Origin of the sequence: Citrobacter sp. Cf118 (assembly GCF_030334095.1) — a bacterium.
Classification (GTDB): Bacteria; Pseudomonadota; Gammaproteobacteria; order Enterobacterales; family Enterobacteriaceae; genus Citrobacter; species Citrobacter freundii.
Window position 1 is genome coordinate 301,754 of the sequence record NZ_JAOWES010000089.1, and the last position, 225,727, is coordinate 527,480.

At 51.2% G+C, this 225,727-nt stretch carries 244 protein-coding genes, 5 tRNA genes, 4 pseudogenes, 1 riboswitch and 1 other annotated feature (2 of these 255 cut by a window edge); of the genes and pseudogenes, 164 read left to right on the forward strand and 89 right to left on the reverse strand.

Translation table 11 applies throughout. The features are described 5' to 3' along the window. Positions 1-1,344 carry the 5' portion of a molecular chaperone gene (gene yegD / locus OGX67_RS25055; RefSeq protein WP_071697517.1) on the reverse strand. 9 nt of this gene lie to the left of the window's left edge, so 1,344 of the gene's 1,353 nt are visible here — the first part of the coding sequence; the start codon lies at positions 1,342-1,344; its stop codon lies off the left edge, out of view. 136 nt (positions 1,345-1,480) lie between these two features. Between yegD and alkA the strand changes: the two genes are divergently transcribed. Continuing rightward, entirely contained in the window at positions 1,481-2,350 is an 870-nt protein-coding gene (gene alkA / locus OGX67_RS25060; RefSeq protein ID WP_257651057.1) for a DNA-3-methyladenine glycosylase 2, read from the forward strand. Here the strand turns inward: alkA and OGX67_RS25065 are convergent. Further along, the gene (locus OGX67_RS25065) at positions 2,318-5,647 is read right to left on the reverse strand and encodes a diguanylate cyclase (RefSeq protein WP_257651058.1); all 3,330 of its coding nucleotides are present in this window, start codon (positions 5,645-5,647) and stop codon (positions 2,318-2,320) included. The two genes, alkA and OGX67_RS25065, sit on opposite strands and share 33 nt — an antisense overlap. Positions 5,648-5,962: 315 nt before the next feature. Between OGX67_RS25065 and udk the strand changes: the two genes are divergently transcribed. The 3 genes from udk to asmA all read left to right on the forward strand — a co-directional run bounded on the left by udk (position 5,963) and on the right by asmA (position 9,157). Next, complete coding sequence (gene udk / locus OGX67_RS25070; protein ID WP_003036776.1) at positions 5,963-6,604, forward strand: uridine kinase; 642 nt, start codon at positions 5,963-5,965, stop codon at positions 6,602-6,604. Between the two features lie 91 nt (positions 6,605-6,695). Next, a complete protein-coding gene (dcd, locus tag OGX67_RS25075; protein ID WP_003036774.1) occupies positions 6,696-7,277 on the forward strand; it encodes a dCTP deaminase in 582 nt (193 codons plus the stop codon). Between the two features lie 26 nt (positions 7,278-7,303). Beyond that, entirely contained in the window at positions 7,304-9,157 is a 1,854-nt protein-coding gene (asmA, locus tag OGX67_RS25080) for an outer membrane assembly protein AsmA (protein WP_257651059.1), read from the forward strand. 44 nt (positions 9,158-9,201) lie between these two features. Here asmA and OGX67_RS25085 read toward each other — a convergent pair whose 3' ends face one another. Beyond that, positions 9,202-10,785, reverse strand: coding sequence for a TerC family protein (locus OGX67_RS25085; RefSeq protein ID WP_257651060.1), 1,584 nt, complete (start codon positions 10,783-10,785; stop codon positions 9,202-9,204). Positions 10,786-11,441: 656 nt separating this feature from the next. Between OGX67_RS25085 and OGX67_RS25090 the strand changes: the two genes are divergently transcribed. From OGX67_RS25090 to ugd, 36 genes are all read left to right on the forward strand, one after another. After that, positions 11,442-12,581, forward strand: coding sequence for a polysaccharide export protein (locus OGX67_RS25090; protein WP_071697522.1), 1,140 nt, complete (start codon positions 11,442-11,444; stop codon positions 12,579-12,581). Between the two features lie 5 nt (positions 12,582-12,586). Then, positions 12,587-13,036, forward strand: a complete 450-nt coding sequence (gene wzb / locus OGX67_RS25095) for a low molecular weight protein-tyrosine-phosphatase Wzb (RefSeq protein WP_257651061.1) — start codon at positions 12,587-12,589, stop codon at positions 13,034-13,036. Beyond that, on the forward strand, positions 13,033-15,195 hold the full coding sequence (gene wzc, locus OGX67_RS25100; protein WP_286527778.1) for a tyrosine-protein kinase Wzc: 2,163 nt from the start codon (positions 13,033-13,035) through the stop codon (positions 15,193-15,195). Before wzb ends, wzc begins: the two co-directional genes overlap by 4 nt. A gap of 72 nt (positions 15,196-15,267) precedes the next feature. Further along, positions 15,268-16,110: a colanic acid biosynthesis glycosyltransferase WcaA gene (wcaA, locus tag OGX67_RS25105; RefSeq protein WP_003036760.1), complete on the forward strand. Its 843-nt coding sequence runs from the start codon at positions 15,268-15,270 to the stop codon at positions 16,108-16,110. 2 nt (positions 16,111-16,112) lie between these two features. Beyond that, positions 16,113-16,601: a colanic acid biosynthesis acetyltransferase WcaB gene (wcaB, locus tag OGX67_RS25110; RefSeq protein WP_257651063.1), complete on the forward strand. Its 489-nt coding sequence runs from the start codon at positions 16,113-16,115 to the stop codon at positions 16,599-16,601. Beyond that, entirely contained in the window at positions 16,598-17,815 is a 1,218-nt protein-coding gene (gene wcaC / locus OGX67_RS25115) for a colanic acid biosynthesis glycosyltransferase WcaC (protein WP_003844325.1), read from the forward strand. Before wcaB ends, wcaC begins: the two co-directional genes overlap by 4 nt. Beyond that, the gene (wcaD, locus tag OGX67_RS25120; RefSeq protein ID WP_057063463.1) at positions 17,790-19,007 is read left to right on the forward strand and encodes a colanic acid polymerase WcaD; all 1,218 of its coding nucleotides are present in this window, start codon (positions 17,790-17,792) and stop codon (positions 19,005-19,007) included. Before wcaC ends, wcaD begins: the two co-directional genes overlap by 26 nt. A gap of 5 nt (positions 19,008-19,012) precedes the next feature. Then, on the forward strand, positions 19,013-19,759 hold the full coding sequence (gene wcaE, locus OGX67_RS25125; RefSeq protein WP_257651064.1) for a colanic acid biosynthesis glycosyltransferase WcaE: 747 nt from the start codon (positions 19,013-19,015) through the stop codon (positions 19,757-19,759). Between the two features lie 9 nt (positions 19,760-19,768). Further along, positions 19,769-20,323, forward strand: a complete 555-nt coding sequence (wcaF, locus tag OGX67_RS25130) for a colanic acid biosynthesis acetyltransferase WcaF (RefSeq protein ID WP_003036750.1) — start codon at positions 19,769-19,771, stop codon at positions 20,321-20,323. Between the two features lie 24 nt (positions 20,324-20,347). Further along, on the forward strand, positions 20,348-21,469 hold the full coding sequence (gene gmd / locus OGX67_RS25135; RefSeq protein ID WP_003036748.1) for a GDP-mannose 4,6-dehydratase: 1,122 nt from the start codon (positions 20,348-20,350) through the stop codon (positions 21,467-21,469). Between the two features lie 2 nt (positions 21,470-21,471). Beyond that, positions 21,472-22,437, forward strand: a complete 966-nt coding sequence (gene fcl, locus OGX67_RS25140; RefSeq protein WP_257651065.1) for a GDP-L-fucose synthase — start codon at positions 21,472-21,474, stop codon at positions 22,435-22,437. A 2-nt stretch (positions 22,438-22,439) separates the two neighbouring features. Next, positions 22,440-22,919 carry a GDP-mannose mannosyl hydrolase gene (locus OGX67_RS25145; RefSeq protein WP_016150604.1) on the forward strand — a complete coding sequence of 160 codons (480 nt, stop codon included), beginning with the start codon at positions 22,440-22,442 and terminating at the stop codon, positions 22,917-22,919. Beyond that, positions 22,916-24,139, forward strand: a complete 1,224-nt coding sequence (gene wcaI / locus OGX67_RS25150) for a colanic acid biosynthesis fucosyltransferase WcaI (protein WP_257651066.1) — start codon at positions 22,916-22,918, stop codon at positions 24,137-24,139. Before OGX67_RS25145 ends, wcaI begins: the two co-directional genes overlap by 4 nt. Before the next feature lie 2 nt (positions 24,140-24,141). Continuing rightward, positions 24,142-25,578: a mannose-1-phosphate guanyltransferase gene (gene cpsB / locus OGX67_RS25155; RefSeq protein WP_177711725.1), complete on the forward strand. Its 1,437-nt coding sequence runs from the start codon at positions 24,142-24,144 to the stop codon at positions 25,576-25,578. A gap of 136 nt (positions 25,579-25,714) precedes the next feature. Next, positions 25,715-27,085 (forward strand): colanic acid biosynthesis phosphomannomutase CpsG, encoded by a 1,371-nt coding sequence (cpsG, locus tag OGX67_RS25160; RefSeq protein ID WP_171859264.1) that lies wholly within the window; start codon positions 25,715-25,717, stop codon positions 27,083-27,085. Positions 27,086-27,139: 54 nt separating this feature from the next. Next, complete coding sequence (gene wcaJ / locus OGX67_RS25165) at positions 27,140-28,534, forward strand: undecaprenyl-phosphate glucose phosphotransferase (RefSeq protein WP_257651067.1); 1,395 nt, start codon at positions 27,140-27,142, stop codon at positions 28,532-28,534. A 1-nt stretch (position 28,535) separates the two neighbouring features. Beyond that, positions 28,536-30,014 carry a colanic acid undecaprenyl disphosphate flippase WzxC gene (wzxC, locus tag OGX67_RS25170; RefSeq protein ID WP_071697535.1) on the forward strand — a complete coding sequence of 493 codons (1,479 nt, stop codon included), beginning with the start codon at positions 28,536-28,538 and terminating at the stop codon, positions 30,012-30,014. Positions 30,015-30,037: 23 nt separating this feature from the next. Continuing rightward, positions 30,038-31,318 (forward strand): colanic acid biosynthesis pyruvyl transferase WcaK, encoded by a 1,281-nt coding sequence (gene wcaK / locus OGX67_RS25175; RefSeq protein ID WP_086504313.1) that lies wholly within the window; start codon positions 30,038-30,040, stop codon positions 31,316-31,318. After that, entirely contained in the window at positions 31,315-32,535 is a 1,221-nt protein-coding gene (gene wcaL, locus OGX67_RS25180; RefSeq protein ID WP_086504312.1) for a colanic acid biosynthesis glycosyltransferase WcaL, read from the forward strand. The genes wcaK and wcaL overlap by 4 nt, the downstream gene beginning before the upstream one ends. Positions 32,536-32,546: 11 nt before the next feature. Then, a complete protein-coding gene (gene wcaM, locus OGX67_RS25185) occupies positions 32,547-33,941 on the forward strand; it encodes a colanic acid biosynthesis protein WcaM (protein WP_268044649.1) in 1,395 nt (464 codons plus the stop codon). Positions 33,942-34,106: 165 nt separating this feature from the next. Beyond that, a complete protein-coding gene (gene galF / locus OGX67_RS25190) occupies positions 34,107-35,000 on the forward strand; it encodes a GalU regulator GalF (RefSeq protein WP_086504310.1) in 894 nt (297 codons plus the stop codon). Between the two features lie 373 nt (positions 35,001-35,373). Further along, positions 35,374-36,459, forward strand: a complete 1,086-nt coding sequence (gene rfbB, locus OGX67_RS25195) for a dTDP-glucose 4,6-dehydratase (RefSeq protein ID WP_257651069.1) — start codon at positions 35,374-35,376, stop codon at positions 36,457-36,459. Beyond that, positions 36,459-37,358, forward strand: coding sequence for a dTDP-4-dehydrorhamnose reductase (gene rfbD / locus OGX67_RS25200; protein WP_220393173.1), 900 nt, complete (start codon positions 36,459-36,461; stop codon positions 37,356-37,358). The genes rfbB and rfbD overlap by 1 nt, the downstream gene beginning before the upstream one ends. 52 nt (positions 37,359-37,410) lie before the next feature. Continuing rightward, positions 37,411-38,292, forward strand: a complete 882-nt coding sequence (gene rfbA, locus OGX67_RS25205) for a glucose-1-phosphate thymidylyltransferase RfbA (RefSeq protein ID WP_268044646.1) — start codon at positions 37,411-37,413, stop codon at positions 38,290-38,292. A gap of 13 nt (positions 38,293-38,305) precedes the next feature. Next, positions 38,306-38,716, forward strand: a complete 411-nt coding sequence (locus OGX67_RS25210) for a sugar 3,4-ketoisomerase (protein WP_194857594.1) — start codon at positions 38,306-38,308, stop codon at positions 38,714-38,716. Then, a complete protein-coding gene (locus tag OGX67_RS25215; RefSeq protein ID WP_257651204.1) occupies positions 38,703-39,176 on the forward strand; it encodes an acyltransferase in 474 nt (157 codons plus the stop codon). Before OGX67_RS25210 ends, OGX67_RS25215 begins: the two co-directional genes overlap by 14 nt. After that, positions 39,163-40,269, forward strand: a complete 1,107-nt coding sequence (locus OGX67_RS25220; RefSeq protein ID WP_257651205.1) for a DegT/DnrJ/EryC1/StrS family aminotransferase — start codon at positions 39,163-39,165, stop codon at positions 40,267-40,269. Before OGX67_RS25215 ends, OGX67_RS25220 begins: the two co-directional genes overlap by 14 nt. Then, positions 40,269-41,546: an O-antigen translocase gene (locus OGX67_RS25225; protein ID WP_257651071.1), complete on the forward strand. Its 1,278-nt coding sequence runs from the start codon at positions 40,269-40,271 to the stop codon at positions 41,544-41,546. Before OGX67_RS25220 ends, OGX67_RS25225 begins: the two co-directional genes overlap by 1 nt. After that, a complete protein-coding gene (locus OGX67_RS25230; protein WP_257651072.1) occupies positions 41,543-42,580 on the forward strand; it encodes a glycosyltransferase family 4 protein in 1,038 nt (345 codons plus the stop codon). The genes OGX67_RS25225 and OGX67_RS25230 overlap by 4 nt, the downstream gene beginning before the upstream one ends. Positions 42,581-42,614: 34 nt before the next feature. After that, entirely contained in the window at positions 42,615-43,172 is a 558-nt protein-coding gene (rfbC, locus tag OGX67_RS25235) for a dTDP-4-dehydrorhamnose 3,5-epimerase (RefSeq protein WP_194857598.1), read from the forward strand. A gap of 129 nt (positions 43,173-43,301) precedes the next feature. Further along, positions 43,302-44,204, forward strand: coding sequence for an EpsG family protein (locus OGX67_RS25240; RefSeq protein ID WP_241745221.1), 903 nt, complete (start codon positions 43,302-43,304; stop codon positions 44,202-44,204). Beyond that, positions 44,197-45,096: a glycosyltransferase family 2 protein gene (locus tag OGX67_RS25245; protein ID WP_194857600.1), complete on the forward strand. Its 900-nt coding sequence runs from the start codon at positions 44,197-44,199 to the stop codon at positions 45,094-45,096. Before OGX67_RS25240 ends, OGX67_RS25245 begins: the two co-directional genes overlap by 8 nt. Before the next feature lie 14 nt (positions 45,097-45,110). Beyond that, on the forward strand, positions 45,111-46,190 hold the full coding sequence (locus OGX67_RS25250) for a DUF1972 domain-containing protein (RefSeq protein WP_194857601.1): 1,080 nt from the start codon (positions 45,111-45,113) through the stop codon (positions 46,188-46,190). Between the two features lie 47 nt (positions 46,191-46,237). Then, positions 46,238-47,860, forward strand: coding sequence for an LTA synthase family protein (locus OGX67_RS25255; RefSeq protein WP_257651073.1), 1,623 nt, complete (start codon positions 46,238-46,240; stop codon positions 47,858-47,860). 149 nt (positions 47,861-48,009) lie between these two features. Further along, positions 48,010-49,416: an NADP-dependent phosphogluconate dehydrogenase gene (gene gnd / locus OGX67_RS25260; protein ID WP_257651074.1), complete on the forward strand. Its 1,407-nt coding sequence runs from the start codon at positions 48,010-48,012 to the stop codon at positions 49,414-49,416. A 198-nt stretch (positions 49,417-49,614) separates the two neighbouring features. Continuing rightward, on the forward strand, positions 49,615-50,781 hold the full coding sequence (gene ugd / locus OGX67_RS25265) for a UDP-glucose 6-dehydrogenase (protein ID WP_257651075.1): 1,167 nt from the start codon (positions 49,615-49,617) through the stop codon (positions 50,779-50,781). A 58-nt stretch (positions 50,782-50,839) separates the two neighbouring features. Here the strand turns inward: ugd and OGX67_RS25270 are convergent, their stop codons facing one another. Continuing rightward, positions 50,840-51,844: an NAD-dependent epimerase gene (locus tag OGX67_RS25270; RefSeq protein WP_257651076.1), complete on the reverse strand. Its 1,005-nt coding sequence runs from the start codon at positions 51,842-51,844 to the stop codon at positions 50,840-50,842. 399 nt (positions 51,845-52,243) lie between these two features. Between OGX67_RS25270 and wzzB the strand changes: the two genes are divergently transcribed. Continuing rightward, positions 52,244-53,227, forward strand: coding sequence for an LPS O-antigen chain length determinant protein WzzB (gene wzzB / locus OGX67_RS25275; protein ID WP_257651077.1), 984 nt, complete (start codon positions 52,244-52,246; stop codon positions 53,225-53,227). Positions 53,228-53,287: 60 nt separating this feature from the next. Here wzzB and hisIE read toward each other — a convergent pair whose 3' ends face one another. The 9 genes from hisIE to hisL form a co-directional block, all read right to left on the reverse strand. Next, on the reverse strand, positions 53,288-53,899 hold the full coding sequence (gene hisIE, locus OGX67_RS25280) for a bifunctional phosphoribosyl-AMP cyclohydrolase/phosphoribosyl-ATP diphosphatase HisIE (RefSeq protein WP_257651078.1): 612 nt from the start codon (positions 53,897-53,899) through the stop codon (positions 53,288-53,290). Then, a complete protein-coding gene (gene hisF / locus OGX67_RS25285) occupies positions 53,893-54,669 on the reverse strand; it encodes an imidazole glycerol phosphate synthase subunit HisF (protein ID WP_049002716.1) in 777 nt (258 codons plus the stop codon). Before hisF ends, hisIE begins: the two co-directional genes overlap by 7 nt. Next, the gene (gene hisA / locus OGX67_RS25290) at positions 54,651-55,388 is read right to left on the reverse strand and encodes a 1-(5-phosphoribosyl)-5-[(5-phosphoribosylamino)methylideneamino]imidazole-4-carboxamide isomerase (RefSeq protein WP_049002717.1); all 738 of its coding nucleotides are present in this window, start codon (positions 55,386-55,388) and stop codon (positions 54,651-54,653) included. Before hisA ends, hisF begins: the two co-directional genes overlap by 19 nt. After that, entirely contained in the window at positions 55,388-55,978 is a 591-nt protein-coding gene (gene hisH / locus OGX67_RS25295; RefSeq protein WP_048218057.1) for an imidazole glycerol phosphate synthase subunit HisH, read from the reverse strand. The genes hisA and hisH overlap by 1 nt, the downstream gene beginning before the upstream one ends. Then, on the reverse strand, positions 55,978-57,045 hold the full coding sequence (hisB, locus tag OGX67_RS25300) for a bifunctional histidinol-phosphatase/imidazoleglycerol-phosphate dehydratase HisB (RefSeq protein WP_257651079.1): 1,068 nt from the start codon (positions 57,043-57,045) through the stop codon (positions 55,978-55,980). The genes hisH and hisB overlap by 1 nt, the downstream gene beginning before the upstream one ends. Continuing rightward, a complete protein-coding gene (gene hisC / locus OGX67_RS25305) occupies positions 57,042-58,121 on the reverse strand; it encodes a histidinol-phosphate transaminase (protein ID WP_044701948.1) in 1,080 nt (359 codons plus the stop codon). The genes hisB and hisC overlap by 4 nt, the downstream gene beginning before the upstream one ends. Then, a complete protein-coding gene (gene hisD, locus OGX67_RS25310; RefSeq protein WP_257651080.1) occupies positions 58,118-59,422 on the reverse strand; it encodes a histidinol dehydrogenase in 1,305 nt (434 codons plus the stop codon). The genes hisC and hisD overlap by 4 nt, the downstream gene beginning before the upstream one ends. A gap of 5 nt (positions 59,423-59,427) precedes the next feature. Continuing rightward, positions 59,428-60,327: an ATP phosphoribosyltransferase gene (hisG, locus tag OGX67_RS25315; RefSeq protein WP_003030161.1), complete on the reverse strand. Its 900-nt coding sequence runs from the start codon at positions 60,325-60,327 to the stop codon at positions 59,428-59,430. Positions 60,328-60,373: 46 nt separating this feature from the next. Continuing rightward, positions 60,374-60,496: a sequence feature (His leader region), on the reverse strand. Beyond that, the gene (gene hisL / locus OGX67_RS25320) at positions 60,472-60,519 is read right to left on the reverse strand and encodes a his operon leader peptide (RefSeq protein ID WP_100250077.1); all 48 of its coding nucleotides are present in this window, start codon (positions 60,517-60,519) and stop codon (positions 60,472-60,474) included. (Overlaps the previous feature by 25 nt.) Positions 60,520-60,693: 174 nt before the next feature. On the opposite strand from hisL, the gene OGX67_RS25325 reads away from it, so the two are divergent. The 4 genes and pseudogenes from OGX67_RS25325 to plaP all read left to right on the forward strand — a co-directional run bounded on the left by OGX67_RS25325 (position 60,694) and on the right by plaP (position 64,120). Further along, entirely contained in the window at positions 60,694-61,518 is an 825-nt protein-coding gene (locus tag OGX67_RS25325) for an SDR family oxidoreductase (protein WP_003030163.1), read from the forward strand. Between the two features lie 41 nt (positions 61,519-61,559). After that, positions 61,560-62,544 (forward strand): annotated as a pseudogene (locus OGX67_RS25330) (LysR family transcriptional regulator). Positions 62,545-62,706: 162 nt separating this feature from the next. Then, positions 62,707-62,769 carry a membrane protein YoeI gene (gene yoeI, locus OGX67_RS26895; RefSeq protein ID WP_099045591.1) on the forward strand — a complete coding sequence of 21 codons (63 nt, stop codon included), beginning with the start codon at positions 62,707-62,709 and terminating at the stop codon, positions 62,767-62,769. After that, positions 62,759-64,120 carry a putrescine/proton symporter PlaP gene (gene plaP, locus OGX67_RS25335; RefSeq protein ID WP_003030167.1) on the forward strand — a complete coding sequence of 454 codons (1,362 nt, stop codon included), beginning with the start codon at positions 62,759-62,761 and terminating at the stop codon, positions 64,118-64,120. Before yoeI ends, plaP begins: the two co-directional genes overlap by 11 nt. A 59-nt stretch (positions 64,121-64,179) precedes the next feature. On the opposite strand, the gene sbcB is transcribed toward plaP, so the two are convergent. After that, positions 64,180-65,604: an exodeoxyribonuclease I gene (gene sbcB, locus OGX67_RS25340; RefSeq protein WP_003838973.1), complete on the reverse strand. Its 1,425-nt coding sequence runs from the start codon at positions 65,602-65,604 to the stop codon at positions 64,180-64,182. Between the two features lie 400 nt (positions 65,605-66,004). Between sbcB and phsA the strand changes: the two genes are divergently transcribed. The 7 genes from phsA to OGX67_RS25375 all read left to right on the forward strand — a co-directional run bounded on the left by phsA (position 66,005) and on the right by OGX67_RS25375 (position 73,277). Then, complete coding sequence (gene phsA, locus OGX67_RS25345; protein WP_003838975.1) at positions 66,005-68,278, forward strand: thiosulfate reductase PhsA; 2,274 nt, start codon at positions 66,005-66,007, stop codon at positions 68,276-68,278. Between the two features lie 14 nt (positions 68,279-68,292). Continuing rightward, positions 68,293-68,871: a thiosulfate reductase electron transport protein PhsB gene (gene phsB / locus OGX67_RS25350; RefSeq protein ID WP_257651081.1), complete on the forward strand. Its 579-nt coding sequence runs from the start codon at positions 68,293-68,295 to the stop codon at positions 68,869-68,871. Next, positions 68,868-69,635 (forward strand): thiosulfate reductase cytochrome B subunit, encoded by a 768-nt coding sequence (gene phsC, locus OGX67_RS25355; RefSeq protein WP_003838979.1) that lies wholly within the window; start codon positions 68,868-68,870, stop codon positions 69,633-69,635. Before phsB ends, phsC begins: the two co-directional genes overlap by 4 nt. Positions 69,636-69,774: 139 nt before the next feature. Beyond that, positions 69,775-70,947 (forward strand): serine-type D-Ala-D-Ala carboxypeptidase DacD, encoded by a 1,173-nt coding sequence (gene dacD, locus OGX67_RS25360; protein WP_032935099.1) that lies wholly within the window; start codon positions 69,775-69,777, stop codon positions 70,945-70,947. Between the two features lie 122 nt (positions 70,948-71,069). Beyond that, a complete protein-coding gene (gene sbmC, locus OGX67_RS25365; RefSeq protein ID WP_003030184.1) occupies positions 71,070-71,537 on the forward strand; it encodes a DNA gyrase inhibitor SbmC in 468 nt (155 codons plus the stop codon). Between the two features lie 107 nt (positions 71,538-71,644). Next, positions 71,645-72,703 carry an FUSC family protein gene (locus OGX67_RS25370; RefSeq protein WP_003030186.1) on the forward strand — a complete coding sequence of 353 codons (1,059 nt, stop codon included), beginning with the start codon at positions 71,645-71,647 and terminating at the stop codon, positions 72,701-72,703. 238 nt (positions 72,704-72,941) lie between these two features. Further along, positions 72,942-73,277, forward strand: coding sequence for a DUF496 family protein (locus tag OGX67_RS25375; RefSeq protein ID WP_003030187.1), 336 nt, complete (start codon positions 72,942-72,944; stop codon positions 73,275-73,277). Between the two features lie 40 nt (positions 73,278-73,317). On the opposite strand, the gene OGX67_RS25380 is transcribed toward OGX67_RS25375, so the two are convergent. The 21 genes from OGX67_RS25380 to pduA form a co-directional block, all read right to left on the reverse strand. Next, a complete protein-coding gene (locus OGX67_RS25380; RefSeq protein WP_057063971.1) occupies positions 73,318-74,184 on the reverse strand; it encodes a GHMP family kinase ATP-binding protein in 867 nt (288 codons plus the stop codon). 92 nt (positions 74,185-74,276) lie between these two features. Continuing rightward, on the reverse strand, positions 74,277-75,491 hold the full coding sequence (locus OGX67_RS25385) for an acetate/propionate family kinase (protein WP_257651082.1): 1,215 nt from the start codon (positions 75,489-75,491) through the stop codon (positions 74,277-74,279). Further along, on the reverse strand, positions 75,476-75,928 hold the full coding sequence (gene pduV / locus OGX67_RS25390) for a propanediol utilization protein PduV (RefSeq protein ID WP_003030195.1): 453 nt from the start codon (positions 75,926-75,928) through the stop codon (positions 75,476-75,478). The genes OGX67_RS25385 and pduV overlap by 16 nt, the downstream gene beginning before the upstream one ends. 4 nt (positions 75,929-75,932) lie before the next feature. Further along, positions 75,933-76,283 carry a propanediol utilization microcompartment protein PduU gene (gene pduU, locus OGX67_RS25395; RefSeq protein ID WP_003030198.1) on the reverse strand — a complete coding sequence of 117 codons (351 nt, stop codon included), beginning with the start codon at positions 76,281-76,283 and terminating at the stop codon, positions 75,933-75,935. Beyond that, positions 76,283-76,837: a propanediol utilization microcompartment protein PduT gene (gene pduT / locus OGX67_RS25400; protein ID WP_016150580.1), complete on the reverse strand. Its 555-nt coding sequence runs from the start codon at positions 76,835-76,837 to the stop codon at positions 76,283-76,285. Before pduT ends, pduU begins: the two co-directional genes overlap by 1 nt. A 2-nt stretch (positions 76,838-76,839) precedes the next feature. Further along, positions 76,840-78,195, reverse strand: coding sequence for a cobalamin reductase PduS (gene pduS, locus OGX67_RS25405; RefSeq protein WP_257651083.1), 1,356 nt, complete (start codon positions 78,193-78,195; stop codon positions 76,840-76,842). Continuing rightward, complete coding sequence (locus tag OGX67_RS25410; protein ID WP_003838997.1) at positions 78,192-79,304, reverse strand: 1-propanol dehydrogenase PduQ; 1,113 nt, start codon at positions 79,302-79,304, stop codon at positions 78,192-78,194. The genes pduS and OGX67_RS25410 overlap by 4 nt, the downstream gene beginning before the upstream one ends. 10 nt (positions 79,305-79,314) lie before the next feature. Next, positions 79,315-80,700, reverse strand: a complete 1,386-nt coding sequence (gene pduP, locus OGX67_RS25415) for a CoA-acylating propionaldehyde dehydrogenase PduP (protein ID WP_257651084.1) — start codon at positions 80,698-80,700, stop codon at positions 79,315-79,317. Further along, positions 80,697-81,704, reverse strand: a complete 1,008-nt coding sequence (gene pduO, locus OGX67_RS25420; protein ID WP_003030208.1) for a two-domain cob(I)yrinic acid a,c-diamide adenosyltransferase PduO — start codon at positions 81,702-81,704, stop codon at positions 80,697-80,699. The genes pduP and pduO overlap by 4 nt, the downstream gene beginning before the upstream one ends. A gap of 8 nt (positions 81,705-81,712) precedes the next feature. Further along, positions 81,713-81,988 carry a EutN/CcmL family microcompartment protein gene (locus tag OGX67_RS25425; RefSeq protein WP_003030211.1) on the reverse strand — a complete coding sequence of 92 codons (276 nt, stop codon included), beginning with the start codon at positions 81,986-81,988 and terminating at the stop codon, positions 81,713-81,715. Positions 81,989-81,991: 3 nt separating this feature from the next. Continuing rightward, on the reverse strand, positions 81,992-82,483 hold the full coding sequence (gene pduM / locus OGX67_RS25430; RefSeq protein ID WP_086504291.1) for a microcompartment protein PduM: 492 nt from the start codon (positions 82,481-82,483) through the stop codon (positions 81,992-81,994). Continuing rightward, positions 82,480-83,112: a phosphate propanoyltransferase gene (locus OGX67_RS25435; RefSeq protein ID WP_003030214.1), complete on the reverse strand. Its 633-nt coding sequence runs from the start codon at positions 83,110-83,112 to the stop codon at positions 82,480-82,482. Before OGX67_RS25435 ends, pduM begins: the two co-directional genes overlap by 4 nt. Further along, entirely contained in the window at positions 83,112-83,576 is a 465-nt protein-coding gene (locus OGX67_RS25440; RefSeq protein WP_003030215.1) for a BMC domain-containing protein, read from the reverse strand. Before OGX67_RS25440 ends, OGX67_RS25435 begins: the two co-directional genes overlap by 1 nt. A 24-nt stretch (positions 83,577-83,600) precedes the next feature. Continuing rightward, on the reverse strand, positions 83,601-83,876 hold the full coding sequence (gene pduJ / locus OGX67_RS25445) for a propanediol utilization microcompartment protein PduJ (protein WP_001057752.1): 276 nt from the start codon (positions 83,874-83,876) through the stop codon (positions 83,601-83,603). A gap of 19 nt (positions 83,877-83,895) precedes the next feature. Beyond that, positions 83,896-84,246 carry a glycerol dehydratase reactivase beta/small subunit family protein gene (locus tag OGX67_RS25450; RefSeq protein ID WP_003844243.1) on the reverse strand — a complete coding sequence of 117 codons (351 nt, stop codon included), beginning with the start codon at positions 84,244-84,246 and terminating at the stop codon, positions 83,896-83,898. Beyond that, the gene (locus tag OGX67_RS25455) at positions 84,236-86,068 is read right to left on the reverse strand and encodes a diol dehydratase reactivase subunit alpha (RefSeq protein WP_257651085.1); all 1,833 of its coding nucleotides are present in this window, start codon (positions 86,066-86,068) and stop codon (positions 84,236-84,238) included. The genes OGX67_RS25450 and OGX67_RS25455 overlap by 11 nt, the downstream gene beginning before the upstream one ends. A 15-nt stretch (positions 86,069-86,083) precedes the next feature. Further along, positions 86,084-86,602, reverse strand: coding sequence for a propanediol dehydratase small subunit PduE (gene pduE, locus OGX67_RS25460; RefSeq protein WP_003030243.1), 519 nt, complete (start codon positions 86,600-86,602; stop codon positions 86,084-86,086). A gap of 14 nt (positions 86,603-86,616) precedes the next feature. Then, positions 86,617-87,291, reverse strand: coding sequence for a propanediol dehydratase medium subunit PduD (pduD, locus tag OGX67_RS25465; RefSeq protein WP_003844241.1), 675 nt, complete (start codon positions 87,289-87,291; stop codon positions 86,617-86,619). A gap of 10 nt (positions 87,292-87,301) precedes the next feature. Then, positions 87,302-88,966 carry a propanediol dehydratase large subunit PduC gene (gene pduC / locus OGX67_RS25470; RefSeq protein WP_003030249.1) on the reverse strand — a complete coding sequence of 555 codons (1,665 nt, stop codon included), beginning with the start codon at positions 88,964-88,966 and terminating at the stop codon, positions 87,302-87,304. A gap of 18 nt (positions 88,967-88,984) precedes the next feature. Next, the gene (gene pduB / locus OGX67_RS25475; RefSeq protein WP_286527815.1) at positions 88,985-89,797 is read right to left on the reverse strand and encodes a propanediol utilization microcompartment protein PduB; all 813 of its coding nucleotides are present in this window, start codon (positions 89,795-89,797) and stop codon (positions 88,985-88,987) included. Beyond that, positions 89,797-90,078, reverse strand: a complete 282-nt coding sequence (gene pduA, locus OGX67_RS25480; protein WP_003030255.1) for a propanediol utilization microcompartment protein PduA — start codon at positions 90,076-90,078, stop codon at positions 89,797-89,799. The genes pduB and pduA overlap by 1 nt, the downstream gene beginning before the upstream one ends. A gap of 525 nt (positions 90,079-90,603) precedes the next feature. On the opposite strand from pduA, the gene pduF reads away from it, so the two are divergent. From pduF to ldtA, 23 genes are all read left to right on the forward strand, one after another. Beyond that, the gene (pduF, locus tag OGX67_RS25485; protein ID WP_003030258.1) at positions 90,604-91,413 is read left to right on the forward strand and encodes a propanediol diffusion facilitator PduF; all 810 of its coding nucleotides are present in this window, start codon (positions 90,604-90,606) and stop codon (positions 91,411-91,413) included. 203 nt (positions 91,414-91,616) lie between these two features. Further along, positions 91,617-92,528: a transcriptional regulator PocR gene (gene pocR, locus OGX67_RS25490; RefSeq protein WP_003030260.1), complete on the forward strand. Its 912-nt coding sequence runs from the start codon at positions 91,617-91,619 to the stop codon at positions 92,526-92,528. A gap of 332 nt (positions 92,529-92,860) precedes the next feature. Then, positions 92,861-93,035, forward strand: a riboswitch (cobalamin riboswitch). Positions 93,036-93,123: 88 nt separating this feature from the next. Next, positions 93,124-94,503 (forward strand): cobyrinic acid a,c-diamide synthase CobB, encoded by a 1,380-nt coding sequence (locus OGX67_RS25495; RefSeq protein ID WP_257651086.1) that lies wholly within the window; start codon positions 93,124-93,126, stop codon positions 94,501-94,503. After that, on the forward strand, positions 94,500-95,459 hold the full coding sequence (cbiB, locus tag OGX67_RS25500; protein ID WP_003839024.1) for an adenosylcobinamide-phosphate synthase CbiB: 960 nt from the start codon (positions 94,500-94,502) through the stop codon (positions 95,457-95,459). Before OGX67_RS25495 ends, cbiB begins: the two co-directional genes overlap by 4 nt. A 10-nt stretch (positions 95,460-95,469) precedes the next feature. Beyond that, complete coding sequence (locus OGX67_RS25505) at positions 95,470-96,102, forward strand: cobalt-precorrin-8 methylmutase (RefSeq protein WP_103014232.1); 633 nt, start codon at positions 95,470-95,472, stop codon at positions 96,100-96,102. Beyond that, positions 96,099-97,235, forward strand: a complete 1,137-nt coding sequence (cbiD, locus tag OGX67_RS25510; RefSeq protein ID WP_003030269.1) for a cobalt-precorrin-5B (C(1))-methyltransferase CbiD — start codon at positions 96,099-96,101, stop codon at positions 97,233-97,235. The genes OGX67_RS25505 and cbiD overlap by 4 nt, the downstream gene beginning before the upstream one ends. Beyond that, positions 97,229-97,834: a cobalt-precorrin-7 (C(5))-methyltransferase gene (locus tag OGX67_RS25515; protein ID WP_003030270.1), complete on the forward strand. Its 606-nt coding sequence runs from the start codon at positions 97,229-97,231 to the stop codon at positions 97,832-97,834. The genes cbiD and OGX67_RS25515 overlap by 7 nt, the downstream gene beginning before the upstream one ends. Then, positions 97,824-98,393 (forward strand): decarboxylating cobalt-precorrin-6B (C(15))-methyltransferase, encoded by a 570-nt coding sequence (locus OGX67_RS25520; protein ID WP_003030273.1) that lies wholly within the window; start codon positions 97,824-97,826, stop codon positions 98,391-98,393. Before OGX67_RS25515 ends, OGX67_RS25520 begins: the two co-directional genes overlap by 11 nt. Next, positions 98,386-99,159, forward strand: a complete 774-nt coding sequence (locus OGX67_RS25525) for a cobalt-precorrin-4 methyltransferase (RefSeq protein WP_003030275.1) — start codon at positions 98,386-98,388, stop codon at positions 99,157-99,159. The genes OGX67_RS25520 and OGX67_RS25525 overlap by 8 nt, the downstream gene beginning before the upstream one ends. After that, positions 99,140-100,195, forward strand: coding sequence for a cobalt-precorrin 5A hydrolase (gene cbiG, locus OGX67_RS25530; RefSeq protein WP_003030276.1), 1,056 nt, complete (start codon positions 99,140-99,142; stop codon positions 100,193-100,195). Before OGX67_RS25525 ends, cbiG begins: the two co-directional genes overlap by 20 nt. Next, complete coding sequence (locus OGX67_RS25535) at positions 100,195-100,920, forward strand: precorrin-3B C(17)-methyltransferase (RefSeq protein WP_003030278.1); 726 nt, start codon at positions 100,195-100,197, stop codon at positions 100,918-100,920. The genes cbiG and OGX67_RS25535 overlap by 1 nt, the downstream gene beginning before the upstream one ends. Continuing rightward, positions 100,917-101,702, forward strand: a complete 786-nt coding sequence (locus OGX67_RS25540; RefSeq protein WP_048217360.1) for a cobalt-precorrin-6A reductase — start codon at positions 100,917-100,919, stop codon at positions 101,700-101,702. Before OGX67_RS25535 ends, OGX67_RS25540 begins: the two co-directional genes overlap by 4 nt. Positions 101,703-101,712: 10 nt before the next feature. Beyond that, on the forward strand, positions 101,713-102,507 hold the full coding sequence (gene cbiK, locus OGX67_RS25545) for a sirohydrochlorin cobaltochelatase (RefSeq protein WP_220393199.1): 795 nt from the start codon (positions 101,713-101,715) through the stop codon (positions 102,505-102,507). Continuing rightward, positions 102,504-103,217 (forward strand): cobalt-factor II C(20)-methyltransferase, encoded by a 714-nt coding sequence (locus OGX67_RS25550; protein WP_003030285.1) that lies wholly within the window; start codon positions 102,504-102,506, stop codon positions 103,215-103,217. The genes cbiK and OGX67_RS25550 overlap by 4 nt, the downstream gene beginning before the upstream one ends. Then, positions 103,214-103,951: a cobalt ECF transporter S component CbiM gene (gene cbiM, locus OGX67_RS25555; protein WP_003834098.1), complete on the forward strand. Its 738-nt coding sequence runs from the start codon at positions 103,214-103,216 to the stop codon at positions 103,949-103,951. Before OGX67_RS25550 ends, cbiM begins: the two co-directional genes overlap by 4 nt. Before the next feature lie 2 nt (positions 103,952-103,953). After that, positions 103,954-104,235 (forward strand): energy-coupling factor ABC transporter substrate-binding protein, encoded by a 282-nt coding sequence (locus tag OGX67_RS25560; protein WP_003030289.1) that lies wholly within the window; start codon positions 103,954-103,956, stop codon positions 104,233-104,235. Further along, positions 104,222-104,899, forward strand: coding sequence for an energy-coupling factor ABC transporter transmembrane protein (locus tag OGX67_RS25565; RefSeq protein WP_257651206.1), 678 nt, complete (start codon positions 104,222-104,224; stop codon positions 104,897-104,899). The genes OGX67_RS25560 and OGX67_RS25565 overlap by 14 nt, the downstream gene beginning before the upstream one ends. A gap of 8 nt (positions 104,900-104,907) precedes the next feature. Continuing rightward, positions 104,908-105,723 (forward strand): energy-coupling factor ABC transporter ATP-binding protein, encoded by an 816-nt coding sequence (locus tag OGX67_RS25570; RefSeq protein ID WP_003839037.1) that lies wholly within the window; start codon positions 104,908-104,910, stop codon positions 105,721-105,723. Next, entirely contained in the window at positions 105,720-107,240 is a 1,521-nt protein-coding gene (locus OGX67_RS25575) for a cobyric acid synthase (RefSeq protein WP_003844229.1), read from the forward strand. Before OGX67_RS25570 ends, OGX67_RS25575 begins: the two co-directional genes overlap by 4 nt. Next, the gene (gene cobU, locus OGX67_RS25580; RefSeq protein WP_003030294.1) at positions 107,237-107,782 is read left to right on the forward strand and encodes a bifunctional adenosylcobinamide kinase/adenosylcobinamide-phosphate guanylyltransferase; all 546 of its coding nucleotides are present in this window, start codon (positions 107,237-107,239) and stop codon (positions 107,780-107,782) included. Before OGX67_RS25575 ends, cobU begins: the two co-directional genes overlap by 4 nt. After that, a complete protein-coding gene (gene cobS, locus OGX67_RS25585) occupies positions 107,779-108,522 on the forward strand; it encodes an adenosylcobinamide-GDP ribazoletransferase (RefSeq protein ID WP_003844226.1) in 744 nt (247 codons plus the stop codon). Before cobU ends, cobS begins: the two co-directional genes overlap by 4 nt. A gap of 24 nt (positions 108,523-108,546) precedes the next feature. Continuing rightward, positions 108,547-109,611, forward strand: a complete 1,065-nt coding sequence (gene cobT, locus OGX67_RS25590; protein ID WP_257651087.1) for a nicotinate-nucleotide--dimethylbenzimidazole phosphoribosyltransferase — start codon at positions 108,547-108,549, stop codon at positions 109,609-109,611. Between the two features lie 127 nt (positions 109,612-109,738). After that, the gene (gene ldtA / locus OGX67_RS25595) at positions 109,739-110,668 is read left to right on the forward strand and encodes a L,D-transpeptidase (protein WP_061548894.1); all 930 of its coding nucleotides are present in this window, start codon (positions 109,739-109,741) and stop codon (positions 110,666-110,668) included. A 24-nt stretch (positions 110,669-110,692) separates the two neighbouring features. Here ldtA and OGX67_RS25600 read toward each other — a convergent pair whose 3' ends face one another. The 5 genes from OGX67_RS25600 to mtfA all read right to left on the reverse strand — a co-directional run bounded on the left by OGX67_RS25600 (position 110,693) and on the right by mtfA (position 115,328). Beyond that, complete coding sequence (locus OGX67_RS25600; RefSeq protein WP_003030299.1) at positions 110,693-111,376, reverse strand: ABC transporter ATP-binding protein; 684 nt, start codon at positions 111,374-111,376, stop codon at positions 110,693-110,695. A 10-nt stretch (positions 111,377-111,386) separates the two neighbouring features. Then, positions 111,387-113,075 carry an ABC transporter permease gene (locus OGX67_RS25605; RefSeq protein WP_003844223.1) on the reverse strand — a complete coding sequence of 563 codons (1,689 nt, stop codon included), beginning with the start codon at positions 113,073-113,075 and terminating at the stop codon, positions 111,387-111,389. Then, positions 113,059-114,096, reverse strand: coding sequence for an extracellular solute-binding protein (locus OGX67_RS25610; RefSeq protein ID WP_003030303.1), 1,038 nt, complete (start codon positions 114,094-114,096; stop codon positions 113,059-113,061). Before OGX67_RS25610 ends, OGX67_RS25605 begins: the two co-directional genes overlap by 17 nt. Positions 114,097-114,355: 259 nt before the next feature. Next, positions 114,356-114,431, reverse strand: a tRNA-Asn gene (locus tag OGX67_RS25615). A 132-nt stretch (positions 114,432-114,563) separates the two neighbouring features. Continuing rightward, a complete protein-coding gene (gene mtfA, locus OGX67_RS25620; RefSeq protein WP_003030306.1) occupies positions 114,564-115,328 on the reverse strand; it encodes a DgsA anti-repressor MtfA in 765 nt (254 codons plus the stop codon). Positions 115,329-115,421: 93 nt separating this feature from the next. On the opposite strand from mtfA, the gene OGX67_RS25625 reads away from it, so the two are divergent. Then, a tRNA-Ser gene (locus tag OGX67_RS25625) sits at positions 115,422-115,511 on the forward strand. Positions 115,512-115,538: 27 nt separating this feature from the next. Here the strand turns inward: OGX67_RS25625 and OGX67_RS25630 are convergent. Next, positions 115,539-115,718 (reverse strand): annotated as a pseudogene (locus tag OGX67_RS25630) (hypothetical protein); the annotation flags it as partial. Positions 115,719-116,014: 296 nt separating this feature from the next. On the opposite strand from OGX67_RS25630, the gene OGX67_RS25635 reads away from it, so the two are divergent. Next, positions 116,015-116,347, forward strand: coding sequence for an EmrE family multidrug efflux SMR transporter (locus OGX67_RS25635; protein ID WP_003839058.1), 333 nt, complete (start codon positions 116,015-116,017; stop codon positions 116,345-116,347). A gap of 102 nt (positions 116,348-116,449) precedes the next feature. On the opposite strand, the gene ompC is transcribed toward OGX67_RS25635, so the two are convergent. Further along, positions 116,450-117,631, reverse strand: coding sequence for a porin OmpC (ompC, locus tag OGX67_RS25640; protein WP_057101325.1), 1,182 nt, complete (start codon positions 117,629-117,631; stop codon positions 116,450-116,452). Between the two features lie 438 nt (positions 117,632-118,069). Here ompC and OGX67_RS25645 point away from each other — a divergent pair, with 438 nt between their 5' ends. The 3 genes from OGX67_RS25645 to OGX67_RS25655 all read left to right on the forward strand — a co-directional run bounded on the left by OGX67_RS25645 (position 118,070) and on the right by OGX67_RS25655 (position 120,717). Beyond that, entirely contained in the window at positions 118,070-118,762 is a 693-nt protein-coding gene (locus OGX67_RS25645; protein ID WP_086550119.1) for a phosphohydrolase, read from the forward strand. 76 nt (positions 118,763-118,838) lie between these two features. Further along, positions 118,839-120,269: a DNA cytosine methyltransferase gene (locus OGX67_RS25650; protein WP_054528525.1), complete on the forward strand. Its 1,431-nt coding sequence runs from the start codon at positions 118,839-118,841 to the stop codon at positions 120,267-120,269. Beyond that, complete coding sequence (locus tag OGX67_RS25655; RefSeq protein WP_003030411.1) at positions 120,250-120,717, forward strand: very short patch repair endonuclease; 468 nt, start codon at positions 120,250-120,252, stop codon at positions 120,715-120,717. The genes OGX67_RS25650 and OGX67_RS25655 overlap by 20 nt, the downstream gene beginning before the upstream one ends. Here OGX67_RS25655 and yedA read toward each other — a convergent pair. Then, entirely contained in the window at positions 120,709-121,629 is a 921-nt protein-coding gene (yedA, locus tag OGX67_RS25660; RefSeq protein WP_257651088.1) for a drug/metabolite exporter YedA, read from the reverse strand. The genes OGX67_RS25655 and yedA overlap by 9 nt on opposite strands. A 175-nt stretch (positions 121,630-121,804) precedes the next feature. Here yedA and OGX67_RS25665 point away from each other — a divergent pair, with 175 nt between their 5' ends. Both OGX67_RS25665 and OGX67_RS25670 read left to right on the forward strand, forming a co-directional pair. Beyond that, complete coding sequence (locus OGX67_RS25665) at positions 121,805-122,719, forward strand: DUF808 domain-containing protein (protein ID WP_169316136.1); 915 nt, start codon at positions 121,805-121,807, stop codon at positions 122,717-122,719. A 77-nt stretch (positions 122,720-122,796) separates the two neighbouring features. Further along, on the forward strand, positions 122,797-122,982 hold the full coding sequence (locus OGX67_RS25670; protein WP_003030415.1) for a YodC family protein: 186 nt from the start codon (positions 122,797-122,799) through the stop codon (positions 122,980-122,982). A gap of 206 nt (positions 122,983-123,188) precedes the next feature. Here OGX67_RS25670 and yodD read toward each other — a convergent pair whose 3' ends face one another. Next, positions 123,189-123,416: a YodD family peroxide/acid resistance protein gene (gene yodD, locus OGX67_RS25675; protein ID WP_003030417.1), complete on the reverse strand. Its 228-nt coding sequence runs from the start codon at positions 123,414-123,416 to the stop codon at positions 123,189-123,191. 163 nt (positions 123,417-123,579) lie between these two features. Here yodD and dsrB point away from each other — a divergent pair, with 163 nt between their 5' ends. Then, positions 123,580-123,768 (forward strand): protein DsrB, encoded by a 189-nt coding sequence (gene dsrB, locus OGX67_RS25680; RefSeq protein WP_003030419.1) that lies wholly within the window; start codon positions 123,580-123,582, stop codon positions 123,766-123,768. Positions 123,769-123,822: 54 nt separating this feature from the next. On the opposite strand, the gene rcsA is transcribed toward dsrB, so the two are convergent. The 14 genes and pseudogenes from rcsA to fliF all read right to left on the reverse strand — a co-directional run bounded on the left by rcsA (position 123,823) and on the right by fliF (position 135,323). Then, positions 123,823-124,446 (reverse strand): transcriptional regulator RcsA, encoded by a 624-nt coding sequence (gene rcsA / locus OGX67_RS25685; protein ID WP_032949553.1) that lies wholly within the window; start codon positions 124,444-124,446, stop codon positions 123,823-123,825. A gap of 278 nt (positions 124,447-124,724) precedes the next feature. Beyond that, positions 124,725-125,520, reverse strand: a pseudogene (gene fliR / locus OGX67_RS25690) (flagellar biosynthetic protein FliR). An 8-nt stretch (positions 125,521-125,528) separates the two neighbouring features. Further along, a complete protein-coding gene (fliQ, locus tag OGX67_RS25695; protein WP_003030425.1) occupies positions 125,529-125,798 on the reverse strand; it encodes a flagellar biosynthesis protein FliQ in 270 nt (89 codons plus the stop codon). A gap of 9 nt (positions 125,799-125,807) precedes the next feature. Continuing rightward, the gene (gene fliP, locus OGX67_RS25700; protein ID WP_003030427.1) at positions 125,808-126,545 is read right to left on the reverse strand and encodes a flagellar type III secretion system pore protein FliP; all 738 of its coding nucleotides are present in this window, start codon (positions 126,543-126,545) and stop codon (positions 125,808-125,810) included. Then, positions 126,545-126,922: a flagellar biosynthetic protein FliO gene (gene fliO / locus OGX67_RS25705; RefSeq protein WP_194858138.1), complete on the reverse strand. Its 378-nt coding sequence runs from the start codon at positions 126,920-126,922 to the stop codon at positions 126,545-126,547. Before fliO ends, fliP begins: the two co-directional genes overlap by 1 nt. After that, entirely contained in the window at positions 126,922-127,335 is a 414-nt protein-coding gene (gene fliN, locus OGX67_RS25710) for a flagellar motor switch protein FliN (protein WP_003030433.1), read from the reverse strand. Before fliN ends, fliO begins: the two co-directional genes overlap by 1 nt. Then, complete coding sequence (fliM, locus tag OGX67_RS25715; protein WP_086503966.1) at positions 127,332-128,336, reverse strand: flagellar motor switch protein FliM; 1,005 nt, start codon at positions 128,334-128,336, stop codon at positions 127,332-127,334. The genes fliN and fliM overlap by 4 nt, the downstream gene beginning before the upstream one ends. Positions 128,337-128,340: 4 nt before the next feature. Beyond that, positions 128,341-128,808 (reverse strand): flagellar basal body-associated protein FliL, encoded by a 468-nt coding sequence (gene fliL, locus OGX67_RS25720; RefSeq protein ID WP_003030435.1) that lies wholly within the window; start codon positions 128,806-128,808, stop codon positions 128,341-128,343. Positions 128,809-128,912: 104 nt separating this feature from the next. Beyond that, entirely contained in the window at positions 128,913-130,127 is a 1,215-nt protein-coding gene (fliK, locus tag OGX67_RS25725) for a flagellar hook length control protein FliK (RefSeq protein WP_257651089.1), read from the reverse strand. Then, positions 130,124-130,567 carry a flagellar export protein FliJ gene (gene fliJ / locus OGX67_RS25730; protein WP_003030438.1) on the reverse strand — a complete coding sequence of 148 codons (444 nt, stop codon included), beginning with the start codon at positions 130,565-130,567 and terminating at the stop codon, positions 130,124-130,126. The genes fliK and fliJ overlap by 4 nt, the downstream gene beginning before the upstream one ends. A 21-nt stretch (positions 130,568-130,588) precedes the next feature. Continuing rightward, entirely contained in the window at positions 130,589-131,959 is a 1,371-nt protein-coding gene (gene fliI, locus OGX67_RS25735; protein ID WP_003030440.1) for a flagellar protein export ATPase FliI, read from the reverse strand. Next, the gene (gene fliH / locus OGX67_RS25740; protein ID WP_003030441.1) at positions 131,959-132,666 is read right to left on the reverse strand and encodes a flagellar assembly protein FliH; all 708 of its coding nucleotides are present in this window, start codon (positions 132,664-132,666) and stop codon (positions 131,959-131,961) included. Before fliH ends, fliI begins: the two co-directional genes overlap by 1 nt. After that, positions 132,659-133,657: a flagellar motor switch protein FliG gene (gene fliG / locus OGX67_RS25745; RefSeq protein WP_003030443.1), complete on the reverse strand. Its 999-nt coding sequence runs from the start codon at positions 133,655-133,657 to the stop codon at positions 132,659-132,661. The genes fliH and fliG overlap by 8 nt, the downstream gene beginning before the upstream one ends. Beyond that, a complete protein-coding gene (fliF, locus tag OGX67_RS25750) occupies positions 133,650-135,323 on the reverse strand; it encodes a flagellar basal-body MS-ring/collar protein FliF (protein ID WP_003839087.1) in 1,674 nt (557 codons plus the stop codon). Before fliF ends, fliG begins: the two co-directional genes overlap by 8 nt. Before the next feature lie 216 nt (positions 135,324-135,539). On the opposite strand from fliF, the gene fliE reads away from it, so the two are divergent. Next, the gene (gene fliE, locus OGX67_RS25755) at positions 135,540-135,854 is read left to right on the forward strand and encodes a flagellar hook-basal body complex protein FliE (protein ID WP_003030448.1); all 315 of its coding nucleotides are present in this window, start codon (positions 135,540-135,542) and stop codon (positions 135,852-135,854) included. Positions 135,855-135,909: 55 nt separating this feature from the next. Here fliE and yedF read toward each other — a convergent pair whose 3' ends face one another. After that, entirely contained in the window at positions 135,910-136,143 is a 234-nt protein-coding gene (gene yedF / locus OGX67_RS25760) for a sulfurtransferase-like selenium metabolism protein YedF (protein WP_000790504.1), read from the reverse strand. Beyond that, complete coding sequence (gene yedE, locus OGX67_RS25765; protein ID WP_003839093.1) at positions 136,140-137,345, reverse strand: selenium metabolism membrane protein YedE/FdhT; 1,206 nt, start codon at positions 137,343-137,345, stop codon at positions 136,140-136,142. Before yedE ends, yedF begins: the two co-directional genes overlap by 4 nt. Before the next feature lie 185 nt (positions 137,346-137,530). Between yedE and yedD the strand changes: the two genes are divergently transcribed. Continuing rightward, positions 137,531-137,944 carry a lipoprotein YedD gene (gene yedD, locus OGX67_RS25770; RefSeq protein WP_003030454.1) on the forward strand — a complete coding sequence of 138 codons (414 nt, stop codon included), beginning with the start codon at positions 137,531-137,533 and terminating at the stop codon, positions 137,942-137,944. A 40-nt stretch (positions 137,945-137,984) separates the two neighbouring features. Here yedD and amyA read toward each other — a convergent pair whose 3' ends face one another. The 4 genes from amyA to fliD form a co-directional block, all read right to left on the reverse strand. After that, positions 137,985-139,472, reverse strand: coding sequence for an alpha-amylase (gene amyA, locus OGX67_RS25775; protein WP_071696983.1), 1,488 nt, complete (start codon positions 139,470-139,472; stop codon positions 137,985-137,987). 68 nt (positions 139,473-139,540) lie between these two features. Then, on the reverse strand, positions 139,541-139,912 hold the full coding sequence (gene fliT, locus OGX67_RS25780) for a flagella biosynthesis regulatory protein FliT (protein WP_016150551.1): 372 nt from the start codon (positions 139,910-139,912) through the stop codon (positions 139,541-139,543). Further along, on the reverse strand, positions 139,912-140,319 hold the full coding sequence (gene fliS / locus OGX67_RS25785; RefSeq protein ID WP_071696984.1) for a flagellar export chaperone FliS: 408 nt from the start codon (positions 140,317-140,319) through the stop codon (positions 139,912-139,914). Before fliS ends, fliT begins: the two co-directional genes overlap by 1 nt. Before the next feature lie 15 nt (positions 140,320-140,334). After that, positions 140,335-141,735: a flagellar filament capping protein FliD gene (gene fliD, locus OGX67_RS25790; RefSeq protein ID WP_071696985.1), complete on the reverse strand. Its 1,401-nt coding sequence runs from the start codon at positions 141,733-141,735 to the stop codon at positions 140,335-140,337. Between the two features lie 255 nt (positions 141,736-141,990). On the opposite strand from fliD, the gene OGX67_RS25795 reads away from it, so the two are divergent. The 9 genes from OGX67_RS25795 to sdiA all read left to right on the forward strand — a co-directional run bounded on the left by OGX67_RS25795 (position 141,991) and on the right by sdiA (position 150,373). Then, positions 141,991-143,184 (forward strand): flagellin FliC, encoded by a 1,194-nt coding sequence (locus OGX67_RS25795; RefSeq protein WP_071696986.1) that lies wholly within the window; start codon positions 141,991-141,993, stop codon positions 143,182-143,184. Positions 143,185-143,264: 80 nt separating this feature from the next. Next, a complete protein-coding gene (fliB, locus tag OGX67_RS25800) occupies positions 143,265-144,461 on the forward strand; it encodes a flagellin lysine-N-methylase (RefSeq protein WP_071696987.1) in 1,197 nt (398 codons plus the stop codon). 195 nt (positions 144,462-144,656) lie between these two features. Beyond that, complete coding sequence (locus OGX67_RS25805; RefSeq protein ID WP_003030465.1) at positions 144,657-145,376, forward strand: RNA polymerase sigma factor FliA; 720 nt, start codon at positions 144,657-144,659, stop codon at positions 145,374-145,376. Positions 145,377-145,433: 57 nt separating this feature from the next. Next, positions 145,434-145,985 carry a flagella biosynthesis regulatory protein FliZ gene (gene fliZ, locus OGX67_RS25810; protein ID WP_003844196.1) on the forward strand — a complete coding sequence of 184 codons (552 nt, stop codon included), beginning with the start codon at positions 145,434-145,436 and terminating at the stop codon, positions 145,983-145,985. A 100-nt stretch (positions 145,986-146,085) separates the two neighbouring features. Further along, positions 146,086-146,886, forward strand: a complete 801-nt coding sequence (tcyJ, locus tag OGX67_RS25815; protein WP_003030469.1) for a cystine ABC transporter substrate-binding protein — start codon at positions 146,086-146,088, stop codon at positions 146,884-146,886. 108 nt (positions 146,887-146,994) lie between these two features. After that, entirely contained in the window at positions 146,995-147,981 is a 987-nt protein-coding gene (dcyD, locus tag OGX67_RS25820; protein ID WP_003030471.1) for a D-cysteine desulfhydrase, read from the forward strand. A 21-nt stretch (positions 147,982-148,002) separates the two neighbouring features. After that, positions 148,003-148,671, forward strand: coding sequence for a cystine ABC transporter permease (tcyL, locus tag OGX67_RS25825; protein ID WP_003030474.1), 669 nt, complete (start codon positions 148,003-148,005; stop codon positions 148,669-148,671). Next, complete coding sequence (gene tcyN, locus OGX67_RS25830) at positions 148,668-149,420, forward strand: L-cystine ABC transporter ATP-binding protein TcyN (protein WP_003030477.1); 753 nt, start codon at positions 148,668-148,670, stop codon at positions 149,418-149,420. Before tcyL ends, tcyN begins: the two co-directional genes overlap by 4 nt. A gap of 230 nt (positions 149,421-149,650) precedes the next feature. Next, positions 149,651-150,373 carry a quorum-sensing transcriptional regulator SdiA gene (sdiA, locus tag OGX67_RS25835; RefSeq protein ID WP_003030480.1) on the forward strand — a complete coding sequence of 241 codons (723 nt, stop codon included), beginning with the start codon at positions 149,651-149,653 and terminating at the stop codon, positions 150,371-150,373. A 66-nt stretch (positions 150,374-150,439) separates the two neighbouring features. Here sdiA and OGX67_RS25840 read toward each other — a convergent pair whose 3' ends face one another. Together OGX67_RS25840 and OGX67_RS27025 are read right to left on the reverse strand one after the other, a co-directional pair. Beyond that, on the reverse strand, positions 150,440-150,664 hold the full coding sequence (locus OGX67_RS25840) for a DUF2594 family protein (protein ID WP_003030482.1): 225 nt from the start codon (positions 150,662-150,664) through the stop codon (positions 150,440-150,442). A 19-nt stretch (positions 150,665-150,683) separates the two neighbouring features. Next, positions 150,684-150,827 carry a hypothetical protein gene (locus OGX67_RS27025; protein WP_418219448.1) on the reverse strand — a complete coding sequence of 48 codons (144 nt, stop codon included), beginning with the start codon at positions 150,825-150,827 and terminating at the stop codon, positions 150,684-150,686. Positions 150,828-151,123: 296 nt separating this feature from the next. On the opposite strand from OGX67_RS27025, the gene uvrY reads away from it, so the two are divergent. From uvrY to OGX67_RS25870, 6 genes are all read left to right on the forward strand, one after another. Beyond that, positions 151,124-151,780 carry a UvrY/SirA/GacA family response regulator transcription factor gene (uvrY, locus tag OGX67_RS25845; protein ID WP_003030486.1) on the forward strand — a complete coding sequence of 219 codons (657 nt, stop codon included), beginning with the start codon at positions 151,124-151,126 and terminating at the stop codon, positions 151,778-151,780. Then, positions 151,777-153,609 (forward strand): excinuclease ABC subunit UvrC, encoded by a 1,833-nt coding sequence (gene uvrC, locus OGX67_RS25850; RefSeq protein ID WP_086503976.1) that lies wholly within the window; start codon positions 151,777-151,779, stop codon positions 153,607-153,609. Before uvrY ends, uvrC begins: the two co-directional genes overlap by 4 nt. A 55-nt stretch (positions 153,610-153,664) precedes the next feature. Next, the gene (pgsA, locus tag OGX67_RS25855) at positions 153,665-154,213 is read left to right on the forward strand and encodes a CDP-diacylglycerol--glycerol-3-phosphate 3-phosphatidyltransferase (protein ID WP_003030490.1); all 549 of its coding nucleotides are present in this window, start codon (positions 153,665-153,667) and stop codon (positions 154,211-154,213) included. Positions 154,214-154,364: 151 nt separating this feature from the next. Further along, positions 154,365-154,440 (forward strand) — tRNA-Gly (locus tag OGX67_RS25860). A 51-nt stretch (positions 154,441-154,491) separates the two neighbouring features. Next, a tRNA-Cys gene (locus tag OGX67_RS25865) sits at positions 154,492-154,565 on the forward strand. A gap of 12 nt (positions 154,566-154,577) precedes the next feature. After that, a tRNA-Leu gene (locus OGX67_RS25870) sits at positions 154,578-154,664 on the forward strand. A gap of 129 nt (positions 154,665-154,793) precedes the next feature. Here the strand turns inward: OGX67_RS25870 and OGX67_RS25875 are convergent. The 4 genes from OGX67_RS25875 to OGX67_RS25890 are packed head-to-tail and all read right to left on the reverse strand — an operon-like array spanning position 154,794 to position 157,703. Beyond that, entirely contained in the window at positions 154,794-155,801 is a 1,008-nt protein-coding gene (locus OGX67_RS25875) for a phage integrase (RefSeq protein ID WP_286527846.1), read from the reverse strand. Beyond that, complete coding sequence (locus OGX67_RS25880; protein WP_286527849.1) at positions 155,798-156,664, reverse strand: BRCT domain-containing protein; 867 nt, start codon at positions 156,662-156,664, stop codon at positions 155,798-155,800. Before OGX67_RS25880 ends, OGX67_RS25875 begins: the two co-directional genes overlap by 4 nt. A gap of 16 nt (positions 156,665-156,680) precedes the next feature. Then, positions 156,681-157,310, reverse strand: a complete 630-nt coding sequence (locus tag OGX67_RS25885) for a hypothetical protein (protein WP_286527852.1) — start codon at positions 157,308-157,310, stop codon at positions 156,681-156,683. 9 nt (positions 157,311-157,319) lie between these two features. Beyond that, on the reverse strand, positions 157,320-157,703 hold the full coding sequence (locus OGX67_RS25890) for a helix-turn-helix domain-containing protein (RefSeq protein ID WP_286527854.1): 384 nt from the start codon (positions 157,701-157,703) through the stop codon (positions 157,320-157,322). Positions 157,704-157,780: 77 nt separating this feature from the next. Between OGX67_RS25890 and OGX67_RS25895 the strand changes: the two genes are divergently transcribed. From OGX67_RS25895 to OGX67_RS25965, 15 genes are all read left to right on the forward strand, one after another. After that, a complete protein-coding gene (locus tag OGX67_RS25895; RefSeq protein WP_286527860.1) occupies positions 157,781-157,993 on the forward strand; it encodes a hypothetical protein in 213 nt (70 codons plus the stop codon). Positions 157,994-158,013: 20 nt separating this feature from the next. Next, positions 158,014-158,217: a hypothetical protein gene (locus OGX67_RS25900; protein WP_024142410.1), complete on the forward strand. Its 204-nt coding sequence runs from the start codon at positions 158,014-158,016 to the stop codon at positions 158,215-158,217. 70 nt (positions 158,218-158,287) lie between these two features. Then, positions 158,288-158,428, forward strand: a complete 141-nt coding sequence (locus OGX67_RS25905; RefSeq protein ID WP_233594576.1) for a DUF4761 family protein — start codon at positions 158,288-158,290, stop codon at positions 158,426-158,428. Continuing rightward, positions 158,418-158,591: a hypothetical protein gene (locus OGX67_RS25910; protein ID WP_286527864.1), complete on the forward strand. Its 174-nt coding sequence runs from the start codon at positions 158,418-158,420 to the stop codon at positions 158,589-158,591. The genes OGX67_RS25905 and OGX67_RS25910 overlap by 11 nt, the downstream gene beginning before the upstream one ends. 12 nt (positions 158,592-158,603) lie before the next feature. Then, complete coding sequence (locus OGX67_RS25915; protein ID WP_267453754.1) at positions 158,604-158,837, forward strand: phage filamentation protein Fil family protein; 234 nt, start codon at positions 158,604-158,606, stop codon at positions 158,835-158,837. Positions 158,838-159,050: 213 nt separating this feature from the next. After that, complete coding sequence (locus OGX67_RS25920) at positions 159,051-159,323, forward strand: hypothetical protein (RefSeq protein WP_101743133.1); 273 nt, start codon at positions 159,051-159,053, stop codon at positions 159,321-159,323. A gap of 67 nt (positions 159,324-159,390) precedes the next feature. Beyond that, complete coding sequence (locus OGX67_RS25925) at positions 159,391-159,615, forward strand: hypothetical protein (RefSeq protein ID WP_286527874.1); 225 nt, start codon at positions 159,391-159,393, stop codon at positions 159,613-159,615. Then, positions 159,612-160,160: a 3'-5' exonuclease gene (locus tag OGX67_RS25930; RefSeq protein WP_286527877.1), complete on the forward strand. Its 549-nt coding sequence runs from the start codon at positions 159,612-159,614 to the stop codon at positions 160,158-160,160. The genes OGX67_RS25925 and OGX67_RS25930 overlap by 4 nt, the downstream gene beginning before the upstream one ends. 10 nt (positions 160,161-160,170) lie before the next feature. Continuing rightward, positions 160,171-161,124 (forward strand): DNA adenine methylase, encoded by a 954-nt coding sequence (locus OGX67_RS25935; protein ID WP_286527880.1) that lies wholly within the window; start codon positions 160,171-160,173, stop codon positions 161,122-161,124. After that, positions 161,124-161,393, forward strand: coding sequence for a hypothetical protein (locus OGX67_RS25940; protein ID WP_286527882.1), 270 nt, complete (start codon positions 161,124-161,126; stop codon positions 161,391-161,393). The genes OGX67_RS25935 and OGX67_RS25940 overlap by 1 nt, the downstream gene beginning before the upstream one ends. Next, the gene (locus OGX67_RS25945; protein WP_016155221.1) at positions 161,393-161,566 is read left to right on the forward strand and encodes a hypothetical protein; all 174 of its coding nucleotides are present in this window, start codon (positions 161,393-161,395) and stop codon (positions 161,564-161,566) included. Before OGX67_RS25940 ends, OGX67_RS25945 begins: the two co-directional genes overlap by 1 nt. Positions 161,567-161,576: 10 nt before the next feature. Next, positions 161,577-162,491 (forward strand): DNA cytosine methyltransferase, encoded by a 915-nt coding sequence (locus tag OGX67_RS25950; RefSeq protein ID WP_286527885.1) that lies wholly within the window; start codon positions 161,577-161,579, stop codon positions 162,489-162,491. Next, a complete protein-coding gene (locus OGX67_RS25955; RefSeq protein ID WP_286527888.1) occupies positions 162,484-165,123 on the forward strand; it encodes a replication endonuclease in 2,640 nt (879 codons plus the stop codon). Before OGX67_RS25950 ends, OGX67_RS25955 begins: the two co-directional genes overlap by 8 nt. A gap of 2 nt (positions 165,124-165,125) precedes the next feature. After that, entirely contained in the window at positions 165,126-165,545 is a 420-nt protein-coding gene (locus OGX67_RS25960) for a DUF7415 domain-containing protein (protein ID WP_286527892.1), read from the forward strand. A 77-nt stretch (positions 165,546-165,622) separates the two neighbouring features. Further along, complete coding sequence (locus OGX67_RS25965; RefSeq protein ID WP_171845579.1) at positions 165,623-166,318, forward strand: DNA adenine methylase; 696 nt, start codon at positions 165,623-165,625, stop codon at positions 166,316-166,318. Positions 166,319-166,709: 391 nt separating this feature from the next. Here the strand turns inward: OGX67_RS25965 and OGX67_RS25970 are convergent, their stop codons facing one another. Both OGX67_RS25970 and OGX67_RS25975 read right to left on the reverse strand, forming a co-directional pair. Continuing rightward, positions 166,710-167,762 carry a phage portal protein gene (locus OGX67_RS25970; RefSeq protein ID WP_286527895.1) on the reverse strand — a complete coding sequence of 351 codons (1,053 nt, stop codon included), beginning with the start codon at positions 167,760-167,762 and terminating at the stop codon, positions 166,710-166,712. 2 nt (positions 167,763-167,764) lie between these two features. Then, the gene (locus tag OGX67_RS25975; RefSeq protein WP_008500365.1) at positions 167,765-169,486 is read right to left on the reverse strand and encodes a terminase large subunit domain-containing protein; all 1,722 of its coding nucleotides are present in this window, start codon (positions 169,484-169,486) and stop codon (positions 167,765-167,767) included. 160 nt (positions 169,487-169,646) lie between these two features. On the opposite strand from OGX67_RS25975, the gene OGX67_RS25980 reads away from it, so the two are divergent. The 17 genes from OGX67_RS25980 (at position 169,647) to OGX67_RS26055 (ending at position 180,103) form a co-directional block, all read left to right on the forward strand. Then, the gene (locus tag OGX67_RS25980; protein WP_010835070.1) at positions 169,647-170,480 is read left to right on the forward strand and encodes a GPO family capsid scaffolding protein; all 834 of its coding nucleotides are present in this window, start codon (positions 169,647-169,649) and stop codon (positions 170,478-170,480) included. 23 nt (positions 170,481-170,503) lie between these two features. Next, on the forward strand, positions 170,504-171,553 hold the full coding sequence (locus tag OGX67_RS25985; RefSeq protein WP_023305076.1) for a phage major capsid protein, P2 family: 1,050 nt from the start codon (positions 170,504-170,506) through the stop codon (positions 171,551-171,553). A 46-nt stretch (positions 171,554-171,599) separates the two neighbouring features. After that, on the forward strand, positions 171,600-172,463 hold the full coding sequence (gene gpM, locus OGX67_RS25990; RefSeq protein ID WP_286527900.1) for a phage terminase small subunit: 864 nt from the start codon (positions 171,600-171,602) through the stop codon (positions 172,461-172,463). A 103-nt stretch (positions 172,464-172,566) separates the two neighbouring features. After that, complete coding sequence (locus OGX67_RS25995) at positions 172,567-173,064, forward strand: head completion/stabilization protein (RefSeq protein WP_148731450.1); 498 nt, start codon at positions 172,567-172,569, stop codon at positions 173,062-173,064. Next, positions 173,064-173,264, forward strand: a complete 201-nt coding sequence (locus tag OGX67_RS26000; protein ID WP_000864915.1) for a tail protein X — start codon at positions 173,064-173,066, stop codon at positions 173,262-173,264. The genes OGX67_RS25995 and OGX67_RS26000 overlap by 1 nt, the downstream gene beginning before the upstream one ends. Beyond that, on the forward strand, positions 173,255-173,536 hold the full coding sequence (locus tag OGX67_RS26005) for a hypothetical protein (RefSeq protein ID WP_000420349.1): 282 nt from the start codon (positions 173,255-173,257) through the stop codon (positions 173,534-173,536). The genes OGX67_RS26000 and OGX67_RS26005 overlap by 10 nt, the downstream gene beginning before the upstream one ends. Next, entirely contained in the window at positions 173,533-174,084 is a 552-nt protein-coding gene (locus OGX67_RS26010; protein ID WP_136397744.1) for a lysozyme, read from the forward strand. The genes OGX67_RS26005 and OGX67_RS26010 overlap by 4 nt, the downstream gene beginning before the upstream one ends. Further along, positions 174,081-174,476 (forward strand): DUF2570 domain-containing protein, encoded by a 396-nt coding sequence (locus tag OGX67_RS26015; RefSeq protein WP_136397745.1) that lies wholly within the window; start codon positions 174,081-174,083, stop codon positions 174,474-174,476. Before OGX67_RS26010 ends, OGX67_RS26015 begins: the two co-directional genes overlap by 4 nt. Beyond that, positions 174,430-174,621, forward strand: coding sequence for an Rz1-like lysis system protein LysC (lysC, locus tag OGX67_RS27030; RefSeq protein WP_000586620.1), 192 nt, complete (start codon positions 174,430-174,432; stop codon positions 174,619-174,621). Before OGX67_RS26015 ends, lysC begins: the two co-directional genes overlap by 47 nt. Then, entirely contained in the window at positions 174,618-175,067 is a 450-nt protein-coding gene (locus OGX67_RS26020) for a phage tail protein (RefSeq protein WP_148731453.1), read from the forward strand. Before lysC ends, OGX67_RS26020 begins: the two co-directional genes overlap by 4 nt. Next, positions 175,064-175,705 carry a phage virion morphogenesis protein gene (locus tag OGX67_RS26025; RefSeq protein WP_010835078.1) on the forward strand — a complete coding sequence of 214 codons (642 nt, stop codon included), beginning with the start codon at positions 175,064-175,066 and terminating at the stop codon, positions 175,703-175,705. The genes OGX67_RS26020 and OGX67_RS26025 overlap by 4 nt, the downstream gene beginning before the upstream one ends. Continuing rightward, on the forward strand, positions 175,705-176,289 hold the full coding sequence (locus OGX67_RS26030; RefSeq protein WP_286527905.1) for a phage baseplate assembly protein V: 585 nt from the start codon (positions 175,705-175,707) through the stop codon (positions 176,287-176,289). The genes OGX67_RS26025 and OGX67_RS26030 overlap by 1 nt, the downstream gene beginning before the upstream one ends. Continuing rightward, the gene (locus OGX67_RS26035) at positions 176,286-176,654 is read left to right on the forward strand and encodes a GPW/gp25 family protein (protein ID WP_010835080.1); all 369 of its coding nucleotides are present in this window, start codon (positions 176,286-176,288) and stop codon (positions 176,652-176,654) included. Before OGX67_RS26030 ends, OGX67_RS26035 begins: the two co-directional genes overlap by 4 nt. Next, positions 176,641-177,537 (forward strand): baseplate assembly protein, encoded by an 897-nt coding sequence (locus OGX67_RS26040; RefSeq protein WP_286527907.1) that lies wholly within the window; start codon positions 176,641-176,643, stop codon positions 177,535-177,537. The genes OGX67_RS26035 and OGX67_RS26040 overlap by 14 nt, the downstream gene beginning before the upstream one ends. After that, positions 177,530-178,144 carry a phage tail protein I gene (locus OGX67_RS26045; RefSeq protein WP_136397751.1) on the forward strand — a complete coding sequence of 205 codons (615 nt, stop codon included), beginning with the start codon at positions 177,530-177,532 and terminating at the stop codon, positions 178,142-178,144. The genes OGX67_RS26040 and OGX67_RS26045 overlap by 8 nt, the downstream gene beginning before the upstream one ends. Next, entirely contained in the window at positions 178,134-179,705 is a 1,572-nt protein-coding gene (locus OGX67_RS26050) for a phage tail protein (protein ID WP_286527909.1), read from the forward strand. Before OGX67_RS26045 ends, OGX67_RS26050 begins: the two co-directional genes overlap by 11 nt. Next, positions 179,705-180,103, forward strand: coding sequence for a tail fiber assembly protein (locus tag OGX67_RS26055; protein WP_286527912.1), 399 nt, complete (start codon positions 179,705-179,707; stop codon positions 180,101-180,103). Before OGX67_RS26050 ends, OGX67_RS26055 begins: the two co-directional genes overlap by 1 nt. Here the strand turns inward: OGX67_RS26055 and OGX67_RS26060 are convergent. Next, positions 180,075-180,491: a tail fiber assembly protein gene (locus tag OGX67_RS26060; RefSeq protein WP_286527914.1), complete on the reverse strand. Its 417-nt coding sequence runs from the start codon at positions 180,489-180,491 to the stop codon at positions 180,075-180,077. The two genes, OGX67_RS26055 and OGX67_RS26060, sit on opposite strands and share 29 nt — an antisense overlap. A 7-nt stretch (positions 180,492-180,498) precedes the next feature. Then, on the reverse strand, positions 180,499-180,786 hold the full coding sequence (locus OGX67_RS27035; protein WP_502873751.1) for a gp53-like domain-containing protein: 288 nt from the start codon (positions 180,784-180,786) through the stop codon (positions 180,499-180,501). Positions 180,787-180,963: 177 nt separating this feature from the next. Between OGX67_RS27035 and OGX67_RS26065 the strand changes: the two are divergent. Further along, positions 180,964-181,532 (forward strand): annotated as a pseudogene (locus tag OGX67_RS26065) (recombinase family protein). 7 nt (positions 181,533-181,539) lie between these two features. On the opposite strand, the gene OGX67_RS26070 reads toward OGX67_RS26065, so the two are convergent. Genes OGX67_RS26070 through OGX67_RS26095 form a run of 6 tightly spaced genes read right to left on the reverse strand, consistent with a single transcriptional unit; the run spans position 181,540 to position 186,975 of the window. Continuing rightward, positions 181,540-182,028, reverse strand: coding sequence for a phage tail protein (locus OGX67_RS26070; protein ID WP_275211556.1), 489 nt, complete (start codon positions 182,026-182,028; stop codon positions 181,540-181,542). Between the two features lie 9 nt (positions 182,029-182,037). After that, the gene (locus OGX67_RS26075) at positions 182,038-184,761 is read right to left on the reverse strand and encodes a phage tail tape measure protein (protein ID WP_275211555.1); all 2,724 of its coding nucleotides are present in this window, start codon (positions 184,759-184,761) and stop codon (positions 182,038-182,040) included. Next, positions 184,751-184,927, reverse strand: coding sequence for a GpE family phage tail protein (locus OGX67_RS26080; protein ID WP_071886877.1), 177 nt, complete (start codon positions 184,925-184,927; stop codon positions 184,751-184,753). The genes OGX67_RS26075 and OGX67_RS26080 overlap by 11 nt, the downstream gene beginning before the upstream one ends. After that, a complete protein-coding gene (locus OGX67_RS26085; protein ID WP_057063483.1) occupies positions 184,924-185,223 on the reverse strand; it encodes a hypothetical protein in 300 nt (99 codons plus the stop codon). The genes OGX67_RS26080 and OGX67_RS26085 overlap by 4 nt, the downstream gene beginning before the upstream one ends. 54 nt (positions 185,224-185,277) lie before the next feature. Then, entirely contained in the window at positions 185,278-185,793 is a 516-nt protein-coding gene (locus OGX67_RS26090) for a phage major tail tube protein (protein WP_151225628.1), read from the reverse strand. After that, a complete protein-coding gene (locus OGX67_RS26095; RefSeq protein ID WP_057063481.1) occupies positions 185,794-186,975 on the reverse strand; it encodes a phage tail sheath subtilisin-like domain-containing protein in 1,182 nt (393 codons plus the stop codon). Between the two features lie 151 nt (positions 186,976-187,126). On the opposite strand from OGX67_RS26095, the gene OGX67_RS26100 reads away from it, so the two are divergent. Then, positions 187,127-188,281 carry a contractile injection system protein, VgrG/Pvc8 family gene (locus OGX67_RS26100; protein ID WP_286527928.1) on the forward strand — a complete coding sequence of 385 codons (1,155 nt, stop codon included), beginning with the start codon at positions 187,127-187,129 and terminating at the stop codon, positions 188,279-188,281. A 45-nt stretch (positions 188,282-188,326) separates the two neighbouring features. Next, positions 188,327-188,575, forward strand: coding sequence for an Ogr/Delta-like zinc finger protein (locus OGX67_RS26105; protein ID WP_039268386.1), 249 nt, complete (start codon positions 188,327-188,329; stop codon positions 188,573-188,575). 269 nt (positions 188,576-188,844) lie between these two features. On the opposite strand, the gene OGX67_RS26110 is transcribed toward OGX67_RS26105, so the two are convergent. Further along, complete coding sequence (locus OGX67_RS26110) at positions 188,845-189,189, reverse strand: hypothetical protein (RefSeq protein ID WP_016150545.1); 345 nt, start codon at positions 189,187-189,189, stop codon at positions 188,845-188,847. Between the two features lie 203 nt (positions 189,190-189,392). On the opposite strand from OGX67_RS26110, the gene OGX67_RS26115 reads away from it, so the two are divergent. Further along, positions 189,393-190,082: a LolA family protein gene (locus OGX67_RS26115; protein ID WP_257651090.1), complete on the forward strand. Its 690-nt coding sequence runs from the start codon at positions 189,393-189,395 to the stop codon at positions 190,080-190,082. Between the two features lie 13 nt (positions 190,083-190,095). Beyond that, positions 190,096-190,566 (forward strand): SRPBCC family protein, encoded by a 471-nt coding sequence (locus tag OGX67_RS26120; protein ID WP_257651091.1) that lies wholly within the window; start codon positions 190,096-190,098, stop codon positions 190,564-190,566. A 19-nt stretch (positions 190,567-190,585) separates the two neighbouring features. On the opposite strand, the gene OGX67_RS26125 is transcribed toward OGX67_RS26120, so the two are convergent. Continuing rightward, positions 190,586-191,611: a patatin-like phospholipase family protein gene (locus OGX67_RS26125; protein WP_003839115.1), complete on the reverse strand. Its 1,026-nt coding sequence runs from the start codon at positions 191,609-191,611 to the stop codon at positions 190,586-190,588. A gap of 331 nt (positions 191,612-191,942) precedes the next feature. Here OGX67_RS26125 and OGX67_RS26130 point away from each other — a divergent pair, with 331 nt between their 5' ends. The 4 genes from OGX67_RS26130 (at position 191,943) to OGX67_RS26145 (ending at position 194,572) form a co-directional block, all read left to right on the forward strand. After that, the gene (locus tag OGX67_RS26130) at positions 191,943-193,085 is read left to right on the forward strand and encodes a transglutaminase-like domain-containing protein (protein ID WP_257651092.1); all 1,143 of its coding nucleotides are present in this window, start codon (positions 191,943-191,945) and stop codon (positions 193,083-193,085) included. After that, positions 193,063-193,419 carry a mercuric transporter MerT family protein gene (locus tag OGX67_RS26135; RefSeq protein ID WP_257651093.1) on the forward strand — a complete coding sequence of 119 codons (357 nt, stop codon included), beginning with the start codon at positions 193,063-193,065 and terminating at the stop codon, positions 193,417-193,419. The genes OGX67_RS26130 and OGX67_RS26135 overlap by 23 nt, the downstream gene beginning before the upstream one ends. After that, positions 193,416-193,697, forward strand: coding sequence for a heavy-metal-associated domain-containing protein (locus tag OGX67_RS26140; protein WP_257651094.1), 282 nt, complete (start codon positions 193,416-193,418; stop codon positions 193,695-193,697). Before OGX67_RS26135 ends, OGX67_RS26140 begins: the two co-directional genes overlap by 4 nt. 209 nt (positions 193,698-193,906) lie before the next feature. Beyond that, on the forward strand, positions 193,907-194,572 hold the full coding sequence (locus tag OGX67_RS26145; protein WP_257651095.1) for a YecA/YgfB family protein: 666 nt from the start codon (positions 193,907-193,909) through the stop codon (positions 194,570-194,572). Positions 194,573-194,598: 26 nt separating this feature from the next. Here the strand turns inward: OGX67_RS26145 and tyrP are convergent, their stop codons facing one another. Beyond that, positions 194,599-195,810 carry a tyrosine transporter TyrP gene (tyrP, locus tag OGX67_RS26150; protein WP_032949537.1) on the reverse strand — a complete coding sequence of 404 codons (1,212 nt, stop codon included), beginning with the start codon at positions 195,808-195,810 and terminating at the stop codon, positions 194,599-194,601. Between the two features lie 226 nt (positions 195,811-196,036). On the opposite strand from tyrP, the gene OGX67_RS26155 reads away from it, so the two are divergent. After that, positions 196,037-196,276 carry a YecH family metal-binding protein gene (locus OGX67_RS26155; protein WP_003034586.1) on the forward strand — a complete coding sequence of 80 codons (240 nt, stop codon included), beginning with the start codon at positions 196,037-196,039 and terminating at the stop codon, positions 196,274-196,276. Between the two features lie 45 nt (positions 196,277-196,321). Here the strand turns inward: OGX67_RS26155 and ftnA are convergent, their stop codons facing one another. Together ftnA and yecR are read right to left on the reverse strand one after the other, a co-directional pair. After that, positions 196,322-196,819: a non-heme ferritin gene (ftnA, locus tag OGX67_RS26160; protein WP_003034588.1), complete on the reverse strand. Its 498-nt coding sequence runs from the start codon at positions 196,817-196,819 to the stop codon at positions 196,322-196,324. A 194-nt stretch (positions 196,820-197,013) separates the two neighbouring features. Then, positions 197,014-197,349: a YecR family lipoprotein gene (gene yecR, locus OGX67_RS26165; RefSeq protein ID WP_003034590.1), complete on the reverse strand. Its 336-nt coding sequence runs from the start codon at positions 197,347-197,349 to the stop codon at positions 197,014-197,016. Between the two features lie 267 nt (positions 197,350-197,616). Between yecR and OGX67_RS26170 the strand changes: the two genes are divergently transcribed. Beyond that, a complete protein-coding gene (locus tag OGX67_RS26170; RefSeq protein ID WP_003034591.1) occupies positions 197,617-198,255 on the forward strand; it encodes an RpiB/LacA/LacB family sugar-phosphate isomerase in 639 nt (212 codons plus the stop codon). A 33-nt stretch (positions 198,256-198,288) separates the two neighbouring features. Here OGX67_RS26170 and OGX67_RS26175 read toward each other — a convergent pair whose 3' ends face one another. After that, entirely contained in the window at positions 198,289-199,710 is a 1,422-nt protein-coding gene (locus tag OGX67_RS26175) for an MFS transporter (protein WP_071696434.1), read from the reverse strand. A 130-nt stretch (positions 199,711-199,840) separates the two neighbouring features. Here OGX67_RS26175 and OGX67_RS26180 point away from each other — a divergent pair, with 130 nt between their 5' ends. Next, a complete protein-coding gene (locus OGX67_RS26180) occupies positions 199,841-200,092 on the forward strand; it encodes a DUF2766 family protein (RefSeq protein ID WP_003034595.1) in 252 nt (83 codons plus the stop codon). A 139-nt stretch (positions 200,093-200,231) separates the two neighbouring features. On the opposite strand, the gene OGX67_RS26185 is transcribed toward OGX67_RS26180, so the two are convergent. Further along, entirely contained in the window at positions 200,232-200,735 is a 504-nt protein-coding gene (locus OGX67_RS26185; RefSeq protein ID WP_003034597.1) for a non-heme ferritin-like protein, read from the reverse strand. A gap of 553 nt (positions 200,736-201,288) precedes the next feature. Here OGX67_RS26185 and OGX67_RS26190 point away from each other — a divergent pair. The 6 genes from OGX67_RS26190 (at position 201,289) to otsA (ending at position 208,157) form a co-directional block, all read left to right on the forward strand. After that, positions 201,289-201,846: a DJ-1/PfpI family protein gene (locus tag OGX67_RS26190; protein WP_003034599.1), complete on the forward strand. Its 558-nt coding sequence runs from the start codon at positions 201,289-201,291 to the stop codon at positions 201,844-201,846. Positions 201,847-202,161: 315 nt separating this feature from the next. Beyond that, on the forward strand, positions 202,162-203,151 hold the full coding sequence (locus OGX67_RS26195) for an arabinose ABC transporter substrate-binding protein (protein ID WP_003833897.1): 990 nt from the start codon (positions 202,162-202,164) through the stop codon (positions 203,149-203,151). 115 nt (positions 203,152-203,266) lie between these two features. Next, entirely contained in the window at positions 203,267-204,781 is a 1,515-nt protein-coding gene (araG, locus tag OGX67_RS26200; protein WP_257651096.1) for an arabinose ABC transporter ATP-binding protein AraG, read from the forward strand. Positions 204,782-204,795: 14 nt separating this feature from the next. Next, positions 204,796-205,782 (forward strand): L-arabinose ABC transporter permease AraH, encoded by a 987-nt coding sequence (gene araH / locus OGX67_RS26205; protein WP_003034609.1) that lies wholly within the window; start codon positions 204,796-204,798, stop codon positions 205,780-205,782. A 175-nt stretch (positions 205,783-205,957) separates the two neighbouring features. Further along, positions 205,958-206,761, forward strand: a complete 804-nt coding sequence (gene otsB / locus OGX67_RS26210) for a trehalose-phosphatase (RefSeq protein WP_257651097.1) — start codon at positions 205,958-205,960, stop codon at positions 206,759-206,761. Next, entirely contained in the window at positions 206,736-208,157 is a 1,422-nt protein-coding gene (gene otsA, locus OGX67_RS26215) for an alpha,alpha-trehalose-phosphate synthase (protein WP_171858510.1), read from the forward strand. Before otsB ends, otsA begins: the two co-directional genes overlap by 26 nt. 17 nt (positions 208,158-208,174) lie before the next feature. Here the strand turns inward: otsA and uspC are convergent, their stop codons facing one another. Next, positions 208,175-208,603 (reverse strand): universal stress protein UspC, encoded by a 429-nt coding sequence (gene uspC, locus OGX67_RS26220; protein ID WP_003034619.1) that lies wholly within the window; start codon positions 208,601-208,603, stop codon positions 208,175-208,177. 793 nt (positions 208,604-209,396) lie between these two features. Here uspC and flhD point away from each other — a divergent pair. From flhD to cheW, 6 genes are all read left to right on the forward strand, one after another. Continuing rightward, positions 209,397-209,738, forward strand: coding sequence for a flagellar transcriptional regulator FlhD (flhD, locus tag OGX67_RS26225; protein WP_003034622.1), 342 nt, complete (start codon positions 209,397-209,399; stop codon positions 209,736-209,738). Next, complete coding sequence (gene flhC / locus OGX67_RS26230) at positions 209,735-210,319, forward strand: flagellar transcriptional regulator FlhC (RefSeq protein WP_286527944.1); 585 nt, start codon at positions 209,735-209,737, stop codon at positions 210,317-210,319. The genes flhD and flhC overlap by 4 nt, the downstream gene beginning before the upstream one ends. A 124-nt stretch (positions 210,320-210,443) precedes the next feature. Beyond that, positions 210,444-211,331 (forward strand): flagellar motor stator protein MotA, encoded by an 888-nt coding sequence (gene motA / locus OGX67_RS26235; RefSeq protein WP_003034628.1) that lies wholly within the window; start codon positions 210,444-210,446, stop codon positions 211,329-211,331. Beyond that, on the forward strand, positions 211,328-212,257 hold the full coding sequence (gene motB / locus OGX67_RS26240; protein ID WP_003034631.1) for a flagellar motor protein MotB: 930 nt from the start codon (positions 211,328-211,330) through the stop codon (positions 212,255-212,257). The genes motA and motB overlap by 4 nt, the downstream gene beginning before the upstream one ends. 4 nt (positions 212,258-212,261) lie before the next feature. Next, complete coding sequence (cheA, locus tag OGX67_RS26245) at positions 212,262-214,298, forward strand: chemotaxis protein CheA (RefSeq protein ID WP_257651098.1); 2,037 nt, start codon at positions 212,262-212,264, stop codon at positions 214,296-214,298. A 20-nt stretch (positions 214,299-214,318) separates the two neighbouring features. Then, positions 214,319-214,822, forward strand: a complete 504-nt coding sequence (cheW, locus tag OGX67_RS26250; RefSeq protein ID WP_286527948.1) for a chemotaxis protein CheW — start codon at positions 214,319-214,321, stop codon at positions 214,820-214,822. Positions 214,823-214,903: 81 nt separating this feature from the next. Here the strand turns inward: cheW and OGX67_RS26255 are convergent, their stop codons facing one another. Beyond that, positions 214,904-216,163 (reverse strand): dicarboxylate/amino acid:cation symporter, encoded by a 1,260-nt coding sequence (locus tag OGX67_RS26255; protein ID WP_003034641.1) that lies wholly within the window; start codon positions 216,161-216,163, stop codon positions 214,904-214,906. Between the two features lie 406 nt (positions 216,164-216,569). Here OGX67_RS26255 and tar point away from each other — a divergent pair, with 406 nt between their 5' ends. The 8 genes from tar to flhA form a co-directional block, all read left to right on the forward strand. Further along, entirely contained in the window at positions 216,570-218,225 is a 1,656-nt protein-coding gene (gene tar, locus OGX67_RS26260) for a methyl-accepting chemotaxis protein II (RefSeq protein ID WP_086504025.1), read from the forward strand. Between the two features lie 43 nt (positions 218,226-218,268). Next, on the forward strand, positions 218,269-219,870 hold the full coding sequence (gene tap / locus OGX67_RS26265) for a methyl-accepting chemotaxis protein IV (protein WP_171859363.1): 1,602 nt from the start codon (positions 218,269-218,271) through the stop codon (positions 219,868-219,870). A 19-nt stretch (positions 219,871-219,889) separates the two neighbouring features. After that, a complete protein-coding gene (gene cheR / locus OGX67_RS26270; RefSeq protein WP_003034649.1) occupies positions 219,890-220,762 on the forward strand; it encodes a protein-glutamate O-methyltransferase CheR in 873 nt (290 codons plus the stop codon). Further along, positions 220,759-221,808, forward strand: coding sequence for a protein-glutamate methylesterase/protein-glutamine glutaminase (locus tag OGX67_RS26275; RefSeq protein WP_003034651.1), 1,050 nt, complete (start codon positions 220,759-220,761; stop codon positions 221,806-221,808). The genes cheR and OGX67_RS26275 overlap by 4 nt, the downstream gene beginning before the upstream one ends. Before the next feature lie 17 nt (positions 221,809-221,825). After that, on the forward strand, positions 221,826-222,215 hold the full coding sequence (cheY, locus tag OGX67_RS26280; protein ID WP_003034656.1) for a chemotaxis response regulator CheY: 390 nt from the start codon (positions 221,826-221,828) through the stop codon (positions 222,213-222,215). A gap of 10 nt (positions 222,216-222,225) precedes the next feature. Then, entirely contained in the window at positions 222,226-222,870 is a 645-nt protein-coding gene (gene cheZ / locus OGX67_RS26285) for a protein phosphatase CheZ (protein WP_003034659.1), read from the forward strand. A gap of 158 nt (positions 222,871-223,028) precedes the next feature. Next, on the forward strand, positions 223,029-224,180 hold the full coding sequence (gene flhB, locus OGX67_RS26290; protein ID WP_257651100.1) for a flagellar biosynthesis protein FlhB: 1,152 nt from the start codon (positions 223,029-223,031) through the stop codon (positions 224,178-224,180). Beyond that, positions 224,173-225,727 carry the 5' portion of a flagellar biosynthesis protein FlhA gene (gene flhA / locus OGX67_RS26295; protein WP_003034666.1) on the forward strand. The gene runs 524 nt beyond the window's last position, so only the first 1,555 of its 2,079 coding nucleotides appear in the window; the start codon lies at positions 224,173-224,175; the stop codon falls past the right edge of the window. Before flhB ends, flhA begins: the two co-directional genes overlap by 8 nt.

A 225,727-nucleotide genomic window follows, 5' to 3' on the forward strand; every position in this document is an offset into this window, starting at 1 on the left:
AACAACGTCAGCCCAGCGGGCCAGACCGGCGGTGACAGAACCGAAATCATCGCCACCCGCGATAGGGATCCCTGGAAGCTGCTGGGCGAGGGCTTTTTTAATCAGCGGTGAACGCGCGCTGCCGCCGGTCAGATAAATCACGTCCGGTTTTTCCTGCGCGTTGTCCAGCGCCAGTTTGACCTGCTCCAGAATGCGCGCCAGGGGCTGATTGAGCGCGGCCTCCAATCCATGTTGACTAATATCGGTTGCCAGCGTGTCGCTGATAAACGGTATCGCCGCCGTTACAATGGTCTGGTCGGAAAGCGCGATCTTGCTCTCTTCTGCGCTGCGCACCAGGCGATAGCTCAGACGCTCGCGCCAGACTTTAAGCAGCAAGGCTACTTTATCGGCTTCTTTCGCGTCGCGGACAAGATCGTTCAGTAAACGACCGTTGGCGCTGCTGTAGAAATCACTTTGCGCGGGAACATCGTTGATCGCAACCGCGTTCCACCAGGGGAGAATCGGTAAGGCGATCCCTTTTTCAGTCTCACCGCCCATACCTAGCAGCGGCATCAGGTGTTTAAACGCCAGCGCGATATCCAGATCGTTCCCGCCTACACGGCAGCCACTGTGTCCCAGCAGGCTGTTTTCGCGATCGGCGCGCTGATGCCATTGCGGCCCCATCAGCAGTAGTGAACAGTCGGTCGTACCCCCGCCAATATCTACCACCAGAACGCGTTTCTCATCCTGCAGTGTGGCTTCGTAATCCAGCCCCGCTGCTACCGGCTCGTACTGGAAGACGACATCCTGAAAACCGGCACGTTTGGCCGCACGTTCAAGAATCCCCTGCGCCTGGATGTTGGCGTCATCGCCGCCTAATCCCTGGAAGTTGATGGGGCGACCAATTACGGCCTGAGTGATAGCTTCCGGCAATTGGCTTTGCGCCTGGTTGCGAATGTGCAGCATCATTGCACAGACCAGATCTTCAAAAAGCGCAACTTGCTGCGGCTTCAGACCGCTGGCACCCAAAAATGATTTTGGCGATTTAACGAAGTACACCTCTTCCGGGTCTTCAATATACTGACCCAGCGATGTCAGACCGAACTGCACGCTGTTGGCGTTAACGTCGATGTCCTCATCGCGATTGTAGCGCATCGCACGGCGAAGCAGCGCCTGTGTTTCATCGTCCGTGGTTGGAACGTCGTGATGGCGATACAACCACTCGCTAACCGCTTCGCGCGTTGGTGCGCACAGCATTGAGGGTAGCAGCGTGCTGTTATTTTCCATTTTGAGCAGGTGGGGCTGCCCATTACGCATAACGGCCACTGAACAGTTTGCCGTACCGTAGTCAAAACCAATAAACACCGTAAAAATCCCCATGCCAGTGAAGAAGGGGCGTGACTTTAACGAATAGTTGACGCCCCGACAACTGGAATATGAAAGCAAGGCGTACTGATTGAATACCGTTTATGCTGTAAGTTTGCTTTAAAAGGAAAACCGAATGTTCACGCTGAGCTGGCAACCGCCTTATGACTGGCCCTGGATGCTGGGATTTCTTGCCGCCCGTGCGGTTGAAGGTGTCGAAACCGTAGAAGAACTGAGTTATGTCCGAAGTCTGTCCGTAGGGGAGCATCGTGGTCTGGTTAGCGTTGTCCCGGATCTGCACGCCAACGTGCTACACGTGACGTTGAGCTCAGGGTTACAGCCTGTAGCCTCCGAGTGCCTGGCAAAAATAACGCGCTTGTTCGATCTTTCCTGTTGCCCGCAGCAAATTGTCGGCGCGCTGGGTAACCTCGGCGCGGCGCGTCCGGGATTGCGCCTGCCGGGATGTGTCGATACTTTTGAGCAAGGGGTACGGGCGATTTTAGGGCAGTTAGTCAGCGTGGCGATGGCCGCGAAACTGACAGCGAAAGTAGCGCACGCTTATGGCAATACGCTGGAGGATGCGCCCGAGTATGTGTGTTTTCCCTCTCCAGAAGAGCTTGCCAACGCCGATCCGCTGCACCTGAAAACGTTAGGAATGCCGCTCAAACGCGCTGAAGCGTTGATTCACCTTGCTCATGCAACCCTTGAAGGAACGCTCGCGACAACAGCCCCTGCCGATATCGAACAAGGCGTTAAGCAGCTACAAACATTTCCCGGGATAGGGCGCTGGACCGCCAACTACTTTGCGTTGCGCGGCTGGCAGGCGAAGGACGTTTTTCTGCCGGATGATTATCTGATTAAGCAGCGTTTTCCCGGCATGACACCAGCCCAGATCCGGCGGTATGCAGAGCGCTGGAAACCCTGGCGCTCCTATGCGCTGTTGCATATCTGGTATACGGATGGTTGGCAACCGTCAGTTGATGGCGAAATTGCTGGTATTCAGTAGCAGATCCAGCGGTTGGGCGTCGGCAATAATATCGCCATAAATCATATCAATACCGATGCCAGAAAGCGTATCCATGATGAGTGGCAGTTGCACCGGACCGGCGATGGTTTTTATGTCCAGGCGCTGAGCATGACCCTGGATAATGGACACCCACATTTCGTCGATCAGGTTGCCGGGAGCGCTGGCACTTAGCTCGCTGTCGAGCAACAGGTAATCGACAATGTGATATTTCAGGTTGTCAAAAAGCTCTAAGTCGCGACCAACCTGACTTAACACAATTCGACAACCGTACTGCCGCAGTCGATGCAGGGCGGATAGCGCCTGCGTTGGGCTTGTTTTGATGACGCTGGATGGAACGGTCAGATGCAGCAATCGTGGTGGTAGCGGGCTGCGTTGCAAGTGCTCTAGCAGCTCATCTACCAGTTCTGTGTTGAGCAGGCCGGCGGCGGAAAGGGGCAGGGCAATACTGAGGCCCTTGTTGGCGACAGCCGGGGCAGCACTCTGGAAGAACTCGCCGAATACCCGACGATCGAGCGCCTGACTCAACGTGGGATCGACCAACCCGGCATGGAAGGCTTGATCTTCAATGACTTCACCCTCAACGGTGCCTAAGCGAAGCGAGATAATCCAGAAGCTAAAAGTCTCCGGTATACGCGGAGAAGCAACACCTCTGGCGATCATCAGCATAGGGTTATGTGTAATAGTGTGTCTTTGTTCATCCAATGACAGTTGGCTACGCGCGGCATGGGCCTGGCTTTGCTGAGGTTCATAGACACAGACTCGCCCACGGCCGCTGTTTTTCGCCGCGTAGCAGGCGATATCGGCCTGAGACATAACGTCAGTCGCGACATGGTTTTTCTCATCAATCAGCGTAATTCCCGCACTGGCACCAATACGGTGCAAACGGCCTTCCCACATAAATTGGTAATTGTTAATAGCACTGATGATGCGTCCTGAGATAAAGCGGGCGCTTTCGATATTACAATCCGGCAGCAACAGACCAAACTCGTCGCCGCCAAGGCGCGCCAGCATATCGCTGGATCGCAACATGCTGAGCATAAGCGCAGAGAGTTCACGCAGCAGGGCATCGCCGGCGGCATGGCCCGCGCTGTCGTTCACCGCTTTAAAACGATCCAAATCGATAAAAACCAGTACATGGCACTGGCGCGTGTCGTGTACTGAATGCAGCAATTGTTTTAGATGGTTTTCGAAGCTGACCCGGTTTGCCAACTGTGTCAGGTCATCATGTGAGGCACTGTAGCTAAGCTGGCGGAGCATCTTCCGTGACTCTGTGACGTCCTGAATGACTAACACCGAACCAATGCTGCCGCCGTCAAGGGTGCTGAGGGGCGTGATGCTGTACTGAATGTCATAACTGTTGCCGTTACGACAATGCAGGACCACTTCCTGCTCGATTGCCGTACGCGACATGTCAGCACTGTAGATATTTTCCATCAGCGGACCGTTCTCGCCAAAAGTAATATGTAGTACCGTCAATAGCGGAATGCCGATGGCACTGTCCTGTTGCCAGCCGCTCATTTTCTCAGCGACCGGATTCATAAAGGTCACGTTCATATCGACATCAATACAAATTACCGCTTCGCCTATTGAGTCCAGCGTAATGTGCAGGCGCTCTTTTTCCTGATACAGCGCTTCGTTAAGCTGCTTCACTTCGGTCATATCCATATTGATACCAAGTAAGCGTTCAACTTCACCGTCTTTATTCAGCACCCGGTTGGCCAACGAGCGGATATGGCGTATGCCATCTTTTACTGCGATACGAAACTCAAGCTTAAACGGAGCCCGTGCGGCCAGCGAATCACGAATCACATTTTCGGCGTACTCGCGATCTTCAGGTACGAGGCATTGATACCAGACTTGCCAACTGGGTTTGATATGTGCGGGAACTTCATACAGATCGAACATCCGTTTATCCCAACTGATCACGTCAGGCTGCAGTTCCCATTCCCAAATCCCAATCCCCCCGGCTTCATTGGCGAGAGTAATGCGCTCCATCAGCCGTTTATTAATCCACTCGGTATGCTTCAGGTCGTTAATGTCTTCAACCTGCGCGATAAAGTAGAGTGGAGTGTTGTCGCTATGGCGCACCAGCGAAACGGCCAGCAACGCCCAGACGACGTCGCCCGCGCGGGTGTAATAGCGTTTTTCCATGGAATAGCTATTAATCTCTCCGCGTGCCAGCATATTGAGTTGTTCAAGGTCGTTGTTCAGATCTTCCGGCCAGGTTAATTGCTGGAAGGTCAGCGAACGTAGCTCCTCCTGGCTATAGCCCAGAAACTGGCACAAGGCTTTATTGGCCTGTAGCCATTGCCCCTCGGTGCCAACCAGTGCCATGCCAATCGCGGAATATTCCATGGCGTTGCGAAAGCGCGATTCGCTTTCTGAAATGTGCTTGCGTTCGGCTCGAAACGCGTACATCACCATGGTCATCATGTTGGCTGGCAACAGGATCATCAAAAACGGCAACCAGGGGATGTCCGTCATCATGTTCTGTTTCGGGGTGTAAAGCAGTGAAGGGTCGGCGGCCAGCATCAGCGAAACCATCATCACGGTGCTGAGGAATATTAAAAACGCCTCCATACGCGGCAGGCGGACAGCGCTCCACATCAGCAGGACAATAACGCAGGTAAATGGCCACGGAATGTACATCATGGATAGCCAACTGAACGTTAAGGTCACCAGAAGCGTAATCAGGGTCTCAAGCAATAATCGCGGGTCGCGATGACGCAGCAGGTAATGTGGTTTAAACAGCAAACCTAACGGCACCAACGCCAGTGCGCCAATGGATTCTGACAGTACCCAAATGAGAAAGGTATTTAACGTAGTTTCCTTCGGCAGCAACATCCACATCAATACGCCGCCCAGCAGTGGCGGAACAACCGCGCTGCCAAATGCCAGGCGCGCCCAGTCGTTAAGATTTTGTAAAGGATTGTACCAGGGCAGCAGTTTACGCAATAACATTGCGCCAACAACAGCCTCAATAATGTTAATGACCGTATAGGAGAAATTAAGCGACTGTACGGGGAAGAAGAGTAAAGAGGCGCCGATGCTACCGAATGAGCAAGCCAGCGCGATCCCAGGCCACATCTTTCCAGCGTGACGGTAAAAAGCCACCATCATGATAGAGGTTGGAAACCACAGCGGTGCAAGCTGTGCGCCGTAACGTGACAGTTCCAGCGAAAACAACGTAAAGATGAAAGCCACCAGACCTAAACTGGCCAGGCGCAGTAGAGGATGGGGTAAGGTAACTAAAACATGTTGGGATTGTTTACTCATTACCACTCTACCCAAATAGCCGTTGTCGCCCAGCAGAGATGCCGGACGCATCACATTTAATCTGGGATTATGCTAGTACAAACAATTTACAATTTATACGCCAGCTGCTCATAAATTAACACTCCCAAGCTATTAATTCCTAAGGCAGGTGAATAAATATAGCGGCTGTTCTAAATCTGACCATTTTAATTTGCGACAGGGACAGCATTGGTGCAGCCTGGGGTGGCATCGCGCCGCTGAAATCCCTATAATTGCCGCGTTTGGCGTTTCGGCGCCGCCCTTCCTTACATCCAGGTTAATCAGGTCGCTAAATTTATGACTGATCAGTCCCATCAGTGCGTCATTATCGGCATTGCCGGCGCATCGGCTTCCGGCAAGAGCCTTATTGCCAGTACTCTTTATCGCGAATTGCGTGAACAAGTCGGTGACGAACATATTGGCGTTATTCCCGAAGACAGCTATTACAAAGATCAAAGCCATCTGTCGATGGAAGAACGTGTAAAAACCAACTACGACCATCCGAACGCGATGGACCATAGCCTGCTGTTTCAACATCTGCAAACGCTGAAACGCGGCTCTGCCATTGAGCTGCCGGTATATAGCTATGTTGAGCACACGCGTACGCAAGACACTATTCATATCGAACCCAAGAAAGTCATCATCCTGGAAGGCATTTTGCTGCTGACGGATGCGCGTTTGCGTGACGAGATGAACTTCTCTATTTTTGTTGATACGCCGTTAGATATTTGCCTGATGCGCCGTATCAAGCGGGATGTGAACGAACGTGGTCGTTCAATGGATTCGGTGATGGCGCAATACCAGAAAACCGTCCGCCCAATGTTCCTGCAATTTATTGAGCCTTCAAAACAATACGCCGACATCATTGTGCCGCGCGGGGGTAAAAACCGCATCGCTATCGATATTCTGAAGGCTAAAATCAGTCAGTTCTTTGAATAAGTTCAGCGAATTGTGTACCGTTCAGTGATAACCTGGTTCACCCTTAACGCACCTGGCATTAAGGGTTTGAAGCACGAAAGGAGAAAGTGCCATGCGTTTATGTGACCGAGATATTGAAGCCTGGTTGGATGAAGGTCGCCTGTCGATCAATCCACGCCCTCCTGTCGAGCGAATCAATGGCGCCACGGTAGATGTGCGCCTTGGCAATAAATTCCGTACGTTCCGCGGTCATACGGCGGCGTATATCGATTTAAGCGGACCGAAAGATGAAGTCAGCGCCGCGCTGGATCGCGTGATGAGTGATGAAATCGTCCTTAAGGACGGCGAAGCATTTTTCCTGCATCCGGGGGAACTTGCACTGGCGGTAACATTCGAATCCGTGACGCTGCCTTCCGATCTCGTCGGTTGGTTAGATGGTCGTTCTTCGCTGGCTCGTCTGGGACTGATGGTACACGTCACCGCACACCGTATCGATCCGGGCTGGTCTGGCTGTATCGTACTGGAGTTTTACAACTCCGGAAAATTACCGCTGGCTCTGCGTCCGGGGATGCCGATTGGCGCGTTAAGTTTCGAACCGCTTTCCGGTCCGGCAGCGCGACCCTACAACCGTCGTCAGGATGCGAAGTATCGCGACCAGCAGGGCGCCGTTGCCAGCCGGATCGATAAAGACTGAGTGTTTATCAGTCCATTGGGGATAGCATGAGACGATTTCTGACGACGCTGATGATTCTTCTGGTCGTGCTGGTGACCGGCTTTTCTGCGTTAGTACTGTTGGTGAATCCGAATGATTTCCGCGCGTATATGGTCAAGCAGGTTGCCGTACGTAGCGGGTATCAGCTGCAGTTGGATGGCCCCCTGCGTTGGCACGTATGGCCGCAACTGAGTATCCTCTCAGGGCGAGTGATGTTAACGGCTGAAGGCGCCAGCGAACCCCTGGTTCGTGCTGATAATATGCGTCTCGACGTTGCATTGTGGCCGCTGTTGAGCCACCAGCTCAGCGTGAAGCAGGTGATGCTCAAAGGCGCAGTGATTCAATTGACTCCGCAAACTGAGGCGGTACGCGGCAAAGATGCACCCGTTGCCCCAAAAGACAATATGTTGCCCGATCTGGCGGAAGACAAAGGATGGTCGTTTGATATCGCCCGTCTGCGCGTTGCCGACAGTGTTCTGGTGTTCCAACATGAAGATGATGAACAGGTTACCGTTCGCGATATTCGTCTGGAGATGGAACAAGATAGCCAGCACCGCGGTACGTTTGATTTCTCCGGGCGTGTGAACCGCGATCAGCGCGATCTCGCGTTATCCTTTAACGGTACGGTCGATGCCTTCGATTATCCGCACAACTTATCTGCGAATATTGAACAGTTAAGCTGGCAACTGCAGGGGGCCGATCTGCCGCCGCAGGGGATCAACGGTCAGGGACATCTTCAGGCGCAATGGCTGGAAGAGAAAAAACAGCTTTCATTTAGCCAGATAAATTTGACCGCTAATGACTCTTCTTTCTCCGGGCAAGCGCATGTGGCCTTGTTGGAAAAACCGGAATGGGCCGTTGACCTAAAATTTGGTCAGCTCAATCTGGATAACCTGCTCGTACAACATGACGCAGTGGTGACAGCAAAAGGTGAAGTTCAGCAAGGTCAGAGTCAGTCAACGCTGGCGCGCCCCGTCATTGCTTCCCAGGTTGATGCCGTTTCGTATCAGGGACTCAAGGGTTTTTCGGCAGACATCGCTTTGCAGGCTGACAAAGTGCTGTGGCGGAAAATGGCGTTTGAGAATGTCTCGGCAAAAATAGACAACCGGTTCGGCTTACTGAACATTGCACAGTTGCAAGGAAAAAGTGATGGCGGGCTGATCTCATTGCCCGGCACGCTGGATGCCAGAAAGGGAGAACCGCGAGCGGTCTTTCATCCGCGCCTGGAAGGTGTGGAAATTGGCACTATTCTGAAGGCCTTTGATTACCCCATCGCACTCACCGGCAAGCTGTCGTTGGCAGGAGATTTTTCCGGCTCGGATATTGACGCCCAGGCGTTTCGTCACAGCTGGCAAGGGCAGGCCCATGTCGAAATGAACGATACGCGAATGGAAGGGATGAACTTCCAGCAGATGATACAGCAGGCCGTCGAGCGTAGCGGTGGAGATGCTAAAGCCCAGCAAAATATGGAGAACGTGACCCGTCTGGATCATTTTGTAACCGATATGACGCTGGATAACGGTGAGGTTACGCTGGATAACATGGTTGGGGAGTCCGCTATGTTGGCACTGACCGGCAAAGGAACGTTAGATCTGGTGAAGCAGAATTGCGACACGCTGTTTAACATTCGCGTACTGGGCGGTTGGGATGGTGAAAGTAAGTTGATTAATTTCCTGAAGGCCACCCCGGTTCCTCTTAGAGTCTATGGTCAATGGCAATCACTGAACTACAGTCTGCAGGTTGATCAGCTTTTGCGTAAACATCTGCAGGATGAAGCAAAACGTCGCCTGAATGACTGGGCCGATCGCAATAAAGATTCCCGCAACGGCAAAGATGTTAAAAAGTTGCTTGATAAGCTCTGATTCATATTGCCGGATGGCGGCTGATGCCGCCTCCGGCTCTTGAACTACACTTCGTAATCCATCTCTTCTTCATTGTGCAACGGTATCAACTGGACTTTTTGCACGCGATGATTTTCCACCTGCAGAGTTTTCAATCGGAAATCGCCAACCTGGACTTCCTCCCCGGTTTTTGGGATGCGCTGCAAGTACTCCATTAACAGCCCGGCAATGGTGTGATACTCACGTTTTTCATCTAATGGGATAGGGACGTACTGCACCAGGTCTTCCAGCGGCATATGCCCGTTAGCGGTCCATGAACCATCGGCGTTTTTCTGAATATCATGGCGGGCGTCGATTTCCTCTACCTCGTTTGGCAGATTGCCGGCGATGGTTTCCATCACATCACTCAGCGTCACAATCCCTTCGACGGAACCAAATTCATCGGCTACAAACGCGAAGTGCGTCCGGGCGTTTCGGAACTGCTCAAGCGCCGGAAGTAGCGGCAGAGTTTCCGGGAACACCAGCGGCTGGCGAATCAAGACGCGCAGGTCGAGCGGCTCGCCGCGCAGAGACTGTTGCAGCAAATCGATGACATGCACCACGCCAAGCAGTTCTTCCTGCCCGTCTTCGCCAGTGACCACCAGACGCGTATGCTGGTTTTTTTCCAGTAAGGCGCGGATTTCTGCTTCGGGAGCATTGAGGTCGATGTGTTCAATATCGTGGCGCGAGGTCATGATACTGCTGACGGTACGCTGATTGAAGTTCAGCACACGTTCAATCATCCTCCGCTCCTGAGGCGCGAAAATCTGACCTTCATGATGGTCCGCCAGCATTGCCGCGGTTTCGGCATCCAGTTCGGCATCTTCTTTTTGCCCGCTCAGCAGCCGCATTACCGCCTCGGCGGTGCGCTGGCGCAGAGTATGGTTGGCTGAGAGGAAGCGACGACGGTTAAAGATAGCCAACTGGTTCAATGCTTCGATCATGACCGAGAAGCCGATGGCCGCGTACAGGTAACCTTTCGGGATATGGAAACCAAATCCTTCGGCGACCAGGCTAAAACCAATCATCAGCAAGAAGCTCAGGCACAGAATAACGATAGTTGGATGACTGTTGACAAAGCGTGTCAGCGACTTGCTCGCCAGCACCATCAGGCTGATGGCAATAATCACCGCAGCCATCATCACGGCCAGGTGATCGACCATCCCAACAGCGGTAATGACGGAATCGAGAGAGAATATGGCGTCCAGCACCACGATCTGCGCGACCACACCCCAGAACTTAGCGCCTTTACGCTGGGTGGGATTGTCGCTGTCTTTTCCTTCCAGCCGTTCGTTGAGCTCCATAGTGGCTTTAAACAGCAGGAAGAAACCGCCGAACAGCATGATCAGATCGCGGGCGCTGAAGCTGAGATCGCGAATGCTGAACAGCGGCGTGGTCAGTGTTACCAGCCAGGATATTGATGCCAGCAGCAGCAGGCGCATAACCATCGCCAGCAGTAGCCCGGTAATACGCGCCTTATCCCGCTGGGCAGGAGGTAGTTTCTCCGCGAGGATGGCAATAAAAACAAGATTATCAATGCCAAGAACAAGTTCGATCACGATTAACGTGACCAGTCCGGCCCAGATTGACGGATCGGCAATCCATTCCATAGTAAATGCTATACCCATAGTTGTATGACAATTGTCACAATTCGATCATGGGTAAAACTGGCGAAAAATGCAATGGCGAGAGGGGATTTCTCTGTCGGTTATATCAGAACAGATGCAGGATAATAGCCTTAATGTCACTACAGGAAATGATTTTACTAATCTAAATATATTTAGGAAATATCGCAGGTGGGATGTTTTTATATCAATATTGTCAACATCAATAAAATCCTAAAAATATACAAATCCAACGCTTAATATTAATCTTAAAAGCTTGGTGTCGGTGGTTTGTTATCTTGCCTGATATTCGCTTAGCTGCAACAATTCTTGCGGTAATAATCAAAAGATAAATATTTCCTCATTAACCAGTGGCGCGCATTCCCGATGCGTTGCCGCTGTAAATGTGATGAAAATAAAGGAGAAGATAAAAATTTAAATTAATCAGTGCATTGGTAGCTAGTGAAGCCAGGGGCGGTAGCGTGTCTGGTCGCCTGAAACAAGCCTAAATTATTCTGTCAAGAGTCCGCAGATGAATTCATTTTTTTTAGGACTGATGCCAGTTAAATTCCATTTCAATTAACGGCAAGGTAAATACGTACAGGCGAAGTCGCTATTTAGATTGCATGTGATAATTACTCTGCCAAAGTGATAAATAATCAATGATGAAATCCAAACTTAAATTGATGCCAGTATTGGTATCGGTAATCTTGATAAACGGTTGTACCGTGCTTCCGGGCAGCAATATGTCTACGATGGGCAAAGATGTGATTAAACAGCAGGACGCTGATTTTGATATCGATCGCATGGTGAATGTTTATCCACTCACCCCACGACTGGTAGAACAATTACGTCCTCGACCAAATGTTGCACAACCTAATATGTCGCTGGACCAGGAGATTGCCGGGTATCAGTACCGGGTCGGTCCGGGGGATGTCCTGAATGTGACCGTCTGGGACCATCCTGAACTCACCACCCCGGCCGGGCAGTACCGTAGTTCAAGCGATACCGGCAACTGGGTACAACCTGATGGCACGATGTTTTACCCCTACATCGGCAAAGTCAGCGTGGTAGGGAAAACGTTGGCAGAGATTCGTAGTGATATTACCGGGCGCTTAGCGAAGTACATTGCTGACCCGCAGGTGGACGTTAATATCGCCGCTTTCCGCTCGCAGAAGGCCTATGTCTCCGGGCAGGTGAACAAATCCGGTCAGCAGGCCATCACCAACGTGCCGCTTACCGTTCTCGATGCCATTAACGCCGCTGGCGGTCTCACCGAAGCGGCAGACTGGCGCAACGTTGTGCTGACTCATAAAGGGCAGGAGCAACGCATTTCACTGCAAGCACTGATGCAAAATGGCGACCTGAGCCAGAACCGACTGCTCTATCCTGGCGACATTCTGTTTGTCCCGCGTAATGACGATCTGAAAGTCTTTGTAATGGGGGAAGTGAAAAAACAGAGCACCCTCAAAATGGACTTCAGTGGCATGACGCTTACCGAAGCGCTGGGCAATGCCGAAGGTATTGACCTGACCACCTCCAATGCCAGCGGTATTTTCGTTATTCGACCATTGAAAGGCGAAGGCGGGAACAACGGCAAGATCGCCAATATCTATCAGCTTGATATGTCCGATGCGACGTCGCTGGTGATGGCAACATCATTCCGACTCCAGCCATACGATGTGGTGTACGTCACTACTGCGCCGGTTGCTCGCTGGAACCGTTTGATCAATCAGTTGCTGCCGACTATTAGCGGTGTTCGCTATATGACGGACACGGCCAGCGACCTTCACAACTGGTAATCGTCATGTTTAACAAAATCTTAGTTGTCTGTGTGGGGAACATTTGCCGTTCCCCGACGGCAGAGCGCTTGTTAAGGCAATTTCACCCGGCGTTGACGGTCTCTTCTGCCGGTCTTGGGGCGCTGGTGGGGAAAGGCGCGGATCCGTGCGCCATTAGCGTGGCGCAGGCGCACAACCTGTCACTGGATAATCATTGTGCCCGGCAGATCTCGGGACGAATGTGCCGGGAGTATGACCTGATCCTGGCCATGGAAAAGCGCCATATCTCTGCCCTGTGTGAAATGGTGCCGGAGATGCGCGGCAAAGTGATGCTTTTTGGTCACTGGGACAGCGAGCGCGAAATTCCCGATCCATATCGTAAAAGCCGTGATGCGTTTGACGCGGTGTACGCATTACTTGAACGGTCTGCCCGCCAATGGGCTCAGGCACTGAACGCAGAGCAGGGAAAACAATGACAGAAAAAGTAAAACAGTCTGCTGCGCCGGTAACGGGCAATGATGAAATCGATATTGGTCGTCTGGTCGCAACGGTGGTGGAAGCCCGCTGGTGGGTACTTGGGATTACCGCGGCTTTTGCATTGTGTGCCGCGGTCTACACGCTGTTCGCCACCCCCATCTATAGTGCGGACGCGCTGGTGCAAATTGAGCAAAATACTGGAAATTCACTGGTGCAGGATATTGGCTCGGCGTTGTCGAACAAACCCCCGGCCTCGGAAGCGGAAATTCAGCTCATTCAGTCACGACTGGTATTAGGGAAAACGGTAGACGATCTCAACCTCGATATCGGCGTTACCAAAGATACGTTCCCTATTTTTGGCGCGGGCTGGGACCGGCTGATGGGCCGTCAGAACGAAACGGTTAATGTGACTACCTTCACGCAGCCAAAGGCAATGAATGAACAGACCTTCACGCTCAATGTGCTGAATGACAAAAGCTATCAACTGGTGAGTGACGGGGGTTTTAGCGTTCGGGGGCAAGTCGGCAAGGTGTTGGAACACGATGGCGTGACGATGCTGGTTAAGGCGATTCATGCCAGCCCGGAGAGCCAATTTACCGTCCGTAAATTCTCCACGCTGGGCATGATAAACACCCTGCAAAATAATCTGATGGTGGCGGAAACAGGCAAAGATACCGGTGTATTGAGCCTGACTTTTACCGGTGAAGACCGCGAGCAAATCCGCCAGATCCTCGACAGTATTACCCGTAACTATCTGCAACAAAACGTGGAACGTAAATCCGAAGAGGCCGCCAAAAGTCTGGCGTTTCTGGCCAGACAGTTGCCCGAAGTGCGTAACCACCTGGATGTTGCTGAAAACAAGCTGAACGCCTTTCGTCAGGATAAAGACTCCGTGGATTTGCCGCTGGAAGCCAAAGCGGTGCTGGATTCGATGGTGAATATCGATGCTCAGCTTAATGAACTGACCTTCAAAGAAGCGGAGATTTCCAAGCTGTTCACCAAAGCGCATCCGGCGTACCGCACGCTGCTGGAAAAACGCCAGGCGCTGGAAGATGAGAAAAGTAAGCTGAACGGGCGTGTAACGGCGATGCCGAAAACACAGCAGGAAATTGTTCGCCTGACGCGTGATGTGGAGTCCGGTCAGCAGGTCTATATGCAGTTGCTGAACAAGCAACAGGAACTGAAGATTACCGAGGCCAGTACGGTCGGCGATGTGCGCATTGTCGATCCCGCGATTGCCCAGCCTGGCGTGCTGAAGCCGAAAACGGCGCTGATTATTCTCGGCAGTATTATTCTCGGTTTAATGCTTTCCGTGGTGGGCGTACTGCTGCGTTCTCTGTTTAATCGCGGTATTGAAAGCCCCCAGGCGCTGGAAGAGCATGGTATCAGCGTGTATGCCAGTATTCCGCTGTCTGAATGGCAAAAAGCGCGTGATAACGTTCAGACCATTAAAGGTGTGAAACGCTACAAGCAAAGCCAACTGCTGGCCGTGGGGAATCCAACGGATCTCGCCATCGAAGCGGTCCGTAGCCTGCGTACCAGCCTGCACTTTGCCATGATGCAGGCGCGTAACAACGTATTGATGCTGACCGGCGTCAGTCCGTCGATTGGGAAAACGTTTGTCTGCGCTAACCTGGCGGCAGTTATTAGCCAGACTAACAAACGCGTGCTATTGATCGACTGCGACATGCGCAAAGGCTATACCCACGAACTGCTGGGGACCAATAATGTTAACGGCCTGTCTGAGATCCTCATTGGCAAAGGGGATATTTCATCCAGCGCTAAACCGACATCGATTCCGCATTTTGATCTGATCCCTCGCGGTCAAATTCCTCCCAATCCTTCCGAACTGTTGATGAGCGAGCGCTTCGGCGAACTGATTGCCTGGGCCAGTTCGCACTATGACCTGGTGTTGATTGACACCCCACCAATTCTGGCGGTGACCGATGCGGCTATCGTAGGGCGCCACGTCGGAACCACGCTGATGGTTGCGCGTTATGCGGTCAACACGCTGAAAGAGGTGGAAACCAGCCTGGGCCGCTTCGAGCAAAATGGCATTCAGGTGAAAGGGGTGATCCTCAACTCGATCTTCCGCCGCGCGAGCGGGTATCAGGATTACGGCTACTACGAATACGAATACACGTCGGATTCGAAATAACTAACAGCAACGCATATCGAATGTAGGCCTGATAAGCGTAGTGCCATCAGGCAACTTTTTTTGGAAACGAAAATGACCACAGAAAACCCGCTAATTTCAATTTACATGCCAACCTGGAACCGCCAGCAGTTGGCCATTCGGGCGATTAAATCGGTGTTGCGCCAGGACTATCCTCACTGGGAGATGATCATTGTGGATGATTGCTCTTCCTCATATGAGCAGTTGCAGCAGTTTGTTGAGGAACTCAACGATCCGCGCGTGTCGTATACGCATAATTCCACCAACTCCGGGGCCTGCGCGGTGCGTAATCAGGCCATTATGCAGGCCAACGGACAATACATTACGGGGATTGATGATGATGATGAATGGACGCCGAACCGACTGAGTGTATTTCTCAACTATCGCCATCATTTGGTCACGCGGGCGTTTCTGTATGCCAATGACTATGTCTGTGAGGGCGAAGTGTATTCGCAGCCGACCAGTCTGCCGCTCTATCCTAAGTCCGTTTATTCACGCCGCAGGTTTTATAAGCGCAACATCATTGGTAACCAGGTATTTACCTGGGCATGGCGGTTTAAAGCATGTCTGTTCGATACCACGCTGAAAGCGGCGCAGGATTACGACATCTTCCTGCGCATGGTGGTGGCGTATGGCAAACCGTGGAAGGTCAAAGAGGCGACGCAGATCCTGCATGTAAATCACGGTGAGATGCGCATTACCTCATCGCCGAATAAATTCTCCGGCTACTTTCAGTTTTACCGCAAGCACAAAGGCAAATTTGACCGGGCCAGCAAGAAGTATCAGTTGTTTACCCTCTATCAGATCCGCAACAAACGGATGAACTGGCGCACGCTGCTGACGCTGCTTTCTGTTCGCAACAGTAAGCGTCTGGCCGACGGACTGCGAGGACGCTAATTATGCTGGAAGATTTACGCGTGAACGGCTGGAGTCTGCGCCCCTGCTGCATGGTGGTGGCCTATCGGATTGCCCATTTTTGCTCCGTCTGGCGTAAAAAAAATATCTTGAACAACCTGTGGGCTGCGCCAGTGCTGGTGCTGTATCGCCTGATCACTGAATGTCTGTTTGGCTATGAAATTCAGGCCGCCGCATCTATCGGTCGTCGTTTCACTATCCATCATGGCTATGGCGTGGTGATCAATAAACATGTGGTGGCAGGGGACGATTTAACCCTGCGCCACGGTGTCACCATCGGCAATCTTGGCGACAAAGATCCGTCCTGTCCGGTCATCGGCAACGGTGTCGAGCTGGGGGCCAACGTCACTCTGCTCGGGGATGTCGCGATTGGCGATAACGTGACGATTGGTGCTGGGAGCGTCGTGGTGGATAGCGTTCCGGACAATGCGCTGGTCGTGGGCGAGAAGGCACGGGTGAAGGTAATAAAATGAAGATATTACAATTTAATGTGCGACTCGCAGAAGGTGGGGCGGCAGGCGTGGCGTTAGATTTGCATCTGAGGTCGCTGGAAAAAGGGCTGTCGTCGCGTTTTGTCTATGGCTATGGCAAAGGCGGTAAAAAAAGCGCCAGCCATGCGAAATACCCGCAGGTTATCAAATATACGCCGCGCCTGACGTCGGCGGCGAACATTGCGCTGTTTCGTTTCGCGAACCGCGACATGTTCGGCAATCTCGACAAGCTATATCGTACGGTTACCCGCACTAACGGCCCGCTGGTACTGCATTTTCATGTGTTGCACAGCTACTGGTTGAACCTGGAAGAGGTAGTCTCCTTTTGCCAAAAAGTGAAAGCGCATAAACCGGATATCACCTTCGTCTGGACGCTGCACGATCACTGGAGTGTGACCGGGCGCTGTGCCTTTACCGATGGCTGCGAAGGCTGGAAAACGGGCTGTCTGCAATGCCCAACGCTTAGCAACTATCCGCCGGTAAAAATCGATAAAGCACATCAGCAGTTGCCCGGTAAGCGGCAGATGTTTCGTGCGATGCTGGCGCTGGGTTGCCAGTTTATCTCGCCCAGTCAGCATGTGGCCGACGCATTCAACAGCCTGTATGGCGCGGGACGCTGCCGCATTATCAATAATGGCATTGATGTGGCAACTGAAACCATTCTTGCCGAACTACCCGCGATGCCTGAGGAGAGCGGTCGGCCGAAAATTGCCGTGGTGGCTCATGACCTGCGCTATGACGGCAAAACCAGTCAGCAACTGGTGCGAGCGATTACCGCGCTCGGAGACAAAATTGAGTTGCATACCTTCGGCAAATTTTCGCCATTTGCGGGAGATAACGTCATCAATCACGGTTTTGAGAGCGATAAGCGCACGTTGATGAGTGCGCTTAATCAGATGGATGGACTGGTGTTCAGCTCCCGTGTCGATAACTACCCGCTGATTCTGTGCGAAGCGCTATCCATCGGCGTACCGGTAATAGCCACGCACAGCGATGCCGCGCAGGAAGTGCTGGCTAAATCAGGCGGAAAAACGTTCAGCGAAGCTGAAGTGTTGCAACTGGTGCAACTGAAAAAATCAGACATTGCGCAGGCGGTTTTTGACACGTCGCTTGCCGCATTTAGCCAGCGCAGTCGGTTGGCATACAGTGGACAACAGATGCTGGAGGAATATGTCTCGTTCTATCAGAATCTGTAGCTATCTGGTGCTACCGCTGCTTTATCTGCTGGTAAACGTCAAACTCGCCCAGCTTGGCGAGAGCTTCCCGATAACTATCGTCACATTCTTACCTGTTCTGCTGTTGCTGTTTATCGAACGCATCAATATCAAAAAATTAATGATCGCGCTGGGCGTAGGGGGCGGACTGACGGCATTTAACTATCTGTTCGGTCAGTCACTGGATGCCAGCAAGTACGTGACGTCCGCCATGTTGTTTATCTATACCGTGGTGATTATTGGCATGGTATGGAGTATTCGCTTCAAAACCATTTCACCGCATAACTACATTAAAATCTTGCGCTTTTTCTGGCTGGTTGTGGGACTGGTGGTGGGGTTAGCTGCAGCTGAAATGGCACAGATAATTCTCAGCGGCGGCAGCAGTTTAATGGAAGTTATTTCGAAATATCTTATTTACAGTAATAGCTATGTTCTGAACTTTATTAAGTTTGGTGGGAAACGAACCACCGCGCTCTATTTCGAACCGGCATTCTTCGCTCTGGCGTTAATCTCAATTTGGCTCAGTATCAAACAGTTTGGTATCAAAACACCTAAGTCCGATGCTATGATTCTGGTAGGGGTAATATTATCGGGATCGTTTTCAGGAGTAATGACGTTTATTTTGTTTTACCTCCTGGAATGGGCGTTTCAGTACCTAAATAAGGATGCGATAAAAAAGAAGCTACCTCTGGCGATAATCTCATTGAGCGTGTTTTTAGTTGGTGTGATATTTGCTTTTCCGTACATCGCAACGCGGCTTGGTGATTTAGGAACTGAAGGTTCGTCATCGTATTATCGTATCGTAGGACCATTAGTGATGGTCGGTTATTCGTTACTGAACGTTGATGGCGTAGTGAGATTTGGCTCACTTTATGAATACGTCGCGTCATTCGGAATTTTTAACGGTGCAGATGTCGGTAAAACAATAGACAATGGCTTGTATCTGCTGATTATTTATTTTTCATGGTTCGCGGTGATATTAGCCCTATGGTACATGGGGAAAGTCATGAAAATGATGATCAATGCGTTTGGCGATAATCAGAATTATCGGGTGCAGCTTTATCTTTTTACACCATTGTCACTGTTTTTTACAGGTTCAGTATTTAGTCCGGAATACGCATTTTTAATTGTGTGTCCGTTTATTTTGCGCAAGGCGCTGAATATCGCGAGGTAACTCACATGCTGCTCAGTATCATTACCGTCGCCTTTCGCAATCTGGAAGGGATCGTCAAAACTCACGCGTCGCTGGCACATCTGGCGCAAGCGGGTGATATCAGTTTTGAGTGGATTGTTGTTGATGGCGGCTCCTCGGATGGTACTTCGGCGTTTCTTGAAGGACTCAATGGGGAACACCGGTTACGGTATGTCAGCGAACCGGATAAAGGTATCTATGATGCGATGAACAAAGGCATCGCGATGGCGCGCGGGCGGTTTGCACTGTTCCTCAACTCCGGGGATATTCTGCATGCGAATGCGGCTTGTTTTATCCGCCAGCTAAAAATGCAGAGTGACCAAACTATGGTCATTGGCGATGCGTTGCTGGATTTCGGTAATGGCAACAAAATTAAGCGTCGGGCAAAACCGGGTTGGTATATTTATCACAGCCTGCCAGCCAGCCATCAGGCAATATTTTTTCCGCTCTCAGGACTGAATGTCTGGCATTATGATTTGCAATATAAAATATCGTCAGATTACGCGTTGGCAGCCAAATTATACAAGTCCGGTTACGCTTTTAAAAAGCTGCGCGGGTTGGTGTCGGAATTTTCTATGGGTGGAGTGTCAACGACGAATAATCTGGAATTGTGCCGGGATGCCAAAAAAGTACAGCGCCAGATATTACACATGCCAGGTTTTTGGACCGGTTTGTCAGAATATTTACGTCTGCGCACAACCGATAAAACAAAAACCTTATATGGAAAAACGTAAGGGCACAGTATGCAAGACTTAAGCGGATTTAAAGTGCCTGGAGGTTTTCGCGGCGGCGGCGCTATTAAAGTGCAATTATGGTGGGCGGTGCAAGCAACATTATTTCGCTGGTCTCCACAGGTCATGTATCGCTGGCGTGCATTTTTATTACGGATGTTTGGCGCAAAAATAGGAAAAAACGTAGTCATTCGGCCTTCAGTAAAAATTACTTATCCGTGGAAACTAACTCTGGGAGATTATGCCTGGGTGGGTGATGACGCGGTTTTATATACGTTAGGTGATATTACGATTGGGGCACACGCAGTTATTTCGCAAAAAAGTTATTTATGCACCGGGAGTCATGATTATGCCAGCCAACATTTTGATATTAACGCCACACCGATAGTGGTTGGCGATAAATGCTGGCTGGCGACAGATGTCTTTGTCGCGCCTGGCGTGACGATTGGCGATGGCACCGTCGTCGGGGCACGAAGCAGCGTATTTAAATCGCTGCCAGCAAATGTCATTTGTCGGGGAAATCCCGCAGTAGTCACGCGCGAACGCGTCGAGAAAGTTACTCCCTGAGGGGATCACTGAAGAGGTTATAACATGTCAAAAGTCGCTCTCATTACTGGCGTAACCGGGCAGGATGGTTCTTACCTGGCAGAACTCCTGCTGGAAAAAGGGTACGAAGTACACGGTATTAAGCGTCGCGCTTCATCATTCAACACCGAACGTGTGGACCACATCTACCAGGATCCGCATTCAGGCAATCCCAAATTTCATCTGCACTATGGCGATTTGACGGACTCCTCCAATCTGACCCGTATTTTACAGGAAGTCCAACCGGATGAAGTCTATAACCTGGGTGCCATGAGCCACGTTGCGGTGTCGTTTGATTCACCGGAATACACCGCAGACGTTGATGCGATCGGCACCTTGCGCTTGCTGGAGGCGATCCGCTTCCTTGGTCTGGAAAAAAAGACCCGTTTTTATCAGGCGTCCACCTCTGAGCTGTACGGTCTGGTTCAGGAAATCCCGCAGAAAGAGAGCACGCCGTTCTATCCGCGTTCACCGTATGCCGTTGCTAAGCTGTACGCCTACTGGATAACCGTCAACTACCGTGAGTCTTACGGGATGTATGCCTGTAACGGCATTCTGTTTAACCACGAGTCTCCGCGCCGCGGCGAAACCTTTGTCACTCGCAAAATTACCCGGGCGATCGCCAACATCGCTCAGGGGCTGGAGTCTTGCCTGTACCTGGGCAACATGGATTCACTGCGCGACTGGGGGCATGCCAAAGATTACGTCAGGATGCAGTGGATGATGCTGCAGCAGGATAAGCCGGAAGATTTCGTGATTGCCACCGGCGTGCAGTATTCCGTGCGCCAGTTTGTAGAAATGGCGGCAGCTCAGTTGGGGATTAAATTGCGCTTTGAAGGTGAGGGCGTGAATGAAAAAGGCATCGTGGTTTCCGTGACCGGACATGATGCGCCGGGCGTGAAGCCAGGCGATGTCATGATTGCCGTTGACCCGCGCTACTTCCGTCCGGCTGAGGTGGAAACGCTGCTGGGCGATCCGGCCAAAGCACATGAAAAACTGGGCTGGAAACCGGAAATCACGCTGCGCCAGATGATCTCGGAAATGGTTGCTAACGATCTTGATGCGGCGAAGAAACATTCCCTGCTTAAGTCGCACGGTTACGAGGTCGCCATCGCGCTGGAGTACTGAGGATGAAGACACAACGTATTTTTGTGGCGGGCCATCGCGGGATGGTGGGGGCCGCCATCGTCAGACAATTGTCGCAGCGAAATAATGTGGAGCTGGTGCTGCGTACCCGCGACCAGCTTAATCTGCTGGACGCCAGTGCGGTGCAGGCGTTTTTTGCCGCTGAACGTATTGACCAGGTTTATCTGGCGGCGGCAAAAGTAGGAGGGATTGCGGCAAACAATACTTATCCTGCTGATTTTATTTATGAAAACATGATGATTGAGAGCAACATTATTCATGCTGCACATCTGCATAACGTGAATAAACTGTTGTTTCTCGGGTCATCCTGTATTTATCCCAAGCAAGCTACCCAGCCAATCGCCGAGAGTGAACTGTTGCAGGGGACACTTGAACCGACCAATGAGCCGTATGCGATTGCCAAAATTGCCGGTATCAAGCTGTGTGAATCGTATAACCGACAGTATGGCCGTGATTATCGCTCGGTGATGCCGACCAATCTGTATGGGCCGCATGACAACTTTCATCCGAGTAAGTCGCATGTGATCCCGGCGCTGCTGCGCCGCTTTCATGAAGCTCGCGGGCAAAATGCTCCGGATGTGGTGGTATGGGGCAGCGGGACGCCAATGCGTGAATTTCTGCATGTCGACGATATGGCGGCGGCCAGTATCCACGTGATGGAGTTGGCTCAGGAAGTGTTGCAGGAATATACCCAGCCGATGCTGTCGCATATCAACGTGGGTACCGGCGTGGACTGCACCATCCGTGAACTGGCGCAGACTATTGCGGAGGTCGTGGGTTACAAGGGGCGCGTGGTGTTTGACGCCAGCAAACCGGACGGCACGCCGCGCAAATTACTCGACGTTACGCGTCTGCATCAGTTGGGCTGGTATCACGAGATATCTCTTCAAGCGGGACTTGCCAGTACATATCAGTGGTTTCTTGAAAACCAGCAGCGTTACCGGGGGTAAGCATGTTTTTACGTCATGAGGATTTTGCCACCGTTGTACGTTCAACTCCGCTGATTTCCATCGATTTGATCGTGGAAAACGCCCACGGTGAATTTCTGCTTGGCAAGCGCCTCAATCGTCCTGCGCAGGGGTACTGGTTTGTGCCCGGCGGTCGGGTGCAAAAAGATGAACCGCTGCACGCTGCCTTTGAGCGGCTTACTGAAGCTGAGCTGGGGTTACGTTTACCGCTGTCCGCTGCGCAGTTTTACGGTGTCTGGCAGCACTTCTATGACGACAACTTTTCCGGGGAAGATTTCTCAACGCATTACATCGTGCTGGGATTTCGTCTGCGGGTGTCGGAAAACGACCTGCAACTGCCTGACGTTCAACATGACGCGTACCGCTGGCTGGCAATTGAAGAGATTCTGGCCAGTGACCACGTGCACGACAACAGCCGGGCTTACTTCTGTGAGAAGAGTCAGGCCGGAGCACCCGGGCTATGAAGATCCTTGTGTATGGCATCAACTATTCGCCGGAGTTGACCGGTATCGGTAAATACACCGGTGAAATGGTGGAGTGGATGGCGCAACAGGGGCATGACGTACGGGTGATCACCGCGCCGCCTTATTATCCGCAGTGGAAAGTCAACGGTCGCTATTCATCCTGGCGCTACCGTCGTGAAAAGGGCGATGCAATCGTCTGGCGTTGCCCGCTGTATGTGCCTGAGCAGCCCTCCACGCTCAAGCGTCTACTGCATTTAGGCAGTTTCGCCCTGAGCAGTTTCTTCCCGCTGCTGGCGCAGCGCCGCTGGAAGCCGGATCGCATCATTGGGGTAGTACCGACGCTGTTTTGTACGCCGGGAATACGCCTGCTGGCGAAGCTGTCCGGGGCGCGCACGCTGCTGCATATTCAGGACTACGAGGTTGATGCCATGTTGGGACTTGGCATGGCGGGCAAAGGCAAGCGCGGTATGGTGGCAAAACTGGCCAGCGCCTTTGAGCGCAGTGGGCTGTTGAATATGGATCATATTTCGACCATTTCTCGCTCAATGATGAATAAAGCACAGGAAAAGGGCGTTGATGCACAGAAGGTTATCTTCTTTCCGAACTGGTCAGAAGTAGCGCGTTTTCGCGATGTGGACGCCGCCGATGCTCTGGCGTTGCGCCAGCAGCTGGGCTTGCCTGATGGAAAAAAAATCATTCTCTACTCTGGCAATATTGGTGAAAAGCAAGGACTGGAGAGTGTAATCGACGCAGCGGCCTTGTTGAGCGAGCGGCCCTGGCTGTTTGTGATTGTCGGGCAGGGCGGGGGTAAAGCGCGGCTGGAGAGTATGGTCAGCGAACGCGGCCTGAACAATGTGATGTTCTTTCCACTGCAATCTTATGACGCGCTGCCTGCACTGCTCAAAATGGCGGACTGTCATCTGGTGGTACAAAAGCGCGGTGCGGCGGATGCCGTACTGCCCTCCAAACTGACCAATATCCTCGCCGTTGGTGGTAACGCTGTGATTACCGCCGAGCCGGAAACCGAGCTGGGGCAACTCTGTAACATTGTTCCAGGCATCGCAGTATGCGTGGAACCGGAATCGGTAAACGCGCTGGTTTGCGGTATCCAACGGGCGTTGAGGATGCCAAAAGTCAATACGGTGGCACGTGACTATGCCGAACGCACGCTGGATAAAGATAACGTGCTTAGCCAATTTATTGCTGATATTCGGGGTTAATGATGAGTCAAAGCAAACTCTTTCCGGTAGTGATGGCCGGTGGCTCGGGTAGCCGTTTATGGCCTCTGTCCCGCGTATTGTATCCAAAGCAGTTCCTGTGCCTGAAAGGCGATCTCACCATGCTGCAGACAACGATCTGTCGTCTGAACGGCGTGGAGTGTGAAAGCCCGGTGGTTATCTGTAATGAACAACACCGTTTCATCGTCGCGGAACAGCTACGGCAACTGCACAAGCTGACTGAGAACATTATTCTCGAACCCGCCGGACGTAACACGGCACCGGCGATAGCGCTGGCCGCACTGGCGGCAAAACGTCAAAGCCCGGAGGAAGATCCGCTGCTGCTGGTATTGGCGGCCGATCACATGATTGCCGACGAAGAGGCATTTCGCGAGGCGGTTCGCAATGCTATGCCCTATGCCAGTGCGGGTAAGCTGGTGACGTTTGGTATCGTGCCGGACCAGCCGGAAACGGGCTATGGCTATATCCGCCGTGGCGAGGTTTCGCCGACCAATACCGACGCAGTGGCGTTCGAAGTGGCGCAGTTTGTTGAAAAGCCCAATCTGGAAACCGCGCAGGCTTATGTGGCGAACGGCGATTACTACTGGAACAGCGGCATGTTCTTGTTCCGCGCCGGACGTTACCTGGAAGAACTGAAAAAATATCGCCCCGACATTCTTCAGGCCTGTGAGAATGCCATGAGTGCGGTTGACCCCGATCTCGATTTTATCCGCGTTGATGAACAGGCGTTTCTCGCCTGTCCGGAAGAGTCTGTGGACTATGCGGTAATGGAACGTACGGCCGATGCGGTGGTGATGCCCATGAACGCAGGCTGGAGCGATGTCGGCTCCTGGTCATCGCTGTGGGAAATTAGCGCCCATACCGCCGAAGGCAATGTGCATCATGGCGACGTCATTAGCCACAAAACGGAGAACAGCTACGTGTATGCCGAATCTGGCCTGGTGACGACCGTCGGGGTGAAGGATCTGGTGGTGGTGCAGACCAAAGATGCGGTGCTGATCGCCGATCGCAACGCGGTGCAGGACGTCAAAAAAGTGGTGGAGCAAATTAAAGCTGACGGACGACATGAACACCATATTCACCGTGAAGTTTACCGTCCGTGGGGCAAGTACGACTCCATTGATGCCGGAGACCGTTACCAGGTGAAGCGAATTACCGTTAAACCAGGTGAGGGATTGTCCGTGCAGATGCATCATCACCGGGCTGAACACTGGGTGGTGGTGGCCGGTACCGCGAAAGTGACGATCAATGATGACATCAAACTGCTCGCTGAGAACGAGTCTGTCTATATTCCGCTTGGGGCGACCCATTGTCTGGAGAATCCCGGGAAAATCCCGCTCGATCTGATTGAAGTGCGCTCCGGATCTTACCTCGATGAGGATGATGTGGTGCGGTTTGCGGACAGATACGGGCGCGCCTGATGCAGGATGCGCCGCGCTTATCCGGCCTACAACAACGTAGGCGCGGTAAGCGAAGCGCACCGGGCAATGCATTTAACACTCATTAAAAAGGCTCATTAAGAGTCAGGGCCTCCTGTTGCCTGAAGAAGGGTAAATCATGACGAAATTAACCTGTTTCAAAGCCTACGATATTCGCGGCAGGCTGGGCGAAGAGCTGAATGAAGATATCGCGTGGCGTATTGGCCGCGCTTACGGCGAGTTCCTGAAGCCAAAAACGATTGTCCTCGGCGGTGATGTGCGCCTGACCAGCAAGACGCTAAAGCTGGCGTTGGCGAAAGGACTTCAGGATGCGGGCGTGGATGTGCTGGATATTGGTATGTCGGGCACCGAAGAGATTTATTTTGCCACTTTCCACCTGGGCATTGACGGCGGTATTGAAGTCACCGCCAGCCATAATCCGATGGATTACAACGGCATGAAGCTGGTGCGGGAAGGGGCACGGCCCATCAGCGGTGATACCGGTCTGCGCGACGTACAGCGCCTGGCGGAAGCCAACGACTTCCCGGCGGTTGATGAGACAAAACGTGGCCGCTACCAGCGTATTACTACCCGTGATGCCTACATTGACCACCTGCTGGGTTACATCAATCCCGCCAATCTGAAACCGATGAAGCTGGTGCTCAATTCCGGCAACGGCGCGGCAGGCCCTGTAGTGGACGCCATTGAAGCCCGTTTTAAAACATTGGGCGTGCCGGTCGAGTTTATCAAAATCCACAATACGCCGGATGGCAACTTCCCCAACGGTATTCCCAATCCTCTGCTGCCGGAATGCCGGGCTGACACGCGCAACGTGGTGATTGAACACGGCGCCGATATGGGGATTGCCTTCGACGGTGATTTTGACCGCTGCTTCCTGTTCGATGAAAAAGGTCAGTTCATTGAGGGCTACTACATTGTCGGCCTGCTGGCGGAGGCGTTTCTGGAGAAGAATCCGGGGGCGAAGATTATCCACGACCCGCGTCTGTCCTGGAACACCGTGGACGTGGTGACGGCGGCAGGCGGTAAACCGGTGATGTCAAAAACCGGACACGCGTTTATCAAAGAGCGGATGCGCCACGAAGATGCCATTTACGGCGGTGAAATGAGTGCGCATCACTATTTCCGTGACTTTGCCTACTGTGACAGCGGCATGATCCCGTGGCTGCTGGTGGCTGAACTGCTGTGTCTGAAAGGACAGTCGCTGGGCGAACTGGTCCGCGACCGGATGGTGGCCTACCCGGCGAGTGGGGAGATTAACAGCACGCTGGCAGAGCCGGCGGCAGCGATTGCGCGCGTGGAGCAGCATTTTTCCCGTGAGGCGCTGACGGTTGACAGAACGGACGGTATCAGCATGTCGTTTGTCGACTGGCGCTTCAATTTACGCTCTTCCAATACCGAACCGGTGGTGCGCCTGAACGTGGAATCGCGCGGAGATATTCCGTTGATGGAAGCGCGAACGCGCACTCTTCTGGCGTTACTGAATCAGTAATGCTGGTGCTTCCTTTGCCCGATTCTGGGCAAAGGGTGACTAACAGGAACCACGATGACACATCTAAAGAAGCGCGAGCGCGCCAAAACCAATGCGTCGTTAATTTCGATGGTGCAACGCTTTTCAGATATCACCATCATGTTTGGCGGGTTGTGGGTAATCTGCGAATTTAATGGTTTGCCTTTCCTGTACATGCACCTGCTGGTGGCGCTGATCACGCTGGTCGTTTTTCAGATGCTCGGTGGCATAACGGATTTTTATCGCTCCTGGCGTGGTGTCAAAATGACCACTGAGCTGGTGCTGTTGCTGCAAAACTGGACGCTGAGCCTGATTTTTTGCGCAGGTCTGATCGCCTTTAATAACGATTTTGATAACCGTCTCGCCGTCTGGCTGGCATGGTATCTGCTATCCAGCGTCGGCCTGGTGTTGAGTCGTTCGTTTATTCGCTACGGCGCGGGATGGCTGCGCAATTGCGGGTACAACACTCGTCGGGTGGCGGTGGCAGGGGACCTGCCAGCTGGACAAATGCTACTGGACAGTTTTCGCCATGAACCGTGGCTGGGGTTTGAAGTTGCAGGTATCTATCACGACCCTATCCCTGGAAAAAACTCCCGCGACTGGGCCGGTAATCTGCAACAACTGGTGGATGACGCTAAAGCCTCACGCATTCATAACGTTTATATCGCCATGTCGATGAGCGATGGTGCCAGCGTCAAAAAATTAGTGCGCGAGTTGGCCGATACCACCTGTTCAGTGCTCCTTATTCCTGATGTCTTTACCTTCAACATTCTGCATTCACGGATTGAAGAGATGAACGGCATTCCGGTGGTGCCGCTGTATGACACGCCACTCTCGGGGATTAATCGTCTGTTAAAGCGCGCGGAAGATATCGTGCTGGCTTCACTGATCCTGCTGCTTATTTCCCCGGTGCTATGTGGCATAGCGCTACTGGTAAAACTGACCTCCAAAGGAGCGGTGATTTTCCGCCAGACCCGTTACGGCATGGATGGGAAGCCGATCAAAGTCTGGAAGTTTCGCTCAATGAAAGTGATGGAAAACGATGCGGTGGTGACGCAGGCGACGCAAAACGATCCGCGCGTTACTCCTGTGGGGAATTTCCTGCGTCGGACGTCGCTCGATGAACTGCCGCAGTTTATTAACGTACTGACCGGGGGCATGTCTATCGTCGGGCCACGCCCGCATGCGGTGGCGCATAACGAACAGTACCGCCAACTGATTGAGGGATACATGTTACGCCATAAGGTGAAACCGGGTATTACCGGCTGGGCGCAAATCAACGGCTGGCGCGGTGAAACCGATACGCTGGAAAAAATGGAGAAACGTGTGGAGTTTGACCTCGAATACATTCGCGAGTGGAGCGTGTGGTTCGATATCAAAATTGTTTTTCTGACGATATTCAAAGGCTTTGTTAACAAAGCGGCGTATTAACATGAGTTTACGAGAAAAAACGCTTAATGGCGCAAAGTGGTCGGCGATTGCCACGGTGATCATTATTGGGCTCGGACTTATTCAGATGACTGTCCTGGCGCGAATTATTGATAACCACCAGTTCGGGTTGTTAACCGTGTCGCTGGTGATCATAGCGCTGGCCGATACGCTGTCGGATTTCGGTATCGCCAACTCAATTATTCAACGCAAAGAGATTGGTTATCTGGAGCTGACGACGCTTTACTGGCTAAACGTTGGGCTGGGTATCGTGGTATGCGTGGCGATGTTTCTGCTGAGCGAGACGATTGCCCATGTGCTCAATAACCCAGAACTGGCACCGCTCATCAAAACCTTATCACTGGCGTTTGTGGTGATACCGCACGGGCAGCAGTTTCGCGCGCTGATGCAAAAAGAGCTGGCCTTCAACAAAATTGGCATGATTGAAACCAGTTCGGTGCTGGCTGGATTTACCTTTACCGTGGTCAGCGCCCATTTCTGGCCGCTCGCGCTGACGGCCATTCTTGGGTATCTGGTGAATAGTACGCTACGTACGCTGCTGTTCGGCTATTTTGGCCGCCGGATTTACCGACCCGGGCTGCATTTTTCGCTGGCATCCGTTTCGTCGAACCTGCGTTTTGGCGCATGGCTGACGGCAGACAGCATCATCAATTATATCAATACCAACCTTTCCACGCTGGTTTTAGCTCGCACGTTGGGAGCTGGCGTGGCGGGCGGATTCAATCTCGCCTGGAACGTGGCGGTTGTCCCGCCGATCAAACTGAACCCGATTATCACCCGCGTGCTGTTTCCGGCGTTTGCCAAAATCCAGGACGACAGCGAAAAACTACGGGTGAATTTTTACAAGCTGCTGTCAGTGGTTGGGATTATCAACTTCCCGGCGCTACTGGGACTGATGGTGGTGTCGGACAACGTGGTGCCGCTGGTGTTTGGCGAGAAGTGGAACGGCATTATTCCGGTCCTGCAACTATTGTGCATTGTGGGTCTGCTGCGCTCGGTGGGGAATCCAATAGGATCGCTCTTGATGGCGAAAGCCCGGGTCGATATCAGCTTCAAATTCAATGTGTTCAAAACCTTTCTGTTTATTCCTGCCATTTTCATTGGCGGTCATCTGGCGGGGGCGATTGGCGTGACGCTGGGCTTTCTGTTGGTCCAGGTGATTAACACGATCCTCAGCTACTTCGTGATGATCAAGCCTGTTCTTGGCTCCAGCTACCGTCAGTACATGCTCAGCCTGTGGCTGCCGTTGTATCTCTCCTTACCAACCCTTGTGGTGAGCTATGCGTTGGGCTTAACCCTGCGCAACCAGGTGCCATTAAGCGCGCTGCTGGGGATCCAGATAGCGGCAGGAGCACTGGTGTTTGCGCTAATGATTGTGTTGTCGCGCCATCCGCTGGTGGTGGAAATAAAACGCCAACTCTGTCGCAGTGAAAAAATGAAAACCTTGCTCCGTGCGGGATAAGAACAACGTTTTAAGAGGTCATAATGAAATTACTAATTTTAGGCAACCATACCTGCGGGAACCGAGGGGATAGCGCGATCCTGCGCGGTTTGCTGGATGCCATTAACGCGTTGCGTCCCGAGACCGAAGTGGATGTGATGAGCCGTTACCCGGTGAGCTCTTCGTGGTTGTTAAACCGCCCGGTGATGGGCGACCCGCTGTATTTGCAGATGAAGCAACATAACAACGCAGCAGGGGTTATGGGGCGCGTGAAGAAAGTGCTGCGTCGTCGCTATCAGCATCAGGTACTGCTCTCGCGTGTTACCGATTCCGGTAATCTGCGCAACATCGCTATCGCCCAGGGCTTTACCGATTTTGTCCGTCTGCTGTCGCGCTATGACGCCATCATCCAGGTCGGCGGATCGTTCTTTGTCGATCTGTATGGCGTGCCGCAGTTTGAACATGCCCTGTGTTCGTTTATGGCGAAAAAACCGCTGTACATGATTGGTCACAGCGTGGGGCCATTCCAGGATGAGCAGTTTAATCAACTGGCGAACTACGTGTTTGGTCACTGTAATGCGCTGATTTTACGTGAATCCGTCAGTCTGGATCTGATGAAGCGCAGCGCAATTACCACGGATAAAGTCGAAACAGGCGTGGATACGGCCTGGCTGGTCGACAACCATCATGAGGATTTTGAGCCAGGTTATGCGGTACAGCACTGGTTAGACATGGCGGCTAAACAGAAGACCGTTGCCATTACATTGCGTGAGCTGGCTCCTTTTGATAAGCGTCTGGGGACAACGCAGCAGGCCTATGAGCAAGCCTTTTCCGGAGTGGTGAACCGCATCCTCGACGAAGGTTACCAGGTGATAGCGCTGTCAACCTGCACCGGTATTGATAGTTACAACAAAGATGACCGCATGGTGGCGTTAAACCTGCGCCAGTATGTTAACGATCCGGCCCGATATCACGTGGTGATGGATGAACTTAACGATCTGGAGATGGGGAAGATTCTGGGCGCATGCGATCTGACGGTGGGGACTCGCTTGCATTCTGCCATCATCTCGATGAATTTTATGACGCCTGCCATCGCCATTAACTACGAGCACAAATCGGCCGGGATCATGCAACAACTGGGGTTACCGGAGATGGCTGTTGATATTCGTCATCTTCTCGATGGCAGTCTCGAAGGGAAGGTTGCCGATACTCTCGGACAGTTACCTGAGCTGCGCATACGTCTCGGCGACGCGGTTATGCGCGAACGCGAACGTGGGGTACGCATGGTGCAGTCGGTTTTAACGCGTATTGAGGGGGAAAAATGAAGATTGGTTTTTTTCTGCTTAAATTTCCGCTCTCCTCCGAGACATTTGTACTCAATCAGATAACCGCATTTATTGATATGGGCTATGACGTGGAGATTGTCGCTTTGCAGAAAGGCGATCTTGAAAATACTCATGCCTCCTTTAATACCTACCGTCTGGGTGAAAAAACTCGCTGGTTGCTGAATGAACCGGAAAGCAAACTGGCGAAACTGAAATATAGGGCAGCGGCGGCTCTGCACGGTATTACCCGCGCAGCGACCTGGAAAGCGCTTAATGTTGCACGCTATGGTGAGGAGGCGCGCAATCTGATTTTGGCTGCTATTTGCGGCGGGAATCCGCGAGCATTTGAGGCGGATGTCTTTATTGCTCATTTTGGGCCCGCAGGCGTAACGGCCGCCAAGCTGCGTGAGCTTGGGATGATCCGCGGAAAAATCGCCACGGTATTTCATGGGGTTGATGTTTCGCACCGGGGCGTTTTGGCCCGCTATACCCCTGAGTATCAGCAACTGTTTCAACGTGGAGATTTGATGTTACCCATCAGCAATCTCTGGGCCGGACGTTTAAAAAACATGGGATGCCCGCCGCAAAAAATCGCGGTTTCGCGTATGGGCATTGATATGACGCGTTTTACCCCTCGCCAACTAAAAGCACCAGCCGCACCGCTGGAAATAATCTCTGTCGCCCGGTTAACCGAGAAAAAAGGACTGCACCTCGCCATCGAAGCTTGTCGTCAGTTAAAAGAGCAGGGCGTTTCATTTCGTTATCGCATTCTGGGTATCGGCCCTTGGGAGCGTCGTTTACGTACGCTGATCGAGCAATATCAGCTCGATGGCGTTATTGAGATGCCCGGCTTTAAGCCCAGTCATCAGGTAAAGGAGATGCTTGAACAGGCGGATGTATTTTTGCTGCCTTCGATCACCGGAAGAGACGGCGATATGGAAGGGATCCCGGTGGCACTGATGGAGGCAATGGCGGTGGGTATTCCGGTGATTTCCACCGTTCACAGCGGGATCCCGGAGCTGGTCGAGTCGGGTAAATCAGGCTGGCTGGCACCGGAAAACGACGCGCAGGCACTGGCAGAGCGTTTAGCGGCATTTAGCCTGCTCGACAGTGAGCAGGTACAGTCGATTGTGCAGTGTGCGCGTGAAAAAATTGAAAATGAATTTAATCAGTTAGCTATCAATAAACAGTTAGCCAGTCTGCTGCAAACGATGTAAATCGAGGTTGTATGTCAGAGAACAAACTCTCACGCCGTACTTTTCTGACGGCGGGCTCTGCGCTTGTCGTGCTGCATTCTCCCGTTGTTCGCGCGCTTGAATCATCGGGGAGCGTCAACATTCAGGATTACAACCCACTGGATTGGGTGGCCTCTTTCAGGCAGGCGTTCAAAGAAGGACAAATGGTCGTCGTACCATATGGACTGGAATGTAAGGATCTCAATACCGCTATCGTTATTCCTCCTGGCAAAACGCTACACCTGCAAGGCAGAATCAGCGGCAATGGCCGTGGACGCTTTATTCTGCAGGATGGATGCAAAGTGCTGGGCGAGCAGGGCGGGAGCCTGAAGAACGTTACCCTGGATGTACGTGGTTCGGACTGTGTAATAAAAGGGATTGCCATGGGCGGTTTCGGTCCGGTGACGCAAATCTATATCGGCGGTAAAACTTCAAGGCTGATGCGTAATCTGATTATTGATGATATTACTGTCACACGCGCTAACTATGGGATTTTGCGTCAGGGTTTTCATAACCGAATGGACGGCGTAAAGATTACAAACTGCCGTTTTAGCGATCTCCAGGGGGATGCCATTGAGTGGAATGTGGCTATCAACGACAGCAACATCCTCATTTCTGACCATGTCATTGAACGTATTAACTGTACCAATGGCAATGTGAACTGGGGCATCGGTATCGGGCTGGCAGGCAGTACCTATGATAATAGCTATCCCGATGAACTGGCGGTAAAAAACTTCGTGGTGGCGAACATCACCGGTACCGACTGTCGGCAGTTAGTTCATGTGGAGAACGGCAAGCATTTTATCATTCGTAATATTACCGCGCGAAATATCACCCCGGATTTCAGTAAGAAAGCAGGCATTGATAATGCGACGGTTGCTATTTATGGATGTGATAACTTCGTGATTGATAATATCAATATGGAGAACAGCGCAGGTATGCTCATTGGTTATGGCGTCATCAAAGGTCGATATTTATCCATTCCACAAAACTTTAAGCTAAATAATATCCATCTCGATAACACCAAACGTGAATACAAATTACGCGGAATTCAGATCTCCTCTGGTAATGCAACGTCATTCGTGGCCATCACCAACGTGGAGATGAAGCATGCCACGCTTGAGTTGCACAACCAACCGCAGCACCTTTTTTTACGTAACGTCAGGGTGATGCAGCAATCGGCTACGGGTCCCGCACTTAAGATGCACTTCGATCTGCGTCAGGACGTACGCGGTAAGTTTATGGCTAAACAGGACACGCTACTCTCGCTGGCCAGTGTTCATGCAGTAAACGAAGTCGGGCAAAGTTCAGTTGACATTGACCGTATAAACCATCAGGTAGTGAATGTCGAAGCGGTGAATTTTCGACTACCGGGGCAGGGGAGGTAACTTTGCGACCATTCCTGGCTCAAGTCGCACATACTTGAGCTTAAGATTACTGCATTCTACAGATAAGCGGCGTAACATACGCGGCAACTGTACAATGTAATTCATACTGGCTAAAACAAGCTAAAAAGCTATAATTCAGCAACTAATGAATAGGTGAATGACTTAATGATTAATTTGAAAGCAGTTATTCCGGTAGCGGGCCTGGGGATGCACATGTTGCCTGCCACGAAGGCAATCCCTAAAGAGATGCTGCCGATCGTTGACAAGCCGATGATTCAATACATTGTCGACGAAATTGTAGCTGCGGGTATCAAAGAAATCGTTCTGGTAACTCATGCGTCTAAGAACGCGGTTGAGAACCACTTCGACACCTCTTACGAACTCGAATCGTTGCTTGAGCAGCGTGTTAAGCGCCAGTTATTAGCCGAGGTGCAGTCTATCTGTCCTCCGGGCGTGACTATCATGAACGTCCGTCAGGCTCAGTTACTGGGTCTGGGTCACTCCATTCTTTGTGCTCGTCCTATCATTGGTGATAACCCGTTTGTCGTGGTATTACCTGACGTTATTCTGGATACCGCAAGTGCGGATCCGCTGCGCTACAACCTCGCTGCCATGGTGGCACGTTTCAATGAAACCGGGCGCAGCCAAGTACTGGCTAAACGCATGGATGGCGATCTGTCTGAGTACTCGGTTATTCAAACCAAAGAGCCTTTAGACAACGAAGGTAAAGTCAGCCGTATCGTTGAATTTATTGAAAAACCGGATCAGCCGCAAACGCTGGATTCCGATCTGATGGCCGTAGGACGCTACGTGCTTTCTGCTGATATCTGGGCAGAGCTGGAAAAAACTGCTCCAGGTGCCTGGGGACGTATTCAGCTGACTGATGCCATTGCAGAGTTGGCTAAAAAACAGTCTGTTGATGCTATGCTGATGACGGGTGACAGCTACGACTGCGGTAAAAAAATGGGCTATATGCAGGCATTTGTAAAGTATGGCCTGCGTAACCTGAAAGAAGGGCCGAAGTTCCGTAAGAGCATTGAGAAGCTTCTTAGCGAGTAGATATTTACAAGCCTTTGTGACGGTAAGCCAGAAAAAATAGCGGCAGCTAACATCCCAGTCTCTATGCTTTATGCTGAGGGGTGTTACTGTCGCTTTTTATTTTAAAAACAATAGATAACAAGAAGTTAACCTACTAAGTTTAATCTGCTTTTGATTGGATTTTTCCTTGTTTCCGACTGCATTTGGTAAGACAATTAGCGTTTGAATTTAGCGTGCTTTGCGAAAGCTGGCGGGGCTGGTTACATCTTTATCCATCAAGTAGTGCTCTGGTTGCTGTAAGGCCAGGGGCGGTAGCGTGCGTAAATATCCAGACGCAGGCATTGTACACCAGCATTTTAATAGTAGTCATATAAACGATATTCGGAATTAAAACGTGAAAATACTTGTTACTGGTGGGGCGGGTTTCATTGGATCTGCAGTTGTTCGTCATATTATTAAAGATACTCAGGATACCGTTATTAATGTCGATAAACTAACCTATGCCGGTAACCTTGAGTCTCTTGCTGAAGTCAGCGAAAGTCATCGCTATCACTTCGAGCATGCGGATATCTGTGATAAAGCGGCAATGGAGCGCATTTTTGCCACTCATCAACCAGATGCGGTGATGCATCTGGCGGCAGAAAGTCATGTTGATCGCTCTATAACGGGGCCGGCAGCGTTTATTGAAACGAATATCGTCGGTACTTATGTGTTACTGGAAGCCGCTCGTAGTTACTGGAATACTCTGGATGCGGATAAGAAAGCGGCGTTCCGTTTCCACCATATCTCTACGGATGAAGTATATGGCGACCTGCCACACCCAGACGAAGTATCTGCCGGTAGCGTGTTGCCTCTGTTTACGGAAAAGACAGCATATGCGCCGAGTAGCCCGTATTCTGCTTCTAAGGCATCCAGCGATCACCTGGTTCGCGCATGGTTACGTACCTATGGTTTCCCAACAATTGTCACCAACTGCTCCAATAACTACGGGCCGTATCATTTCCCTGAAAAGCTGATCCCGCTGGTGATTCTTAATGCGCTGGAAGGTAAGGCATTGCCAATCTATGGTAAAGGCGATCAGATTCGCGACTGGCTGTATGTTGAAGATCATGCCCGAGCACTGTATACCGTGGTGACCCAGGGTGTAGTCGGTGAAACCTACAATATCGGTGGGCATAACGAGAAGAAAAACCTGGATGTGGTACATACTATTTGCGATCTGCTCGATGAGATTGTGCCTAAAGAGGGTTCTTACCGCGATCAACTGACCTACGTCACTGACCGCCCCGGTCACGATCGTCGTTATGCGATTGATGCAGCAAAAATCAGTGATGAGCTGGGCTGGAAACCGCAGGAAACATTTGAAAGCGGTATCCGTAAAACGTTGGAGTGGTATTTGAATAATACCCAGTGGGTTGAGAATGTGAAGAGTGGCGCTTATAAAACCTGGATTGAACAGAATTACGGAGAGCGTCAGTAATGAATATTCTCCTCTTTGGCAAAAATGGACAGGTGGGTTGGGAACTTCAACGCGCATTAGCGCCTCTTGGTAAAATTATTGCGCTTGATGTCCACTCGAAAGATTATTGCGGCGATTTCAGTAACCCAGAGGGCGTTGCGGAAACCGTACGTCGAATCCGCCCAGATGTGATCGTGAATGCGGCTGCGCACACGGCAGTAGATAAAGCTGAGTCAGAAGTTGAGTTTGCAACACTGCTCAATGCGCGAAGTGTCGAAGCTATCGCCAAAGCTGCTTCAGAAACAGGGGCATGGGTCGTGCATTATTCGACTGATTATGTCTTTCCTGGTACTGGGGAAACTCCATGGCGTGAAGATGATGCTACTGCACCGTTGAATGTTTATGGTGAAACAAAATTGGCGGGTGAGAAAGCGCTTCAGGAGAATTGTGTCCGGCATTTAATTTTCCGCACCAGTTGGGTTTACGCGGGTAAAGGTAATAACTTTGCAAAAACCATGCTACGTTTCGCAAAAGAGCGCGAAGAAATGTCGGTGATTAACGATCAGTATGGTGCGCCCACAGGAGCTGAATTGCTAGCGGACTGTACGGCTCATGCAATACGTGTAGCGCTTAAACAACCTGAGGTTGCAGGACTGTATCACTTGGTGGCTAGTGGCACGACCACATGGCATGACTATGCAGCACTGGTATTCGATGAAGCACGTAAAGCGGGAATAAAACTGGCCATTAACAAGCTCAATGCCGTTCCTACCAGTGCATATCCTACCCCTGCGCGACGACCAAATAACTCTCGGCTAAGCACTGATAAATTCCAGAAAAAATTTGATCTGGTATTACCCGAGTGGGAGAGTGGTGTAAGACGTATGCTGGCTGAATTATTTACAACTACGACAGCTTAAAATTATTTTAATGCCCTTTAATGGGCATTTTGACATATAAAGAGATCATGAAATGAAAACGCGTAAAGGGATTATTTTAGCTGGTGGCTCTGGAACACGTCTTTATCCGGTGACAATGGCTGTCAGTAAACAACTGCTTCCGATCTATGATAAACCAATGATTTATTATCCGCTGTCCACGCTGATGTTAGCTGGGATTCGTGACATTCTGATTATTAGTACTCCACAGGATACCCCACGATTTGAACAGTTACTGGGTGACGGTAGCCAGTGGGGACTAAATCTGCAATATAAAGTACAACCGACGCCGGATGGTCTGGCTCAGGCATTTATTATTGGTGAAGAGTTTATCGGTAATGACGACTGTGCTTTAGTGCTTGGCGACAATATTTTTTACGGCCATGATCTTCCTAGATTAATGGAAACAGCCGTAAATAAAGAAAGCGGCGCGACTGTATTTGCCTATCATGTTAACGATCCTGAACGTTACGGTGTTGTAGAGTTCGACAAAGATGGCACAGCGATTAGTCTGGAAGAAAAGCCGCTTGAACCAAAAAGTAATTATGCGGTGACAGGGCTATATTTCTATGACAATGATGTTGTTGAAATGGCAAAGAACTTAAAACCTTCAGCACGTGGCGAGTTGGAAATTACTGATATTAACCGAATTTATATGGAGCAGGGGCGGCTATCTGTTGCAATGATGGGACGTGGCTATGCATGGCTGGATACAGGTACTCATCAAAGCTTAATCGAGGCAAGCAACTTTATTGCGACAATTGAAGAACGTCAGGGATTAAAAGTTTCTTGTCCGGAAGAAATTGCATATCGCAAAGGGTTTATTGATGCCGAACAGGTGATAAATCTCGCTCGCCCGTTATCAAAAAATATGTACGGGCAATACTTATTGAAAATGATTAATAACAAATATTAAAGAGAGAATCCTGATGGATCTTCAATTAATTCCATTGCAAAAGCATGGTGATGCTCGGGGTTTATTAGTAGCGCTCGAAGAACAAAGAAACATTCCTTTCGAAATCAAACGCATCTACTACATATTTGATACGCTTCAAGGAGTGAGGCGTGGATTTCATGCTCATAAAGCAACTCGTCAGGTTGCAGTTGTCGCACGAGGATCGTGTAAATTTCATATGGACAACGGGAAACATACAGAGGAGCTTGAGTTAAGCGATCCTGCTGTTGGTTTACTTATTGAACCCTACGTCTGGCATGAAATGTATGACTTCAGCGAAGACTGCATACTTATGGTCATTGCTAGTGATTATTATAACGAAGAAGACTACATTCGTGATTATGACGATTTTATGAGAATGATTGATGACAATGAATATTCATAAATTAAGTGATGTTCAGTCAACAAATATCGGCGAAGATACTCGTATCTGGCAATTTGTTGTAATTCTAAAAAATGCAGTTATTGGCCGTAATTGTAATATATGCGCCAATACGATGATTGAAAATGATGTTATTATTGGTAATAACGTCACTGTTAAAAGTGGCGTATATATTTGGGATGGTATAACGATTGAAGATGATGTATTCATTGGGCCTTGTGTAGCATTTACTAATGATAAACATCCCCGATCAAAAATGTATCCTGCGGCCTTTCTGAAAACCATTGTGAAAAAAGGGGCATCTATTGGTGCTAACGCCACTATTTTACCAGGAATTGAAATAGGGGAAAAAGCAATTGTAGGGGCTGGAAGTGTCGTGACTAAAAATGTACCACCTTATGCTGTTGTGGTCGGTAATCCAGCTAAAGTTGTCAAATGGATAAACAATGATGAAAAAAATTAATTTTCTAGACTTAAAAGCTATTAATGTACGACAAGCTCAGGAACTAACACAGACATTTACAAGAGTCTTAGAGTCTGGTTGGTATATAATGGGTGAAGAATTAAAGAAATTTGAAGAAGAATTTGCTGCATACTGTGGCGTTAAATATTGTATTGGTGTTGCCAATGGGTTAGATGCGCTTGTTTTAGTGCTCAGAGCATGGAAAGAGCTTGGCCTTATCAATGAAGGTGACGAAGTCCTGGTTCCTGCTAATACGTATATTGCATCCATTCTGGCTGTTACTGAAAATAAGCTCATACCCATCATGGTTGAGCCAGATATCGATACTTATAATATTAATCCAGAATTAATTGAGAAGCATATCACGAATAGAACAAAAGCTATTCTGCCTGTTCATCTATATGGGCAATTATGTGATATGAATTCTATTCAGAAAATTGCTAAAAAACATAATCTTCTGATTCTTGAGGATTGTGCTCAGTCACATGGTGCTGAATTAGACGGTATCAAATGTGGTGCTTTAGGTGATGCTGCAGGATTTAGCTTCTATCCGGGTAAAAATCTCGGTGCCTTAGGGGATGCTGGTGCTATCACAACTAATGATCCTAAACTGGCTGATGCAATTAAGGCATTGCGGAATTATGGGTCACATAAAAAATACGAAAATATATATTTAGGACAGAATAGCCGTCTGGATGAATTACAAGCAGCATTTTTAAGTGCAAAATTACCGTACTTGGCTGATGATACGTTGATTCGACAAACGATCGCTAATCGTTATCTTAATGAAATTAAGAATAGTAAAATTACTCTGCCTAAGGTTTCTCAGCAAGCATCACATGTTTGGCATTTGTTTGTTATAAGAACCTCAGAGAGGGAAACTCTGCAATCCTATTTAGCTGAACATGGAGTGCAGACCCTGATTCACTACCCGATCCCACCACATAAACAAGCTGCTTATAAGCAGTACGAAAACCTTCAATTACCAATATCAGAGAAGATTCATGCAGAAGTATTATCACTTCCGATAAGTCCGGTAATGAATGATGATGAAGTGGATTATGTTATTGAAGTGATAAATAATTATAAATAATGAAAAAATTTCTCCAGGTTACGATGTTAACTGCGATCTATACGTTTTTGAAAATGGTCGCAGGATTTGTTGTGGGGAAAGTTGTCGCTATTTATACTGGCCCAGCGGGATTAGCAATGCTGGGTCAAATACAAAGCTTGATGACCATAATAACTGGAATAACAGCTGCTCCGGTTAGTACCGGATTGGTGAGATATACAGCTGAAACATGGCCAGAGGGTGAGCAAGCATGCGTGCCATGGTGGCGCGCATGTGCGAAAATCTCCGCTGTACTTTTTTTAACTATTGTTCCTCTTACAATCCTATTTTCAACTCAGCTGTCATTGCTACTTTTTGAAACCCAAAAGTATGGATGGTTAATTATATTTGCATCTTGTGTTCTACCATGCTCTATAGTTAATACAATGATCGCATCTGTTCTTAATGGGCAACAGCACTTCAAAAAATTCATTTTTTTAGGTATGTTGTCGGTTATTATTTCAACCGCCATCATGTCACTTTTGGTCATCTACTTTGGTATTAATGGAGCACTTATTGCGACGGCACTAAATGGCGCAATAGCTGGCATTGTGCTGTTCCTGTCATGTATTAAACAGTCCTGGCTAAGGTTCCGTTTTTGGTTTGGTAAAACGGAACCGTATCATATGAAAGCTATCGGGAAATATACTTTGATGGCATTAACTACGGCTGCAGCTGGCCCTGTTTCTCTTATCTGTGTTCGTAATATTTTAGTAGACCAAACTAATTGGAGTGATGCCGGACACTGGCAAGCCGTTTGGAAAATATCTGAGGTTTATCTGAGTGTTGTGACTATTGCGCTTGCAACATATTTTCTACCCAAACTGGCAATTTTGAAAGATAGTATCTTAATAAAGAGAGAAATAAATACCACTCTTCCCTATGTAATGGGGATAACAGTCTGTATGGCATTAGTTATTTACCTTCTTCGTGATTTTAGCATTACCTTGCTTTTCACAGAAGAGTTTAGAACTGCCAGAGAACTGTTTGGTATGCAGCTTATTGGCGATGTAATTAAAATAGCTGGTTTTATGTATGCATACCCTTTACAAGCGCAAGGGCATACAAAGCTATTTATAAGCACGGAAATTTTATTTTCGCTATTATTTGTTGCAAGCTGTTATGTATTAGTCGGGATTTATGGTGTGCATGGAGCTAATTTAGCCTATACATTTACCTATACAGCTTATTTCATATTTGCATTTATATTTACAAATTTTGTAAATGTTAAAAGCCGTAAAAACGAGGGTGCTCTTTGAAGATTATTATCCCTGTTGTCGGGTTTGGTAAAGCCGGTGGTGAGCGCGTGCTTTCAAAGTTAGCAACAGAATTAAAAAACTTTGGCCATGATGTGGTTTTCATAGCACCAGAGCATAGTGGTGAACCATATTATCAGACTTCCGCCACTGTCAAGTATAGTAAGTTTAATAAGCAAGGAAGCAAAGTAGCCAGATTCTTTAGTCGCTATTTTAATTTATGGCGCGCTTGTTTACGAGAGAAACCTGATGCAGTCATAGCGAACCTTCACCTTGTTGCTTATTTAGTTGCGCTGTTACCTATCGCAACCTCAAAGAAATTTTACTATATACAAGCATATGAGGTCATGTTTGGTCAAAATAACCTGTCTCGTTTAATTGCCTATGTAACGTATCTTCTACCGCTGCGAAAAATAGTAAACCACAAGGATTTGCTACCAAAAAAAATCAATAATATTGAAGGTGTTGTGCCCGCAGGGATTGATTTGAATTTATTCAGGCCAGAACTACCGGTTCGTTCTGAGCCTGTAAGATGTATAGGCATAATTGGACGGAAAGAAAGACATAAAGGAACTAATGAAACTGTTGATCTGATCTGTAACTTGAAAATTACTAGTAACATTACTCTAAATGTTGCTATTTACCTTAGTGATGAAAATAAGCAAAAACTAGAGAAAGCAAAAATTAATTGGAATTATTACGATATAGCTTGTGATGAGGAACTGTCAGCCTTTTACAAAAGAAATCAACTTGTCATAGCTACTGGACTTATTGAGGATGGTGCATTTCATTATCCCTGTGCTGAAGCTATGGCTTGCGGTTGTTTAGTGATATCCAATTATGCGCCGCTAATAGATACAAGTAGTAATTTCAGCATCCCAACTTTTGATAGCGCTATTATTACTACAAAAATAGAAAAGGCATTTTCACTGAAAAGTGAAGAACTTGATCATGAGATACAACAGAATATGCTTGCAGTAAGTCAGTATAGCTGGGACGTAGTTGGACGTAAATTAAACGCAATACTTCATAAGTAATGCATTATGCTAAAAGTATGGAAAGAAACGAAACATGAAGATCATCGAAACATCTATCCCTGATTTGTTAGTGCTCGAGCCAGCAGTTTTCGGCGATTCGCGTGGCTTTTTTATGGAGAGTTTTAATCAACAGATTTTTGAAAATGCCATTGGCAAACAAGTGAATTTTGTACAAGACAATCACTCAAAATCTGTGATGGGCGTTCTGCGAGGTTTACATTACCAACTGAATCCATGTGCTCAAGGTAAACTGGTTAGATGTACTGTTGGTGAAGTGTTTGATGTAGCAGTTGATCTGCGTAAGGATTCGCCAACCTTCAAACAATGGGTGGGGGTGACTCTTTCCGCAGAAAATAAGCGACAATTTTGGATCCCGGAAGGATTTGCTCACGGATTTTTGGTGACAAGTACGGAGGCTGAGTTTTTATATAAAACAACTGATTACTATGCTCCTGAAGTTCAAAAAGCTATTGCATACAATGATCCTACTTTAAACATAGCTTGGCCTGAAATTGGTATTGATTATATATTATCAGCGAAAGATAAAGATGCGGTGTTGTTTGAATCGTTAAAAGTTCAAGATTTATTCTAACCGAACTGTTGCCTTTATCATGAAAGGCAACAGAAAATTAAATGTTGTTATACCTATAGTATTTATATGAGTTATGATAATAAACTAAACAATCGCAATACAAATTTCATGAACATTTCATATTTTGTAATGTTCTCTCTCTCTGTTATTGGTTTTTTCCTGTCTAACACTCAGTTTATTGGCTTCAGCCGTGATTATGAGAATTACAAATTAATATTTTCTGGACAGGAGTCTGGTGTAGTATTAGAGTTTTTTTATCGAGTATTAATGCTGTTTACCAGAAACTATGAGTATATAATTCTGATAGTCTCATTATTAGCTATGCTCATTAAGTTGCGTTTTTTAGCTCGATACACAAAGAATAACCAGGCTTTGCTTGTTTTTCTTATTTATTATGCTTCAATAGCTGTATGGTTACTTGATTACACCCAGTTTAGAAATGGGCTTTGTGTTTCAGTACTAATGTTTTCAATGTATTATTTATTTAACAAACAATTAGGTTTATATTATCTGGCTGTTTGTCTGGCAATTACTGCTCACTGGTCAGCGCTACCATTCCTGTTGTTATATCCATATGTTCATAGTAAAAATATAAGACTCTTAGGTAACATAATTGGTATCGCTCTGATTCTAATATTTTTGATGGGCTATTCTGAAGGATTGATTCTTTCAATACGGGAATATGGTCTTGGGCAGAAAATTGGCAATGATGATCATGTTAATCTGATTAACTCACTGTCATTGACATTTGTTGCATGGTATATACTTTCGATGATGGTTATCGAATCTAAAGTTCGGGGCCTCTATCGTTATTTTTTTAGTTTTGCTATTCTGCAATACACTATATTTGTACTGTTTTCCCTGCCTGTCTTAGCATTTAGAGTGTTGGAGATGTATTTATTCTTGATGTTGACAATAGATATCTTCATTAATAAAGACAAACCGGGTTTACTACCTCTTTTGGGGAAAATTATTATAATTATATATTTGGCATTTTACTATCATGTTCTTTTCGGAGTTGTTAATGGATAAGCATATTGGTGCTGTAATTGTAACTTATAATCCTATAATAGCCAGGATGTATGAATGTATTGATTCTTTAGTTAAGCAAGTTGATAGGGTTATTATTGTTGATAACGGCTCTGATAAAGCAGAAGAACTAGAGCAATTGAAAAGCGATAGTACTGAAATTATCTTTTTGAATGAGAATAAAGGCATCGCATTTGCACAAAATCGTGGGGTAGAGGCGGCACTTCAAAAATATGATGCTCAGTATCTCTTTTTTTCAGATCAGGATACTGTGTTTCCTTCAGATACGATTGAAAAATTGCTTACCTGTTTTAACTTACACAGTTCTGCACATGATAAAAATATTGGCTGTGTATCGCCTTTTTTTAACGATCATCGGACTGGCTATGTTCATCCCTCTGTATCATTAAATTTATTTACAAGTACTAAAACAATCTCTCAGAGCGACTCAGAAGATCTCTTTCCATCACATGTAATTGCCTCTGGAATGCTAATCTCCAGAGATGCCTGGGAAACGGTTGGGCCTTTTCGTGAGGACTTGTTTATTGACTGGGTTGATACCGAGTGGTGTTGGCGTGCACATTCAAAGGGATATAAAACGGTGCAAACTCCCTCAGTAATGATTTCTCATGAACTAGGTTATGGGCAAAAGAATTTTGCTGGTCGTTCTGTGACAATTCATAATTCATTCAGAAATTATTACAAAATACGTAACGCACTTTATCTTATGTTGTATTCAGATTATGAATTTAAATATCGATATCATCTATTCTTTCACTCTGCAAAGAATATTATTTTTGAAGTGCTTTACTCAAAAAATAAAATAAAATCGATAGGAGTTGCTTGGAAAGCGATTTCTGATGCATTTCTTAAGAAGATGAATAAAGGTAATTAATTTAAAGGTGTAAAATGAGTAGCTCTTCGTGTAAAAAAATTGCTGTGGTAGGTACGGTTGGTATACCAGCATGTTATGGTGGATTTGAGTCTTTAGTTCAAAACTTGGTTGATTATCAATCTGACAATATAAAATATCAGGTTTTTTGCTCATCCCCAAAATATGATAAAAAATTGGAAAGTTATCACAATGCTGAACTAATTTATCTGCCTCTTAATGCGAATGGTCCATCTAGTATTTTATACGATATTCTGTGTCTGCTGGTATGCTTAATTAAGAAACCTGATGTGGTGTTAGTTCTCGGTGTTTCTGGATGCATATTTTTACCTTTTTATCGTTTATTCTCCAGATCACGAGTAATAACCAATATAGATGGCCTTGAATGGCGTCGGAATAAGTGGAGCAATAAAGCTAAATGGTTCCTGAAAAAATCAGAAAAAATTGCAGTTAAATATTCTGATATTGTCATTTCGGATAATCAGGCGATTGCTGAATATGTGGAGAGTGAGTATGGGCGCAAGAGTGAAGTTATTGCCTATGGCGGTGATCACGCTGTTGCAGTCAATACTGAAATCCATTTAGACAAAAATGTAGGGCAGGACTATTTCTTTGCACTGTGTAGAATTGAACCAGAAAATAATGTAGACATGATTCTCGAATCATTTTCTGCATCGGATGTACGTCTGAAATTTATGGGAAACTGGGATAATAGTGAATATGGCATAGCGTTAAAGAAAAAATACATGACCTTTTCGAATATTGATATCCTTGATCCAGATTATAACATTGCCAATTTATATTCTTTGCGTAAACATTGCATTGCATATATTCATGGTCATTCCGCAGGTGGTACTAATCCATCGTTGGTCGAAGCAATGCACTTCAGTATTCCTGTAATTGCATTCGATTGTACCTTTAACAGATATACAACCGATAATCTTGCCCTTTATTTTTCAGATACCAATGAGTTGAAACTTGCTGTTGATGAATTACAGCGTGGACTAAATACGAATATGGGGCAAGAATTAAAAGAATATGCTAACAAAAAATACTGCTGGAAAAACATAGCCGCATTTTACGAAAGATTGTTTTAAATTTTCATGTGATTGTTATTTTACTGAATCATTAATGTTGAATTATAATGAAACTAAATAAACTAGTGGTATGCATTTTAAGTTCTGCATTACTATATGCTGCGATTTTAGTGTATGCCGATAGATTAGATCTGTTGTTTTGCTTTGTTATCGAATTTATCTTTATTTGCGTTGCGCTCAACTTTATCACTGTCGCTATTATAAAAAGAATAGTATGGGGCCTTTATTTTGTTGTTTTAGGTATTCAGGCCGCATCTTTATTCTCGTCAGGGCAATACCTGATGCCGCTTGCATTATCGAATAGTGCAGAGTTTGAGGCGTTGGGTATAAAAACGTTCGTCAAAGTCGTGGGCGTATTTCTTGTTTTTGTCTTATTCTCACAAGTCTCAGTCTGGCGTGGTAGAGCAACAACCAATAAAATAGTAAATATTACATTTGCGATTATTTCTCTGATTGTTTCATTCTTTGCTCAGGGACCTATTTACGAGTTGTATACAACAGTAAAATATTACTATTTACAGGTGACATTCAAACCTAATGCAAAAATCGGTGAGGCGGGAAATGTTTTTTTAAAATCTAATTTTTTTACGCAACCAATAGAATCAAGTTTAAATTTTAAAAACTATAATGTGATTGTTATTTTTGCGGAAGGAATATCCTCCGAGGTTATTGGTAAAACGAATGGCCGAACGTTTTCTGTTACCCCCAATATTGATCGATTGAAAAATGAAGGGATAAATTTCACGAATTATTTCAATCATACCGCTGCAACTTTTCGTGGCTTGCGCGGACAGTTGACATCGGGTTTTCAGTATCGTGACGGAGTTACAAATGAAGGCACAGGTATAGATCAATTATCAACAACGGAAATTGATAATATCTATCTTCATCGTCAGGTTTCTCTCCCGGAAATTTTAACTAAATTCGGTTATCATAATTATTTTATTGCGTCTACGGAGAAAAGTAGTCCGCTGAACACAATGCTTAAAACGCTCAGGTTTGATAACGTGTTAGGGATGGGGGATTTTGTCGGTTATCAAAATGATCGAATGACAGACAAACAGACATTCAACGCATTGCAAGATTTTTTGCGTTCAAAAGAAAAAGATCATGAACGATTTTTTATTGGTGTTTATCCTTCGGGGACACACCACGGGCAAGATAGCCCTAATGAGAAATTTTCTGACGGCAAGAATGCATATTACAATAAATTCTATAACTATGATTATCAATTAGGAAAGTTTGTTGATTTCTTTAAGAACAGCAGTTTTTATGACAACACATTGCTGGTCATCACCACAGATCATGCAACATTTCCATCAACTGACTATAAAAAAAGTTTCAATAGCACCGCACCATTCTTTGTGAATCGCATCCCATTAATTATCCTCGGGAAAAACGTTAAGCCGCAAGTTGTAGATGCTCAAGGAACTAACTCACTTAGCTTAGCACCAACATTGTTACAAATGCTTGGTATCCAGTATTCAATGAATTATTTCTTGGGTTGTTCATTGTTTGATGCCACTTGTAACTCAGCGTTTTCTCATTCAACCGCTATTGGTGATGACTTTTTCATGACTAATAAAGATGGAACAGTTACCTTGTTGCCTTACAACGATGACAGTGAAGCTAAGCATCTTATTAAGCAATTTTATAATATTAGTGGTTAGCATTCCGCACCGGGGATGTGGGTATCATAGGAAGCTGCTCTTATGTTGCACCTTTAGCTATCAGCATCACCTTAAACTGAGTTAACATCTAAGCCACAATTCAAGCCGCGCATACATCGCGCGGTGACCACACCTGACAGGAGTATGTAATGTCCAAGCAACAGATCGGCGTCGTCGGTATGGCAGTGATGGGGCGCAACCTGGCGCTCAACATCGAAAGCCGTGGTTATACCGTCTCCATCTTCAACCGCTCCCGTGAAAAAACTGAGGAAGTTGTTGCCGAGAACCCGGGTAAAAAACTGGTGCCTTATTACACGGTGAAAGAGTTCGTCGAGTCTCTTGAAACCCCTCGTCGTATCCTGTTAATGGTGAAAGCGGGCGCTGGCACCGATGCTGCCATCGATTCCCTGAAGCCGCACCTGGACAAAGGCGACATCATCATTGATGGCGGCAACACCTTCTTCCAGGATACCATTCGTCGTAACCGCGAACTCTCTGCAGAAGGCTTTAACTTCATAGGCACTGGTGTATCCGGCGGTGAAGAAGGTGCCCTGAAAGGCCCTTCTATCATGCCTGGCGGGCAGAAAGAGGCCTACGAACTGGTTGCTCCGATTTTGACTAAAATTGCAGCGATCGCTGAAGATGGCGAACCGTGCGTGACCTATATCGGTGCCGATGGCGCGGGTCACTATGTGAAGATGGTTCACAACGGGATCGAATATGGCGATATGCAGCTGATTGCGGAAGCCTATTCTCTGCTGAAAGGCGGTTTGAACCTGTCTAACGAAGAGCTGGCAACTACTTTCACTGAGTGGAATGAAGGCGAGCTGAGCAGCTATCTGATCGACATCACCAAAGATATCTTCACCAAAAAAGATGAAGAGGGTAAATACCTGGTTGACGTGATCCTGGACGAAGCGGCCAACAAAGGTACCGGTAAATGGACCAGCCAGAGCTCTCTGGATCTGGGCGAACCGCTGTCGCTGATCACCGAATCCGTATTCGCTCGCTACATCTCTTCTCTGAAAGACCAGCGCGTTGCGGCATCTAAAGTGCTGTCTGGCCCGCAGGCTAAACTGGCTGGTGATAAAGCAGAGTTTGTTGAGAAGGTCCGTCGCGCGCTGTATTTGGGCAAAATCGTCTCTTATGCTCAGGGCTTCTCTCAACTGCGTGCCGCATCTGACGAATACAACTGGGATCTGAACTACGGCGAAATCGCGAAGATCTTCCGCGCGGGCTGCATCATTCGTGCGCAGTTCCTGCAGAAAATCACCGACGCCTATGCTGAAAACAAAGGCATCGCGAACCTGCTGCTGGCCCCGTACTTCAAAAACATTGCTGATGAATATCAGCAAGCGCTGCGTGATGTAGTGGCTTACGCTGTGCAGAACGGTATTCCGGTACCGACCTTCTCTGCAGCAGTAGCCTACTACGATAGCTACCGTTCTGCGGTACTGCCGGCTAACCTGATCCAGGCCCAGCGCGACTACTTCGGTGCACATACGTATAAACGCACCGATAAAGAAGGTGTGTTCCACACCGAATGGCTGGATTAATCTGATTTACTCAAACTGTAAATGCAGGCCCGGAGCGTTCCTCCGGGCTTTTTTATTGCCAAAAAATGGGATTCAGTCAGGTCCGATATCCGGTGTTGTAGCAAATCACGATATACTGGCGCAATGCAGAGCCGATGCGCCACGTTGTTGGCAGCGTGTTCACCCTCAAATGTTCAACCGGAAGAAGTTACACAGCGAATGAAGATAACTATCTCAGGAACAGGTTATGTAGGTTTGTCGAACGGTATTCTGATTGCCCAGCACCACGAAGTGGTCGCTCTGGATATCGTTCCGACGAAGGTCGAGATGCTGAATCAGAAAAAATCGCCGATCGTTGATAAGGAGATTGAAGAATATCTGGTGACAAAACAGCTGAATTTCCGTGCAACGACCGATAAGTATGATGCTTACCGCGACGCGGACTACGTTATTATCGCGACACCGACTGATTACGATCCTAAGACTAACTACTTCAATACCTCAAGCGTCGAGTCTGTGATCCGTGACGTGGTGGCAATTAACCCAAATGCGGTGATGGTCATCAAATCTACCATCCCGGTCGGTTTTACAAATTCGATTAAAGAACAGTTGGGCATCGACAATATTTTCTTCTCGCCGGAGTTCCTGCGTGAAGGCCGTGCGTTGTACGATAATTTGCATCCGTCCCGTATCGTTATTGGTGAACGTTCCGAACGAGCCGAGCGTTTTGCGGCGTTGCTGCAGGAAGGTGCGGTTAAAAAAGACATTCCGACGCTGTTTACCGACTCGACTGAAGCCGAAGCCATCAAGTTGTTCGCTAACACCTATCTGGCGTTACGTGTGGCCTACTTTAACGAGCTGGATAGCTATGCAGAAAGTCTTGGCTTGAACTCACGGCAGATTATTGAAGGTGTGTGCCTGGATCCGCGTATCGGTAATCACTACAACAATCCGTCATTCGGCTATGGCGGCTACTGTCTGCCGAAAGATACTAAGCAGTTGCTGGCTAACTACGCGTCTGTACCGAATAACATTATTGGCGCGATCGTTGATGCTAACCGTACGCGTAAGGACTTCATTGCAGATTCTATTCTTGCGCGTAAGCCTAAGGTGGTCGGCGTGTACCGTTTGATCATGAAAAGTGGTTCCGATAATTTCCGGGCATCATCTATTCAGGGCATCATGAAGCGCATTAAAGCCAAGGGTGTGCCCGTTATTATTTATGAACCCGTGATGGAGGAAGATGAGTTTTTCCACTCTCGGGTAGTGCGTGATCTTAATGCGTTCAAAAATGAAGCAGATATCATTATTTCTAACCGCATGACGTCAGAATTAGCTGATGTTGCCGATAAAGTGTATACCCGCGATTTGTTTGGTAGTGATTAATCTCGTCCCCATAAAAAAGGCCTTATAAAAGGCCTTTTTATTTTAATCAGGTCAGTAATTAAACTTTGTAGAAATTACGATACCAGTCAACAAAGTTCTTCACCCCATCTTTTACCGTGGTTTCAGGTTTAAAACCAATTACCTCATACAGTGCTTTAGTATCTGCGCTGGTTTCCAGTACATCACCTGGCTGTAGCGGTAGCATGTTTTTCTTCGATTCAATACCCAGAGCCTCTTCCAAAGCCTGGATATAGTCCATTAGCTCAATCGGTGAACTATTGCCGATATTGTAGACGCGCCAGGGCGCAATGCTGGCTGCTGGCGTGCCTGTTTCAACGGTCCATTGTGTGTCTGCGTGTGGAATGACATCCTGCAGGCGAATGATTGCTTCTGCGATATCATCGATATAGGTAAAGTCACGCTTCATTTTGCCGTAGTTATAGACGTCAATACTTTTCCCTTCCAGCATCGCTTTGGTGAACTTGAACAGCGCCATATCCGGTCGACCCCATGGACCGTACACGGTGAAAAAACGCAACCCGGTTGTGGGCAATCCGTACAGGTGGGAATAAGTATGAGCCATCAGCTCGTTGGCTTTTTTGGTTGCTGCATACAGCGACACAGGATGATCGACGGAATCATCCGTAGAGAAAGGCATTTTGCGATTCAGACCGTAAACTGAACTGGATGAGGCATAGAGTAAATGCTTAATTTTATTATGGCGACACCCTTCCAGTATGTTCAGAAATCCTGTGAGATTTGAGTCTGCATAGGCATGCGGATTTTCGAGTGAATAACGTACGCCAGCCTGTGCGGCAAGATGAATGACGCGTTCAAAATGCCCGGATGCGAAGAGTTCAGTCATTCCTTCGCGGTCGGCTAGATCAATTTTATGAAACTGGAAACCAGGCTGTGCCAGTAATTCCAGACGAGCTTGTTTAAGACTGACGTCGTAGTAATCGTTCAGATTATCAATACCGACTACTTGATGGCCAGCCTCAAGGAGGCGTTTGCTAACGTGGAAGCCGATGAAACCAGCGGCACCCGTAACCAGGTATTTCATGTTTATTCCTCTTTTTGGCTAAATAATAGCCAGGCACCAACAGGCGCTACTAAAAAGTGGAATGATACCGTTAGATGGTAAAAAAGCTAATTGTTATATTTTTTATGCTTACCATTTTTACTGGTCAGACGGTAGTTATTCATGATGTGAATTCATTAAAATGAATTGTAAAGTGCAACGATTGGCGGGCATTAAATCTGATTGTTGCTGTTTTTTTGCTCATGAAAGTGTTCTTTGAGTAATTTCACTTTTGTTTAATCGTATTGATTTCCAGTAGTGATTGAAATACCAATCAAAATCCCTCAAACAATTTGATTTTTTTATCATTAATCCTATGGTATTGCCTCAATTTATAGCTAAACTAATCCCAGTTTAAGTCTTTCCTTATCTAGGGTTTCTATGTCTGTAAGTGATAATAACATGTCCGGGCGCAGTCATGATCCGGAACAGATTGATCTGATTGATTTACTGGTACAGTTGTGGCGCGGGAAAGTAACAATCGTTATTGCGATTGTTATTGCCATAGTGCTTGCTGCGGGCTACCTGGCAGTTGCTAAGGAGAAATGGACTTCAACAGCCATTATCACTCAACCGGATGTTGGTCAGATAGCCACATATAACAACGCCCTCAATGTGTTGTATGGTGCCAGTGCGCCTAAGGCCACTGAACTTCAGGAAAATGTGATCGGTCGTTTCAGCACCTCTTTATCCGCATTGGCGGAAACGCTGGATAATCAGGAAAAGCCTGAAAAACTATCGATTGAGCAGTCTGTAAAAGGGCAACCATTACCGTTGGCGGTTTCTTATGTGGGTGGCTCACCAGAAGACGCTCAGCGTCAGCTCGCCGAATACATTCAACAAACAGATGAAAAGGTTGCCAAAGAGCTGGAACTTGACCTGGTTGATAACATCAAATTGCAAACAACTACGTTGCAAGACTCTCTGAAAACTCAGGAAGTGGTCGCTCAGGAGCAAAAAGATCTGCGAATCAAGCAAATCCAGGAAGCGCTGCGGTATGCACTGCAAGCGGGTGTGACTAAGCCGCAAATTCAGCAGACGCAGGATGTTACACAGGACAGCATGTTCCTGTTGGGTAGTGATGCCCTGAAGTCCATGATTGAGCACGAATCTACGCGTCCGTTAATATTATCTGACAACTACTTTCAGACTAAGCAAAAGCTGTTGGATATCGAAAATCTTAAGCTTGAGGGGGCCGAGTTACACGCCTATCGCTATGTGATGAAACCAACGTTGCCGGTTCGTCGTGACAGTCCGAAAAAAGCGATTACCCTCGTGCTGGCGGTTCTGCTCGGTGGGATGATTGGTGCCGGTGTGGTGTTGGGGCGAAATGTTCTGCGTGGTTACAACGCAAAAGCAGAGTAAGCCTGAACCTGACAACAAAAAACCGGGCAGTGCCCGGTTTTTTCATATCTGCTCTGCAACTTACTGATGACGCTTACGTAAATTCTCAATCACCGTCGTCAGGTCAAGGTCCTGATCCTGCAGCAGCACCAGCAGGTGATACATCAGATCAGAGGCTTCATTTGTCAGCTCAAAACGGTCGTTCACCGTCGCAGCTAGCGCGGTTTCTACGCCTTCTTCACCCACTTTCTGTGCGATGCGTTTGGTGCCGCTGGCATACAGTTTCGCGGTGTAGGAACTGGCTGGGTCAGCGGTTTTACGTTCGGCCAGCAGTTGCTCAAGCTGATACAGGAACAGCCACTGGTGGCTGGTGTCGCCAAAGCAGCTTGAGGTGCCTTTATGGCAGGTTGGGCCAATCGGGTTAACCAGCACTAGCAGAGTGTCGTTGTCGCAGTCAGGCGCAATGCTTACCACATTCAGGAAGTGACCGGATGTTTCTCCTTTGGTCCACAGGCGCTGCTTAGTCCGCGAGAAAAAGGTCACTTTGCCGCTTTCGAGCGTTTTATCCAGCGCCTCCGGATTCATATAACCCAACATCAGCACCTCACCGGAAACCGCATGCTGCACGATGGCTGGCATCAGCCCGTCGGTTTTTTCCCAGTCCAGCTCGCGGCATTGTTGCTTCGTTAACATATCCTGATCTCCACGCCCTGTGTTGCCAGGTACGCTTTTAATTCGCCAATATTGATGATTTGCTTGTGGAAGACGGAGGCAGCAAGCGCGCCGTCAACGTCGGCATCCCGGAAAGCTTCAAGGAAGTGTTCCATGGTGCCCGCGCCGCCGGAGGCAATCAGCGGGACGTGGCAAACGTCACGTACTTTTTTCAATTGTTCCAGGTCATAACCGTTACGTACGCCGTCCTGATTCATCATGTTCAGGACGATTTCGCCCGCGCCGCGTTTTTGGACTTCCTGCACCCAGTCCAGTGTTTCCCACTGCGTGACGCGGGTACGGCTTTCATCCCCGGTATACTGATTAACGTGATATTTGCCGCTGTCGGCGTCATACCAGGTATCAATGCCCACCACGATGCACTGCACGCCAAAGCGATCTGCCAGACGGGTGATAAGTTCCGGTTCGGCCAGCGCCGGGGAGTTGATGGAGATTTTGTCCGCCCCGAAAGAGAGGATACGTGCCGCATCGTCGATGGATTTAATGCCACCGGCAACACAGAACGGAATATCGATCACTTCCGCCACGCGTGATACCCAGCTTTTATCCACTACGCGGCCATCGCTGGAAGCGGTGATATCGTAGAACACCAGTTCATCTGCGCCTTCATCGGCATAGCGTTTTGCCAGTGGGACAATGTCGCCAATAATCTCGTGATTGCGGAACTGAACGCCTTTTACTACCTGCCCATCGCGGACGTCCAGACAAGGAATTATGCGTTTTGCCAGCATTGTATGGCCTCCTCAACGGTGAACTTTCCTTCCAGCAAGGCTCGTCCGACGATAACACCACGAACACCGGTCCCGCGCAGGGCCGCTACGTCCTCGATTCCACCAATACCACCAGATGACTGAAACGCCACCTGCGGATATTTGGCGCACACTTCTTCATAAAGCGCGACGTTTGAGCCTGCCAGCGTGCCGTCGCGGGAGATATCGGTGCACAGCACGTGCTTCAGGCCGACGGGTAAATAGGTCTCAACCAGTTCTTCCAGTGAAACCCCGGAATCTTCCTGCCAGCCGCTAACCGCTACCTGTTTGTTCCCGCGCTCGTCAATACGAACGTCCAGTGCCAGCACCAGCGCGTCGGCACCAAAACGAGCAAACCAGCTCTTGACTTCCTCGGGGGATTTTACCGCCGTCGACCCCACCACTACACGCGCAACACCAGCGTTAAGCAGCGCTTCAACATCCGCTTCGGTACGCACGCCGCCGCCAACCTGCACTGGAACGTTGACGCCAGCGACCAGCGTTTTAATCAGCGGGATCTGGCGCTGCGCCGGGTCTTTCGCGCCGGTTAAATCAACCAGGTGCAGTACTTCGGCCCCCTGGGCGGCGTAATCCTGCAAACGGGGGAGCGGATCGTTGCCGTAATCACGTTGCGTTGCGTAATCGCCCTGATGAAGACGCACTACCGTGCCATCGATTAAATCTAATGCCGGAATAATCATTACATCTCCAGAAAGTTTTTCAGCAACTGCGCCCCAGCCGCGCCCGAACGTTCCGGGTGAAACTGTACGCCAAAGAAATTGTCTTTTTGTACTGCCGCGGTAAACGGTTCGCCGTAATTGCACTGGGCGATGGTCCACGGGTTTACCGGCATAGCGTAGCTGTGTACAAAGTAGAAATACGCGCCATCTTCAATGCCCTGGAACAGACGATTTCCCGCTTGTGGATAGACGCGATTCCAGCCCATGTGCGGCAGCGGCAGACCGAAATCGGTCATCTTCGGGACATCCTGCTCAATAATGCCCAGCAGGGATACGCCGTTACTCTCTTCGCTGCGACGACCAAGCAGTTGCATGCCTAAGCAGATCCCCAGCACTGGTTGCGTACAGGCTTTGATCAGCTCAATCAGTTCACGCTCGTGCAACTGGTCCATCGCCGCCTGGGCGGTACCGACGCCTGGCAGAAACAACTTATCGGCTCGCAGCACTACGTCCGGGTCGCGGCTGACAACAGGATCGTATCCATGGCGTGCGACGGCGGATTTTACCGAGTGCAGGTTGGCGCAGCCGGTGTCCAGAATCACCACGTCCATTACAGCACTCCTTTTGAAGAGGGCAGCGTGTCGCCTTCGACGCGAATCGCCTGACGCAGCGTACGGCCAAAGGCTTTAAACAGGCTCTCCACACGGTGGTGGTCATTTTTGCCTTTGGTTTTCAGGTGCAGGGTGACGCCCATGGTGTAAGAGAGTGAGCGGAAGAAGTGTTCAATCATCTCTGTGCTCAGATCGCCAACGCGCTGGTAGGTAAACTCCGCGCGGTACTCCAGGTGCGGGCGGCCGGAGATATCCAGTGCGCAACGCGCCAGGCACTCGTCCATCGGCAGCACAAAACCAAAACGGTTGATGCCGCGTTTATCGCCTAATGACAGTTTTAAGGCTTCACCCAGCGCCAGACCGGTATCTTCAACGGTGTGGTGATCGTCTATATACAGATCGCCCTTAACGGCTATCTCCATGCGAAAACCGCCATGGGTGGCGATTTGGTCCAGCATGTGGTCAAAGAAGCCAACGCCGGTATTGATTTTGCTGCGGCCTTCGCGGTCCAGCCAGACTTTGACGTCAATCTGCGTTTCTTTAGTATTACGCTCAACGTGTGCGTAGCGGTCACGTTTGGTCAACTGCTCGCCGATCATTGCCCAGTTCAGGGTGTCGCGATGGTAACGTACTCCGCTAATGCCCATGTTTTCAGCGAGCTGAATATCGGTTGCCCGATCGCCAATCACGTAGCTGTTCGCCATATCCATGGCCTGTTCAACCAGATACTGTTCAACCAGCTTCACTTTTGGCTTACGGCAATCGCACTCGTCCGCTGGCAGGTGCGGGCAAATCAGTACCTCATCAAATGTCACACCCTGAGAGGTGAAAATTTGCATCATCAGGTTATGCGGACCGTCAAAATCAGCCTGTGGGAAACTCTGCGTTCCTAGTCCATCCTGGTTAGTGATCATAACCAGCTTAAAACCTGCTTTTTGCAGTTTCAGCAAAACGGGAACAACTTCCGGCTCGAAGGCGAGTTTGTCAAAGCGATCGACCTGAAAGTCACTTGGCGGTTCGGAAATCAGGGTTCCATCACGGTCAATAAAAAGATACTTCTGGCTCATACTTGCTCCGCACGTAAGGCGTCAATGACGCGCTGGCTCTCTTCACGGGTTCCGACAGTAATTCGCAGGCAGCCGCTTAACGAAGGTTGTTTATTCTGATCTCGTAAGATAATGCCCTGATCCCACAAAGATTTAAATACGCTACTTGATGCGGTGAAGCGCGCCAGAACATAGTTGGTTTCAGAGTCGAAAACCTGTTCTACACAGCGAATTGTTTTCAGGTTATCTACCAGATACTGACGCTCTTCCAGGATCTGCTCTACGCGTTTACGCATGGCGGAAATCCCTTGCGGCGTCAGGGCCTGGGCGGCGATATCTGCCACCGGCGTAGAGAGTGGGTAAGGGGCAATCACCTTTAACAGCAGATTGATAACCTCTTCATTCGCCAGCGTAAACCCGCAGCGTAAACCGGCGAGAGCAAACGCTTTTGACAACGTGCGTAATATCACCAGATGCGGATACTCAGACAGCCAGCCTGCCAGCGTGGCCTGCGGGCAAAACTCAATATAGGCCTCATCAGCGACCACAATAGCTTTACCCTGGGTCATTTCGAGCAGTGAACGCAGATCCTGCGGGTTAATCAACTGGCCGGTTGGGTTATTAGGGCTGCAAACGTAGACCACCTTCACGCCATCAATCTTGTCCGCGATGCCTTGCAAATCCAGTTGCCAGTTATCAAGAGTCGGGACGGTGCGGCATTCAACACCAATCGTTTCGGCGCTGACGCTGTACATGCCGTAAGTCGGCGGGCAGTAGAGAATGGCATCTTTACCGGGTTCGCAAAACGCGCGCACCAGCAGCTCGATCCCTTCATCTGCGCCGCGGCTGACCAGCACCTGCTCCGGTTTGACGCCAGCATACTGCGCGTAATTCTCAATCACCGCTTTCGGCTGACACTCCGGGTAGCGGTTCAGCGTTTGCTGACTGAGCTGGAACTCCACGGCGGTGGGATATTCATTCGCGTTGAGCCAGACATCGCCGTTACCGCCGAGACGACGGGCAGACTGATAGGGCGTTAATTCGCGAACATTCTTACGGGCTAAATCAGTGACGCTGAGAAAGTTGTCAGTGCTCATGCTTGCTCCTTCAGGGCGTTAACGCGCAGGGTAACGGCATTTTGGTGGGCAGTCAGTCGTTCAGCAGCGGCCAGTATTTCAATGGTTGAGGCCAGGCCAGAGAAACCTTGTGGGGTTAATTCCTGTACGGTCATCCGTTTCTGGAAGTCAGCCAGCCCAAGGCTTGAGCAGGTCGCGGTATAGCCGTAGGTCGGAAGAACGTGGTTGGTGCCAGAAGCATAGTCGCCTGCGGATTCCGGCGACCAGTCGCCGAGGAACACCGAACCGGCGCTGGTGATCTCATCAACCAGTTCACGTGCGTTGCGGGTCTGAATAATCAGGTGTTCCGGACCGTAGGCGTTAGAAATGGCCACGCACTGCGCCAGATCTTTGGCGATAATCAGCCGACTGGCACTGAGCGCCTGGCGGGCGGTCTCAGCGCGGGAAAGCTCAGCGAGCTGGCGCTCTACGGCTTTGGCAACGCCTTCGGCAAGCGTAGCGTCTGGCGTCAGTAGGATTACCTGCGAGTCGGGGCCGTGTTCTGCCTGAGAAAGCAGGTCAGAGGCAACAAAGTCCGGCGTCGCGCCGCTGTCAGCGATAACCAGCACTTCGGACGGGCCAGCAGGCATGTCGATGGCCGCGCCGTCAAGACGCTGGCTAACCTGGCGTTTGGCTTCGGTCACATACGCATTGCCCGGCCCGAAGATTTTATCGACCTTAGGAATAGATTCGGTGCCCAGCGCCAGCGCGGCAATGGCCTGTGCGCCGCCCACATTAAACACCTCTTTTACACCACACAGCTGCGCGGCGTAGAGAATTTCATCGGCAATCGGCGGTGGTGAGCACAGCACCACTTTTTTGCAGCCGGCGATGCGCGCCGGGGTCGCCAGCATTAATACGGTAGAGAACAGCGGCGCCGAACCTCCAGGAATATACAGGCCCACGGAAGCGATAGGGCGGGTAACCTGCTGGCAGCGCACACCCGGCTGAGTTTCGATATCCACCGGTGGCAGGATCTGCGCGGTGTGGAAAGTATCAATATTACGCACCGCCATCTGCATAGCTTGTTTCAGTTCGTCGCTCAGGCGACTACTGGCTTGCTGGATTTCTTCCTCGGTGACGCGCAGCGCGGCGACCTCGGTTTTATCAAACTTCGCGCTGTATTCACGCAGCGCCCGGTCGCCGTTATTTTTGACGTTCTCAAGGATCTCGGCCACCGTACGGCTGATGCTTTCCGAGGCGGAAATAGCCGGGCGCATCAGCAGTTCGCGTTGCTGCCCGGGGCTACAGCTATTCCAGTCAATCAGGGTATTGAAGCTCATGGCTATCACTCCATCATCTTCTCAATTGGCAGCACCAGAATTGAGCTGGCACCGAGCGCTTTCAGTTTTTCCATCGTTTCCCAGAACAGGGTTTCGCTGCTGACCATGTGCATGGCAACACGCTGCTGGTCGCCGGCCAGCGGCAGAATGGTCGGACGCTCAGCGCCAGGCAGCAGGGCGATAACTTCGTCCAGACGCTCGCTCGGCGCGTGCATCATGATGTATTTGGATTCACGAGCCTGAATCACCCCCTGGATACGGGTTAGCAATTTATCGATCAGTTGTTGCTTGGCGTCGGCCATTTCGCCGTCGCGCTGAATCAGGCAGGCTTTAGAGCGGTAAATGACTTCCACTTCACGCAGACCGTTGGCTTCAAGCGTTGCGCCAGTGGACACCAGATCACAAATCGCGTCGGCCAGACCCGCACGGGGAGCGACTTCTACAGAGCCGTTTAACAGACAGGATTTAAACGACACCCCTTTCTGATCGAGATAGCGTTTGAGTAGGTGTGGGTAAGAGGTCGCGATACGCTTACCGTTCAGCGCTGCCGGGCCATCCCAGGCTTCATCAACCGGGGTTGCCAGCGAGAGACGGCAGCCGCCGAAGTCCAGACGACGCAGGGTAAAATAGCGAGGGTCTTCACCCTGTGCCCGGCGGTTGAGCAGTTCCTCTTCCAGAACGTTTTCCCCGATGATGCCGAGGTCAACGACACCGTCCATCACCAGACCCGGGATATCGTCATCACGTACGCGCAGAATATCGATAGGCATATTCTCTGCCATTGCAATCAGGCGCTGGGTGTGAAGATTAATTTTAATGCCACAACGGGCCAGCAATTCGCGTGAATCATCGCTTAAACGGCCAGATTTCTGCATAGCTATGCGTAAACGGGTGTTGTCTAACATTCTTTATTCCTCGTTATCCTGTCTGAATCAGTTTGGGTCACGCACAAAAAAAAAGCCCCCGGAAGAAATCTTCCGGGGGCTTTCTCATACGCTCATGCACCGCTGGAAGATTTAAATGTCTCCCAGCACACATCGCCTGAAAGACTAGTCAGGATGATGGTGATGATGGTGTTTGAATTGAGCGCGTGTCATAAATTTTCTCGATGAATGTTTATTCATTTGATGTCTTTTAACCTAAACCACTTTAGCTACGGAAAGCAAGGGCTTTTTTTGATCATTAATTCATTTCATATTGATACTATGAATTGTCAGCCACCGTGGGCTGGCGTAGCCTTGCGTTATAGGCCAAAAGTCAGGAGAGAAGGCATGAAAAAGGTCGCAATTGTCGGATTAGGTTGGTTAGGCATGCCGTTAGCCATGTCGCTGGCGGCGAGAGGCTGGCAGGTTACCGGCAGCAAAACCACATTGGATGGGGTGGAAGCGGCCCGCATGAGCGGTATCGAGAGTTACTCGCTGCGCCTGGAACCTGAACTGGTCTGTGAGGCTGACGATCTCGACGCACTGATGGACGCCGATGCGTTGGTTATTACGCTGCCTGCACGCCGTAGCGGTCCTGGGGAAGCATTTTACCTGCAGGCAATGCAGGAACTGGTCGACAGCGCGCTGGCGTATCGGATCCCTCGGATTATTTTTACCAGTTCTACGTCAGTCTATGGTGACGTTCAAGGAACAGTGAAAGAGGGGACGCCGCGTAATCCGGTCACGGCAAGTGGTCGTGTTCTGAAAGAACTTGAAGACTGGTTGCACAATTTACCTGGCACGTCGGTGGATATTTTGCGTCTGGCCGGGTTAGTTGGTCCGGGAAGACATCCTGGTCGCTTCTTTGCCGGCAAGACGGCACCAGACGGACATCATGGCGTCAATCTGGTGCATCTGGACGATGTGGTTTCTGCCATCACGTTACTGCTGCAAGCGCCTAAAGGGGGACACATCTATAATATATGTGCGCCTATGCATCCGGCGCGTAACGTGTTCTATCCGCAGATGGCCCGCCAGTTGGGGATGGAGCCGCCGGAATTTCGCGACGGTACGGATAACGGTAAAGGTAAAGTCATTGATGGCAACCGTATTTGTAATGAGCTTGGGTTTGAGTACCAGTATCCTGATCCGCTGGTGATGCCGATGGAGTGACAAGCCAGCAGAGTGCCGCTGTATACCGCCAGGGGGCGAGTATGAAACCACTGCTGGACGTTCTTATCATCCTCGATGCCTTAGAAAAAGAGGGCAGTTTCGCGGCGGCGTCGGCAAAATTGTTTAAGACGCCGTCTGCGCTTAGCTACACCGTCCATAAGCTGGAAAGCGATCTTAATATTCAGCTACTCGATCGCAGCGGGCACCGGGCTAAGTTCACCCGCACCGGACAGATGCTGCTGGAAAAGGGGCGGGAGGTGCTGCATACCGTCCGTGAACTCGAAAAGCAGGCCATTAAACTACACGAAGGCTGGGAGAATGAACTGGTTATTGGCGTAGATGATACCTTTCCCTTTTCATTGCTGGCCCCACTCATCGAGTCTTTCTATCAACATCACAGCGTGACGCGTCTGAAATTTATCAATGGCGTGCTGGGCGGCTCATGGGATGCCCTTACTCAGGGCCGGGCGGATATTATTGTCGGTGCCATGCATGAACCCCCTGCAGCGAGCGAATTTGGCTTTGCACGGCTGGGGGTTCTGGAACAGGTGTTTGTGGTTGCGCCGCATCACCCGCTGGCGCAGGAACAGGAACCGTTAAATCGTCGCACTATTCGCCGTTTTCGCGCCATTGTAGTGGGCGACAATGCGCAGCATGCCAATGTCTCAGGTTCTCAGGTGCTTGACGATCAGGAAGCCATTACCGTTTTTGACTTCAAAACCAAGCTGGAACTACAAATCAGCGGCCTGGGATGTGGCTATATTCCGCGCTATCTGGCGCAGCGATTTCTGGAGAGCGGCGCACTGATTGAGAAAAAAGTGGTCGCGCAAATTGTCCTTGAACCCGTGTGGATAGGCTGGAATGAACAGACCGCCGGGTTGGCCAGTGCCTGGTGGCGGGATGAAATTTTAGCAAATAGTGCTATTGCGGGGGTGTATGTTAAAACGGCTGCTGACAAATCAATCAGTTAAGAAAAAATATTCTTTTGTGTCCACTTCAATCTCTTGTTATTTCTCCCCAATTTAGTGCAAAATACGCCGCTTGCAAAAAATGACATTAACCGACGTTTTAATACGCGTCGGTTATTTTTTTGCATCAAACCAATCATTCATAAAAGAGGCCGGGCTTCGTACCGGATAGATACTTACTTAAAAATCGACAGTTGTTGTCGCTGAGGATTAACAAAAAATGGGGCAATTTTTTGCTTACGCGACGGTTTTCGCCGTAATGGGGGATAACCATGTCGCATAACGCTACTCCAAACACCTCTCGCGTGGAATTACGTAAAACGCTTACGCTGGTTCCGGTTGTCATGATGGGCCTTGCCTATATGCAGCCGATGACGCTGTTCGATACATTCGGTATCGTATCAGGAATGACCGATGGTCACGTCCCGACAGCTTACGCCTTTGCACTGATCGCCATCCTCTTTACCGCACTGAGCTACGGTAAACTGGTACGCCGCTATCCGTCTGCAGGCTCTGCCTACACTTACGCCCAGAAATCCATTAGTCCGACAGTTGGCTTTATGGTGGGTTGGTCATCACTGTTGGACTACCTGTTCGCCCCGATGATCAACATTCTGTTGGCGAAAATTTATTTTGAAGCGCTGGTGCCCTCGATTCCATCGTGGATGTTCGTGGTGGCGCTGGTGGCCTTTATGACCGCCTTCAACCTGCGTAGCCTTAAATCCGTTGCGAATTTCAACACCGTAATCGTGTTGTTGCAGGTGGTGCTGATTGCGGTGATCCTCGGCATGGTCGTTTATGGCGTGTTCGAAGGGGAAGGTGCCGGTACGCTGGCGAGCAGCCGTCCATTCTGGTCTGGTGATGCCCACGTGATCCCGATGATCACCGGTGCGACCATCCTGTGCTTCTCGTTCACCGGTTTTGACGGTATCAGCAACCTGTCAGAAGAAACCAAAGACGCTGAGCGCGTGATCCCGCGTGCGATTTTCCTGACCGCGCTGATTGGTGGCCTGATCTTTATCGTCTCCACCTATCTGTTGCAGTTGTACTTCCCGGATATTTCGCGCTTTAAGGATCCAGATGCTTCGCAGCCGGAAATCATGCTGTATGTTGCCGGTAAGTTCTTCCAGGTTGGTGCGCTGATTTTCTCTACCATTACCGTACTGGCGTCCGGTATGGCGGCGCATGCAGGCGTTGCGCGTCTGATGTACGTGATGGGTCGTGACGGCGTATTCCCGAAAAGCTTCTTCGGTTATGTACACCCGAAATGGCGTACTCCGTCCATGAACATCATTCTGGTTGGGGCGATTGCTCTGTTGGCAATCAACTTCGACCTGGTGATGGCGACGGCGCTGATTAACTTTGGTGCGCTGGTGGCATTTACCTTCGTTAACCTGTCGGTAATCTCCCAGTTCTGGATCCGTGAGAAGCGTAACAAGACGCTGAAAGATCACTTCCAGTACCTGTTCCTGCCAATGTGCGGTGCGCTGACCGTTGGCGCGCTGTGGGTGAACCTGGAAGAAAGCTCAATGGTTCTGGGCCTGATCTGGGCGGGTATCGGTCTGATCTACCTGGCTTGCGTGACCAAAAGCTTCCGCAACCCGGTCCCGCAGTACGACGAAGATATCGCGTAATAACTGCATTTAGCTGAAAAAAAACGGAGACATGTTCTCCGTTTTTTTATACGTGGGATTTATACAATCTCTTCGGCATACTGCCAGAGTGATTTCAGCAGCATCAACTTTTCTTTGTTATCCGCATATTGCTGGCTCAATAGCTGCAATTCATTGGCGTAATTTTGCAAAAACTCCGGTGTGAATACCTGGCGACGATGGTCCAGCCAGCGCTGCTGTTCAGCTTCGTCCAGCGTTCCCGGGAAGTTACGTGCACGGTAATTAAACAACAGTTTTTCAATGCGCTTATCGACAAAGGAGATATCCAGCGCCGGTAAATTGCGTGGTTCAGTTTCCAGAACGATTTTCATCGCCGCACGGTCAGCATCGCTGAAAAAGCCGTTGTACAGTTGGGCATCCACGTTATCTGATGGTGTAAAGGGTTCCGCATCGGCAAAGATCGCGACCACTTTGTCGCGTATCTGCGGGTTTTCGCGCAGAACTTTAAGATTATCCAGACAATGCTGGCGGTTAATGCCAAGACGGTCGGCGTCTTCCGGACGCAGGGTATTCGCCTGTGCCAGTACCGGGCATTTGTTGATGTGCACCAATTTAACCGGTACGGCCGGGTTATCACCCAGATCCGCTTTAGACGTGTAGAGCCGCTCGCGCAGGGCGTCGCTGTCGAGTTCGAGCAGCGGCGAAATATCACCAGCTAAGTCGACCATAATAACTGCGTTACGATTCTCCGGATGCCACGCCAATGGCGCCACCCAACTGGTGTTACCGCGCCATGCGCCGAACATACCAGAGACATGGACCAGCGGTTTCATTTGCGGGACATCAACCAGTGCGGCCAGCTTGTGCTTATTACGATGGCTGTAGAGATAATCAAACAGACGCGGCTGGCGCGACTTCACTAATTGCGCCATTGCGATCGTGGCGTATACGTCCGCCATCGCATCGTGAGCATTGGCATGCTCAATACCGTTGGCTTTAGTCAAATGCTCCAGGCGGAAGCTGGGTAAGCCGTCGTCGTTTTCCGGCCAGTTAATGCCTTCAGGGCGCAGGGCATAGCAGGCGCGCATCACATCCAGCAGATCCCAACGCGAATTATCGTTCTGCCAACTCCAGGCATAGGGATCGTAGAAATTGCGATACAGGATGTTGCGCGTCACCTCATCATCGAAGCGCACGTTGTTATAGCCAAGGATACAGGTTTTCGGCACGGTGAACAGGGCGTGGATGCGCGCAGCAAAAGCGGCTTCATTCTCTCCCTTTTCACGTGCTTCCTGCGGTGTGATACCCGTAATCAACACCGCCTCAGGCTGCGGCAGATAATCGTCCGCGGGTTTGCAATAAAAGACTTCTGGTTCACCGATGATGTTGAAATCATTATCTGTGCGGATAGCCGCAAATTGCGCGGGTCTGTCCAGCGCCGGATGGGTGCCAAAGGTCTCGTAATCGTGGAAGAGAAAACCAGGTTGCTGCTTGCCGTCATTCATTGTTCAGTTATGTCCGGGATCAATTTAGCGCTCGTCCAAGAATACCAAAAAATAGTGAGATAATCAGCTATGGTATTATCGAAGCTGGATTGTGTACGCAATAAAGTTGAGATAAACAGGACTTTTATAGAATTAATAAATAAATTCCTCACTGTTAAAATAAATTACGGAAATAAAATATCTTGGAGTTGCGGATTTGTAAACAATCTAATTGATAACCGTTATTGTTATTTTCTTCTTCTTTTATTGGGTTCTGGAAACTTTAAAAGTCTTTTATAAACAAAGAGTTTTTATTTGTGTCAATTCGCTGTCATGCATTGTAATGAAATGTGATTGATGTAAAAAATAAATATTCTAAACGCCATATAATCATTGGATATATCTAATAACAGGAGGTTATATGAGCATTAGTCGGCGTAATTTTTTGCGAGGAGTGGGTATAGGCTGTTCAGCCTGTGCGATAGGCAGTTTTCCGCCAGGCGCACTGGCACGAAATTCTCCTGAGAGTATCAAAGGGAAAACATCCCTGACGCCAAGTTTGTGTGAAATGTGTTCTTATCGTTGCCCGATACAGGCGCAGGTAATTAATAACAAAACGGTTTTTATTCAAGGGAACCCTAATGCTCCTCAACAAGGCACGCGTGTCTGCGCTCGTGGCGGCAGCGGCGTTAGCCTGGTCAACGACCCTCATCGCATTGTTAAACCCATGAAACGCACAGGACCTCGCGGGAGCGGAGAATGGCAGGTTATTAGCTGGGAACAAGCGTATAAAGAAATTGCCGAAAAAATGACGGCAATTAAAACGCAGCATGGTCCTCAGGGCGTCGTCTTTTCTTCTAAATCCGGTTCGCTTTCAGGGCATTTATTTCAACTGGCGACGGCTTTCGGATCGCCAAACACCTTTACGCACGCGTCGACATGCCCGGCCGGAAAATCGATTGCCGCCAAAGTGATGATGGGCGGCGATTTGGCCATGGATATCGCCAATACCCGTTATATGGTCTCTTTTGGTCACAACCTTTATGAAGGAATTGAGGTTGCCGAAACGCATGAACTGATGATGGCGCAGGAAAAGGGCGCAAAAATGGTCAGCTTCGACCCTCGTCTGTCCGTCTTCTCCAGCAAGGCGGATGAATGGCATGCGCTCAAACCGGGCGGCGACTTGCCGGTGTTGATGGCCATGTGTCACGTCATGATCAATGAAAAATTGTATGACGCGGACTTCGTTGCGCGCTACACCACAGGGTTTGACCAACTGGCAGAAGCAGTACAAGAGACCACGCCGGAATGGGCGCAAAAGCAAGCTGATGTGCCTGCTGATGTCATTGTTCGGGTCACCCGAGAAATGGCCGCCTGCGCGCCTCATGCTATCGTCAGCCCGGGCCATCGTGCGACGTTCTCGCAAGAAGAAATTGATATGCGGCGCATGATTTTTACCCTCAACGTGCTGCTTGGCAATATTGAGCGTGAAGGCGGTTTATACCAGAAAAAAGCGGCGGCAACTTATAATAAGCTGGCCGGAGAGAAGGTCGCTCCGGTGCTGGCAAAACCCGATGTCAAATTACCCAAGCCAACGGCGCAGCGTATCGATCTGGTAGCCCCGCAGTTTAAGTACATCGCGGCGGGCGGTGGTGTGGTGCAAAGCATCATTGATGCTGTGTTAAACCAGACGCCTTATCCGGTGAAGGGATGGATTATGTCCCGACACAACCCTTTCCAAACCGTAACCTGTCGACCAGATCTGGTCAAAACCGTTGAACAGCTCGACCTTGTGGTCAGTTGTGATGTTTATCTAAGCGAAAGCGCGGCGTATGCCGACTACCTTTTGCCTGAATGTACTTACCTTGAGCGCGATGAAGAAGTTTCAGACATGTCGGGTCTGAATCCAGCCTATGCCCTGCGCCAGCAGGTAGTAGAACCTATTGGTGATGCGCGTCCAAGCTGGCAAATCTGGAAAGAGCTGGCCGTGCAGTTAGGCCTTGGGCAATTCTACCCATGGCAGGATATGCAAACGCGTCAGTTATACCAGCTTAATGGCGATCATGCGCTGTCTGCTGAACTGCGTGAGAAAGGGTATCGGGAGTGGGGTGTTCCGTTACTGCTGCGTGAACCTGAAGCGGTGCGTCAGTTTGTGGAACGCTATCCGGGCGCGGTGGCGGTTGACAGCGACGGTACCTATGGGGAGCAACTGCGCTTTAAATCTCCGTCAGGAAAAATAGAACTTTATTCTGAAGAGCTGGAGACGCTCCTGCCTGGCTACGGTATTCCGCGCGCGCGCAATTTTGCGCTCAAAGGCGATAGTGAGCTCTATTTTATCCAGGGAAAAGTGGCTGTTCATACCAACGGTGCGACGCAATACGTGCCACTGCTTAGCGAGTTGATGTGGGACAACGCGGTGTGGATCCACCCGCAAACGGCCCGTGAAAAAGGCATCAAAAGCGGCGATGACATCTGGCTGGAAAATGCGACCGGCAAGGAAAAAGGCAAAGCGCTGGTCACCGCCGGAATTCGGCCCGATACGCTGTTTGTTTATATGGGATTTGGCGCCAAGGCGGGAGCCAAAACCGCAGCGACAACGCACGGTATCCATTGCGGTAATTTGCTGCCGCATGTCACCAGTCCGGTTTCCGGTACGGTGGTCCACACCGCTGGCGTTACGCTTCGTCGGGCATGAGAAAGGAGAACATCATGAATCAATATACAAACCCTTATGTCATGCTGCATGACGAGAAACGCTGTATCGGCTGTCAGGCATGTACGGTTGCCTGCAAAGTTTTGAATGACGTGCCAGAGGGATTTAGCCGTCTACAGGTGCAGATCCGTTCACCCGAACATGAACCCGAGGTGCTATCCCACTTCCAGTTTGTTCGCGTTTCCTGTCAGCATTGTGAAGATGCGCCGTGTGTCAGCGTTTGTCCGACCGGTGCGTCATTTCGCGACGAAAATGGCATTGTGCAAGTGGATAAGTCTCGCTGTATTGGCTGTGACTATTGCGTTGCCGCTTGTCCGTTCCACGTCCGTTATCTCAATCCGCAAACGGGAATTGCCGACAAATGTAACTTCTGTGCAGATACCCGACTGGAGACTGGACAATCGCCCGCCTGCGTTTCCGTTTGCCCGACGGATGCGCTGAAATTTGGTCGTCGTGACGCCCCGGAAATTCAGCACTGGATAAATCAAAAAGAGGTTTATCGCCAGCAGGATACGCGTAGCGGCCCGGTGAGTGTTTATCGGCGTAAAGAGATCCATCAGGAGGGTAAAGCATGAATTCTATCTGGGGAGCAGAGCTTAACTATGCGCCGGACTACTGGCCGCTGTGGCTCATTTATGCAGGCGTTGTTATTGTGCTGATGATTGCGGGCCTGGTTATACACGCGCTGTTACGTCGGATGTTGTCACCCAAAACAGCAACTGGAGAAGAACATCGGGATTACCTCTATTCGCTGGCAGTTCGCCGCTGGCACTGGGGTAATGCGCTGCTTTTTATCCTGCTTCTGCTGAGTGGCCTGTTTGGGCACTTCTCTGTCGGACCGGTGGCATTGATGGTGCAGGTACATACCTGGTGCGGCTTCGCCCTGTTGGCCTTCTGGGTTGGTTTTGTGCTAATCAACGCAACCAGCGGCAACGGTTGTCATTATCGGGTGAAGTTTAACGGGTTGATATCACGCTGCTTGTTGCAAACGCGCTTTTATCTGTATGGCATCATGAAAGGTGAGCCGCACCCGTTTGCCGCAACGGCAGAGAGTAAATTTAACCCACTACAACAGTTGGCTTATCTGGCCATCATGTATGCGCTGGTTCCGCTGTTGATCATTACCGGGTTGTTATGTCTCTACCCGCAGGTGATAGGGGCAGGGCCTGTGATGCTGGTGTTGCATATGGTGTTGGCGATTGTCGGCTTACTGTTCATCTGTGCACATATTTACCTGTGCACGCTGGGTGACACACCGGGGCAAATTTTCCGCAGCATGATAGATGGCTATCATCGTCATCGCAGCCATCACGCAGAGACAGCACCGCGCAAAGGGTAATGTCCGCCGCGGTTGATATCTGAAAACCTTTCCTTACAGCAAGAAAATGTGCCTTGTGTCACATTTTCTTGCAATTTATCCATGTTTGTTCGCCAGAACTTCCGTAAAAAGAACGGCTATTTTTCCATTTCCTGAGGACATGCTGTTGAAACGCCGTTTGTTTATTGCCGCTTCACTCTTTGCGATGAGTTTTTCGCCCGCTTACGCGACCGAGGTCGTAAGCTTTTCCCCACAGCCACCCGCGATTAATGCCGGAGCGTGGGTATTAATGGATTACACCACGGGCCAAATCCTGACAGCCGGAAATGAACACCAGCAGCGCAACCCTGCCAGCCTGACCAAGCTGATGACTGGTTATGTTGTCGATCGCGCAATTGACAGCAAGCGTATTAGTCCGACAGATATTGTCACCGTTGGGCGCGACGCCTGGGCGAAAGATAATCCGGTATTCGTCGGTTCATCCTTAATGTTCCTGAAAGAAGGGGATCGCGTTTCTGTGCGCGACCTGAGTCGCGGGTTAATTGTTGATTCCGGTAATGATGCCTGTGTGGCGCTGGCGGATTACATCGCCGGAGGGCAGCCGCAGTTTGTCGCGATGATGAACAACTATGTGCAAAAGCTGAACCTGCGGGACACGCATTTTGAAACGGTACATGGTCTGGATGCGCCAGGTCAGCATAGCTCAGCTTACGATCTGGCCGTGCTGTCGCGAGCTATCATCCATGGAGAGCCGGATTTCTACCATATGTACAGTGAAAAAAGCCTTACCTGGAACGGAATCACGCAGCAAAACCGTAACGGTTTGTTGTGGGATAAAACCATGAACGTCGACGGTCTGAAGACTGGGCATACCTCCGGCGCTGGATTCAACCTGATTGCTTCTGCTGTTGATGGGCAGCGCCGCCTGATTGCGGTTGTTATGGGGGCGGAGAGTGCGAAAGGACGTGAAGACCAGGCGAGAAAATTGCTGCAATGGGGACAACAGAACTTCGATACCGTGCAGGTTTTACGTAGCGGTAAGCAGGTCGGTATTGAACGGATCTGGTATGGCGATAAAGAAAAAATTAGCCTTGGCACAGAGCAGGATTTCTGGATGGCCCTGCCTAAAGCCGAAGTCGCGAATATCAAGGCAAAATATGTTCTTGATAAGAAAGAACTGGTCGCCCCGATTGCAGCCCATCAACGTGTGGGGGAAATTGAACTCTACGATCGGGATAAACTGGTGGCGCACTGGCCTCTGGTTACGCTGGAGTCTGTCAACGAAGGTGGCGTCTTCTCGCGTTTGAGCGATTACTTCCGCCATAAGGCGTAGTTTTCCTGATGTGCCTGACTGGCAAGAGTGCGAATCTGCTCACATAATAATCACTGATTCCTTGTGGCCGTCATACCTAAAAATTACACTGTATATAAATACAGTGTAATAACGGAGGTTATATGGAGTACGAGATAAAGCAGGTCGAGAAACGCATAATTGCCGGTTTCCATATGGTTGGACCGTGGGAACAAACGGTAAAGCAAGGTTTCGAACAGTTAATGATGTGGGTCGACGGTAAGCAGATCGTACCGCTGGAATGGATAGCCGTTTATTACGACAATCCTGACGTTGTTCCGGCGGAAAAACTGCGTTGTGATACCGTGGTGTCTGTGCCTGAAGGTTTTGAGATCCCGGAAAACAGCGAAGGCGTGATCCAGACCGAGCTGGCAGGTGGCGACTATGCTATAGCCGTTGCGCGCGTTGAAAATCATGACTTCGCGACGCCGTGGTATCAGTTTTTTGAGCGCCTGATGCAGGATTCGACGTATGCGATAGCGGCTAAACCCTGTTTTGAAGTTTATATGAACAACGGCATGGAGGACGGTTACTGGGACATTGAAATGTACGTGCCGGTACAGTTGAAGTAACTGTTTTTGGTGTAAATCAGGATGAATGTCCTGGTCATCAGGATGATGTTTTCACCGTAAAAACAGGTACAATTCGCTTCTTTGCTATTCCCTGACGGAGTGCATGAGTGCGTGCAGATAAGTCTCTGAGTCCTTTTGAAATTCGTTTGTATCGTCATTATCGTGTGGTGCATGGCATTCGCATTGCGCTGGCGTTTCTTCTTACTTTTCTGTTGGTACGCCTGTTAAACATTCCCGAAGGTACATGGCCTCTGATCACGCTGGTGGTGATTATGGGGCCAATTTCTTTTTGGGGTAACGTTGTTCCCAGAGCGTTTGAGCGTATAGGCGGAACGATCCTGGGCTCGGTGCTTGGATTGATTGCCCTGCGTCTGGAACTCTTTTCGCTTCCGCTAATGCTGATCTGGTGCGCGGTGGCGATGTTTCTCTGTGGCTGGTTGGCGTTGGGTAAAAGGCCGTATCAGGCGCTGCTGATTGGCATTACGCTTGCCGTGGTCGTGGGGGCGCCTGCCGGAGATATGAATACCGCGTTATGGCGCGGTGGCGATGTTATTTTGGGTTCGTTACTGGCGATGTTGTTTACCGGCATCTGGCCGCAGCGGGCATTTATACACTGGCGTATCCAATTGGCACATTGTGTGACGGGATATAATCGGGTGTATCAGGCCGCGCTATCCCCTAATTTGCTTGAGCAACCGCGGCTTGAGAAGCATTTGCAGCAGCTCTTAAGTGACGTTGTCAAAATGCGCGGGCTCATCGTTCCCGCCAGTAAAGAAACCCGTATTCAAAAATCCATTTTTGAGGCTATTCAAACGGTTAACCGCAATCTGGTCTGCATGCTTGAGCTGCAAATTAATGCACTTTGGGCCAGCCGCACCAGCCACTTTGTCATGCTGAATGCGCAAACTTTGCGTGAAACTCAGCTCAGGACGCAGCAGGCGCTACTGACCATAACCCACGCCTTGTACGAAGGGAATCCGCAGCCGGTGCTTGCCAATACGGAAAAGCTCAATGACACCGTGGCGGAGTTACGTCAGCTCATTGCTGAGCATAAAGGCGATTATGTCGCAGAAACGCCCATTCACGGCTACGTTTGGTTGAACATGGAAATGGCGCGACAGCTGGAATTGCTCTCACATTTAATCTGTCGCGCGCTGCGCAAATAAAGAGCAGATGAGGCGATAGGTTCTACTGCTGCTTCGATTCAGCAAAGATTAGAGGTATGATACTGAAAAAGGCTAAAACCATTGGTAACTGCAATGGCTTTACCCTCGATAATTCAGGTTTCAACCATGCATTGTCGATGCAGATGCAACTTGAAGTATGGCGGGCATGAAAGTAATGTTGACCCACTTTAGCCGTTGTTTTAACGAATCCGAATCTCACATTATCAGGGGTGTAAAAATGGAAACTACCAAGCCTTCTTTCCAGGACGTGCTGGAATTTGTTCGTCTGTTCCGTCGTAAAAACAAACTGCAACGTGAAATTCAGGACGTTGAGAAAAAGATCCGTGACAACCAGAAACGCGTTCTGCTGTTGGACAACCTGAGCGACTACATCAAGCCTGGAATGAGCGTGGAAGCGATTCAGGGCATTATCGCCAGCATGAAAAGCGATTATGAAGATCGTGTTGATGATTACATCATCAAAAACGCTGAGATCTCTAAAGAGCGCCGTGACATCTCTAAAAAGCTGAAAGCGATGGGCGAAGTGAAAAACGCCGATGCGAAAGCTGAGTAACGATTTTATGCTCGTTTGGGTCGCTGCTTAGCGGCGGCCCTTATTGCAGTTCGACCCCGCCAGTTACCATCCGCAACAAATGTTGTTCCGGCCAGTGCAATGTTAATTTTTTCTGCGTCAGCATCCATTTAATGTAGTCCACATCATGACGCTTTCTGTCGAGCATCAGACCGACGACGCTGCCGCTGTGCGCGACGTTGACACCGTATAAATCACATTCTTCTACCAGTGCTAATAGTGAATCAAAATCTGGTTTAGGTAACAGCAACTGGCTGGCGATCGCGCTCAGCGTGGCGGCCTCGCCCATCCGATAAGGGTTTTGACTGATACAGGCTTCCTGTACCTTTTCCCATGCGCGTTTCAGTGCTGGGGCGCCCGCCAGTAGCCCTGACTGACGTGGAGTACGGTGATAATCAGCAGTAAGCAAGATTTCCGGACTTTCGAGAACCAGCAGATCGAGTTGAGGCTGGGATTCACAGGCAATTTGCGTGGAGGCGTCGTTATGATCGAACAGCGTAAGCTGGCGGAAAACGGTGCTGTCGGTAGGTTCCAGCGAAACGCAAAGCTGCGCCAGAGTGGATTCGTCTAGCTGATGCCCCAGATACTGTGCCGTGGCGATTGCCGTGGCGGCGATATCCGCTGTGCTGCTGGCCATCCCTTTAGCGACAGGAATGGTTGACTGGACATCTATTCGGATATCCTGACTCATGTGTGCCGGGTATTGCCAGTGCAGCAATAACCTCTCAACCATTGCTCGCGAAAGTGGACGTTCATCTGTCAGCGGTGAACCTGAAGTGACCTCAACGGTGCTATACCATTCAACCGGGCAGGAGACCAATTTCTCACTGCCCAGAATCCAGCCCTGGATAAGTTCTCCGCACGATGCGGGACATTGCGCAACAGCCACGTCTTCACCTATGTGATCAGCAATCCTCGGCGCATAGTGTCATGGCGATCGCGCTATTACCATGATTTGCCGCAATTTGAGGTGCTGCAGTATTATGCAGGAATGCCCAATGTCACAGTTTCAGATATCGCTAAACGCATAACGTCTTGCGCAATCATTAGCTCTTCATTGGTATTAATCACTGCTACTTTGACCATCGCATTTTCCGTTTGAATGAAGGTGGCATTACGCTGATTTTTTTCCTCATCAACGGCCAGACCCAGGAAATTCAGGTTACGACAAATCGCAGCGCGCGCCCGTGCGGAGTTTTCGCCAATACCACCGGTAAAAACCAGGGCATCCAGACCGCCCATCTGCATAATATAGCTACCAATGGTGGCACGAATGCGCTCAGCAAAAAGCGTCAACGCCAGCGCAGCCTGGTGATTGCCCGTATCTGCGGCATGTTCAACGTCGCGGTAGTCAGGTGAGATGCCAGAAACACCGAGCAATCCGGACTCATTGTTGAGCAATTGGTTGAGCTGCTGGGGTGTTTTGCCTTCTCGCAGGGCTATCCAGGGCAAAATGGATGGATCAATATCGCCACTTCGCGTGCCCATCATCACGCCAGACTGTGGTGTAAAGCCCATTGACGTATTCACCGATTGTCCGCCTTTGATCGCGCAGATGCTGCTGCCGTTGCCCAGATGACAACAAACAACGCGCAGGGCGCTGAGTGGCACACCCAGTTTTTCAGCAAGCTGTGAGCTAACGTATTTGTGGCTGGTACCATGAAAACCGTAACGACGAATACCCAACTCGACATAGTAACGCCAGGGCAGGGGATAGATGAAAGAAGGCTCATCAAGCGTTTGATGAAACGCGGTGTCGAACACCGCAACGGCTGGCGTTTTGGGCAATAGCTGGCGGAATACCGCGATCCCCAACGCATTTACTGGGTTATGCAGAGGAGCCAGTTCCGCGAGTCGCTCGATTTCTGCCAGCGTTTCATCAGTTACCAGCGCGGAATCTTTAAAGGATTCCCCGCCGTGTGCGACGCGGTGGCCCACGCCGTCGATCTCTTCCAGACTGCTGATAATGTGGTGGTTGAGCAGTTTTTCCAGAAGCAACGTTACGGCTTCACGGTGATCTGCTACGGGCAAAGTCTCCTGCCATTTCTGCGCTTGTGTTTTTAGGGTGACCTGTGCATCAGACAAACCGATACGTTCTATCAACCCCTGGCAGATCATTTCACCCTGCGGCATCGCCAGTAGTTGAAACTTAAGCGAGGAACTACCTGCATTAATGGCCATTATTTTGTGAGACATGAAGGTTCCTTTGCATTCAGAAAAATGAACATCTCATCGACTCCGGTATTCTCCAGCGCGCTGGTGACAAATACTTTTTGCGCACCAGCCTGAACTAACCAACTCTCCACAAGAGAAATACGCTGCGGGTTGGCTAAATCGGCTTTGGTAACGAGGCCAATAACGGGTCGGTTCATTGGTCCGGTAAAACCGGGAGAAAATGGTGACCACGGCGCGTCTGCATTGAGTACCAGCGCAATAATGTCCGCTTCACAGGCGCTGGCCAGCAGCGCACTGTACAGGCAGCGGTTCTCAAGATATTCACCCGGTGTGTCTATTGTCGTAGGTGACCAGACTATGGCCTGGGTCTTCTGATAGTGGAGCACCTCTCCGCGCATGCACTGCGTGAGCGACGTTTTACCGCACTGGCTGGGACCAATTAGCATGATACGTTTCATGAGATTACGTCCGGGTGATGGGACACGCGGTAAAACGCATCATTTCGCCCAGCGTTCGGGTTACCTGTTTCAGCGCGTACTCAACGGCTGAAACATCGCCCGTCAGTACCACCGCGCCGGTAAACCGGTCGAGAAAACCAATCTCTACCGCCCCTGATTTCGTGGCGATATCACAGGCGATGATTGAGGCTTCGCTAGGGGTAATGGTCAGAATACCGATCGCTGAAACCGAATCAGGTAATCCCAGTTTCTTGAACAAATCCTTACCGGGATTGGCGATAAGGTGCGCCAACGTGACCTGTTTGCCAGGAACATATTCCTGAATCATACGATCCGTGGTGGGTTGTCTTTCCATTATCCTTCCACCATCTGTCGCCACATGCTTTCGTGTGGACGGGGGATGACCGAGCGGTAAACCAGCAGGCCTTTTTCACCCGCACTTTCACTGGCAACCGTCACCGCGTTATTCACATCGGATACATCGCCAGCTACGACCATGTAACACTTGCCGCCAATACCAAATGCCATATGGACGCGTACCAGCGTGACGTTGGAGGCTTTAACAGCCCGGTCGGCGGCGCAGATGCAGGCAGCAACGCTCCATGTTTCGACAATACCAACTGCCTGACGCCTATCTACGCTGTTTAGTCCGCTGATTGCGGGGAGTACGCTGGCATGAATGTTGGGGAGTACCAGACTATCAACGAGCATATCGCCAGCAAGAGATGTTCCAGTGGCAATCGCCTGTTGTACGGCACCTACGTCACCACCGAGCATGAGTAGAAATTTTCCCGGGCAGATGGTCTTGCTGACCAGTAAATTCACATTCGCGCTTTTTAACATGGCATCGCCAGCTTCCATTCCTTTGGCAATGCTGGTGAGTTCTAAAATCCCTATAGCCTGAGACATGATTAACCTCTTATTACCGTGATGGATTGCTCAGTGATCTCGCTGACAATACCGTCAATACTGGCGTGAACAGGCGCGCCTAATGCACCGGACGGTACATCGGCAACACATTGACCGCGAACAACGCGTTCGCCTTGTTCTACATATGGGATGGCGCTGGCACCTATATGCTGACGTAACAACAGCGTCGTTTTGTCTGTGGAATAATCAGTCTCAACCAGTGGCGCATCGTGATACCAGTCGCTAAGACCCAGTTTGGTAATAAGGCGTTTAACCGGGATTAGCCGGTACTTCGCCATTTCATCCTCAGGATTTAGCGGCCCTTCATAACGATGGTTGAGCGCCCGCAACTCGCGTTTAAGCATGCGGTTGATTCGCATCGGCGAAATCCCAACCGGACAGGCAACGCTTTCACACACATTGCATTCTGAGCAGGTCAGGGCCGTGAGCAGTAGCTGCGGCGTGGCCGCCTGCTGATAATTAACCGCACGAACCAGCAGATGCGGGGATAATTCATGACCGATCAAATGCCTTGGGCACAAATCTGTACACAAACGGCACTGCTCGCAAACGGTTTTTGCAACAGAAAGCACAGTGCGTTCATCCTGCATCCGCCGCTGAATCAACGCATGAGACTTAGGCAAAACCAGCAGGCCCCCGGTGGTTTTGCTGACTGGGGTATCCAGTGAAGTAATCAGGCCGCCCATCATCGGACCACCGTTAATAAAGCCGGGATCGTCAACGGTTGCACCCCCGGCCAGCGCCAGAACGTCACGTAAAGACATTCCGATAGGGACTGTGAGTGTGATGGGACTGGCGACTGCGCCGTTAACGGTCAAGGTACGACGCGTAACCGGGTACTGCTGCTCAACTGCTCTCGCGATGTTGAGCACTGTCTGGACGTTATTGACCACTACGCCGACGCTGACAGGCAGCGCGGCAGGCGGAACTCTCCGGCCTGTTGCCATCCAGATGGTCAGAACCTCGTCACCTGCCGGGTAGACATCGGGCAAAATATGTAAGCGGATCCCGGCAGGCAGAAGGGGCGTTAATGCATTGATAGCCTGTTGGTATTTCTCTTTGAGCGCAATAATTCCGGAACTGGCTCCGGTAGCCGTCATGGCATATTGAACGCCGTGGATAAGTCGCTCAGCCTGGACGGCCATCAACTGCTGGTCAACTTTCAGCATTGGCTCACATTCAGCCGCATTGACCAGAAAAGTATCGACCTGCGCCTGTAATTTTACGTGAGCAGGAAAGCCTGCGCCTCCGGCTCCGACAACACCCGCTGCGCGAACGCGTTCGCGAATTGTCTGCGCATCATAGAGCGTGGACTCTGCCGTCATGGCTGTCTTCATAATAATTCCTCAAGCAGTTCCTGCATGGCACTGGCGTCGGCAACACGAGGATTGGTTTGCAGCGTGACATCAGCCAGCGCGGCCTGAACCATCGACGGGATACGTTGCGACCAGGCTTGCTTTCCGTCTTTAAGCGCGTCAACTAAAGAAGGCAACGCACACTGTTTTTTGAGTAGCTCGATATGATGAATGAGCGCATTCAATGCCGCTGTATCGTTCGCGTTATCCGGGCATAAATGGCAGGCTTTAGCGAAACGGGCATAGCGCTTCGCAGCCCGCGGATCGCGAGCATTAAAATGAATGACATGGGTCAGCAGCAGCGCATTGGCAAGTCCGTGTGGCAGATGAAACTGACCGCCCAACTGATGGGCAATCGCATGATTGATCCCCAGTCCAGCCTGACTAAATGCCATTCCCGCGAGCGTTGACGCATTGTGCATTTTCCCTCTGGTTGCCAGGCATTCGCCTTTGCTGACGGCGACAGGCAGATACTGGAAGACGATTTGAGCCGCTTTTTCAGCTAGTGCATCGGTGAAGTCGCTGGCCTTCGTGGACACGTATGCCTCCAACGCATGCGTTAACACGTCCATGCCGGTATTCGCGGTTATGGCTGGCGGTACGCTGACGACCAGCGTTGGATCAAGGATGGCCATGTCTGGATAAAGCGCATTATTAAACAATGGATATTTAATGCCTTTATCCGGATCGCTAATCACGCAGGCGCTGGTTACCTCGGAGCCCGTACCGCTGGTAGTGGGAATTGCGACACAGGTTTCAATTTCAATACCGAACTGGCGGCTGAACCAGACGATGGCTTTTGCGGCGTCCAGTGCTGAGCCGCCACCAAAACCCATCACGATGTCCGGCCGCAGGGACTGCATTTGTGCAATCCCTTGAACTACAGTGCTGATGGTGGGATCGGGGGTGATATCGCTGAAAATGCTGATGCGGTTATCCGCTGGCAGAGCGTTGCGCAGCTTTTCAATCAGGGGAGAACGCGCGAGAAAACCATCGCAAATAATCCAGATATGCTTATTCGTGAAGCGCTTGAGCACATCCAGACTTCCCTGGCCGCTGTACAATCGAGTTTGCAGTGAAAAGCTATTCATAACGGCCCCATTAACGAATAGAAAAACCGTTTGTCAGCACGCAACGACGAGAGCGTGCGAAAGTGCGCGCAGATGTTGTTCCTTCACCGGTTGGCGTCGCAATAGTGAAGGTTGTAAAGCCTTCACCACCAACGCCGATCCCGGCGTAAGAGGGGCCATTTTTCACAAAGATGGAGGTCTGAAGCGTGCGCGCGGCAAGGTTCAAACGTGACACATTTTGCGAATGCATAATGGCCGTGTGATGCAATCCCTCTTCAACCTTCAGGGCCAACGTTAATGCACTATTAAAATCGCTCACCGTTACGACGGGGAGCATTGGCATCAGTTGCTCGCTGGTAACCCACGGGTCGTCCGCCTGGACGATGCCTATCAGTAATCGAGGTGCTTTTGCCGGAACTGGTATTCCTGCTGCTTCCAGTAAGGTTGCCGGGCTTTTACCTACCAGTTTTTTATTGGCTATGCCTTCTGGTAGACAGACGGCTCGCAGTTTGTCTACCTCTTCTCTATTGAGAAGCATCGCATCAAAAGACTGCATCTGTTGAACCAGTCGTTCGGCAACGGCATCAACAACAATCAGGCTCTTCTCAGCAATGCAGGGGAGGTTGTAATCAAAGGATGCGCCATTGATGATATCTTCCGCCGCCTTAACCAGGTCGGCCGTTTCATCAACAATGCAGGGTGGATTTCCTGCGCCTGCGCCGATGACTTTTTTCCCGCTTTTCATGCCCATAGCAACAATGCCTGGGCCACCGGTAATCGCCAGAACTGCGATTTTAGGGTGCGCCATCATCTGCTGGGTAGCCTCAAAAGTGGGTTCTGTGACCGTGACGACAAGATTACGAATTCCGCAGCAACGGAAAGCAATATCTTCAATCATGGCAATCAGCTTGAGTGAAATCTTTTTAGCACCCGGATGCGGACTGAAGTAAACGCTATTCCCTGCCGCCAGCATGCTGATGCTGTTGTTAATAATGGTCTCTGTCGGATTAGTACTGGGGGCGACAGAACCAATTACGCCAAACGGTGAATACTCGAATAACACCATGCCGCCATCGCCGGTTAGCGCCGTGGTGGTGAGATCTTCGATACCCGGAGTGTTGTCCAGCGCGGCTTTATTTTTAAGGAACTTATCCTCTTTGTTGCCCATACCCGTTTCGGCAGCGCTCTCAGCGGCCAGTGAAGCAAGATGAGGCGTCAGTTCTTCGCGTAGGGCGTTTATGATGGCGCTGCGGGTTTTCAATGGACATTGCTGGTAACGCAGAAAAGCCTGATGAGCGGCATCGATCGCTTCGCCAACGGACGGAAAAATACCGTTACCCTTAACTTCTGCTTTTGCCGGGGCGAGTTGCTCACTCAAAATGTTACGAATAAGGGTTTCAAGTTCTGAAGTATTCATTGATGTGTTCTCACGTTAATCGCCGCAATGGCCGTTTCTGCAATGTCCATATCCTGTTCAACGCTTCCTCCGCTGATGCCAAGACCCCCGAGGAGTAAACCCTCACGCCATAATGCGTACCCGCCACCGAAGGTGACGACTTTTCCCTGCATATGGCTTTCCAGACCGTAAAGCGCGGCGCCTGGTTGCACTGCTGATGTCAGCTCATGCGTGGCGGTTTTCATCGCCACGGCAGTCCATGCTTTTTTCGGTGCCAGTTCGCTACTCACGAGTAATGCGTCAGGCATGCGCCAGGCCACCGTTTGGGTACCGTTCGCATCAACAATACTAATGACGACCGGAACCTGAAGTTCTTCTGCTCTCGTCACCGCAGCGCGAGTGAGTTGGTGGAGCTCCTGAAAAGACAGAGACATAGTCGGCTCCTTTGTGGCTGGTGGTTGAACGGCAGCGAGATAGCGCTCAGCCACTTTCTGAATGATTTCGTTTTGATGGGCGTCATGATCTTCTGCTCGTGCAAGCGCATATAAGCAGTCGGAAAGGCGGTTGATATAACGCATCAGCACGTGTCTGACGGAGATCTCGGTGGACAGCTCGACCAGTCGTCTTTCTGCGCGACGTGCCAGAGTTCGGGCAAAGTGCAGTCGGCTGGCGGCTTCGCTGCGGCCTGGTAAAATAAAGCTGCGCAGGGGCGGTACTCTTCCCATTGCGATATCGATGGCAGCTTCCAGTGCCGCAATTTCTTCTGAGCTGATGTAGCGCTGCTCTGGCGTTGGTTCTTCGCTTTCGCTTGCCAGTTCGGCGCTGAACCAAAAAAGCTGCAGCTGGATATTTTCAAGTAACTGCCGGTGCTGAGGGTTTTTCGCCACGCAAACGCATAGGCTAAGCGCCGCATTCAGTTCGTCCAGCGTACCGTAGGCTTCCACGCGCGGATGCGTTTTGCTCACGCGCTGTCCGGTAAATAGGGCTGTTGTTCCGGCATCACCTGTGCGGGTATAAATCGCCATAGTTCCTCCTAACGAGAAAGCGTGTCGACAATGCCGACGATAGCCAGATCAATGGCCTCATTAGGGCCGGAAAATACGTGTCTGGCGCTGGACCCGCTGCTGAGTAATACCAGTTCGCCGGTCCCCGCGCCGACAGAATCAACAGCGACTTCATCTCCACTCACTGGGGACGCAGGAAGCTCTCCGTCAGCACTTACCCGACGTACCAGCAACAGTTTTTTTCCCACCAGTGATGGGGATTTTTGCGTGGAAACCACAACGCCTGTAACCCGTGCCAGATGCATAGCTCACTCCTGCTTAATTAGTTGGACATTTCGCAGACTGACAGCTTCCTGAGCCAGAGCCGTCACGACACATCGACGGCGTAACACCAGTACGCCATCCCTCAATTGGGCGACGTCGGCATAGCTGAGAAGCTTCTCAGGATGCAAAAAGATGATTCGCCCCAGTTCATCACTGAATTCCAGTGGCAGACGTGCGAGTTTTTTCACGGGGATTGCGGGTAACAATCGGTGTTGTAGTGAAATCTTCACGCGGACTCCGCATGCCAGCGCGTCGTGAATCGTTACCACCGACATGTTGACTGGGCAGCCTTCGGCAATTTGCTCCAGAAATGGCAGGTCCACTTGCTGGAGATGGAGCGACGAGTACTGGCAGCATACTGTCCGTGAATCGATTTCCCGTAACTGCGCGACGCTAAGAGTGAGCGTGCTTTCCGCGCGTTTTTTTAATCGGGAAACAACCTCCTCGATAATGCGTTGCAGCAGTTCGTTGTTCATCGTGAGGTCACCAGTGTGGCAAATGCTTGGGGATTATCAGCGCCTGCAGCATTGGCTTCGTCTGTATCGATATGCATTTCGAGGCGCATATCCGGCGAAACGCGTACGGCGACGTTATCGAAAATCAGTCGACGTTCATCGCCATTAATGGCGACCGAGACTTTATCACCATGGGAAACTCGCAGAATCAGAGCATCGAGCGGCGACATATGGATATGCCGTTGGGCAACGATCACCCCGGATGCTAACTCCAGTTCAGCAAATGGGCTGACAAGACGAACACCGGGTGTGCCCTGAATATTACCCGACATCCGCAGCGGAGCAGCAATTCCCAACGTGCGGGCGTCGGTACGAGAAATTTCGACCTGGCTGGTATTGCGCAGCGGGCCGAGTAAACGCACATTTTTTAACTGACCTTTTGGCCCCACCAGTGTGACAGTCTGCTCTGCTGCATATTGTCCTGGCTGCAGCAGCTCTTTTTTCTCACTAATAGGGTGATTGGGAAACAAGCGACCGTAATCTTCAGCGCACAGATGAATATGCCGATTAGAGATCCCCAGCGGAATCGGGCGCTCGCGCATTTCATCGAGAACCTTAGCGACAGTGGTTTCCAGTTGCTGTTTATCCATCACACTTCACCTCGTTTGCCGGAGTGAAGACAAAGAGTGCGCGGCTCACCTTTTTGGCGAGGGCAGGCAGGATCAAGACACAAATTGCAGCTAATCAACTCTGCATCTTGCGGCGCTTCGGGTGCCGCATGGTCTACAAATATCTCTTCATGCGGTATGGCTGGTATGGGTTCGGGCGTTGGTTCAGGCTCCAGGACAACGCTATGCGACAGGATCCCGTCCCCGGGTCTGGAAATGACTTTGTGAGCCACCAGTCCATCTAGCTGGTCAGCGAAACTGACACCAGTGGAAATGGCCGCCTGGACGGAGGCCACATCCCCGATTATCTTGATCACCGTCCAGCCTGAGCCGTTGGTTTTTTCTAGGCCCACCAGCGTGATGGAGGCGGCTTTCGCCATGACGTCCGCGCAACTGATGGCTAATGCCAGACCACTAACTTCAAGTAATCCCAGTGATTGCTTCACGCTGTGCTCCTTGGTTGCAACAACTTATGCGGATTTAGGTAAAATGGCTTCAACGTCGCTGTGCGGACGCGGGATAACGTGGCAGGATTTCACCTCGCCAACGGCGCTTGCGGCTGCGCTTCCAGCATCTACGGCTGCTTTCACCGCGCCGACATCACCGCGAACCATAACGGTGATGAGGCCAGAGCCGATTTTTTCGTAACCAACCAACTGCACGTTTGCGGATTTCACCATGGCATCAGCGGCTTCAATAGCGCCGACAAGCCCTTTTGTTTCAACCAGTCCCAGTGCGTTATTCATACTGCTTTTCTCCTGTGGGTTATGAGTGGCATTCCCGGAACGGAATGCCTTTAACCAGCCGCGCAGCGTTGTTACCAATGCTGCGGCGATCGTGGCTATTTTGTTGATACGTCAGCGTAAAAAGTGGTGCTGATGAGGGTAAGTTTTTGTAGTGCACGACCAGTTTTTCACGGCTACAGCCAATACCAACCAGCAATGGTGATTGGCAGGCGGCCAACCATGCGTTGTGGATAACGTCAGTTGAGTCATTCTCCTGAATCACAAAGGGGATCCCTTCTTCTTCAATACCCAGCAGTACGTCATTCCAGACGTCAGCGCAGTCAGCACTGGTGAAGATAACGATGGCTGGCGTGGTGAGATTACTTTCCATGAGCGAATCCCTTATGCCAGGAGAGAATCAGCCCTGTCGCAACCGCATTGCGTGGACCTTCGGTACCACGAATATTGCCGCGCCCGGCAACCAGTCGATAATGCGCCAGAGCATCGGTGACCAGCTGCGGAACTTCAAAATCCAGGGATGAGCCGCCAACCAGTACCACAAAGGGAATATCCCGAATGTTCCCGGTCGGACTCACCTGACGTAGCGCTCTGAGTGCGTTAGTAACGAAAACGCGTTCCTTAGCACTTCGACGAATGGCCCGTACTTTCTCCAGCGCCAGTTCACCCGGCAGTGGCACCAGTTCATCGGGCTTCACTACGCACACGCGCGCAAAAACCGTTGGCGGGAGAGGCGTAGGGAAGAATTGAACGCTGCCGTCTTCGTGGCGAAGATGGAACAAGCTCTCAACTTTCGCCAACGGATACTTTTTAATCTCTTCCGCGAGATAACGGTCATCCAGACCCAGTTCACGGGCAATGATCATCGTGACCATATCGCCTGCACCCGCCAGGTGCGTGGCAATAATTTCGCCCTTAGGATTGATGATAGAAGCGTCGGTTGAACCCGCGCCGAGGTCCAGAATAGCCAGTGGTCGCGTGGTGCCCGGAGTAGTTAAGGCCCCCAGAATGGCAGCTTCGGCTTCGGCCCCGCCAACCTGGACGTCAATGTTGAGCTTTTGCGTGATCTCCTGGGCAATCATCGCCATTTGCAGGCGGTCTGATTTCACCATGGAGGCTATGCCGACAGCCTGTTCCAGCGAGAACTCACCGGCAAGTCCACCCGTCACGCTGACAGGAACCGAGGTATCGACCGCCAGCAGATCCTGAATAAAAATTTCATGACTGGGTTTATTGGTTAATTCAGCCATCGTCTGGCGCACATGCTCCAGCATGCCGCCAATATTGGTGCCAGCTTCTCCAGTAACGTTATCCAGTTTCGGGCATTCACCAACCGCTTTCATAATCGCTTCGGCGCCCGCTGCAACGTCGACCCGTACTGTACGACCCTGAGACTGTAGCTCCAGATTTCCGGCAGGAATCGCTCGCGCTTTCACATCACCTGACGGCGTTTTCACCACCACGGCTGAACGGTTGCCGATCAGCGCCCGTGCCATCGGAACAATGTTTTTAGTCTCATCGGCATTGAGGCCAAAGACAGTTGCAATACCGTAGGGGTTAGAAAGTGTTTCAATAACCTTTCCTGGTACGGCGACCTCAATGGCAGCCAGCATCCCCAACGGGATACGGTCAATATGAAGGACTTCATCGACTATGGGCAGGGGATGAGTCAGACGATTACTGACCAACACACCATCGTCCTGCTGCAAAATAACACCAGTCAACTGGTATCCGGCACGGACGGAGGCATTAATCATCGTAGCAACATCGGCGAAATCAAATGCCGATGACACCACCAGAATATAGGGCGTATCCGCCGGGCGACTGAGAAGGTCTTCCGGCGTAATAGTGACGCCCACGCCTAACCCGACACCGCCCGGTGTTTTAGGGTTATGGCCGATCATGGTGGATTCAGTGATGATGGTTTCGGTTATTGTTTCCATCGCCACGTCGCCAATGACCGGGGTGGCTTCGTTAATACGGATGAGCGAAATATCGCTGACATTGATACCGACGTTTTTTGCCGCCAGCGTAAGGGCCTCCTGAATGCCAAACACATTACGTAATGTGCCCTTAATTCCGGTGGTTTCTGCCAGCGCGCTGCCGGTAATGCTCAGCACGCCAGACTCATCCAGAGTAGCCAGAGCGACTTCCGTTGATGAGTTGCCTATGTCAATGCCAGCTATATATCGCATGATCCTGTCCCTGAGTTAGTCGTCGCCTTTGAGTTTTTTACGCTCAACGTACAGCGCTGCCGCTTCACGAACGAAAGCTGCACAGATTTTTGCCTGATAACGATTTTCGAGATCGTCGGCGATAGCCATCAGCTCATCTTTTGTTGAGCGGTACGGGCGCAGCGCGTTGTAGATCTCAAGAATGCGATCGTCAGGAACAGCGGTTAGCTCGGCAGCGCGCTCAAAGTTCATCGCCAGCCTGTCACGTCCGGCATCTTTGGCGATTTCCGCCTGGAGGCGCAGTGTTTCAGGAGTGATGCGCATGTCCTGCGCGGTCACTTTGTTGCTCAGAACATTTTCAAGCGTGAAGTCGTCCAGCGTTTTGTTGGTCGCAGTTTTTACCCACTCAGGATGTTTATTCGCGAGAGGGTAATCCGTGACTTTCGCGGTATGTGCTGATGAACTTGCCGCGGGCGGAGTCGCGGACTCGCCTTGCAGGCTGTTCATCCGGCTCAACACATCCCGAACCATCGATTCAATTGCGTCGGTATTCATGGAGGTATCCTTTATCAAAGCGCCACGCGCAGTTCCTGCGGGTTTTTGCCTGTCACAACGTATTTGGTCTCTTTAATGTGCAGAATGGCTGATTTCGCCTGGTACTTAGGACGGGCCATCTGGTCATTCAGAGTCGGGACCGGTTGTGGAGATTCACGCTTGGCATAACGCGCGGCGTTTTTACCGATCTGACGATAGGTTTCCAGCGTCAGAAGCGGTGCCTGAGGGAACAGCTCCAGGTTTGAAAGCGGTGGTAACCCCTGCTGGTGGATAACCGTCGTGCCTTTTGACTGGATGCCGATAGAGATCCCGGAACCGCTCAGACGGTTACCCTCAACAGCAACAAACGCCACATCGGAGGATTTAAAGCAGCGGATAACGCGCGCTTTAATGCCTTCTTCTTCAATACCGGCAATCACTTCGCGCAAGATATTCTTATGCGGGATCCCAACAATATTGACGGTTTGTGACAGGCCAAACGCCGGCCCTACGGCAATAATCACTTCGTCCTGTTGCTGGCCTTGTTTGGCTTCACCAATCTCGGTCAGAAAGCTGTCGCCCTGTGCCGCAGCAGCCTGAGGTGCGCTTGCCGCTGTAGATGCGCGGAAAGAGACGGGTTTGTCGCTGGTCTGCATTTCAGACAACACATCTTCAATTATCTGGCGCAGCAGTTTTTCATTAATTTCCATTTTTCACCCCTTAGCCAAGCTCGTTGGGATCAAGTGCGCCAGGGATGTTTTTGATCTCTTCCCAGCGTTCGCCTTGCAGGCGATAACCTGTTGCCGGACCGGCATAGTCGTTAACATCATTGACAGCGGATAGCACCTGTCCGTCGCCAACGATAATGGCGGAGGTATGCAGGTAATCCCCGGTTAACTTGGCTTTCTGGATGTTGAGCATGTCCTGAGCGACATCGGTAAATCCGCCCTGAGCAAGGGCTTTCACCACTTCCAGACCGTTACGGTTTTTGTTGATGATCTCTTGTGCAAACTTGATATCTTCAACGATGTTACGTTCCGGCATATCTTTCGAACCGTGGGCGTAGGTCGCCGCTTCCACTTCTTCATCAGTGATTGGCGGTAATCCCATCCCGGCAAAGACGGCCTGCAGCGCACGCGCCGCTTTGTTACGAATGGCGATAACGTCTTCTTCACGAACCGGGCGCAGACCACCGTCTACTTTCAGGTCACGCTGGAGAACGTTGTAGTCGTCAAAATCTTCAGCATCCTCGTTCGAACCCGCAAACATGTTGTCGTAGTTCGGCACTGCGGAATAACCAGAGGAAATGAAGTCAGTACCCGGCAGGAACTGCATCAGCAGACGAGCAGTACGACGCATATCCGAGTGGGTAAAGGTTTGGTCGTTGCTGGAGGCGCATTCCAGATCCAGAGAGGAGCAGATCAGGTTTTCAGCCAGCACTGCACGAATTCCTGACGGCACGGCGGAAGGGACTCCGATGCAGCTTACGGAACCGTTTTGCAGACCCTGTACGCCAGCAGCTTTGGTGATGTAAATACAACGGGCTTCCAGATAAAGCATCGATTTGCCTTCGGCGTAACCCATCTGAACTTCTGAACCAGAGCCGGAGGTAAAGCGCATTTTCAGACCACGGGATGCGTAAGACGAGGCGAGGAAGCCTTTAGACCATGGCGTGTCATCGCCGTCGGTAAAGACGGGTTCAGTACCATAGACGGAGATGGTTTCAGCGTAGCAGGTGTGGCCTAGCATCCCGAGTTTGAGTTCGGTTGCTTCTTCCAGAGAACACTGAGTTAACACGCCCGGGCGTCCAACCTGTGAGCCGACTAACAGCGCAATGGCGTTAAATGGCGCATAACGCGCAACGGCAACGGTCGTTTCCTGTTCGTCAAACCCGCGCCATGCGCCTTCAGCGGCATCAGCGGCAATTTGCACGGGGTTATCTTTGACATTAGTGACGTGCGCTTGTTGAGATGGTGTACGACGAGCACGCATTTTCTGCATGGCCATCATCATCTCAACGACGTTCATATGGGACACGACTTCGACAATTTTTGCCGGCGTCATTGCGGTGGTCAGCGGCACAATGTCTTTGCGCTTCACGTTGGGATCGCAAAGCATATTGGCCAGTTTGACCGAATCCATCGCCATGACTTCTTCAGCGCGTGCCAGGTTAATGCCGTAGCGGGCAATGAAATGGTCGATTAAGTCAAATTCACTGGCGGATTTACCGTCCAGTTCAGTGACTGTACCGTTGACGATTTTAATCGACGGTTTGGGGTCGTTCGGGCTTTCCATCGCAATGAAGCCTTCTTCGATCCACTCCTTAACGAAGCCATCCTGATTCACAGGGCGCTTCGCCAGTGCTTCAAATCTTTTCGATCTCATGAATCAGCCTCACTGATATCAGATGTAGGACGGACGATCGTTTTTCGGCTCTGAGCCGAGGGTCCCGAGTACGGTTTTACCGATTTCACGGGCGGAGATAATAGCCTGACGAACAGCGCCAGAGTCACCCGAAATAACCAGAATGGCTTCGTTACTGAAGCTGGTGCCATGAGCAGGGGAGCTGTAAGCCACAACTTCCACGTTGGCGGATTTCAGGGCAGTATCAGCCATCAGGACACCAACGGACGCTGGTGCGCCGACGATGACGCCACAGGCACGACCAATCGGTGCGCCAAAGGCTTTTTCCAGCGCGTAGCTGGCGCGTGCGGTGTACTGCATTTCGATGTGACCGGCTTCGTTGGCATAAACGTCGCCAAAGGTGCGATCCAGTTCTTTCAGTGCGACTTCAATGCCGCGTTTCACGTCGGAAACATCGTTGCCGCCAAGAATAATCAGCGAGCCATGACCTGCGCCGCCTTTGGTATCACGTGGTAACTCAATACTGACGACTTCAGTATTGGTGGCTTTCACCGCTTCATCGGCGGCCATGATGTGCGGGCCTGCGCCAGTACGGGCGCCAAGGATGCCAATGGAGCGATAGCGTTTTTCAAGTTTCATTGCGTCCAGTAGGGCACTGTCTACGTTGGCGATTACCAGACCGACGGTGTCGCCAATCGCGGTACCGACAAACTCCGTTAAACTGCAGCTTTTCTCTGCCATAGCCGTTTCTCGTGTTGGGTGATTATTTTCTGGGATAGCCTGCTGTTCTGGCGTTGCCACACGAGCAATCACCTGCGCCATGATCTGTTCAACCAGTTCATTGCTGCTCATTAGCTAATTCCCTTCGGTAAGATTTTTTCTACATCGGTATGCGGGCGTGGGATAACGTGTACGGCTTTCACTTCTCCCACATTACGGGCTGCGGCGGCACCGGCATCTGTTGCTGCTTTGACTGCGCCGACATCGCCGCGGACAATAACTGTTACCAGCCCCGAACCAATTTTTTCGTAGCCGACCAGCATTACATTGGCTGACTTCACCATTGCATCTGCGGCCTCTATGGCTGCAGTTAAGCCTTTGGTTTCTACCATTCCTAACGCTTCTTGTTGCATAAAGACCTCGCCTGGGTTGTCCCGATTTTCATGACTATAAAAAGAAGCGAGGAAAAAGAATGGCTGAGTTGAAAGTAAGAGTGAAAAAATAGTGGGGTAATGGTGAGATAAAATTGCTGTGAGTTATTGTAATACTGTGTTTTTATTGGTTATTTTAATCTTCATCGATATGACTATTTGGTTATGTTAATTCCATATTTACACTTTTCTGAGTGACAGTTTAAATATCATTTGCTATGCGAGAAAAATGAAATTGTGATGATCGTTTGAAAATGGAATTCTGCTGTTCGCAATATTTTATTATTTTGAAAATGTACTTTTAATTGGGTGAATCCACGTTTTGTCGCCTGTTTTAATAAAGGTGATAGCAAAAATTTGCTATCACAACACGATTTTTAAGGGTATGTCGCTTGCAGATTGCCAACAATTTGCCGATACAGATTTTTATAGTAAGTCTTGAAGTAACCTTCCTGCCAGCAAGGAGTCCGCTGGTAAAGACACGAACTCTGCTTAGAAGGTGTCACAATGAACGATTCACTAAGAGCGCAATGTATTGCTGAGTTTTTGGGTACCGGGCTATTTTTGTTTTTTGGTATTGGGTGCCTGAGCGCCCTGAAGGTCGCGGGTGCCAGTTTGGGATTGTGGGAGATCTGCATCATATGGGGCTTGGGGATCTCGCTTGCAGTTTACCTGACAGCCGGGATTTCTGGGGCCCATCTCAATCCCGCTATTACCATCGCACTTTGGTTGTTTGCCTGTTTTCCTGGCCGTAAAGTACTGCCTTATTCTGTCGCTCAGATAGCGGGTGCCTTTGGTGGCGCTATGCTGGCCTATTTGTTGTACGGCAGTTTATTTATTGAGTATGAATCAGCCCACCAAATGGTACGCGGCAGTCTGGAAAGCCTGCAACTTGCCAGTATTTTTAGCACGTATCCTGCCGCCGCACTGAGTGTCTGGCAGGCCGCACTGGTCGAAGTGGTGATTACCTCCATTCTGATGGGGATGATTATGGCGCTAACGGACGACGGTAACGGTGTTCCCAAAGGCCCTCTGGCACCACTGTTGATTGGTATTCTGGTTGCTGTTATCGGCGCATCAACCGGCCCACTTACCGGCTTTGCGATGAACCCGGCACGTGATTTTGGTCCTAAATTGTTTGCCTGGATGGCCGGGTGGGGTGATGTTGCGATGACCGGCGGGCGCGATATCCCTTATTTCATCGTGCCGATTGTGGCTCCCATCATCGGTGCCTGTGCGGGCGCAGCAATTTATCGTTATTTTATTGGCAAAAATTTACCGTGTAATTCGTGTAAGTTGGAGGAAAACGAGAGCTAGCTTCATGAAAGATGTTTATTATTGAAAGGCAAAAACTGTTTTCGTGATCCGGTTTCCTGAACGGCTTAAAAAGTCTCCCAAGAATGGGAGACTTTTGTTATGTTCAATGCTGACTTTCATCAGAGCGCTGGATCGCGAGATGAAAATGAATGTGTGAATAATATGTTTTATTTATAACAATAAATTAACTGAGAGGTTTTATCATGATTTCTGCGAGTGCCCTGAACTCAGAACTCATTAATAAAATCGCACAGGATTTTGCACAGGCCACCAGTCTGGCTGTTGTGGTTGTCAATATTCACGGTGATGAAATTTCTGAGCTTTTTAATTTCACTCCTTTTTGTCAGTTGATGCGCCAGCATCCTCAGCATAGTACGCGTTGTCGTATGAGCGACCGCTGTGGCGGGTTGGAAGCCTCTAAGTCCGATCAGCCCTGCATTTATCGCTGCCATGCCGGGCTTACCGATTTCTCAATTCCGCTGGTCATCGCGGGACACCTGGTAGGGTTTGTGCTTTGTGGACAAGTACGCTTAAGTAACGATGTAGGCCTCGTTGATATTCTGAACGTCGATGACCGCTGGCAAGCCGATCCAGAGCTGGTCAACGAGTTCCGTAATGTACCTGAGATGGACTATTCTCGTGTCATTGCCTCAGCGGATTTACTCAAGCTCATCGTCGAAAATTGCCTTAAGAAACAACTCAATTTTGTTGTTATCAAGGATAACCCGCAGCAATCAGAACCGGTACGCGCTAACCGCAGTACCAATCCGCATGACAGTAAAATGAAAAAAGCCCTGCGCTATATTGATGCGCATTTATCAGACGAGCTGCGTCTGGAAGATGTTGCCTCTCATGTTTTCCTTAGCCCGTACTATTTCAGTAAATTGTTCAAAAAATATCAGGGTATCGGTTTTAACGCATGGGTAAACCAACAGAGAATGGCAAGTGCCAAAGAGCTGCTTTGCCACAGTGACTGGAGCATAGCCAGCATTGCGCGTAATTTAGGCTTTTCGCAAACCAGCTATTTTTGCAAAGTGTTCCGTCAAACGTATCAGGTTACGCCGCAGGCATTTCGCCAGCAAATTAATGTCATTTCACGCGGAGAGTCCGCTTAAATAGCAATATTTTGCTATTGCCGATTTTTGATATGTGGTGCTATGCCCGTCATTATAAAATGAAAAATAATGACAGCTGCCAATAAATTGTCATAGCGCAACAAAATAATGGTATTAGAGGGATAAACTGCACCAGTTTTTATTTTTGTGATGAGATACAGTGTCTGTGTGAATGACTTTCTTTATTCTTAGCTGATACTTTCATTCAAAAAGTGAACGTATGAATATGTGGGAAAAGGCCAGGAAATTGGCTGAATGAATTCGGAAAGATATTAAACTGAATTATTGTCATGAGGTCGTGAATTTACCTCATAACAGAGAGCTTAATTAACCAGGCTCTTGAACTGACAGGTTTGCCACATTTGTGGTAGGGAAGGGGGTGAGAATCCCCCGCAGCCCCCGCTGCTGTGATGCTGACGACCCCGTATGGACCACTGATCGCAAGATTGGGAAGGACGGGTGAGGATGACGCTAAGCCAGAAGACCTGCCTGTCAGTGACTACCAACAACTTCGGTGGGAAGTGGGTGGTTCAGATGCATACAGTCGAGAGACTGGGTATCTCTACACCCCTACCACCCTGAACAGGATCAGGGTATGGCGGCCAATTTTCACGCATTTGTTCTTGCAGGTACCGGAAGCGGCTGTGGTAAAACCACGGTGACGCTGGGCTTGTTGAACTTGTTGAAAAAACGCGGTTTGCGCGTCCAGCCTTGCAAAGTGGGTCCTGATTACCTTGATACCGGCTGGCATACAGCGGTATGCGGTACTGCTTCCCGCAATCTTGATAGCTTTATGCTTCCCGTCCCCACGCTGAACGCTCTATTCAACGAGCAGATGCGACATGCGGATATCGCCGTTATTGAAGGTGTGATGGGGTTGTATGACGGCTATGGTACCGACCCAAACTACTGCAGCACCGCCGCGATGGCTAAACAGTTAGGCTGTCCGGTCATCTTACTGGTTGATGGCAAAGCCGTTTCCACCTCAATCGCCGCAACGGTAATGGGTTTTCAGCATTTTGATCCCACCCTGAACATCGCTGGTGTTATTGTTAATCGGGTTAACAGCGAAACGCATTACCAGTTACTGAAAGTCGCAATCGAACGTTACTGCGATGTACCCGTCTTAGGTTACGTACCCCGTATGGATGGGGTTGCCCTTCCCGAACGACATTTGGGTTTAGTCACCGCACGTGAGTCGGTTATCAATCAGCAACCGTGGCAGGAGTTTGCTGCCACGCTGGAGCAAACCCTTGATATTGACGCACTGCTGACATTAAGCCAGTCAACCAATCTTCCTGCTGGCGAATGGCCCGCGCTGCCTGCCGCAGATGCTGGAGCAGGGCTAACGCTTGCAATTGCCGATGACGAAGCCTTCAACTTCTACTACCCGGACAACATTACGTTGCTGGAACGTACGGGGCTTAATATTGTTCGTTTTAGCCCGTTGCACGACACCTGCTTACCCGACTGTCAGATGATCTGGTTAGGTGGCGGATATCCTGAGCTACACGCTGCGGCGCTGGCTCGCAATGTCTCGATGCTGAAGCAACTGCGAGCGGCACATCAACGTGGCGTCGCGATTTACGCAGAGTGTGGGGGGCTGATGTATCTCGGCAGTTCGCTTGAGGACAGTAACGGAGATACCTGGCTGATGGCGGATATCATTCCCGGCCACAGCAAAATGGGAAAACGTCTGACCCGATTTGGCTACTGCGAAGCGCAGGCCGCACAGCAAACATTGTTAGCAGCAGAAGGGGAAGTGCTGCGCGGGCATGAATTCCACTATTCTGATTTTACCCCTGAAACGCCAGCGGTGATGAACTGTCGCAAAGTGCGCGATGGTAAAACGCTGCAAGCCTGGTCTGGCGGCTGGCAGGTCGGAAACACCTTCGCCAGCTATCTACACGTTCATTTTGCACAACGTCCGCAGATGCTTAACCACTGGCTGACAGCCGCGAGGAGCGCGCTATGACGATCCTTGCGTGGTGTGTTGCCTGGCTGCTTGATTTTATCATCGGCGATCCGCAGAACTGGCCGCATCCGGTGCGCTGGATTGGCAATCTGATTTCTGCAGTGCAGCGAATTATTCGGCGTTATTGTCATAGCGACCGTGCGCTGCGCATTGGTGGCGCGGTGATGTGGATTGTGGTGGTTGGTTTGACCTGGGCTGCGTCCTGGGGCGTGCTGGTACTGGCAAAATCTGTTCATCCCTGGTTGGGTTGGGTGGTAGAGGTATGGATGATCTTTACCGTGCTGGCCGGGCGATGCCTGGCGAATGCCGCACAGGATGTAGAACGTCCTCTACGGGCCGGAGACCTTGCCGCGAGTCGGGAAAAACTGTCGTGGATAGTGGGGCGTGATACCTCGCAACTGCAACCGCAACAGATCAATCGCGCGGTGGTGGAAACCGTGGCTGAAAACACCGTCGACGGCATTATCGCGCCACTGTTCTTTCTCCTTCTCGGCGGTGCACCCCTGGCGATGGCCTACAAAGCGGTAAACACCCTTGACTCCATGGTGGGCTACAAACATGAAAAATACCGCGCTATCGGTATGGTCAGCGCGCGTCTGGACGATGTCGCGAACTTTATTCCTGCAAGACTGAGCTGGCTGCTGCTGGGCGTGGCGGCATTTTTATGCCGTAAAGACGGCTCGCGAGCTTTACAGATTGGCTGGCGCGATCGCTACAACCACAGCAGCCCAAACTGTGCGTGGTCAGAGGCATCCGTAGCCGGGGCATTAGGCATTCGTCTGGGTGGTCCTAATGACTACTTTGGCGAGCGCGTTGAGAAACCGTGGATCGGTGATGCACAACGCGACATTTCGGTAGACGACATTTCCCATACGATTCGACTGATGTGGGTGGCATCGACGCTGGCACTGGCGCTGTTTATTGCGCTGCGGTGGCTGTGGGCCGGTGTAGCCTGAGGACAACATAATGCAATATATCCAGCAACCCCAGGCGATTGAAGCCAAAAGTTTCGACATTATTGGCGAGATCATCCGTGAAACCCGTCCGGACTATCGGTTTGCCAGTCCGTTACATGAAGCCATTATCAAGCGGGTCATTCACACGACGGCAGATTTCGACTGGCTGGACATTCTGTGGTTTTCCAGTGATGTGCTGGAGCAGTTTTGTGCGGCGCTTAGCCGTTCGAGCGTGATTTATACCGACACCACGATGGCGCTTTCCGGGATCAATAAAACGCTGCTGGCAAAATTCGGCGGTGAATGCCGCTGTTACATCAGTGACCCGCGGGTTGTGCGTACGGCAAAAGAGCAGGGTATTACCCGGTCCATGGCTGCTGTCGACATTGCGGTGAAGGAAGAGGGAGAAAAGCTGTTTGTCTTTGGCAACGCGCCGACAGCGCTGTTTCGCCTGCTTGAGCATGATGTCGCTGTCAGCGGTGTGGTTGGCGTACCGGTCGGGTTCGTTGGTGCAGAAGAGTCGAAAGATGCCTTGACCCAAAGCAATTTGCCCGCCATTGCCGCGTTAGGCCGTAAAGGGGGGAGTAATGTCGCTGCCGCTATCGTCAACGCCATGCTTTATCACATGCAGGGGGCGCGATGAGCGAGGCCTTCGATACGCCGGTGTGGCACAACGGTAAAGCGCTGCGTAAAGGATATACCACGGGATCGTGCGCCACGGCGGCGGCAAAAGTGGCAGCGTTGATGGTATTGCGCCAACACCTCATCCATCAGGTTTCCATTGTCACGCCTTCCGGGGTGACGTTGTGCCTGAACGTTGAGTCGCCGCATATCGAAGGGCAGCAGGCGATAGCTGCCATCCGCAAAGACGGTGGTGATGATGTGGACGCCACCCACGGCATGCTGATTTTTGCCCGCGTGACGTTAGACGATAGTGGCGTGATTGCCTTACAGGGCGGTGAAGGGGTCGGTACGGTAACCCGCAAAGGGATTGGCCTACCGGTCGGCAGTTCGGCGATTAACCGTACACCTCGCCAGACCATTGAATCTGCCGTCCGCGAAGCGATTGGCCCAAATCGCGGGGCGCAGATTGAAATCTTCGCGCCAGAAGGCGAAGAACGGGCGCAAAAAACCTACAACTCCCGCCTTGGCATTCTGGGCGGCATTTCGATTATCGGCACCACGGGTATTGTCACGCCGATGTCGGAAGAGAGCTGGAAACGTTCGCTGTCGCTGGAGCTGGAAATTAAGCGGGCGGCTGGGCTGGAGCGTGTCGTACTGGTGCCGGGAAACCACGGCGAGCGTTTTGTGCGCGAGCAGATGGGTATCGACACCCAGGTTGTGGTCACCATGAGCAACTTTGTCGGCTACATGATTGAAGAAGCCGTACGTCTTGGATTCCGGCAAATCGTACTGGTGGGACACCCCGGTAAGCTCGTCAAAATCGCGGCGGGGATCTTCCACACCCATAGCCATATTGCCGATGCCCGTATGGAAACGCTGGTGGCCCACCTCGCATTACTTGGCGCACCGCTGGAACTGCTGACGCTGGTCAGCGAGTGCGATACCACCGAAGCGGCGATGGAGCATATCGACGCATACGGTTTCCAGCACATTTATGACCATCTGGCTCAGCGCATTTGTATGCGTGTTCTGCAAACATTGCGCTTTACCAAAAATCCACCGACCTGCGATGCCATCATGTTTTCCTTTGATAATCAGGTTCTTGGCAGTAATCGTCCGGTCGCAGAAATTGCTGAGGAGATGCAATGTTAACCGTTGTAGGGATGGGCCCCGCCGGTTTGCATTTGATGACGCCTGCGGCACGTGAAGCGGTCGCGGCGGCGGATGTTCTGGTCGGTGGAAAGCGGCATTTGCAGCAATTCCCGGATTTTGCCGGTGAACAGTTTGCTCTTGGCGCCAATATCCCGGAACTTCTGAGCTGGATTAGCGCGCACCAGGAGAAGCATGTTGTGGTACTGGCATCTGGCGATCCGCTGTTTTACGGCATCGGGACGCGCATGGTGGCGCATTTTGGTATTGAGAATGTGCGGATTATTCCCGGCATTAGTGCGGTGCAGTACCTGTGTGCGCAGTCCGGTATTGATATGAACGATATGTGGCTGACCAGTAGCCATGGCCGCAGCGTCTGTTTTGATGAGCTGGCGCGACATAACAAGGTAGCGATGGTGACTGATGCGCTGTGTGGCCCGCGTGAAATCGCGCAGCAGCTCATTGCCCGAGGCAAGGGGCATCGCTGGATGGTGATTGGCGAAAACCTGGCGATGGAAAACGAAAAGATCCATTTCCTGCCTGTGCGTGAAGTTAACGCCGACTATGACATGAATGCAGTGGTGATCCTCGATGAAAGATGAGCTGTTTCTGCGTGGAGAGAAAGTGCCTATGACCAAAGAAGCGGTACGCGCACTTGCCCTCTCAAAACTTGAATTACACCGCGCCAGTCACCTGATTGATATAGGCGCCGGAACCGGCAGCGTGTCGATAGAGGCGGCGTTGCAATATCCCGGATTACGTGTAACGGCCATCGAACGTAACCCGGCGGCGCTCAGGTTGTTGGATGAAAACCGCCAGCATTTTGCCTGCGCAAATATCGATATTTTTCCCGGCGTTGCTCCCATGACTATCGCGGAAAAAGCCGATGCCATTTTTATGGGCGGCAGCGGTGGTCATCTGACCGACCTGATTGACTGGTCGATGCGTCAATTGCATCCCGCAGGGCGTTTGGTGATGACATTTATCCTCCAGGAAAACCTCAACACCGCGCTAACACATCTGGACCATCTTGGCGTACAGGGAGTGGATTGCCTGCAGCTACAGGTTTCCTCGCTTACCGCGCTTGGCAGTGGTCACTATTTTAAACCGAATAACCCCGTATTTGTTATCGCCTGTCAGAAGGAAGGAAACCATGTCTGAGATTTTTGATCCCCGTAGCGTGTGGTTTGTTGGCGCAGGTCCTGGAGATCGCGAGCTGATTACCCTCAAAGGTTACCGGTTGCTGCAACAGGCGCAGGTTGTTATCTACGCCGGATCGCTGATTAACACCGAACTGCTGGAGTATTGCCCTGCCGGTGCTGAATGTCACGACAGTGCCGAACTGCATCTGGAGCAGATCCTTGATCTGATGGAAGCCGGAGTGAAAGCGGGTAAGACCGTCGTGCGTCTGCAAACCGGCGATGTCTCGTTGTATGGTTCCGTGCGCGAGCAGGGCGAGGAGCTGACCAAACGCGGGATTGACTGGCAGGTGGTGCCCGGCGTCAGCGCGTTCCTCGGCGCGGCGGCGGAGCTGGGTGTTGAGTATACCGTGCCCGAAGTGTCACAGAGCCTGATCATTACGCGCCTGGAAGGCCGCACCCCGGTACCAGAGCGTGAACAGCTGGAGTCTTTTGCCAGCCACCAGACATCAATGGCGATATATCTTTCCGTCCAGCGTATTCATCGGGTGGCTGAGCGTCTGATTGAAGGCGGCTATCCGGCGACCACGCCCGTAGCGGTGATCTATAAAGCGACCTGGCCGGAAAGCCAGACCGTACGCGGGACCCTGGCGGATATTGGCGACAAGGTTCGCGATGCTGGCATCCGTAAAACGGCCCTTATTCTGGTCGGTAATTTCCTGGGCTCGGAGTATCACTACTCCAAACTCTATGCGGCGGACTTTAGCCATGAATACCGTAAAGCCTGAGTCAATTGCGCTTTTTTGCCTGACTCCTGGCGGCGTTGTGCTGGCGAAACGTCTGGCAGCTATGCTGCCGGTTACCTGTTTTACCAGTGAAAAGCTGCTGGAGGAGGGGTTTATTCCCTTCGAAAACGGCTTTGCGAATACCGCTCGCGAAGCGTTTACGAATTATTCGGCGCTGATTTTTATCGGGGCGACCGGCATTGCGGTGCGCGTACTGGCCCCGCTGGTCAACGACAAGTTTTGCGATCCGGCGGTGGTGGTCATTGATGAACGTGCCCAGCATGTCATCAGCCTGCTCTCCGGTCATGCGGGCGGTGCTAATGCGTTGGCTCGTTACCTGGCGGGCATGTTGGGTGCCGACCCGGTTATCACCACCGCGACGGATGTGAACGATATGGCGGCACTGGATACGCTGGCATTTCAACTGAATGCCCGAATGAGTGATTTCCGTTCGGCGGTGAAGATCGTCAATCAGATGTTGGTCAGCAATAAGCGGGTTGGGCTGTGGTGGGATGACGAACTGACGCAGGATGTCAGCCATTGCGACCGGCGCGGATTTATTACGGTCACCGATCTCAACCAGCTCCCTGAACTGGATGCTTTGGTGTGCATCACCTTACGCACCAATTTACCTGAGCTGCCTGTTCCGCACTGGAAGCTGGTGCCGCAGCGGGTTGTGGCCGGAATTGGTTGTCGCCGTGATACGCCGTTCCCGCTGCTGGCTGCGCTGCTTGCCCGCCAACTCGAAGCCCAACAGCTCGATCCGCTGGCGCTAAAAGCGATTGGCAGCATCACGCTGAAAAAAGATGAACAGGGACTTATCCAACTGGCTTCATGCTGCCGCGTTCCTTTCGAAACCTTTACTGCTGACGCGCTGCGTGAGCATGAGCACCGTTTTCCGGCCTCATCGTTTGTCCGCAAAACGGTGGGTACAGGAAGCGTTTCTGGTCCTGCAGCCTGGCTGTTGAGCCACGGACAACTGTTAGGCGAGACCCTGCGAGAACAGGGCGTCACTATCACTTTGGGAGTTTCACACTGATGTTAAGCGTAATTGGAATTGGCCCTGGCTCGCAGGCAATGATGACCATGGAAGCCGTTGAAGCACTGCAGGCAGCGGAAATCATCGTTGGCTATAAAACCTACACCCATCTGGTAAAAGCGTTCACAGGCGACAAGCAGGTGATCAAAACCGGGATGTGCAAAGAGATTGAACGCTGTCAGGCGGCGATCGAACTGGCGCAGGCGGGGCACAACGTGGCGCTGATCAGCAGCGGTGACGCGGGGATTTACGGTATGGCCGGGCTGGTGCTCGAGCTGGTCAGTAAGCAAAAGCTGGACGTTGAGGTCAGGCTAATCCCAGGGATGACCGCCAGCATTGCCGCCGCCTCTTTGCTGGGGGCACCGTTGATGCACGATTTCTGCCACATCAGCTTAAGCGATCTGTTAACGCCGTGGCCGGTTATCGAAAAACGCATCGTTGCCGCTGGTGAAGCCGATTTTGTTATCTGTTTCTACAACCCGCGCAGTCGGGGTCGCGAAGGTCATCTGGCGCGCGCATTTGAGTTGTTATCTGCCAGCAAGAGCGCACAAACGCCGGTTGGTATTGTGAAGTCAGCCGGACGTAAAAAGCAGGAAAAATGGCTGACCACGCTGGGTGAAATGGACTTTGAGCCGGTTGATATGACCAGTCTTGTGATCGTGGGCAATAAAACAACCTATGTTCAGGACGGCCTGATGATCACGCCACGAGGTTATGTGCTGTGAATTATGGTGATGTGCTGGTCATGGGCGGCACCAGCGACGCGCGCATGCTGTGCCAGCAACTGGATGCAGCAAACGTGGCCTACACCCTGTCCGTTGCGACCCCGACGGGAAAGCAGCTGGCGGGAGACATCAAAGGCCAGGTGCGCTGCGGGCGTCTGGAACGCGAGCAAATGATTGCCTGGCTGCAGGAAAATCAGACGCGCTGGGTGATCGATGCCTCGCATCCGTACGCCGAGGTGGTGAGTCGCAACATTATGAATGCCTGCGAAGCGGCGGGCGTACTGCTGAGCCGCTACCAGCGCCCTGAGCAGTTGAGCGGATTAACTCACCCGCAGCTTTATACCGTACAAAGTATTCCGCAAGCCTGTGAGGTGGCGCGACGCTTCGGCGATCGCGTGCTGCTGACGACCGGTAGTAAAGATCTGGCCACCTGGCGCGAAGGGTTGCCTGAAAAAACGCTGCTGGCGCGTGTTCTGCCTGTTCCTGAGGTCATTCAGCAATGCGCGGATCTGGGATTTGGCGTCGGTGAAATCTTCGCACTGTGTGGGCCGTTTAGCGCCGAGTTCAACGCCGCGTTTTATCGCCAGTGTCAGGCTGATGTGGTGATCACTAAGGCTTCAGGCGCTGAAGGTGGTTATCAGGAAAAAGTTCAACCCTGTCTGGATGCCGGTATCCCCTGCATCGTGATTACACGTCCGGCACCGTTGGTGACGGGAGACGAGTTACTGGAAAGTCAGGCCGCCTTTGCGGCGCGTTTAACGCGCTGGCTGGCCGCGGCTTAAGGAGTTAGAGATGAAAAAGGCGCTTCTGGTGGTCAGCTTTGGCACCAGCTATCACGACACCTGTGAAAAAAATATTGTGGCCTGTGAGCGCGATCTCGCAGCCAGTTGCCCTGATCGCGACCTGTTCCGGGCGTTTACCTCCGGGATGATTATCCGCAAGCTCAAGCAGCGTGACGGCATTGAAATCGACACACCGCTGCAGGCGCTGCAAAAACTGGCGGAGCAGGGGTATCAGGATGTGGCTATTCAGTCGCTGCACATTATCAATGGCGACGAATACGAAAAAATTGTCCGCGAAGTGCAAAGTATGCGTCCGCTGTTTTCACGCCTGACGTTGGGTGTACCGCTACTGAGCAGCCATAAAGATTACGCCCAGCTGATGCTGGCGCTGCAACAGCAAATGCCGACGCTTAGAGAAAATGAAAAAGTGGTGTTTATGGGACACGGTGCCAGCCATCATGCCTTTGCCGCCTATGCCTGTCTCGACCATATGATGACGGCGCAGCGCTTTCCGGCGCGGGTTGGGGCGGTGGAAAGCTATCCGGAAGTGGATGTGCTGATTGAAAGTTTATCTCAGGAAGGGGTGACGGCGGTGCATCTGATGCCGTTGATGTTAGTTGCTGGTGACCATGCCATTAATGATATGGCCTCTGACGAAGATGATTCGTGGAAAACATTGTTCAATGCGGCCGGGATAACGGCTACGCCGTGGCTCAGCGGACTGGGGGAAAACCCGGCGGTTCGCGCCATGTTCGTGGCACATTTACAGCAGGCGCTTAATGTGGCGCTGGAGGAAGCAGCATGAGCGGGAAACTGTACGCATTAAGCACCGGACCTGGCGCTTCCGATCTGATCACCGTACGTGCTGCACGTACGCTGGGCATGCTGGATATTCTCTATGCGCCTGCCGGGCGTAAAGGCGGCGATAGCCTGGCGCTGTCGATTGTGCGGGAGTATATCGGCGAGCAGACCGAGGTTCGCTGCTGCCATTTTCCCATGAGTGCCGACAGCGCGGAAAAAGAGGCCGTCTGGGATGAGGTTGCAACCGCGCTGGTTCAGGAAGTCGAAGCTGGAAAAAAAGTAGGCTTCATTACGCTCGGCGACGCCATGCTGTTCAGTACCTGGGTCTTTTTACTGCAGCGCATTGGTTCGCCTGACTGGTTAGAAATCGTCCCGGGCGTGACTTCTTTCGCTGCGATTGCCGCGCGTTCGAAAACCCCGCTCGCCATGGAGCAACAATCGCTGGCAGTGGTCTCCTGTACCGCGCCGGAAGCTGAAATTCAGCAGGCGTTAAAGCAGCATGACAGTCTGGTGTTGATGAAAGTGTACGGTCGTTTTGCGCGTATCAAAGCACTGCTGCAACAAGAGGGTTTGTTGGACTGCGCATTAATGATGTCTGAAGCCACGCTGCCAGGTGAACAGTGCTGGCGTCATCTCGATGAGGTGAGCGACGATCAGCCGCTGCCTTATTTCTCGACCATTCTGGTCAATAAACAGTGGGAGTATGCACAATGAAGCTTGAACAACAGCTAAAACAGCTGTCTTTCAGCGGGTTGGCTGCGGCGCTATTACTGATGATTGTTCCTGAGCAAGCGTTCGCCATGCACATTATGGAAGGTTTTCTGCCGCCGATGTGGGCGCTGGCATGGTGGCTGCTGTTTTTACCCTGCCTGTGGTACGGGCTGGTGCGCTTGCGCCAAATCGTGCAGGAAGATAACCACCAGAAAGTTTTACTGGCACTGTGCGGCGCCTTTATTTTTGTGCTGTCGGCGCTGAAAATTCCTTCCGTTACCGGAAGTTGTTCACACCCTACCGGCGTAGGCCTGGCGGTTATCCTGTTTGGACCTGGCGTAGTGGCCATCCTCGGGGCGATCGTTCTGCTGTTCCAGGCACTGCTGCTGGCACACGGTGGTTTAACGACGCTCGGCGCGAACGGCATGTCGATGGCGGTAATTGGCCCGGTAGTGGGTTACATGGTGTGGAAAATGGCCTGCCGTGCAGGGCTGCGTCGTGACGTTTGCGTCTTCTTGTGCGCGATGCTGGCGGATCTCGTCACCTATTTCGTGACGTCGGTACAGCTGGGCGTCGCGTTCCCGGATCCCTCTGCTGGCGCTACCGGTTCAATCATTAAGTTCATGGGGATTTTCTGTCTGACGCAGATCCCAATCGCGATTGCGGAAGGGTTACTCACCGTGCTGATTTACGATCAGCTAACCAAACGCCAGTTAATAACCGCACAAGGACATTAACGATGAAAAAGACGCTGATTATATTGGGCATGGTAGTGGCGCTGGTGATCCTGCCGTTCTTTATCAACCACGGTGGAGAGTACGGCGGTTCAGACGGTGAGGCTGAGAGTCAGATTCAGGCTATTGCCCCGCATTATGAACCCTGGTTCCAGCCGCTGTATGAACCGGCAAGCGGTGAAATTGAAAGTCTGCTGTTTACACTTCAGGGCTCGCTGGGTGCAGCCGTGATTTTCTATATCCTGGGTTATACCAAGGGCAGGCAACGCCGTGATGACCGGGCTTGACAGGTTTAGCTATCAAAGTCGTTGGGTTCATGTCTCGCCAGTGCGGAAATTTCTGCTCTGGCTGGTGATGATGATTCTGGCGTTTACTCTGCCCCCGTTGGGGCAGGGTATTGAGCTGTTATTGATTGCCGCGCTGAGCTGCTGGCTGCTGCGTATTTCCTTCTGGCGCTGGTGCCGTTGGATGGCATTACCGTTTGGTTTTCTGGCGGTTGGCGTAGTGACCATCCTGTTTAGCATCAGCCGCGATCCACAGACGCTGTTGGCCAGCATACCTGTGGGTAGTTACTGGTTGGGGATCAGCGCACCAGGTCTGGTGACAGCGAATGAAACATTCTGGCGCAGCCTTGCAGCGCTGGCGGCAACCTTCTGGCTGGTACTGAATCTGCCGTTTCCGCAATTAATTATCCTACTCAAACGCGCGCACGTTCCTCGCCTGCTAACTGAGCAGATCCTGCTGACCTGGCGGTTTATTTTTATTCTGTTAGACGAGGCGCTGGCTATTCACCGCGCACAAACGCTGCGTTTTGGTTATCGTAGCTTGCCGTTGGGCTACCGCTCTCTGGCAATGCTGGTGGGATTGCTGTTCACCCGCGTGTTGATCCGCTACCAGCAAATGACCACCACACTGGATATCAAACTTTATCAGGGTGATTTTCACCTGTAAGGAAAAGTATGCTTGCCACCTCAGCGCTTTGGTTTCGCTATCAGGATGACCCGATCCTCAAAGGGCTAACGCTGGATTTTTCTACGCATGCCGTCACCGGGTTGGTAGGCGCTAATGGTTGCGGGAAATCCACGCTGTTTATGAACCTGAGTGGCTTATTGCGCCCGCAGCAAGGGGCGGTGATGTGGCAAGGCAAACCGCTGGATTACAGCAAACGCGGCCTGCTGGCGCTGCGTCAACAGGTGGCAACGGTATTTCAGGACCCAGATCAGCAAATCTTTTATACCGATATCGACAGCGATATCGCCTTTAGCTTGCGCAATCTCGGGGTGGATGAGGCTGAAATCGCCCGACGCGTGGAAGATGCACTTACGCTGGTCGACGCCCAGCATTTTCGCCATCAGCCCATTCAGTGTTTAAGCCATGGGCAAAAAAAACGCGTAGCGATAGCCGGGGCGTTGGTGTTGCAGGCGCAGTATCTGCTGCTGGATGAACCTACTGCGGGCCTCGACCCGTCAGGCCGCACGCAGATGATTGAGATTATCAAACGCATCGTAGCGCAAGGAAACCATGTCGTAATTTCAAGCCATGATATCGATCTTATCTATGAAGTCAGCGATGCGGTGTACGTTTTACGCCGGGGCGAAGTACTCACGCACGGCACGCCAGGCGACGTTTTCGCCCGTACGGATCTTATTGAACAAGCGGGATTAACTCAGCCCTGGCTGGTGAAGCTGCATACCGAGTTGGGCTTCCCGCTGTGTAAAACAGAGGCTGAATTTTTTAGCTGTATGCGAGAGAACGCACTGAAGGAGGCGTCATGACGCAGGCAATAATGTTGCAGGGAACGGCATCTGATGTGGGTAAAAGCGTATTGGTCGCCGGGCTGTGTCGTATTTTTTATCAGGATGGACTGCATACCGCACCGTTCAAATCGCAGAACATGGCGCTGAACTCTGGCATTACGCCAGAGGGAAAAGAAATGGGCCGCGCGCAAATTTTTCAGGCTGAAGCCGCAGGTATTACGCCAGATGTGCGTATGAACCCGGTTCTGCTTAAACCGACCAGCGATCGCAAAGCGCAGGTAGTGCTGATGGGCAAAGTAGCGACTGATATGGACGCGGTGAGTTACCACGAGTACAAACCACGTCTGCGGGAACAGATCCTGTCAGTTTATAACAGCCTGGCGCAGGAGTTCGATGTGCTGGTGCTGGAAGGTGCGGGGAGCCCGGCAGAGATTAACCTGCGCGATCGCGATATCGTCAATATGGGCATGGCAGAAATGGCGCAGTGCCCCGTCGTTTTGGTGGCGGATATCGATCGTGGTGGGGTGTTCGCCTCCATTTACGGCACGCTGGCGCTGTTGCACGATCACGAACGCGCACGCGTAAAAGGGGTGATCATCAATAAGTTTCGCGGTGATGTGACGCTGCTGCACTCCGGTATCGAGCAAATTGAAGCGCTGACCGGTGTTCCGGTGCTGGGCGTGATGCCATGGCTGGATGTTGATCTGGAAGATGAAGATGGCGTTGCGCTGCAAAAGGGCAAGTATTTGCGCACTGATAAACGCGACATCGACATCGCCGTTGTGCAAATACCGCACATTTCTAACTTTACGGATTTCAATGCGCTTGCTGCGCAGCCGGATGTGCGTGTGCGCTATGTTCGCCAGCCTGAAGAGCTGGCGGGGGCCGATCTGGTGATTTTGCCCGGCAGCAAAAATACGCTGGGCGATCTGGTGTGGCTGCGTGAAAGCGGGATGGCGCATGGTGTCGTGCAATTGCATCGTAATAACGTACCGGTGGTGGGGATTTGCGGCGGTTATCAAATGCTCGGCGATACCATCATTGATGAAGTGGAGTCAGGACTCGGTACGCTGCCGGGGCTGGGCTTGCTCAATACTGTCACCCATTTTGCTCAGCACAAAACCACGACCCTGGTTGAGGGGCAAATGTCCTCATCGCTGCCTGACTGGCTGGCGGGCACGGCGGGGTTATCCGTTCGCGGTTATGAAATTCATATGGGTGAAACAGCATTAACCGATGAATGTCAGTCGGTGATGACGTTGCACAAAGACGGCGGCAACGTTGTTGACGGCGCGGTCACTGCGGATGGTCTGGCGTTCGGCACCTATCTTCACGGTCTTTTCGACAGCGATGATTTCACCCGTGCGTTGGTCAATGGCCTGCGAGAACGTAAAGGGTTAGCTCCGCTGGATTCCACCTTCCATTACGCGCAATATAAATCGCAGCAGTTTGATCTGCTGGCGGATGCGATGCGGCAACACATCGATATTGAGAAAATTTATACCATCATGCAGCAACACCGGGAGCCAGTATGATGATTCTGGTTACTGGCGGCGCGCGAAGCGGTAAGAGTCGGCATGCGGAAGCGCTGATCGCTGATTCCCCAAACGTTTTGTATATTGCGACTTCGCAGATTTTTGATGAGGAGATGGCTGCGCGAATTCAGCATCATCGCGATGGACGTCCTGCGCACTGGCGTACAGCCGAACGTTGGCAACATCTTGATGAACTGATCACGGCAGCGAACGATCCTCAGGAAGCCATTCTGCTTGAATGCATCACTACGATGGTGACCAACCTGCTGTTTGCTCTGGGCGGTGACAGCGATCCGGATAGCTGGGATTACGCGGCGATGGAGCAGTCTATCGAAGGTGAAATCCGTTCGCTGATTGCAGCCTGTCAGCGCTGCCCGGCAAAGATCGTGTTGGTCACTAACGAAGTGGGAATGGGGATTGTGCCGGAGAACCGTCTGGCGCGGCATTTTCGTGATATTGCAGGACGCGTGAACCAGCGACTGGCGGCGGCGGCTGATGAGGTCTGGCTGGTGGTATCAGGAATTGGAGTCAAAATTAAATGAGTAAATTGTTCTGGGCAATGCTCTCTTTTATCAGTCGCTTGCCCGTTCCTGCTCGCTGGTCGCAAGGACTGGATTTCGAGCATTATTCCCGCGGTATTGTGATGTTCCCCCTGATTGGCGTCGTGTTGGGAGGGTTGACGGGGCTGGTCTTCATGGCGCTCCAGACTTGGTGCGGTATACCGTTGGCCGCTCTTTTTGCGGTGCTGACGCTGGCGTTATTGACCGGGGGATTTCATCTGGATGGTCTGGCGGATACCTGTGACGGCATTTTTTCGGCGCGCCGACGCGAGCGGATGCTGGAAATCATGCGCGACAGTCGTCTGGGAACCCACGGTGGACTGGCGTTAATTTTCGTTTTACTGGCGAAGGTGCTGGTGGTGAGCGAACTGGCTTTGCGTGGCACGCCGATGCTGGCTGCGCTGGCGGCGGCATGTGTCGCCGGGCGAGGAACGGCGGTGTTGCTGATGTATCGGCATCGCTATGCCCGCGAAGAAGGACTGGGCAACGTTTTTATTGGTAAAGTCACCGGGCGTCAAACCTGCGTTACGTTGGGATTGGCGGCGATCCTTGCCGCCGTGCTGCTTCCCGGCATGCGCGGCGTGGCAGCGCTGGTTGTCACAATGGTGGCGATTTTTATTCTTGGGCAGTTATTAAAACGCACGTTGGGTGGGCAAACCGGCGATACGCTGGGCGCTGCCATTGAACTTGGCGAGTTGATTTTCTTGCTGGCTCTGCTCTGAGTCAGCCCACATACTGGAACCCTTATGCAGACTTTAACCTCTTTACTCCGCGCGATCCCATTACCTGACAGTGCCGCGATGCTGCGCGCGCAGCAGCATATCGACGGCTTGCTTAAGCCGCCGGGAAGTTTGGGGCGACTCGAATCTCTCGCCGTGCAATTGGCCGGGATGCCAGGCTTGAAGGGTGTGCCGCATGTGAATGGCAAAGCGATGCTGGTGATGTGCGCCGATCACGGCGTGTGGGATGAAGGGGTTGCCGTTTCACCTAAAGTTGTCACGGCTATACAGGCTGCCAATATGACGCGTGGAACGACCGGCGTCTGCGTCCTCGCCGCTCAGGCGGGGGCGAAGGTCCATGTGATAGATGTGGGGATTGATGCTGAACCTATTCCCGGCGTGGTGAATATGCGCGTGGCACGCGGCTGCGGCAATATAGCCGAAGGCCCGGCAATGAGCCATTCGCAGGCCGCGGAGCTGTTGCTGGAAGTCATTCGCTATACCCATGAACTGGCCAAAGACGGCGTAACGCTGTTTGGTGTCGGTGAGCTTGGTATGGCAAATACTACACCTGCGGCGGCCATTGTTAGCGTGCTTACCGGCAGTGATGCTGAGGAAGTCGTGGGTATTGGCGCTAACCTTCCTCTTTCTCGGGTGGGGAATAAGGTAGACGTTGTGCGTCGGGCAATTGCCGTCAATCAGCCGGATCGCCATGACGGTGTCGATGTGCTGGCTAAAGTTGGTGGGTTCGATCTTGTCGGCATGGCAGGGGTAATGTTGGGGGCGGCCTCCTGCGGCCTGCCGGTCGTGCTGGATGGTTTTCTTTCTTATTCCGCTGCGCTGGCGGCCTGCCAGATTGCACCACAAATTAAACCCTACCTAATCCCGTCACATTTCTCCGCTGAGAAGGGCGCCCGTACCGCGTTGGCGCATCTTGAATTGGATCCGTATCTGAATATGGGGATGCGTTTGGGCGAAGGCAGTGGGGCCGCGTTGGCGATGCCAATTGTTGAGGCTGCTTGTGCGATGTACAACAATATGGGGCAGTTAGCCGCCAGTAACATCGAGCTTCCGGATGGTAAGGAAGCGTAGTTACCGCTCAACCTGAACCTCGCCTGTTGGCGAGGTTTTTTTATGCGCAAATATGTCGTAACCCACTAAAACAGATAATAAAAGCTATAATTAACGGATATCTGCTGCGACGAAGGAAAGGAAAAAGATGCGTCGTGTAAAACTGCTTTGTTCACTCATTATGCTGCTTGCGAGTCAGGGCGCGCAGGCGGTGAGTTATCCATTGCCGCCAGAGGGCAGTCGCCTGGTGGGTAGCCCTTTGACTGTTACGGTTCCACCAGGAAATACCAAGCCGCTGGAAGCATTTGCCGCTCAGTACGGGCAGGGGTTGAGCAATATGCTTGAAGCCAATCCGGGCGTCGATGTTTTTCTGCCTAAATCGGGTTCAACGCTGGTTGTGCCGCAGCAACTGATATTACCGGATACCGTACGCGAGGGGATTGTCATCAACGTCGCCGAGATGCGGCTTTACTATTATCCTGCTGGCAGCAATACGGTTGAGGTTTTACCCATTGGCATTGGTCAGGCGGGTAGAGAAACGCCGCGCAACTGGGTGACGGCGGTAGAGCGTAAGCAGGAAGCACCAAGCTGGACACCGACGCCAAATACCCGACGCGAATACGCCGCTCGCGGGGAAAGCTTGCCAGCATTTGTTCCTGCCGGGCCAGAAAATCCGATGGGCCTGTATGCAATTTATATCGGCAGGCTTTATGCCATTCACGGGACAAATGCCAATTTCGGTATTGGTCTGCGGGTAAGCCAGGGGTGTATCCGTTTGCGGAATGACGACATCAAGTACCTGTTTGATACGGTGCCTGTAGGGACCCGTGTACAATTAATTGACCGACCGGTGAAATACAGCGAAGAGCCGGACGGTAGTCGTTGGGTGGAAGTGCATGAGCCGCTGTCGCGAAACCGTTCGGAATACGAGTCTGACAGAAAGGTACCTTTGCCAGTCACTCCCGCTCTGCGTACCTTTATCAGCGGGAATGACGTGGATGTGAGCCGTGGGAACCAGGCACTGGAAAGACGTTCCGGTATGCCGGTGAACATCAGCCTGGTACAGAAACATTATTAATTTTCAGGGCGACCCCGGTGACCTTCAGGTCGGATGGGTCGCTTTTTTTATTTGATACTGCCCCATTTTTACCACGCCAATATGGTCTGCCATTAGTTGAGCTTCGTGTTCACTGTGGGTAACTAACAGCGCCGTTTGCCCGGCTGCGCGCAAAATATCCCGTACCTCGTTGCCAAGACGTTCACGTGTGCGCTTATCAAGGCTGGAGAAGGGTTCATCGAGCAACAGGATTTCCGGATGTGGCGCCAACGCACGCGCAAGGGCGATACGCTGTTGTTGCCCGCCTGAAAGCTCATGCGGATAGCGGTTGGCATGGCTGTGTAACTCCACCATTTTCAGCAGCTCAGTCACTCTGGCCTGTTGTTCCTCACGCGGCATGCGACGCAATCCAAAGGCCACATTTTGCTGCGCGGTCAGATGGGGGAATAACGCATATTCCTGGAAGACCATGCCGACATGACGTTTTTCCGGTGGCAGATGAATGCCGGGACCGGCAACACGGCGCTGTGACACATAGATCTCTCCGTTTTGCAGGCGTTCAAATCCGGCAACTGCGCGTAGCACCGTGGTTTTCCCGCAGCCTGAAGCGCCCAGCAGACAGGCGATTTCACCTTTATGTACCGACATTGAAAATCCGCTCAGTACCGATTGCTGGCTGTTGCCATAAGTAACGTGTACATCCTGGAGTCGTAATGCAATTTCTGACATTGTTGCTCTCTTAACCACGGCGAGTCATTTGATGACGCACCAACAAAATAACCGGTAGCGTGCCAGCTAACACAATCATTAGCGCGGCGATAGCACCTTCTTCATAGGTTCCACGGGCGGCTTCCGCATACAACAATGTTGCCAGCGTTTCGAAATTGACCGGGCGCAAAAGCAACGTTGTTGGCAGTTCTTTCATGGCATCGGCAAAAACCAGCAGGGCACTGCTGACTAACGCTGGACGCAGCAGGGGAAAATGGACCCGTGCAAACGTCCCCGCGCCATTCTCACCCAACAGACGAGACGCCTGTTCCAGCGAGGGGGGGATACGGCCCAGACCAGAATCCAGTGCGCCAATGGCAATCGCCTGGAATCGCATGGCACAACAAATTACCAGCAGGATCCCGGCGGACATCAGCGGCAGACCACGAACATCCAGTAAATCGGCCAGCCAGCGGTCGACCGCCATGGCGGGTGTCAAAAAACCAATTGCCAGAATTGTGCCGGGGACCGCATAGCCTAAAGAAGCCAGACGCATCACGCCGCGACGAAATCCTGGCATGGCGTTGTCGGCGGCGCTATGACGCGCGCTCCAGGCCACTAACATACTGACGCAAACCACCACCAGCGTGGTTCCTGCCGCCAGCGATAGCGTATTTTGTAATGCTGACAGTAACGAAGAGGAAAGCGGATTTTCATCACCTATGCGTTTGGCGCTTTCCCACATTAAAAACAGAACCGGAGCCAGAAAACCCAGCAGGACAGGCAGTGAAATAACGCCACCGAGCAGCCAGCCACGCCAGCCCTGCACGCGCGTAGGTTGAATTTCCCGCAGGCTGCGACTGCTGAATCCTTGTTTTCTGCGACCATAAAATTCCAGCGTCAGAATAAGGAATATAAACATCAGCATCATGCAGGCAATTTGTGCCGCGGCAGATAAATCAGAACGCGAGATCCATGTGGTGTACACGGTAACGGTTAACGTCTGTACCCCGAGAAACTCCGATGCGCCGATATCGTTGAGCGTTTCCAGTAGTGCCAGGCTGATCCCAACGGCCAGTGCCGGACGGGCCATGGGCAATGCAACACGAAAGAAGGTTCCGGTCGCGCTGCATCCCAGTGTGCGTGCGGCTTCCAGTAAATGGGCCGGTTGGCTAATAAACATGGCGCGGGTTGTCAGATACACGTATGGGTAAAGCACTAATCCGAGTAGGATGATTGCGCCGGAAAGTGAGCGCAAATCTGGCAGACGGAACTGTCTTGGGCTGTCAAAACCCAGTAAAAAACGGATAAAGGTTTGCAGGGGGCCAATCGGATGCAGCAGATCGAGCCACGCAAAGGCCACAATGTAGGTCGGCATCGCCAGCGGCAACAGTAACGCCCAGCTAAGTATTTTACGTCCAGGGAAATCCCATGCCGTTACCGCCCATGCGCTGCCTACGCCAATCACGCCGACCATCACCGCGACACCGGCTAATAACAGCACGGTATTTTTTAGTGCGGCAGGTAGTACATACGTCAGGAGATTATCCCAGTGAGATAAATCGGCCTGGGTAGCCTGCCAAATCAGCGCAATGATCGGTGTCAGAACGCCAAGCGCTACGCACAGTGCGCCAAGATGTAGCGGCGTCAATAATGACTGCGGCCCGGAAACCAGGCCGCGTAACGTCGGAAACTGCAGAGGTTTATTGATCGAATCCAACTTTATCTACCAGCAGACTAGCTTGTTTACGATATTTAACGATTTCGGTTAATGGTGTTTTATCGACGTCGATTTCGCCAATAGTTGCGTTGATAACCGGGTCAAGCGTCACGCCTTTCAGTACCGGGTATTCGAAGTTCGCTTTCGCATATTGCTGCTGGGCAGGTGCGGAAACCAGATATTCCATCAGCTTAACGGCATCGGCTTTATTTGGCGCATAGCGGGCTACAGCTGCACCACTGATGTTGACGTGTGTACCGCCATTTTCAAAGGTAGGTTTAACGACTTTAATTGCATCGCCCCATTGACGCGCATCGCTGCCTTCTTTGGCATTTTTCATATGGCCGACGTAATAGGAGTTGGCGAGACCAATATCGCAAATGCCGCCGAGGATATCGCGAGCAACATCGCGATCGCCACCAGTAGCTTTACGCGCCAGGTTAGCTTTCACACCGCGCAGCCATTCTTCGGTCTTTGCTTCGCCGTGATGAGCAATCATTGCGGCGATCAGCGCCGTGTTATACGGGTGCTGTCCGGAACGAATACAGACTTTACCTTTGTACTCAGGGCTGGCGAGTTGTTCGTAATGCCAGTTATCGATTGGCAGTGACTTCTCGGCATACAGCACGCGGGCACGCATCGACAGCGCAAACCACTGATTATCTGCACCGCGCAGATTAGCTGGAATAGCGGTTTTCAGTGCTTCTGACTCTACTGGCTGAGTTACACCCGCTTCCACTAAATCAATGAGATTACCGGCATCGACGGTCATCAGCAGGTCGGCAGGTGAATTTTTACCTTCAGCTTTAACGCGCTCAAGCATACCGTCCTTGATATAGACCGTACTGACTTTGATGCCGCTGGTTTTGGTCCAGCTATCAAGTAAAGGCTGGATCAGACCCGGTTCGCGGGTTGTATAGAGCGTTAACGTTTCCTGAGCGAAAGCCGGTAGGCTAACTGAGAAGACCAGGGAAGAGGCAAGTGTGATACGGCGCAGTCCGGCGCGAGGCAGAGAATTCATCGTTTATATCCCAGAGTAATTGGAACGTACAGTGAACCGAGCGAGGGCTCGTTCCTTTGGCTCGCGTACAATAAATGATAATCACTAGCACTTACAATAATTGCAAAGTTTAAACGATTTACATTTACATAACTTTAATCAACGTTGTGATGCGGCATGTAACGGGGTGCAGAGCAGGCAGGGTGCTTATCAGAGGGGATTTTATAGCGACCGAAAAAGCAAAAAACCTGCTTAGTTTCCTAAGCAGGCTTCTTAAATATGGCTCCTCTGACTGGACTCGAACCAGTGACATACGGATTAACAGTCCGCCGTTCTACCGACTGAACTACAGAGGAATCGTGTGAACGAGGCGCATATTACTGACCTCACCATGAGGTGTCAACAGTAAAATTAGCGCGTCATTTCAATTGCTTAATTAATCTTCAAATTCAGCGTTAATGCACATTTGCTGAGCGATAATGACCATCTTAGCGGGTATCGCGTAACCGCTCCATGGGGTTCTGGCGGTAAAACTGAATAAAACGCTGCCATAAGGCCGGAAAACGTGGCGCAAATAATTCAGGAGCACTGAAGAAATACTCCGATAGAACGGCAAAGCATTCGGCCGGGTCGGTTGCTGCGTAAGCATCTATACTGCACGCGGTTTCACCGACCAGATCAATTTCATCCTGAATGTTATTCATTGCGGCATACAGGTCGTGCTCCCAACCGGCAATATCTCGCAGAGGGATCGCCGGAATACCGCTGGCGCGGTCGCCATTACGCATATCAAGCTTATGTGCCACTTCATGGATGATCAGATTAAAGCCGGAGGCATCAAAAGAATCCTGAATGTCGAGCCAGTTAAGGATTATCGGACCTTGCTGCCAGCTCTGCCCGGACTGTACAACCCGTTGATTATGCACCAGCCCAATATCGTCTTCCCATTCATCGTCCACGACAAACGGGGCAGGGTAGATGAGAACTTCATGAAACCCGTCGAGCCACTCGACCCCTAATTCCAGGACAGGTAAACAGAAAAGCAGCGCAATGCGCGCACTTTTCAGCGGGTCAAGTTCAAACCCCTGAAGCGCTACCAATCTTTTTTGCTGTAAAAAGCGCTCGGCCAGGGCGATAAGTCTGGCTTGTTCTTGCTCGGTGAGATTCACCAGAAGAGGAATAGCCAGGGCGTCGTCCCACGGCCAGTCGTCACTCCGGGTTGTTTCTTGCTCTTTCCAGGGCCACTTAATCATCGTTTTGCTCGCAAACTCGTCACTTGAACGAAATTGACGGAACGGGGTCTGTTAAAATGCCAAATTACCTGGCATCATGGCAACCGCCAAAACGGAGAGATGCCAGAGCGGCTGAATGGACCGGTCTCGAAAACCGGAGTAGGGGCAACTCTACCGGGGGTTCAAATCCCCCTCTCTCCGCCACTATTCAAACACTTAGCTCAATTCCTTTCAACGACTCATGTCACACTTGGTATAGTGTTGATATATTCGCTTAGTATAAAGCTCGCCATCATCATGTTCTGATTTGCCCAATACTGGAAGATCCAGTGTGGGGGAAATTTTCACTTTTCTGTCATAAACCGCAACCTGGCGTTCAGTTTTGTGATCTGAGAATAGTTGTTTGTCCTTTCTCGTTTCTATCAAGTTTTTTTCCTGCGGCTCAAAATTAAACCAGGGGCAGGGTAGCTAAAGTTATTTTGGCTTTTATGCTAGAAGAAGATAGCCCCAGAAACCAGGCCGTCAGAGAAATTAGCAACAAGCCTCGAGAATAAATCTGACAGTTATCTTTGAGCGATGAGCGGACGCACAAGACGGTGACAAGATTGCAATATTTGTTGGGGTTATGCCCACGACTTGTTTTGGATAAACTCACTTAACCCTTTGTGATACGATAATTATCTTAGATTGTCACATGGGGCCAGATTTTGAATTCATACATTTTCCTTGCCGGGGCCATTGTAGCTGAAGTAATAGGTACAACCCTGATGAAGTTCTCTGACGGATTTACACGTCTATGGCCATCTGTCGCAACCATTGTGTGCTACTGCACTGCTTTTTATCTTCTCGCTCAGACGCTGTCGACGATTCCAACGGGTATTGCATACGCAATTTGGTCAGGTGCTGGAATCGTATTAATCAGCCTTTTGGGCTGGTTGGTAAGTGGGCAAAAGCTGGATTTCCCGGCGATCGCAGGCATGTTCCTGATTTGCGCTGGGGTTTTGGTTATCAATATTTTTTCGAAATCTTCCCCGCATTAATTCTAAAAGAGTGTCGGATATCTGGCGCTGTTAGCAGAGCTTAACCCTGTGCGGTAAAAAAGCCCGCTTGGTATGAAGCGGGCTTGCGTATTTTTGTCGTAATTAGAACTGGTAGACTAAACCAACGGCAACGATGTCGTCAGTTGCGATACCATTGCTTTCATAGAAGCTGTCGTCTTCGTCCAGCAAGTTGATTTTATAATCAACGTAGGTGGACATGTTTTTGTTGAAGTAGTAAGTCATACCCACTTCAACATATTTGACCAGATCTTTGTCGACGTAACGCCAGTTACCATGGCTCACTTCCTGACCACCTAAATCCTTGCCTTTAGACTGCAGGTAAGCGATGGATGGACGCAGACCGAAATCGAACTGATACTGAGCCACAACTTCAAAGTTCTGGGTTTGGTTAGCAATGCCACCATTACCTTCGCCGTTGCCGCCGCCGTAATAGGTCATATTGCGGGTTTCTGCATACATGGCTGCCAGGTAAACGTTGTTAGCGTCATACTTCGCGCCAACAGTCCAAGCTTCAGCTGTTTCGCCGCCTGCGTAGTTATTGCGCTTGTTCATACCGTCCTGGTAACCGCGAGCAACCTGATCATCTGTACGATCAGAACTGGAGTATGCCGCGCCGAGGCTTAAACCGAAGTCGAAGTCATAGGAGGTGGACATACCGAAACCGTCACCGTTTTCTTTCGCCAGTTTGCGGTTTTCACTATTACCAGAACCTTCCTGACCTACGCTGCTACCTTCATTATTCCCCTGATATTGCAGGGCAAAGTTCAGGCCATCAACCTGACCAAAGAAGCCTTTATTACGATAGGTAGCAACGCCGTTGGTACGGCCCAGCATGTAAACGTCGGTCTGAGTGTAGGTATCACCACCGAATTCTGGCAGCATATCGGTCCAGGCCTCAACGTCGTACACGACGCCGTAGTTACGACCGTAGTCGAAAGTACCGTTTTGACCAAAACCTAAACCGGCAAAGGCCAGACGAGTCCATGAATCGCCTTTGTCACCTTCGGTACCGTTGGCCTGAATGTTATATTCCCACTGACCATAGCCAGTCAGCATATCGTTGATCTGCGTTTCGCCCTTAAAGCCCAGACGCGCATAGGTCATGTCGCCGTCGCTGCCTGCATCATCAGAGAAATAACGCAGACCATCGACTTTTCCGTACAGATCCAGTTTATTGCCGTTTTTATTATAGATTTCAGCCGCATTTGCTGCGCCTGCAGCTAATAAAGCAGGGAGAAGCAGTGCCAATACTTTTCTTTTCATTATGTATTCCCTTTGCATGATAATTAAAATGAATATGTAGTACTATCCAAGCAACTACATTTGGATACTATCTATGAAGTTCATTTAATTTAAAATATAACATGTAACAAATGTATTTAAAATATTTCTAAATATTTCCTCGGTGTATTTTTATAACTAAAAATATATGTGAATTAAATTGTTATTTGCCACATAAATCATTTTTAATCAATTAGTTATGTGTATCTAGTTATTTATTTGTAACTTGAATTTTATTTGTGGAAAGTATTTGTTTTTGTTATTCATATAATATGGTTGTTGATATTGAGATTATGATTTTTATAAATTCATGTGGTTTTTTTCGGCGTGATAATAAAATTTAATTATGTAATGGGGCAGGCAGTGGTTTGCAACGAAAATTGTTGCTAAGGTGATTTTCTTTCTACAAAGGGAGATAGCATGAAACTGCACGACTGGCAGCCGCAATTTGAAGCTTGGTTAGCTGATAACCATTCCGGACAAGATGCTGCGCATGACATCTTTCACTTTCGTCGTGTATGGATGACGGCGCAAAAGCTGAGTACAGATGCTACTGTAGACTGGCTAGTGGTGCTGACCGCGTGCTACTTCCATGATCTCGTCAGCCTGCCAAAGAACCATCCTGAGCGTCATCGTTCGTCGGTACTGGCAGCTCTGGAAACGCGTCGCATTTTGATGCGCGATTTTCCGGATTTTCCACAACAAAGAATACCTGCCGTGTGCCATGCCATTGAGGCGCACAGTTTTAGCGCCAAAATTGCACCAGAAACCCTTGAAGCGAAAATCGTGCAGGATGCGGACCGGCTTGAGGCGCTGGGGGCTATCGGTCTAGCGCGCGTATTTGCTGTGTCTGGTGCGTTAGGCGTGGCGCTATTTGATGCGGAGGATCCGTTTGCCCGAAAGCGTAGCCTTGACGACAAACAGTACGCGCTCGATCACTTCCAGACCAAGTTATTGACGTTGCCGTCGACGATGCAAACTGAACAAGGACGACATTTAGCGCAGCATAATGCTGACTTCTTACTGACGTATATGGCGAAGCTGAGTGCGGAGTTAAAAGGAGAGTATGAAATGCTGGATCTTGACGCGATTCAACCCTTTAAAGCACGTTAGTCGCCAGTGCAGCCGCAACGTCAATCGCACTATTTTATGTTAATCTGTCGGTTATCCATTTCGGCCGGTTAAATGTATGCAGGATAATTTTTCAGTAGCAGGCTCCATGAACCCGATGACAGATGATAACAAGGCCGCCGCGCAGGTGATTTTGGCTAAGTTGCTTGAAATATATGACGTGAAAACCCTGGTTGCTTATCTGAACGGTGTTGGCGAGAACCGCTGGAGTCCGGCCATCTTTAAGCGAGTGGTGGCGAACGAAACATGGCATCGCCTCAGCGACAATGAGTTTACTTATCTGAATTCCTTGCTGCCGACGCCACCTGCGCATCATCCGCATTATGCCTTTCGATTTATCGATCTGTTTGCCGGCATTGGCGGGATTCGTCGCGGCTTTGAGGCAATTGGTGGGCAGTGCGTGTTTACCAGCGAGTGGAACAAGCATGCGGTGCGCACCTACAAAGCGAACAACTATTGCGATCCCTTCCAGCATCACTTTAATGAAGATATTCGTGATGTCACGCTGAGCCATCAGGATGGGGTGAGCGACCAGCAGGCGGCAGAACATATTCGCCAGCACATTCCAGAACATGATGTACTGCTGGCGGGATTTCCTTGTCAGCCCTTCTCCCTGGCCGGAGTGTCAAAGAAAAATGCGTTAGGGCGGGCCCACGGTTTTGCCTGCGATACACAAGGCACACTCTTTTTTGACGTGGTGCGCATTATCGACGCTCGTCGACCAGCAATATTTGTGCTCGAAAACGTCAAAAACCTGAAGAGTCACGATCAGGGCAAAACGTTTCGCATCATTATGCAGACGCTGGACGAGCTGGGTTATGACGTGGCAGATGCGGCGGATAACGGTCCGGATGATCCGAAAATTATCGATGGGCAACATTTTTTGCCTCAACATCGCGAACGTATCGTGCTTGTCGGTTTCCGACGCGATCTGAATTTGAAATCAGACTTCACGCTGCGGGATATTGTCACGCGTTATCCGCAGCGGCGTACTACCCTGGCGGAACTGCTTGAGCCGACCGTCGATGCGAAATATGTGCTGACGCCGGTGCTGTGGAAATACCTCTATCGCTATGCGAAAAAGCATCAGGCGCGGGGAAATGGATTTGGCTATGGCATGGTGTATCCCGGTAACCCTGATAGCGTAACGCGCACATTATCTGCGCGTTATTATAAGGATGGGGCGGAGATCCTGATTGACCGTGGCTGGGATATGGCGCTGGGTGAAAAAGATTTTGACGATCCGCAGAATCAGCGACACCGCCCTCGCAGACTTACGCCCAGAGAGTGCGCGCGCCTGATGGGGTTTGAATCTCCGCAAGGCTATCAGTTCAGGATCCCCGTGTCAGATACTCAGGCTTATCGCCAGTTTGGTAATTCGGTGGTCGTTCCGGCATTTGCGGCGGTGGCCAGGCTGCTGGAGCCAAAAATCAGGCAGGCAGTTGCTATTCGCGAGAAAGAGAACCTGCATGGCAGACGTTCACGATAAAGCAACACGCAGTAAAAATATGCGGGCGATAGCCACCCGCGATACCGCAATTGAAAAACGCCTTGCCAGCGTGCTGACAGAGCAGGGGGTAACGTTTCGCGTGCAGGATGCGACGTTACCCGGTCGCCCCGATTTTGTGGTGGATGATTATCATTGTGTGATTTTTACTCACGGTTGTTTCTGGCACCACCACAATTGCTATTTGTTTAAAGTCCCCGCGACACGAACGGAATTCTGGCTGGAAAAAATAGGCAAAAATGTCCAACGCGATGCGCGGGATTGTGAAAAATTGCAGGCTCTTGGCTGGCGCGTACTGATTGTCTGGGAGTGCGCCCTGCGTGGTCGCGAAAAGCTGGATGATGAAGCGTTATCTGAACGTGTCATCGAGTGGATCTGCGGCGGTGGCGACACCGCGCAGATCGACACTCTCGGTATTCATTTACTGTAATGTTTTTTCCGACGAACTCGCGACGGCATCCGCTTTAACAGGGAACAGGTATTTCCCCAACGTTACCAGCACCACAGCAAACACGATCACGCCGAGCGCCAGCCATTCGATAGGGGCCAGTCTTTCTCCCCCCAGACCGGTACCTAACAGCACCGCAACAACCGGATTGACGTAGGCGTAGCTGGTGGCTAGCGCCGGGCTGACATTGCGGATCAAGAACATATACGCATTAATGGCAATAATGGAGCCAAACAGGGCCAGGTAAGCCACCGCCATAAAGCCTGAAAATGTTGGCATGGTGGTCAGTTTTTCCCCGGAGAGTAACGATGCGCACATCAGCACAATACCGGCTGCTAACATTTCAATGGCTCCGGCCATCATGCCAACGGGCAGCGTAATGCGTGAACCGTACACCGAGCCAAACGCCCAGCTTATCGAACCGATCAGGATTAAAATAGCGCCCCACGGATTGCCACTTAAATTGCCTCCGCTGTTCAGCATGATGATCCCTGCGAGCCCAATCGCTATTCCCAACCATTCCAGTTTGCGCGTTTTGATGCCAAAAAAGTGGCTAAAACACAGCGTAAATAGCGGGACGGTGGCGACCACCACGGCGGCAATACCGGAAGGGACATTTTGATGTTCTGCGACGGTGACCAGTCCATTACCCACAGCCAGCAGCAGGATACCAATTAACGCGGCGTTCAGGATTAAGCATAAGGGGGGGAGCTTATGCCCGCGAATAAGTAAAAAACTTGTTAACAAAATTCCCGCAGAGAGAAAACGTACGGCTGCCATCATTAACGGCGGCCAGCTTTCAACACCAATGCGAATAACGAAGTACGTGGAACCCCAAATGATGTACAGCGCGAATAGCGCACTGAAAAGCGGTAACAATTGCCTGAAACGCATAATCCCTCACGGTAGAAATAAAAAGGTGCAACATAGTAAACGTCAAAACTATCTTACTGGCGAGATTTATAATTACGTGTCGATGTTAAAAACTTGTTGACCAGAAAGGTCAGTTTCAGCATGGCGTGTTTTACTTCATACTTATGACTGCAAAAAAATAGTATTGAGGGTCAAAATTTTGGCAGGAAGTAGCTTACTAACCTTACTCGATGATATCGCCACGCTGCTGGATGATATATCAGTGATGGGAAAATTGGCCGCGAAAAAAACCGCGGGCGTGCTGGGAGATGACTTGTCGCTTAATGCGCAGCAGGTATCGGGCGTGCGGGCGAACCGTGAACTCCCGGTGGTCTGGAGCGTGGCGAAGGGGTCGTTTGTAAACAAAGTTATCCTTGTACCGTTGGCGCTATTGATAAGCGCATTTATTCCCTGGGCGATCACCCCCTTATTAATGGTAGGTGGGGCGTTTCTCTGTTTTGAAGGAGTGGAAAAGGTTCTGCATACCCTGGAGGCGCGTAAGCACAAAGAAAGCCCGGAAGAGCGTCAGCAGCGTCTGGCTGCTCTGGCCGCACAGGATCCACTCACCTTTGAGAAAGATAAAATCAAAGGGGCAATACGTACCGACTTCATTTTGTCTGCCGAGATTGTTGCGATTACGCTGGGTATTGTAGCGGATGCACCTTTGCTGAATCAGGTGTTGGTGTTATCGGGTATCGCGTTAGTGGTGACCGTGGGCGTGTATGGCCTGGTCGGGATTATCGTTAAGCTTGACGACATCGGGTACTGGCTGGCAGAAAAACGTAGCCAACTTGCCCAGTCGCTGGGGAAAGGGTTGCTGGTGGTTGCCCCCTGGCTGATGAAAACACTTTCTGTGGTCGGTACATTGGCGATGTTTTTGGTGGGGGGCGGTATTGTGGTACACGGAATATCACCGCTGCATCATGCGATTGAACATTTTGCTCAACAGCAAAGTACATTGATTTCGCTAATGCTTCCCACCCTGCTTAACCTGGTACTCGGCTTTATCATCGGTGGGATTGTCGTTCTGCTGGTGAAAGCTGTCGCCAGGCTGCGCGGAGTTTCGCACTAATTGTTACAGGACTGATTATGCAAAACGCCTCTTTGTCATCTAAGGTGTAAAGGTTTCTCTTGATACAGGAGGCAGGTATGGTCTTTTCTGTCAGTGAGGAAGTCACCTCCAAAGAGGGTGGCCCACGTATGATCGTTACCGGGTATGCCAGCGGAATGGTGGAGTGTCGCTGGTACGACGGCTTTGGCGTTAAACGGGAAGCATTCCGTGAAGATGAACTGGTGGTGCCGGGCGAGCGAAGACAGCTCTGTCAGGATGCCTGAACATTTGACTCGACCGTAACCTGGTGATCTCTCACCCATTAGTTATATTTATCATTTTGGTGAGAATTATTTACTTGTCAGGCAAAAAAATTGCAGATAAGGTTTGGTTCACATCAGATTTTCTGGTGTAACGAATTTACAAGTGCTTCTTGCATAAGCAAGCTTGATCCCGACCCGATAAGGGCCGGGATTTTTTTCGCCCTCAGTCAGCGATTGATCTCCGATACGCTAAAGTCATGGATATCAAGCTCGAACGCGTCGGCCAGTTCATGCCATGTATGGTAATCTCGGCCGTCGACGCTAACGCGCTCCGGGTCATCCTGGCTGCGATGAATTTCACTCTCGCAGATTTCGTTGATTGCCTTTAGCAGCGCGTCGACATCGACGCTGACTTCACGTTTGGCCGTATCGCTGTACTCTTTCGCGGTTTTCATCCTCATACCTCTCAACCGTTAAGGATACCGGGGGAGCGTACCCAAACATCAGATACGCACAACTTAAGTATAGACCGTCGATAAAACCCGCAATCGCGCGTGCAGAGCGCTGCCAGAAAAAGGAATTTGTTCTACACTGGCACAAAGCCACAGGAGGAAAACTATGAAGGTGAATGATCGGGTCACAGTCAAAACGGACGGCGGTCCTCGTCGACCGGGCGTGGTACTGGCAATCGAAGAGTTTAGTGAAGGCACCATGTACCTGGTTTCGCTGGAAGACTACCCGCTCGGTATCTGGTTCTTTAATGAATCAGGTCATCAGGATGGTATCTTTGTGGAAAAAGTGGAGTGAGATGAGTTCCGCTGTTTGATTCTGACTGGTGGAGTCGCCACCAGTCAGAACGTCTTAGCGCATATTCACAAAGATACCATTGGTGACGTTATCCGTAAGCCTCACAACGTGATAGATAACTTGCTTATTATGTGTCTTAATCTTTCGTTTTATATTCCCCTTATGGGATGACACCGTTTTGGCTTTGATATTCATTTGATCTGATATCTGTATTGTTCCCTGACCCTCCATCCACATACGCAGCATGCTGGATTCGGTTCGACTTAATGATAATGTCGGCAGATTCACATCAATAGCAATATCTACTTCTTTTTTCAGAATATCGCCAAGTAGTTTATCCAGTGAGTCAGGTTTAATCGATTTAGAACTAATCAATAAATTTTTTCTGACGAGTAGATATTCATCAAAATGCACGTTGGCAATTGCCATAAACACAATAAATAATGTGCTGGGATGCTGATTAATGATTTGCTTTATTTGCTGGCTATTAGCAGGTTCGTGGATAAAGCAGTCCTCATTAATAAACACCACAGCGGGTTGTTGAGAGACACAGGCGAGACTGAGTTCATCAACGTTGGAAATGTTGTTGATTTCCCTTTTTTTCACTCCCCGACTTACCAGATACCCGGTTAACCCTAGTCGGGTGTAACTGCATAAATCCATAATAATCGTTGACATGGCATACCCTCACTCAATGCGTAACGATAATTCCCCTTACCTGATTATTTCATCACAACTAAACGGAATAATAACGACCCAAGATGACGCTTTCGCTGTTTTTCAGGCGAATTTACTATCCCGTAAAGTTGCGTATAATTTGCCAGGAAACATCTTAAAGTAAAGTGAATGTTGCGTTATGTGAGTGAGGCAAAAACAAATAAGCCGCGACAGAGATATCCTGGTGGATGTTGTTACTTTTTAAAATTAGGACAATCCTTAGTAAAACAGGATAAAAATTAAGGGTTATTATTTTCCAGGCATTTCGCTGACGATATCGGCCAGTAAATTAAAAATTTCACTGAATAATCGTTCGCAGAATGGCGCAATTAATGGCATTAGCGCCGCCATCAGTGAAATACCTACGGTCAGAGTGAGAGGAAAGCCGATGACGAAAACCGACAGCTGTGGCGCCATGCGATTTAACAAACCAAGTGCGAGGTTCAGCGTGAGTAGCAGCGTCATTACCGGCAGGGCCAGCATTAGCCCGTTGAGGAAAATCAGGCTACCCGCCCGTGCCAGCGCGAGAAACGCATTGCTGTTCACCGGATTGCCACCGATGGGCAGAGTATGAAAAGTATCTACCAGCAGCGAAATCAGCCATAAATGGCCATTAAAGGTCAGGAACAGCAGCATGGCGAGCATGTCGATCAGTCGTGCCAGAACCGGCATATTCAGACGGCTACCGGGATCGAAGAATGTCGCGAAGGAAAGGCCCATTTGCAGACCAATTAATTCCCCGGCGGTACGTACTGCGGCAAACGCAAACTGCATGGTGAAGCCTAAAGCGATACCGATCAGGATTTGTTGCATTGCCTGCCATAGTGCGCCGATCGAAAAGATGGGGACGTCAACGGCGGGAATTGATGGGGCGATAACGACAGTTATCATCAACCCCAGCCCCAGCTTTACCCGTTTGGGGATGGCTCGTTCACTGAGGATGGGGGCCGTTGAGATGAGCGCCAGTATGCGCAGCAAAGGCCAGAAGTATAAATTCAGCCAGTGGAGCCACTCAACGCTGGTCACCTGCAACATAACGTTGTCTACCCGATGATGTAGGGGATATTGCTGAACAGCGTACGCACGTAGTCGAGCAGCAGGTTAAGCATCCACGGGCCAGCAACAATGATGGCAATAAACACCGCGACAATTTTGGGAATGAAGGACAGCGTCATTTCGTTAATCTGGGTCGCCGCCTGCAGAATACTGATGATAAGACCTGTGACGAGAGCGACCAACAGCAAAGGTGCAGCAAGGGCCAGGGCGACTTTCATCGCCTCTGTGCCCATCATCATGACCGATTCAGGAGTCATTTCGCGCCTCTAACTGTAAAAGCTTTGTGCCAGCGAGCCGACAAGTAGCTGCCAACCGTCTACCAACACAAACAGCATCAGCTTAAACGGCAACGCGATTGTGGCTGGCGGTACCATCATCATCCCGAGCGCCATCAGTACGCTGGCGATCACCAGGTCGATAATCAGAAACGGAATAAAAATGGTAAAACCTATCTGGAATGCTGTTTTCAACTCACTGGTGACATAAGCGGGTAGCAAAATTCGCATCGGCACGGCTTCTGGTCCCTGTAATGGACCGCTGTTTGCTAAGCGCGCGAAGAGGGCCAGATCGGCTTCACGGGTCTGGCGCAACATAAACTCACGCAGCGGCTGGGCGCCTTTCTCCATAGCTTCCTGCATGGAGATCTTCTCTTCGCTGAACGGTTGATATGCGTCGACGTAGATTTTATCGATCACCGGCGACATGATGAAAAAGGTCAAAAAGAGCGCCAGGCCCAGTAGCACCTGGTTAGGTGGTGCTGAGGGGGTACCCAGCGCATTTCGCAGGAGACCGAAAACAATGATGATGCGGGTGAAGCTGGTCATCATCAGCAAAATTGCAGGCAGGAACGTCAGCGAGGTGATGAACACCAGTGTCTGCACGGGCAAAGACCAGCTTTGTCCGCCGCCCGGCAATGGCTGACTAACCAGACCCGGGAGTTGAGCGAGGGCAACGGGACTGAAAAGCCACAAGCCTGCCAGCGTGAGGGATAACAAACGGCGCATCAGGATCTCCCAGGACGCTTAAGCAAACTCTTCATCATGGCCTGGAAATCCGCAGGGGAGGCCGTTTTTTCTTCCGCATCGGCAGGTGCCGGGGGCAGGGTGTGCAGGACGTTAATCTGCGAGGCTGTGACACCCAGTACCAGACGGGCATCTTCGACCTCGACAATCACCACGCGCTCACGTGGACCCAATGAGGTGCTGGCCGTGACTTTCAGCCCGCGTGTACCGGCACTTTTGGGGGCAAACCCCAGACGTTTAATGACCCAGGCCACCGCCAGGATCAAGACGATGATCCCGAGCAGCGCGCCGCTTACCTGCACCAGCGGTGAGCCGGGAACGGCGGCGGGTTGAGAAACGGTAGCCTGGGTATTCATGATTAACGGCTCAGACGGCGCATACGTTCAGATGGGGTGATAATGTCAGTGATACGCACACCGTATTTATCCGCGACCACGACGACTTCGCCCTGGGCAATCAGATAACCGTTGATTAGGATATCCAGCGGTTCGCCTGCCAGGCCATCCAGTGCGACAACCGACCCCTGCGTCAGGCGCAGCAGCTCTTTGATGGTCATGCGGGTACGGCCCAGTTCGACGGTCAGTTTGACCGGAATGTCCATGATCAGGTCGATGTCCTGCAAGGCACCGCTGACGTCGCCGCCTCCTAACTGCTGGAATACCGCATCGGCCGCACTTTTGGTGGGCGTGGTTTTTTGCTCGTTTAACGCGTCAGCCCACAGATCGTCCAATGCGCCAGTGTTCTCATCGGACGGATTATTCATATCACTCATTTGGGCTGTTCCTCATTCAGCGAATTCAAAATCGGGTTTATCAGATGTTCTACGCGTAACGCATACTGACCGTTTACGGTGCCATACTGGCTGGTCAGCACAGGCACGCCGTCCACATGAGCAATAATGCGGTCGGGTTTTTCAATCGGCAGTACATCGCCGGGTTTCAGTTTTAAAATCTGGGATAGCCGCAGCGGAATGTCGGCAAAGTTTGCCACCAGCTCCAGCTCAGAATGCTGAACCTGACGCACCAGATTATTGCGCCAGTTCTGATCTTCATTACGCGAGTTTTCCAGCGGCGGATTCACCAGCAGCTCACGCAACGGCTCAATCATGCTGAATGGCAGACAGATGTTAAATTCACCGGTCAGGTTGCCAATTTCAACGTGGAACGGGGTGTTCACCACAATGTCGTTCGGGGAGGTGGTGATATTGGTAAATTTCACCTGCATCTCAGAACGGACGTATTCCACTTCCAGCGGGTTGATGGCCTTCCACGCGTCGCTGTAGCTTTCCAGCGCCAGCTTCAGCATGCGGTTGATAACGCGCTGTTCTGTGTGCGTAAATTCGCGGCCTTCCACTTTCGTCGGGAAACGACCGTCACCACCGAACAGGTTGTCTACGGCGATAAATACCAGACTTGGTGAGAACACCACCAGACCCGTACCGCGCAGCGGCTTCAGGTGGATTAAGTTCAGGTTGGTCGGAACCGGCAAGTTGCGCGCAAATTCGTGGTAAGGCTGGATACGGATCGCACCCACGGTAATATCCGGACTACGGCGCAATAGGTTAAATAACCCCATACGGAACTGGCGCGCGAAGCGTTCGTTAATGATCTCCAACGCCTGTAAACGCTCACGTACCACGCGACGCTGAGTGTTGGGATCATAAGGACGAATATCGCCTTCTTTTGCGATACCTGAAATGGGTTCGTCTTTGGTTTCGCTATCGCCGTTCAGCAATGCGTCGATTTCTGCCTGAGAAAGAATACTGTCGCCCATGTCTTTACCGCAGAATAAAAGCTGTATAAAGAACGTCGGTGACAACCTGTTTCGGCTGCCCAACAACAAGCGGAGTCGCCAGCGTCTCTTTGATGGCGGTAATCAGCTGTTGCTTACCTTCCTCGGTGGCGAGTGTGGCCGCATTCTGACGAGAAAATAGCAGCAGCAAGCGGCTGCGCACTTCCGGCAGATATTCATTAAGACGTGAACGTGTCGCCTCATCTTTCATGCGCAGTGTGATACCGATATACAGCACACGGTCTGCATCACCCAGATTGACGGTAAAGGTATCCAGCGCAAAGAACACCGGGGCTGGCGGTGGAGCCGGTTCCGCTTTGACGCTGGCGGAAGGCTGCTGCTGCATGCGCCAGTAGCTATAACCTGCAGTTGCGCAGGCGGCGAGGGTAATTAATACCAGCAGAGGGATCCAAATAGCGCGTTTACTTTTTTTGTTAATCGCGGAGTCAGTCATCAGATACGGGCTTCCTGTTTCGGTACAGCTTATGGGCTGATTATCCCGTGTCCTGTCCACGACAAAGCGTGGAAAAGACGCGGATAATCATGCTACCTCTGGCGTTAGGCGAAGATGTCTACTGCGCCATCGCCGCGGGCAGCGGCTTGCAGCGAGGCTGGGGTTGCCAGTATTGCGTCATCTTCAGCGGCAAAAATGTCTTGTCCTTGAGCGCGACCAGACTGCTGTTGCTGTCCGGAAGACTGCTGATGGCCAGCGAAGCTTTCACTGCTGATGTTGCTTTGCCCCAGTTGGATCCCGCTTTCAGCCAACTGTGTACGCAGCATCGGTAATGCGGCTTCCAGTGCGGCGCGCACGTGACTGTGTGGTGAAACCATTTGTAACTGCGCGAGGTTATCGTCCAGCTTGAGCGAAATATGTACCTGACCCAGGTCCTGCGGATGCAGACGCAGCTCTGCGCTTTGCTGGCCCTGGCGCGTGAACAAGGTGACGTGCTGGCTCAGCGATTGCTGCCATTCATGGCTACCTAACGGAGCGCTTAACACCGGCGCGGCCGTCGGTAACGGTTGTGCGTGTGTTTGTGAACCACTTAGCGGGGCCGCAGTCATGCCAATGCTGGTCGGTGACGGGGTGCTGTCGATTTCAGTTCTGGCGTTCGCTGCCGCCGTCAGCGGGGTTAATGTTGGGTTGTTTGCCTGATTAGCACCACCGCCAGCAATCGTGACATCCGCTTTGCCTTTTTTGGCATCACCAGGCAGTAATTCGTCTGCATTATCAGTTGCCGCGCCGTGTACCGCGCCTCGTGACAATGCGGAAAGCGCCGCATCAACAGGGGCTGGTGCGCTGTCGACGGCAGGCGTAGCCAGTGGTTGTCCTGGCAGCATGGCGAACAACGCGCTCAGGTTGGCGAGATCGTCATCACTCAGTGTAGTGTTTTTTTCGTCCTGCTGCGCGACTTTGCCCAGTGTCGTCAGGGCATTCGCTTTCAGTGAAGGCGTGAGAGCGGACAACAGTTGCTGAGCGTCAGTCATGTCGGCAAGAGAAGTCTCGGTTTGCAGCTCCTGTTGCGCCAGCAGATCGGTTAATTTGACCGACGGTGTGGCATCGCCATTTTTTTGCAGCAACCCTTTTTGCAGCTTACTGCTGGCCGCCTGTAAGTCGGCAAGCGACAGCGGGGCGTCTTTACCTTGTGCGTCGCCCGCACCTAATGCGCCAGCCAGTAGCGCTAAAAAATCCTCGGGTGAATCTACCGCTTTGCCTGACTGAAGACCTGCGGCTACATCGGTGTCGGTGGTAATCAGTTGGGGTAAAGTAATCATTCGGGTTTCCTCATAGCTGCGCGCTGAGCAAATTCATCCATTTTTTTCTGATCCAGACGGTTTTCGGCCAGTAACGCCGCCGAGGTTTGTCTGTCCTGCAACGTCTGCCACGCCTGTAATCGTTGTTTTTTGTCGCGCCAACTGTTCAATGCCTGGTCTACTTTCTGTGTCCATTGATTGAGCTGTTGGCGATGTTGCTCAATCGCTTTTTCCAGCGTCTGAATAAATTGTTGGTAATTGATCCAGCGATTGCTGGTAATACCCTGGCCCATGTCGTTGTTCAGATTGTTGCGATACTCATGCTGATAATCGATCAGCATTTTCAACTGCTCTTCCGCCTGCTGACAGCCACGACGCATCTCTCCCAATAAGACAGCAGCGTCATCTACCTCTTTTTCAGCCAGGTCTTTCAATGTTGCTAATGCACCATGTTGTGCCATGACCTATGCTCTCCTGCTTAATCACACACCAGGGAAAATCAGTTCCAAAGCTTGTAGAGAATCTTCCCAGTCAGCCCGTTCAAAAATACCTTGCTGTAAGAATGCTTCCAGCTGCGGCCATAAGGCGATGGCTTTATCCAGCATCGGATCGCTGCCTTTGGCATACGCCCCCACGCTGACCAGATCACGGTTACGCTGGAAGCTGGACAGCAACTGTTTAAAGTTACGCACCCGTGCATAGTGTTTTTCACTAATGAGCGCGGTCATGGCGCGGCTGATCGAGGCTTCAATATCGATGGCCGGATAGTGACCCGCCTCGGCCAGATGACGAGACAGCACAATGTGACCGTCCAGAATCGCGCGCGCGGAATCGGCAATCGGGTCCTGTTGGTCGTCACCCTCGGTCAGTACCGTATAAAACGCGGTGACTGAACCGCCGCCGTGGATACCGTTACCGGCCCGTTCGACCAGCGCCGGTAACTTAGCGAATACTGAGGGTGGATAACCTTTGGTTGCCGGTGGCTCGCCGATCGCCAGGGCTATCTCACGTTGCGCCATCGCGTAGCGGGTGAGGGAGTCCATAATCAGCAATACATGCTGTCCGCGATCGCGAAAATCTTCGGCGATGCGCGTGGCGTAGGCCGCGCCTTGCATACGTAACAGCGGCGAGACGTCCGCCGGAGCGGCAATCACTACCGAGCGTGCGCGACCGTCAGCACCGAGAATATTTTCAATAAAATCTTTAACTTCGCGACCACGCTCGCCAATCAGACCCACGACGATAACATCGGCCTGGGTATAGCGCGCCATCATGCCGAGCAGGACGCTTTTACCGACGCCGGAACCGGCGAAAAGCCCCATACGCTGGCCGCGGCCAACGGTTAACAACGCGTTGATGGGGCGTACGCCGGTATCCAGGACGTGTTCAATTGCGGTCCGTTGCAGCGGGTTAAACGGCGGCGTAATCAATGCGCCGGTTTCGGTGGTATCCGGGGCGGGCAGTCCGTCGAGCGGTTTGCCGCTACCGTCCAGCACACGACCCAGCAGAGCAGGGCCAAGCGGTAATTGCTTCCCGCTTTGCAGACCTTCTCCGGCAATGTTCTTCGCGTATACGCGTGCGCCGGGCAGAACGCCTTCGACCTCTTCGAGCGGCATCAAAAACAGACGTTGACCGTTAAAGCCCACGACTTCGCTTTCGACCTCCTGGGTTTCGTTGCCGTCCTGGCGTTCAATGACGCAGGTAGCACCGAGCGGCAGCTGTAATCCTGTGGCCTCCAGCACCAGCCCGGTTGCGCGGGTCAGGCGACCATAACGACGCACCGCAGGCAGCAGTGACATTTTCTCTTCGAAGTTGTCCAGCGTATTGAGCCAGCGAGTCAGGCGAGTGGTCATTACACGACTCCTGGCGCTGCCAGACGGCAGAGTTCTTGCCAGCGTGTGGCGACGCTGGCATCCAGATCGCCTTCGTCGGCGGAGACTTTACAGCCGCCGTGATGCAGAGTCGGGTCGCCGCGCAGCCGCCAGCCGTGCAGGCTGAGAGTGGCACCGAGCATCTCCTCTACACGCTGGAGATCGTCCGGATGTACGCGCAGCTGAGGCTTACCGCTAAACAGCGGTTCCTGTTGCAATAACTGTTGGATTTGCTTAATCAGCGCCGCGTTATCCACGATTGGCGTCTGACCAATCACCTGACGCGCAGCTTCCAGCGCCATTTGCATCAGTCGCGAGGCAATGACGCTATCCAGCGCGTCCAGCGTATTCTGAAACTCACTCACCAGCTGCTGCATGCGGGCATGGATCGGCGCATGCTGTGCTCGCGCCTGGTTCTGGCCTTGCTCCAGCCCCTGGCTCAGACCTTCCTGATAGCCTTGTTCGTGACCTTTTTGTCGACCTTCCGCCAGCCCCGCGTTATACCCTTGCTCATGGGCCTGCATTTGCAGCTGTGCGAGCTGCTGTTCAAGCTGTTGCTCTGCGGAAAGCTGTGGCTCTTCAGCTTCTTCTGACAGCGGCGTTTCGCTGTGGTCGGCCAGTACGAACTCCGCCATCGGTGGGGCGAGGTCGTCCGGAGTCCAGACTTTCCACGGCAGTTCGTTAGACATAGGTATCCTCGCCGCTGCCTATCACCATCTCTCCAGTTTCCGCCAGACGACGCACAATAAGCAGAATGGCTTTCTGTTCGTTTTCCACCTGCGACAAACGCACCGGGCCGCGGTTGGCAAGGTCGTCACGCAGAATATCGGCAGCACGTTGCGACATGTTGCGCAGGAACTTCTCGCGTAGCGGCTGTTCGGCACCTTTCAGGGCAATCAGCAGAGATTCGGAATCCACTTCCTGCAACAGACGCTGGATACTGCGATCGTCGACGTCCACCAGGTTTTCGAACAGGAACATCTCGTCGATAATTTTCTGTGCCAGCTCGCCGTCGAATTCGCGTACGGCGGTAATAACCGCTTCTTCCTGCTGGGTTTTCATCAGGTTGATAATTTCTGCTGCCGTTCTCACGCCGCCCATTTTGCTGCGCTTGAGGTTCTGACCATCGAGTAGACCGTTCAGTACCTCGGTCAGTTCTGCCAGCGCGGCAGGCTGCACACCGCCGAAGGTGGCGATACGCAGCATCACGTCGTGACGTAAACGCTCGTCGAACAGTGCCAGAATATCGGCGGCCTGGCCCCGTTTGAGGTGTACCAGAATGGTGGCGATAATCTGTGGATGCTCGTCGCGGATAAGGTCGGCGGCGCTTTGTGGCTCCATAAAGTTGAGCGTTTCAATGCCGCTGGTGGTATCGCGGGTTTCCAGAATATCTTCCAGCAGGCTGGAGGCGCGTTCCTCGCCCAGCGCTTTCACCAGCACGGAGCGCAGATATTCGTTGGCGTTGATATTCAGCGCGGCAAATTGTTCTGCTTCTTGCTCAAACTCGGCCAGTACTTCCGTCAACTGTTTGTTGGAGATCTGGCGTACGTTCGCCATCGCTGTACTGAGCGCCTGAACTTCGCGCGTGGAAAGGTGTTTAAACACCTCAGCCGCGCGATCTTCGCCAATGGTCATCAGCAGGATGACGCTTTTATCGGTACCGGTAAGGGCATTACTCATGATCGTTACTCATCCACTGGCGAATGACCAGCGCCACGACGCGCGGATCGTTATCTGACATTTCACGAATACGCTGGCTCATCACTTCTGCACCCAGACGTTGATTCGTACGACGCTGCTGGGTTTGTTCGTCTTTGCTGAGGCGAACTTCTACCGCTTCTTCGGTTTCCTGACGGATGCGCGTTTGTTCTTGTACCGCTTTTGCTTCTTCGCTGCGCCGAACCAACTGCGGGCGAACAGCCTTACGCCACAGGATCCAGGCAACAAGCAGCACCAGCAACCAACGGCCAGCGGTCATCAACTGTTCAATAAAGACCTGTTGTTTCCAGAACGGCAGCTCGCCAATGGAATCGTCGGTCGCCGTGAAGGGTGAATTCACCACGTTCAGGGTATCGCCACGCTTGTCGGAGAAGCCCATCGCTTCGCGGGTCAGGTCCTCAATCTGTTTCATCTGATCTGCGGTTAACGGCAGCGGTTTACCGTCCGGCAACGTTTTATAGTTGACCACCACTGCAACTGAGAGACGCTGCACATCGCCGACGTTCATTTTGGTGTGGCGAATGGTACGGTCGACTTCATAGTTGCTGGTTTCATTACGCTGCGTACTGCGTGGACCAGCATTATTGTTGTTATTTGCCGTTTGCGTGGTTTGCGCATTTTGCTGATTAGCCGGAGGGGTGGCGATTGGCGCGGTATTAGCCGGTGCTGGTTGATTAGACAATGCGCCCGGTACGCCGCCTGGCGCTCCGCTACCGATCTGCTCACTGACGTTTAACTGGCGTGAACGCAGCACTGCCTGGGAATCATCACCGTTTGGACGGTACTGTTCTTCGGTTTGCTCTTTATTAGCAAAATCCAGTTGTGCGGTGACCTGCGCATGTACGTTGCCGTTGCCGACAATCGGCGACAGGATCGATTCGATACGACGTTGAACGCGCCCTTCGACATCGCTGGCGTATTTCAACTGCGCATCGTTAAGATCGCGGCTGCTGGTGTTCGACTGAGTTAACAGATGACCAGCCTGGTCGACCAGCGTAACGTTGCCCGGCGGCAAGCCTGCAACAGCGCTGGAAACCAGATGTGTGACCGCACTGATTTGACCTTCATCCAGTGCGCGGCCCGGTTCAAGGTTAACGGTCACGGAGGCTGAAGGCGCTTTTTGCTCACGCACAAACAGCGACGGTTTTGGCATTGCCAGATGCACGCGGGCGCGTTTTACCGGTCCCAGCGTTTCAATGGTACGAGCTAATTCACCTTCCAGCGCACGCTGGTAGTTGACCTGCTCGCTAAACTGGCTAATACCAAACTTTTCCTGATCCAGCAGCTCAAAGCCAACGGCGCCGCCCTTCGGCAGACCTTGTTGTGCCAGACGTAACCGCAATTCGTGAACTTTATCGGCAGGAACTTCTATAGCACCGCTTCCCTCAGTAAAACGATAGGGAACGTTCATCTGCGTCAGTTGGGTGACAATCGCGCCACCATCCTGATCGGATAGGTTGCTGAACAGTGTGCGGTAGTCAGGTGTTTTGGCCCACAGGACCATCGCCACGATGATAGCGACGGCAGCGGCTCCCGCCACAATCAGAGGAATTCTGGGATTCGCGCGCAGGCGGTTTAACCACTCGAGAGGTTTAAGCTGGGTTGCAGTCGATGCTGTCGCACTCATCTCGCACCTCGTGGCTTATCGTGGACGGCGTTTTTTGCAAAGTGGAACAAGACTCACTCCCGGGTCAGCAAACTCGAAAAATTGACGGTCTCATTATTTGCGGTTTCGAATTTTTCTATGCGTTAAAAACCGTGGTTTTTTATCGTTATTTAACGCCTTTATCTTATTGACTAACTGGTAATCTCAGCTAAGTAAAAAATCATCCAGGGGATCAGAATGTCGGCAATACAGGGGATTGAAGGGGTCATCAGCCAGTTGCAAGCCACGGCGATGTCAGCAAAAATGCAGGATATGCAGCCACAACCGACCGTGAGTTTTGCCGGTCAACTGCATGCGGCGTTAGACAGGATCAGCGATGTGCAAACCGCGTCCCGTACGCAGGCTGAGAAATTTACCCTCGGTGAACCGGGTATTGCGCTGAATGATGTGATGACCGATATGCAAAAAGCGTCGGTATCAATGCAGATGGGTATTCAGGTACGTAACAAACTGGTGTCGGCGTATCAGGAAGTGATGTCCATGCAGGTGTAGGTTTAACGTGCAGAGACTGGTTGCCGGATAAGCACAGCGGCCATCCGGCAACCAGTTACTTCTGAATCAAATAGCGGATCGTTGGGCCATCCTGCTGAATATCCAGCACCGTATAGCCGTGATTACGCGCATCCAGTGGAATATTGTTGATTGACTGCGGGCAATCGCTCACCACTTCCAGAATTTCACCTTTCTTCAATTGCGGCATCGCTTCCAGCGTGGCGACAGCCGGGTATGGACACGGTTCGCCGACCATATCGAGGCGATAATCAGGCACGATATTTTTCATACAGACTCCTTGGCAGGCGTTAGCCCTGCGCGACGGAAGAAGCGTTTTTCCCAGCCGATAATGAGCATCAGCGCGGCAAACAACAGCAGATAGGTTACCAGCAGACCGCCGAGTGGACCGAAGGTGTTGAGCAGATTCACTTTGTCCCAGTTGGTGGCGAGCGCGGGAGCAAAATCATCCCAGTAGTAGGCCAGAATGGTCGAGCCAATAACGTTGCCCAGACCAACCCACCAGTAATGCACCTGGCCTTCAACGGCGCGATACATCCAGCCGGTTTCACATCCGCCCGCTAAAACGATGCCAAAGCCGAACAGTAAGCCGCCGATCACCGCATTTGGACCCGCCCACATGATTTTAGGCTCGACGCCCAGTTGCACGTAGCTAAAGATACCGATGGCGCTGACCGCCATCCCGAAGATGATTGCTTTTGCCATATGGGTGCGACCAGAAATCCACAGGTCGCGGAAGGCGGAGGTGAAGCAGATTTGCGCCCGTTCAATCAGCAGACCGAACCCAACGCCAAATAGCATCGCCAGACCGAGCTTGGGTTTATCCATCGCGGTGAGCAGCGCCCAGCCGATCATGCCGATAAACACCAGCATGCCAAGGCGGAAACGGCGACGGGCCTGATCCGGCTTTTGCGTCAACGGCGAAGCGGCGGAGACTTTCTGCATTTTGACCGGAATACGAAACATTGGCAGCAGGGTAAAGCGTGCGCCAAACCATGAGCCGATTGCCGTTGCCAGCGCGAAAAACCAGGCATGTAACGAGAACTGTGGAATGCCGGTGAAGAATGCGGCCAGGTTGCAGCCCATCGCGAGCCGGGCACCGAATCCGGCGATCATCCCGCCGACTATCGCCTGCATAATGCGCACTCGGCTACGCGGCATGCGTAATTTGACGTTGTTAGCCCACAGCGCGGCAGCAAAACAGCCGCCGAACATACCGAGGATCATCATGCCGTCAATGCGGGTCAGGGGCGAGCCTTCGAGATGGATCAGCTTGTAGTATCCCCACTCTTCGGCGTGCACGCCAAACAGTTGCAGGATTTGCCCACCCCAACGGGTAAATTCACCGGTAACGGCCCAAAAGGTTCCCGTAATGCCGAAATAATAAGTGGAGAGAATACCCGCTGCGATGACCGCAGGGGCGGGGGCCCAAAATTTAATTAACCAGGCCTGTTTGAAGTGTTGCCATGACATGCGTTGCGCCTCTGAACTCAGAAGGTATGTAACAAGAAGTGTGGATACTACACCGTTCAGAATTTTTGACTATGAGTAATAAGAGGTAATACCGTCTGGATCAATCTTTCTCAATGCCGCTGAAAGGCTGGCGACATCAGGCCTTTAATGCCACAATCCCATTTTCTTCGCATGCAGGATGAATGATGAAAAAATTAGCAATCGTTGGTGTATTTCTGGCGCTAACCGGATGCGCCGAAGTAGAAAATTATAACGACGTGGTGAAAACGCCAGCGCCAGCCGGTCTGGAAGGATACTGGCAGTCAAAAGGTCCGCAACGCAGTCTGGTAAGCCCGGAAGCGATTGCCAGCCTGGTGATAACGAAAGAGGGCGATACGCTGGATTGTCGCCAGTGGCAGCGGGTGATCGCGCTGCCGGGGAAACTGACGATGCTCTCTGGCGATCTCACCAACGTGACGGTGAAACGCGAGCTGTATGAGATCGAGCGCGAAGGCAATACGCTGGAATATGACGGTATGACGCTGCAGCGGGTGGATCGCCCGACGCAGGAATGTGCTGACGCGTTAAAGAAAACGCCGCTGGCCACACCGCTGCCATAAACCGTACGCCCCGGTAGCCTCTGGCCACCGGGGTTGAACTTTACAACACGTCCTCAATCACCCACACGCTGACGCTCCCGCCGTTACAGTAAAACGTTGCTCCACCGTTTTCATCGGTGACCACGCTTTCCTCGCGATTTCCCAGATAGTCACGCCAGGTTTTATTGCCGTAATTGGCGCCGAGATTGATGGTCTTTTCCCCGTCATCGCCGTTTGACAGTACCACCACACAGCCGGGATCGTCGTCCGTTCCGCTGCGGCTAAAAGCGATACAGTTAGGATGATCGAAAAAGAGTGTCTGTACCCCGTGTGCGAAGCGCTGGCGCGCGAGGATCAGTTCATCAAGCTGTTCAATGATCGGCATGTCGATAGGATAGGTTTCGCCATCGCCGCCGGTGTCTTCGTAATGCGCTCCGTAGAGGTCAGGGTAAAACACCGACGGTACGCCATTTTCACGCAGCAAGATCAGCGCATAGGCCAGTGGCTTAAACCACGGCTCGACGGGGGCTTCGAGTGCCTGTAAAGGTTGGGTGTCGTGATTGGCCACCAGCGTGACGGCATGAAACGGATCGGCCTCCACTAACGTGTCAGTGAAAATCTGGCTCATATCATAATCGCGGCCCTGACGGGACGCTTCGTGGAATTTCATCTGCAAAGGGGCGTCGAACAGCATGGTTTTCCCCTCTACCTGGTTGATGTAGGTTTGTAGCTTATCGACTTCGTGGGACCAGTATTCCGCGACGATAAACAGCGGTTTTGGCGCCACTTCCTGCACGTGTTCAATCCACTCTTTATAAAACCAGGCCGGAATGTGCTTGACGGCATCCAGGCGAAAGCCGTCGCAATGGGTTTGATCCATCACCCAGCGCGCCCAATATTTGAGTTCCTCGGTGACGGCGTGATTACGAAAGTCGATGTTCTCGCCCATCAGGTAATCAAAATTACCCAATTCATCATCAACCTGGTCGTTCCAGCCTTCGCCGGTGTAATCGTTAACGATTTTAAAAATCCCGTCTTCGGTGGGATTCTCGATATGGTCAATGCCGCTGAAGCATTTGAAGTCCCAAATGAATTGCGAGTACTGGCCTGCGCGGGCAGGGAAGGTGTAACGCGTCCAGCCTTCGCATTCGATAATCTCATCGTCTATTTGCGTGCGATCCTCGGCGTTAACCCGCTGGACGCGGATCTTTTCTTTCTCATCTGCGCCCATTTTGTGGTTAACCACTACGTCCAGCAGTACGGCAATATCATTGTGCTTAAGCGCGTCTATCGCCGCCAGCAGCTGGTTTTTATCGCCGTATTTGGTGGCGACGGTTCCCTTTTGGTCGAATTCGCCCAAATCAAACAGATCGTAGGAGTCGTAGCCAACGGAATAGCCGCCGGACGCGCCTTTATAGGCTGGGGGCAGCCATACCATATTGATGCCGATATCATTGAGTCCGCCTGCGCGTTCGGCAAGCTCGGGCCAGAGTTGACCGCCATCAGGGTAATACCAGTGGAAGTACTGCAATAACGTGGGATTTTTCATCTTCCGTGCTCCAGAAGTCGTTTGGCCGACCTCTGGAGTATGGAAGATAATTCAGACGAGACGGGAAATTATTGTGGCGTAGTGGGGGCGTCGGGTACCAGCAGCATACCGGAAAGACGACCATAGGCGTTATTCAGCGTCTTTTGGCGTGTCGACTGGCCGATGAGGTTGCTGAGTTCATCCAGGCGCTGCTGCAACAACGTTTTGAGTAATTGTTCATTATCCAGCGTCTGTTTAATATACCCGGCAACCAAGTCCTGAATACTTCGCGTAATGCCCGGTGGAGTTTGCTCTTCCATGACCACTTCAATACTTTGCAGATAGGTAACTTCCTGTTCCAGTAAAAGGTCCCATTCACCGCGCTGCGCCAGTTCCAGCAACGAGTGACTGAGTAGCGCGATGCGCTGCCAACGGTTGATAAACTCCACGGCTGAGGTCATTAACGAGACTCCTGGGACGACGCTTTCGGTGAGATCTGTTTCCAGGCATCTGCAATGTTGCCGAGTAATTCTTCGACTTCTTCAATGGCCTGACAATCATTACGCAAGTTAGCTTGTAGTAAACGGCGGATCATATAGTCATACAGCGAGGACAGGTTAGTGGCGATTTCACCGCCATTCTCCTGATCCAGGCCTGCTTTCAGACCATTGTCGATAATGTTAATGGCTTTGCTTAACGCTTCGCCTTTGGCGACGATATCGTCCTGCTGCATAAACAGGCGAGCGCGCACCAGGGCGCTATTTGCGCCGTCAAACAACATTTCAATCAGCTGATGTGGGCTGGCGCTCATCACGCCACTCTCTATGCTGACCTGTGCATAGGCTTCAGTACCGCTCGCGGTATACATGCTTACCTCGTGTTATCAGGATTTATTCATCGCTGTAAATTGCTGGCCCAGATAGTTACTGGTGTTATTCAACTTGTTCATCATGCTATCGAGCTGGGTAAACTGCGCCGTATAGCGTGCAACCATGTCGTCGATACTGGCACTAACGGACAGATACTGTTTGGTCAGTTTTTTCAGAGTGGCATTAATGCTGTCTTGTGCGCTGTCGATAATACCGTCATCAGCCAAGTAGCTTTTAACTTCAGCGGCAATCTTGGTAGTAATACCGGTTTCTTTACCATCGCCTGCCAGTAGTTCACGTACCGAAGCTGTATTTTCGTCCAGCGCTTTTTTCAGTTTGGTATTATCGATGGTCATCTTGCCGGTTGTACCATCTTGCTTGATGCCAATTTCGTTCAGGGTTTTAAAGGCACCTTCGCTACCAGAGTTGGCAAACTGGGCGCGAATACCGGTCTGAATGGTACGTACCACGCTGTCGCCCACCAGCGCGCCGTTATCTTTGTCCTGACCTTCCGCTCCTGCGTCTACAGCTTTATATTTGGTCAGCGAATTAAAGGTATCGATAAGCGAGTTATAGGCATCAACCCAGCCTTTAATTGCTTCCGTGGCTTTGTCATTGCTTTTGGTCACGGTTACGCGGACATCAGTGACTTTTTTGGTCAGTTCCAGCGTTACGCCCTGCGGTGCATCGGTGACTTTGTTGCTTTGACGTTCAATTGGGATCCCGTTCATCGTGAGCTGTGCGTTTTGAGCGTTAACCAACTCAGTCATTTTTCCGGTGCCGGTTGTGCTGTCGTAAGCCAGCAGATCGTTAAGCTTGCTGTCGCCGTCAACAGTGATGGTCATTTTGCTGTCCAGACCTTCTGCTGCGGTCAGCACCAGTTTGAATTCGCCCTCTTTTACCTTCACGATGCTAGCGGAGATACCGCTATCGGAATCGTTAATCGCCTTACTGATATCGTCCAGCGTGGTTTTGTCTTGCGACAGTTTAATCTCCAGCGGCTCTTTACGACCCGGCTGATCAATCTTAATTGTACGGGTGGCGGAACCATCACCCAGCGCCTCTTTGCTGGAAGCAACCGATGAGGTGCTCAGAGACTGTGCCTGGGCCAGCTGCGTGACGCTGATGGTATAAATACCCGGTGCCGCGCCGGCTTCGGTGGTAACTTTCAGATCTTCGCTACTGCTGGTGACATTACTGCTTCTGAACAGTTCTGGTTTATTTAACGCAGTATTTGCCGTCTGGAATTTTTCCAGCGCACTCTTCAGCGTACCGTAAGCCGTCAGGCGCGCGTTATTATCGCTTTGTTGCTGAGTGATTGGATTTAAACGTTTTTTCTCAGCAATAGTCAGGTTGTTTAGCAATGTGTCCAGTGGTAAGCCGGAGCCTACGCCTAATGATGTAAATGAAGCCATGCCCGATTCCTTGTGATTGCAAACAATTGTTAAGCGGGTTATCGGCAATCTGCGCGCAAAGTTTAATGATAGTTTTGTCAAAATAATGCGCAGAATAGTGGTGCATATAGAGGGTATTTCACGGGCTAAGAAAAAAGAGGGCGGAAAGTAAAAATTTTCTAAAGTTCGAATTTAAGGTGCCGATACAAGGTTTACGGTGAGAAACCGTGGGCAACAGCCCAATAACATCAAGTTGTAATTGATAAGGAAAAGATCATGGCACAAGTCATCAATACTAACAGCCTGTCGCTGTTGACCCAAAACAACCTGAACAAATCCCAGTCCGCATTGGGTTCCGCTATCGAGCGTCTGTCTTCTGGTCTGCGTATCAACAGTGCGAAAGACGATGCTGCTGGTCAGGCGATTGCTAACCGTTTCACCGCTAACATCAAAGGTCTGACTCAGGCTTCCCGTAATGCTAACGATGGTATCTCTATCGCGCAGACCACTGAAGGTGCTCTGAACGAAATCAACAACAACCTGCAGCGCGTACGTGAACTGACTGTGCAGTCTCAGAACGGCACCAACTCCAGTTCTGATCTGTCCTCCATCCAGGATGAAATCAAACAGCGTCTGGCTGAAATTGACCGCGTTTCTGCTCAAACCCAGTTCAACGGTACCAATGTTCTGTCGAAAAACCAAACTCTGTCAATTCAGGTTGGTGCTAATGATAACGAAACCATTGATATCAAACTGAGCGAAGTAACAGCAAGTACGTTGAAACTGGCTGGTTTTAACGTCTCTGGCCCGAACGGAACCCCGGCAGCTATGGTTGCTGCTGATTATCAGAATGTATGGGGCAAAACAACCGGCGTGAATGCTACCGAAGTTAAAGGTATTGCAGCAGCTGACATTGCAACAGCTACAGGTATTGATGTAGCGAATATTAATGCGCCAGGGGGAACAGCGGTTGTAGATAAAAATGGCAACTTGTTTGCTGAGATTTCGTTCAAAAATACATTAACAAAAGCTGATGTAGCCGCTGCTGCGAAGAATGGATTGACGCTTGAAGAAGGAAAAGCGCAGACAGTATATATTGCATTGAATCCTGCTGATGCAACCATTGCTGCTGGTAAAGCAACATTTACCCTTGATGGCGCAAATCTTGATGCTAAAACCATGAAGAATGGCAGTACGGCAAACCCATTGGATGCTATTGATAAGGCTCTGGCAGAGGTTGACAAACAGCGTAGCTCACTGGGTGCGGTGCAAAACCGTTTTGAATCAGCGATCACCAACCTCGGTAACACAGTAAATAACCTTTCTGCCGCCCGTAGCCGTATCGAAGACTCCGACTACGCGACCGAAGTGTCCAACATGTCTCGTGCGCAGATCCTGCAGCAGGCAGGTACCTCCGTTCTGGCCCAGGCTAACCAGACCACGCAAAACGTGCTCTCTTTACTGCGTTAATCTGACGATAGTTTTTAAAAGTCAGTGAATACAATCAAGGTGGCGAAAGTCACCTTGATTTTTTTATCGGAGCAAACGTAATGAAAGAAATTTTAATTACTGAACCCGCCTTTGTCGCGGCGTTTAATTGTGTGGGGAGCGATTGTCGCGACCATTGCTGTAAAGAGTGGAGCATCGCGGTAGATAAACCCACGGTAAAAAAATATCTGACGAATAAAGATCTATTAATCAAGACCATTGCGGAAGAAAGCATCCACCTGGTTAAAAAAGACATGCTTAACTGGGGGATGATTACATTTGCACCTGAGTCCGGCAATTGTCCATATTTTGGTGATGATAAATTATGCCTGGTGCATAAACGGTTAGGGGCGAACGCACTGAGTAAAACCTGCGCCATTTATCCCCGTTTGTATCGTACCTATAAGAATGATGTACACCATTCACTGAATATTTCATGCCCGGAAGTGGTCAGGTTATTGCTTAGCGAACCAGATGCGATGAAATTTAATGAACGCCTTGCGTTGCAACAAAAGTCCAATGCCGCGAAACCGCTCTCGGCAGTGCACCGGGTACTGAGTCTGTTTTGCCTGGATCTGATTGGTCGGGCCGAAGTTGAGGTTGAACCCGCACTTTTTGCCGTGGTGAAGTTCCTGCTGTTCCTGGAAAAAGTTGGAACGGTTGATGAATCAACAATTGGGCAGATTGAATGTGTTCATGCGCAACTGGTACAACAACTGCAAAATGGCGAGATGATGGGCGATATTACGGGCGATTATCGTGTTAAAGCGTCGATGACCGTTCTGATGCAAAATTATTTCCGCACGAAAAGTCTGTCTCGTGGTGGAAAAGTATTAACACAATATATTGATTCTCTGCTGCGGGTGCTGGCGGCAGACAATACGCTGACGTTTGAAGAAAAAACCGCCGGTATCGAACAGGTGTGGCAAGGCCTTGTTCTGCCCGAAATAGGCAAAACGCCGTTTGCGCTTAAAAACTATATTCTCTATAAATTCTGGCAAAATGATTTTCCTGATATGATCTCAGGAACACCGCTGCGCGGCCTGTATATTATTGTGGCGGAATATTATTTCATCAAATTGCTGGTGGCGGCCCATGCCAAAGAGCAGGGGGCGATGCATTTGGATGATCTGATTAACGTCATTTATAGCTTTCACTCTTCAAGCCAGCATAACCAGTCAGTGACAGAGGACTTTTATCGCTACATTGAGAATGTGAGAATGGGAGATGATTTGTCTCTGGTCTCTTTGCTGGTATAGCATGTTGCCGGGAAGCATTAGACAGAAGTTTCTCGGCTTAATTGATTGATTTTTAATGGTTTTGTATTTTATGGCTTTGTTTGTAGCGTTACAAAAGTCAAATAACCCTTCTTTTATAGCCTTATTCCTCCGATAGAACCCCCTGCAGAAACGGATAATCATGCCGATAACTCATTTAACGCAGGGCTGTTTATCGTGAATTCACTGTATACCGCTGAAGGTGTAATGGATAAACACTCGCTGTGGCAGCGTTATGTACCGTTGGTGCGTCACGAAGCATTGCGCCTTCAGGTGCGTTTGCCGGCGAGCGTAGAACTGGATGACCTGCTACAAGCGGGCGGCATCGGGTTATTGAATGCCGTTGACCGATATGATGCTTTGCAAGGAACGGCATTTACCACTTACGCAGTGCAGCGTATTCGTGGAGCAATGCTGGACGAACTACGTAGCCGGGATTGGGTGCCGCGTAGCGTTCGGCGCAATGCTCGCGAAGTGGCACAGGCGATGGGACAACTGGAGCAGGAATTAGGACGCAACGCAACGGAAACCGAAGTGGCGGCGCGTCTGGCTATTCCTGTGCAAGAGTATCGTCAGATGTTGCTCGATACCAATAACAGCCAACTCTTCTCTTATGACGAGTGGCGGGAAGAGCATGGCGATAGTATTGAGCTGGTGACGGAAGAACATCAGCAGGAAAACCCGTTACAACAGCTTCTGGAGGGTAACCTCCGCCAGCGCGTGATGGACGCGATCGAGGCGTTGCCGGAGCGCGAAAAGCTGGTGTTAACGCTGTACTACCAGGAAGAGCTGAATCTGAAAGAGATTGGCGCGGTACTGGAAGTCGGGGAGTCACGGGTTAGCCAGTTGCACAGTCAGGCCATCAAACGTCTACGCACCAAGCTGGGTAAGCTATAGGGGTACATTATTACCCCTGAACAATGCCGCATTACGAATTGACTACCAGGAGTTCTCATGACGGTGCAGCAATCAAAAAGACGGCCTCTAAGCCGCTACCTCAAAGATTTCAAACACAGCCAGACGCATTGCGCCCATTGCTTTAAGTTGCTCGACAGGATCACGCTGGTTCGTCGCGGGCAAATTGTGAATAAAATCGCTATCGCCCGCCTGGACACTTTGTTGGATGAAGCCGAGTGGGAGCAGGAGAAAAAAGAGTGGGTGGCACTGTGTCGTTTTTGCGGTGATTTGCATTGCAAAGAGCAGAGCGACTTTTTCGATATTATCGGTTTTAAACAGTTTTTATTTGAGCAGACTGAAATGAGTCACGGCACGGTACGTGAATACGTTGTCCGTCTGCGTCGCCTCGGGAATCACCTGACCGAACAAAAAATCTCTCACGATCTGCTGCAGGAAGGGTTCCTCGACGAAAACCTTGCCCCGTGGCTGCCGGAAACCAGCACCAACAATTACCGCATCGCCTTACGTAAGTATGAGCAGTTTAAAGCCCATACCCACATGGGGCATATGCAGAAATCCTCCTGGACAGCCAGTTCTGATATATATTAAAAACGAATAAGGTGTAACAGAGTTGTGTTTGTGGAACACAGCAAACGCTTTACACTGTAGTCATAAATGATAGTCACTAATGACAATATTCGGGGTAACTATGAAATTAGCACTTCTGGGACGTCAGGCTCTGATGGGTGTAATGGCTGTTGCACTTGTCGCCGGAATGAGCGTAAAGACTTATGCAGATGAAGGTCTGTTAAATAAAGTTAAAGAGCGCGGCACGCTGCTGGTGGGCCTGGAAGGGACCTATCCCCCGTTTAGTTTTCAGGGCGATGATGGCAAGCTGACCGGTTTCGAAGTGGAATTTGCTGAGGAACTGGCCAAGCACCTTGGGGTGAAAGCTAACCTGAAGCCGACCAAGTGGGACGGTATGCTGGCCTCTCTTGATTCCAAGCGCATTGATGTGGTCATCAACCAGGTGACCATCTCTGACGAACGTAAGAAAAAATACGATTTCTCTACCCCGTATACGGTTTCTGGTATTCAGGCGCTGGTGAAAAAAGGCAATGAAGGTGTTATTAAGACCGCTGCCGATCTGAAAGGTAAAAAAGTCGGCGTTGGTCTGGGCACCAACTATGAAGAGTGGCTGCGCCAGAACGTGCAGGGCGTGGATATTCGTACCTATGATGACGACCCGACTAAATACCAGGATCTGCGTGTAGGCCGTATCGACGCCATTCTGGTTGACCGTCTGGCGGCGCTGGATCTGGTGAAGAAAACCAAAGACACGCTGGCTGTGACCGGTGAAGCGTTCTCCCGCCAGGAGTCCGGTGTGGCGCTGCGCAAAGGCAATGAAGATCTGCTGAAAGCGGTTGATGCGGCCATTGCTGAAATGCAGAAAGACGGTACGCTGAAAGCCCTGTCTGAAAAATGGTTTGGAGCGGATGTGACGAAATAATCGTCATCCGCTGAAAAAAAGGCGCCTTTAACAGCGCCTTTTTTTATTTCATTGCGCCTGAACGTGCATAATAAAAAGAACATCACAACAACGAATACCGGAGGCTGTATGCCGCTGCATAACTTAACGCGCTTTCCACGTCTGGAATTTATTGGCGCGCCAACGCCGCTCGAATATCTTCCACGTTTCTCCGACTACCTCGGGCGCGATATTTTCATCAAACGCGATGACGTCACGCCGATGGCCATGGGCGGCAATAAGCTGCGTAAGCTGGAATTCCTGGCCGCAGACGCACTGCGTGAAGGCGCTGATACGCTGATAACCGCGGGTGCCATCCAGTCTAACCATGTTCGCCAGACGGCGGCGGTAGCGGCTAAGCTTGGCCTGCACTGCGTGGCGCTGTTGGAAAATCCGATTGGCACCACGGCGGAAAACTATCTCACCAATGGCAACCGTCTGCTGTTGGATCTGTTTAATACGCAGATCGAAATGTGTGACGCGCTGACCGATCCGAATGCGCAGTTGCAGGAGCTGGCGACGCGCATTGAAGCGCAAGGGTTCCGCCCGTATGTGATCCCGGTTGGGGGCTCTAATGCTCTGGGGGCGATGGGTTATGTGGAAAGCGCGCTGGAAATTGCCCAGCAGTGTGAAGGGGCCGTTTCGCTCTCTTCCGTGGTGGTCGCATCGGGCAGTGCGGGAACGCATGCCGGACTGGCCGTGGGCCTGGAACAACTGATGCCAGACGTCGAGCTTATCGGCGTGACCGTTTCGCGCAGCGTCGCCGATCAAAAACCCAAAGTTGTCACGTTGCAGCAGGATATTGCCCGTGAACTGGAACTGACGGCCTCAGCGGATATCCTGTTATGGGATGATTATTATGCGCCGGGCTACGGTACGCCAAACGAAGAGGGCATGGAGGCGGTAAAACTGCTGGCGCGCCTCGAAGGCATTTTGTTGGATCCGGTGTATACCGGTAAGGCGATGGCGGGTTTGATTGACGGCATCAGCCAGAAGCGCTTCAAAGATGAAGGGCCAATCCTCTTTATCCATACCGGTGGGGCGCCTGCACTGTTTGCCTACCATCCTCACGTGTAACAACCAGGTCGAAAAACGCTAATGCATGAAAGTATCCAACTGGTAATTGATTCCCTGCCGTATCTGCTCAAAGGCGCGGTTTTTACGCTGCAACTGAGTATCGGCGGGATGTTTTTTGGCCTCGTGCTGGGGTTTATCCTGGCGTTGATGCGTCTGTCTCCGCTTCTGCCTGTGCGCTGGCTGGCGCGTTTTTATATCTCTATCTTTCGCGGAACGCCGTTGATTGCTCAGCTGTTTATGATTTATTACGGTCTGCCGCAGTTTGGAATTGAGCTTGATCCCATCCCGGCGGCGATGATTGGCTTGTCGCTTAATACAGCCGCCTACGCTGCGGAAACCCTGCGTGCGGCAATCTCTTCCATCGACAAAGGACAGTGGGAGGCGGGTGCCAGTATTGGTATGACGCGCTGGCAGACCATGCGCCGGGCAATCCTGCCACAGGCTGCGCGCGTTGCGCTGCCGCCTCTGAGCAACAGCTTTATCAGTCTGGTGAAAGATACCTCTTTGGCCGCCACTATTCAGGTACCGGAACTGTTCCGTCAGGCGCAGCTGATTACCTCGCGTACGCTGGAAGTCTTTACGATGTATCTGGCGGCCTCGTTGATTTACTGGGTGATGGCGACGGTGCTTTCTGCGCTGCAAAACTATTTTGAAGAACAACTGAACCGCCAGGAGAGAGAGCCGAAATGAGTGCTATCGAAGTCAGAAACCTGGTCAAAAAATTTCATGGGCAAACGGTGCTGCACGGGATCGATCTTGACGTCAAACCTGGTGAAGTAGTAGCGATTATCGGGCCGAGCGGATCGGGCAAAACCACGCTGCTGCGTAGCATTAATTTGCTGGAGCAACCGGAGGCGGGCACCATTAAAGTGGGTGAGATTACCATTGATACCGCGCGTTCGTTGACCCAGCAGAAAGGGCTGATTCGTCAGTTACGCCAGCACGTCGGTTTTGTGTTCCAGAACTTTAATTTGTTTCCCCATCGGACAGTGCTGGAAAACATTATTGAAGGGCCGGTGATAGTCAAAGGTGAACCAAAAGCTGAAGCGACAGCTCGTGCGCGTGAATTGCTGGCGAAAGTCGGGCTGGCAGGTAAAGAAACCAGCTATCCGCGGCGTTTATCGGGTGGGCAGCAGCAGCGCGTAGCGATTGCCCGAGCGCTGGCGATGCGACCTGAGGTTATTCTTTTTGATGAACCGACCTCCGCGCTTGATCCTGAACTGGTTGGCGAGGTACTTAATACCATCCGCCAACTGGCGCAGGAAAAACGCACCATGGTAATTGTGACGCATGAAATGAGCTTTGCTCGCGATGTTGCCGATAGAGCGATATTTATGGATCAAGGACGGATAGTAGAGCAGGGACCAGCAAAATCCTTATTCACGCATCCGCAGCAGCCACGTACCCGTCAGTTTCTTGAAAAGTTTTTGATGCAATAAATAGTGTATATGGCACTCGCCGGGATTGTTTCTGGCGAGTGCTCTTCGCATAACTATTTATAATTATTGCTTTATTATTAACATTTGATTCTGTTACTTACTTCCGCTGTTGAGTAATACTCAAGTAATTGTTCATTTGTCCGATAATTTGCATATATAAAATACATTTATGTGTTAGCTTGTTTCATATGTTTGGATGATTATCAATCTCAGGGGCATTACCACTTAGTATGCAGGATCTTGATTTCTTCACCTGGCGACGGAGCATGCTGTTACGCTTTCAGGAAATGGCGACGGCAGAGGATGTCTATACGGAATTGCAACAACAGACGCAGCACTTAGAGTTTGATTTTTACGCGCTCTGTGTTCGTCATCCGGTACCTTTTACCCGACCTAAAACGTCACTTCATACGACCTATCCCAAAGCATGGGTGGCACATTATCAGTCCGAAAATTATTTTGCCATTGATCCGGTGCTGAAACCTGAAAACTTCAGTCAGGGGCATTTACCCTGGAACGATACTCTGTTTCGCGATGCGCAACCTTTGTGGGACGCCGCGCGCAATCACGGTTTACGCAAAGGGATGACGCAATGCTTAATGTTGCCTAACCGGGCGTTGGGTTTTTTATCTGTATCGCGTGCAAGTATCCGTAACAGTCGCCTTGCGAGCGATGAAGTGGAGCTCAGGATGCAGCTTCTGGTACGGGAAAGTCTGTCTGTACTGACGCGACTGGAAGATGACATGGTTATGGCGCCAGAGATGCGTTTTAGCAAGCGGGAAAAGGAAATATTGAAATGGACGGCAGAAGGGAAGACCTCTTCAGAGATAGCCATCATTCTGTCGATTTCTGAAAATACCGTGAACTTCCACCAGAAGAATATGCAAAAGAAATTCAACGCGCCAAACAAAACGCAGATAGCCTGTTATGCCGCGGCAACCGGGCTTATCTGAGTAAATTATCGTTCTGAGTGTCAGACGCAAAACCGGCTGAGAGCATTGCTATCAGCCGGTTTCTTATTACTGGCGGTAAGCTTGTTTAATTTGCTTAACCGTGTTGGAAAATACCGCAGCCTGTGATTGATCTTCAATCAGCGCGAGCTGTTTTTCCATTTTAAGAATCACGCGGCCTGCATCGGCTTGACCCATTGCCTGCAGCATCAGCGTTAACATGGCTTTCAGGCAGGTGACTTCATTGGCCAGTTCCTGGTTATTCTCAGCAGTGGAAAAGTCAGGCGTACTCATTTATTTTCCTCGTTATGTTTCAATGAAAAAGTGCGATGTCAAATCTTAAGGCGGCGGAGTATACCATAAGCGAGGCTAAAAATATCTGTGGTTGTTTTTTGCGCGGACCAATGTTGTGGACATTAAAATAAACAACATGTTGCAGTGCATATATTTTCTCCACATGTTGTTTATTTCGAGTATTTTCCTCGTTAATTATTGTTACAACTTTGACTGCCTGGTTTGCATTCAGCGAAGGAATATGATCTTTTTGTCACCATTATGAAACAGCTACACAGATATAACCGTGGCAAAAGGTTACCAGTACTGAAAGTTTCCACTCGTCGTACAATCTAATTTCCAAAAACGAGAGCAAAATCGAAAGTCGGGCGTTTTTTACATTTCAAAGTTGAGATAAAACCCGTTAACATAGGACCGATTAACTATCGGTAGCGTTATCCCTATTCTGGAGATATTCCTTTGATCAACGTTTTTCTTGTTGATGACCACGAACTGGTGCGCGCAGGGATACGACGCATTCTGGAAGATATAAAAGGCATAAAAGTTGTCGGCGAAGCGTGCTGCGGTGAAGATGCGGTAAAATGGTGCCGCTCAAATTCCGTTGACGTTGTGCTGATGGATATGAATATGCCCGGTATTGGCGGTCTGGAAGCAACCCGCAAAATTGCGCGTTCCACGGCAGACATTAAAGTGATCATGCTGACGGTACACACCGAAAACCCATTACCTGCAAAAGTTATGCAGGCAGGGGCTGCAGGGTATCTCAGCAAAGGCGCCGCCCCCCAGGAAGTAGTGAGTGCGATTCGTTCGGTTTTTTCCGGGCAACGGTATATTGCCTCCGATATCGCTCAGCAAATGGCGCTCAGCCAGATTGAGCCTGAGAAAACGGAAACCCCGTTTGCCAGTTTGTCTGAACGCGAGTTGCAGATTATGCTGATGATCACCAAAGGTCAGAAGGTTAATGAGATCTCAGAGCAACTGAATCTTAGTCCTAAAACGGTGAACAGCTATCGCTATCGAATGTTCAGTAAATTAAACATTCATGGCGATGTAGAGCTGACTCACCTGGCAATTCGCCATGGCCTGTGTAATGCGGAGACATTAGCAAGCCAGTGACAGATCAGTTTGATGCCAAAGCGTTCCTGAAAACCGTGACCAGTCAGCCCGGCGTCTATCGTATGTATGATACCGCCGGAACGGTTATCTATGTCGGGAAAGCGAAAGACCTGAAAAAAAGGCTTTCCAGCTACTTCCGTAGTAATCTTGCGTCACGCAAGACCGAAGCGCTGGTCGCGCAAATCCAGCAGATTGATGTCACGGTAACGCACACTGAAACCGAAGCGTTATTGCTTGAGCACAACTACATCAAGCTATATCAGCCGCGTTATAACGTATTGCTGCGTGATGATAAATCCTACCCCTTTATATTCCTTAGCGGCGATACCCACCCGCGTCTGGCGATGCATCGTGGGGCAAAGCATGCCAAAGGCGAGTACTTTGGACCGTTCCCTAACGGTTATGCGGTGCGTGAAACGCTGGCGCTGTTGCAGAAAATATTCCCTATCCGCCAGTGCGAAAACAGCGTTTATCGCAACCGTTCTCGACCTTGTCTGCAATATCAGATTGGCCGCTGTCTCGGCCCGTGTGTCGCGGGTCTGGTGAGCGAGGAAGAGTATGCTCAGCAGGTCGAGTATGTTCGTCTGTTCCTGTCCGGAAAAGACGATCAGGTGTTAACACAGCTGATTACCCGCATGGAAAAGGCCAGCCAAAATCTCGAATTTGAAGAGGCTGCGCGAATTCGTGACCAAATCCAGGCCGTACGCCGCGTGACCGAAAAACAGTTTGTCTCTAATACTGGAGACGATCTGGACGTCATTGGCGTGGCGTTTGACGCCGGCATGGCCTGTGTGCACGTTCTGTTTATTCGCCAGGGTAAAGTGCTGGGCAGCCGCAGCTATTTCCCTAAAGTACCCGGTGGTACGGAACTGGGCGAGGTCGTCGAAACCTTTGTCGGGCAGTTTTATCTGCAGGGGAGCCAGATGCGTACCTTACCCGGGGAGATCCTGCTCGATTTCAATCTTAGCGATAAAACCCTGCTGGCAGACTCTCTGTCTGAACTGGCCGGACGGAAGATTAACGTGCAGACGAAACCGCGAGGGGATCGCGCGCGTTATCTGAAGCTGGCGCGGACCAACGCGGCAGTGGCGCTCACCACGAAACTTTCTCAGCAGTCGACGATTACGCAACGTCTGACGGCGCTGGCCTCCGTATTGAAGTTACCTGCGGTGAAGCGTATGGAGTGCTTCGACATTAGCCATACGATGGGGGAGCAGACGGTAGCCTCCTGCGTGGTTTTTGATGCCAATGGCCCGCTGCGTGCAGAATATCGGCGTTACAATATTACCGGCATTACGCCGGGTGATGATTATGCGGCGATGAATCAGGTCTTACGTCGGCGTTATGGTAAGGCGATTGAAGAAAGTAAGATTCCGGACGTCATATTGATCGACGGCGGTAAAGGTCAGTTAGGGCAGGCGAAAGCCGTTTTTGCTGAACTGGACGTTCCCTGGGACAAACAGCACCCACTCTTGCTGGGGGTGGCAAAAGGGGTCGATCGTAAAGCAGGTCTGGAAACACTGTTCTTTGAGCCGGAAGGTGAGGGCTTTAGTCTGCCGCCGGATTCGCCTGCATTGCACGTTATCCAGCATATCCGCGATGAATCTCACGATCATGCGATTAGCGGGCATCGTAAAAAGCGGGCGAAAGTGAAAAGTACCAGCACGCTTGAGACCATCGAAGGTGTCGGGCCAAAGCGTCGCCAGATGTTGTTGAAATATATGGGAGGTTTGCAAGGTCTTCGTAATGCAAGTATCGAAGAAATTGCAAAAGTGCCGGGTATTTCGCAAGCTCTGGCAGAAAAGATCTTCTACTCGTTGAAACATTAAGCCCTCTGTAGCAACATAGGGGTAATTTCACTGACAACAGATAGTTATCCGTCATATGCAATTTAATATCCCTACGTTGCTCACGCTGTTTCGCGTCATCCTGATCCCATTCTTTGTATTGGCTTTTTACCTGCCATTCACCTGGGCTCCTTTTGTTTGTGCGCTGATCTTCTGTATCGCAGCGGTCACAGACTGGTTTGACGGTTTTCTGGCTCGCCGCTGGAACCAAAGCACGCGTTTTGGCGCCTTCCTCGATCCGGTCGCTGATAAAGTGCTGGTAGCTATTGCGATGGTACTGGTGACAGAGCATTACCACAGCTGGTGGGTGACGCTCCCCGCTGCAACAATGATTGCGCGTGAAATCATCATCTCTGCACTACGTGAATGGATGGCCGAACTGGGTAAACGCAGCAGCGTAGCCGTATCCTGGATTGGTAAAGTGAAAACCACTTCGCAAATGGCTGCACTGGCCTGGCTGCTGTGGCGTCCAAATATCTGGGTTGAGTATGCTGGGATCGCACTTTTCTTCGTCGCCGCGATACTGACTTTGTGGTCAATGTTCCAGTATTTGAGCGCTGCACGTGGAGATTTGCTTGATCAGTGATCGTTTCGACGCAAATTTCAGCAAACGATCGTTAGTGGTGAAAAATATCGTTGACTCATTGCGTCAGGTAAGTAGAATGCAACGCATCGAACGGCAGCACTGATTGCCAGACGATAACAAAATCAAGTGATTAACAAAGTTACTTGGTGATGCGGGAATAGCTCAGTTGGTAGAGCACGACCTTGCCAAGGTCGGGGTCGCGAGTTCGAGTCTCGTTTCCCGCTCCAAATTAGAGACATCGGCAATAGCGGATGTCGGCTGAAAAGCCAGAAGATTTCGGCGCGTTAGCAAAGCGGTTATGTAGCGGATTGCAAATCCGTCTAGTCCGGTTCGACTCCGGAACGCGCCTCCAATTTCTTCCCGAGCCCGGATGGTGGAATCGGTAGACACAAGGGATTTAAAATCCCTCGGCGTTCGCGCTGTGTGGGTTCAAGTCCCACTCCGGGTACCATGGGAAAGAATAGAATAATCAAAGCAATAAGCAGTGTCGTGAAACCACCTACGGGTGGTTTTTTTGTTTTTGTCGTTTGCCAGTGGCAGCAAAATGGCAGCAGCATGGCAGCATGTTTTTCCTGTCTACCTATTTTGCTTCTTGGCGGTTATCGAATGGGTTAAGTGCTACCGCAGCATCAAGGTGGTTTGGGGCAAAGTGCGCATACCTCATTGTCATCATGATCGTGCTGTGCCCGAGAATTTGCTGTAACACCAAAATATTCCCACCTCGCATCATGAAGTGACTCGCGAATGTATGACGTAGTACATGGGTACGCTGTCCTTTTGGTAGCTCTATACCTGCGCGTGCGAGAGCTGCCTTAAAAGCCTCGTATGCAGGTGAGAAGAGGGCGCCCCGCTTTTTAGGTAGCATCGCCTGTAGTTGTTGTGAAATTGGCACTGTGCGGTTCTTCTTGCTTTTGGTCTGCGTGAACGTCAGACGACCAGGAAGGATTTGAGATTGCTTTAAGTCTTGAGCCTCGCTCCATCGTGCACCGGTCGCCAGACAAATCCGTACGATAATCCCTAAATCTTTGTTTACAGACTGGTCGCATGCTGCAAGCAATCGGTCAATTTCTTCCTCATACAGAAAAGCCAGCTCCTGATCACCTTCTTTGAACTGCCTGATTCCAGACAGCGGGTTATCTCCTTCCCATTCCCCTAGCCGCTTCATTTCCGAGAATACTGCATGCAGATAAGACTGCTCGCGGTTTACAGTCGCTTCACTCAGCTTCTTCTTGCCTTTCTGATTCCATTCACCACTCAAACGCCGTTCCCGGTATACAGCGAAAGTGTTTTTATCAAAGTGAGAAGCCAATGGATCACCAAGACGTTCGCATATGGCCAGTAATTTCACCTTTCTTTCATCACCAGATGAGAGCGTTTTGCCATGCATTTCGTACCAGCGTTCAACAAATGCCGAAAGAGTGACAGCACTGTCATTTACAGGCTGGTTTGTGGCGTTATTCATTAAACGGCGCTCATAGGAGAGCGCCTCGCCTTTGGTGGCAAATTGCTTACGTATGCGTTTCCCATCACGTCCGTATGGGAAACACTGCAACAGCCATTTGCCTGACGGAAGTTTACGAACAGTCAATTATGCACCTCGGCATCATCATCAGACCCTGCATACGCGAGTGAAATGAACATTTCCGCAGCGTTATCAAGATGTGCATAGGTTGAAGTAAATTCGATATCTCGACACCTACAGACGAAGGGACGCGTTTGGTTTTCTGGCTGGAATGATAAACTTACAACGGGAGTTTTACGTGGTTTACCATTTTTGAAAAAGTCGCAAATATCCAAACGATTGCAAAGGCCTGCATCATCTTGGTAAGTAGCAACATGCCACCCCATACCATGAAGTGTATCGGCAAATGCTAAATGTACTTCTTCGATATTTTTATATAAGCCAACGGAGTATTGCTTTTTCTTACTCTTCTTACGTTCGCTTGGCAGGGATGGGAGCCTTTCTACACCAGGTATTTCAATTTTTTCCAAGCTGAAAGTTTTTACCGGATGAGTAGGAGATGATAGGTCTGCTGCCCGTAGCGTAAAGTTATCAAGCAATGTCAGGGGAAGGATATCTCTTGCAACTCCTGATCGTTCACCTCCGTGATAAATGATTGATAAATTATTTTTGGTATCAATTGACGACCAGATCAGGTCCAGAAGAGGGTGCTCATCATGAATTGTAAGTGTTGGTGGATTGCCCTCTTCACTTTCAGCATATTGTGCATCCGACAAAGGCGATAGGTTTAGAAATTGCTCGACCGACAGCACCTCAGAGCCTTGTTGGGATGCCTTTTTTATTTTGCTCGGACCAGCATTTTCACCGCAACAGAGATAGTTAAGATCCTTGGTTACATCATTTCTTACGACATATCCACGAGCTTTAGCAATTTCAATCAGCTCGTTTTTATCTTTTTTCCCAAAACCTGTAAAACAAATAGTCTTCATATAAAACCCCACGAAGTCAGAAAAATATTGAACCTAACAGGAAGCCAATTAAGAAAATGACAATGAATTCTTTAGGGTGAGTTCGCAGCAATGTGGTGATTTCCACTGAAGAGTGATTCTCTTTCGGGGGAGGGGGTGGAATATCTTGTGTTTGCTGGTCCAGCCACGATATACACATTTGAAGCTGGTTGCGTGTTAGGTCATTCAATCGACCAGTGCCGAAGTTAACATGGCAATAACGAATCAGCTTCTGCCTCAATTCGCTATCTTCACTATTTCGAAGGAGAAGGCTAACAAGTGCTTTACTTGCATCTTTGTCCTTAGCGCGTTCGACCATAGACTGCAAAAAGCTAATTGCAGTCTGATATTGGTTGACGGTCATTTCTTCGATACTTGAGACGCCAATTTCTGCATGCAGCTTTTGCCAGATCTCATACGCTTCTCTGCTGTAGGAATCAGAAACAATCGCTACCAGGGCATTAAGTTCTTTTCTCTGCGCCCTAACCAATGGACGCTCATCGTGAGTATCTGAGGGAATCGCGATGTTGATGGTGTGACGACCATCAAATTTATCTATTTGAACGCGGTTTTCCGTAAAGTCTCGTCCAGCTGTTCTATTCTGTTCTCCAGATGAATTCACTTCCATACTGCTTCCCTATTTATTGTTTTCGTTGTAATCCCTGCCAGCCACTCGGTTGCCACTACCAGACACATTTATTGAATCTGAAGCGGCATTGCCTGCATTTAACGCTGCTAACGCTGCTGCTTTGACCGCTAAAGGTGCTTGTCTAAATAGATTGATCAGCTCCTTCTCATCTGAAGAAAGGCTCTCGGCAGACCTTATCCCTGTAACGATGTACTGGATATCTGCACCAAATTTCGCTATCGCGGAAAGGTATGCGGAATCAGGGTTTCGCTCACCTTTTTCATAATTGAGCTGAGCTTGTTTTCTAACACCACCTATCTCGCCAAGCGCAGCCTGGCTAAGTCCCAAGCGCACGCGCTCTTCTTTGAGGCGTTCTCCTGTACTCGTTTGCATTCAATAATCCTTGACAGGTACTCGTTTGAGTACCAGAATGTAAATCACAGACACTTAGCAGATCACAATATACCACTATGACACAAGTACAAAACACACAGCGGGCACGTACGCCCAAAAACAGCGTAGCTGGCGGTTCTTTGCCACTGCGTTTGTCCCCTGAAGAACGCTCAGAGATTGAGGCCATGGCAGAGGCTGAGTGTCGTTCAGCATCCAACATGGTTCGCATCGTCTTTCTGCGCGGTCTTGAATCGATGAAGTCTGAACCGCAGCCGTACTCTGGGAATTAATAACGGAAGATGAGGTAGAAATGACGGGCGTGACCATCAATATGAATGTTGCTGCTCCTTATGTATCTCTCAAGGAGTATTCCAGACTAACCGGCATTCCATTCGACACATGCAGGTTAATGGTTCGCGACGGAAGGATAATTATCAGGCCTAAAGAGCTATCAGGGGGCAAGGTGGAAGTAAACATGATAGCCATGCTCAAGGATGCCATTGCAAACAGTTGACAGGAAAATCATGAATCAGCTAATCCAACTGAGTCGACACAATTATGTGTATCGGGGATTCACTATCCACATGTGTCCTAAAAACTCCAGAACAATGCAGCGCGCATATAGCGTGATGAATGATGGGAATTATTTTGGCAGAGACTTTGAATTAGCAGAGGCAATGCGAACCATTGATAAACTAAAAAATGGTGGGAGAAATGAAACTTGAAATGGCTATCGGGCTTTTTATTTTTGCTGTGTTTGTTTTGAGCCTGATTCAGATCCTGATAAGAGTGCACTGTAAAAAAATAAAGCAGAAAAAAGATAAAGCATTATCTGAATTTAGAGCGCGACGTGAAGAAGTGGAGCGCAAGGCGCGCAGACAATTGTAATAGGGGCATTTTATGAACGATAACACGCCGTCACTTGCCAGCCTGTTAAAGCATGGTTGTCAGGTTACGCATTACAGTAACACTCGCGGATGGATTGAAACTCCTGATGGGCGTTTCTTTAAGCCAGAACCTAATAAGGTTCGTTTTATTAAAGAAATGAATAAACCGTTTGTTTATACGGAGAAAATAAATAAGGGTTTATTAAGTGCTGTAATCCATCTTTTTAAAAAGTGTGGGTGCAAATGAGTCTGATCGGCGCGCACCAGCTTTCGCAAGCTACCCAGCAAGCAATGCGGAAAGCTAGAAGACTTAGAGTAGCAAAGGCGGAACTTGCACTATTAAGGATTCAATCGCTTCTTGGCCTGAGTGATAACGAGCTGGTGTATGCCGCTAAAAGAGTGGCAGAACTGGATGTAGTTGCTGAACCATGTATGCCACCAAACAAACCATGAGGTTTATATGTTTACAGAAGAGAAAACATCGTGGGAACGGGAAATGCTGATTCGCGAAGCGGTAGAAAACGCGGAGAAAGGATTTACTGTTAATTTAAAAAATGGTGCGCGCATTGTTGTAACTCCGGACAGCCCATCTATCGATTTAATTATTTATGGACTGGAAAAAACTATTCGCGGGAACCATGAACGTGCGCGAATGACATTTATAGATTTCTTGTATTACTGGCACGAAAGGATTTTTAAACAGGTTAAGCGTAAACCCCGCCCCAACCATTAATTAACCAGCATAAAAATAACAGCATTCGTTTTGCCGGGTATTCGTTTTGCCTTTTTCAGGAGGTCACATGTCGGTTAAGTCAATAAAGCTGGAGAGCGGAATAAGTGATCCAGAGTTTATGGAAATAAGCACCAACACACGAAAACACGAACGCGCTCACCTGCTGGGTCTGCTGCGTATTTTCGTTAGCCAGCTGAAAAAGGAAAGCCTCCCCCCGGAAGAGATTTATTCATCAGTCGAGCGGTGGATCAGCAACCGCGAATTAATCATTAATGAGGATAAAAGCTTATGAACAACATCATGTTAGATATTCGCGCGCTGGGTATATCTCCAGATTCTCCGGTGTTCGCTATTGAGTGCGTTTTTTTCGAACCATCAACGGGGAAGATTGGTCCGCAATATTACCGTGCAATTGATATCAGAACCGTGGGCGGTATTTACCCGGAAGCAGTTTTACAGCTTATGAAGGGGGATGCCGAGCAACGTGCTGAGGTAATCAATGCTACCTGTAGCGAGATTGATGCTGTCAGTGGTGTCTGTCGTTTTATCAAAGGAAATGCTTCAAAACACGAAAAACTCATTTGCTGGTCAGTCGGAGACTCAGCAGCTATCGCCACACTTGCGTGTGCTCTTTCCCGCCATGGTCTTGCCCCATTGTTACCATATTTTGACATTCGTTACCTCTCGACTCTGATTCATATCGCTGGCGTTACCGGGTATGTCCCGCATCCGCGCCGTTCTACAGCGACTTACATGCTGACAGATGCTGTTTATCGCGCTGAGCAGGTTTGCGAGATCTGGCAACGCCTGACCTCCCCACACCTCGAATCGTTGTGAGGGCAAGATAATGATCAGATCACCAATCAAATGGGCGGGCGGTAAAGCTCGCGTTATGCCGCAGCTGCTGAAGCATTTGCCGAAAGCTGATTACCTGATAGAACCATTCGTTGGCAGCGGCACTGTGTTTCTGAACACGGATTATCGCCGATATATTCTTTGCGACAGCAATCGCGCGCTGATCAATTTCTTCCGTGTGGTCACGACTGACACCGAACGCCTGATCAACATCACGAGTTCGATGTTTCATGGTGATAACACCGAAGATCGTTACTACGCACGAAGGACGCTTTTTAACTCCATGCAGTGGAGTGATACCTCCAGGCCTGATCAGGCTTTGCTGTATGCCGCATTATTTCTGTATCTGAACCGCCATGGATTTAACGGGCTGTATCGTACTAATCTGAGGGGGGAATTTAACGTTCCATTCGGTAAATATGCCGCGCCTTACTTTCCTGAAAAGGAAATGCGCTTATTCGCCGAAAAGGCCAGCGACACAAAAGCAGTCTTTGTCCATAGTGATTTCCGCCAATCTATCCCTGACGTTATGCAACTCGCGCATGACGCGGTGATTTATTGTGACCCGCCCTACATCCCTGCGAGCGACACCGCCAATTTCACCGCCTACGGCAAACCATTTACCCTGGATGATCATCGCGCTCTGGTAGCGGCTCTTGTGGCTGTTAACCGTCAGTACGCCACCCGCTCGATCATCTCAAACAGCGACACGCCTGATACTCGCGAAATTTATTCCGCCTTCAACCTTCACTCCCTGAGCGTCCGCCGCTCTGTGAGCGCCAAAAGCCGCGATATGGCCGGTGAAGTGATTGGCGTGCTTCGCGTCTGCGATGGCTGCGGCCGTTCTGGCGGTGGTAACTGCCCGGACTGCGGGCCGGTGGTGGGTAATTCCACTTATGGCGCGATGGCTGCGGCGGGTGCATTCGACGGGGCGGAGGGATGCTGATGAGCGAGCCTGTGTGGTTAGCAGTAGATCCCGCCGATGAATCAGGGGATTGCACCATAGTGACAGCACTGGTTTACCGCATAACTGGAAGCCAGCAGTACCACACCTTCACCCTGATTGATTTTAGGGCATTCATCCTTGATGCAGATGTGCCGCTATCTAGGTCATGCGTATCCGGCATTGGAAGCGATGACCAGGGAATAAGGAAGGGTGGACTTGTGCGGCTACAGCTTGTTTCCGAGGCACCTGACGAGGAGTTGCCATTCTGATGAACACAGTTGATGCAGTGATCACTCGCGTGCTCGACGTTCGCCCATACCGCCATTTCTGGATCGTTGAGGTGGAGGTGTTGAGCTGGGGCAGGTACAGCAGCACGACCATTATTCGTGATACCGAAAAAGACGCCAGGCAGGTTAAGCCCGGCGACACCGTGACGGTGTAGGTGGTGCGCGATGACGGCTTATTACAACGAAATCGACCCTCATGCAGCGCAGCATCTGCGCAACTTAATCGACGCCGGTCATATAGCGCCTGGTGTTGTTGATACACGCTCAATTGAGGATGTAACCCCGAATGATCTCAAAGGTTTCAGACAATGCCATTTCTTCGCCGGAATTGGCGGATGGTCACTCGCATTGCGTCGCTCAGGATGGCCCGACAGTCGCCCAGCATGGACAGCATCATGTCCCTGCCAGCCTTTCAGCGAGGCAGGCAAAGGGCTTGGGTTTGCTGACGAGCGGCACTTATGGCCCTCCGCACACTGGCTTATCGGCCAGCGCCGCCCTGTCGTGGTATTTGGCGAGCAATCTGGAAGCGCTTACGCGAGCGACTGGATCGACCTTGTTCAAGCTGACGTGGAAGCCCTGGGCTATGCCTTCGGGGCGGTTGCGTTTCCGTCTGCGAGCGTCGGCGCGCCGCACCGGCGAGACAGAGCTTATTGGGTGGCCGACGCCGATTGCCAGCAATGGGGGAGGCGCGGGGAATTTCAACCGACAGGGGGGGGTAAACCTTCAGACAGCTGCGTTATTAGCGGGCTGGCCGACGCCGACGCCGACCACGAGCAACGACCGCTCGCCATGTCCGCAAGAGGCTATGCGGACGTATCGCGACAATGGAACAAAGATTCAGAAGCGGCTTCAGGATGTCGCGGCGTTATGCGGCCCGGCCCGGTTAACGGTTTCTGGCGAGATGCTGACTGGCTCAGCTGCCGGGATGGAAAGTGGAGGCCAGTTGTCCCCGGATCATTCCCGTTGGCTAATGGGGTTCCCGCCAGAGTGGGAAGACTGCGCACCTACGGAAACGCCATCAACATCGAAGCGGCGGCGGCATTCATAAGTGCTTATATGGCGACGGTGAGTTATGTCTGATCTCGCCGCGTTAGCATGGGAATGGAATACCAAACGGCAGGCCATCAACCCTCATAAAACCGAAAGCTCAGCCATTGAGTATCTGACACCGAAAGGCGAGCGCAGGGCGCTCGCTTATGGTGATCTGGTTGATACGGTCTACCGCGCACCATTGCGCCCGCGCGAGGGCGATGCGCGTGAGGCATTTGATCGAAATGGCCGCGCTAACTACCTCCGCCGCCGGGTGCAAACGCTCCCGGCGTTTATCCGTAAGCGCTTCTCGCAGCACCTTGAAAACCTCGAACGCAGCAAACCAAAAGACGTCGTGCGTTGGCTGTTCGGTACGTTTGAGCGGCATGTCCTACGCCGTGTTGATGCGGTTAACGCGCAATACCTCCCACAAAGTACGCTCCCGGCGCTTCTTCTTCCGCTGCGTGATGAATTTCACCTGCTGCCGTGGGCGGACAAAAAACGCCTGAAAAGACTGGCGTATAAGCTTGCGAACCTGATGAAAAGCGAGTTTATGCGCGAGTTTGATTTTCAGTATGAGCAAACATCCGATCTCGAGTTTTCGTCGATTTACGCGTACGGGGCTGTAGCGAGCAAAGCGGCGACGCTCAATATCGCGATCCCAGGGTGGGCGCGTTATTGCGACGAAGAACTGGACGCCGACGAGGCGCTGCGTGCCGCTGGCAGACTTCATTCCGAAAAATGGTGGCTTAACAAAATCCGCCGCATCCATGACTGCTGGCGCGAACATCTAATGATCGCGACCGGCTACGTCAGCAAAGTGGCTTCACCGTATTGCTCTGATCCCTGCTTCAGGGAATGGGTGGCGCAGAAAAAAGCGAACTTCGAATTCCTTCAGGCGATGGAACTGGAAGACCAGGACACCGGCGAGCGCAGCTCATTACTGGATAAGGTGATGGGTAGTGTTTCCAACCCGAAGATCGCGCGGCATGAGCTGATGGTGCGCATGCGCGGGTTTGAGGATATGGCGAATGAAATGGGGCTGGTTGGCATGTTCTACACGCTGACAGCGCCGTCGCGTTACCACTCAACGCATGTCCAGTCAGGCAGACGAAACGATAAGTACCAGCACGCCAGCCCGCGTCAGACGCAAAAATACCTTTGCAAAGTCTGGGCGCGCGTCAGAGCCAAATGGAGTCGCGAAGGTATCCGCACGTTTGGTTTTCGTGTTGCAGAGCCACACCATGATGGAACCCCTCACTGGCACCTGTTGCTCTTCCTCCGTCCTGAGGAAGTGGAGTATGCAACAGCCATTTTCCGTAAGCATGCCATGAGAGAAGACGGGCAGGAGCCGGGGGCACAGGAGCACCGCTTTACCGTTAAGCCAATCGACGAGCAATTTGGCTCGGCGACGGGCTACATCGCCAAATACATTTCCAAAAATATCGACGGCTACGGCATGGATGGTGAGCTTGATCTTGAGTCAGGCCAGCCAGTCAGGGATATGGCAAAGCGCGTGCGTGCCTGGGCTTCACGCTGGAATATCCGCCAGTTTCAGCAGATTGGCGGCGCACCGGTGACCACCTGGCGGGAGCTGCGCCGGTTAGGTGACCGCGAGCTGGTATTGCATCCGGAGCTGGAGGCGGCACGCGCCGCAGCCGATGCGCCAGACTGGCCGGGATATACCAACGCTCAGGGCGGGCCATTTGTCGCGCGCGATTGCCTACGCGTTCGGCTTAACTATGAATTCACCGAAAACGGCAATGATTATGGTGACACGGTCGCCAAAATTACTGGCGTTTATTGCCCTTATACGGGCAGCGAATCAGTCATTTTCACCCGCACCACCGATTACAAGATTGTGCCGAAGCGTAAGCCGTCGCCGGTCGAGATTTTGACCTTAGAAGGCCGCGCAGCGGCCCCTCGGAGTTCTGTCAATAACTGTACGGGCCGCTCCGGAACGGGCGAAAAACCACCGTTAAAAGTGGCGGTGCCAGCTGGTACCACACCGTCAAAACCGGCGATGCATGACGGTATTGATCACCCGGACAGTCAAATGACAGAACTTCCGCTGAATATCGAAGACTTGCGCCGATATTCACGTCAGCAGCGGCAGGAAATCACCAGCAGACTGAAAAACTTTGGCCGCGAAAGCTCAGATCAAGCCTTCGAGCGTACCGCGCGCGGCTTGCGCACGTCTGTTGATGATGAAACTGCGTTGACGTGGGGGCCAAAAGTGGCTGCTGCGAAAGATATGAGCCTGACACCGGAAGAGGCAGAACAGCGTTGGCGCGAACAGCTGCGGGCCGAAGCCGAGCGGCGCGCGAATAACTACGCCGCAGCTGTTGCGGAATACCAGAAGAAAAAAGCCGGAGCCGCACTGCAACAAGCGCAACAAAAAGAAGCATCACAAAAGAACAGCATCCCAGAAGAGCTGATCAACAGTATCGGCGCGCAGCTGCGTAGCTGTCGGATATTCGTCAGTGATGACGTTGTTCGGTCAATCGCCGCCGGTGCCAGCGTTCGCCACGGCGGAGGGATGCTGGCGGCTGATGGTGGCCGGTTACGTGAAGTAAGGGCATGGCGCGCAGGTGAGAAAGATAAATCAACTTCTGAATATGTGGCGGTGTGTGACCTCGTCACGCGCTGGAAGAAGGCAGTTAAACGGAAAAATGAGAGGTAAAAATGAAGCACTCAGACACCAGAAAAACGAAGACAGCAAACAGGGCGCAGAGAAGGAAAAACAAGAGCAAGGGCAGAGCGAAAACCATCGTTTACAAGTCCAGACAGGTGGGCCCGTCTTATTGGCAAGGCACTGAAGGGAAGATACCAGCGCTAGTGATGCCAGCTATCCCAGCAGGGCGTGAAAAAATCTGCGGCTGCGACTGGTTGGACTGGAATGAGCTGTCAGCGCTAGGTCTTATTGTCCGCATTAACACTGAAATCCTTCATCCGCTTGGACTGGCAATTTTCCGTGATCCGGCTTCCGGCATCTCAGCGGGCGCCATGATTGCGCCAGATGGAAAATGGGATTATGCGCCCGATGTTATTGATGGGCTGCGGGTAAGACTCTCCGATCAATCCGTTAACCACGGTCGCTTTTGACCGTGCTGGCCATTCTATCGAGCACCGCCATTTTTGGCGGTGCTGCAGGTTTTATTTTTTTGGAGAGCGAGAAGGCTATGAGTTATCTGGGAAGTAAAGCGGCGAGTGGGGTTTATCAAAAGATTATTGCTGAAATGCCACCGCATGATACCTACATTGAAACGCATCTGGGCAGTGGTGCGGTAATGTTTTACAAGCCACTCGCAGCCAGGACGATTGGAATTGATGTCGATGAAAGTGCGTTTAAATTAACCCGAAATCGCTGGTCAGAGATGGGAGAAACTCCGCCTTTGTTGCACCTGTATCACGGTGATGCAGTAGGGTTTCTGGAAAGAGAAGACTTTACTCGACATGGCCGCGTGCTGGTCTATTCCGATCCTCCCTATCTGCCAGAAACGCGTACCAGCCGCGCCCGGTACCGTCATGAATATACCGTTGCCGATCATGAGCGTCTGTTAGCCTGCCTGATGAGTCTGCCGGAGAACGTTAGCGTGATCATTTCTGGCTATCCGTCGCAGCTTTATGACGAAACGTTAGTGGGCTGGCGCAGCAAAGAATTTCAGGCAATGACGCGCGGCGGGGTGAGGACGGAGAAAATCTGGATGAACTACCAGGAGGGGCGCGCTTATTCGCATACTTTTGCAGGCAAAAATTACAATGATCGCTATAGAATCAAGCGAAAAGCGCAGCGCTGGAAGGAAAAATTTGCAGCGTTACCGCCTGCGGAGCGCCTGGCGATCATGGTGGCGCTCGGCGAGGTTGATCAGGTGTAAAAATAGGGCCGCGCGGATGCAAAAAGATGCACAAATTTGCACAATTTTTGAAACAACGTTTTTTCCATGCCGCCCCAGCGCTGGCGGGGCCTGGGCGGGCTGCACAAAGTGCACAAAAAGGGGTCGGTTTAGCGCGCAGGCGAGGCGGGGGAGCAAGCGCGCGCAAAGGGGGGCAGGCAGGGGGTCATATCCTTCGCCATTCGCCGCCTGCCGGGCGCTCATGTTGATGGTTGAGCGAAGCGGCAACGCGAGAGAAGTCGCGCCAGAGGGCCGCTGGCTGCGTCTGGTAGGGAGTGTGATTTATTTGTGTTTCGTGAGTGGCCGATATGGCCGGAAATGATGGTGCTGCGGGTGGTACCGCACCGCCAGAAATGACGATGCGGCCAGTAGATCACTTCGTGGGTTCAAGCAATGCGTAAGGGTTGAAGCGAATCACCTCCTCACCCAGCCAGTCGTTAACATGCTTCATGGCTTCCATGCAGGGTGTCAGCTCGTTGACGGCGAACACTCGGGCCGCTTTCTCAATATCACCGAATGAACCGTTCCCTTCCGGAATGGCGCCCATCAGTTGCGGCGGTACCCGGTGCGCTGCCAGCATGTCATCGCGGGTGGAAGACTTCACCCCCACAAACTCATCCTTAGCTGATATCTGGCTGAATGGCAGTATTTGCACGGAGTCTTTGCCGCCGTTAGGTGCGTGCAGAAGGATGTTCTTAAACGCACCACCGCGCCGGGTATCCGTCAGAGTCTTTTTGAGCTTATCAAGGCTCTCCTGGTCGGCCATCGCGCTGTTAACGTAGACGATGCAGCCAGCGTGTGAGCCGTTGTCGTAGTAGAGCTTTCTGAACTTGTCAGCAGAATGGGCCAGGTTTGCAGACAGCAGGCCAGCGAAATACTCAGGCATGCCGTATATTTCCTGGTGAATATCCGGGCTGAGAACGTGGCATACCGAGCCCGTTGAAAACATGTGATCCTGTAGCCCGGCCTGAATAAACCAGTAAGTGTCCAGGTCAGAACCACGGCGTGTGTATTTCGCCAGCGAGTGACGAAAGCCAAAGGAACCACCAAGCCGGTTTTTTCGCATCTCAAGATAGCCATTCCCGAAGACAAACCAGTCCAGCGCGAAGGCGGAGAACACCTGGCGGGAAAGAAGTTTGTGCGGGATAAAGCATCCTGCAAGGACATTGCGCTTGAAATAAAGCGCCGACTGGTGCCAGCTCGCATAGCCAAACTGACGGGCGAGGCCATACCAGTCAATGGGGGTTTCATAGTATCGCCCGTTATCTGCGCAATACATGTTATCAAGCAGGTCGCTGGCACCACTCACCGGCCATGGGCCGTCGAAGGTGAATAAGTTCAGCTCCGGTGATGCTTTCAGTGAGGCTGCGAGATCTGCCTGCTCCCTGGCATACTTCCTGCCGCGCGTGGGTCTTTGTTTGCTCAAGGTTAATACTCCGTAACTGTCATACTGCTGCCGCCTTCTTGTCCCAGCGGTTCGTTAATGGTGGCAAGCATCGTCGCCCATGCGAGATCGCCATGACTGACGCCGCGAGAGCGGTCCGTGTCGTAAGTGACAACGCCGCCAGGGGTAACGATCTTGCGGACAGAGTTGAATGCACCAACCAGGTCAAGCTCACCACGATCAAACTCCCAGCGCCCGCCGCGAATCAGCTGTTGCATCTTCAGCACGAGCATTCGCTTGCTGGACGGTGAGAACTGGTAACAAACCGCTGCCGGGAAATGCTTTTTAACCAGCTGATAGACCGCTTCACCAATACCGGTGCCATCGATCCCGATGTGCTGCACGTTGTACCGGGTGAGCATGCCGATAATGAGATTGGCCTGCTCTTCGAACTCCATCCCTCGTATGCGTAGTGTCTCAATCGTGCGGAACTTGCCGCCGGGCACCATTGGCACAGCGTTAACGGATATGGCTCCACTGTCCCCCTTGCCGCTGGCGCCGTTCGGGTCGTAGCCAATCCAGACGGGACGATCCGCCATGGGGCGGGCCGCATATGGGCGCCAGTCGGGCCAGTCGTCATAACCATCAGCACCGCATGCCAGTAGCCTGTTATAGTCAAAGGCGCTTTCACCGCTTTTGATGAACTGGCATCCGTACAGGTTGTCGTATTCTTCCGGGCTGTTCTCTTCCCGGATTTCGTCGATATCAGTCAGATCCCATCCATGGTCGATAGCATCCTGCAACGTGACAATCTGCCTCCAGATCTTGTCCGGGCACATCAGGCCGCTGTTAAGTGTTTTCCAGGATGTATCAAACTCAATGCGCTTGCCATGGCTGCGCCCTTTGTTAAATGCTTCACCTGTCCAGAATGGATAAGCCTCATGGCTTTCGGCTGAAGGGGTGGAGAAATAGGTACGCGTAAGGCCTTTTAGCGTTGCCATGGCACCCGCGACTTTTTTCAGGTTGGCAAACTGGCCTACCCAAAAGAATTCGTCGAAATACAGGTTGCCCGTGTATGACTGAGCGGTAGCCGCTGACGTGCCAAGAAAATGCAGCTCGGCACCGTTGAACAGCTGGATCATGTCGCCGCCCTTAAGCTCCACATCAACTTCTTCGGCGGCCGAGCGAATGAAACTGCGAAACTGGTACGCCTGGCGGCGGCTTGCCGATAAAAAGATTTGGTTGCGCTGATGCTTATATTTCACATCCTCAGACAGGGCGCGCACCAGAGCTTCACGTGCGAAATACCACGTCGCGCCAACCTGACGGCTTTTCAGGATCATGCGGTTGCGCCAGTGGTGATTGTCATACCACCCTTTCTGGTGCCAGTGCAGAGAGCCGAGAATGTTCTCCCGCAGCGCGGCAATCTGCGACTCTGAGAAATAGTTTTGCTTTTTGCGGATCTTTTTCTTCGGCTGGGTGGCTGCTGTGCCGTTATCCAGCTTTTTCAGCTGACGGGTGAGCAGGTCAATCTCTTTGAAATCACCGCCGGTCTTTTTGTCTTTGCCAGTGAGCTGAATTAGCCTGGCATCAATGGATGTTGTCACGCGCTGGATCGGCGGTGTGGCGTCCCATTCATCTCGCTTTTTCCATGAGTAAACCGTGTTCTGGTTGATCCCCATCAGGCGTGCGATCTCTGCTGGCGGGTAGCCCTGCCAGTAAAGCTGTCGTGCACGCTGCATGATGAATGCTTCTTCAATCGCCATTAATCCTCCTCGCTTCCTGCCGGGGAGATTAACCCGCGCGCGCGTACCCTTGCGCTCGCTTTGGGTTGTAGTGCTCCGCTCACAACAACAACGCGTTGAGGGGGGATGCGTCCCCCTGCCATCATCTCCGGGAACTCAGAAAACAAGCGAGTAAACGAACATGGCAGGCACAGCAAAACCACGTAAGAAGTTTCGCGTGGCCGTCTCCGGAAATACCGTTGACGGGCGCGAAATTCAACCGCAGCACCTTCGCGATGCGGCAGCAAATTACAACCCTGAGGTGTATGGCGCGCGGGTCAACATTGAGCACTATCTCTCTATGTTCCCGAATAGCGATTTTGGTGCGATGGGGGATGTGGTAGCCCTCAGCACTGAAGACATCACCGAAGGTGCACTGGCGGGGCGTACCGCGCTTTATGCCGAAATCGAACCATCCGAGCGCATGGTGCAGATGACCGACAAAGGGCAAAAAGTCTATTCCAGTATTGAGCTGCATCCGCAGTTTGCCCTCAACGGTAAAGCCTATGTTGTCGGGCTGGCAATGACCGATACCCCGGCGAGCCTGGGTACTGAGCGTCTTAAATTTGCCTCACAGCAGCGTGCATCGGTGATGGCCTTCAATAACCAGCAGGGTGAGGCGCCGATGTTCACCGAAGCGCTTGAAGCAGAGGTGATCGAGCTGACCGCCCAGCGCAGCGATGAAGGAGCTAAGTGGTTTAATCGCGTGATGAGCATTATTGGCAAAGGTCAGAAAACGGACGATCAGCGCTTCAGTCAGATGCATCAGGTCGTTGAGGCCGTGGCGCAATCTCAATCCGAGCAAATTGATCGCTTCAGTGCCGCAGAACAGGAGCGCCAGGAGGACAAGGCCGCTATCCAGAAGCTGACCACTGAGCTTGCAGAGCTGCGCCAGAAGCTGGTGAGCACTGAAGCTTCCTTCAGTCAGCGACCACCTGCGAACGGCGGCGCCAACGCGCAGCTGGCTGATTACTGATATCAACTACGAGAGCAGAGAACATGGAAAACAATACCCGCCAGCTGTTTGATCAGTACATCGCGCAACAGGCGCGCTTAAACGGCGTATCGACTGCGGCAGTCGCTGCGAAATTTGCGGTAGACCCTGCGCGCCAGCAGCGCATGGAGCAGGCCGCACAGGAGAGTGATTCTTTCCTGAGCAAAATTAACGTATTTGGCGTTAATCAGCAGATTGGTCAGAAAGTGCTGATTGGCAGCAAAGGCCCGATGGCTGGCGTTAACAACAGCACCACCAACCGTCGTAATCCAGGGGCTAACCATTCAATGGAGCCGTTTGATTACATGTGCCGCAAGGTCAACTACGACTACGGGATCAGCTATGAACAGCTTGATGCCTGGGCGCATATGCCGGAATTCCAGCCCCTGATCAGCAAGGCGATGGCTCGCCAGATGTCACTTGACCGCATCATGATTGGTTTCAACGGCACCAAATACAGCGATCCATCAGACCGCGCGGCTAACCCGCTGTTGCAGGATTGTGGCATTGGCTGGCTGGAGAAAATCCGTACCGAAGCCTCACACCGCGTGATTTCCGGCGTCACGATCACTTCCCGTGATGAAGATAACAAGGTTATTGCGAAAGGGACTTACGGCAACCTGGGCGCGGCGGTGTACGACGCCAAAAACAGTCTGATGGATGAGTGGCACAAACGTAATCCTGACAACGTGGTGATCCTGGCGGGCGACCTGTTGACCACCGGCAACTTCCCGGCGATTAACGCCATGAGTCAGACCAATCCGAACACCGAAATGTTGGCCGGTCAGCTGATTGTTGCGCAGGAGCGTGTCGGCAACATGCCGACCTTCATCGCGCCGTACTTCCCGGTCAATGGCGTACTGATCACGCCGTTTAAAAACCTGTCCGTGTACTACCAGCGCGGTGGAATGCGCAGGACGATCAAGGAGGAGCCGGAGTACAACCGTATTGCGACCTATCAGTCATCGAATGATGACTTTGTGATCGAGGACTACGGCAACGTCGCATTCATTGACGGCATTACCTTTGCCGAGGCGCCGGCAGGCGGCGCATAACCGCACACTGGCGGGCTCCGGCCCGCCGTTCATCGGGGAAGAAACAATGCTGACACCGGCACAACGACATTTTCAACGCGTCATGGCTGAACGCCATGGCAAGGCAGATGATCTGTCTGAAACGGCGCGTACTGCGCACGAGCAAATTCTGCACCGCATGCGTATGGATATGAGTGCGCTGAAGAAAATTCAGGGCGAACAGGCAAAAGCCGCGCTTAAACGCCAGCTGCTACCCAATTACGAGGGGTGGATTGAAGGAACGCTGGAGGGAGATAGCGGGCGACAGGATGAAGTGATCACGCGACTGATGATTTGGGCGATTGATATTCGTGATTATCCGCTGGCCGTGCGCATCGGGCGGTATGTCATCGCGCACAACCTGGCAATGCCAGACAGGTTTAACCGCACGGCAGCGACAGCACTGGTCGATGAGATTTGCGATCCCATTCTGGTGCAGGTCAAGGCGGATGACAGCACTGATGTTAAGCCATATCTGGCGGTGCTCGATGAAGTCCAGGAGATCACTGAAAACAGCGACATGCCAGACGTCGTCCGGGCCAAGCTGTATAAAGCCCGCGCTTTTGCATTGTGCAACGGCACTGCGGATGAACAGGCGACTGCGCTGGAGCTGTTGCGTCGCGCGCTGAACCTCGACTCCGGCGCCGGGGTGAAAAAGCTGATCGATAAGCTTGCCAGGCAGGTAAAAAAAGCCTCTGCGGAAAATGCATCAGGCAGTGAGGTCGCAGACCAGAGCGGGGGCGAAGGGGGCAATAATCAGGCTGCAGCAACGCCAGAAGTGACGGTGCCAGCTGCCAAAAAGCCAGCCGCCAAAAACAACACCGTAAGCACAACACGTAAAACGGCGGCCCGCAAAACAACAACGAAAAAGCTCACCGCCGATAAAAAATAACCGACTTGCGCCCCGTGCGCTGGCGGCGCGGGCGGAGATCTGCAACGCATCGCGTTAGCTTTTCTCCGTCCGCTCACCGCCAACCTTTTCTGGAGACTAAACGATGAGCCTTGTGGCCCCTCGCACAGTTACCCCCTCTGCGGAGGATGTGCCGGACGTGGATGACGGCGGAGAGAAAGTCACCGCCGGGGAGTTCTGGCCCGAGATAGTGCTGAGCAACGTCCGTAAGGAGATGCGGATCACCGGTGCGGTTACCACTTCGCGTTTAAAGCAGGTGGTCATCGAAGCCGTAGCCCACACAGCTGACCAGCTGAAGCAATGGCAGGCTGAACAGATTGGGGCCGGATATGCCAGTTTGGCCGCCGTACCGGCCATGGTGATTAACGACGAGAGCGTAAAGGTATATCGCTGGCGCCGCGCAGTTTACAGCATCGCTCGCGCCCTGCTGATCGAGACTTTCCGCGATGTTGACACGACGGGTGACGCGGGTGAGAAGCGCGCCGCCGCGCTCGCAACCCAGGCGAATGATCACTGGCGTGATGCGCGCTGGGCTATCTCGGATATTCAGGGCGTGGTCCGTAACTCTGCGGAGGCGTTCTGATGAAAGTGAAGGCATTGCAGGGCGATACAGTGGATTTGTTGTGTCAGCGTCACTACGGCATCACCCAGGGCGTGACCGAGATCGTACTGGCTGCGAATCATGCGCTGGCCGGTCAGATCTTCCTTGATGCAGGGCAGGAAGTTGAGCTGCCTGACGTCGACACCTCTGCGACAAAGGAGACTGTTCAATTATGGAGCTGATAAACCGCCTCTGGAACTGGACGGTGTACCTCTGGTCGATGCTGCTGACGGGCGTCGGCATGATGACGCAGAAGGACTGGCTGGCTTTCATTGCTGCGCTCACCGGGATCGTGGTTGCCGTGCTGGGTGAACTCCATCGACGCCGGATGTCGCGCATCCATGAAACCAATAATGTTCTGCTGAATGAATTGATCGATGCGATTCGGGACGATACCGAGAACCGGCAGGATGTGAAGGAGTTAATCCGGACTATCAGGGAGTCACCGCGATGAAAAGAGGAATTATTGCCTGTTCTGTTGCGGCGATTGTCTCTCTCGCGGCGGCACTCTGGCCGCAGACGCTGCGCACAAGTCCTGAAGCGCAGCTGAAGATGGCTAAATATGAGGATTGCCGAAAGACGCCCTATTACTGCCCGGCAGGTGTGCTGACCGTAGGCATGGGGTCGACCAGCAACGTGCAGAACCGCGAATACGCCGAGCGCGAGATCGCCGAGCGATGGGTGAATGACCTGTTTCGTGCTGAGAAATGCGTAAACCGCGAGTTTAATGGCGCAGCTGCGCCACAACGGGTTTTTGAAGCGCTGACTGATGGCGCATTTAACGTCGGTTGTGGTGGTCTTGGCTGGTACACCAACAAAAAGGGCCAGAAGGTCAGAACAACAATCTGGCGCAATGCGCAGGATGGTAACTGGCAGGGCGTTTGCGAGCGACTCACAGACTTTGTTAACTCCGGCGGACAACGTCTGCCGGGGCTGGTAAAGCGCCGGGAAGAGTTTCGGGACTGGTGCCTCTCAGAGCCTGAGCTGAAGGGGGCGAAATGAAAGCGCTGGGTGTGTTTTCCGTTTTTATTTCCCTTCTGCTGGTCATCGCAGGCGTCAGGCTGACGCTGGAGAGCAGTAAACGAGAGGCCGCAGAGACGGCCCTTGGAGAAGCCAACCAGAAGCTTAAGCAAACCGGTGATGTGCTGGCCGAGATCAGGGCGTTACGTAACGACGTGAACGAAGTGGCCGCTGGCCTGAAAACACTGGCTCAGAAGCGTAGCGATACAGGGGAAAAGCGCCGTGAAAATATCAAAACTGAGCTGGCCGGTGATAAATGCGCCGCTGTGCCTGTGCCTGACCGTGTGGCTGACAGCCTGTACCAGCGAGCAGCCGAAGTCAGCGCCGGTGATTATTCAGGAACCTTTACCGGAAAGCCTGACGGCAAAAACTGAAACGCCAGCGCCGCCAAAACCAATGACATACGGGAGTCTCGCTCCGTGGTCTGATGCGCTGCTGGATGCGCTGGACACATGCAACGCCGATAAGGCAGGCATCAGAGAGCTGGAACTGCGGCGAATCGCCAGGGGGATAAAGTGAAAAAAGCAGAATTGATGCGTGAAGCCCTGATAGCCGGTAACACATGGTGTAAGGCCAACCCGGAGCAAATCACCGTCTGGGTGGAAAAAGGCAATATCGGGATTGAGGCGACCGGCGAACCGTCTTTCATGTACCTCTACACTATCAATATTCTCGCCGTGGAATTCCCCGGGGCGGTTGATGACCTGATGCTGCCGATCATGGCCTGGGCCTGGCAATATCAGCCGGATTTACTGCTGAATCCTGACAATAACCGCAAGGTAGAGTTTGACGCTGACATTATCAGCGACGACCTGGCCGATCTTATGTTCAAGGTGCCGGTCTGGGAGCGCGTCATGGTGGAAACCGTTGACGGGAAGCCCGTCGCGAAACACCTGAGCGAAGACCGCCCACGCATTAATGGCGGAGAGTGGGAAGTGGTATTTGGCGGAGGGGAGCTGGCATGACCGATGATGCAGCGCTGTTTCATCAACTCGATCAGGTTTTTGCAGACATCCTGTCCGCAATGGCGCCAGCGAGCCGGTTGCGTACTGCGCGCGGAATAGCGACTACATTACGCCGTAGCCAGAGCCAGCGCATCGGGAAGCAGACGGCTCCGGATGGCACGAAATACCAGAAGCGTCATCGCCGCGTCTTACGCTCCCAGGCTGGGATCGGGTTTGTCTGGCAAGGTGAGGAGCGTCGTCTGCGGAACTGGCGGGCAACCCGTGGAAGCCGGGGACGCATGCTGACAGGCTTTGATGAGGGGAAGGGTGCCGTTCGCTCGTTCTATCGCTCTGATATTGAGCGTTATCTTGATATCAGTTTCAGCGAGACGCGCCGTGATACCACGAAAAGCGATCCTATGTTTCGCCGACTGCGCACAACCCGTTTTCTGAAAGCAAGGGCGACTTCTGAAGGGGCTGTAGTTGGTTTTTCTGGTGCAGCTGCCCGCATTGCCCGCGTTCACCAGTACGGACTGCGGGACCGGGTAAACGACAGTGGCGCGATGGCAAGCTACCCGCGCCGTGAGTTGCTCGGCCTGAGCAAGGCGGACCGCATGGCTATTGCCCGGCAGGTCATTGATTCTCTGGGGGTGAGCTGATGGAGCTGGCTGAAGTCATTCGCCTGCTGGAAAACATCGTTCGCACCGGTACGGTGACGGAGATAGACGAGGAAAAGTGGCGGGTAAGGGTAAAAAGCGGAGAACTGGATTCCACCTGGCTGCGCTGGAATGCACAGCGTGCAGGCGCTTTCAGCTTCTGGGTGCCGCCGTCTGTTGGCGAGCAGGTATGGTTCCTGTGCCTTGGGGGTAACACTACCGCCGCGATCATTGGGGGAAGTCTTTACAGCAACGACAATCCGGCGCCAGGTATATCGGCAAAAGAAATGATCGTGACCGCGCCGGATGGAGCGAAGTTTCGCTATGACGCAGAAGCAGGGGCTTTGCAGGTCAGCGGTGTTAAATCAGCAACGATTGAGGCGTCGGTTAAGGTCTTGCTGAAAACGCCGCTGGTCGAGTGTACCGAGATGCTGAAAACCAAAAATTTCACCGTTACGGAAGGCGGCAAAATGCAGGGGGACTTTACGCACAATGGCGGTGCGTTCATCTCAAACGGTGTCCAGGTTGATGATCATGGGCATGGTGCTGTGCAGCGTGGCGGAAGCTGGACGGAGGGCACGCGATGACGGTGCGCTATACCGGGATGAATCCTGATGGCACAGGGACGCTGACGGATGCCGCCCACGTGTGGCAGTCAGCCAGTGACATTCTTAACACCCCGATTGGCTCGCGGGTCATGCGCCGTGACTACGGCTCTCTTGTCCCTGATCTGATTGATGGTCCGCAAAACGACGTTACACGCATGCAGCTGATGAGCGCGGTGGTTATTGCGCTGGCGACATGGGAACCGCGGATCACGCTGAGCATCGTGGATGTGCGTTATTCGCAATCCGGAGCAGTGGAGGCGGGATTGTCAGGGGCTCTGACGGAATCTATGGAACAGCAGACGACAACCTTAACACTCAGGAAAAGCAGCAATGGCAACAGTTGATTTGGCGCAGCTACCGCCGCCGCAAATTATTGAGGTGCTGGATTTTGAAGTGATCCTGTCGGACGTCAAAGCCGTCATGATCGCGGCTTTCCCTGATGAACAACAGGCCTCTGTAGCCGCTGCGTTAAAACTTGAGTCTGAACCCCTGACGATACTGGCGCAGGTGATTGCCTACCGGGAATTAATGCTGCGCCAGCGAATCAATGAGGGCGCTGCGGCCTGTATGTTGAGCCATTCCGTCTCCACCGATCTTGATAACCTTGCGGGTAACCTGAACACCGAGCGCCTGGTTCGCATCCCGGCTACCGAAACAACCGATGCTGAGATGGAAAGCGATACCGCACTGCGCCTGCGTGCGCAATCCGCTTTTGAAGGGTTGAGCGTTGCAGGCCCTACCGGGGCATACGAATATTTTGCGAAGAGTGCCAGCGGTAAAGTTGCAGATGCCAAGGCAACCAGTCCTTCACCCGCTGTTGTCGTCGTGTCCATTCTGTCTACCGAAGGGGATGGCACGGCGAGCGACGAGCTGATCGCAACGGTAAACGACACGCTCTCAGCGGATGATAAGCGGCCTGTCGCTGACCGGCTAACCGTCCAGTCAGCGGAGATTGTGAATTATGAAATTGACGCTCTGCTTTATCTCTATCCGGGGCCGGAATCTGAGCCGATCCTGAGTGCGGCAGATGATGCGCTGCGGACATGGCTGGGAGCGCAGGGGAAAATCGGTCGCGATGTTGCGCGTTCGGCCATTATGGCCGCTCTGCATGTGCAGGGGGTGCAGCGCGTAGTCTTGCTGAATCCTCAGGAAGATATCGTGATCGATGATACCCAGGCGGCACGATGTATTTCGCACACCATCAGCGCAGGGGGAACGGATGAATAACAGCCTCCTGCCGCCTTCAGCCAGCACTTTCATGCGGAATGCGGAGAAACCGGCGGCGCGGATCAGCGGTATTCCTGTCGACCTTCGAAAGCTCTGGAATCCGGATGAATGCCCCGTGGAGTTTTTACCCTATCTGGCCTGGGCGCTGTCTGTTGATCGCTGGGATAAGCGCTGGTCTGAGCAGACCAAGAGGCAGGTAATCAAAGCCTCCTGGCTTGTCCATCGCCACAAAGGCACGATTTCGGCGCTGAGGCGCGTTGTTGAACCTTTTGGCTATTTGCTGAGGGTGATTGAGTGGTGGCAGAACGGCGAGGAGCCAGGCACTTTCCGGCTTGAAATCGGCATTCAGGATGAGGGGATCACCGAGGAAACTTATCGGGAGCTTGAGCGCCTGATCGACGATGCAAAACCCCGAAGCCGTCACCTCACCGGCCTTTCGCTTTCGCTTCAGTCTCAGGGTTATATCGAGATAGGGGCGGGGTGTTACGTGGGCGATACGCTGACGGTATATCCCTATTTTCCTGAAACTATCGCTGTGGGTGGCAATGACTATACCGGCGCAGCAATCCATTTAATTGATACCGTGGAGATCGCAAGTGGCGACTAAATATCTTGCCCTGTTGACAAATATCGGGGCGGCAAAACTGGCAAAAGCCACGGCGTTGGGTACGAAAGTTGAGATTACCCAGCTGGCCGTTGGTGATGGCAATGGTGTACTGCCTACACCGAATCCGGCACAGACTGCCCTCGTGCATGAGTTACGCCGCGCCCCTTTGAATATGCTGACGGTGGAACCGGCGAACGCCAGCCAGATCATTGCAGAACAGGTCATACCGGAAGACGTCGGCGGGTGGTGGATTCGTGAGATCGGCCTTTTCGATAAAGATGGCGATATGGTGGCGATTGCCAATTGCGCTGAAACCTATAAGCCTCAGTTGCAGGAGGGGAGCGGGCGCGTTCAGGTTATTCGCGTGATCCTGATTGTCAGCAGCACCGAAGCCGTTACGTTGAAGATTGATCCGGCTGTCGTGCTGGCAACACGCCAGTATGTTGATAATAAAATTATTGAGGTGAAAAGTTACGCTGATGAACTCATGCGTACTCACGAACAGTCGCGCAATCATCCCGATGCAACCACTTCTGCAAAAGGTTTTACGCAGCTTAACAGCAGCGTGACAGATGATCGTGAGACACAATCGGCAACCCCGAAAGCCGTAAAAATTGCGATGGATAACGCGAATGCGCGGTTAGCTAAAGATCGCAATCTCGCCGATTTACCTAATCCGGCACTGGCCCGCCAGAATCTGCAACTGGGTGACAGCTCGACGAAAAATACTGGCACAACTGCCAATACCGTTGCGTCGGGTGATGATGCACGTATCACCGGTGCGATGCAGAAAAGCCAAAACGGCGCTGATATTCCGGATGTGGCGAAGTTTCTCCAAAACCTTGGTTTGGGAGATGGAACAGGAAGACTCATTGCTGTGTACCGGATTGAAGCATCGCGGAAAATCGGATTACCCCCGGGCACTAAGTTTGTAGTGGCAGATTTAATTGGTGCAGGTGGTGGTGGTGGCAGCAATTCCACCACTGTACAACCCGGATATGCGTCAGCGGCACAGGGTGGGAATTCAGGTAGCCGTGTGGTGGCAAAATTCAATGGTTATGAAGGGCAGGAAATCGATGTAACTATCGGTGCGGGTGGTACAGGTGGCGTGGCAACACCTGCGACCGGAGCTGACGGAGCTACCGGAGGTTCAACGATTGTAGGCACTGGTATTGCAGCAACTGGTGGGCGTGGTGGAATCAGGGGAGCGGCCTTTAATGTTCTGCCAACCAGTGGTCCCACGGCTTCCCCTAATGCTGATAACACTATTTCTAATGGGGTGGAATTGATAGCGCAGCATACCGGACATGGTGGTAGTTCAGGATTTTTGTTCTCGGATAAAAATGCACTTGGCGGGAAAGGTGCTGACTCAGAATTTGGGACAGGCGGTGTGGCAATCGCCATAAGTGCCGGAATAAATGCTTCAGGAGGAAATAATGCCAGAGGCAATGGCGCGGGTGGAAGTGGCGCTGTCTCTATCTACGGTACAGGCTCTACCGGGGTATCTATGCCTGGTGGAACGGGGGCTAATGGTCTGGCAATTTTATGGGTGTACGGCTAATGAACAGATACGCGCTGATTAAAAATAATATTGTCGTTAACGTCGTTGCATGGGATGGCACTGGTGATATGTTCGCCGATTTTACGGTAGTGAATATCTCTGGCGTTGCGGTTGATATTGGATGGAGCTATGACGGAAATAAATTTACAGCCCCTCCCGAACCTGAGAAAACCAAAGAACAGTTAATCCAGGAAGCAGACCTCGAAAAAGAGGGCCGCATACGTGCTGCAAACGATTTAATTAACAGCAAACAGTGGCCCGGTAAAGCTGCAATCGGGCGGCTAAAAGGTGACGAACTGACACAATACAATCTGTGGCTGGACTATCTGGATGCACTGGAAGCGGTAGATACTTCCAGCGCACCAGATATTAACTGGCCTGTTCCCCCGGAGGCGTAGGCCATACGGGTTTTGCTGTATCAACGCGCATCAGTAAGACCCGGTATTTTTTCCATTCAGACAAAGCGGCGGTTTCTTCTTCCGTCGCGTTTCCTGCATCAACAGCGTCCTGACGCCAGTTAATCTCTGAGTCTGCCAATACGCGTAAATTAGCTTTTTTTAATTCAACCTCAGCAACAATCTCTTCCTGCGTTGGGGGCGGTATATCCACCCATGCAGGCATCCCATCATTGCCAGTTCCCCGAATTTTCCCGTCAGGTGTATTTGCTGAAAATTCAGCAAATACAGAGTCGTCCACTTCAATAAAAGTAGCCGGCCACGATCCCGCAACTTCATAAGCTTCCCGCATTGAAAACGGATAAAAACTATTATTTGCATATGCGTACATAATTCTCTTAACCTCCAATCGCAATCCACATAGCGGTGTAGTTACTTGTTCCCCATGAGCTGACATCGCATCCGAATCTGTCACCATTCGTAAAAACAGGTGTAGCGGGATTGACAGTAAAGCCGCTACCAACTGGGGATGCAGTAAGGGCAAGCCGGTTAGTTGGGAAGGGGATAGGATACGTAATGTGTGCAGTCGTTGAACCGCTGATTGTAACCCGCCCCCACTGTACGACCACACCACTTGGCAACAGAAAATATCCGTTACTTTCAATAGACCTGCTAAAGAAGCTCATATCAGGGAGCAGATTTCCGACATTTCCCACCCCCCTTTTTGCCGCTTCTCCCAATTGAACGTTTTCCGTAATGCATGGTTACTTCTGACGGTGCGGTACCTAACCTGCAGTACAGCCAGAAATGACGATGCTCGATACAATGCGGGGGACTATGGCATCTAAATAAAGGGGATTTTTATGCTGATCGGCTATGTAAGGGTGTCAACAAATGACCAGAACACCGCGCTGCAAAGAAATGCACTGGAAAGCGCAGGATGTGAACAAATATTTGAAGACAAAATAAGCGGAACAAAAGCCGAGAGGCCGGGGCTTAAGCGTTTATTACGGACCTTATCGGAGGGAGATACGCTGGTTGTCTGGAAGCTTGATCGTCTCGGGCGAGCATGCGCCACCTGGTGACCATGATCGAAGAGCTACGCAATCGCGGTGTTAACTTCCGCAGCTTGACAGACAGCATTGATACATCAACACCTATGGGGCGCTTTTTCTTTCACGTCATGGGGGCGCTGGCAGAAATGGAGAGGGAGTTAATCGTTGAGCGCACCCGGGCCGGTTTGGTTGCAGCTCGCGCAGAAGGAAGGATAGGCGGGAGGCGACCAAAACTGACAAAGCAGCAATGGGAGCAGGCGGGAAGACTGATAGCCGCAGGGGAGAAACGACAGCGGGTGGCTATTATTTTTGATGTCGGATTGTCGACGCTTTATAAAAAGTTCCCTTCAGCAAGAAGGGAACATGAAGGGGCTTAAGGCATCACTAAAACAGACCGTTGAGCGAGTCTTTCACCTGGTTTATCGCATTATTTGCACTCGTCTTTAACCCGGCCAGGGCATCGCTGACGGTCGAGCTTTGCAGCTTCTCCCTGTAATCCGCATTGACACGGCTCAGGCTGAGGGTAAATTCGATTTTTTTTGGATTCCCAAATCGGTCGAACTCGGACTTACCCCGCTCCAGACGTGTTAAAACGAACATACCATAAATACGCCCCGTACCCTCAATAAGGGGCCATGGGCGCCCTGCGTAGCCGATAGTTTCAAGGGCTGACAGCGAGAGATTTCCACCGGTGATTTCCGGGTAAAGGACGCCTGACAGCGTTATATTGTCATCACCAGCGCCAATGTACTGCCAGCCAGCTGACTGGTTAACCCGCTCGTTTTTTACGTGCCTCCACTCCTGCGAGTGCTGGAGTTGCTGGTAAGGGGTGGTGCGCAGCATAAAAACGAACATTCCAAAAACCATCATCATAATCGTCACCTAATCTCTGTCGCGGAAAGAACCACGGTTAATTCTGCCGGTGCTGGCCATTGCATCACGCACAACATTGCGCATCATTCTTTCCAGCTCCTGATCCGTGCGCTTACCAACATCGTTAAAGGTAATGTTAAAAATTGGGGCGCCGCCGGTCGGAGCGGTAACGGGAGCTGATACCGGGGCCTGTGTGGCTGCTGTCGCTGAAATAATGCCGCCAGCTGCGGGCGTTGCCACTCGCGGTACTGATTGCGGTGTAACGCGCGCTTCCTGATATGCGCCACGCAAAGCCAGAGCACGCGGCAGGTTTTTGAAAATAATGTCACCCGGCCCGACTTTCTTGGTGTTGTCAGCGGTTGCTTTTGTATTGTCTGCGATGCTTTGCAGACGTCGTTGCGTACCGGTATTTCCTGACAGTGGCGAGGCCGCAGGTGGTGCGCCAGTAGTAACTGGCGACTCTGCTTTTTTGGGGGACCAGTTCCATTCCTTCTGGACCATTTTCTTTTGCTGTGGGTCCCACTCCCATGAGACTGGTTTTTTGGGCGCGAAATCGTTGACTTTGGCTCTCGCAGCGTCAATTCCGGATGGAATTAAACCAAGCTTTTCCAGCAAAAGGCTGACCCCTTCGGTCAGTAGTCGAAGGGGAGTGAAGAGTAAATTTAATGCGGCACCGAGCACCTCACCAAATGTTTTCCCGGCACTTGCGCATTTGTCCAGCGCATCACGAGAAAAGTCTATAGGGGTAAATAACTGGCTAAACCAGCTCCACAGTTTTGATACGCCGACGCTAATTGCATCAAACAAGGGGATTAAAAACGAAAATGACTGAATCAGTGGTGACAGACCCAGACTGATACCAGTAAATAGCCCGGAGAAAAACGCCTTGATAGGCTCCCAAAATCGCAATATGAGCAGGCCAGCGGCAACAAATGCCGCAACAATAAGGCCAGGGACGCCGAGTAACGAGGCGAGAATTACCCGTAAACCTGAGAACGCAACGCCAAGTGTGGATACGCTGCTGGTCGCTGTGATCGATGATATACCAATCATGCTTAAAGCCAGCCGGAGCTTCGCCAGTGGGCCGAGAATGAAACTCGCTGTTAAGCTAGCGATACCAAGAGCGCCGACAAATACCATGATTGCGCCACCAACCAGGATAAATGTCTGTGTCAGGCGGGGGTTTTCTTTAACCCAGGCGCTGGCGGCCGTAATCAAATCACTGAGCCCCTGAGTGAGGGAGCGCAGAGGGCCGTCGGTTGTTTCCTCGACTTGAATGCGAAACCCTTCCCATGCGCTGTCCAGGTTTTTCAGATCACCACTGAGGTTGTCAGCCATGACTTTCGCTGCCTTCTGCGCTTCACCCTGAGAGCCGCGCAAATCGGCCAGGAGTTTTTGCAGCTCACCGCTACCAGCCGATCTAACCAGTGCCTGAAATGACTTTGCCGCTTCCTCACCTGCAATGTCTTTGAAGAATGACAGCTGGTCTGTGTCACCGTATTTTTTGATAGATTTATAAATATCAGACAAGACCACTTCGGCCGGTCGCATTTTTCCGGTGGCATCGGCAACAGAAACGCCCAATTCTTTCAGGGCTGCCTGAGCTTTACCTGTTGGTGCGGCCAGACGCGAGAAGGTGGTTTGCAGCCCCGTACCTGCAATACTGCCGCGCAGGCCAACGTTCGCCATTACACCGATCATGGCGGTTGTGCGTTCAACATCAACGCCAAGACCGGCCATCCCTGTTCCGGCATACTTCATCGCCTCACCGATGTTCATTAAATCGGTGTTAGTACGGGTAAATGCCGCGGTCAAAACATCACTGACCCGATCCATTTCCTTTGGATCGAGACGGAACTGCGAGAGAATGTTGGAGCTGATGTCAGCACTTTCACCAAGATCCATGCCACCGGCCAGCGCCATATTCAGAACGCCAGGCAATGCAGCCTGAATGGCCTCTGGAGTAAAGCCAGCCATTGCAAGAAACGCCTGCCCGCTGGCTGCATCGCGCGAAGTAAATGCGGTTTCGGCACCGAGTTTTTTGGCCTGCGCACGCAGGTCTGCCAGCTGGGAGGAGTCTTTGTTGAGTCGGGTTAATGCCTGAACGCGTGACATTTCTTCATCGAAACCAATCGCAGGTGCCAGGAATGATCCGCCAGCGTAGCCCGCAGCAGCAGTGCCTAGCATCATTCCCATGCCTGCCCCGCGAAGCTTGCCAGCAGTCTCTTTAGCTCGATCATACCCTGCCTGTGCTTTTTGGGTAGCAGCCAGCTGGCGACGTTCGCGCTCAAGTGTCTGGTTGTATTGCTCCGTACGCCTGATGGCACTTTGGATAGCGCCGCTCCCGGTGGTGAGGTTAACGCCATGCTGGCGCACTGCCTGCGCGGCTGTGCGCAGCTGCGTCGTTTGCCTGCCGTAAGTTTCAGTCAGCCGGGAAAGTTTGGTACGAAGTGACTCAAGTCGCGCCGTCTGGGCTTCAGTAAGCTGACCACCTTCGCGTTGTTTCTGGTTGAGGCCGTCAAAGGCTCGCTGGGTGCTTTTCAGCTTCTGCGCAGTGTCATTGGCTTGCGAGCGTAACTTATCAAATGATGTTGCGCTTTTTTCCAGGTCTTTGATGGAAGACTGTGTTTTTTTAAGGGAGTCAGAAAGGCCGCCAATAGCTTTACTGGCGGCACTGACCGGGCGGGTGAGTTTGTCAATTGCACTGAACGCAACGCGAATACTAAGATCCATCGTCGTCATCCTCCTTATCATGGTTACCGCTTCTGATGGCCGCCCGTTCGCGCCAGGCCATCAGCTCGCGCAACTCCATGCTGTGCATTTCGGAGGGCGGCCAGTGAAATATCACAGCGATGTCGGCGATCAGGTCGTCTACATCGCTGAATACTGCCTCTCTTATTTGCTCGCCGCTACCGCCTCGCCCGGTACGGACGGCGCCGCTTTCGTCAAAAAAGGCGTAATTTCTTCGCACAGCGCCGTAAAGTCGCCGGTCGCCATTGAGGAAATATCAGTGGTTGTCAACTGAGGCGCGGTGACGCGTGTCAGCAGAGTTGATACCGAGTCATAGTCGAAGTTGAGAACATCAACCAGACGCAGCCCGCGCAGTGAGCCAGCCTGCTTGATTGTGTCGGTGATTGCGACGGAGTTTATTTCCTGGTCGCCGCGTTTAATGGGTTGGCTGAGAGTTACTGACATTATATTTTCTCCGGGCGGCCATGCTGGCCGCCATTGGCAGTGGTTAAAAAAAGATTACTGGCCGAGACCCAGGGCGGACGCAATGCGGTCCGGGTAGAGGCTCTTGCCGTTGCGCTTGTAGATGAAGTTCAGCAGGTCGATTTCCAGCAAAGGCTTGTCATCCACGGAGAGCTTGTAATATGTATTTTTGAGCGCGTAAGTATGGTTGGTGTCATCACCCTGCTTGGCTTCGCCCTGGTCAACTTCGGTAATACGCCCGCGCATCTCGACCTCAAGCAGGGAGCTTGTACCGCCGCTGTAGATCTCACCGACAAAGCGCGTGCGTAGTTCGTCAATATCCCCGCCCCATTTCAGGATCAGCTCTTCGACCATGCCGCCAACAACCATTGATGCATCCAGTGCACCTGAATCAAGACCGAGGTCAACAGCAGCGGAGCCAAGCATTCCGCCACCCTGGTAATCTTCCGTTTTACGGGTAATTTTGGGGAGCGTGACGCTGGGGATTTTCCCGATGTAGTTGTCACCATCGACAAACATCGTGAACAGGCGGAGTTTCTTCGGAATAGCCATTTACTCACCTCCCAGCGATGCAAAGGCCGGTTCGTAATACTGATCGGTAAACGTCTGGATCAGCGTTAAATTTTCCAGCGGTGGTACGGGGCTGTAGTTGTAGCGAACAACAGCTTTACCCTGGCGAATACCTGTGGTCGGGTTATCGACAATATCAAACCAGCATGCTGCACCAATCAGTTTGCCAGCGGTGACCAGCGCCTGAAGCTTGGCATTGATCCCGCTTACCACGTCTTTGACGTTTGCCGGGGTTAGTGGTTTATCCACGGTAGTGAATTGCGCTTCCGCAATGCTGTCCGCCAGAATTTGGGCGGTTCGGGTGAATACCTCGAAAATATATTCTTCGGTGTCGGTGGTACGGTTCCCCCAGAACCGGAAGCCGTCGCGTTTGATCAACGTGGTGATCTCGTTGGCGTTCAGCTCGTTAGCGTCGGAGTCCTCCGCCTGCAACGCCCAGAACACATCTTTAGAGATACCAAGGACGTTTTTCACAGCAACGTTAGAAAGTGACTTGTGCCATCCTTGCTCATTATCAATCAGGGCCCGCAGACCAAGCGCATAGGCAACTGCCGGGAATTCTTCGTTAACGCCGGTCAGCGGGTTGTAGGCGATGAAGTTAGGCCAAATCATCATCCCTTCACGTTCAGCGAACTGCTCGCGGTAGGTTTTCGCTTCGGCAATGGTCTCGCAGCCATCACAGTAGCTGTAAGCGAATGCACGCAACTGCTTCGCAATTACGCGCAGCTGTGCGGTTACTTCCTGCGTGTCATACATCGGAATACCGAGGATGCGAGGACGATAACCGGTTTTCTGCTCTGCGGTCAGCAGGGCAAACATTCCGGTATAGCTTCCGTCGGCCTGTGTGCCACCGATGATGAGCTGAGATTGTGTTTTTGCGTTTTCTCCCTCCTTGGCCTCAGCGACACGAACAACAATTACACGCGTGCTGATCTGGTCGGAAATAGCCTTGAGAGATTTATACAGTGAGCCTGTTTTGCCAGCCTTACCCAGCACGCTAATCACGCGAGTGATCAGGACTGGCGTATCAAGTGGAAAGGTGAGGGGATCGGCATCATCGGCCACCGCAACCAGACCAATGACCGTTGAATCAATGTCATTGATCGCGGTCTGGAGGTCGGTGTTTTCTTTGGTGCGCGCCCCGTGGAAAAAGTTGTCGGTCATACTCTACCGCCATCATGTTTAGTGAGTTCATGGTGATATTCGCTGAATTCCGGGCGGCAGACACGTTGCGATGGATGTCGCAGAAAGGCGACAACAAAAGGCTGTTTGTCCTATCGCGCGCGCATGGAAATATTTGCGGGAGGAGAAAGCGATGGCACTGACAACTGACGCAATAGAGAGCGCAAAAAGCCTGCTGAATGCGGGTGCTGAGAAATTCAAAAATTATCCTGGCGACTTGTCACGTGTGCCAGCATTTAACGTCATGCTTGGCGGCAGGGCGCTGATCATGCTGGATGAGAAACTGATCTCGTTAGAATTAACAGATAACAGGGGCTTTAATGCTGATGAACTGACTATCACTGTTGATGACAGCCAGGGAGATATTGAATTGCCGCCACGTGGAGCTGAGTTATCGGTAGCGATAGGCTGGCAGGGAGAAAAACTGGTACACAAAGGGATTTTCATCGTGGATGAAATTGCGCACTCAGGGCCGCCGGACCGTATCGAGATCACGGCCAGAAGTGCAGATTTCCGCGATGAATTTAACGTTAAGCGGGAGGTGTCGTGGCATGACGTTACAGTAGAGCGCATCGTCTCTGCTATAGCTCACAGATACAAGTTAAAACCTCTCATCTCAGAGCAACTGATGTCCGCCGAGATTGATCATGCAGATCAGACGCAGGAAAGCGATATGTCGTTTCTGACGCGCATGGCGGAAATGCTGGGCGCTATTGCAACTGTGAAAAATGGTTACCTTCTCTTCATCCTGCCTGGTGGCGGTGTCAGCGCAAACGGCAGAGGGTTGCCGGAATTTTCCATCACGCGCAGCAGTGGAGATCGCCATTCTTTCCGGATTGCAGATCGCGACGCATACACTGGCGTGCAGGCGTACTGGCTCGATATGGATTTCGGGAAAAAGAAAAAGGTTACTGTTAAAAAACGGAAGAAAACCGCAGACAAAAAGCCGCGTAGCAGCAGCCGGGAAGGGGACTATATTTCCGGTGAAGATGGTAACGTTTTTGTACTCCGTACGACGTACAGCAGTGAGCTGGCCGCACAGCGTGCAGCAGCTGCAAAATGGCAACAACTCCAGCGCGGAGCTGCTGAGTTCTCTTTAACCCTGGCTTACGGGCGCGCGGATCTGTATCCGGAGATGCACGGAACGGTAATGGAGTTCAAAGACGTCATTGACGGCCAGGACTGGATAATTGCGAAGGCAAGCCACACTATTGACGATAGTGGGTTTAAAACGCGGCTGGAGTTGGAAGCAAAAATACCTGAATGGATTGCAGAAACCGAATCATAGCGGCCATAATATGAGCGAGTTCAACTCCCGCCATGGGAGGCCATTATGTTTAAGTGTCCTGTTTGTGGTGCCGTCGCCCGTACGCGCACCAGTCGCCCTCTTAGTGAAATGACAGTTCGGCATTATCACCAGTGCCAGAATTTCGAATGCAGTATTACGTTTACTACGCTCAACAGCGTTGAGAAACTGGTGACCAAACGTGCACCCCGCGAAAAGTTACCGGCTGATTTCATCCCATCCGATGCTTTCCCTGCTTCGCACTATGGGAGGAATCAGCTTAATTTGGCCCTCTAAATAGTGGCAGCAAAAATCAAACCATTACCTGTGATTATCAGCGATTACCAGCAAAGAGAGTCTTATTTATCATAAGCTTATGTTTTATAAGACTCTCTAATAGTTTTTAAAATCCCTCGGCGTTCGCGCTGTGTGGGTTCAAGTCCCACTCCGGGTACCATGGGAAAGAACAGAATAATCAAAGCAATAAGCAGTGTCGTGAAACCACCTACGGGTGGTTTTTTTGTACCTGTTTTTTACAAGCATAGAACTCACTATTGCACATCAATCTATCGCCGAATCGGCGCGTTAAACATAAAGCCCCCTCGGGCAGGGTTGTTGATAAAACCATCGCGGGCGGGATTATAGTTGTGGTCCTGGAAACCATTCATCAGGATGGGATCGCCAAAGTCATCCTGTATCGCCAGGTGTCTGTGGATTCGGTTTCGTGCCCTGAACGTGAAAACGAAATCATCCGTCCCGCCAATGATGATCACGCCATTACCGGCTCGAAGTGCCGCGCTTAACTCTTGCTCTCTGACGGCCTGGTTTTGTAACGCGCTGGATGTGGCAGAAGATGACGACAGCAGCAGTAATATAAGAACGGTGCATGAAAATACCGATGGCAGTTTCATGATTAATACCTATTAAAAGTATGGCTATTAAAGTATAGCTTTATGTTGTCATCTCAACTGAAAAGAAAACCAATAATTTAAACCTGCTGTCCATACTGAGTCTGAGGGCCGGAAGAGTAGTGCCGCGCAGTTAAGAACTATAATAAAAACAGTCGGCAGGTGATAACTCCTGTTTGCCAATCGCGCTGGTTCAGGGGGCAGCTATGAACATTTCATCTTCTCCGATAGTCATGTTCGCAGCATTGCTCACCTTTAGTTGTGCAGCATATTCGGTGGAAAAAGGGAATATCTTTTCGCAGAATGCCAGGGCCATGGATCCCATCGCATTTTCTCAACAGTCATTTAAAAACCTGACGTCTTATCAGGTCATGATGCGCTCTTCGTCGCCATCCGATGAAAGCAAAATTATTCGCTATAGCTTTCAAAAGCCTGGGTATGTGCGGATGGATTTTACCCAACCGCATTCAGGAGCGGTGCTTATCTTTAATCCTGTCAGCGGTAAAGTGACGTTATGGCCATTTGGTGTGGTTTTTTTGCCCATTTTGCAACTGTCGCCTACTAATTCATTGATCCAGGATGAGCGTGGTCATCGAGTGGATCGCTCTGATATCGGCGTGTTGTTGGGCAATATTCGTCATCTGCAACGCGAAGGGACAATGATCACTGTTGGCAAGGAAAACCTTGCAGGACGGGCGACGACGCACGTATCTGTGGTTGGGCCTGGAACAATGGTGGTTGATGGTGTTCACCGCTATGACGTCTGGCTGGATAATTATCACGGACTTCCTGCCAAAGTGATCAGCTATGCGCCAGATGGGCAGCGATTAGAAACCGTGCTTCTGGATGCTATGGTCATTAACATCCGTTTTCCCGCCAATTTCTTCTCACCCTGAAGGAGGCTGTATTATGGCTGACTATCAGCTTTCCACCGTCTGGCGGGTTGAGGCTTCTATTCAGGAGGTATGGGATGTTTTTTCTCATCCCGATCAGTGGCCTGAATGGTGGGAAAGTCTGGAACGCATTGTTGAGATTAAAAAAGGTGATGTACAGGGCATTGGGGCGCTGCATCGTTATACCTGGAAAGGAGCGCTTCCCTATCGCTTAACCTTTGACATCAACGTGTTAAATATTCTGCCTTGCTCGCTGCTTGAGGGACAAGCCAGTGGGGCGGTAGAAGGGCGAGGTGTGTGGTATTTTTCTGCCAGTGGCGCTGAGACCATCGTCAGATATGACTGGAATGTTCGCACCACGATTCGTTGGATGAATTACCTGGCCCCGCTGGCGGCACCCGTTTTTCGCTGGAATCACGATACGGTCATGCGCGAAGGGGCCAGAGGATTAGCCCGCAAACTGGCAACGAATGTACATATATTTTGAGTTCAGTCAGCGTTGAGGATTAATTAGCGTCCTGATATTTAAAATTGCCTCCACTACTGATTAATAACTTAGCGATCTCAGTCAATTTCTTATCATACACGGCGGCATTTTGTAGGCCTGCCTTGCGCAGAAGTTCTAAGTTTTCACGCGATGCGTTATCCAGCGTTGGATCGGCGCCGTATAGTTCAGGCTGAATTCTGTAGTATTTAGAGTTTTTTACCGTTGAGGCAATTTGTTGCAGATAATACGCGGTCATCTGTGGCCCCCCCTCTAGCGCGATATCAATAGCCGGTTTTGCCCAGCCAAAGGGGCCCCAGTCCTTAACTTCGGAATAAGAATACCCCTGCAATTTCTTGCCGGTGCCCAGTGAGACAATAATCATATCCTTAATGCCAGCGACATTACTGAATTTAATCGCTTCGGAATAGGCGCAGAGTGCCGGGTCGTTTGCCACCACACCGCCATCAACCAGGACAAATTTTTCGGGTACCGGGGGTAATGAATAAATACGCGCTGCCTCGAAATAGGTGGGAGCTGCTGAGGTACCCCGTAAAGCATCCCTGACCAGGAAGTCCCGATTCTTGGCGAGGGCGGAGTGTTGTTTGAAAATGACAGGAAGACGACTGCTCACGTCATAAGAAACAAAGCAGGTTGGTCTTAATAATTCACTGATTTTTGTTTCACCAAATGCTGTTTTTAATACCCTCTCCAGCTCCTTTGCAGAATATTTTTCATCGCTAGCACCACCCAGTGAACTGATTGTTTTCCAGACGCCGACATCAAAAATTTCATCCCCATCCTGAAGGTAGAAATTGACGGCTTCCTGAGCGGAGAACTTGGGCTTTCCTTTCGCATCAGGGCAAACGTAAGCAGAACACAGAATGGCCCCGGTACTGGTACCGGCAACGAGATCGAAGTAATCCGCAATTCTGGCGGCAGGATTTTGTGATATATCCTGCAATTTCTTCTCCAGTGCCACAAGTAGCATACCCGGCAGGATGCCTCTGATCCCGCCACCATCGATAGACAGTATTCTCATTGCCATTTTTATGTCCTCCAAAGATAAGAAACGGGATTTAGGGGTAGGGTTGTTTCCGCTATGGCTGCAGTTAAATATAGACAGGATTTACGCTGAGTTTGTTTCATAAGAAGGGGGCTGGCAGATTGATATCCGCTCACTGCTGTACTTTTTTGCCTGTAAATGACTTAATAGCGACCTTGTAGTATCTTATTTCATTCACAGTTAACAGGTCTGTTATTGATGAATAACCTCCATCGGCTCACCTTTTTATGTCAGCGTCTGTCTGCTGTGATGATCGTATACGGTTTTTACCTGCTTAGCCGTAGTTCAACTCTTACAACATGGACAGACAGCAATGCAACGTCGACAATTTCTCAAAAATAGCGTTCTCCTTTCGGCCGTCGGTTTAGTCGGTCCTGCGGTTATTAGTCAGACGGTTCGCGCCGCTGAGCCATCCGTTGCACCAGTCGCGCGTCGGCGCTTTGTGTTATCCCAGACCTATAAACTTAACCCTCCTAAGGGCTCGAGCGGTGTAGTAAAACTGTGGATCCCGCTTCCTGTAGATACCGCGTTTCAACAAATGACGGCGCTTGCCTTTAGCGGAAACTATAAGCAAGCGTATGTCACCACTAATAATACTTATGGCGCGAAAACGCTGTTTGCCACCTGGCCTGACTCGCAGGGCGAACTGTTGATTAACGTTGATATCGACATTGAAACCGCCGACTGGGAACCGCTGAAGCAGGACGCGTTGAAAACCTGGCAAGCGCCGGAGCAGATTATTTATCCGCTGGATGTAAAACCGTACCTTTTGCCGACGGCACATACCCCAGTTGATGGGCTGGTTCTGGAAAACGCACGTAAAATCACCGGTAATGAGCAGGATCCGCTGAAAAAAGCACGCCTGATTTACGAGTGGGTGAGTAGCCATATGGAGCGCGATAACGACGTTATCGGCTGCGGCACGGGGGATGTAGCGGAGATCTTAAAAAGCGGTAAGCTCAAAGGAAAATGCACCGACATGAGCTCCGTTTTTGTGGCTCTGGCGCGTGCCAGCGGCATTCCGGCGCGTGAACTGTTTGGTATCCGTCTGGGCAAAGCCAATAAGCTCGAACGTTACTCGAAAAGTGCATTTGGCAAAGCAGACAGCGCAGGCGTTGCTGATGTGAGCGGTGGGCAACATTGTCGTGCCGAGTTCTATCTGGCCGGTTACGGTTGGTTACCTTGCGATCCTGCTGATGTGACCAAAATGCGTCTGGCAGAGAAAAAATCGCATCAGGACGCCGATGTCCAGGCGGTAAACACTTACCTGTTTGGTAACTGGGAAATGAACTGGGTTGGATTCAACTACGGGCGTGATTTCGAGCTGTATCCGGCAACGGAGCAGGGCGCGGTGAACAACTTTGGTTATCCTTATGCTGAAGTTGATGGCGACCCGATCAATTTCTACGATCCTAAAGCGTTCTCCTACAGTTATGTCGCCACAGAACAACGCTAAAGGGGCGGGACTCACCCTGTTGACGGCCGCGATAGCTGCCGTCACCGCGGGCTTATGCTGCGTTGGACCGCTGCTCTACCTGCTGTTTGGTATTTCGGCGGCGAGCTTTGCTGTTTTCACCCAGTTTGAGTTTTTGCGAACGCCTCTGGTGCTGCTATCCCTGGGATTATTACTGCATGTCTTCTGGCGGCTCTATTTCTCCAGGCGGCTGTGGTGCTCAGGGTGGCTAACTCTGAAACAAGCGCGCGTTCTCTACTGGTGCGCGCTGGCGTTGATTTTGCCGGTGCTATTTTATCCAACGCTCGTTGCCTGGTTTTATGAGGTATTTGAATGAAAATCTTCTCGTTAGTTGCATGCTTGTTGCTGCCGCTGTGGGCTCAGGCGGCCAATCAAAAAGTGGTGCTGGATATACAAAATATGACCTGCTCGCTATGCGTTATTTCGGTCAATCAGGCGCTACGTGAAACCGAAGGCGTGATTAAAGCAAAGTCCTCCCTAAAAACCCGACAAGCAGAAGCGATTGTGCCAGAAGGTTTCCCAACCGATACTTTACTTAACGCGGTAGCGAAAACGGGCTATACCGCAACGCTCAACCGCATTGAACAACAGTAAACCACCTGCGGGTGGTTTTATTGTGTTTTCCCGGTATGATGCCCGGCGGCTTAGTGTTCTCTTTTGTGCGTTAACTTCCGGAATTCCCCTCGTTTCCTGTTAACTTGAACAGGCGGCAACTGTATGCCGCATATGCCCATTTGTATCTGTTATCCCTCCAGCCATGTAGGATGATCACAGGCAAGATTTTTTGACTAAGGAAAAGCGTTATGAAAACGGGACCATTAAACGAGAGCGAACTGGAATGGCTGGATGATGTACTGACTAAGTACAATACAGACAAGGCTATTCTGGATGTGTCAGAACTGGATGGTTTGCTGACGGCGGTGCTGAGTTCACCGTATGAAATTGAACCAGAGCAGTGGCTGGTCGCAATTTGGGGCGGCGCGCAGTATGTCCCTCGCTGGTCCTCCGAAAAAGAAATGACGCGTTTCATGAACCTGGCGTTTCAACATATGGCGGATACGGCCGATCGTCTGGATGAATATCCTGAGCAGTTTGAGCCGTTGTTTGGTTTGCGTGAAATTGACGAGCATGAACTGACCATCGTTGAAGAGTGGTGCTTTGGTTATATGCGCGGCGTTGCACTGTCAGACTGGTCCGCGTTACCGGACACGTTAAAACCAGCACTTGAGGCTATTGCGCTGCACGGTACGGAAGAGAACTTTGCGGTGGTTGAGAAATTGACACCTGAAGCGTTTGAAGAGAGCGTCGATGCCATCCGCCTGGCTGCGCTGGACCTGCATGCTTACTGGATGGCGCATCCTCAGGAAACGCCGGTCAAAGTACCGGTGAAAGTGGATGCCAAAGTAGGGCGCAATGACCCTTGCCCCTGTGGCAGCGGCAAGAAATTTAAGCAGTGCTGTTTGCATTAACAGAAAGGGGCGAAAGCCCCTTTGTTTTAACCCACTTCTGGTAGTAATCCTGCTGCAATAGAAAACTGTACTGCGATCACCACAATGCCGCACAAAAATACCAGTGCCAGCGCCGGAGCACCGCCGGCTACGCGGTAGTTGGCCTGCGGATTATGTTTTCTGCTCTGCCAGGCCAGCATCGAGGGAATGAGCAGCGCCAGCACCGCCAGGGCAACGCCCGCATACCCTAATGCCATGACAAAACCACGCGGATAGAACAATGCGAATGCCAGCGGCGGCAGGAAGGTCACCACGCCGGTTTGCATTCTTCCCGCTACGGTATTGCGGCGCTGGAAGAGGTCGGCCAGGTAGTCAAATAATCCCAATGCAACGCCGAGGAAAGAGGTTGCCAGCGCGAGGTCGGCAAACAGATGTACCGCCAGTTCGACGTGCGGCGAAGCCACGACTTCACGCAATGCCTGCAATAAGCCGTTTAAGCCTGCGTGGTTGGCTAAAAGCCCCATGAACGTTGTCGAGTTAATGCTGCCAAGCGTCGCCAGTTGCCAGAAGATATAGGCGACCAGTGGAATAGCGCTACCCGTAATAAACACCCAACGCAGTTTACGGATGTTACCGTTCATATAGCTGACGATACTGGGAACACTGCCGTGAAAACCGAACGAGGTGAAGATGACCGGGATTGCGGAGAGCGCCAGCCCCTGTTGCAGCGGTAGCGTAAGCAGGTTCACTTTATGGATATGCGGCATTAACAGAGCCAGCATCGCCACCAGGAAGATTATCTTGGCACTGAATAGCAGACGGTTGAACAGATCGACCAGCGAGGTCCCAACACAAACCACGCCTCCGGCAACAAAGGTGAACAGCAGTACGCCTGTTGTCGGGGATATATTTGTTCCGGTCCAGTCGCTGATGCTGGAGGCCAGCAGTTCACCTGCACCACTGATGTACGCCGCCGTCAGGGCATACATTAAAAACATCATACTAAATCCCGTTACCCATTGTCCGTAACGACCAAGATACCGTTTTGCCAGCGTACCCAGCCCGGTGTCTGCCGGGACATGTTGATATACTTCAAGCAGCAACAGCGCGGTGTAGCACATCAACGCCCAAAGACTGACTAACAATACCAACGTGACGCTAAACCCCACGCCTGCCGCAGCCAACGGCATTGCCAACATACCGGCACCAATCGTGGTTCCCGCCACGATAAAAATACTACCCAGGGTTCTGTTTTTCACGCTTTCCTCTGTCCCAGAGATAATCAACGGTTATATCTGCGGCGCAGGTTAAGGCAAAACGCTATGTTCGTCAAATCGTCGTTACAATGGTTGTACATTAATGTTTACGATATTTTTGACCATTAAGATGCATAACAAATGACATTTATCTGCGGATAAACCTGCGTTAGCGCAAAGCAGCGCCGTGCGGTTCACATTAGGCTACGGTCTTTATTGAGGAGGTAGTATGGAATCTATTCACGGTCACGAAGTGCTCAACATGATGATTGAATCTGGCGAGCAGTATTCAAATGCCAGCCTTGAAGCGGCGATTACGGCACGTTTCGGCGAGCAGGCGCGTTTCCACACTTGTTCTGCGGCAGATATGACGGCAGGCGAGCTGGTGGCGTTTTTAGCGGCGAAGGGAAAGTTTATTGCAAAAGAAGACGGCTTCTCTACGCACGAAAGCAAGATCTGCCGTCACTGATTTTAATGGGTAATGATGGCGGGTTGCCTTCATTACCCCAAATTATTAATTCTGCGTATCAAGCGTAGCCAGTTCTTTATCGATGAAATAAAGACCTTCGCCGCTTTTCCCTGCCAGCGACAGCTTATCAATAACAGATTTAAATAATTTCTCTTCTTCATGTTGCTCGGCAACATACCACTGCAGGAAATTAAAGGTTGGATAATCCTGGTGGGTCATTGCCGCGTGTGCCAGCTCATTAATTTTCTGGGTGATCAACTGCTCGTGTTCGTAAGTGACACGGAACAGTTCATCCAGAGACGCATATTCAGCAAAAGGTGAAGAAACGGTATTAATACGCGGCAAGCTGCCGGTATCGGTCAGGTAATCGAACAGACGCTGCATGTGCGTCATCTCTTCCTGGGCGTGACGGCGCAAAAACGCGGCGGCACCTTCGAAGCTGTGATAGCTGCACCACGCGCTCATCTGTTGGTAGAGCAGAGATGAATATAATTCAAGATTCATTTGCTCATTCAGTTGGTCGATCATTTCTGTTTTCAGCATGGTTCTGCTCCACAAACATTATTATATATTGACGTGGCGTCACTATAATTTGTTATTTAATTATTTGCAAAAGGTAAAATAATAAATTTATTTATTAAAAATGCGAATGGGAATAAAACGCATTAACGATATTAAGCGGGGGATATAAATAATAAAGTGGTAAAAGACCAGCAAAAATGTGCTGGTCGGAAATATTAATAATTGAATGAGGGGGATTGCGATACCGCGACACCATGACACTGCCAGGCGAGTGTAATTTTGGTATTTAAGCACAGAGAACCTGCATATACGCTGCAGGTTGACACCGGCTGGCCAAACGCTTCAGCGCTGGCATAGCCCAGGCGCTGACACTCTTTGGTGGCTGTCCCTTGGGTAACGTAGTCATCGGTACGTGCTGTTTGTAACATGGCCTGATTATAAGTCAGGCGAACCACACCAGTGATGGCGCTGGCTTCGCTGACCTGTGCCTGTTTTGTAATTGTGCATCCTGTCAGCACGAGCGGCAAAAGCGCTAGGATAAAGGTCTTCATGAGATCGCTCTGAAAGTTCGAAGATACACTATCATGGCATACAGAGGCCCTCATCAATGGCTTGAATAGCCCGAAGATCATCTGTGATTAATCACAACGAGGTCATTCGTTTGAGGCAATTCTGAACTGTTCAGACAAGAATGTGAGCGCAACTTTGTTTTTTAAAACTAAATTTCATTAAATTTGAAAGTGTGATTGCAAAATAGTAATGTAGCTGAATGTTATGACTTTCAGCGGGCTACCGCAGCGCATTCAGGAGAGTACAGAATGAAAATTGCATTGATGATGGAAAACAGCCAGGCAAGCAAAAACGCCATCATCCATAACGAGCTTAAAGCCGTTGCGGATGAGAAAGGTTTTCCGGTCTATAACGTTGGGATGAGCGATGAAAATGATCATCATCTGACCTACATCCATTTAGGAATTATGGCCAGCATCCTGCTTAATTCCAAAGCGGTTGATTTCGTGGTCACCGGTTGCGGCACGGGCCAGGGGGCAATGATGTCACTGAATATCCATCCGGGTGTGGTGTGTGGTTATTGCCTCGATCCTGCAGATGCGTTCTTGTTCTCTCAGATCAACAACGGCAACGCGCTTTCTCTGGCATTCGCCAAAGGTTTTGGCTGGGGTGCTGAGCTGAATGTGCGCTATATGTTTGAAAAAGCGTTCACCGGGCGTAACGGCGAAGGCTACCCACCGGAGCGTAAAGAGCCGCAGGTACGTAACGCCGGTATTCTGAATCAGGTGAAAGCGGCTGTAGTAAAAGAAAATTATCTGGACACGCTGCGCGCTATCGATCCTGAGCTGGTGAAAACCGCTGTATCGGGCCCGCGCTTCCAGCAGTGCTTCTTTGAAAACTGTCAGGACAAAGCAATCGAAGCGTTTGTACGCGAGGTAATTGGCTAAATCCTGTTGGCCCGGCAGCGTTCACCCTCCGGGCTACTTGTTCTTGTTCGATACTGCACTTCCTGCATCACGGGCGAGCCGCAGCGTATCCACCATACCTACCAGACAAATAATGGCAATAGCGACAAAGGCCAGCCGGAAACTGATCCCTGGAATATTGCCCAATGCCAGCCTTTCACTGACCACATCGCCAATGCGGATCCCAATAGCGGCTAAAGAAATGCCCAATCCTACCGCTAATTGTGTCGCTGTACTGAACAGCGTATTAGCGTAGCTCATTTGTGCCGCGGGGACGTCCGCGAAGGCAAGCGTGCTGACGCCGGTAAACTGAATTGAGCGGAACACACCGCCCAGATACAACACCAGCAAAATAACCCACACGGGGGTCTGCGGCGTAATTAATGCACAGGCCAGCAGCGCCAGAACGTTAAGCGCACCGTTAATCAACAGCAGTTTCTTAAAGCCCAGCCAACGTATCAACGGTGTGGTGGCCGGTTTAATCGTCAGATTGCCCACAAATACCGCCAGCACCAGCGAACCCGCGTGGAAAGCGTTCATGCCAAAACCTACCTGAAACATTAACGGCAGCAGAAACGGCACGGCGCTGATAGAGGCACGAAACAGCGATCCGCCATACATGGTGACGCGAAAAGTAGGGACGTTCATGGCATCAAGGCGAATCATTGGCCATGCGGCGCGACGAAAATGATGCAGGGCAAACAGAAATGTCACTGTTCCTAGCGCCAAAAGTCCGGCGGTCAGCCAGCCCTGAGGCTGTTGGGTTCCCAGTAACTCCATGGCATACACCAGGCTTACCATCGCAACAGAGGTTGCGATAAATCCCGTTATATCAAATGGGCGGCGCTCGTCGTCATGAATATCCGGGATAAAACGAAGCGCCAGCGCAATCGCCAGTATCCCGAGCGGTACATTGATGAAGAAGATCCAACGCCAGTTGGCATAGCTGGTAATGAATCCGCCAAGGGGAGGGCCAATGATGGGGGCGACTAACGCGGGCCAGGTCAGGGTCGCAATAGCGGTGATCAACTGATGTTTAGGCGTGGTACGCAATACCGCAAGTCGGCCAACCGGAACCATTAGCGCGCCACCTACACCCTGTAAGATTCGCATGGCGACAAAGCTCTCAAGGCTTTCGGACAAACCGCATAAAACCGAGGCGAGAGTAAATATCGCCAGCGCCAGGGTAAACACCTTTCGGGCACCGAAGCGATCCGCAATCCAGCCGCTGGCGGGAATCAGCACCGCGAGGGTGATCAGATAGGCGCTGATACCTATGTTCAGGTCTACCGCTTGCACGGCAAAACTCTTCGCCATGTCGGGCAGTGCGGTGGCAATCACCGTGCCGTCAATAAACTCCATAAAGAAAGCCCCGGCAACAAGTAATGCAGCCGGGGATAGACCGCGTTTGTTCTCAACCGCTATATGTTCACTCATGTTGTGCTTGCCATCTCAAAAGAAACTGACTGGATCTATTTTTATTTTCCAGCGCATTCGTAATGCATGCGCGGCTATCGTTTCGTTCGTCGAATAGGTACTATGACGACCTTTCTATAAGGAGCTCACTATGTCCCAAACACTGAATGCCGATCAGGAACTGCTCTCGGACGTTGTTGCCTGTCAGCTGGTTATCAAGCAGATTCTGGATGTTCTTGATGTTATTGCCCCAGTAGAAGTGCGGGAGAAAATGTCCAGCCAACTGAAAAGCATCGATTTCTCCAGCCATCCTGCGGGCGCCGATCCGGTTACTATGCGCGCAATACAAAAAGCAGTTGCCTTGATCGAGTTGAAATTCACGCCGCAGAATGAATCTCACTAAAATAAACCGTTGTTTCAGGTTTTAGAAAGGTTTTTTTGCGCCTCGCAGAATGAGAGGCGTGAGCGTAGAGAAAATTTAGCACCAGCCGGATAAGGTGCGCCGCATCGTTATCCGGCATTAACATGATGAAAATTGAAGATTAGTGATGTTGATAGTTCACGACGTTCAGCAGATGCTTATCGGTTTGCGCCATGCACAGTCCCGCACGTTTAGCGCTGCGGACTTCATCAAGAATCGTCTGTAACAGCACGCCATCCTGCTGCTGCTCTTTTTCCAGATCGTGAAGAAAATCAATGGTTGTTGCATCATTCAAGGCTTCTGCTTCATTGGTCAAGCGTGATAGCTTGCTGTAACGCTGTTGGTATTCATCCAGCGTTTTCTGAAACAGTTCTTCAAGAGAAGTTAGTTCATCACCCGGAACATCAATAGCCTTGACGATGGGGTTAGCCCCGGCACTTTTCATAAAATTGAACATACGCATCATTTGAGTCACGTTACCTTGTGCCTGAGTGCGTAGAAAGGTTGCGGTGCCAGTCAGGCTGTGTTCGTAACACCATTCACTGAGATGCAGGTAAAGATTCGATGCGTAGAACTCGAGGTTCATTTGTGTGTTGAGTTTATGAACAATTCCAACTGCAGCCATATCAATATCCTTATTTCCAGAAAGGGGGATGTACGTTACTTACGTCAGTGCAACGGGCTGCCGCTACACATCACCTCTACGTACAATTAAAACTGTTAGCAGAATAAATCCGTTCCGCCGGTCCTTTAGTGATCACGAATTATATTCGCTCCCGATCGAGATTCAGCATAACTCCTGTTCCGACTTAAGAAAATCCTTAAATCTGCGTATTTATGATTTTTTACATATTGTCATAGCAATATTAGTGATTTTTCTGCTTGTGTATATAAGTGGTGTGAATATAAGAGATTGATATTTATGGGATTAAATCCAAGAATTAATATTGAAATGATGTTTCATATCACGAAATGGAATTTCACAATCAGGTATTGTCTCTCACCGGATGATTATCCGGCCTTGGGATGGAGAAATTTCATTATCGGGACGTGTCAGTGAACGTTATCTGCTGGCTAATTTTTTGCGCCAGATCAGTTTTGTGGAAATTAATAAAGTTAAGCGCCTGAATGATTCGGCATTTATGGTTTGGTGTATTTGGAAAAATCGAGGAGTGTGTATGAAAAAGGTTGCCGTGCTACTGGCACCTGGTTTTGAAGAGGCGGAAGCCATTGTTACCATTGATATTCTGCGCCGCCTGCAGATCGAAGTTGAAACACTGGCCTGCGCCGAGTCCCGTGCGGTGGTGAGCTATCATGACGTGCCGATGGTGACGGACAGCACGCTGGCTGCGCGTCAGACGGATCTTTACGATGCCGTTGTGTTACCGGGCGGGCCGCAGGGCAGCGTTAATCTTGCCGCCAGTAAGGCTGTCATCCAGTTTATCGCTCGCCATGACGAGGCAGGAAAACTCATTTGCCCGGTGTGTTCCGCGGCTGCGCGCGTGCTGGGTGGCAACGGCCTGCTGAAGGGGCGTCGCTACGTGTGTTCGGGGGATCTGTGGCAAAACGTAACGGATGGGGAATATATCGATGCGCCGATTGTGGAAGATGGCAACCTGATTAGCGGTAAAGGGTTAGGGCATATTTTCGATTTTGCATTGACGCTTGCGGCGCGTCTATTGGGAGATGATATTCCGGTTCGCGATCACGCTGATCACATTTATTACCGATGGTAATCATTTTCCCGAATACTCCGGTATTCGGGAACAAGGATTCGTTGGCTGATGTTATGGACTAATCTGCTATTCCTCTTTTTTCCCGTCGACAAAACCGCGTTTTTTTATGTCATTTCCCGCTGAATTTATGTACGCAATTACTGTAATTCTGTGGTGTGATGCCGCTCTCTTATGGAGAATCAATTTCCCGCTACAAATACTCTCAGCACTGGCATTGATCTTATCAATAAAAGGTAATGCCTTGTTTTACGTCCGAATTACAAAAAATCGTCTGATTTTACCCTACATAAAAGAACGTTAAAGCTGGAGTTAACCATGCACAAATTCACTAAAGCGCTGGCTGCCATCGGTCTGGCGGCCATTATGTCACAATCCGCTATCGCTGAATCCATGAAGCTCGGTTTCCTGGTCAAACAGCCGGAAGAACCGTGGTTCCAGACTGAATGGAAATTTGCCGATAAAGCCGGTAAAGACCTTGGTTTTGAGGTGATTAAAATTGCCGTCCCGGATGGTGAGAAAACCCTTAACGCCATCGACAGCCTGGCTGCAAGTGGAGCAAAAGGGTTTGTTATTTGTACGCCAGACCCAAAACTGGGGCCAGCTATTATGGCTAAGGCGCGTGGCTACGATATGAAAGTCATTGCCGTCGATGACCAGTTTGCCAATGCCAAAGGTAAGCCGATGGATACCGTACCGCTGGTGATGATGGCGGCAACCAAAATTGGTGAGCGCCAGGGCCAGGAGCTGTACAAGGAGATGCAAAAACGCGGTTGGGATGTGAAATCCACCGCCGTAATGGCCATTACCGCCAACGAACTGGATACCGCACGTCGTCGTACTTCTGGTTCAATGGAAGCGCTTAAAGCCGCAGGCTTCCCGGAAAAACAGATTTACCAGGTCCCAACAAAATCGAATGACATCCCCGGCGCATTCGACGCCGCTAACTCCATGCTGGTTCAGCATCCTGAAGTCAAAAACTGGCTGATTGTCGGCATGAACGACAACACTGTGCTGGGCGGCGTACGTGCAACCGAAGGGCAGGGCTTCAAAGCGCCAAACGTGATTGGTATCGGGATTAACGGCGTTGACGCGGTTAGCGAACTGTCTAAAGGCGAAGCGACCGGGTTCTACGGTTCACTGCTGCCAAGCCCGGACGTTCACGGCTACAAGTCCAGTGAAATGCTCTACAACTGGGTAACGAAAGGTGCAGAGCCACCGGCATTCACTGAAGTGACGGATGTGGTGCTGATTACCCGCGATAACTTCAAAGAAGAGCTGGCGAAGAAAGGCTTAGGCGGTAAGTAACACAAATGCCGGATGCGACGTCAACGCGTCTTATCCGGCCTACGAATTGCGTCCTCAGAAGGCCGGATGAGGCAAAGCCCCCCTCCGGCATAAAGATCTGACTCACGGAGACGTTATGCAACAGTCTACCCCGTATCTCTCATTTCGCGGCATTGGCAAAACGTTCCCCGGCGTTAAAGCGCTGACGGATATCAGTTTCGACTGCTATGCCGGACAGGTGCATGCGCTGATGGGCGAAAATGGCGCCGGGAAATCAACGCTCTTAAAAATTCTCAGCGGTAACTATGCGCCAACGACGGGATCATTGACGATCCGCGGACAGGAAGTTTCCTTCGCGGATACCACTGCCGCGCTCAACGCCGGCGTCGCCATTATTTATCAGGAACTGCATCTCGTCCCGGAAATGACCGTTGCCGAGAATATTTATTTAGGGCAGTTACCGCACAAAGGCGGGATTGTGAACCGCTCGCTGCTGAACTATGAAGCAGGAATCCAGCTGAAGCATCTGGGAATGGATATCGATCCCGATACCCCATTGAAATACCTCTCCATTGGTCAGTGGCAGATGGTAGAGATTGCAAAAGCGCTGGCGCGAAATGCCAAAATTATTGCGTTTGATGAACCGACCAGTTCCCTGTCAGCACGTGAGATTGAGAATCTGTTTCGTGTCATTCGTGAGCTGCGCAACGAAGGACGCATCATTCTGTACGTTTCGCACCGTATGGAGGAGATTTTTGCCCTCAGCGATGCCATCACTGTGTTTAAAGATGGTCATTACGTCAAAACGTTCACGGATATGCAGCAGGTCGATCACGACGCGCTGGTGCAGGCGATGGTCGGGCGCGACCTCGGGGATATCTATGGCTGGAAATCCAGACCGTATGGCACAGAGCGTCTGCGGTTGCATGAGGTAAAAGCCCCGGGCGTGCGTACGCCAATCAGTTTATCTGTGCGAAGCGGTGAAATTGTCGGGCTGTTTGGCCTGGTGGGGGCCGGACGTAGCGAATTAATGAAAGGACTGTTCGGTGGTACGCGTATCACGGCGGGCCGGGTATTTATTGATGAACAGCCTATCGATATCCGTAAACCAAGCCATGCCATTGAAGCAGGGATGATGCTGTGCCCGGAGGATCGCAAAGCCGAAGGGATCATTCCGGTCCATTCAGTGCGCAACAACATCAACATTAGTGCACGACGTAAGCATGTTCTGGGGGGATGCGTGATCAACAACGGCTGGGAAGAGACCAATGCCGATCACCATATTCGTTCACTCAACATCAAAACACCGGGTGCAGAGCAACTGATCATGAATCTCTCCGGCGGTAATCAACAGAAGGCTATCCTCGGTCGTTGGTTATCGGAAGAGATGAAGGTGATTTTGTTGGATGAGCCTACACGCGGCATTGATGTAGGCGCCAAGCATGAAATTTACAACGTGATTTATGCCCTCGCAGCGCGCGGTGTGGCCGTATTGTTTGCTTCCAGTGACCTGCCAGAAGTGCTCGGTGTCGCCGATCGTATTGTGGTGATGAGAGAAGGCGAAATTGCCGGTGAGTTACTTCATGAACAGGCGGATGAGCGCCAGGCGTTGAGCCTTGCTATGCCTAAAGTCAGCCAGGCTGTAGCCTGAATAAGGAGAGTATGATGTCTTCCGTTTCTACATCGGGTTCTGGCGCAGCGAAGTCGGCGCTAAATCTGGGCCGCATTTGGGATCAATACGGTATGCTGGTGGTGTTCGCCGTGCTGTTCCTCGTTTGTTCCCTGTTTGTGCCAAACTTTGCCACCTTCATCAATATGAAGGGACTGGGGCTGGCAGTATCGATGTCGGGCATGGTCGCGTGTGGGATGCTGTTTTGTCTGGCATCCGGTGATTTCGACCTGTCTGTCGCATCTGTGATTGCTTGTGCTGGTGTTACCACTGCCGTAGTCATTAACATGACTGAAAGTTTGTGGATTGGCGTGGCTGCTGGACTGCTGCTCGGTATTCTGTGTGGCCTGGTGAATGGGTTCGTGATTGCGCGGTTAAAAATTAACGCCCTGATCACTACTCTTGCGACGATGCAGATTGTACGTGGTCTGGCTTATATTATCTCCGACGGTAAGGCTGTCGGAATTGAAGACGAGCGTTTCTTTACACTCGGTTATGCTAACTGGTTTGGTCTGCCTGCGCCTATCTGGATCACTGTCGTTTGTTTCATTGTCTTTGGTTTACTGCTGAACAAAACCACGTTTGGTCGTAATACGCTGGCCATTGGGGGCAATGAAGAGGCGGCACGCCTGGCAGGGGTTCCGGTTGTTCGTACCAAGATTATTATCTTTATTCTTTCCGGTCTGGTATCCGCCATCGCCGGGATTATCCTCGCATCGCGTATGACCAGCGGCCAGCCAATGACCTCAATCGGCTATGAGTTGATCGTGATTTCAGCCTGCGTGTTAGGGGGCGTTTCGCTTAAAGGTGGCATCGGAAAAATCTCATATGTGGTGGCCGGGGTTTTAATCCTGGGTACGGTTGAGAATGCGATGAACCTGCTGAATATCTCTCCGTTCGCGCAGTATGTGGTACGTGGCCTCATCCTGCTAGCGGCGGTGATCTTCGACCGTTACAAGCAAAAAGCGAAGCGTACCGTTTGATGATTTAAACCCTAACTTTTTAGTCTAGCTTCTGCCCGTCGCCAGCCGCTACCCGGCTGGCGATTGTTTTTCCAAATGGCGAGCATGGTCACACTGTCTATACTTATATCCGTCATACATCATCTATACGCCGCGATCCGCGTGGCGTTCTGACTATGATGAGGAGGATAACCGGGTGACAGCATCACTGATCTTACCCCCTGAACAATCTGTAAACTGTGCTTACTTTTTTGATCTCGATGGGACACTTGCTGAGATTAAACCCTTTCCCGACCAGGTCGTTGTCCCTAAGGCAATCCTGCAATGTTTACATCAGTTAGCGACGCATAATGCGGATGCGCTGGCATTGATTTCAGGGCGCTCAATGGTTGAGCTTGACGCACTCACAACTCCGTTTCGTTTTCCGCTTGCCGGAGTGCATGGGGCAGAACGCCGTGACATCAATGGTCAAACGCACATAGTACACCTGCCTGAAGGTATCGAGCGTGAAGCTGGGGCTTTATTACACTCAGCGTTAGTGACGTTACCGGGGACAACGCTGGAAACCAAAGGTATGGCTTTCGCGTTGCACTATCGCCAGGCACCCGAACACGAAGCTGCGTTGATTACCCTGGCTGAACGCATCACGCGCAGATGGCCGCAGCTTGCTCTGCAGCACGGAAAATGTGTCGTGGAAATAAAACCTAAGGGCAGCAATAAAGGCGACGCGATAGCTGCATTTATGCAGGAAGCGCCTTTTGCTGGCCGGATCCCTGTGTTTTTCGGTGATGATCTGACAGATGAAACAGGATTTGCTGTGGTTAACCGCGCTGGCGGTATTTCCGTGAAGGTGGGGATCGGGCCGACGCAGGCGACATGGCGTCTGGATGGCGTCAGGGATGTCTGGCGCTGGCTGGAGCAAATTAACTCTTCGCAGCAAGAATCGAAAGCAACGAATAACAGAAGAGGTGGCTATGAGTCGTTTAGTCGTAGTATCTAATCGTATCGCCTCACCAGATGACAAAGGGAGCGCGGGTGGGCTCGCGGTCGGTGTACTGGGCGCGTTAAAAGCTGCTGGTGGTCTGTGGTTTGGCTGGAGTGGTGATACAGGTAATGAGGATAAACCGTTAAAAAAAGTTACGCGTGGCAATATCACCTGGGCCTCGTTTAATTTGAGTGAGCAAGATTACGAAGAGTATTACTGCCAGTTTTCAAATGCGGTTTTATGGCCCGCATTTCACTATCGACTGGATTTAGTTCAGTTTCAGCGCTCTGCCTGGGAAGGCTACCAACGGGTTAATGCCTTACTGGTAGATAAACTTCTGCCGCTGCTTGGCGATGACGACATCATCTGGATTCATGATTACCATCTGTTGCCGTTTGCCTGCGAGTTACGTAAGCGCGGTGTGAATAACCGCATCGGTTTTTTCCTGCATATTCCTTTTCCGACGCCGGAAATTTTTAATGCGCTCCCTCCACATCTGGCGCTACTTGAGCAAATGTGTGACTTTGATTTACTTGGTTTCCAGACCGAAAACGATCGCCAGGCTTTTCTGGACTGTCTCGCAGCCCAGACTCGGGTGTCCACGCATAAAGATAAGCAGCACCTGGCATGGGGAAAAGCGTTTCGCACTCAGGTCTATCCCATCGGTATCGAACCTGATGAGATTGCACGACAGGCGTCCGGGCCGCTGCCGCCAAAACTGGCGCAGCTAAAAGCGGAGCTTAAAAATGTGCAGAATATTTTCTCCGTGGAGCGTCTGGATTACTCCAAAGGCTTGCCGGAGCGCTTTCAGGCCTACGAGGCCTTACTGGAACATTATCCGCAGCACCACGGTAAAATTCGCTATACGCAGATAGCGCCGACCTCGCGTGAAGAGGTGCAGGCCTATCAGGATATTCGCCACCAACTGGAAACAGAAGCAGGGCGAATCAACGGCAAATATGGGCAACTGGGCTGGACGCCGCTTTACTATCTGAACCAGTATTTTGATCGTAAATTGCTGATGAAGATCTTCCGCTACTCTGACGTAGGATTGGTGACCCCGTTGCGCGATGGTATGAACCTGGTGGCGAAAGAGTTTGTGGCCGCACAGGATCCTGCTAACCCTGGCGTGCTGGTTTTATCGCAATTTGCCGGGGCGGCGAATGAGCTAACCTCTGCGCTTATTGTTAATCCTTATGACCGGGATGAAGTGGCAAGCGCATTAAACCAGGCGCTGACGATGCCACTTACCGAACGCATCTCGCGCCACGCTGAAATGCTTGAGACTATCGTTAAAAACGATATCGACAACTGGCAGGCGACGTTCATCAGTGATCTTAAAACAGTCACGCCGCGTCGGAGTCAATGCCAACTGCCAGACAATATTTCTTCCTGTTCTAAACTCGCATGAAGTCCTGGCGCTGTGTATTAATCTCCGGCTAGCGGAACCAGAAGAACGTCCACCTGGCTGGTATGAATCACGCTTTTCGCTGAACAGGAAGCGCGTGAAAAAAAACTGTGGTTATGGTTGCCGTAAATGACCAGGTCAATGGCGTATTTGCGGCATACATCCAGGATATGTTCATTCAGAGCCCCATAGGTAATAAAGGTATGCTCAATGGGGTATTCTGCTTCTTTGCTAAGTTTGTCGATAAAATCCTGAGTTTCTTCCTGCATGACTTCACGCAGGTCTTCCAGCATGGGAGCTGCAAACTGGTTATACAGTTCGGGGTCTGAGACCAGTGTAATCAGGCTAATTCGGGCGTTGACAGGGCGAGCGATAGAAACCGCCTTGTCTAACAACTGCTGACTTTCAGGGGTGGCGGCAACAGCAACAAGAATGTGCGAATAGCTCATAACTCGCTCCTTTTTTTCAAGAATTATGAGGGGGCTTTTCAGCTTTACTCAGCTTACTCCATACTGCAACGTTTCCTTCCTTCATAGTGTGAATGTCATCATGATTATTCATTAATTATTCTTATAAATAGAATAATCGATTCATATTGGTTGCAGATATGTTTAGGTAACTTAAGTAAAACCCACGGCTAATGAAAACAATGTGTTAATAAAAAATAAACATACATTAACATTTGCAAGGTCGTCACATCGCGGTATTAATTAATCGCCCTAAATATTTAAGTCATTGTTTATAAAGAATTTAATTAAAAAATTTTTTTGAGTTAAATATGTGATCCAGCTCGCTATTTCACGGCGTGATATTAACGGTCGTGAACATAATACTATTCGCTTTTATTGCAAGAATATTCGTACATCAGGAATCGAAATGGATAATGGAAGGTTAAGAAATAAGCAAAGTAAAAGCCACGCTGATGGATTTATGTTAAGTGTTTGGCTGGTTTATGTGATCTTGATCACATATTCTTTAAATTCGCAGCATAGCTCCGTTGTATGTGTAACTGACGGCGGGTAGAGTTGCGTCGAATTAGGAAAAATCTTAGACATTTGTAAGAATTGATGTGAGCTTGTAAGGGACGCTGCCTTCTTAAAAGGGATTGTTTAGACGACGCGTAAGTGTCGTTACGCTGCTATGTATTTGACCTTTTGCTTTTTTTTACCGGGCCTTCCCGGCGACATCACGGGGTGCGGTTTTACCGCATGAAAACAATGTTGGTTATTATGGATGCAAATAATGCATACATCCGAGTTGCTGAAACACATTTATGACATCAATTTGTCATATTTATTGCTTGCACAGCGTTTGATCGTTCAGGACAAAGCATCTGCGATGTTTCGCCTTGGTATCAGCGAGGAAATGGCGGACACGTTGGCAACATTAACACTTCCTCAAATGGTCAAACTGGCCGAAACAAACCAACTGGTATGTCATTTCCGTTTCGACGATCACCAGACTGTTACTCGCCTGACGCAAGACTCCCGCGTTGACGATCTTCAGCAAATTCATACTGGTATCATGCTTTCAACACGCCTGTTAAGCGACATCGATGATGCAGCACGTAAGAAAAGGGCTTGATGATGAGCGAAAAAAGCATTGTTCAGGAAGCGCGTGATATCCAGTTGGCAATGGAATTAATCACATTGGGCGCCCGTTTGCAAATGCTGGAAAGCGAAACGCAATTAAGCCGTGGTCGATTAATCAAGCTGTACAAAGAATTACACGGTAGTCCTCCGCCAAAAGGGATGCTCCCGTTTTCCACCGACTGGTTTATGACGTGGGAACAAAATATTCATGCGTCGATGTTTTGCAATGCATGGCAATTCCTGCTCAAAACGGGTCTCTGTAGCGGCGTGGATGCCGTAATTAAGGCGTATCGGTTATATCTTGAGCAGTGTCCGCAGCCTGAAGAAGGGCCATTGCTGGCGTTAACTCGCGCGTGGACGCTGGTGCGATTTGTCGACAGCGGATTGCTGGAGTTGTCCCAATGCAATTGTTGCGGTGGGAATTTTATCACCCATGCACACCAACCCGCAGGCAGCTTTGCCTGTAGTTTATGCCAGCCGCCATCAAGGGCCGTAAAAAGACGTAAACTTTCCCAGAATGCTGCCGATATTATTCCACAACTGCTGGATGAACAGATCGAACAGGCTGTTTAACTGATACGGTGTGGATGAACACTCCAGCAGCGGTAAGCGATTACCGCTGCTTTTTTTTGTCCTGACCTTACGTTAATTGCCCGACTGCGCATCCTGTCATAGTCAATTGCGAAAGGATGATGTCGTGCTTATCTTATTAGGTTACCTGGTTGTTATTGGTACAGTTTTCGGCGGTTACATGATGACCGGCGGACACCTTGGGGCACTCTATCAACCGGCTGAGCTGGTGATTATCGGTGGCGCGGGTATTGGGGCATTCATCGTCGGTAATAACGGGAAAGCCATCAAAGGGACGATGAAAGCGATCCCGCTGCTTTTCCGTCGTTCGAAATACACCAAAGCGATGTATATGGATCTGCTGGCGCTCCTGTATCGTCTGATGGCCAAGTCACGTCAACAGGGCATGTTCTCGCTTGAGCGCGACATCGAAAACCCAAAAGAAAGTGAAATCTTCGCCAGCTATCCGCGCATTCTTGCCGATGCCGTAATGCTTGATTTTATTGTCGATTATCTGCGCCTGATTATCAGCGGCAATATGAATACGTTCGAAATTGAAGCGCTGATGGACGAAGAAATTGAGACTCATGAGAGTGAGGCCGAAGTTCCGGCGAATAGTCTGGCGATGGTCGGCGACTCACTGCCGGCATTCGGGATCGTCGCGGCCGTTATGGGTGTTGTGCATGCACTGGCTTCTGCCGATCGCCCGGCAGCAGAGCTGGGGGCGTTGATTGCGCATGCGATGGTGGGAACATTCCTCGGTATTTTGCTGGCCTATGGATTTATTTCTCCGCTTGCCAGCGTTCTGCGCCAGAAAAGCGCTGAAACAACCAAAATGATGCAGTGCGTGAAGATAACGCTGCTCTCCAATCTGAATGGCTACGCGCCGCCGATTGCCGTTGAATTCGGTCGTAAGACTCTGTACTCCAGCGAACGTCCTTCGTTTATCGAACTGGAAGAACATGTTCGTGCGGTGAGAAATCCAACTGCGCAACAGACGACCGAGGACGCATGAAAAATCAGGCCCATCCCATTATCGTTGTAAAGCGACGCAAACATAAGAATCACGGTGGTGGGGCGCATGGCTCGTGGAAAATCGCCTACGCCGATTTTATGACCGCGATGATGGCCTTCTTTCTGGTGATGTGGCTCATTTCTATATCCAGCCCTAAAGAATTGATCCAGATTGCCGAATATTTCCGTACACCGCTGGCCACCGCGGTGACCGGGGGAAATCGTATTTCGAATAGCCAAAGCCCGATTCCAGGCGGCGGGGATGATTACACCCAGCAGCAGGGTGAGGTGAACAAGCAGCCGAATATTGATGACCTGAGAAAACGTATGGAACAGAGCCGCTTGAGCAAACTTCGTGGCGATCTCGATCAACTGATTGAATCCGATCCCAAACTGCGAGCGCTGCGTCCGCATTTAAAGATTGATTTAGTTCAGGAAGGGCTGCGGATACAGATTATCGACAGTCAGAATCGCCCAATGTTTAAGACCGGTAGTGCTGAAGTTGAGCCGTACATGCGCGATATCCTGCGCGCGATTGCACCAGTGCTCAACGGGATCCCTAACCGGATCAGCCTTTCCGGTCACACGGATGATTATCCTTACGCGAATGGTGAGAAAGGATACAGCAACTGGGAATTGTCTGCCGATCGCGCAAATGCATCGCGTCGCGAGCTGGTTAGCGGCGGTCTGGATGATGGAAAAGTATTACGTGTGGTAGGTATGGCCGCCACGATGCGTCTGAGCGATCGCGGTCCTGAAGACGCTATCAACCGCCGTATTAGCCTGCTGGTTCTCAATAAGCAGGCAGAAGAGGCCATTTTGCATGAAAACGCTGAAAGCCAGAATGAGCCGGTAAGTGTCTTACAACGGCCAGCGGAACTCCCGCCGGTAAGCGTTCCCACATCGCCACCAGCCAATCCGAGGTGATAGCGTGAGCATGGATATTAGCGATTTTTATCAGACATTTTTTGATGAAGCTGACGAACTGTTGGCTGATATGGAGCAACACCTTCTTGATTTGGTTCCTGAAGCCCCGGACTCCGAACAGCTGAATGCCATTTTTCGTGCAGCGCACTCGATTAAAGGCGGGGCGGGCACCTTCGGCTTTACCATTTTGCAGGAAACGACCCATCTGATGGAAAACCTGCTGGATGAAGCGCGGCGTGGCGAGATGCAGCTCAATGCCGACATTATCAACCTGTTTTTGGAAACGAAAGATATTATGCAGGAACAGCTCGACGCCTATAAAAGCTCAGTGGAGCCTGATGCCGACAGTTTTGAGTACATTTGCCAGGCGTTACGGCAGTTAGCGCTCGAAGCGAAAGGTGAAACCGCACCGTCAGTTGTCAACTCAGCAAAACTGAGCGTTGTTGATAGCACCGCGATGCAGGAAGAGGCGGTTGCAAAGCCTGAACTCGCCAGTGAAGAGAGCAAAAAACGCATTACTCTCTCGCGTCTGAAAGCCAGCGAAGTGGATTTGCTGGAAGAGGAACTGGGGAATCTGGCGACCTTAACCGATGTGGTAAAAGGAAGCGACACGCTGTCAGCTACGCTTGATGGCAACCTCGCAGAAGATGACATCATTGCAGTACTCTGCTTTGTCATTGAAGCTGACCAAATTGAATTCGAAACCGTCAGCGCAGCGCCCGCGACTGTTGAAACTGAAGAGGTAGCCGTTGTCGCGAAGTCGCAGCCGGTTGCCGTTGCGCCAGCGGTGAAAGCCGCCGCCAGTGAAGCGCCACATGGGCGCGCGGAGCGTGAAAAACCAGCCCGCGCCAGCGAGTCGACCAGCATCCGCGTAGCGGTTGAGAAGGTCGATCAGCTTATTAACCTGGTCGGTGAGTTGGTCATCACCCAGTCGATGCTGGCCCAGCGATCTAACGAACTGGATCCCGTCAATCATGGCGATCTCATCACCAGCATGGGTCAGTTACAACGTAACGCCCGCGATTTGCAAGAGTCGGTGATGTCGATTCGTATGATGCCAATGGAGTATGTGTTCAGTCGTTTCCCTCGTTTGGTGCGCGATCTGGCCGGTAAGCTGGGTAAACAGGTCGAGCTGACGCAGGTAGGTAGCTCAACCGAACTCGATAAGAGCCTGATTGAACGCATCATCGATCCGTTGACGCACCTGGTGCGTAACAGCCTCGACCATGGTATCGAACTGCCGGAAAAACGCCTTGAATCCGGCAAAAACCCAATCGGCAATCTGACGCTTTCCGCGGAGCACCAGGGTGGGAATATTTGTATTGAAGTGACCGACGATGGCGCTGGCCTGAACCGCGAACGTATCCTAGCCAAAGCTATCTCCCAGGGCATGCCGATCCACGAAAATATGAGCGATGACGAAGTGGGTATGTTGATCTTCGCTCCAGGCTTTTCGACCGCCGAACAGGTGACGGATGTCTCTGGACGCGGCGTGGGTATGGATGTGGTGAAGCGAAATATCCAGGAGATGGGCGGCCATGTTGAGATCCAGTCCAAACAGGGACAGGGGACCACTATTCGCATTCTACTGCCGCTGACGCTGGCGATCCTCGACGGGATGTCCGTGCGTGTGGCGGATGAGGTCTTCATTCTGCCACTAAATGCCGTTATGGAATCGCTGCAACCGCGCGAAGAAGATCTCCATCCGTTGGCCGGAGGCGAACGCGTTCTGGAAGTGCGTGGCGAATATTTACCGCTGGTTGAGTTGTGGAAAGTCTTTGAGGTTGAAGGTGCTAAAACTGAAGCGACTCAGGGCATTGTGGTTATTTTACAAAGTGCAGGGCGTCGCTATGCGCTGCTGGTCGATCAGTTAATTGGCCAACACCAGGTAGTGGTCAAAAACCTGGAAAGCAACTACCGCAAAGTGCCAGGTATTTCTGCAGCAACGATCCTCGGCGACGGCAGCGTCGCGCTGATTGTCGATGTCTCTGCATTGCAGGGATTAAACCGCGAACAACGTGTGGCGATCACAGCCGCCTGATTGAGTGAGAAGGGAATAATATGACCGGTATGAGTAATGTAACTAAACTGGCCGGCGAACCGTCAGGTCAGGAATTCCTCGTGTTTACGCTGGGGGATGAAGAGTACGGTATCGATATCCTGAAAGTGCAGGAAATCCGTGGTTATGATCAGGTGACGCGCATCGCTAACACGCCTGCATTTATCAAAGTCGTCACGAACCTGCGTGGTGTGATTGTGCCTATCGTCGACCTGCGCGTGAAATTTAGCCAGAGTGATGTGGATTACAACGAAAACACCGTGGTGATTGTGCTGAACCTGGGTCAGCGGGTGGTTGGGATTGTGGTGGATGGCGTTTCGGATGTGCTGTCTCTGACAACGGATCAAATCCGTCCGGCACCGGAGTTTGCGGTCACGCTGTCGACGGAATATTTGACGGGATTGGGTGCGCTGGGTGACCGGATGCTGATCCTGGTCAACATTGAGAAGCTGCTGAACAGCGAAGAAATGGCGCTGCTGGATATTGCCGCTTCCCACGTCGCATAATCGCCATAACTCATCCGGCCTACAATGATTGCTATTGTAGGCCGGATTAGCGTAGCGTATCGTATCCGGCAGATTTCCTTCTTACGCTTCCCGCTCAACCAGCTCAGGTTCTTCTTCCAGTAAACCTTCATCCTGCGCCAGCATCGCCGTTGCAATCCCATTACCTAATACGTTGATTGCTGAACGTCCCATATCCAGGAAGTGGTCAATACCCATCAGTAGCAGAATTCCGGCAACCGGAATATTGAAGCTTGGGATGGTTGCCGCCAGTACCACCAGCGCTGAACGCGGCACACCGGCAATTCCTTTGGACGCCAGCATCAGCGTCAGCATCAGGACGGTGATTTCTGCGAAAGAGAGGTGAATATTATAGGCCTGCGCGATAAACATGGAGGCAAATGAACAATAGACCATGGAACCGACCAGGTTGAACGAATAACCGATAGGCAGCACGAATGACACGATGTTGGGTGAGCAGCCAAATTTAGTTAATTGCTCCAGCGTTTTCGGATAAGCGGCCTCAGAGCTGCTGGTGGTGAATGCGACCAGAACCGGGTCTTTCAGCATGCTCACCAGGCGAAAGACCTCTTTTTTCAGCATGACATAACCCACCGCCAACAGAACCAGGCAGGTCAGCAAAATCGCCACATAGTAGCCGCCGATAAACGATGCATAGTTAAGCAGGATCCCCAGACCCTGGGTAGAGATTACGGAAGAGATGGCGGCAAAAATTGCCAGCGGCGCGACGTACATCACGTAGCCGGTCACCTTCAGCATAATGTGGGAAACCACATCCAGCGCGGCAACCAGCGGAGCGTTAAATTTCTCTCCGAGCGATGCTCCACCAATACCGAAGAACATTGAGAACACCACGATTTGCAGGATCTCATTGTTAGCCATTGCCTCGGCTATGCTGGTTGGAATGGTATGTGTCAGAAAACCTTTCAGGCTCATGCCGCCTACGGCCAGACCGGTGTCGGTGGCTTCCAGTGGGATCGCCAGGTTTAACCCGCTCCCGGGTTGCTCAAGGGAAACCACAAACAGACCGACCAGAATAGACAATACAGAAGAGCTGATAAACCAGATCATCGCTTTGCCGCCCACGCGACCGATGGTGGATGTTTCCCCCAGGCGCATAATACCAACGGTCAGGGTGCTGAATACTAAAGGCGCAATCACCATCTTAATCAGACGTAAAAAGATGTCGGTGAGAAGCGTAATATTATCGGCCCAGGCGGTCACAACGCCGGGGGAGGCATAAGAGTGGATCACCGCACCCGACAGGATCCCCGCCAGCATGAAGATCACGATAAACAACGTGAGTTTGTTTGCATTTGCCACTAAAAAGCCCTCAGTAAGGATTTAACATTTATTGATCGGTTACTCATTTTTTATACTTATTAAGTGGTAACGAAGTATTCATCATATAAATTGGATTAAAGCGTAAACGGATACAACTTTTTTTAATTTTTTATCCATTTTGTTGTGGTATTTACGATGCGTATGTGTGATCCAAATCACACAAAAAAGTGTATTTCAGCCAATCTGGCCGTGCTCACCGATGAGTATGTATGTTATTTGCATGATAATTATGGTGTTTTTATGTGAATAATTTGTGGTTGCTGCACACCTGTTTTACCTTCCCCTCGCCAGGCTTCACATCCCTTCAGGATTTCCTTTTTGCAAACGTAAAGTTATCTCTGCCACTGCCGATAACGTTGGTAACTCGTTTTCAGGAAGGTGCCTTATGTTTAACCGTATCCGCGTTGTCACAATGCTGATGATGGTGCTGGGGGTTTTCGCACTGCTACAGCTTGTTTCCGGTGGTCTGTTGTTTTCTTCATTGCAGCAGAATCAGCAAAGTTTTGTTATTTCTAACGATCTTCGACAGCAGCAAAGTGAACTCACCTCAACATGGGATCTGATGCTGCAAACACGAATCAATTTAAGCCGTTCTTCTGCGCGCATGATGATGGATGCGTCAAACCAGCAAAGCAGTGCCAAAAACGATCTGCTGAAGAATGCGAAAGCATCGCTGGCGCAGGCTGAAACGCATTACGCAAAATTTAAAAACATCACACCGTTGCCGGAAATGGCAGAAGCCAGCGGCAACGTTGAGGAAAAATATCAGCAGTATCATGCGGCCTTGGCAGAACTGGTTCAGTTTCTGGAAAGCGGCAATATGGACGCCTACTTTGCGCAGCCTACGCAGGGAATGCAAAACGCGCTCGGCGAGGCGCTGGGCAAGTACGCCAGCGTTAGCGAAAAGCTTTACGTTCAGGCATTTGATCAAAGCGCGCGGGATTACCATTTCGCCCAATGGCAGCTTGGCGTGCTGGCCTTGGTGCTGGTGCTGATTCTGGTGGTGGTCTGGTACGGCATCCGTCATACCCTGCTTAATCCTCTGTCCCGTGTTATTGCCCATATTCGGGAAATCGCCAGCGGTAACCTGACCGCAACTCTTGCCGTTAGTGGTCGTAACGAAATCGGCGAGCTGGCCAGTACGGTTGATCATATGCAGCGCTCGCTGACGGAAACCGTCACTCTGGTGCGTGAAGGCTCTGATGCGATTTATTCCGGTACCAGCGAAATTGCCAGCGGAAACACGGACCTCTCATCTCGTACGGAACAGCAGGCGTCTGCGCTGGAAGAGACCGCAGCCAGCATGGAACAGCTGACCGCAACCGTGAAGCAAAACGCGGACAATGCGCGTCAGGCCTCGCAACTGGCGAAAAGCGCCTCGGACACCGCGCAGCATGGCGGCAAAGTGGTTGATAGCGTGGTGAACACCATGCACGAAATTGCCGATAGCTCGAAGAAAATTGCCGACATCATTAGCGTCATCGATGGCATTGCCTTTCAGACCAACATTCTCGCACTGAACGCGGCGGTTGAAGCTGCTCGCGCCGGTGAGCAAGGCCGCGGCTTTGCCGTGGTGGCGGGAGAAGTGCGTAATCTGGCAAGCCGTAGTGCGCAGGCGGCGAAAGAGATTAAAGCATTGATTGAAGATTCCGTTTCCCGGGTTGATACCGGTTCTGTACTGGTAGAAAGCGCTGGGGAAACGATGAACGACATCGTCAATGCCGTGACGCGGGTGACCGATATCATGGGTGAGATTGCCTCGGCCTCCGACGAGCAAAGCCGGGGGATTGATCAGGTTGCGCTCGCGGTCTCTGAAATGGATCGCGTTACGCAGCAGAACGCCTCTTTGGTACAGGAGTCGGCTGCCGCAGCGGCCGCTCTTGAAGAACAGGCCAGTCGCCTGACGCAGTCGGTATCGACTTTCCGTCTTGCGTCACGTCCGGCCTCGACAAAACCACGCGATACACGATTACCTGCAGCGCCGAGCGCATCCTATCCGCGCCAGAGCATTGAACAAGATACGAATTGGGAAACATTTTGACTGACAGTTAAACCGCGGCCAGTGCCGCCTGATGGGAGCGTTGATGTTTAATCGTATTCGAATTTCGACCACGCTGTTTTTGATTTTAATCCTCTGCGGTGTTTTGCAGATTGGCAGTAATGGCTTGTCCTTCTGGGCATTTCGGGACGGTTTTCAGAACCTGAATCAGGTCGAACGGAGTAATCAGCAACGCGCTGCGCTGGCCCAAACCCGCGCTGTGTTATTACAGGCCAGTACGGCCCTTAATAAGGCAGGGACGCTGACCGCCCTGAGCTATCCGCCAGAGGACATCAAAACCCTGATGACCCTTGCGCGCGACAGCCTGGCGCAGTCTGAATTGATGTTTAAACGATTTATGGCGACGTCGGATTCGACGGAACAAGGCAAGGCGCTGTTAAGCGCGACGGAGAAAAGTTTCAACCAGTGGCACAGCGATCTCGCGCATCAGGCCACCTGGCTTGAAAACAATCAGTTGTCAGATTTTCTGACCGCGCCGGTGCAGGCGGCTCAAGATGCTTTTGATGCGAATGTGAATGCGTGGCAGAGCAACATCGACCGCGTGTTGCAAACGGCAGGAGAGCAGAGTCAGCGCAATTACCATATGTCGGGGGTGATTTTCGCCACCATGGTGGTCCTGGCGGCACTGCTCACCAGCGGTGCGCTGTTCTGGTCACGCAAGATGATTGTTCAGCCGCTGGCGATTATTGGCAGCCATTTCGACAGTATTGCCGCGGGGAATCTGGCACGGCCAGTAGCGGTTTATGGGCGCAATGAGATCTCGGCCATTTTTGCCAGCCTGCAGAAGATGCAAAAGGCGTTACGCGAAACGGTAAGTGACGTTCGTCAGGGCAGCTCAGCCATGCATAGCGGTATTTCAGAAATCGCGATGGGCAATAACGATTTATCTTCGCGAACCGAACAGCAGGCGGCCGCGCTGGCACAAACGGCGGCCAGCATGGAACAACTTACCGCTACCGTCGGCCAGAACGCTGATAACGCGCGCCAGGCGTCAGGAATCGCCAAAAGTGCGGCAGACACAGCGCATAAAGGTGGCGAGCAGACGTCCCGGGTTGCCAGCACCATGCATGAGATTTCTGCCAGCTCGCAGAAAATCGGCGACATCATCGGCGTGATTGACAGCATTGCCTTCCAGACCAATATCCTGGCGTTGAATGCCGCGGTCGAGGCCGCCAGGGCAGGGGAGCAAGGGCGTGGTTTTGCCGTCGTCGCTGGTGAAGTGCGTAATCTGGCAAGCCGTAGCGCGCAGGCGGCGAAAGAAATTAAGGGGCTCATTGAGGAGTCAGTCACCCGGGTGCATCAGGGCTCGCAACTGGTGGATATGGCGTCGCGCACGATGACAGAAATTGTCAGTTCGGTGACCCGGGTTAACGACATCATGGGCGAGATTGCCTCGGCATCCGATGAACAGCGCAGAGGCATTGAGCAGGTGGCGCAGGCCGTCAGCCAGATGGACTCAGTGACGCAGCAAAACGCCGGGCTGGTGGAAGAAGCCGCATCCGCCACCGGACAACTCGCCACACAGGCCGATAATCTTTCCGCCTGTGTCGCATTTTTCAAGCTTGAAGAGCAAACCGTAGCAAAACAAGAGTTGGCGCAGCCGCAGGTTGTGCCCGTTGTATCCTGAATGTGATTGAGAAGGCGCTATGACATCATCTCTGCCCACCGGGCAAACGTCATTATTGTTACAGATGACACAGCGCCTCGCGCTGTCTGACGCGCATTTTCGTCGGATATGTCAATTAATCTACCAGCGTGCGGGGATCGTACTGGCCGACCACAAGCGGGATATGGTTTATAACCGCCTGGTCCGCCGTTTGCGTACCCTGGGGCTGGATGACTTTGGTCGCTATCTCAGCATGCTGGAAGCTAACCAGAACAGTGCTGAGTGGCAGGCTTTTATTAACTCCCTGACTACCAACCTGACCGCATTTTTTCGCGAAGGGCATCATTTTCCGGTGCTGTCAGATCATGCTCGTCGGCGCAGCGGTGAATACCGCGTCTGGAGCGCGGCGGCATCAACCGGAGAAGAACCCTACAGCATTGCGATTACGCTTGCCGATACCTTAGGTATGGCACCGGGCCGCTGGCGTGTTTTTGCCAGCGACATTGATACCGAAGTGCTGGAAAAGGCCAGAAACGGCATTTACCGCCTCGATGAGCTAAAGACGCTGTCACCCCAGCAGTTGCAGCGTTATTTCATGCGCGGCACCGGGCCGCATGAAGGGTTGGTACGCGTTCGGCAGGAACTGGCAGGTCATGTTGAATTTTCCAGCGTCAATTTACTGGATAAGCAGTACAACGTGCCAGGCCCTTTTGATGCCATATTTTGCCGTAACGTGATGATCTATTTCGATAAAACGACGCAGCAGGACATTTTGCACCGTTTTGTTCCACTTCTTAAACCTGACGGACTGCTGTTTGCAGGTCATTCAGAAAACTTTAGCAACCTTGTGCGCGAGTTTAGCCTGCGTGGACAGACCGTGTATGCGCATGCGCCAGGTAAGGATAAAGCATGAGTAAAATCAGGGTGTTGTCGGTAGATGATTCTGCATTGATGCGTCAAATCATGACCGAAATTATTAACAGCCACAGTGATATGGAAATGGTGGCGACGGCGCCGGATCCGTTGGTCGCCCGGGATTTAATCAAAAAATACAATCCCGACGTCCTGACGCTGGACGTGGAAATGCCGCGCATGGACGGCCTCGATTTCCTTGAGAAGTTGATGCGCCTGCGTCCGATGCCGGTGGTTATGGTTTCTTCACTGACCGGTAAAGGTTCTGAGGTCACGCTGCGGGCCCTGGAACTGGGGGCGATTGACTTTGTCACCAAGCCTCAGTTGGGGATCCGCGAAGGCATGCTGGCGTATAGCGAGATGATTGCGGAGAAAATCCGCACCGCATCGCGGGCAAAACTGGCCGCCCACAAACCCTTGGCGGCACCGACGACCTTGAAAACGGGGCCATTACTCAGTTCAGAAAAACTGCTGGTCATCGGCGCCTCAACCGGAGGAACAGAGGCAATTCGCCATGTACTCCAGCCATTGCCGCTTTCAAGTCCCGGTATTCTTATTACCCAGCATATGCCGCCAGGATTTACCCGTTCGTTCGCCGAACGTCTGAACAAACTGTGTCAGATTACCGTAAAAGAGGCAGAGGACGGAGAGCGCGTTCTCCCTGGGCATGCGTATATCGCGCCTGGCGACAAGCATATGGAGCTGGCGCGCAGCGGCGCGAACTATCAAATCAAAATTCATGACGGTCCGCCGGTTAACCGGCACCGGCCCTCAGTGGATGTGCTGTTTCATTCGGTGGCGAAACATGCGGGGCGTAATGCCGTTGGGGTGATCCTGACCGGTATGGGCAACGATGGCGCAGCCGGAATGTTAGCGATGAACCAGGCGGGTGCCTGGACCATTGCGCAAAACGAAGCAAGTTGTGTGGTGTTCGGCATGCCGCGCGAGGCCATCAATATGGGTGGCGTAAGCGAAGTGGTCGATCTTAGCCAGGTGAGCCAGCAAATGCTGGTGAAAATTAGTGCCGGACAGGCAATACGTATTTGAATCAGGAGTTTATTTTTATGGCGGATAAAGAGCTTAAGTTTTTGGTTGTGGATGACTTTTCCACCATGCGTCGCATCGTGCGTAACCTGCTTAAAGAGCTGGGATTCAACAATGTTGAAGAGGCTGAAGATGGCGTGGATGCGCTGAACAAGCTGCAGGCAGGGGGATTCGGTTTTGTTATTTCTGACTGGAACATGCCGAACATGGATGGACTGGAACTGCTGAAAACCATCCGTGCAGATGGTGGGATGGCTTCTCTGCCGGTGCTGATGGTCACGGCGGAAGCGAAAAAAGAGAACATCATTGCGGCGGCACAGGCAGGTGCCAGTGGCTATGTCGTGAAACCGTTTACGGCGGCGACGCTGGAAGAAAAACTGAATAAAATCTTTGAGAAACTGGGCATGTGAGGGTGTGATGATGATGCAACCACAAATTAAACCTGCTGACGAACACTCTGCAGGGGACATCATCGCGCGCATCGGCAGTTTGACCCGAATGCTGCGCGACAGCCTGCGTGAACTGGGGCTGGATCAGGCCATTGCCGAAGCGGCAGAAGCAATTCCCGATGCCCGCGATCGTCTCGATTACGTTGTACAGATGACCGCTCAGGCGGCAGAGCGCGCGCTGAACAGCGTCGAAGCTTCGCAGCCGCACCAGGACGCGATGGAAAAAGGGGCCAAAGACCTGACCAAACGCTGGGATGAATGGTTCGAAAATCCGATCGAACTGTCAGACGCTCGTGAACTGGTCACCGATACCCGTCAGTTCCTTGGTGATGTGCCCGGACATACCAGCTTTACCAATGCCCAGTTGCTGGACATCATGATGGCGCAGGATTTCCAGGATCTCACCGGACAGGTCATCAAGCGCATGATGGATGTTATCCAGGAAATTGAACGCCAGCTGCTGATGGTTCTGTTGGAAAACATTCCGGAACAGGGCGCTCGTCCTAAACGTGAAAACGAAAGCTTGCTGAACGGCCCGCAGGTTGACGCCTCGAAAGCTGGCGTAGTGGCAAGCCAGGATCAGGTTGACGACCTGCTGGATAGCCTCGGGTTCTGATGAGTATTTGCCGGATGTGAGGCGTGGGCCTCTCATCCGGCTTACGCGCGATTCTGCTTAAAGCCATAAATCCCGTCTTTTTTACCGCTTACTCTTCCCATTGCTGGATAGCTGTTCTGGCATCATTCTCGCCTATATCTCTATCCAGGGTCTGATGCGTGGCAGAAGAAAGCGACGACGACAAAACAGAAGCCCCCACACCCCACCGACTTGAAAAAGCGCGGGAAGAAGGGCAGATCCCCCGATCCAAAGAGCTAACCTCACTACTTATTTTGCTGGTGGGCGTGTGCATTATCTGGATTGGCGGGGAGTCGCTTGCCCGCAGACTGGCCGGTATGCTGTCGGCCGGATTACGTTTTGACCACAGTATGGTCAACGATCCAAACCTGATCCTCAGCCAAATCATCCTGCTGATTAAAGACGCGATGATTGCGCTGTTGCCGTTGATTACCGGCGTCGTTCTGGTGGCATTAATCTCCCCGGTGATGCTTGGCGGCTTGATTTTCAGCGGTAAATCCCTGCAACCCAAATTCTCTAAGCTGAATCCGTTGCCGGGCATTAAGCGCATGTTTTCCGCGCAAACCGGCGCAGAACTGCTCAAAGCGATACTGAAGTCGACGTTAGTGGGCAGCGTGGCCGGGTTTTATCTCTGGCACAAGTGGCCAGAAATGATGCGGCTGATGGCGGAATCTCCGATTGCGGCAATGGGTAACGCCCTGGATTTGGTCGGCATGTGCGCGTTGTTAGTGGTGCTTGGCGTCATTCCGATGGTGGGATTCGACGTTTTTTTCCAGATTTACAGCCATCTGAAAAAGCTGCGCATGTCGCGCCAGGATATCCGTGACGAATTTAAGCAAAGCGAAGGTGACCCGCACGTTAAGGGCAAAATTCGTCAAATGCAGCGCGCGGCCGCTCAGCGTCGCATGATGGCGGATGTACCAAAAGCAGACGTTATTGTCACTAACCCTACGCACTACTCAGTAGCGTTGAAGTATGACGAGAACAAAATGAGTGCGCCGAAAGTTGTCGCTAAGGGGGCCGGGCTGGTTGCGCTGCGCATTCGTGAAATTGGCGCAGAGCACCGTGTCCCTACGTTAGAAGCGCCACCACTGGCGCGTGCGCTCTATCGCCATGCTGAAATTGGTCAGCAAATACCGGGTCAATTATATGCCGCCGTTGCCGAAGTGCTGGCATGGGTATGGCAGCTAAAACGCTGGCGTCTGGCTGGCGGCAAACGTCCACCACAACCTGAAAACCTTCCGGTGCCTGAAGCACTGGATTTCATGAACGAGAAGAATACTGATGGCTAATCTGGTCGCGATGCTGCGTTTGCCCAGCAACCTGAAATCCACGCAATGGCAAATCCTTGCCGGACCGATCCTCATCCTGCTGATCCTGTCGATGATGGTGCTGCCGCTGCCGGCTTTCGTCCTCGATTTGCTGTTCACATTTAACATTGCGCTGTCGATCATGGTACTGCTGGTGGCGATGTTCACCCAGCGTACGCTGGAATTTGCCGCATTCCCGACGATTTTGCTGTTTACCACATTATTACGCCTGGCGCTGAACGTTGCGTCGACCCGTATCATTTTGATGGAAGGACACACCGGCGCGGCGGCGGCGGGGAAGGTGGTTGAAGCTTTTGGTCACTTCCTGGTAGGCGGTAACTTTGCGATCGGCATCGTGGTCTTCGTGATTCTCGTCATCATTAACTTTATGGTAATCACCAAAGGTGCAGGGCGTATCGCCGAGGTTGGCGCGCGCTTCGTGCTGGATGGTATGCCCGGCAAGCAGATGGCGATTGATGCGGATTTGAATGCCGGTCTGATTGGCGAAGATGAAGCTAAAAAACGACGCTCGGAAGTGACCCAGGAAGCGGATTTTTACGGCTCAATGGACGGTGCGAGTAAATTCGTCCGTGGAGACGCCATTGCCGGTATTTTGATCATGGTGATCAACGTAGTCGGCGGTCTGTTAGTTGGGGTGTTGCAGCATGGTATGAGCATGGGCAGCGCTGCGGAAAGTTATACCCTGCTGACCATCGGTGACGGGCTGGTGGCACAAATTCCTGCTCTGGTTATCTCTACCGCTGCGGGCGTGATCGTGACCCGCGTTAGTACCGACCAGGACGTAGGCGAACAGATGGTGACCCAACTGTTCAGCAATCCTAGTGTCATGTTGCTCAGTGCGGCGGTACTTGGACTTTTGGGCCTGGTTCCGGGCATGCCGAACCTGGTGTTTCTGATGTTTACTGCCGCATTGCTGGGCCTGGCCTGGTGGATGCGCGGTCGTGAGCAAAAAGCGCCAGATGAACCGCAGCCGGTGAAAATGCCGGAAAACAACTCCGTGGTGGAAGCCACGTGGAACGACGTGCAGTTGGAAGATTCGCTGGGAATGGAGGTAGGTTATCGCCTGATCCCAATGGTGGACTTTCAGCAGGATGGCGAGTTACTGGGGCGAATTCGCAGTATTCGTAAGAAATTTGCTCAGGATATGGGCTTCCTGCCGCCGGTGGTACACATCCGTGACAATATGGATCTGCAGCCGGCCCGCTATCGAATTTTGATGAAAGGGGTAGAAATTGGCAGCGGTGACGCCTATCCGGGACGCTGGCTGGCCATTAACCCGGGTACTGCTGCCGGGTCGCTGCCGGGCGAGAAAACGGTCGATCCGGCTTTCGGACTGGACGCTATCTGGATTGAAAGCGCATTGAAGGAACAGGCGCAGATTCAGGGCTTTACGGTGGTTGAAGCCAGTACTGTTGTTGCTACGCATCTAAATCACCTGATTGGCCAGTTCGCCGCTGAGCTGTTTGGCCGTCAGGAAGCGCAGCAGTTACTGGATCGAGTGTCGCAGG

What these genes read in the sequence shown, in the direction of transcription:
- alkA (WP_257651057.1), top strand. Translation starts at nt 1,481, where the DNA reads ATGTTCACGCTGAGCTGGCAACCGCCTTATGACTGGCCCTGGATGCTG.
- OGX67_RS25065 (WP_257651058.1), bottom strand. Translation starts at nt 5,647, where the DNA reads ATGAGTAAACAATCCCAACATGTTTTAGTTACCTTACCCCATCCTCTA.
- udk (WP_003036776.1), top strand. Translation starts at nt 5,963, where the DNA reads ATGACTGATCAGTCCCATCAGTGCGTCATTATCGGCATTGCCGGCGCA.
- dcd (WP_003036774.1), top strand. Translation starts at nt 6,696, where the DNA reads ATGCGTTTATGTGACCGAGATATTGAAGCCTGGTTGGATGAAGGTCGC.
- asmA (WP_257651059.1), top strand. Translation starts at nt 7,304, where the DNA reads ATGAGACGATTTCTGACGACGCTGATGATTCTTCTGGTCGTGCTGGTG.
- OGX67_RS25085 (WP_257651060.1), bottom strand. Translation starts at nt 10,785, where the DNA reads ATGGAATGGATTGCCGATCCGTCAATCTGGGCCGGACTGGTCACGTTA.
- OGX67_RS25090 (WP_071697522.1), top strand. Translation starts at nt 11,442, where the DNA reads ATGATGAAATCCAAACTTAAATTGATGCCAGTATTGGTATCGGTAATC.
- wzb (WP_257651061.1), top strand. Translation starts at nt 12,587, where the DNA reads ATGTTTAACAAAATCTTAGTTGTCTGTGTGGGGAACATTTGCCGTTCC.
- wzc (WP_286527778.1), top strand. Translation starts at nt 13,033, where the DNA reads ATGACAGAAAAAGTAAAACAGTCTGCTGCGCCGGTAACGGGCAATGAT.
- wcaA (WP_003036760.1), top strand. Translation starts at nt 15,268, where the DNA reads ATGACCACAGAAAACCCGCTAATTTCAATTTACATGCCAACCTGGAAC.
- wcaB (WP_257651063.1), top strand. Translation starts at nt 16,113, where the DNA reads ATGCTGGAAGATTTACGCGTGAACGGCTGGAGTCTGCGCCCCTGCTGC.
- wcaC (WP_003844325.1), top strand. Translation starts at nt 16,598, where the DNA reads ATGAAGATATTACAATTTAATGTGCGACTCGCAGAAGGTGGGGCGGCA.
- wcaD (WP_057063463.1), top strand. Translation starts at nt 17,790, where the DNA reads ATGTCTCGTTCTATCAGAATCTGTAGCTATCTGGTGCTACCGCTGCTT.
- wcaE (WP_257651064.1), top strand. Translation starts at nt 19,013, where the DNA reads ATGCTGCTCAGTATCATTACCGTCGCCTTTCGCAATCTGGAAGGGATC.
- wcaF (WP_003036750.1), top strand. Translation starts at nt 19,769, where the DNA reads ATGCAAGACTTAAGCGGATTTAAAGTGCCTGGAGGTTTTCGCGGCGGC.
- gmd (WP_003036748.1), top strand. Translation starts at nt 20,348, where the DNA reads ATGTCAAAAGTCGCTCTCATTACTGGCGTAACCGGGCAGGATGGTTCT.
- fcl (WP_257651065.1), top strand. Translation starts at nt 21,472, where the DNA reads ATGAAGACACAACGTATTTTTGTGGCGGGCCATCGCGGGATGGTGGGG.
- OGX67_RS25145 (WP_016150604.1), top strand. Translation starts at nt 22,440, where the DNA reads ATGTTTTTACGTCATGAGGATTTTGCCACCGTTGTACGTTCAACTCCG.
- wcaI (WP_257651066.1), top strand. Translation starts at nt 22,916, where the DNA reads ATGAAGATCCTTGTGTATGGCATCAACTATTCGCCGGAGTTGACCGGT.
- cpsB (WP_177711725.1), top strand. Translation starts at nt 24,142, where the DNA reads ATGAGTCAAAGCAAACTCTTTCCGGTAGTGATGGCCGGTGGCTCGGGT.
- cpsG (WP_171859264.1), top strand. Translation starts at nt 25,715, where the DNA reads ATGACGAAATTAACCTGTTTCAAAGCCTACGATATTCGCGGCAGGCTG.
- wcaJ (WP_257651067.1), top strand. Translation starts at nt 27,140, where the DNA reads ATGACACATCTAAAGAAGCGCGAGCGCGCCAAAACCAATGCGTCGTTA.
- wzxC (WP_071697535.1), top strand. Translation starts at nt 28,536, where the DNA reads ATGAGTTTACGAGAAAAAACGCTTAATGGCGCAAAGTGGTCGGCGATT.
- wcaK (WP_086504313.1), top strand. Translation starts at nt 30,038, where the DNA reads ATGAAATTACTAATTTTAGGCAACCATACCTGCGGGAACCGAGGGGAT.
- wcaL (WP_086504312.1), top strand. Translation starts at nt 31,315, where the DNA reads ATGAAGATTGGTTTTTTTCTGCTTAAATTTCCGCTCTCCTCCGAGACA.
- wcaM (WP_268044649.1), top strand. Translation starts at nt 32,547, where the DNA reads ATGTCAGAGAACAAACTCTCACGCCGTACTTTTCTGACGGCGGGCTCT.
- galF (WP_086504310.1), top strand. Translation starts at nt 34,107, where the DNA reads ATGATTAATTTGAAAGCAGTTATTCCGGTAGCGGGCCTGGGGATGCAC.
- rfbD (WP_220393173.1), top strand. Translation starts at nt 36,459, where the DNA reads ATGAATATTCTCCTCTTTGGCAAAAATGGACAGGTGGGTTGGGAACTT.
- rfbA (WP_268044646.1), top strand. Translation starts at nt 37,411, where the DNA reads ATGAAAACGCGTAAAGGGATTATTTTAGCTGGTGGCTCTGGAACACGT.
- OGX67_RS25210 (WP_194857594.1), top strand. Translation starts at nt 38,306, where the DNA reads ATGGATCTTCAATTAATTCCATTGCAAAAGCATGGTGATGCTCGGGGT.
- OGX67_RS25215 (WP_257651204.1), top strand. Translation starts at nt 38,703, where the DNA reads ATGAATATTCATAAATTAAGTGATGTTCAGTCAACAAATATCGGCGAA.
- OGX67_RS25220 (WP_257651205.1), top strand. Translation starts at nt 39,163, where the DNA reads ATGAAAAAAATTAATTTTCTAGACTTAAAAGCTATTAATGTACGACAA.
- OGX67_RS25225 (WP_257651071.1), top strand. Translation starts at nt 40,269, where the DNA reads ATGAAAAAATTTCTCCAGGTTACGATGTTAACTGCGATCTATACGTTT.
- rfbC (WP_194857598.1), top strand. Translation starts at nt 42,615, where the DNA reads ATGAAGATCATCGAAACATCTATCCCTGATTTGTTAGTGCTCGAGCCA.
- OGX67_RS25240 (WP_241745221.1), top strand. Translation starts at nt 43,302, where the DNA reads ATGTTCTCTCTCTCTGTTATTGGTTTTTTCCTGTCTAACACTCAGTTT.
- OGX67_RS25245 (WP_194857600.1), top strand. Translation starts at nt 44,197, where the DNA reads ATGGATAAGCATATTGGTGCTGTAATTGTAACTTATAATCCTATAATA.
- OGX67_RS25250 (WP_194857601.1), top strand. Translation starts at nt 45,111, where the DNA reads ATGAGTAGCTCTTCGTGTAAAAAAATTGCTGTGGTAGGTACGGTTGGT.
- OGX67_RS25255 (WP_257651073.1), top strand. Translation starts at nt 46,238, where the DNA reads ATGAAACTAAATAAACTAGTGGTATGCATTTTAAGTTCTGCATTACTA.
- gnd (WP_257651074.1), top strand. Translation starts at nt 48,010, where the DNA reads ATGTCCAAGCAACAGATCGGCGTCGTCGGTATGGCAGTGATGGGGCGC.
- ugd (WP_257651075.1), top strand. Translation starts at nt 49,615, where the DNA reads ATGAAGATAACTATCTCAGGAACAGGTTATGTAGGTTTGTCGAACGGT.
- OGX67_RS25270 (WP_257651076.1), bottom strand. Translation starts at nt 51,844, where the DNA reads ATGAAATACCTGGTTACGGGTGCCGCTGGTTTCATCGGCTTCCACGTT.
- wzzB (WP_257651077.1), top strand. Translation starts at nt 52,244, where the DNA reads ATGTCTGTAAGTGATAATAACATGTCCGGGCGCAGTCATGATCCGGAA.
- hisIE (WP_257651078.1), bottom strand. Translation starts at nt 53,899, where the DNA reads ATGTTAACGAAGCAACAATGCCGCGAGCTGGACTGGGAAAAAACCGAC.
- hisF (WP_049002716.1), bottom strand. Translation starts at nt 54,669, where the DNA reads ATGCTGGCAAAACGCATAATTCCTTGTCTGGACGTCCGCGATGGGCAG.
- hisA (WP_049002717.1), bottom strand. Translation starts at nt 55,388, where the DNA reads ATGATTATTCCGGCATTAGATTTAATCGATGGCACGGTAGTGCGTCTT.
- hisH (WP_048218057.1), bottom strand. Translation starts at nt 55,978, where the DNA reads ATGGACGTGGTGATTCTGGACACCGGCTGCGCCAACCTGCACTCGGTA.
- hisB (WP_257651079.1), bottom strand. Translation starts at nt 57,045, where the DNA reads ATGAGCCAGAAGTATCTTTTTATTGACCGTGATGGAACCCTGATTTCC.
- hisC (WP_044701948.1), bottom strand. Translation starts at nt 58,121, where the DNA reads ATGAGCACTGACAACTTTCTCAGCGTCACTGATTTAGCCCGTAAGAAT.
- hisD (WP_257651080.1), bottom strand. Translation starts at nt 59,422, where the DNA reads ATGAGCTTCAATACCCTGATTGACTGGAATAGCTGTAGCCCCGGGCAG.
- hisG (WP_003030161.1), bottom strand. Translation starts at nt 60,327, where the DNA reads ATGTTAGACAACACCCGTTTACGCATAGCTATGCAGAAATCTGGCCGT.
- OGX67_RS25325 (WP_003030163.1), top strand. Translation starts at nt 60,694, where the DNA reads ATGAAAAAGGTCGCAATTGTCGGATTAGGTTGGTTAGGCATGCCGTTA.
- plaP (WP_003030167.1), top strand. Translation starts at nt 62,759, where the DNA reads ATGTCGCATAACGCTACTCCAAACACCTCTCGCGTGGAATTACGTAAA.
- sbcB (WP_003838973.1), bottom strand. Translation starts at nt 65,604, where the DNA reads ATGAATGACGGCAAGCAGCAACCTGGTTTTCTCTTCCACGATTACGAG.
- phsA (WP_003838975.1), top strand. Translation starts at nt 66,005, where the DNA reads ATGAGCATTAGTCGGCGTAATTTTTTGCGAGGAGTGGGTATAGGCTGT.
- phsB (WP_257651081.1), top strand. Translation starts at nt 68,293, where the DNA reads ATGAATCAATATACAAACCCTTATGTCATGCTGCATGACGAGAAACGC.
- phsC (WP_003838979.1), top strand. Translation starts at nt 68,868, where the DNA reads ATGAATTCTATCTGGGGAGCAGAGCTTAACTATGCGCCGGACTACTGG.
- dacD (WP_032935099.1), top strand. Translation starts at nt 69,775, where the DNA reads ATGCTGTTGAAACGCCGTTTGTTTATTGCCGCTTCACTCTTTGCGATG.
- sbmC (WP_003030184.1), top strand. Translation starts at nt 71,070, where the DNA reads ATGGAGTACGAGATAAAGCAGGTCGAGAAACGCATAATTGCCGGTTTC.
- OGX67_RS25375 (WP_003030187.1), top strand. Translation starts at nt 72,942, where the DNA reads ATGGAAACTACCAAGCCTTCTTTCCAGGACGTGCTGGAATTTGTTCGT.
- OGX67_RS25385 (WP_257651082.1), bottom strand. Translation starts at nt 75,491, where the DNA reads ATGTCTCACAAAATAATGGCCATTAATGCAGGTAGTTCCTCGCTTAAG.
- pduV (WP_003030195.1), bottom strand. Translation starts at nt 75,928, where the DNA reads ATGAAACGTATCATGCTAATTGGTCCCAGCCAGTGCGGTAAAACGTCG.
- pduU (WP_003030198.1), bottom strand. Translation starts at nt 76,283, where the DNA reads ATGGAAAGACAACCCACCACGGATCGTATGATTCAGGAATATGTTCCT.
- pduT (WP_016150580.1), bottom strand. Translation starts at nt 76,837, where the DNA reads ATGTCTCAGGCTATAGGGATTTTAGAACTCACCAGCATTGCCAAAGGA.
- pduS (WP_257651083.1), bottom strand. Translation starts at nt 78,195, where the DNA reads ATGAAGACAGCCATGACGGCAGAGTCCACGCTCTATGATGCGCAGACA.
- OGX67_RS25410 (WP_003838997.1), bottom strand. Translation starts at nt 79,304, where the DNA reads ATGAATAGCTTTTCACTGCAAACTCGATTGTACAGCGGCCAGGGAAGT.
- pduP (WP_257651084.1), bottom strand. Translation starts at nt 80,700, where the DNA reads ATGAATACTTCAGAACTTGAAACCCTTATTCGTAACATTTTGAGTGAG.
- pduO (WP_003030208.1), bottom strand. Translation starts at nt 81,704, where the DNA reads ATGGCGATTTATACCCGCACAGGTGATGCCGGAACAACAGCCCTATTT.
- OGX67_RS25425 (WP_003030211.1), bottom strand. Translation starts at nt 81,988, where the DNA reads ATGCATCTGGCACGGGTTACAGGCGTTGTGGTTTCCACGCAAAAATCC.
- pduM (WP_086504291.1), bottom strand. Translation starts at nt 82,483, where the DNA reads ATGAACAACGAACTGCTGCAACGCATTATCGAGGAGGTTGTTTCCCGA.
- OGX67_RS25435 (WP_003030214.1), bottom strand. Translation starts at nt 83,112, where the DNA reads ATGGATAAACAGCAACTGGAAACCACTGTCGCTAAGGTTCTCGATGAA.
- pduJ (WP_001057752.1), bottom strand. Translation starts at nt 83,876, where the DNA reads ATGAATAACGCACTGGGACTGGTTGAAACAAAAGGGCTTGTCGGCGCT.
- OGX67_RS25450 (WP_003844243.1), bottom strand. Translation starts at nt 84,246, where the DNA reads ATGGAAAGTAATCTCACCACGCCAGCCATCGTTATCTTCACCAGTGCT.
- OGX67_RS25455 (WP_257651085.1), bottom strand. Translation starts at nt 86,068, where the DNA reads ATGCGATATATAGCTGGCATTGACATAGGCAACTCATCAACGGAAGTC.
- pduE (WP_003030243.1), bottom strand. Translation starts at nt 86,602, where the DNA reads ATGAATACCGACGCAATTGAATCGATGGTTCGGGATGTGTTGAGCCGG.
- pduD (WP_003844241.1), bottom strand. Translation starts at nt 87,291, where the DNA reads ATGGAAATTAATGAAAAACTGCTGCGCCAGATAATTGAAGATGTGTTG.
- pduC (WP_003030249.1), bottom strand. Translation starts at nt 88,966, where the DNA reads ATGAGATCGAAAAGATTTGAAGCACTGGCGAAGCGCCCTGTGAATCAG.
- pduB (WP_286527815.1), bottom strand. Translation starts at nt 89,797, where the DNA reads ATGAGCAGCAATGAACTGGTTGAACAGATCATGGCGCAGGTGATTGCT.
- pduA (WP_003030255.1), bottom strand. Translation starts at nt 90,078, where the DNA reads ATGCAACAAGAAGCGTTAGGAATGGTAGAAACCAAAGGCTTAACTGCA.
- pduF (WP_003030258.1), top strand. Translation starts at nt 90,604, where the DNA reads ATGAACGATTCACTAAGAGCGCAATGTATTGCTGAGTTTTTGGGTACC.
- pocR (WP_003030260.1), top strand. Translation starts at nt 91,617, where the DNA reads ATGATTTCTGCGAGTGCCCTGAACTCAGAACTCATTAATAAAATCGCA.
- OGX67_RS25495 (WP_257651086.1), top strand. Translation starts at nt 93,124, where the DNA reads ATGGCGGCCAATTTTCACGCATTTGTTCTTGCAGGTACCGGAAGCGGC.
- cbiB (WP_003839024.1), top strand. Translation starts at nt 94,500, where the DNA reads ATGACGATCCTTGCGTGGTGTGTTGCCTGGCTGCTTGATTTTATCATC.
- OGX67_RS25505 (WP_103014232.1), top strand. Translation starts at nt 95,470, where the DNA reads ATGCAATATATCCAGCAACCCCAGGCGATTGAAGCCAAAAGTTTCGAC.
- cbiD (WP_003030269.1), top strand. Translation starts at nt 96,099, where the DNA reads ATGAGCGAGGCCTTCGATACGCCGGTGTGGCACAACGGTAAAGCGCTG.
- OGX67_RS25515 (WP_003030270.1), top strand. Translation starts at nt 97,229, where the DNA reads ATGTTAACCGTTGTAGGGATGGGCCCCGCCGGTTTGCATTTGATGACG.
- OGX67_RS25520 (WP_003030273.1), top strand. Translation starts at nt 97,824, where the DNA reads ATGAAAGATGAGCTGTTTCTGCGTGGAGAGAAAGTGCCTATGACCAAA.
- OGX67_RS25525 (WP_003030275.1), top strand. Translation starts at nt 98,386, where the DNA reads ATGTCTGAGATTTTTGATCCCCGTAGCGTGTGGTTTGTTGGCGCAGGT.
- cbiG (WP_003030276.1), top strand. Translation starts at nt 99,140, where the DNA reads ATGAATACCGTAAAGCCTGAGTCAATTGCGCTTTTTTGCCTGACTCCT.
- OGX67_RS25535 (WP_003030278.1), top strand. Translation starts at nt 100,195, where the DNA reads ATGTTAAGCGTAATTGGAATTGGCCCTGGCTCGCAGGCAATGATGACC.
- cbiK (WP_220393199.1), top strand. Translation starts at nt 101,713, where the DNA reads ATGAAAAAGGCGCTTCTGGTGGTCAGCTTTGGCACCAGCTATCACGAC.
- OGX67_RS25550 (WP_003030285.1), top strand. Translation starts at nt 102,504, where the DNA reads ATGAGCGGGAAACTGTACGCATTAAGCACCGGACCTGGCGCTTCCGAT.
- cbiM (WP_003834098.1), top strand. Translation starts at nt 103,214, where the DNA reads ATGAAGCTTGAACAACAGCTAAAACAGCTGTCTTTCAGCGGGTTGGCT.
- OGX67_RS25560 (WP_003030289.1), top strand. Translation starts at nt 103,954, where the DNA reads ATGAAAAAGACGCTGATTATATTGGGCATGGTAGTGGCGCTGGTGATC.
- OGX67_RS25565 (WP_257651206.1), top strand. Translation starts at nt 104,222, where the DNA reads ATGACCGGGCTTGACAGGTTTAGCTATCAAAGTCGTTGGGTTCATGTC.
- OGX67_RS25570 (WP_003839037.1), top strand. Translation starts at nt 104,908, where the DNA reads ATGCTTGCCACCTCAGCGCTTTGGTTTCGCTATCAGGATGACCCGATC.
- OGX67_RS25575 (WP_003844229.1), top strand. Translation starts at nt 105,720, where the DNA reads ATGACGCAGGCAATAATGTTGCAGGGAACGGCATCTGATGTGGGTAAA.
- cobU (WP_003030294.1), top strand. Translation starts at nt 107,237, where the DNA reads ATGATGATTCTGGTTACTGGCGGCGCGCGAAGCGGTAAGAGTCGGCAT.
- cobS (WP_003844226.1), top strand. Translation starts at nt 107,779, where the DNA reads ATGAGTAAATTGTTCTGGGCAATGCTCTCTTTTATCAGTCGCTTGCCC.
- cobT (WP_257651087.1), top strand. Translation starts at nt 108,547, where the DNA reads ATGCAGACTTTAACCTCTTTACTCCGCGCGATCCCATTACCTGACAGT.
- ldtA (WP_061548894.1), top strand. Translation starts at nt 109,739, where the DNA reads ATGCGTCGTGTAAAACTGCTTTGTTCACTCATTATGCTGCTTGCGAGT.
- OGX67_RS25600 (WP_003030299.1), bottom strand. Translation starts at nt 111,376, where the DNA reads ATGTCAGAAATTGCATTACGACTCCAGGATGTACACGTTACTTATGGC.
- OGX67_RS25610 (WP_003030303.1), bottom strand. Translation starts at nt 114,096, where the DNA reads ATGAATTCTCTGCCTCGCGCCGGACTGCGCCGTATCACACTTGCCTCT.
- mtfA (WP_003030306.1), bottom strand. Translation starts at nt 115,328, where the DNA reads ATGATTAAGTGGCCCTGGAAAGAGCAAGAAACAACCCGGAGTGACGAC.
- ompC (WP_057101325.1), bottom strand. Translation starts at nt 117,631, where the DNA reads ATGAAAAGAAAAGTATTGGCACTGCTTCTCCCTGCTTTATTAGCTGCA.
- OGX67_RS25645 (WP_086550119.1), top strand. Translation starts at nt 118,070, where the DNA reads ATGAAACTGCACGACTGGCAGCCGCAATTTGAAGCTTGGTTAGCTGAT.
- OGX67_RS25650 (WP_054528525.1), top strand. Translation starts at nt 118,839, where the DNA reads ATGCAGGATAATTTTTCAGTAGCAGGCTCCATGAACCCGATGACAGAT.
- OGX67_RS25655 (WP_003030411.1), top strand. Translation starts at nt 120,250, where the DNA reads ATGGCAGACGTTCACGATAAAGCAACACGCAGTAAAAATATGCGGGCG.
- yedA (WP_257651088.1), bottom strand. Translation starts at nt 121,629, where the DNA reads ATGCGTTTCAGGCAATTGTTACCGCTTTTCAGTGCGCTATTCGCGCTG.
- OGX67_RS25670 (WP_003030415.1), top strand. Translation starts at nt 122,797, where the DNA reads ATGGTCTTTTCTGTCAGTGAGGAAGTCACCTCCAAAGAGGGTGGCCCA.
- yodD (WP_003030417.1), bottom strand. Translation starts at nt 123,416, where the DNA reads ATGAAAACCGCGAAAGAGTACAGCGATACGGCCAAACGTGAAGTCAGC.
- dsrB (WP_003030419.1), top strand. Translation starts at nt 123,580, where the DNA reads ATGAAGGTGAATGATCGGGTCACAGTCAAAACGGACGGCGGTCCTCGT.
- rcsA (WP_032949553.1), bottom strand. Translation starts at nt 124,446, where the DNA reads ATGTCAACGATTATTATGGATTTATGCAGTTACACCCGACTAGGGTTA.
- fliQ (WP_003030425.1), bottom strand. Translation starts at nt 125,798, where the DNA reads ATGACTCCTGAATCGGTCATGATGATGGGCACAGAGGCGATGAAAGTC.
- fliP (WP_003030427.1), bottom strand. Translation starts at nt 126,545, where the DNA reads ATGCGCCGTTTGTTATCCCTCACGCTGGCAGGCTTGTGGCTTTTCAGT.
- fliN (WP_003030433.1), bottom strand. Translation starts at nt 127,335, where the DNA reads ATGAGTGATATGAATAATCCGTCCGATGAGAACACTGGCGCATTGGAC.
- fliM (WP_086503966.1), bottom strand. Translation starts at nt 128,336, where the DNA reads ATGGGCGACAGTATTCTTTCTCAGGCAGAAATCGACGCATTGCTGAAC.
- fliL (WP_003030435.1), bottom strand. Translation starts at nt 128,808, where the DNA reads ATGACTGACTCCGCGATTAACAAAAAAAGTAAACGCGCTATTTGGATC.
- fliK (WP_257651089.1), bottom strand. Translation starts at nt 130,127, where the DNA reads ATGATTACTTTACCCCAACTGATTACCACCGACACCGATGTAGCCGCA.
- fliJ (WP_003030438.1), bottom strand. Translation starts at nt 130,567, where the DNA reads ATGGCACAACATGGTGCATTAGCAACATTGAAAGACCTGGCTGAAAAA.
- fliI (WP_003030440.1), bottom strand. Translation starts at nt 131,959, where the DNA reads ATGACCACTCGCCTGACTCGCTGGCTCAATACGCTGGACAACTTCGAA.
- fliH (WP_003030441.1), bottom strand. Translation starts at nt 132,666, where the DNA reads ATGTCTAACGAACTGCCGTGGAAAGTCTGGACTCCGGACGACCTCGCC.
- fliG (WP_003030443.1), bottom strand. Translation starts at nt 133,657, where the DNA reads ATGAGTAATGCCCTTACCGGTACCGATAAAAGCGTCATCCTGCTGATG.
- fliF (WP_003839087.1), bottom strand. Translation starts at nt 135,323, where the DNA reads ATGAGTGCGACAGCATCGACTGCAACCCAGCTTAAACCTCTCGAGTGG.
- fliE (WP_003030448.1), top strand. Translation starts at nt 135,540, where the DNA reads ATGTCGGCAATACAGGGGATTGAAGGGGTCATCAGCCAGTTGCAAGCC.
- yedF (WP_000790504.1), bottom strand. Translation starts at nt 136,143, where the DNA reads ATGAAAAATATCGTGCCTGATTATCGCCTCGATATGGTCGGCGAACCG.
- yedE (WP_003839093.1), bottom strand. Translation starts at nt 137,345, where the DNA reads ATGTCATGGCAACACTTCAAACAGGCCTGGTTAATTAAATTTTGGGCC.
- yedD (WP_003030454.1), top strand. Translation starts at nt 137,531, where the DNA reads ATGAAAAAATTAGCAATCGTTGGTGTATTTCTGGCGCTAACCGGATGC.
- amyA (WP_071696983.1), bottom strand. Translation starts at nt 139,472, where the DNA reads ATGAAAAATCCCACGTTATTGCAGTACTTCCACTGGTATTACCCTGAT.
- fliT (WP_016150551.1), bottom strand. Translation starts at nt 139,912, where the DNA reads ATGACCTCAGCCGTGGAGTTTATCAACCGTTGGCAGCGCATCGCGCTA.
- fliS (WP_071696984.1), bottom strand. Translation starts at nt 140,319, where the DNA reads ATGTATACCGCGAGCGGTACTGAAGCCTATGCACAGGTCAGCATAGAG.
- fliD (WP_071696985.1), bottom strand. Translation starts at nt 141,735, where the DNA reads ATGGCTTCATTTACATCATTAGGCGTAGGCTCCGGCTTACCACTGGAC.
- OGX67_RS25795 (WP_071696986.1), top strand. Translation starts at nt 141,991, where the DNA reads ATGGCACAAGTCATCAATACTAACAGCCTGTCGCTGTTGACCCAAAAC.
- fliB (WP_071696987.1), top strand. Translation starts at nt 143,265, where the DNA reads ATGAAAGAAATTTTAATTACTGAACCCGCCTTTGTCGCGGCGTTTAAT.
- fliZ (WP_003844196.1), top strand. Translation starts at nt 145,434, where the DNA reads ATGACGGTGCAGCAATCAAAAAGACGGCCTCTAAGCCGCTACCTCAAA.
- tcyJ (WP_003030469.1), top strand. Translation starts at nt 146,086, where the DNA reads ATGAAATTAGCACTTCTGGGACGTCAGGCTCTGATGGGTGTAATGGCT.
- dcyD (WP_003030471.1), top strand. Translation starts at nt 146,995, where the DNA reads ATGCCGCTGCATAACTTAACGCGCTTTCCACGTCTGGAATTTATTGGC.
- tcyL (WP_003030474.1), top strand. Translation starts at nt 148,003, where the DNA reads ATGCATGAAAGTATCCAACTGGTAATTGATTCCCTGCCGTATCTGCTC.
- tcyN (WP_003030477.1), top strand. Translation starts at nt 148,668, where the DNA reads ATGAGTGCTATCGAAGTCAGAAACCTGGTCAAAAAATTTCATGGGCAA.
- sdiA (WP_003030480.1), top strand. Translation starts at nt 149,651, where the DNA reads ATGCAGGATCTTGATTTCTTCACCTGGCGACGGAGCATGCTGTTACGC.
- OGX67_RS25840 (WP_003030482.1), bottom strand. Translation starts at nt 150,664, where the DNA reads ATGAGTACGCCTGACTTTTCCACTGCTGAGAATAACCAGGAACTGGCC.
- pgsA (WP_003030490.1), top strand. Translation starts at nt 153,665, where the DNA reads ATGCAATTTAATATCCCTACGTTGCTCACGCTGTTTCGCGTCATCCTG.
- OGX67_RS25880 (WP_286527849.1), bottom strand. Translation starts at nt 156,664, where the DNA reads ATGAAGACTATTTGTTTTACAGGTTTTGGGAAAAAAGATAAAAACGAG.
- OGX67_RS25885 (WP_286527852.1), bottom strand. Translation starts at nt 157,310, where the DNA reads ATGGAAGTGAATTCATCTGGAGAACAGAATAGAACAGCTGGACGAGAC.
- OGX67_RS25890 (WP_286527854.1), bottom strand. Translation starts at nt 157,703, where the DNA reads ATGCAAACGAGTACAGGAGAACGCCTCAAAGAAGAGCGCGTGCGCTTG.
- OGX67_RS25895 (WP_286527860.1), top strand. Translation starts at nt 157,781, where the DNA reads ATGACACAAGTACAAAACACACAGCGGGCACGTACGCCCAAAAACAGC.
- OGX67_RS25900 (WP_024142410.1), top strand. Translation starts at nt 158,014, where the DNA reads ATGACGGGCGTGACCATCAATATGAATGTTGCTGCTCCTTATGTATCT.
- OGX67_RS25905 (WP_233594576.1), top strand. Translation starts at nt 158,288, where the DNA reads ATGTGTCCTAAAAACTCCAGAACAATGCAGCGCGCATATAGCGTGATG.
- OGX67_RS25910 (WP_286527864.1), top strand. Translation starts at nt 158,418, where the DNA reads ATGAAACTTGAAATGGCTATCGGGCTTTTTATTTTTGCTGTGTTTGTT.
- OGX67_RS25915 (WP_267453754.1), top strand. Translation starts at nt 158,604, where the DNA reads ATGAACGATAACACGCCGTCACTTGCCAGCCTGTTAAAGCATGGTTGT.
- OGX67_RS25920 (WP_101743133.1), top strand. Translation starts at nt 159,051, where the DNA reads ATGTTTACAGAAGAGAAAACATCGTGGGAACGGGAAATGCTGATTCGC.
- OGX67_RS25925 (WP_286527874.1), top strand. Translation starts at nt 159,391, where the DNA reads ATGTCGGTTAAGTCAATAAAGCTGGAGAGCGGAATAAGTGATCCAGAG.
- OGX67_RS25930 (WP_286527877.1), top strand. Translation starts at nt 159,612, where the DNA reads ATGAACAACATCATGTTAGATATTCGCGCGCTGGGTATATCTCCAGAT.
- OGX67_RS25935 (WP_286527880.1), top strand. Translation starts at nt 160,171, where the DNA reads ATGATCAGATCACCAATCAAATGGGCGGGCGGTAAAGCTCGCGTTATG.
- OGX67_RS25940 (WP_286527882.1), top strand. Translation starts at nt 161,124, where the DNA reads ATGAGCGAGCCTGTGTGGTTAGCAGTAGATCCCGCCGATGAATCAGGG.
- OGX67_RS25945 (WP_016155221.1), top strand. Translation starts at nt 161,393, where the DNA reads ATGAACACAGTTGATGCAGTGATCACTCGCGTGCTCGACGTTCGCCCA.
- OGX67_RS25950 (WP_286527885.1), top strand. Translation starts at nt 161,577, where the DNA reads ATGACGGCTTATTACAACGAAATCGACCCTCATGCAGCGCAGCATCTG.
- OGX67_RS25955 (WP_286527888.1), top strand. Translation starts at nt 162,484, where the DNA reads ATGTCTGATCTCGCCGCGTTAGCATGGGAATGGAATACCAAACGGCAG.
- OGX67_RS25960 (WP_286527892.1), top strand. Translation starts at nt 165,126, where the DNA reads ATGAAGCACTCAGACACCAGAAAAACGAAGACAGCAAACAGGGCGCAG.
- OGX67_RS25965 (WP_171845579.1), top strand. Translation starts at nt 165,623, where the DNA reads ATGAGTTATCTGGGAAGTAAAGCGGCGAGTGGGGTTTATCAAAAGATT.
- OGX67_RS25975 (WP_008500365.1), bottom strand. Translation starts at nt 169,486, where the DNA reads ATGGCGATTGAAGAAGCATTCATCATGCAGCGTGCACGACAGCTTTAC.
- OGX67_RS25980 (WP_010835070.1), top strand. Translation starts at nt 169,647, where the DNA reads ATGGCAGGCACAGCAAAACCACGTAAGAAGTTTCGCGTGGCCGTCTCC.
- OGX67_RS25985 (WP_023305076.1), top strand. Translation starts at nt 170,504, where the DNA reads ATGGAAAACAATACCCGCCAGCTGTTTGATCAGTACATCGCGCAACAG.
- gpM (WP_286527900.1), top strand. Translation starts at nt 171,600, where the DNA reads ATGCTGACACCGGCACAACGACATTTTCAACGCGTCATGGCTGAACGC.
- OGX67_RS25995 (WP_148731450.1), top strand. Translation starts at nt 172,567, where the DNA reads ATGAGCCTTGTGGCCCCTCGCACAGTTACCCCCTCTGCGGAGGATGTG.
- OGX67_RS26000 (WP_000864915.1), top strand. Translation starts at nt 173,064, where the DNA reads ATGAAAGTGAAGGCATTGCAGGGCGATACAGTGGATTTGTTGTGTCAG.
- OGX67_RS26005 (WP_000420349.1), top strand. Translation starts at nt 173,255, where the DNA reads ATGGAGCTGATAAACCGCCTCTGGAACTGGACGGTGTACCTCTGGTCG.
- OGX67_RS26010 (WP_136397744.1), top strand. Translation starts at nt 173,533, where the DNA reads ATGAAAAGAGGAATTATTGCCTGTTCTGTTGCGGCGATTGTCTCTCTC.
- OGX67_RS26015 (WP_136397745.1), top strand. Translation starts at nt 174,081, where the DNA reads ATGAAAGCGCTGGGTGTGTTTTCCGTTTTTATTTCCCTTCTGCTGGTC.
- OGX67_RS26025 (WP_010835078.1), top strand. Translation starts at nt 175,064, where the DNA reads ATGACCGATGATGCAGCGCTGTTTCATCAACTCGATCAGGTTTTTGCA.
- OGX67_RS26030 (WP_286527905.1), top strand. Translation starts at nt 175,705, where the DNA reads ATGGAGCTGGCTGAAGTCATTCGCCTGCTGGAAAACATCGTTCGCACC.
- OGX67_RS26035 (WP_010835080.1), top strand. Translation starts at nt 176,286, where the DNA reads ATGACGGTGCGCTATACCGGGATGAATCCTGATGGCACAGGGACGCTG.
- OGX67_RS26040 (WP_286527907.1), top strand. Translation starts at nt 176,641, where the DNA reads ATGGCAACAGTTGATTTGGCGCAGCTACCGCCGCCGCAAATTATTGAG.
- OGX67_RS26045 (WP_136397751.1), top strand. Translation starts at nt 177,530, where the DNA reads ATGAATAACAGCCTCCTGCCGCCTTCAGCCAGCACTTTCATGCGGAAT.
- OGX67_RS26055 (WP_286527912.1), top strand. Translation starts at nt 179,705, where the DNA reads ATGAACAGATACGCGCTGATTAAAAATAATATTGTCGTTAACGTCGTT.
- OGX67_RS26060 (WP_286527914.1), bottom strand. Translation starts at nt 180,491, where the DNA reads ATGTACGCATATGCAAATAATAGTTTTTATCCGTTTTCAATGCGGGAA.
- OGX67_RS27035 (WP_502873751.1), bottom strand. Translation starts at nt 180,786, where the DNA reads ATGAGCTTCTTTAGCAGGTCTATTGAAAGTAACGGATATTTTCTGTTG.
- OGX67_RS26070 (WP_275211556.1), bottom strand. Translation starts at nt 182,028, where the DNA reads ATGATGATGGTTTTTGGAATGTTCGTTTTTATGCTGCGCACCACCCCT.
- OGX67_RS26075 (WP_275211555.1), bottom strand. Translation starts at nt 184,761, where the DNA reads ATGGATCTTAGTATTCGCGTTGCGTTCAGTGCAATTGACAAACTCACC.
- OGX67_RS26085 (WP_057063483.1), bottom strand. Translation starts at nt 185,223, where the DNA reads ATGTCAGTAACTCTCAGCCAACCCATTAAACGCGGCGACCAGGAAATA.
- OGX67_RS26090 (WP_151225628.1), bottom strand. Translation starts at nt 185,793, where the DNA reads ATGGCTATTCCGAAGAAACTCCGCCTGTTCACGATGTTTGTCGATGGT.
- OGX67_RS26095 (WP_057063481.1), bottom strand. Translation starts at nt 186,975, where the DNA reads ATGACCGACAACTTTTTCCACGGGGCGCGCACCAAAGAAAACACCGAC.
- OGX67_RS26100 (WP_286527928.1), top strand. Translation starts at nt 187,127, where the DNA reads ATGGCACTGACAACTGACGCAATAGAGAGCGCAAAAAGCCTGCTGAAT.
- OGX67_RS26105 (WP_039268386.1), top strand. Translation starts at nt 188,327, where the DNA reads ATGTTTAAGTGTCCTGTTTGTGGTGCCGTCGCCCGTACGCGCACCAGT.
- OGX67_RS26110 (WP_016150545.1), bottom strand. Translation starts at nt 189,189, where the DNA reads ATGAAACTGCCATCGGTATTTTCATGCACCGTTCTTATATTACTGCTG.
- OGX67_RS26115 (WP_257651090.1), top strand. Translation starts at nt 189,393, where the DNA reads ATGAACATTTCATCTTCTCCGATAGTCATGTTCGCAGCATTGCTCACC.
- OGX67_RS26120 (WP_257651091.1), top strand. Translation starts at nt 190,096, where the DNA reads ATGGCTGACTATCAGCTTTCCACCGTCTGGCGGGTTGAGGCTTCTATT.
- OGX67_RS26125 (WP_003839115.1), bottom strand. Translation starts at nt 191,611, where the DNA reads ATGGCAATGAGAATACTGTCTATCGATGGTGGCGGGATCAGAGGCATC.
- OGX67_RS26130 (WP_257651092.1), top strand. Translation starts at nt 191,943, where the DNA reads ATGCAACGTCGACAATTTCTCAAAAATAGCGTTCTCCTTTCGGCCGTC.
- OGX67_RS26135 (WP_257651093.1), top strand. Translation starts at nt 193,063, where the DNA reads ATGTCGCCACAGAACAACGCTAAAGGGGCGGGACTCACCCTGTTGACG.
- OGX67_RS26140 (WP_257651094.1), top strand. Translation starts at nt 193,416, where the DNA reads ATGAAAATCTTCTCGTTAGTTGCATGCTTGTTGCTGCCGCTGTGGGCT.
- OGX67_RS26145 (WP_257651095.1), top strand. Translation starts at nt 193,907, where the DNA reads ATGAAAACGGGACCATTAAACGAGAGCGAACTGGAATGGCTGGATGAT.
- OGX67_RS26155 (WP_003034586.1), top strand. Translation starts at nt 196,037, where the DNA reads ATGGAATCTATTCACGGTCACGAAGTGCTCAACATGATGATTGAATCT.
- ftnA (WP_003034588.1), bottom strand. Translation starts at nt 196,819, where the DNA reads ATGCTGAAAACAGAAATGATCGACCAACTGAATGAGCAAATGAATCTT.
- yecR (WP_003034590.1), bottom strand. Translation starts at nt 197,349, where the DNA reads ATGAAGACCTTTATCCTAGCGCTTTTGCCGCTCGTGCTGACAGGATGC.
- OGX67_RS26170 (WP_003034591.1), top strand. Translation starts at nt 197,617, where the DNA reads ATGAAAATTGCATTGATGATGGAAAACAGCCAGGCAAGCAAAAACGCC.
- OGX67_RS26175 (WP_071696434.1), bottom strand. Translation starts at nt 199,710, where the DNA reads ATGAGTGAACATATAGCGGTTGAGAACAAACGCGGTCTATCCCCGGCT.
- OGX67_RS26180 (WP_003034595.1), top strand. Translation starts at nt 199,841, where the DNA reads ATGTCCCAAACACTGAATGCCGATCAGGAACTGCTCTCGGACGTTGTT.
- OGX67_RS26185 (WP_003034597.1), bottom strand. Translation starts at nt 200,735, where the DNA reads ATGGCTGCAGTTGGAATTGTTCATAAACTCAACACACAAATGAACCTC.
- OGX67_RS26190 (WP_003034599.1), top strand. Translation starts at nt 201,289, where the DNA reads ATGAAAAAGGTTGCCGTGCTACTGGCACCTGGTTTTGAAGAGGCGGAA.
- OGX67_RS26195 (WP_003833897.1), top strand. Translation starts at nt 202,162, where the DNA reads ATGCACAAATTCACTAAAGCGCTGGCTGCCATCGGTCTGGCGGCCATT.
- araG (WP_257651096.1), top strand. Translation starts at nt 203,267, where the DNA reads ATGCAACAGTCTACCCCGTATCTCTCATTTCGCGGCATTGGCAAAACG.
- araH (WP_003034609.1), top strand. Translation starts at nt 204,796, where the DNA reads ATGTCTTCCGTTTCTACATCGGGTTCTGGCGCAGCGAAGTCGGCGCTA.
- otsA (WP_171858510.1), top strand. Translation starts at nt 206,736, where the DNA reads ATGAGTCGTTTAGTCGTAGTATCTAATCGTATCGCCTCACCAGATGAC.
- uspC (WP_003034619.1), bottom strand. Translation starts at nt 208,603, where the DNA reads ATGAGCTATTCGCACATTCTTGTTGCTGTTGCCGCCACCCCTGAAAGT.
- flhD (WP_003034622.1), top strand. Translation starts at nt 209,397, where the DNA reads ATGCATACATCCGAGTTGCTGAAACACATTTATGACATCAATTTGTCA.
- motB (WP_003034631.1), top strand. Translation starts at nt 211,328, where the DNA reads ATGAAAAATCAGGCCCATCCCATTATCGTTGTAAAGCGACGCAAACAT.
- cheW (WP_286527948.1), top strand. Translation starts at nt 214,319, where the DNA reads ATGACCGGTATGAGTAATGTAACTAAACTGGCCGGCGAACCGTCAGGT.
- tar (WP_086504025.1), top strand. Translation starts at nt 216,570, where the DNA reads ATGTTTAACCGTATCCGCGTTGTCACAATGCTGATGATGGTGCTGGGG.
- tap (WP_171859363.1), top strand. Translation starts at nt 218,269, where the DNA reads ATGTTTAATCGTATTCGAATTTCGACCACGCTGTTTTTGATTTTAATC.
- cheR (WP_003034649.1), top strand. Translation starts at nt 219,890, where the DNA reads ATGACATCATCTCTGCCCACCGGGCAAACGTCATTATTGTTACAGATG.
- OGX67_RS26275 (WP_003034651.1), top strand. Translation starts at nt 220,759, where the DNA reads ATGAGTAAAATCAGGGTGTTGTCGGTAGATGATTCTGCATTGATGCGT.
- cheY (WP_003034656.1), top strand. Translation starts at nt 221,826, where the DNA reads ATGGCGGATAAAGAGCTTAAGTTTTTGGTTGTGGATGACTTTTCCACC.
- cheZ (WP_003034659.1), top strand. Translation starts at nt 222,226, where the DNA reads ATGATGCAACCACAAATTAAACCTGCTGACGAACACTCTGCAGGGGAC.